The 167,722-nt window shown below is 73.4% G+C and carries 126 protein-coding genes and 6 pseudogenes; 73 read left to right on the top strand and 59 right to left on the bottom strand.

What is annotated here, in order from left to right:
• The first annotated feature begins 270 nt into the window (after positions 1 to 270).
• Positions 271 to 1,158, top strand: coding sequence for a BTAD domain-containing putative transcriptional regulator (locus ACFYR0_RS25895; RefSeq protein ID WP_389332620.1), 888 nt, complete (start codon positions 271 to 273; stop codon positions 1,156 to 1,158).
• 78 nt (positions 1,159 to 1,236) lie between these two features.
• On the opposite strand, the gene ACFYR0_RS25890 is transcribed toward ACFYR0_RS25895, so the two are convergent.
• The 9 genes from ACFYR0_RS25890 to ACFYR0_RS25850 all read right to left on the bottom strand — a co-directional run bounded on the left by ACFYR0_RS25890 (position 1,237) and on the right by ACFYR0_RS25850 (position 25,681).
• Complete coding sequence (locus tag ACFYR0_RS25890; protein ID WP_389332617.1) at positions 1,237 to 2,526, bottom strand: NAD(P)/FAD-dependent oxidoreductase; 1,290 nt, start codon at positions 2,524 to 2,526, stop codon at positions 1,237 to 1,239.
• Positions 2,527 to 2,579: 53 nt separating this feature from the next.
• Positions 2,580 to 4,355: an acyl-CoA dehydrogenase family protein gene (locus ACFYR0_RS25885; protein WP_389332614.1), complete on the bottom strand. Its 1,776-nt coding sequence runs from the start codon at positions 4,353 to 4,355 to the stop codon at positions 2,580 to 2,582.
• Between the two features lie 182 nt (positions 4,356 to 4,537).
• A complete protein-coding gene (locus ACFYR0_RS25880; protein WP_389332611.1) occupies positions 4,538 to 6,226 on the bottom strand; it encodes an acyl-CoA dehydrogenase family protein in 1,689 nt (562 codons plus the stop codon).
• The gene (locus tag ACFYR0_RS25875) at positions 6,223 to 7,848 is read right to left on the bottom strand and encodes a PfaD family polyunsaturated fatty acid/polyketide biosynthesis protein (protein WP_389332608.1); all 1,626 of its coding nucleotides are present in this window, start codon (positions 7,846 to 7,848) and stop codon (positions 6,223 to 6,225) included. The genes ACFYR0_RS25880 and ACFYR0_RS25875 overlap by 4 nt, the downstream gene beginning before the upstream one ends.
• 58 nt (positions 7,849 to 7,906) lie before the next feature.
• On the bottom strand, positions 7,907 to 15,472 hold the full coding sequence (locus ACFYR0_RS25870; RefSeq protein ID WP_389332605.1) for a beta-ketoacyl synthase N-terminal-like domain-containing protein: 7,566 nt from the start codon (positions 15,470 to 15,472) through the stop codon (positions 7,907 to 7,909).
• 97 nt (positions 15,473 to 15,569) lie between these two features.
• A complete protein-coding gene (locus ACFYR0_RS25865) occupies positions 15,570 to 22,433 on the bottom strand; it encodes an SDR family NAD(P)-dependent oxidoreductase (RefSeq protein WP_389332602.1) in 6,864 nt (2,287 codons plus the stop codon).
• Between the two features lie 353 nt (positions 22,434 to 22,786).
• Positions 22,787 to 23,053 carry an acyl carrier protein gene (locus tag ACFYR0_RS25860; protein ID WP_386382340.1) on the bottom strand — a complete coding sequence of 89 codons (267 nt, stop codon included), beginning with the start codon at positions 23,051 to 23,053 and terminating at the stop codon, positions 22,787 to 22,789.
• Positions 23,054 to 23,571: 518 nt separating this feature from the next.
• Positions 23,572 to 24,897 (bottom strand): BTAD domain-containing putative transcriptional regulator, encoded by a 1,326-nt coding sequence (locus ACFYR0_RS25855; protein ID WP_389332598.1) that lies wholly within the window; start codon positions 24,895 to 24,897, stop codon positions 23,572 to 23,574.
• Positions 24,898 to 25,066: 169 nt separating this feature from the next.
• The gene (locus ACFYR0_RS25850) at positions 25,067 to 25,681 is read right to left on the bottom strand and encodes a TetR/AcrR family transcriptional regulator (protein WP_389332595.1); all 615 of its coding nucleotides are present in this window, start codon (positions 25,679 to 25,681) and stop codon (positions 25,067 to 25,069) included.
• Between the two features lie 319 nt (positions 25,682 to 26,000).
• Between ACFYR0_RS25850 and ACFYR0_RS25845 the strand changes: the two genes are divergently transcribed.
• The 4 genes from ACFYR0_RS25845 (at position 26,001) to ACFYR0_RS25830 (ending at position 35,172) form a co-directional block, all read left to right on the top strand.
• The gene (locus ACFYR0_RS25845) at positions 26,001 to 28,124 is read left to right on the top strand and encodes an MMPL family transporter (protein ID WP_389332592.1); all 2,124 of its coding nucleotides are present in this window, start codon (positions 26,001 to 26,003) and stop codon (positions 28,122 to 28,124) included.
• 191 nt (positions 28,125 to 28,315) lie between these two features.
• Complete coding sequence (locus ACFYR0_RS25840; RefSeq protein ID WP_389332589.1) at positions 28,316 to 30,109, top strand: ABC transporter ATP-binding protein; 1,794 nt, start codon at positions 28,316 to 28,318, stop codon at positions 30,107 to 30,109.
• Positions 30,109 to 31,845: an ABC transporter ATP-binding protein gene (locus ACFYR0_RS25835; RefSeq protein WP_389332586.1), complete on the top strand. Its 1,737-nt coding sequence runs from the start codon at positions 30,109 to 30,111 to the stop codon at positions 31,843 to 31,845. The genes ACFYR0_RS25840 and ACFYR0_RS25835 overlap by 1 nt, the downstream gene beginning before the upstream one ends.
• Positions 31,846 to 32,241: 396 nt before the next feature.
• Complete coding sequence (locus ACFYR0_RS25830) at positions 32,242 to 35,172, top strand: LuxR C-terminal-related transcriptional regulator (RefSeq protein WP_389332583.1); 2,931 nt, start codon at positions 32,242 to 32,244, stop codon at positions 35,170 to 35,172.
• Positions 35,173 to 35,243: 71 nt separating this feature from the next.
• On the opposite strand, the gene ACFYR0_RS25825 is transcribed toward ACFYR0_RS25830, so the two are convergent.
• From ACFYR0_RS25825 to ACFYR0_RS25810, 4 genes are all read right to left on the bottom strand, one after another.
• On the bottom strand, positions 35,244 to 36,428 hold the full coding sequence (locus tag ACFYR0_RS25825; protein WP_389332580.1) for a thioester reductase domain-containing protein: 1,185 nt from the start codon (positions 36,426 to 36,428) through the stop codon (positions 35,244 to 35,246).
• 235 nt (positions 36,429 to 36,663) lie between these two features.
• Positions 36,664 to 37,905, bottom strand: coding sequence for an aspartate aminotransferase family protein (locus ACFYR0_RS25820; protein ID WP_389332578.1), 1,242 nt, complete (start codon positions 37,903 to 37,905; stop codon positions 36,664 to 36,666).
• Positions 37,906 to 37,910: 5 nt separating this feature from the next.
• Positions 37,911 to 38,336, bottom strand: a complete 426-nt coding sequence (locus ACFYR0_RS25815; RefSeq protein WP_386382313.1) for a type II toxin-antitoxin system RatA family toxin — start codon at positions 38,334 to 38,336, stop codon at positions 37,911 to 37,913.
• Between the two features lie 83 nt (positions 38,337 to 38,419).
• Positions 38,420 to 39,376: a BTAD domain-containing putative transcriptional regulator gene (locus ACFYR0_RS25810; protein WP_389332575.1), complete on the bottom strand. Its 957-nt coding sequence runs from the start codon at positions 39,374 to 39,376 to the stop codon at positions 38,420 to 38,422.
• Positions 39,377 to 39,622: 246 nt separating this feature from the next.
• Here ACFYR0_RS25810 and ACFYR0_RS25805 point away from each other — a divergent pair, with 246 nt between their 5' ends.
• The gene (locus ACFYR0_RS25805) at positions 39,623 to 40,765 is read left to right on the top strand and encodes an FAD-dependent oxidoreductase (RefSeq protein WP_389332572.1); all 1,143 of its coding nucleotides are present in this window, start codon (positions 39,623 to 39,625) and stop codon (positions 40,763 to 40,765) included.
• A 37-nt stretch (positions 40,766 to 40,802) separates the two neighbouring features.
• On the opposite strand, the gene ACFYR0_RS25800 is transcribed toward ACFYR0_RS25805, so the two are convergent.
• Positions 40,803 to 41,639: an SDR family NAD(P)-dependent oxidoreductase gene (locus ACFYR0_RS25800; RefSeq protein ID WP_389332569.1), complete on the bottom strand. Its 837-nt coding sequence runs from the start codon at positions 41,637 to 41,639 to the stop codon at positions 40,803 to 40,805.
• 354 nt (positions 41,640 to 41,993) lie between these two features.
• Here ACFYR0_RS25800 and ACFYR0_RS25795 point away from each other — a divergent pair, with 354 nt between their 5' ends.
• The 4 genes from ACFYR0_RS25795 (at position 41,994) to ACFYR0_RS25780 (ending at position 47,070) form a co-directional block, all read left to right on the top strand.
• Positions 41,994 to 42,671: an ArsR/SmtB family transcription factor gene (locus tag ACFYR0_RS25795; protein WP_389332566.1), complete on the top strand. Its 678-nt coding sequence runs from the start codon at positions 41,994 to 41,996 to the stop codon at positions 42,669 to 42,671.
• Between the two features lie 160 nt (positions 42,672 to 42,831).
• On the top strand, positions 42,832 to 44,112 hold the full coding sequence (locus ACFYR0_RS25790) for an MFS transporter (RefSeq protein WP_389332563.1): 1,281 nt from the start codon (positions 42,832 to 42,834) through the stop codon (positions 44,110 to 44,112).
• Between the two features lie 253 nt (positions 44,113 to 44,365).
• A complete protein-coding gene (locus ACFYR0_RS25785) occupies positions 44,366 to 45,541 on the top strand; it encodes an FAD-dependent monooxygenase (RefSeq protein ID WP_389332560.1) in 1,176 nt (391 codons plus the stop codon).
• Complete coding sequence (locus ACFYR0_RS25780) at positions 45,541 to 47,070, top strand: hypothetical protein (RefSeq protein WP_389332557.1); 1,530 nt, start codon at positions 45,541 to 45,543, stop codon at positions 47,068 to 47,070. The genes ACFYR0_RS25785 and ACFYR0_RS25780 overlap by 1 nt, the downstream gene beginning before the upstream one ends.
• A 54-nt stretch (positions 47,071 to 47,124) precedes the next feature.
• Here ACFYR0_RS25780 and ACFYR0_RS25775 read toward each other — a convergent pair whose 3' ends face one another.
• Both ACFYR0_RS25775 and ACFYR0_RS25770 read right to left on the bottom strand, forming a co-directional pair.
• A complete protein-coding gene (locus tag ACFYR0_RS25775; RefSeq protein WP_389332637.1) occupies positions 47,125 to 50,124 on the bottom strand; it encodes a carbohydrate binding domain-containing protein in 3,000 nt (999 codons plus the stop codon).
• A 398-nt stretch (positions 50,125 to 50,522) separates the two neighbouring features.
• Positions 50,523 to 50,810: pseudogene (locus tag ACFYR0_RS25770) on the bottom strand (pyridoxal phosphate-dependent aminotransferase); the annotation flags it as partial.
• A 77-nt stretch (positions 50,811 to 50,887) separates the two neighbouring features.
• On the opposite strand from ACFYR0_RS25770, the gene ACFYR0_RS25765 reads away from it, so the two are divergent.
• The 4 genes from ACFYR0_RS25765 to ACFYR0_RS25750 all read left to right on the top strand — a co-directional run bounded on the left by ACFYR0_RS25765 (position 50,888) and on the right by ACFYR0_RS25750 (position 55,505).
• Positions 50,888 to 52,003, top strand: coding sequence for a hypothetical protein (locus ACFYR0_RS25765; protein WP_389332554.1), 1,116 nt, complete (start codon positions 50,888 to 50,890; stop codon positions 52,001 to 52,003).
• 207 nt (positions 52,004 to 52,210) lie between these two features.
• On the top strand, positions 52,211 to 53,749 hold the full coding sequence (locus tag ACFYR0_RS25760) for a polysaccharide lyase family 1 protein (protein WP_389332552.1): 1,539 nt from the start codon (positions 52,211 to 52,213) through the stop codon (positions 53,747 to 53,749).
• 425 nt (positions 53,750 to 54,174) lie between these two features.
• Complete coding sequence (locus ACFYR0_RS25755) at positions 54,175 to 55,029, top strand: helix-turn-helix domain-containing protein (protein ID WP_389332549.1); 855 nt, start codon at positions 54,175 to 54,177, stop codon at positions 55,027 to 55,029.
• 107 nt (positions 55,030 to 55,136) lie between these two features.
• Positions 55,137 to 55,505 carry a hypothetical protein gene (locus tag ACFYR0_RS25750; RefSeq protein ID WP_389332546.1) on the top strand — a complete coding sequence of 123 codons (369 nt, stop codon included), beginning with the start codon at positions 55,137 to 55,139 and terminating at the stop codon, positions 55,503 to 55,505.
• 67 nt (positions 55,506 to 55,572) lie between these two features.
• Here ACFYR0_RS25750 and ACFYR0_RS25745 read toward each other — a convergent pair whose 3' ends face one another.
• Positions 55,573 to 56,088, bottom strand: a complete 516-nt coding sequence (locus ACFYR0_RS25745) for a GNAT family N-acetyltransferase (RefSeq protein WP_389332543.1) — start codon at positions 56,086 to 56,088, stop codon at positions 55,573 to 55,575.
• On the opposite strand from ACFYR0_RS25745, the gene ACFYR0_RS25740 reads away from it, so the two are divergent.
• The 8 genes from ACFYR0_RS25740 (at position 56,087) to ACFYR0_RS25705 (ending at position 64,896) form a co-directional block, all read left to right on the top strand.
• On the top strand, positions 56,087 to 56,677 hold the full coding sequence (locus ACFYR0_RS25740) for a helix-turn-helix domain-containing protein (protein WP_389332540.1): 591 nt from the start codon (positions 56,087 to 56,089) through the stop codon (positions 56,675 to 56,677). The two genes, ACFYR0_RS25745 and ACFYR0_RS25740, sit on opposite strands and share 2 nt — an antisense overlap.
• Complete coding sequence (locus ACFYR0_RS25735; protein WP_389332537.1) at positions 56,674 to 57,903, top strand: MFS transporter; 1,230 nt, start codon at positions 56,674 to 56,676, stop codon at positions 57,901 to 57,903. Before ACFYR0_RS25740 ends, ACFYR0_RS25735 begins: the two co-directional genes overlap by 4 nt.
• Positions 57,900 to 58,109: a hypothetical protein gene (locus ACFYR0_RS25730; RefSeq protein ID WP_389332534.1), complete on the top strand. Its 210-nt coding sequence runs from the start codon at positions 57,900 to 57,902 to the stop codon at positions 58,107 to 58,109. The genes ACFYR0_RS25735 and ACFYR0_RS25730 overlap by 4 nt, the downstream gene beginning before the upstream one ends.
• Positions 58,106 to 58,906 carry a VOC family protein gene (locus tag ACFYR0_RS25725; RefSeq protein WP_389332531.1) on the top strand — a complete coding sequence of 267 codons (801 nt, stop codon included), beginning with the start codon at positions 58,106 to 58,108 and terminating at the stop codon, positions 58,904 to 58,906. Before ACFYR0_RS25730 ends, ACFYR0_RS25725 begins: the two co-directional genes overlap by 4 nt.
• Before the next feature lie 198 nt (positions 58,907 to 59,104).
• A complete protein-coding gene (gene rox / locus ACFYR0_RS25720; protein WP_389332528.1) occupies positions 59,105 to 60,535 on the top strand; it encodes a rifampin monooxygenase in 1,431 nt (476 codons plus the stop codon).
• 532 nt (positions 60,536 to 61,067) lie between these two features.
• A complete protein-coding gene (locus ACFYR0_RS25715) occupies positions 61,068 to 61,688 on the top strand; it encodes a hypothetical protein (RefSeq protein WP_389332525.1) in 621 nt (206 codons plus the stop codon).
• A 37-nt stretch (positions 61,689 to 61,725) separates the two neighbouring features.
• Positions 61,726 to 62,754 carry a hypothetical protein gene (locus tag ACFYR0_RS25710; protein WP_389332522.1) on the top strand — a complete coding sequence of 343 codons (1,029 nt, stop codon included), beginning with the start codon at positions 61,726 to 61,728 and terminating at the stop codon, positions 62,752 to 62,754.
• Between the two features lie 453 nt (positions 62,755 to 63,207).
• Positions 63,208 to 64,896, top strand: coding sequence for a phosphodiester glycosidase family protein (locus ACFYR0_RS25705; protein ID WP_389332519.1), 1,689 nt, complete (start codon positions 63,208 to 63,210; stop codon positions 64,894 to 64,896).
• Positions 64,897 to 64,912: 16 nt separating this feature from the next.
• Here the strand turns inward: ACFYR0_RS25705 and ACFYR0_RS25700 are convergent, their stop codons facing one another.
• Positions 64,913 to 65,416, bottom strand: a complete 504-nt coding sequence (locus ACFYR0_RS25700) for a hypothetical protein (protein WP_389332516.1) — start codon at positions 65,414 to 65,416, stop codon at positions 64,913 to 64,915.
• Between the two features lie 155 nt (positions 65,417 to 65,571).
• Between ACFYR0_RS25700 and ACFYR0_RS25695 the strand changes: the two genes are divergently transcribed.
• From ACFYR0_RS25695 to ACFYR0_RS25680, 4 genes are all read left to right on the top strand, one after another.
• Entirely contained in the window at positions 65,572 to 65,739 is a 168-nt protein-coding gene (locus ACFYR0_RS25695; RefSeq protein WP_389332513.1) for a hypothetical protein, read from the top strand.
• A gap of 169 nt (positions 65,740 to 65,908) precedes the next feature.
• Positions 65,909 to 66,379, top strand: a complete 471-nt coding sequence (locus tag ACFYR0_RS25690) for a cation:proton antiporter regulatory subunit (protein ID WP_389332510.1) — start codon at positions 65,909 to 65,911, stop codon at positions 66,377 to 66,379.
• A gap of 4 nt (positions 66,380 to 66,383) precedes the next feature.
• Positions 66,384 to 67,619 carry a cation:proton antiporter gene (locus ACFYR0_RS25685; RefSeq protein WP_386383727.1) on the top strand — a complete coding sequence of 412 codons (1,236 nt, stop codon included), beginning with the start codon at positions 66,384 to 66,386 and terminating at the stop codon, positions 67,617 to 67,619.
• Positions 67,620 to 67,903: 284 nt separating this feature from the next.
• Complete coding sequence (locus tag ACFYR0_RS25680) at positions 67,904 to 68,713, top strand: alpha/beta fold hydrolase (protein ID WP_389332507.1); 810 nt, start codon at positions 67,904 to 67,906, stop codon at positions 68,711 to 68,713.
• A 408-nt stretch (positions 68,714 to 69,121) separates the two neighbouring features.
• Here the strand turns inward: ACFYR0_RS25680 and ACFYR0_RS25675 are convergent.
• Both ACFYR0_RS25675 and ACFYR0_RS25670 read right to left on the bottom strand, forming a co-directional pair.
• A pseudogene (locus ACFYR0_RS25675) lies at positions 69,122 to 69,286 on the bottom strand (carboxymuconolactone decarboxylase family protein); the annotation flags it as partial.
• Positions 69,287 to 69,373: 87 nt separating this feature from the next.
• Positions 69,374 to 71,800, bottom strand: coding sequence for an FdhF/YdeP family oxidoreductase (locus ACFYR0_RS25670; RefSeq protein WP_389332504.1), 2,427 nt, complete (start codon positions 71,798 to 71,800; stop codon positions 69,374 to 69,376).
• A 178-nt stretch (positions 71,801 to 71,978) separates the two neighbouring features.
• Between ACFYR0_RS25670 and ACFYR0_RS25665 the strand changes: the two are divergent.
• A pseudogene (locus ACFYR0_RS25665) lies at positions 71,979 to 72,686 on the top strand (AAA family ATPase); the annotation flags it as partial.
• Positions 72,686 to 72,853, top strand: a complete 168-nt coding sequence (locus tag ACFYR0_RS25660) for a hypothetical protein (RefSeq protein WP_389332501.1) — start codon at positions 72,686 to 72,688, stop codon at positions 72,851 to 72,853. The pseudogene ACFYR0_RS25665 and the gene ACFYR0_RS25660, both read left to right, overlap by 1 nt.
• A 138-nt stretch (positions 72,854 to 72,991) precedes the next feature.
• Here the strand turns inward: ACFYR0_RS25660 and ACFYR0_RS25655 are convergent, their stop codons facing one another.
• Positions 72,992 to 74,260 carry a YhgE/Pip domain-containing protein gene (locus tag ACFYR0_RS25655; RefSeq protein ID WP_389332498.1) on the bottom strand — a complete coding sequence of 423 codons (1,269 nt, stop codon included), beginning with the start codon at positions 74,258 to 74,260 and terminating at the stop codon, positions 72,992 to 72,994.
• A gap of 111 nt (positions 74,261 to 74,371) precedes the next feature.
• Between ACFYR0_RS25655 and ACFYR0_RS25650 the strand changes: the two genes are divergently transcribed.
• From ACFYR0_RS25650 to ACFYR0_RS25630, 5 genes are all read left to right on the top strand, one after another.
• Entirely contained in the window at positions 74,372 to 74,926 is a 555-nt protein-coding gene (locus ACFYR0_RS25650; RefSeq protein ID WP_389332495.1) for a YciI family protein, read from the top strand.
• 384 nt (positions 74,927 to 75,310) lie between these two features.
• Positions 75,311 to 76,975, top strand: coding sequence for a sigma-70 family RNA polymerase sigma factor (locus tag ACFYR0_RS25645; RefSeq protein WP_389332492.1), 1,665 nt, complete (start codon positions 75,311 to 75,313; stop codon positions 76,973 to 76,975).
• Between the two features lie 99 nt (positions 76,976 to 77,074).
• Positions 77,075 to 78,337, top strand: a complete 1,263-nt coding sequence (locus tag ACFYR0_RS25640; protein WP_389332489.1) for a glycosyltransferase family 4 protein — start codon at positions 77,075 to 77,077, stop codon at positions 78,335 to 78,337.
• Positions 78,338 to 78,428: 91 nt separating this feature from the next.
• A complete protein-coding gene (locus ACFYR0_RS25635) occupies positions 78,429 to 79,100 on the top strand; it encodes an RNA polymerase sigma factor (protein WP_389332486.1) in 672 nt (223 codons plus the stop codon).
• Positions 79,097 to 80,170, top strand: a complete 1,074-nt coding sequence (locus ACFYR0_RS25630; protein WP_389332483.1) for a CU044_5270 family protein — start codon at positions 79,097 to 79,099, stop codon at positions 80,168 to 80,170. Before ACFYR0_RS25635 ends, ACFYR0_RS25630 begins: the two co-directional genes overlap by 4 nt.
• A 167-nt stretch (positions 80,171 to 80,337) precedes the next feature.
• Here the strand turns inward: ACFYR0_RS25630 and ACFYR0_RS25625 are convergent, their stop codons facing one another.
• The 5 genes from ACFYR0_RS25625 to ACFYR0_RS25605 all read right to left on the bottom strand — a co-directional run bounded on the left by ACFYR0_RS25625 (position 80,338) and on the right by ACFYR0_RS25605 (position 86,932).
• Positions 80,338 to 81,177: a carbohydrate ABC transporter permease gene (locus ACFYR0_RS25625; protein WP_389332480.1), complete on the bottom strand. Its 840-nt coding sequence runs from the start codon at positions 81,175 to 81,177 to the stop codon at positions 80,338 to 80,340.
• Complete coding sequence (locus tag ACFYR0_RS25620) at positions 81,174 to 82,523, bottom strand: ABC transporter permease subunit (protein ID WP_389332477.1); 1,350 nt, start codon at positions 82,521 to 82,523, stop codon at positions 81,174 to 81,176. Before ACFYR0_RS25620 ends, ACFYR0_RS25625 begins: the two co-directional genes overlap by 4 nt.
• A gap of 6 nt (positions 82,524 to 82,529) precedes the next feature.
• The gene (locus tag ACFYR0_RS25615) at positions 82,530 to 83,855 is read right to left on the bottom strand and encodes an ABC transporter substrate-binding protein (protein WP_389332474.1); all 1,326 of its coding nucleotides are present in this window, start codon (positions 83,853 to 83,855) and stop codon (positions 82,530 to 82,532) included.
• A gap of 47 nt (positions 83,856 to 83,902) precedes the next feature.
• A complete protein-coding gene (locus tag ACFYR0_RS25610; RefSeq protein ID WP_389332471.1) occupies positions 83,903 to 85,525 on the bottom strand; it encodes a glycoside hydrolase family 13 protein in 1,623 nt (540 codons plus the stop codon).
• 138 nt (positions 85,526 to 85,663) lie between these two features.
• A complete protein-coding gene (locus ACFYR0_RS25605; protein ID WP_389332468.1) occupies positions 85,664 to 86,932 on the bottom strand; it encodes an ABC transporter substrate-binding protein in 1,269 nt (422 codons plus the stop codon).
• A gap of 121 nt (positions 86,933 to 87,053) precedes the next feature.
• Here ACFYR0_RS25605 and ACFYR0_RS25600 point away from each other — a divergent pair, with 121 nt between their 5' ends.
• The 4 genes from ACFYR0_RS25600 (at position 87,054) to ACFYR0_RS25585 (ending at position 91,245) form a co-directional block, all read left to right on the top strand.
• The gene (locus tag ACFYR0_RS25600; protein WP_389332465.1) at positions 87,054 to 87,569 is read left to right on the top strand and encodes a PadR family transcriptional regulator; all 516 of its coding nucleotides are present in this window, start codon (positions 87,054 to 87,056) and stop codon (positions 87,567 to 87,569) included.
• Positions 87,566 to 88,324: an ABC transporter ATP-binding protein gene (locus ACFYR0_RS25595; protein ID WP_389332462.1), complete on the top strand. Its 759-nt coding sequence runs from the start codon at positions 87,566 to 87,568 to the stop codon at positions 88,322 to 88,324. Before ACFYR0_RS25600 ends, ACFYR0_RS25595 begins: the two co-directional genes overlap by 4 nt.
• A 1-nt stretch (position 88,325) precedes the next feature.
• Complete coding sequence (locus tag ACFYR0_RS25590; RefSeq protein ID WP_389332459.1) at positions 88,326 to 90,737, top strand: FtsX-like permease family protein; 2,412 nt, start codon at positions 88,326 to 88,328, stop codon at positions 90,735 to 90,737.
• Between the two features lie 175 nt (positions 90,738 to 90,912).
• On the top strand, positions 90,913 to 91,245 hold the full coding sequence (locus ACFYR0_RS25585; RefSeq protein ID WP_389332456.1) for an antibiotic biosynthesis monooxygenase family protein: 333 nt from the start codon (positions 90,913 to 90,915) through the stop codon (positions 91,243 to 91,245).
• 183 nt (positions 91,246 to 91,428) lie between these two features.
• Here ACFYR0_RS25585 and ACFYR0_RS25580 read toward each other — a convergent pair whose 3' ends face one another.
• The gene (locus tag ACFYR0_RS25580) at positions 91,429 to 92,397 is read right to left on the bottom strand and encodes an esterase/lipase family protein (protein ID WP_389332453.1); all 969 of its coding nucleotides are present in this window, start codon (positions 92,395 to 92,397) and stop codon (positions 91,429 to 91,431) included.
• Positions 92,398 to 92,885: 488 nt separating this feature from the next.
• Between ACFYR0_RS25580 and ACFYR0_RS25575 the strand changes: the two genes are divergently transcribed.
• The 3 genes and pseudogenes from ACFYR0_RS25575 to ACFYR0_RS25565 all read left to right on the top strand — a co-directional run bounded on the left by ACFYR0_RS25575 (position 92,886) and on the right by ACFYR0_RS25565 (position 95,652).
• A complete protein-coding gene (locus tag ACFYR0_RS25575) occupies positions 92,886 to 94,376 on the top strand; it encodes a helix-turn-helix domain-containing protein (protein ID WP_389332450.1) in 1,491 nt (496 codons plus the stop codon).
• A 56-nt stretch (positions 94,377 to 94,432) separates the two neighbouring features.
• A pseudogene (locus tag ACFYR0_RS25570) lies at positions 94,433 to 94,753 on the top strand (amidohydrolase family protein); the annotation flags it as partial.
• A 104-nt stretch (positions 94,754 to 94,857) separates the two neighbouring features.
• Positions 94,858 to 95,652 carry a class I SAM-dependent methyltransferase gene (locus ACFYR0_RS25565; protein ID WP_389332447.1) on the top strand — a complete coding sequence of 265 codons (795 nt, stop codon included), beginning with the start codon at positions 94,858 to 94,860 and terminating at the stop codon, positions 95,650 to 95,652.
• A 449-nt stretch (positions 95,653 to 96,101) separates the two neighbouring features.
• Here ACFYR0_RS25565 and ACFYR0_RS25560 read toward each other — a convergent pair whose 3' ends face one another.
• Entirely contained in the window at positions 96,102 to 96,758 is a 657-nt protein-coding gene (locus tag ACFYR0_RS25560; RefSeq protein WP_389332443.1) for a M15 family metallopeptidase, read from the bottom strand.
• Positions 96,759 to 96,857: 99 nt separating this feature from the next.
• On the opposite strand from ACFYR0_RS25560, the gene ACFYR0_RS25555 reads away from it, so the two are divergent.
• The gene (locus ACFYR0_RS25555) at positions 96,858 to 97,586 is read left to right on the top strand and encodes a hypothetical protein (protein WP_389332440.1); all 729 of its coding nucleotides are present in this window, start codon (positions 96,858 to 96,860) and stop codon (positions 97,584 to 97,586) included.
• Between the two features lie 36 nt (positions 97,587 to 97,622).
• Here ACFYR0_RS25555 and ACFYR0_RS25550 read toward each other — a convergent pair whose 3' ends face one another.
• A complete protein-coding gene (locus ACFYR0_RS25550; protein ID WP_389332437.1) occupies positions 97,623 to 99,983 on the bottom strand; it encodes a collagenase in 2,361 nt (786 codons plus the stop codon).
• Positions 99,984 to 100,180: 197 nt separating this feature from the next.
• Here ACFYR0_RS25550 and ACFYR0_RS25545 point away from each other — a divergent pair, with 197 nt between their 5' ends.
• The 8 genes from ACFYR0_RS25545 to ACFYR0_RS25510 all read left to right on the top strand — a co-directional run bounded on the left by ACFYR0_RS25545 (position 100,181) and on the right by ACFYR0_RS25510 (position 108,757).
• Positions 100,181 to 101,554, top strand: a complete 1,374-nt coding sequence (locus ACFYR0_RS25545) for an aminopeptidase P family protein (protein ID WP_389332434.1) — start codon at positions 100,181 to 100,183, stop codon at positions 101,552 to 101,554.
• Between the two features lie 95 nt (positions 101,555 to 101,649).
• Entirely contained in the window at positions 101,650 to 102,852 is a 1,203-nt protein-coding gene (locus ACFYR0_RS25540; RefSeq protein ID WP_389332431.1) for an NAD(P)/FAD-dependent oxidoreductase, read from the top strand.
• Positions 102,842 to 103,159, top strand: a complete 318-nt coding sequence (locus ACFYR0_RS25535; protein WP_389332428.1) for a (2Fe-2S)-binding protein — start codon at positions 102,842 to 102,844, stop codon at positions 103,157 to 103,159. Before ACFYR0_RS25540 ends, ACFYR0_RS25535 begins: the two co-directional genes overlap by 11 nt.
• Positions 103,140 to 104,690, top strand: a complete 1,551-nt coding sequence (locus ACFYR0_RS25530; RefSeq protein ID WP_389332425.1) for an NAD(P)/FAD-dependent oxidoreductase — start codon at positions 103,140 to 103,142, stop codon at positions 104,688 to 104,690. The genes ACFYR0_RS25535 and ACFYR0_RS25530 overlap by 20 nt, the downstream gene beginning before the upstream one ends.
• Positions 104,687 to 105,598 carry a dihydrodipicolinate synthase family protein gene (locus ACFYR0_RS25525; RefSeq protein WP_389332422.1) on the top strand — a complete coding sequence of 304 codons (912 nt, stop codon included), beginning with the start codon at positions 104,687 to 104,689 and terminating at the stop codon, positions 105,596 to 105,598. Before ACFYR0_RS25530 ends, ACFYR0_RS25525 begins: the two co-directional genes overlap by 4 nt.
• 39 nt (positions 105,599 to 105,637) lie before the next feature.
• Positions 105,638 to 106,642 (top strand): proline racemase family protein, encoded by a 1,005-nt coding sequence (locus tag ACFYR0_RS25520; protein WP_389332419.1) that lies wholly within the window; start codon positions 105,638 to 105,640, stop codon positions 106,640 to 106,642.
• A 108-nt stretch (positions 106,643 to 106,750) separates the two neighbouring features.
• On the top strand, positions 106,751 to 107,494 hold the full coding sequence (locus tag ACFYR0_RS25515) for a GntR family transcriptional regulator (protein WP_389332634.1): 744 nt from the start codon (positions 106,751 to 106,753) through the stop codon (positions 107,492 to 107,494).
• Between the two features lie 366 nt (positions 107,495 to 107,860).
• Positions 107,861 to 108,757: a S1 family serine peptidase gene (locus ACFYR0_RS25510; protein ID WP_389332416.1), complete on the top strand. Its 897-nt coding sequence runs from the start codon at positions 107,861 to 107,863 to the stop codon at positions 108,755 to 108,757.
• Positions 108,758 to 108,819: 62 nt separating this feature from the next.
• Here the strand turns inward: ACFYR0_RS25510 and ACFYR0_RS25505 are convergent, their stop codons facing one another.
• The 3 genes from ACFYR0_RS25505 to ACFYR0_RS25495 form a co-directional block, all read right to left on the bottom strand.
• Complete coding sequence (locus ACFYR0_RS25505) at positions 108,820 to 109,329, bottom strand: GNAT family N-acetyltransferase (RefSeq protein WP_389332413.1); 510 nt, start codon at positions 109,327 to 109,329, stop codon at positions 108,820 to 108,822.
• 138 nt (positions 109,330 to 109,467) lie between these two features.
• Complete coding sequence (locus tag ACFYR0_RS25500) at positions 109,468 to 109,803, bottom strand: GNAT family N-acetyltransferase (RefSeq protein ID WP_389332410.1); 336 nt, start codon at positions 109,801 to 109,803, stop codon at positions 109,468 to 109,470.
• Positions 109,804 to 109,856: 53 nt separating this feature from the next.
• A complete protein-coding gene (locus ACFYR0_RS25495; RefSeq protein ID WP_389332407.1) occupies positions 109,857 to 110,843 on the bottom strand; it encodes a pirin family protein in 987 nt (328 codons plus the stop codon).
• Positions 110,844 to 110,945: 102 nt separating this feature from the next.
• On the opposite strand from ACFYR0_RS25495, the gene ACFYR0_RS25490 reads away from it, so the two are divergent.
• Entirely contained in the window at positions 110,946 to 111,425 is a 480-nt protein-coding gene (locus ACFYR0_RS25490) for a carboxymuconolactone decarboxylase family protein (protein ID WP_389332404.1), read from the top strand.
• 7 nt (positions 111,426 to 111,432) lie between these two features.
• Here ACFYR0_RS25490 and ACFYR0_RS25485 read toward each other — a convergent pair whose 3' ends face one another.
• Positions 111,433 to 112,068, bottom strand: coding sequence for a chloramphenicol phosphotransferase CPT family protein (locus ACFYR0_RS25485; RefSeq protein ID WP_389332401.1), 636 nt, complete (start codon positions 112,066 to 112,068; stop codon positions 111,433 to 111,435).
• A gap of 418 nt (positions 112,069 to 112,486) precedes the next feature.
• Between ACFYR0_RS25485 and ACFYR0_RS25480 the strand changes: the two genes are divergently transcribed.
• A complete protein-coding gene (locus tag ACFYR0_RS25480) occupies positions 112,487 to 112,924 on the top strand; it encodes a Fur family transcriptional regulator (protein ID WP_389332398.1) in 438 nt (145 codons plus the stop codon).
• A 32-nt stretch (positions 112,925 to 112,956) separates the two neighbouring features.
• Positions 112,957 to 115,170 (top strand): catalase/peroxidase HPI, encoded by a 2,214-nt coding sequence (gene katG, locus ACFYR0_RS25475; RefSeq protein WP_389332395.1) that lies wholly within the window; start codon positions 112,957 to 112,959, stop codon positions 115,168 to 115,170.
• A 552-nt stretch (positions 115,171 to 115,722) separates the two neighbouring features.
• Here katG and ACFYR0_RS25470 read toward each other — a convergent pair.
• The 3 genes from ACFYR0_RS25470 to rpmG all read right to left on the bottom strand — a co-directional run bounded on the left by ACFYR0_RS25470 (position 115,723) and on the right by rpmG (position 118,553).
• A complete protein-coding gene (locus ACFYR0_RS25470) occupies positions 115,723 to 117,375 on the bottom strand; it encodes a lysyl oxidase family protein (protein WP_389332392.1) in 1,653 nt (550 codons plus the stop codon).
• A 634-nt stretch (positions 117,376 to 118,009) separates the two neighbouring features.
• Positions 118,010 to 118,270, bottom strand: a complete 261-nt coding sequence (locus ACFYR0_RS25465; RefSeq protein WP_389332389.1) for a type B 50S ribosomal protein L31 — start codon at positions 118,268 to 118,270, stop codon at positions 118,010 to 118,012.
• A gap of 118 nt (positions 118,271 to 118,388) precedes the next feature.
• Positions 118,389 to 118,553, bottom strand: a complete 165-nt coding sequence (gene rpmG, locus ACFYR0_RS25460; protein WP_386387648.1) for a 50S ribosomal protein L33 — start codon at positions 118,551 to 118,553, stop codon at positions 118,389 to 118,391.
• 249 nt (positions 118,554 to 118,802) lie between these two features.
• On the opposite strand from rpmG, the gene mgrA reads away from it, so the two are divergent.
• Together mgrA and ACFYR0_RS25450 are read left to right on the top strand one after the other, a co-directional pair.
• Positions 118,803 to 119,846, top strand: a complete 1,044-nt coding sequence (mgrA, locus tag ACFYR0_RS25455) for an L-glyceraldehyde 3-phosphate reductase (RefSeq protein WP_389332386.1) — start codon at positions 118,803 to 118,805, stop codon at positions 119,844 to 119,846.
• Between the two features lie 355 nt (positions 119,847 to 120,201).
• Positions 120,202 to 120,561: a MerR family transcriptional regulator gene (locus ACFYR0_RS25450; protein ID WP_389332631.1), complete on the top strand. Its 360-nt coding sequence runs from the start codon at positions 120,202 to 120,204 to the stop codon at positions 120,559 to 120,561.
• 68 nt (positions 120,562 to 120,629) lie between these two features.
• On the opposite strand, the gene ACFYR0_RS25445 is transcribed toward ACFYR0_RS25450, so the two are convergent.
• The 5 genes and pseudogenes from ACFYR0_RS25445 to ACFYR0_RS25425 form a co-directional block, all read right to left on the bottom strand.
• On the bottom strand, positions 120,630 to 123,413 hold the full coding sequence (locus ACFYR0_RS25445; protein ID WP_389332383.1) for a hypothetical protein: 2,784 nt from the start codon (positions 123,411 to 123,413) through the stop codon (positions 120,630 to 120,632).
• Positions 123,410 to 124,522 carry an AAA family ATPase gene (locus ACFYR0_RS25440; RefSeq protein WP_386385889.1) on the bottom strand — a complete coding sequence of 371 codons (1,113 nt, stop codon included), beginning with the start codon at positions 124,520 to 124,522 and terminating at the stop codon, positions 123,410 to 123,412. Before ACFYR0_RS25440 ends, ACFYR0_RS25445 begins: the two co-directional genes overlap by 4 nt.
• A gap of 61 nt (positions 124,523 to 124,583) precedes the next feature.
• On the bottom strand, positions 124,584 to 126,101 hold the full coding sequence (locus ACFYR0_RS25435) for a VWA domain-containing protein (protein ID WP_389332379.1): 1,518 nt from the start codon (positions 126,099 to 126,101) through the stop codon (positions 124,584 to 124,586).
• The gene (locus tag ACFYR0_RS25430) at positions 126,098 to 127,474 is read right to left on the bottom strand and encodes a hypothetical protein (RefSeq protein ID WP_389332628.1); all 1,377 of its coding nucleotides are present in this window, start codon (positions 127,472 to 127,474) and stop codon (positions 126,098 to 126,100) included. The genes ACFYR0_RS25435 and ACFYR0_RS25430 overlap by 4 nt, the downstream gene beginning before the upstream one ends.
• Before the next feature lie 30 nt (positions 127,475 to 127,504).
• Positions 127,505 to 128,032, bottom strand: a pseudogene (locus tag ACFYR0_RS25425) (hypothetical protein); the annotation flags it as partial.
• 248 nt (positions 128,033 to 128,280) lie between these two features.
• On the opposite strand from ACFYR0_RS25425, the gene ACFYR0_RS25420 reads away from it, so the two are divergent.
• From ACFYR0_RS25420 to ACFYR0_RS25410, 3 genes are all read left to right on the top strand, one after another.
• Entirely contained in the window at positions 128,281 to 128,844 is a 564-nt protein-coding gene (locus ACFYR0_RS25420; protein WP_389332376.1) for a TetR/AcrR family transcriptional regulator, read from the top strand.
• A 110-nt stretch (positions 128,845 to 128,954) separates the two neighbouring features.
• On the top strand, positions 128,955 to 129,998 hold the full coding sequence (locus tag ACFYR0_RS25415; RefSeq protein ID WP_389332373.1) for a medium chain dehydrogenase/reductase family protein: 1,044 nt from the start codon (positions 128,955 to 128,957) through the stop codon (positions 129,996 to 129,998).
• Positions 129,999 to 130,170: 172 nt separating this feature from the next.
• Positions 130,171 to 130,905: a carbonic anhydrase gene (locus ACFYR0_RS25410; RefSeq protein ID WP_389332370.1), complete on the top strand. Its 735-nt coding sequence runs from the start codon at positions 130,171 to 130,173 to the stop codon at positions 130,903 to 130,905.
• A 22-nt stretch (positions 130,906 to 130,927) separates the two neighbouring features.
• On the opposite strand, the gene ACFYR0_RS25405 is transcribed toward ACFYR0_RS25410, so the two are convergent.
• The 9 genes from ACFYR0_RS25405 to ACFYR0_RS25365 all read right to left on the bottom strand — a co-directional run bounded on the left by ACFYR0_RS25405 (position 130,928) and on the right by ACFYR0_RS25365 (position 139,009).
• Positions 130,928 to 131,389: an SRPBCC domain-containing protein gene (locus ACFYR0_RS25405; RefSeq protein ID WP_389332367.1), complete on the bottom strand. Its 462-nt coding sequence runs from the start codon at positions 131,387 to 131,389 to the stop codon at positions 130,928 to 130,930.
• A 121-nt stretch (positions 131,390 to 131,510) separates the two neighbouring features.
• Complete coding sequence (locus ACFYR0_RS25400) at positions 131,511 to 131,963, bottom strand: flavodoxin family protein (protein ID WP_389332364.1); 453 nt, start codon at positions 131,961 to 131,963, stop codon at positions 131,511 to 131,513.
• 82 nt (positions 131,964 to 132,045) lie between these two features.
• Positions 132,046 to 132,825: an SGNH/GDSL hydrolase family protein gene (locus tag ACFYR0_RS25395; protein WP_389332361.1), complete on the bottom strand. Its 780-nt coding sequence runs from the start codon at positions 132,823 to 132,825 to the stop codon at positions 132,046 to 132,048.
• A 115-nt stretch (positions 132,826 to 132,940) separates the two neighbouring features.
• The gene (locus ACFYR0_RS25390) at positions 132,941 to 133,789 is read right to left on the bottom strand and encodes an STM4011 family radical SAM protein (RefSeq protein ID WP_389332358.1); all 849 of its coding nucleotides are present in this window, start codon (positions 133,787 to 133,789) and stop codon (positions 132,941 to 132,943) included.
• 5 nt (positions 133,790 to 133,794) lie between these two features.
• Entirely contained in the window at positions 133,795 to 135,126 is a 1,332-nt protein-coding gene (locus ACFYR0_RS25385; RefSeq protein WP_389332355.1) for an STM4012 family radical SAM protein, read from the bottom strand.
• Positions 135,123 to 135,935 (bottom strand): STM4013/SEN3800 family hydrolase, encoded by an 813-nt coding sequence (locus ACFYR0_RS25380; RefSeq protein WP_389332352.1) that lies wholly within the window; start codon positions 135,933 to 135,935, stop codon positions 135,123 to 135,125. Before ACFYR0_RS25380 ends, ACFYR0_RS25385 begins: the two co-directional genes overlap by 4 nt.
• Positions 135,936 to 135,960: 25 nt before the next feature.
• Positions 135,961 to 137,082 (bottom strand): STM4014 family protein, encoded by a 1,122-nt coding sequence (locus ACFYR0_RS25375; RefSeq protein ID WP_389332349.1) that lies wholly within the window; start codon positions 137,080 to 137,082, stop codon positions 135,961 to 135,963.
• A gap of 10 nt (positions 137,083 to 137,092) precedes the next feature.
• A complete protein-coding gene (locus ACFYR0_RS25370; RefSeq protein WP_389332346.1) occupies positions 137,093 to 138,046 on the bottom strand; it encodes an STM4015 family protein in 954 nt (317 codons plus the stop codon).
• A gap of 6 nt (positions 138,047 to 138,052) precedes the next feature.
• Positions 138,053 to 139,009 carry an STM4015 family protein gene (locus ACFYR0_RS25365; RefSeq protein WP_389332343.1) on the bottom strand — a complete coding sequence of 319 codons (957 nt, stop codon included), beginning with the start codon at positions 139,007 to 139,009 and terminating at the stop codon, positions 138,053 to 138,055.
• A 173-nt stretch (positions 139,010 to 139,182) separates the two neighbouring features.
• On the opposite strand from ACFYR0_RS25365, the gene ACFYR0_RS25360 reads away from it, so the two are divergent.
• Together ACFYR0_RS25360 and ACFYR0_RS25355 are read left to right on the top strand one after the other, a co-directional pair.
• Positions 139,183 to 139,509: a hypothetical protein gene (locus tag ACFYR0_RS25360; protein ID WP_389332625.1), complete on the top strand. Its 327-nt coding sequence runs from the start codon at positions 139,183 to 139,185 to the stop codon at positions 139,507 to 139,509.
• Positions 139,510 to 139,583: 74 nt separating this feature from the next.
• The gene (locus ACFYR0_RS25355) at positions 139,584 to 140,651 is read left to right on the top strand and encodes a DUF6745 domain-containing protein (RefSeq protein WP_389332340.1); all 1,068 of its coding nucleotides are present in this window, start codon (positions 139,584 to 139,586) and stop codon (positions 140,649 to 140,651) included.
• Between the two features lie 51 nt (positions 140,652 to 140,702).
• Here the strand turns inward: ACFYR0_RS25355 and ACFYR0_RS25350 are convergent, their stop codons facing one another.
• Together ACFYR0_RS25350 and ACFYR0_RS25345 are read right to left on the bottom strand one after the other, a co-directional pair.
• Entirely contained in the window at positions 140,703 to 141,992 is a 1,290-nt protein-coding gene (locus ACFYR0_RS25350) for a phytase (RefSeq protein WP_389332337.1), read from the bottom strand.
• Positions 141,993 to 142,345: 353 nt separating this feature from the next.
• The gene (locus tag ACFYR0_RS25345; protein ID WP_389332334.1) at positions 142,346 to 142,912 is read right to left on the bottom strand and encodes a hypothetical protein; all 567 of its coding nucleotides are present in this window, start codon (positions 142,910 to 142,912) and stop codon (positions 142,346 to 142,348) included.
• A 293-nt stretch (positions 142,913 to 143,205) separates the two neighbouring features.
• Between ACFYR0_RS25345 and ACFYR0_RS25340 the strand changes: the two genes are divergently transcribed.
• The 4 genes from ACFYR0_RS25340 (at position 143,206) to ACFYR0_RS25325 (ending at position 151,521) form a co-directional block, all read left to right on the top strand.
• Positions 143,206 to 144,168 (top strand): fructosamine kinase family protein, encoded by a 963-nt coding sequence (locus ACFYR0_RS25340; RefSeq protein WP_389332331.1) that lies wholly within the window; start codon positions 143,206 to 143,208, stop codon positions 144,166 to 144,168.
• Positions 144,169 to 144,357: 189 nt separating this feature from the next.
• The gene (locus ACFYR0_RS25335) at positions 144,358 to 147,021 is read left to right on the top strand and encodes a SpoIIE family protein phosphatase (protein WP_389332327.1); all 2,664 of its coding nucleotides are present in this window, start codon (positions 144,358 to 144,360) and stop codon (positions 147,019 to 147,021) included.
• 171 nt (positions 147,022 to 147,192) lie between these two features.
• Complete coding sequence (locus ACFYR0_RS25330) at positions 147,193 to 149,982, top strand: SpoIIE family protein phosphatase (protein WP_389332324.1); 2,790 nt, start codon at positions 147,193 to 147,195, stop codon at positions 149,980 to 149,982.
• 312 nt (positions 149,983 to 150,294) lie between these two features.
• Positions 150,295 to 151,521 carry a cytochrome P450 gene (locus tag ACFYR0_RS25325; RefSeq protein ID WP_389332321.1) on the top strand — a complete coding sequence of 409 codons (1,227 nt, stop codon included), beginning with the start codon at positions 150,295 to 150,297 and terminating at the stop codon, positions 151,519 to 151,521.
• 310 nt (positions 151,522 to 151,831) lie between these two features.
• Here ACFYR0_RS25325 and ACFYR0_RS25320 read toward each other — a convergent pair whose 3' ends face one another.
• On the bottom strand, positions 151,832 to 153,304 hold the full coding sequence (locus tag ACFYR0_RS25320) for a helix-turn-helix domain-containing protein (protein WP_389332318.1): 1,473 nt from the start codon (positions 153,302 to 153,304) through the stop codon (positions 151,832 to 151,834).
• 129 nt (positions 153,305 to 153,433) lie between these two features.
• On the opposite strand from ACFYR0_RS25320, the gene ACFYR0_RS25315 reads away from it, so the two are divergent.
• The 3 genes from ACFYR0_RS25315 (at position 153,434) to ACFYR0_RS25305 (ending at position 155,935) form a co-directional block, all read left to right on the top strand.
• Positions 153,434 to 154,054 (top strand): L-threonylcarbamoyladenylate synthase, encoded by a 621-nt coding sequence (locus ACFYR0_RS25315; RefSeq protein ID WP_389332315.1) that lies wholly within the window; start codon positions 153,434 to 153,436, stop codon positions 154,052 to 154,054.
• A gap of 53 nt (positions 154,055 to 154,107) precedes the next feature.
• Positions 154,108 to 154,872 carry a dienelactone hydrolase family protein gene (locus tag ACFYR0_RS25310; protein ID WP_389332312.1) on the top strand — a complete coding sequence of 255 codons (765 nt, stop codon included), beginning with the start codon at positions 154,108 to 154,110 and terminating at the stop codon, positions 154,870 to 154,872.
• 169 nt (positions 154,873 to 155,041) lie between these two features.
• Positions 155,042 to 155,935 (top strand): MHYT domain-containing protein, encoded by an 894-nt coding sequence (locus ACFYR0_RS25305; protein WP_389332309.1) that lies wholly within the window; start codon positions 155,042 to 155,044, stop codon positions 155,933 to 155,935.
• A 21-nt stretch (positions 155,936 to 155,956) separates the two neighbouring features.
• Here ACFYR0_RS25305 and ACFYR0_RS25300 read toward each other — a convergent pair whose 3' ends face one another.
• Positions 155,957 to 156,907 carry a TauD/TfdA dioxygenase family protein gene (locus tag ACFYR0_RS25300; protein WP_389332306.1) on the bottom strand — a complete coding sequence of 317 codons (951 nt, stop codon included), beginning with the start codon at positions 156,905 to 156,907 and terminating at the stop codon, positions 155,957 to 155,959.
• Between the two features lie 227 nt (positions 156,908 to 157,134).
• The gene (locus ACFYR0_RS25295) at positions 157,135 to 157,602 is read right to left on the bottom strand and encodes a peroxiredoxin (protein ID WP_389332303.1); all 468 of its coding nucleotides are present in this window, start codon (positions 157,600 to 157,602) and stop codon (positions 157,135 to 157,137) included.
• 297 nt (positions 157,603 to 157,899) lie between these two features.
• Here ACFYR0_RS25295 and ACFYR0_RS25290 point away from each other — a divergent pair.
• The 3 genes and pseudogenes from ACFYR0_RS25290 to hemC all read left to right on the top strand — a co-directional run bounded on the left by ACFYR0_RS25290 (position 157,900) and on the right by hemC (position 160,531).
• Positions 157,900 to 158,366: pseudogene (locus tag ACFYR0_RS25290) on the top strand (hypothetical protein).
• Positions 158,367 to 158,464: 98 nt separating this feature from the next.
• Complete coding sequence (locus ACFYR0_RS25285; protein WP_389332300.1) at positions 158,465 to 159,238, top strand: NPP1 family protein; 774 nt, start codon at positions 158,465 to 158,467, stop codon at positions 159,236 to 159,238.
• A gap of 357 nt (positions 159,239 to 159,595) precedes the next feature.
• Positions 159,596 to 160,531 (top strand): hydroxymethylbilane synthase, encoded by a 936-nt coding sequence (gene hemC / locus ACFYR0_RS25280; RefSeq protein WP_389332297.1) that lies wholly within the window; start codon positions 159,596 to 159,598, stop codon positions 160,529 to 160,531.
• Positions 160,532 to 160,616: 85 nt separating this feature from the next.
• Here hemC and ACFYR0_RS25275 read toward each other — a convergent pair whose 3' ends face one another.
• Positions 160,617 to 161,135 carry a hypothetical protein gene (locus tag ACFYR0_RS25275; protein WP_389332622.1) on the bottom strand — a complete coding sequence of 173 codons (519 nt, stop codon included), beginning with the start codon at positions 161,133 to 161,135 and terminating at the stop codon, positions 160,617 to 160,619.
• A gap of 453 nt (positions 161,136 to 161,588) precedes the next feature.
• On the opposite strand from ACFYR0_RS25275, the gene ACFYR0_RS25270 reads away from it, so the two are divergent.
• Positions 161,589 to 162,380, top strand: coding sequence for an RNA polymerase sigma factor SigF (locus tag ACFYR0_RS25270; RefSeq protein WP_389332294.1), 792 nt, complete (start codon positions 161,589 to 161,591; stop codon positions 162,378 to 162,380).
• Positions 162,381 to 162,423: 43 nt separating this feature from the next.
• Here ACFYR0_RS25270 and ACFYR0_RS25265 read toward each other — a convergent pair whose 3' ends face one another.
• On the bottom strand, positions 162,424 to 162,756 hold the full coding sequence (locus ACFYR0_RS25265) for an ANTAR domain-containing protein (protein ID WP_389332291.1): 333 nt from the start codon (positions 162,754 to 162,756) through the stop codon (positions 162,424 to 162,426).
• Positions 162,757 to 162,881: 125 nt separating this feature from the next.
• Here ACFYR0_RS25265 and ACFYR0_RS25260 point away from each other — a divergent pair, with 125 nt between their 5' ends.
• The gene (locus ACFYR0_RS25260) at positions 162,882 to 163,679 is read left to right on the top strand and encodes a VOC family protein (RefSeq protein WP_389332288.1); all 798 of its coding nucleotides are present in this window, start codon (positions 162,882 to 162,884) and stop codon (positions 163,677 to 163,679) included.
• A gap of 77 nt (positions 163,680 to 163,756) precedes the next feature.
• On the opposite strand, the gene glgX is transcribed toward ACFYR0_RS25260, so the two are convergent.
• A complete protein-coding gene (gene glgX, locus ACFYR0_RS25255; RefSeq protein ID WP_389332285.1) occupies positions 163,757 to 165,904 on the bottom strand; it encodes a glycogen debranching protein GlgX in 2,148 nt (715 codons plus the stop codon).
• Positions 165,901 to 166,413, bottom strand: coding sequence for a pep a2 (locus ACFYR0_RS25250; protein ID WP_389332282.1), 513 nt, complete (start codon positions 166,411 to 166,413; stop codon positions 165,901 to 165,903). The genes glgX and ACFYR0_RS25250 overlap by 4 nt, the downstream gene beginning before the upstream one ends.
• 263 nt (positions 166,414 to 166,676) lie before the next feature.
• On the opposite strand from ACFYR0_RS25250, the gene ACFYR0_RS25245 reads away from it, so the two are divergent.
• Together ACFYR0_RS25245 and ACFYR0_RS25240 are read left to right on the top strand one after the other, a co-directional pair.
• The gene (locus tag ACFYR0_RS25245; protein WP_389332279.1) at positions 166,677 to 166,976 is read left to right on the top strand and encodes a DUF5133 domain-containing protein; all 300 of its coding nucleotides are present in this window, start codon (positions 166,677 to 166,679) and stop codon (positions 166,974 to 166,976) included.
• Positions 166,977 to 167,108: 132 nt separating this feature from the next.
• A partial coding sequence (locus ACFYR0_RS25240; protein WP_389332276.1) for a maltotransferase domain-containing protein occupies positions 167,109 to 167,722 on the top strand: 614 nt, incomplete at its 3' end.

Raw genomic sequence — 167,722 nt, 5'->3', positions numbered from 1 at the left:
CAAGCACCGGGCCAAACGTCACGACGTCGGTAAAACCGTCAAACGCGCCGAGTCGATCAAGGAACACCAAGCCCGCCGAGGATAAACGCCAAGCTGAGTGAGAGGTACTCAACCAGCCTCTCGAACAAGGCCGTTCAGGAAATTCCGGCACCCGGAACGCGGCACGGGATTAAGTAATCGCACTCATGCGGCACCGGCCCCCCGCATGGTCTTCTCGAGACGAAATGGCCGGCGCGATGCGCCAACGCCCCCTCGTTCACCGGGAAGGCAATGACGATGCAGTTCCGGATTCTGGGCCCGCCCGAGCTGTACGACGGTATCCGTCGGCTCCGCACCCCGCTGAGCGCCCCCAAACAGCGACGGCTTCTCGGCGCCCTGCTCACCCGGCCGGGCGAGCCGATACCGAGACATGAACTCGTCCGTGAACTCTGGGGGGCCAGATCCCCCGTCAAGACGGCGAACTCGCTGAACGCCCACGCCTCCCTGCTGCGCCGGGCACTGGGCGCGGCGGAGCCGGACCGCGCCGGCACACCGCGGCTGGTCGCGCGGGACTCCGGCTATCTGCTCCATGCCCGGTCCGACGAAACCGACTTCGGACTCTTCCGCAGCGCTCTCGAGCACGCCCGCGGCACCGCCGTGCGGGACCCCGAGGCGGCCTGCGGGCCGCTGCGGGACGCCCTCGGGCTGTGGCGCGGCGCGGCGCTGGAAGGGGCCGTGCACGGCCCGCTGGCGGCGCGGCTCGCGGCCCGCCTGGAGGAGGAGCGGGAGGAGGCCCTGGAACTGCTCTTCGACTGCGCCCTGCGAGCCGGCCGGCATCGCGAGATCGTGACCGAACTGGAGGAGGTCAGCGCGGCGCACCCGCTGCACGAGCCGTTCCACGACCAGCTGATGCTCGCCCTGTGCCGCTGCGGGCGGGAGGCCGAGGCCATCGCCGTCTACCGGCGGGCCCGCCGTCATCTGCCCGGCGGCGCGGACCGTACGCCGCTGCTCACCGCCCGGCTGGAGCAGATCGGCGCCCGCTCCGCCGTCCTGGCCGCCCCGGCCCGGGACGGCGGGGCGCACGCGCGCGCGGCCGAACCCGTGGAGCTGCCACCCGTGCTGTCGGTGGCCGGCTATCTCCAGGAACTGTTCAACGGAAAGGCACTCACCGCTTTGTGAGGCGAGCCGCCAGGTTTCCCGAAACGCGCGTCGCGCCCCCGCCGGAGCGGGGGCGCGACGCTTTTGCCGGGGAAATGCTCAGAGTTCCGAGACGAGGCGCTGGGCGACGTCCATTCCGGAGGAGTAACCGGCTTCGTGGGAACCGATCTGGTCGACTCCGTGGCGCTTCGCGTGGAAGTACGCGCCGGCCAGCTTGACCCGGGTCCCGTTGTTCACGTCGTAGATGTCCTTCTGCATCTCGCGCACCGGGTTGTCGATGATCGGGTGGGTGTAGGGGAATTCGGCGATGACGGTGTCCGCGGCCACCTCGAGCGGGTAGTCGAGGGTGACGAAGTAGTCCTTCTCCGCGGTGAATCCGTGGAGCTTGTTCATGTAGTAGGCGACGTAGGTACGGTCCTGGCCGTCGACGGCGACCTTGCCGTAGTTCCACGCCTCCCAGCGCTCGCGGTTGCCCGGCATCACCGAGGGGTCGGTGTGCAGGACGACCCGCGAGCCGTTGTAGCGGACCTTGGAGAGCACCTCGCGCTGCCGCTCGGTGGGGTTCTCCAGCATGGCGAGGGCCTCGTCCGCGTGGGCGCCGATGACGACGTAGTCGAACTGCTCGCTGCCGCGGGCGGTGGTGACCGTCACCGAGTCGTCGCCCTGGTGGATGCGGGTGACGGGCTCGCCGGTGCGGATCTCGGGACCGATGGCGGCCAGCGCCTTGCGGACGTAGTTGACCGAACCGCCGCCGACGGTACGCCAGTCGACGTGCTGTCCGCCGAGGCCGCCCTCGTCGTGGCCCATGAAGAACGCGATGGCGGTGCTGGCGGGCATCTGCCAGATCAGCTCGGCCGGGATCGACCAGACCGCGGAGCACAGCAGGATGACGTAGGACGTGCGGAACGCCTGGCTGTAGCCGTTCTTGTCGAGGTACTCGCCCAGCGGGATGTCCGCCTTCTTGCGCACGAAGTCGCGGCGACCCTCGGTGTGGAAGCGGCGGGCCTCGCGCCAGATGGTCTGGAACTCCTCCGGGTAGCGGGCCACCACCTCCTCCTCGGACAGGCCCAGCTCGCCGGTGCCGTACTCCATGCCGGAGTCCAGGTCGAAGAAATTGAACGCGCCCTTGTGCTCGACCTGCTCGACGCCGAGCTCGTCGAAGAACTCGCACAGGTTGGTGTAGGCGGGCCGGTTGAACACGACGAACGCGGTGTCGATGCCGAGGATCCGGCCGTTCTCCTCGACCTCGACGGTGTTGGCGTGGCCGCCGATGCGGTCCTCACGGTCGAACAGCGTGATCGACGCGTGGTCACGCAGGTGGTAGGCCGCGGAGACGCCCGAGACACCGGCACCGACGACGGCGATACGAGGGGTGGTGGGAGGGGTCATGATCTGGTCCTTCACGGGTCGGTGTCGAACAGGGGTGATCGGTGGGGCGCCGGTCAGAACGCGCGCTCGCCGAGCGGGAACTGCCAGTGCGAGAACATGCGGTTCTCGCGGTAGAGGTGCCGCAGTACGCGCATGACCTCGTCGATGTCGTCCTGGTCGGTGACCAGTTCGGCGGGCCACAGCTGCCGGCGCAGCCGCTCCAGCTGGAGCAGCAGGACCGCGCCGCTGGGCAGCGGGTCCTCCAGTACGTCGTGCGAGTGGACGTAGGTGTGCACACAGGCGGCCGCGGCGTGGACCAGGCAGTACTCCTTGGCCAGCGCGAACAGTTCGGGCGACTGGGAGTAGCCGCGGCCGAGGTCGGCCTTGAGCCGGGTGGCGCGCTCGGCGAGCGGGGCGATCCGCTCCAGGAGCACCTCGGCCACGGCGGCGGCCCGGCGCAGCCGGTCGCGCTCGGCGTCGTCCTTGGCGTCCTCGGCGAGGGAGCGCAGCCTCTCCAGGCCGTCGGGGGCGGCGAGCACCGCGTCGTCGAGGCCCCGGCTGAACAGCTCCTGCTTCCAGGGCTGGTAGACCGGGAGTTCGGCGTCCATGCCGAACAGCACGGCGACGCGTTCGGCGGCGGCGCCGCGCAGCCCGGCGTCGGCGGTGGCCGCCTTGGTGAGCAGGCCGTCGAGCTGCTGGCCGAGGTTGCGCAGGTTCACCACGGTGTTGCCGTCGGCGAAGTTGGTGACCAGCAGGTCGCGCAGCATCTTCTGGTGCATGGAGTAGTGGCCCTGGCCGCGCAGGAACATCCGTGCGCCGAGCACGGTGTTCAGCTCGGACATGGACTTCTCCAGCATCGTCGGCAGCAGGTACTTGGCCACCGACGACACGACGCTGACCTGCTCCGGGGCGGCCTGGAGGCCGCGGGAGGCGCCGAGGCTGACGGCGTCGGCGACCATCAGGTCGGCGAACGCCTCGGTCAGCTGGCGGCGGGTGTAGGGCACGTCGCTGACCGGGTCGCCGAACAGGACGCGGTTCTCGGTGAAGTCGAGGTTGACCCGCAGGGTGGTGTCGACGGCGCCGAGGGCGAGGCTGGAGATGACCGCGCGCATGGCCTGGCTGGACTTCAGGGCGATCTCCAGCCCCTCGCCCTCGCGGCCGATCCGCCACTCGTCGGGCACGAAGGCGCCCTTGAGGCGGATGCCGCTGAGGTCGAGGGCGCGCAGGCCGTGCAGGGTCTCGACCGGGAGTTCCTCGAGCGTCTCCGGGGCGGCGGTGTGCTTGTCCAGGATGAAGATCGAGTAGGCGGCGGGTCCCGGCCGCTTGCCGGTGCGGGCGAAGACGGCCATCTTCCCGGCCACGGTGGCGTTGCCGATGAGCCACTTCTCGCCGGTGAGCAGATAGCCGCCGTCGACCTTCTCGGCGGTCGTCTCGTTGGCGAGCAGGTCGCTGCCGTGGTCGCGCTCGGACAGGCCCCAGGACAGTCCGCCACCGTGCTTGAAGTCCTCGATGAGCAGCCGCTTCTGCTCGTCGGTGCCGGCGGTCCACACGGGCATGAAGCTGAGGTTGGTGATGACCATGGCGGTGGCGGTCGTGGGGTCGCGGCGGGCCACCATCCGCATCAGGTTGAACCCGGTCTCCACGTTGCCCGCCTTGCCGCCCTGCTCGGCGGGCAGCGAGTACACGTGGACGCCGAAGCGGCGCAGCTGGTTGACGAAGGAGTGGGGGTACTCCTCGCGCTCGTCGCTCTCCAGGACTCGGGCGAACGACATCCTGGTGCCCGCCTCGTAGGGGTCGCCGAGGTACCGCTCCAGGTCGGCGACCAGGGCGACCAGATCGGCCTTGGACATGAGTGCTCCTGTTCGGGTGAGGGGGCTTCTGATGTATCTCCGTGGAAGAAGGAGCGGCGTCCGGTGCGTGCTGTCGGCGTGCCGGCCGGAAGCCCTCGTACTGGGCGTACCTGGGCTTTCGGCCGGTGCGGCGAGAGTGCGTGCCGGGCGTCGCGACGCCGCGGGGATTCGTCAGAAGCCCCCTAGCGGGTGGAGGCGGCCAGGCGTACGGGCGCCGCGGTGAACATGCGGTCGACCTCCCGCAGCGCGAGGACCGCGTCGAGGGCGGGGGCCAGCCGGGCGCCGTGGCGGCGCGGGTCGGTGCCGTCGGCGCGGGCGAGGAGGTAGCCGAGGACGGCGCCCAGCCAGCCGGTGGAGCCGGGCTCTGTGCCGTAGAGGGAACTGTCGCGGTTGGCGTGCCACAGGTGGACACAGGCCGCGGCCGCGTGCAGCCAGGCGTACCGCTCGGCGGCGTCGACGAGCGCGTTGGGGTCCGCGCCGCGCCGCTGGGCGTCGCGCACCAGGTCGCCGAGGCCGGTGACGGCCTCGGTCAGCGCGGCCGCCAGGTCGGCGATCTCGCTCCCGGCCAGCTCCGCCGCGGCCTTGGGCAGTCCGGCCAGGAGCGGGTCGAAGCCCCGGGCGAACATGTCGAGCCGGGCCGGCTCGTACGGCGGCAGCGGCGCGTCCAGCCGGAACACGGTGTCCAGCACCGCCGGGTCGGGCTCGCCGCCGTCGCCGCCGGTCAGGGTCGGCAGCTGACCCGCGTACGACCGCAGGTTGGACAGCGTGCTGGCGTCGATGACGCGGACGACGGCCGAGTCGCGCTGGAGCTTCTGGAACAGCCCTGCCCCGCGCTCGCCCTCGCGCAGCACCGACCGGGTGGCGAGGACGGTGCCGCAGTGCCGGATCAGCTCGTCGCATGCCTCGGCGACCACGTGCTTGGCGGCCAGCGCCCACACGCTGAACGACTCGGGCACCACGTGCACCCCGCGCGCGGCGCCGAGCGCCACCGCGTCGGCCGCCAGCAGCGCCGCCGACGCGACCGCCAGCTCCCGCCGGGGGTAGGGCGACTCGGCGAGCACGGTCCGGCCGACGGTGCGCCCGACGGCGAAGCCGAGACTCAGCCGTACGGCGGTGTCGGCGATGCCGAGGCTGCCGGCCATGCTCATCAGGCGGACCGCCTGCTGGGCCTTGACGGCCGCCTCCAGGCCCTCGCCCTGCCTGCCGACCAGCGCGCTCGCGGGAACGGGCGTGTCGTGGAAGCGGAGGGTGGCCAGGTCGATGCCGCGCATACCGCCGGTCAGGGGCGCGGGCGTCCGCTCCAGCGTGCCCTCGGGCACGTCCGCGGCCTCCAGCAGCACCGCGGAGAACGCGGCGGGGCCGCGCTCGCCGGTACGGGCCACGACGTAGACCGCCTGTGCGCGCAGCCCGAGGCCGACCATCCACTTCTCGCCGGACAGCCGGCCCTCGGGGCTGAGGCGGACCTCGTTGGTGAGCAGGTCGCTGCCGTGCGCGGCCTCGGTGAGCGCGAAGGCGACGGCGCCGCCGCCGCGCAGGATCGCGGCGGCCCGGTGCTGCTGCGCCGGGCTGCCGTGCAGCTGGAGGCAGGTCGCGGCGATGATGCTGAACATCGTGCCGGGCATGATGTTGACGTCCCGGCGGGCGGCCGCGCGCACCAGGGTGAGGCTGCGGTCGAAGGACTCGAAGGTGCCGCCCCAGGCCGCGGGCAGGTAGTTGAGGTGGAACCCGCAGGCCACCAGTTCCGCGCAGAGCTCCTCGGGGAAGGCGTCCCGCTCGTCGCGGGCGACGGCGGCGGCGAAGCCGTGCGGGTTGGCGTCGTCGGCCGGGTCGCCGAGCCGCTCCTCGAGCTCCTCGGGGGTCAGGGCGCTCACCGCAGCCCCACCGAGGATCCGTGCGCCGGGCTCTCCAGCGGGACAGGGCGGTAGTCGGCGGCGGAGGCGGGGATGTGCACGCCCGCGGTGCGCAGCTGGGCGAGGCGGGTGTGGAAGGCCGCGCCGCGCATCAGGTGGTGGGCGACCTCGGCGACCCGGCGGTTGCCGGGGGTCTTCAGATAGCTGCCGGTCACCCAGTCGTTGAAGCTGCCCATGGCCGGGCCGCACCAGACCTGGAAGTCCATGATCCGGCTCTCGTCACCGGTCACGGCCCAGCGCGAGGACATGCCGAGGTACCAGCGGAACACCAGCGCCATCCGCCGCTTGGGGCTGCCCGCGGCGCGCTGGAGCTGCTCGGGGTCGCGGCGGGTGAAGTAGGTGACGCACTCCTGCCAGACGTCCTCCAGCGAGCGCCGGAAGATCTGCTGCTCCAGCTTGGCGCGGTCGGCCTCGGGGATGGCCTCCAGGCCGTCGTACGTCTGGTAGAGCTCGTACAGGCGCTTGGCGCGCATCGCGAACAGCGTGCCCTTCTTGAGCACCTGGAGTTCCACGCCCATCTCGAACATGTCCGCGGCGGGTGCCATCTCGCAGTCGGCGATGCCGGCGACGGCCAGCATCTCCTTGGACCTGGCGGACGCCCCGGACTCGATGCAGGACTGGTTGACCGAGCCGGTGACCACGTACGCGGCGCCCATGGAGAACGCGGCGGCGACGGCGACCGGGGTGCCGAGGCCCCCGCCCGCGCCGACCCGGACGGGGACGGCGTAGCGGAACTCGCGCTGCACGGTGTCGCGCAGCCGCAGGATGGTGGGCAGCAGGGCGGGCAGCGGCCGGCGGTCGGTGTGGCCGCCGGAGTCGGCCTCCACGGTGATGTCGTCGGCGAGCGGCACGTGGTGGGCGAGCGCGGCCTGCTCGGCGGTGATCAGTCCCTGCTCCAGCAGGGCGCCGACCACGGCGGCCGGGGCGGGGCGCATGAAGCGCTCGGCGACCTCGGAGCGGGAGACCTTGGCGATGATCCGGTTCTCGGCGACGGGGCGGCCGTCGGGGCCGGGGCGCAGCCCGGCGACCCGGTAGCGCACCACGTGCGGGGTGAGGTCCATGAAGGCGGAGGCCTCCACGCAGCGCACCCCGTGCCGCAGGAACAGCTCGACGGCCTCGCGCTCGAGGCGGTCCTCGCTGGGCGAGTGGATCAGGTTGACCGCGTACGGCAGTCCGGGGATCTCGGCGGCGAAGCGGGCGATGGCGCGCTCGATGTGCTCGGGCAGCAGGCCGGCCGCGCCGAAGGAGGCGAGGAAGCCCTCCCGGGCGAGGGCGATCACCATGTCGGCGGAGGCGATGCCGCCGGCCATGGCGCCCGCCATGTAGGCCTGTTCGACGCCGTGGGCGGCGCGGAAGGCGGCGGAGCCGAGGCGGTGCGCGGGCAGCGGCTCGGCGGCGGCCAGCAGCGGCAGGCCGTCGCCCTCGGCCGCGGCGAAGCCGCCGGAGACGGCGCCGATGCCGCCGGGCGTGACGGTGACGAAGCACGGCTCGTCGAGGTCGGCCAGGGCGTGGTAGATCCCGGCCGGGTCCGTGCTCGGGTACCGCTCTCCGTACCAGCGGAGAGGGGTGTCGCGAATATCCATGGGAAAACGAAGCTCCTTGGCTGAGCGGCGGGGCGGGTGGGCCGTCAGGCGTCAGGCATCACGCGGTACGGACCTCGATGGCCAGGTCGGTGAGTTCGTAGATGCGCAGGCCCGGCTTCCAGAGGTCGGCGTCGGCGACGAGCACCAGGCGGCCGTCCTCCTTGCGGATGTCCTTGACGTGCACGTCGAAGAACAGCTCCTTGTCGTGGCGCAGGATCTGGCCGCGGTACTTCCAGGAGGTCTCCACGTCGGTCGCCATGGCGAAGCGCGGGTTCTCGATGCCCTCGGCGAGGTTCTGCTCCAGCACGAACAGGCGCATCGCCTGGAGGACCGCCTCGACGCCGAGGGAGCCGGGCATCACCGGGTCGCGGTGGAAGTGGCAGTCGAAGTACCACTCGTCGGGGCGGACCGCGCGGTAGCCGTGGACGTAGCCGCGGCCGTGCTTTCCGCCGTCGGTGATCAGGTCGACGTGGTCGACGAGGGCGAACTTCTCGCCGGGCAGGTGCAGCGAGCCGCCTGTGGGGTCGGTGAACGCCGGGGCGCCCTCCGGCAGTTCGATGCGCCGCACCCGGTCGGCGGCCGGCTTCTCCGTCTCCATCCAGGGGGCGACGTACTTGCCGTTGTCGAGGCCGACCTGGTTGACGAGGGCCGCGTCGCTGAAGTAGCCGAAGAGGGACTCGCCGGTGTAGAACACCTCGCCGTCGGCGGAGAGTTCGTAGGAGAAGTTCTGCAGGACGGCGCCGTGGACGGCGCTGGTCATCAGGAGCTTCGAGGTGTGCCGGATGGTCTTGCCGCGCAGGTCGATGTCCTTGACCAGGGTGGCGCGGCCGTCGAGGTTGCGGATGCGGTACTGCTCGTCGGTGTTCTTCAGGGTGGCGCCGAGGTAGTAGCCGAGGAAGATCGCGGCCTGGAGCGAGGACTCCATGTACACGCAGTTCGGCATGTGCGGGAAGGAGTTCTGCTCGTAGTACCAGGCGTCGGCCGGCGAGTCGTACTCGGTCACCATCACCGATCCGGGCGACAGGTCGCCGCGGGTGCCTTCCAGGGACATCACGCGGTCGACGAACTGGAAGTCGCCGTTGGGGATGTAGGGGGCCCTGGACGTGCGGTAGACCTCGAACTCGGGGCCCATCGCGATGTCGAGCAGGCCCTTCGCGGCGTGCGCGAGGTGCATCTCGTTGATCATCGCGGCCTCGCCGTCGCGGTTGCGGCGGCCGAGGAACCGCGGGACGCCGCCGGTCTCCGGGCGGTACGGCGTGCCCTCCTTCTCCCGGACCTGGAGACCGAGGTTCTTCATGCGCACGACCGGCTTGTCGTCCAGGTAGATCAGGACGTCGGCGATGACCGTGGCGCGCGGCAGGAGCGTCAGCTCCATGACCTCGACCTCGTAGCGGATCTTCGCGTCCTTCTGCGTGATCTGGCCGCGGACCTGGACCTCGATCGGGGTATCGGTGACGCAGGTGAAGCGGGCGTCGGGGAGCGTGAGGTGCATGCCCTGGTGCATCAGGTAGATCTGGAGCAGCTGCACCGCGCCCTCGGCGACCAGGGAGCCCGCGAGGACGTGGTCGTCGGGGAAGTGGCAGAGGAAGTACCAGCCGTCGGGCTGGAGGTTCTTCGTCGCGGTGATCTTGCCGAGGCCGCGCAGGCCGCCCTTGCGGTCGATGTCGACCTCGTCGATCATGCGCATCTTGGCGTCGGGCAGCCTGAGGGCCGGGTTGATCCCGGGGTCCTGGGCGTGGTCCGGGCCGAACACGTCACCGGGGCGGCCCTGGGCGAGCAGCTCCAGGTCCTCTGCGTCGAGGTGGTTCTTGTCCGTGTAGGCGAGGGGCTTGAAGTAGCCCTTGGGCAGGGCCGCGCGGGCCTTCTTCTCCTTCTCGGTCATCACCACGCCGAGCGGGGTGTCGAGTTCGGCCTGGGTGAAGAACCCGGCGCAGGCGTCGCGCAGTTCGAGGATCAGCTCGCCGTCGGCGTAGCACTGGTAGCTGAAGAAGAAGATCGTCGTCTCGCCCTGGTGGACGAAGCGGTCGATGGAGATCTCGTAGCGCAGGGTCTGGCCGACGCGGGGCAGGAAGCCGCGGAAGACCAGGGTGCTGTCGAGCAGGCGGTAGACCCGCTCGCCCTTGTTGCGGAAGTCGATGCCGAGGTAGCTGACGAGCAGCAGGTCGCACTGGCCGGCCTCGACGGTGACGGCCGGGGGCACATAGCCGTCGACGGCGTACCAGGCGTCCTCGGGCACGTCGTACTCGGTGACGATCTTGGCAGGCTTGAACTCGCCCGTGGTGCCCTCGATGTCGGTGACCCGGGTGACGAAGTGGTAGGGCGGCGCGGGCAGTCGTACGCGCTTGCCGTAGCCGTCGATCACGCCGAACTCGGGGCCGAACACCTTGGCGACGGAGCCGACGGCGAACTCCAGCAGGTCCGCCTCGTCCCAGATGACGCCCTCCTTGACCTCACGGTCGGCGGCGGGGGCGGGCTCCGGGGGCACGGGGGCGGCGGGGGCGGACGCGGCCGGGGCGGCGGGGATCGCCGGGGCGGGCGCCACGGGGGCCGGGGGCGCGGCCGGGAGGGCGGGGCGCTCGACGGCCGGGGCGGGGGCCAGTGCGGCGGGCTCGGCGGGAGCCGGGAGCGCGCGCGGCATCGGCGAGGCGGGGGTGGTGCCGTCGAGCAGGGACTCGACCCGGCCGAGGGTGGCGGACTGGAGGATGTGCTGGGTCTCCATCACCACCGAGTGGGTGTCCAGCATCTGACGGCGGATCTCGCGCACCAGGTCGGCGGCGGGCGTCTCGGACGCCGCGCCGGACTGCTGGGCGGCCGGGCCCGCGGGCGCGGGGGCGGCCGGCTCCGGGCCGGCCGGCGCGGCGGCGGCGCGGGGGGCCTCGGAGACACCCCGGCGCGGCGGCTGCGACCAGGGCACGGTCGAGACGGGTGTGCCGTCGAAGGCGATGACCTCGGCGTCGGCGAGGGTCGGGTCGGCGTGCATGAGTGCGGAGTCCTCCGGCGGTGCGGACGGGGCGGGGGCGGTCGGGGCCGCGTGCGCGGCGGCGTGGTGTCTGCGGGGCGCCTGCGGCGAGCCGGCCCGGCCCCCTTCACCGGAGCCGGCCAGGGCCGGGCCCGAGGGGACGGCCGTACGGCCGGGAACGTGACCGGGGACCGGTGAGCTGACGGTTGGCGAGGCGCCGACGGCATCCGGCGCGGGGCTGGTCGAGGCCGACGTCGACGCGCCGGAGCCCGCTGTCTGTCCGGCCGGCGGGCCGCTCACCGGGGCGTCGGAGCCCGCTGCCGTCGGCACCGGCACCGGACCGGCGGCCGGCGCCTCCCCCGTCGCCGTGGCGTCCGCGGTCCGCGCGCCGCGCGCCAGTTCCCGCGCGATCCGGGCCGGGGCCGGGTCGGCGCCGCCCACCCGGAAGCGGGTCGGCCGGGCCGGGGCGTCGGCGGCGGTCGCGGCGAGCAGCGCGTCCCAGTCCAGGTCCAGGCCGTGTGCGGTGAGCCGGGCCGCGAGCTGGGCGATCGAGCGGGTGGCGGGCACCCCGCGGCGGTCCAGGGGCGCGGCCATGTGCGGGGCGTCGCCGAGGGTCTCGCGGACCCAGCGGGCGCAGGTCGCGCTGGGTCCGGCCTCCAGGAAGTAGCGGAAGCCCCGGTCGTAGGCGGTGCGCACCAGACGCGGGAAGTCGATCGGCGCGCACAGGGTCGTCGCGATCCGGCGGGCGGTCTCCGCGCGGTCCACGGCGGGCAGCGGCGCGTAGTCGTACGCGCTGAACAGCTCCAGGTCGCCGAACGAGCCGGTCGGGTAGCTGTTCAGCCCGGCGAGGGCGTCGAAGTCGGCGTTCACGACGGAGCAGTGCATGACCGCGCCGACGGGCGAGCGCGCGGCCGGGCAGCCGAGTTCCTCGATCAGCGCGCGGCACTGGGCCGGGTCGCCGGCGACGACCAGTTCCTTCGGCGTGTTGATGTGGGTGAGGAAGACCCGGTCGTAGCCCTTGAGGGCGGTGCGGACCGTCTCCGCGTCGGTGAGCAGGACGTGGCTGGACCACACCCGCTCGTCGGGGACGTCGGCGCCGATGCCCCAGGCCTCGCGCACGGTGTCCTTGGCGCCGACCAGGCGGTGCTTGAACACGGGCGTGCCGCTGATCAGGGCGTCGTCGCGGCTCTCGGGGAGCCAGCCCCTCGTGGCGAAGAGCATGCTGGACTCGCCGAGGCTGTAGCCGAAGCCGCCGTGCGCCCTGACGCCGAGGACCTCGCGGACGAGGTCGGTGTAGAGGATGGAGAAGCTGGTGCCGGTGGCGAGCATGAAGGGGATGTCGTCGCCGAGCGAGCCCTCGAGGGCCATCAGTTCGCGCCGTCCGAGGGCGGCCTGCGAGCGGGGGTAGAGCGCCGCGGCGCGCAGGTGCAGTTCGGGCTCGTCGGCCATGTCCTCGAACGTGTCGAGGAGGCCGGGGAAGGCGCGGAACAGCTCCTGGCCGAGGCCGGGGTAGGAGTTGAAGGCGCCCGGGTAGACCAGGGCGACCTTGCCCTCGGCGCCGATCGGGTCCGCGGTGAAGCAGCTTCCGGCGGGGGTGGCCCATTCGCCGCCCTCGGCGTGCGCGGCGGGCAGTCCGCGGGCGGCCAGGTCCAGCTGGGCGGCCAGTTCGTCGCGGTCGCGGCCGACCAGGACGGCGCGCAGGGTACGGCCGGGCAGCTGCCGGGCGGCGTCGCGGGCCAGGGCGTAGGGGTCGGCGCCGTCGTCGAGCAGGGCGCGGTGCCGGGCGACCGTGGCGAGCAGTCCGTCGAAGGAGTCGGCGGACAGCGGCAGCACGACGGGGCCGCCGGCCCGCCGCCAGTCGCGCGGGACGAGGGCGCCGCGTGAGGTCCGGGCGGAGAGCACCAGGTGGCCGTGGGCGCCCGCGGCGCCGATGAAGCCGACGGCCGCGTACCGGCGTGAGTCGCGCCGCGCGCGCAGCCAGGGGCGGGAGGCGTCCGGCACGTACAGGCCCGACGCCTCGAAGCCGGCGGTGAGTCCGGCGGTCGGGCGGGTCCAGCCGCGGGTGCCGGGGACGTAGCCGTGGTGCAGCCCGAGGACGGTACGGATCAGTCCGGCCATGCCGGCCGCGCAGCCGGCGTCGCCGATCTGGGCCTTGGCGCTGCCCAGGGCGACCTGGTGGCCGCCCGCCGGGTGCACCTGGGCGAGGCCTTCGATCTCGGCGCGGTCCTGGGCGTCGGTGCCGCCCGCGTGCGCCTCGACGTAGCCGACGTCGGAGGCGGTGATCCCGGCGGCGGTGTAGGCCTCGCTCGCGGCGGCCGCGTAGGTGGCGGCGTCGGCCTCGGGGACCGCGCCGTCGACCGGGTCGGCGTGCCGGATCGCCAGGGACTCCAGGCGGGCGTAGACGGGCCGGTCGCCGCTGTCGGGGCGGGTGACGACGACCGCGCCGGCGCCCTCGCCGATCCGGCGGCCCTCGGCGCCCTCCTGGAAGGTGAGCCCGGCCTCGGCGACCACGTCGGGCCGCAGCAGCAGGTTCTCGGCGGAGCCCGCGAGGTCGACGGCGCCGACCAGTACGGCCTCGATGCCGGGGTCGAGCAGCAGCAGTCGGGCGACCTGGAGGGCCTCCGCGGTGCCGGAGCCGTCGGAGGAGACGGTGAAGGACGGGCCGGTGAGGTTCCACAGCGAGGAGATGCGGCTGGCCATCACGTTGCCGATGTAGCTGAGCACCTCGTTGGCGACGATCGGGTCGACCACCGCGTCACGGCCTACGGCGGTCAGCCGGGCCAGCTCCGCCTCGTCGACCTCGATGCCCGCGCGCGCGAACTCCTGGCGGATGAACGTGCCCAGGCCGTAGCGGGTGATGCGCAGGTGGGTGAAGGGCTCGGTCTCCATGGCGACGACGACCGCGATCCGTCGCGGGTCGGGCGCGCTCTGCCCCTTGGGGACGGCGCGGCTGTATCCGGCGTCCTTCAGGGCCTCGTCGGCGACCTTGATGGCGAGGGCGTGCTGGAGGTTGTAGGTGCGCAGGTCGGCCGGGGGGATCTTGAGGTCCATCGGGTCGATGCCCAGGCCGTCGACGAACGCGCCCTGCGGCAGGGCCTCGGGCGAGACTCCGGCGCCGTGGTCGAGGGAGCCGCCGCGGGTCTGGTCCAGGCCGCGCCAGCGTCGCTCGGGCAGCGGACCCACCGTGTCGGCACCGGCGTGCACGGCCCGCTCGTAGGCGTCGAGGGAGTCGAAGGAGCCGAAGTGGGCGCCGAGTCCGACGATGTCGAGCGCGGGCACGGGGGTCCGCGGCTCGGCGACGGGGGCGGTGCCGTCGGGCTGGGAGAGCACCACGTGGGCGTTGGTGCCGCCGAAGCCGAACGCGGAGACGCCCGCGCGACGCGGGCCGGCCGTCTCGGGCCAGTCGCGGCCCTCGCGCACCAGGGCGTCGGGGCCGACACGGCCGTCCTTGGAGCTGATGGGCTGTCCGACGCCGATGGTGGGCGGGATGTGTCCCTGGCCCATGGCGAGGACGACCTTCAGCATGCTGCTCAGTCCGGCGACGGTGAGCAGGTGGCCGATGTTGCCCTTGACGGAGCCCAGCAGCGGGACGCGGCCGGCCTCGCCGAAGAAGTCGGCGACGGACTGCGCCTCGGTGGCGTCGCCGATCGGGGTGCCGGTGGCGTGGCACTCCAGGTAGTCGACGGCCGCGGGGTCGACCCCGGCGTCGGCGTAGGCGAGTTCGTAGGACTGGAGCTGTCCGTGGCCCTGCGGGACCAGCAGATGGCGGCCGCTGCCGTCGTTGGACAGGCCGATGCCGTCGACGACGGCGTGCACGCGGTCGCCGTCGCGTACGGCGTCCTCCAGCCGCTTCACGGCGAACATGCCGGCGCCCTGCCCGGTGAGGATGCCGCCGGAGCGGCCGTCGAAGGGCTGGCTGAAGCCGTCGCGCGGGTAGGCCTGGAGGTCACCGAAGGACAGGTGGATCAGCGTGGGGTCGGGCGCGCAGACACCGCCGGCCAGGACCAGGTCGGCCTGTCCGGCGGCGAGGTGGTCGCAGGCCAGTTTGAGCGCGTACAGGGCGGAGGAGCAGGCGGCGTCGAGGCTGTAGCGCGGGCCGCCGAGTCCGAGGGCGGTCGCGGCGAGGGTGGCGGGGGCGCCGCTGACCATCAGGTCCTCGGTGTTGAGCCGCTCCCGGTCGATACGGTCCCGCGCGTGCGCCAGAGCGCCGAGCGGGGGGTGGCCCGCCCGGCGCAGGCCCTCCAGCACCGCCTCCTGTACGAGGGGGACGCTGACCTGGGCCGAAGTCGGTGTGGGGAAGGAGTAGTTGCCGAGAACGAGGCCGGTGCGGGCGAGGACGTCCCGCCGGTCGCCGTGGCCGCTGTCGCGCAGTGCCTCGCGGGCCACGTGCAGCGTCCAGTGGAAGATGCGGTCGAGCCCGGCGAGGCGGTCGGCGTCGAGGCGGTAGCCGGTGGGGTCGAAGGCGAAGTCGGTGACGAATCCGCCCCGCGTGCAGTAGATCTCGTGCTGGGGATCGATGTCCCGGGCCTCGGGGCCGGGGCCGAAGACCTCCGTCCCGCCCTCCTTGCGGCTGTCCTCACCGGAGCGGAGGTTGCGCCAGAACTCGGCGGGCGACTCCGCTCCGGGGAACAGGCAGGCGAGGCCAACGATGGCGTACTTGCTCATGAGAGCTCTCGGGTCCCTTCTGGGGGTGGCCGGGCCCGGACGGCCTGGGGGTGCCGTCCGGGCCCGGCCCGACGCGTGCGTCGGATACGAGGCGGGGTCAGCCGTTGAGGAACTTGTCCGCGAGCTGCGGGGCGGAGACGACCTTGACGCCGTCGAAGCGGGTCAGCACCGTCCCGTCGGGGGCGCACGCCGTGACGTTCAGGGCGGCGGTGCTGGAGCTGCCGCCCTCGGCCGGCTCGACGACGAGCAGGAACGGGGCGCCGTCGGGCAGCGGCCGGTGCAGTGCGACGCGGGCGACGGACAGGGGCAGTCCGGCGGTGCCGCGGAACAGCCGCACCCACACCAGGCCGGCCTGGAGCAGCAGGTCGGCGGTGCCGGGCGCGAACCGGGTGCCGCCGAACGCGCCTCCCTCGGGCCGCAGTTCGGTCAGCTCGCACTCCAGGACCAGCCGGGACTCGTCCTCGGCCAGCACCCGGCGCACTCCGCGCAGCGCGGGACCGTGGAAGAGGGTGCCGTCCGTGTAGAGGCTCGCGCCGTCGCGGCCGGAGCCGAGAGCGGGCAGACCCGCGACGGTGGCCGGGGCGGGCGTGGTGCCCGGGGTGACGACGGCCGCGTAGTGCGGTCGTACGGCGCCCTTGGCGTCTGCGGCCTGGACGGCGACCTCGACGCTGTCACCGGCGGGCGTCATCGCCAGCTCCGGCCGCTCGGGCAGGGTGTCGTCGAACAGGATGCCCTTGCGGACCGAGAAGTCCCGGACCTCGCGGACCTCGGTGCCGGTGGAGCGCTCGACGGCGCCGATCGCCCAGCCGAGGGCGACCACGGCGGGCAGCACCGGGGTGCCGCCGATGACGTGGTCGGCGACGATCGGGTCGTCCACCAGCCCGGCGATGGAGCGCCGGACGGTGACCGTGCCGTGCTGCGCGGGCCGCTCGGGCTCGGACAGCGGGGTCGTCGGGCCGAGGACCGTGACCACGTCGGCGGCGCGCCCCGCGTCGAACTGCTCGGTGAACAGCTTCGCTCCGGTGTCGACCGGGATCAGCGTGATGCCGCGCTCCTTGAAGACGGCCTTGATCTGCGGCGAGACCATGCCGCTGTCCCAGGCGCCCCAGTTGAGGGAGGTGACGCGGGCACCGGGGTGACGCTGCTTGAAGGAGGAGGCCCAGGCGTTCAGGGTCTCGTTGGCCATCGCGTAGTCGGACTGGCCCCGGTTGCCGAAGAAGCCGGCCACCGAGGAGAACAGCACGACGTGCCGCAGGATGTCGGTGTCCAGGGCGGCGGCCACCGAGCGCAGTCCGGCCAGCTTCGGCGCGAAGACCCGCTCGATCTCGGAGGCCTTCTTGTTGGCGATCAGCTGGTCGGCGAGGACGCCGGCGCCGTGCACCAGACCGGTGACACGCTCCTTGTACGGGGCGAGCGCGGCGGCCGTGGCGGCCGGGTCGGTGATGTCGACGGCCAGGTACTCGACGGTGCTGCCGGCGGCCTGGATGTCGGCCAGCGTGCGGCGGATCTCCCTGGCCCCGACGACGGCGCCGTAGAGCTGCTCGACGCGCTTGGGGGTGGGCTTCTCGCCCGTCGCCTTCAGCTGCGCGGCGGCTGCGGCCTTGAGCCCGCCGTCCTCGACGCCCTGCGCCCAGGCGGGTTCGTCGGCCAGCGGGGTGCGGCCGATCAGGAGCAGTCCGGGCTGGTGGCGGCGGGCCAGTTCGACGGTGCAGGCGGCGGTGATGCCGCGGCCGCCGCCGGTCACCACGACCAGGTCGTCGGAGCCGAGCGCCGGGACGTCGTCCGCGCCCCGGTGGAGGCTCTCCTCGGCGAGGCCGAGGCCGACGCGGTGGGTGCCGTCGTGGCCGACCTGGGTCAGGTCGGCGACCACGTCGTGGAGTTCGTCGGCGAGGAGGGCGGCACCGGCCTCGGGGCTGAGGCCGGCGGACAGGTCGACGGAGCGGCAGAACAGCCGGGGCGCCTCGACCGCGAGGGTCTTGACCAGACCGGTCACGCCCGCGGCGACGGCGAGTTCCTCGGCGACGCCGGTGAGACCGAAGGAGCCGTCGAGGCGGGTGACGGTGACGAACGCGGCGCGGCCCGACTCGGCGGCGGCGGTCAGCGGCTGGACCGCGTGCTTGGCGACGAGCAGGGTGTGCGCGAGGCGCCGGGTGGCCTCGGACCAGTCGCCGAGGTGCGCGGCGGACAGGTCGACGACCAGGGTGACACGGTCGGCGAGGACCGCCTCCATGCGCTCGGCCAGCTCGGTGACGCCCCAGCCGGTGAGCGCGTGGTCCTTGACGCCCTCGACGCGCTGGGCGACTCCGGGCAGGCGCAGGACGTGCACCGGGCGTCCGCTCTCGACGAGGCGGGCGGCGAACGCGGGCGCCAGGTCCGAGCCGTCGTCCACGATCAGCGCGGCGGAACCCGGCGCGTAGGCGTCGGTCAGCAGGTCGGGGGTGGGCAGGCCGACCAGCGCGGCCTGGGCCCGGCCGATGCCGCCCGCGGGCTTGGCGGCGGCGGGCTCGGCGGCGGGGGCGGCGCTCGGGGCGGCCGGGGCCGTGGTGTCCGCGTCGCCGGCCATGAAGTCGACGATCTGGCGCAGGGTGCGCAGCTCGGCGAGCTGCTCGGGACCGGCGGCGACGCCGGCGCCGAAGCGCTCCTGCATCACACCCATGATCTCGACCCGCTTGATCGAGTCGATCCCCAGATCCGCCTCGACATCCATGTCGAGATCCAGCATCTCGGCCGGGTAACCGGTCTTCTCACCCACGACGTCCAGCAGCGCGGACGAGACGGCGCCGGAGTCGGGGCCGGAGGCCGGAGCAGGGGCGGAGGCCGCCTCGGCGGGGGCGCCGTCGGCCATGAAGTCCACGATCTGACGCAGCGTCCGCAGCTCGGCCAACGCCTCCGGACCGGCGGCGACACCCGCGCCGAAGCGCTCCTGCATCACACCCATGATCTCGACCCGCTTGATCGAGTCGATCCCCAAGTCCGCCTCGACATCCATGTCCAGGTCGAGCATGTCCGTCGGGTAACCGGTCTTCTCACCCACGACGTCCAGCAGCGCGGCGGACACCGCACCCGAGTCCGGGCCCGCAGGGGCGGCGGGAGCGGCGGGCTGGGCGGCCGGCTCGGCGTCGGCCATGAAGTCCACGATCTGACGCAGCGTCCGCAGCTCGGCCAACGCCTCCGGACCGGCGGCGACACCCGCGCCGAAGCGCTCCTGCATCACACCCATGATCTCGACCCGCTTGATCGAGTCGATCCCCAGATCCGCCTCGACATCCATGTCCAGGTCGAGCATGTCCGTCGGGTAACCGGTCTTCTCACCCACGACGTCCAGCAGCGCGGCGGACACCGCACCCGAGTCGGGACCGGCGGAGGCGGCAGCGGCCGGGGCGGTGGGCGGTGCGACCGGCTCGGCGACACGGGCCGCGGGTGCCGAGGCGGCCGGAGCGGCAACGGGCGCCGGAGTCACGGCCGGGGCCGGAGCGACCGGGGCGGGGGCCAGGGCGGCCGGGGCGGGCGCCACCGGGGCGGCGAGCGCGGGCTGCTGCGGGGCGCGCGGGGCCTCGGGACGCGCGGGGGCGGCCGGGGCGGAGCCGGCCGTACGCATCTCCAGGGCGGCCAGGTCGCGCAGGATCTCGTTGGCGCGCAGGTGGCTGCGGCCGATGTCGAGGCCGTGCTCCTTGACGGCGTTCACACCGGGCAGCACCTCGCCGAGCTGCCCCTGTTCGGCGGCCCGCTCCAGTACGCCGGTGAGGCGCTCGGCGCTCTCCAGCTGGCTGTTGAGGTAGTCGTCGTGCAGGGCGAGGTGGTCGGCCACGAGCCCTGCGAGGCGGTCGCTGTCCACGTGGGGTGTCTCCAAGGCGGTCGGAGCGGGAGCGGGGGTCGGTACGGGCCGGGCGGGCGCGACCGCGGTGGCGAGGGAGCCGGGGGCGGTGTGCGCGGCGGCGGCCGGGGCGGCCGAGGTCACCGGTCGGGCGGCGGTGACCGGCTGGGCCTGCTGGGCGACGGCCGGGAGCGGCGCGCTCGGGGCCGGGGCCGGTCGTGCGGGAGCCGTGGTCTGCGGCGCGGGGGCCGGGGTCCGCGGCGCCGGGGTGACGGCGGTGCCGTTGTTCGCGCCCGGCAGCGTCGGGACGGTGACGCGGTAGCCGTTGTCGATGGCGTCGCGGTAGGCGGCGCGGCGCTCGGGCGAGACGTAGTTGATGCCGTTGAGCAGGATCTGCATGCCCTTGGTCGGCGCCTCGACGGCCGGGGCCGCCACATAGCGGTCGGCGGTGGCGAGCGGCAGGCCGAGCACGGCGAGCTGGGCGACGCCCTGCTTGAGCGCGGTGTCGGCGTCGCGGCCGGGGCCCGCGTCCAGGGCGACGGCGGTGTGCTCGCGCTCGCCGAGGATGCGGCGGACGAGCTGTGTCAGCACGGACTTGGGGCCGAACTCGACGAACACCCGGTGCCCGGCGGCGTACATCTCCTCCACACGGGCGGCGAAGTCGACCGGGTTGATGAGCTGCTCGGTGAGCACCTTGCGGTTGGCGGCCACGTCGTCGCCGTAGGAGGCGTCCCGGGTGTTGGCGTACACCGGGGCGTTCGGGCGGGTGACCTCGACGCGGTCCACGTCGGCGCGGAAGGCCTCGACGGCGTGTCCGACGAACGGCGTGTGGAAGGCGGCGGACACCGGCAGCCGGCTCGCGCGCAGTCCTGCCGCGGTGGCCTCGGCGACGACCTTCTCGACCTCGTCGGTGGGCCCGCCCACGACGATCTGGTCGGCGGCGTTGCGGTTGCAGACCACCACGTCACGGCGGGCGGCGACGAGTTCGGCGACCCTCTCCTCGGGCGCGGAGACCGCGGCCATCGCGCCGGCGTCGAAGCCGGCCCGCTCCGGCGGGGCCATGGCGTTGCCGCGGGCGCGGGCGAGGGCGAAGTAGGCCTCGTCCGCGAGGGCGCCGGCCGCCCACAGGGCGGTCAGTTCGCCGAAGCTGTGGCCGAGGAAACCCTCGGCGGCGAAGCCGAGTTCGGTGAGGTAGCGGAACTGGCCCGCGGACAGCGCGCCGATGGCGGGCTGGGCGTAGGCGGTGGCGCGCAGCGCGGTCTCCTGCTCGCCCCGGCCGGCGTCGTCGAACGCGGGCGGCGGGAAGGCGATACGGGACAGCGCCACCGAGCCCTCGAAGTGCCGGTTGGCGGCGTCGAACGCGGCGCGCAGCGGCGGCAGCGCCATGACGGCGCTCCTGCCGAGGTCGACGTACTGGCTGCCCTGTCCGGCGAACAGCGCGGCGACCTTGCCCACCTGGGCGGCACCGCTGCGGTAGTACACGCCCTTGGGGTGCTGCCAGGCGTCGGCGTCCGGGCGGGCGCGCAGCTCGCTGACGGCGAGGTCGCGCAGCGCGGTGAACTCCTGCTCGGTGCGGGCGACGAAGGCGACTCGGGCGCTGCCCTCGGGGGCGGGGCCGCCGTTCGCGGGCGCACCGGAGGCGAGGAGTGCGGCGAGGGCGGCGGTGTCGGGGGCGTGCCACAGGTGCACGGCGGACACGGGGAAGGCGACGCGCAGGTCGTCGCCGTCGCCGTGCTCCTCCAGCACCATGTGGAAGTTGGTGCCGCCGAAGCCGAACGAGGAGATCGCGGCCCGGCGCTTGGGGCGCTCGGGGGTGCGGATCCAGGGGCGGGCCTCGGAGTTGACGTAGAACGGGCCGGTGGCGAAGTCGATCGCCGGGTTGGGCTCGTCGACGTTGATGGTGGGCGGCAGCACCTTGTGGTGCAGGGCGAGGGCCAGCTTGATCATGCCGGCGGCGCCCGCGGCGGCCTTGGTGTGCCCGATCTGGGACTTGACGCTGCCGACGGCGGCGTAGCGGATGTCCTCGGTGCTCTCGGAGACGACCGCGGACAGGGCGCTCAGCTCGGTGGCGTCGCCGACGGCGGTACCGGTGCCGTGCGCCTCGAACAGCTCGATGCTCTCGGGCGAGCAGTCGGCGTCCTCGTACGCGCGGCGCAGGGCGACCATCTGGCCCTCCTTGCGCGGGGCGTAGATGGACTTGAAGCGGCCGTCGCTGGAGGTGCCGATGCCGCGCAGGACGGCGTAGACCTTGTTGCCGTCGCGCTCGGCGTCGGCGAGGCGGCGCAGGGCGAGCATGCCGATGCCCTCGCCGATCAGGGTGCCGTCGGCGTCCTTGTCGAACGGGCGGATGCGCCCGGACTTGGAGAGCGCGGGCGTCTTGCTGAAGCACAGGTACATGAAGATCGTGTTCTCGGCGTCGCAGCCGCCCACCAGCATGGTGTCGGCGCGGCGTTCGAGGAGCTCGCTGGCGGCGCTGCGGACCGCGCCGAGCGAGCTGGCGCAGGCGGCGTCGATCGTCATGTTGATGCCGCCGAGGTCGAACCGGTTGGCGATCCGGCCGGCGACCACGTTGCCGAGCATGCCGGGGAAGGAGTTCTCCTCCCAGGGGGCGTACGCCAGGCGGAACTTGGCGACGATCTCCTCGGCGTCGCGCTCGGTCAGGCCGCAGCTGCGGACGACCTCCTTGAGCACGCCGCTCTGGAGCCGCGCGGTGAGCGGCTGGGTGAGCTGGTTGGCGCCGGTGATGCCGAGGACGACCCCGGTGCGTGACTTGTCGTACCACTGCTGGTCGGCGCCCGCGTCCTTCAGCAGCTCGCGCGTGACGACGAGGCTGAGGAGCTGGAGGACGTCGGTGACCTCCAGGGTGTTCGGCGGCAGGCCGAACTCCAGCGGGTTGAACGGCACGTCGGGGATGAAGCCGCCGCGCCGGGAGTACGTCTTGTCGGGGACCGTGGGGTCGGGGTCGAAGTGCTCGTCGACGTCCCAGTGTCCGGCCGGCACGTCGTCGATGCAGTCGGCGGCCGAGACGACGTTCGCCCAGAACTCCCGCAGGTTGCTGGACTTCGGGTAGAGCGCGGAGAGGCCGACGATGGCGATGGGGTCCCGGGCTAGCCGACGGTCGAGGTCGGATTCCTGCGATGAGTTCACGGCGAGTCTCTCTGGTTCCGGGCGAACGGTGATGGGTTCGGTGCGGTGGCGGTGCACGGCCGTCCCGGTCCGGGGCTTCGGGGCCGGGTGGCGGACGGCCGCGGGGCCGGCCCGCGCGGGGCCGTGCGGCCGTCGGGGGCGCCCGCCCGGCGGTGGGGGCGGCACGGGCGGGCGTCCTCGGGCGGTGTGCCGGGCGGGGGCCGCCCGGGGTCTCGCGTGCGCGGGACCGGGGTGCGCTCCCTCTGCCCCGGTGGCCGGAGCTTGGTGCACCGCCCTGGGCGGTTCTCACCCGGCGGGGGGATGAACTCCGGGTGCCACGCGCCCAGGGCGGTGGTCGTCGGCCGGGGAGCCGGTCAGACCGCGGCCGCGCGCGCCTGCGACTCCTCGGCGATGTGGGCGGACAGCGCCTCGATGGTGGGGTGGTACCACAGCGCGGTGGTGCCGAGCTCGAAGCCGAGCCACTTCTCCATCTCGCCTGCGATGATCAGCGCGGCGGTGCTGTCGAGGTCGAGCTCGTCGAAGTACTGGTCCGGCGGGACCTCGGACGGGTCCACGCCCAGGCGCTGCGCGATCTCCTCGATCAGCCACTTCTGCGCTTCGGCGGCCGTAACCTTAACCATTTCCGATCCTCTCCGAACGGTGTGTCGCGCGCCTGCGGAGTCGACCGGGAGAACGCCCGCGGGTGCACCGCGCGGGGCGTGCGGGGGATTTCACGGGCGGGGCCCGCGGCACGCCTTCGAAACAGGTCGTGCAGGCGGCTGCGAACATAGGGCCGCAGAACCGTTCGGGCAACCGAACTCACGGTCGGCAAAACGGACTCGAGCTTCGCCGGAGAATGACTCCGATGCGACTCGCGCCGACTGTCGCGCGCCGACCTGCGGTCTTATCGCGTGTGGGCCCGATGCGTGGAGCCCGTGTCAGCCTGGCGCAATCATGTCAGCGGCCGTGTCAGCCACCTCTGCCAAGGAATGGGAAATGCGAAGGAAACAAATGCGGAGACGGTTACCCGGGAAATGCGGATTACGGCAGTGGGGAATAGCGAACTCCGGATGAATGACGCTGTTCCGGAGACCGTTCCGGGGACTGGGGCGGGGCGAGCGGGGGTGCGCCCCGACCAGGGGTGGGGACCGGAAACCGGTCAGCGATCGCCGTGCGGGCCGCAGGAGGGATCGGCGTCCGTGGCGCGAACGGCACGGTCCCGCTCGGCGTCGTTCCCCGCGCCCTGGGCCGGAACGGCGTCGAGCTGCGCGGCGCCGGGTCCGCGCACCGCGGCGGAGCCGGGCAGCGCCCTGCCGGTCGAGACCGTGTCGACGCCGGCGTCACGGGCCCCGGGGGGGCCGGGGGCCGGGGCGTCGGCGTCGGCCTCCCGGGCCGTCACCGGAAGCGGGGCCGTGATGCGGAACGGCGGGGCGCAGGCGGCGGGGTCGCCGTGACAGCACGGGACGCTGTCGCGGCGGAGCGGCGAGGAGTCCTCCGCGCGTCTGTCCGGCGGCTGCTCGCTCTCGGCCGATCTCTGCCCGGCCAGGACCGTCTCGCGGGCGTGGGCGAGCTCCTCCCCCGGTTCGACGCCGAGTTCGGCGCGCAGGCGCACGCGGAGGTCCTCGTAGAGCCGCAGGGCGGCGGCGCGGCGGCCGGAGCCGGCCAGGCCGAGCATGACGCGGGCCTGGAGCGCCTCGTGCAGCGGGTCGGCGTGCGAGGCGATGGTGAGCGGTTCGATGACCCGGGCGGGCTGTCCGAGGCTGAGCGCCAGGTCGGCGAAGTCGATGGCCACGTCGATGTGGCGCAGGGCGACGCGGACGACGGCGGGGTGCTGCCAGAGGGCGGGGAGGTCCTCCAGGAGTCGTCCCTGCCAGCGCCGTAAAGCCCGCCCGTAGGCGTCCAGGGCGCCCGCCGGGTCGGCCGCGGCCATGCTGCCGGCCCGGGCGGAGTCGTCCTCGAACCGGCGCAGGTCCAGCGGCATCGCGCGGCTGCTGAGGACGTATCCCCCGCGCACGGTGGAGATCCAGTGGCCGTCGCCGGGGGTGACGATCCGCCGCAGCCGGGCGACGTAGGTGTACACGAGGTGCTGGTAGCCCCGGGGCGCGTCGCCGCTCCACAGGGCGTCGGCTATCTCGTCGTGGCTGACGATCCGGTCGGGCTGGACCGCCAGCAGGCCGAGCAGCACGCGCTGTTTGAGCGGCATGGCCACCGTCACCCCGGCCCGCAGCACGGCGAGCGGGCCCAGCAGGCGGATCTCGTACGGCAGCCGGGACGCCGAGGGGTCGCTGCCGGCGACCGCGGCGGGGTCGTAGCCCAGGACCCGGCACAGCCGGGTGAGGGTGTCCTTGCGGGGTTCGACATGGCCGCGCTCGATATGGCGCACGGTCCTGACGCTCACCCCGGCCCGGTGCGCCACCTCGTCCTGGGTCAGCCCCGCGCGGACGCGCGCCTCGCGCAGCGCGTCCCCCCACCGTCCATCAACCATCTAGTCCGCCTTTCGGGCGCCTGCGTCCGGCCACGGGCTCCGTCGAACGCATCGAACAGGCCACTTCGAAGCGGAGAGTAGCCTCAGGCGGCGCACGGCATGCCCGGATCGCGTGATCGCGCGGCAGACAATGGGATTTCGGCCTGTAACCGGTGGTAGTTCCGTGGAATCAGACGACCGCCGCGGGCACCCGCCAGCCCTCGACCACCGCGCGCAGTGTGCGTTCGTATCCGGCCTCGGCGGTCAGTCCGGGCGCCTCCTGGCCGGCGAGTTCGAGCGAGACCAGCCCGTGCGCGGTGCCCCAGCAGAACAGCGCGACCGCCTCGGCGGCCGCGCGCCCGGTGAAGCGGCCGTCCTGCTGACCGCGCCGCACGGCGTCCACGAGCGGCTGGTACGTCTCCACGGCGTCCCCGCTGCTGTCCTCGCGCGAGGCGGCGCCGAACCGCGTCGCGGGGTCGGAGAAGAGGATCGCGTACAGATGCGGGTTCGCGAGTGCGTACTCGCGGTAGGCGAGTCCGAGGCGCACGACGTCGTCGGCGGGGTCGGCGGTCGGCTGGACCGCGCCGAGGTGCGCGACGAACAGCCGGGTGGCCTCCTGGAAGAGGCTGTCGAGCAGCCCCGCCTTGTTGCCGAACAGCGAGTAGACCGCCGTCGTCGACGTCTTCACGTCGGCCGCCAGCTGCCGCAGGCTCAGGGCCGCCACGCCGCGGTCGAAGACCGTGGCGGCCGCTCGGTGGATCAGCCGCTGGCGCAGCGCTTCGTCATGTGTCTTCGGCCTGACCATTCCCCAACAGTACCGCAACGCCGTTATGAATCACGGCCCCTGACACGTCAGCAGGTATCAGTGACCCCCTCCGGTAGGTCTCGAGTGGGTCAAGGGGAAATTTGAAGCGGCATCGCCGCAGGTCAGAGGGCAGCACCTGGAGCGAATCGCGTTAGACAGTGTGCAAGAGCCCTGGAGGAGGCGATAAAAACGGTGTTACGGTCGCCACGCGGCGGCCGGACACATCCGGCCAGTGACGCGCTCGCCGGACGAACTAGGGAGACCCATGTTTGAGGGGCTGGGGCGTTTCATCCACCGGAGGCGAGGGCCTCTACTCGTATTGACGCTGCTCTTCGCGGTCGTCTCGGGCGCCTACGGAGTGGGCGTCTTCGGCGACATGAAGCCAGGCGGTTTCGAGGACCCTGGATCGGACAGCCGTCGCGCGGCCCAACTGGCGGAGAAGGCCTTCCCCCAGCGTGCGCCGGACGCGGTCGTCGTCTACCGCGACAAGGACCGCACGGTCGACGACCCGGGCTTCCGGGACGCGGTCGTGGGCCAGTTGGAGAAGCTGCCGAAGTCCGAGGTCACGGGCGTCGCGCACTTCTGGATGACCAAGATGCCCTCGATGGTCAGCCGGGACCGGCACTCGACCTATGTGGCGCTCAACCTCGCCGGCGACAACGACAACGCCAAGGAGGAGTCCTACAAGGCGGTCATCGACAAGCTCGCCGCGCCCGGCGTGGAGAGCCTGCGCGGCGGTCCGGTCCCGACCGGCCACCAGGCCGGCGAGGAGATCGGCAAGGACCTCGGCGCGGCCGAGGGCCTGTCCTTCCCCGTGCTGTTCATCCTGCTGGTGATCGTCTTCGGCGGTCTGGCCGCGGCCTCCCTGCCGCTGGTCGTCGGCGGTCTGTCGATCCTCGGCTCGATGGCCGTCCTGCGGATCTTCGCCCAGCTCACCGACGTCTCGGTGTTCGCGATGAGCCTGGTCACGGTCCTCGGTCTCGCGGTCGCCATCGACTACGGACTGCTGATCGTGAGCCGCTACCGCGAGGAGCTGGCGCGCGGCCACAGCGGCGAGGAGGCCATCGCCCGGACCGTCGCCACGGCCGGCCGCACAGTGGTCGTCTCGGGCATCACCGTGGCGGTGGCCCTGGCCGGCATGACCTTCTTCCCCTTCGGGTTCCTGAAGTCGATGGCCTACGGCGGTGTCGCCTCGGTCGTGCTGTCGGTGTTCTTCTCCCTGATCGCGCTGCCCGCGGCACTCGCGGTGCTGGGCCCGAAGGTCAACGCCCTGTCGCTGCGCCGCCGTTCGAAGGGCACGCCGGCCAGGTCCACCGAGGAGGGCGGCTGGTACCGCCTCGCCCACGGTCTGATGCGCCGCCCGGCGATCGTGGCGGTCGGCACGCTGGCCGTGCTGCTGGCCCTGGCCGTGCCGTTCCTGCGGATCGAGTTCGGCGCCAACGACGCGCGGCAGCTGCCGAACAGCGCCGAGGGCCGCCAGGTCCACAACATGCTGGAGCGCGACTTCGACGACAACGGCGTCAAGTCGATCGACTCCGTGCTCGTACTGAAGAGCCCCGCCGGCTCCCAGGAGCAGGGCGCGGCCCTCCAGGCGTACGCCGACCGCCTCGGCCAGGTGGAGGGCGCCAAGGGCGCGCAGATCAGCGGCGCCGAGGGCACCACCGCCCGGGTCTCGGTGAGCTTCGACGGAACGGCCGTCTCCCCCGAGGCCCGCGAGCTGGTGAACCGCCTCAAGGACGTGGCCCCGCCGCCCGGCGCCAAGGCCTACTTCGGCGGTGAGACGGCGGTGTTCGACGACACGCTGGACGCTCTCGGCGAGACCCTGCCGCTGATGCTGCTCTACGTGGCCGTGGCCACCTATCTGCTGCTCTTCCTCGCCTTCGGCTCGGTGCTGCTGCCGCTGAAGGCGATCCTGATGAACCTGCTGGCGCTGTCGGCCACCTTCGGTGTGCTGGTCTGGATCTTCCAGGACGGCCATCTGCAGGACGTGATCCGCTTCGACCCGACCGGCAACATCGAGCCGAACATGCCGATCATGCTGTTCGCGCTGATCTTCGGACTGTCCATGGACTACGAGGTGTTCCTGGTCTCCCGGATCCGCGAGCAGTACGACCTGCTGGACGACCCGACGGCCGCCGTCGCCACCGGCCTCCAGGGCATCGGCCGTCTGATCGTGAGCGCCGCGCTGCTGATGTGCGTGCCGCTCGCGGCGATGGCGACCAGCGGTGTGCTCACCATGAAGCTGTTCGGTGTCGGCATGGTCTTCGCGATCCTGCTGGACGTGGCCGTGGTCCGCATCCTGCTGGTGCCCGCCGTGATGAAGCTGCTCGGCCGGGCAGGCTGGTGGGCCCCGGGCCCGCTGGCCCGGTTCTACAGCCGCTACGGCATCAAGGAGACGGACGCCGCGCCCGAGGCCCCGAGGCCCGCGCCGGTCTCCGTCTGACCCCCGTGCCGGGGCCGGAGTGCCGACATCCCCCGCGGTACTCCGGCCCCCTTCCGAGGCCGGCGCCGAGCGCGCAGGCCCCACCGAAACCCGCTCCGTACTGCGGCGCTTGACGCGCTGTCACTGTCGGACGGTACAGTCGCACAGACGGTTAGACACCGTCTAACACCTCGCACCTCCTGGAGGACCGGATGGCCGCGGAAAAGGCCGCACTCGGCGCGATTCTCCGCCCGATCAGGGGCAGGCTGCGGTGGGCGGTCGCGGCACAGACCGTCTCGGCGATCGCCGCGGTCGTGCCGTTCATCGCCATCGCCGAACTCGGCCGGATCCTGCTCGACGACGGACCCGTCAACACCGGCGACGCCTGGACCGTCACCTGGATCGGGGCAGCCGCCCTGCTGGTCCGGCTGGCCTTCCTGCTGGCCTCGGGCGCCGTCTCCCACTACGCCGACGACAAGCTCCAGGCGCACCTGCGGAGGTCGCTCGTCGACCGCCTCGGCCGCGTTCCGCTGGGCTGGTTCTCCGCGCGTAACTCCGGTCAGGTGAAGAAGGCCGTGCAGGACGACGTGGAGGCGATGCACCACCTGGTCGCCCACTCGGTCCTCGACATCACCGCGGCCGTCGTCATCCCGACGACCTCCCTGGTCTACCTGTTCGCGGTGGACTGGCGGATGACCCTGGTGACGCTCGCCCCGCTGCTCGTCGGACTCACCCTGTACAGCGCGACCATGGCCGGCATGGCCAAGCACCTGCCGGAGTACGACCGGGCGATGGGCCGTATCAACGGCAGCGCGGTCGAGTTCGTGCAGGGCATCTCGGTCGTCAAGACCTTCGGCCAGACCCGGCGCGCCCACGGCGAGTTCGCGAGGGCCGCCGACGACTTCTCCGCCTTCTTCCTCGACTGGGTGCGCTCCACGCACGGCTCCAAGGCCGCGGCCGAGATCGTGCTCTCCCCCGTCGCCGGGCTCGCCACCACCCTGGTCGGCGGCGCGGTGTTCGTCACCCAGGGCTGGATCGGCGGTGTCGACCTGCTGCCGTTCGTCCTGCTGGGAATCGGCCTGACGGCCCCGATCCTGTCGTTGTTCTACGCGAGTTACGAACTGCGCTTCGCCAAGGGCGCCGCCGAGCGGGTCGCCTCGATCCTGGACACCGAGGAGCTGCCCGTCCCGGCCGCCCCCACGGCCCCCGAGGGGAACCACGTCAGCTATCGGCGCGTCAGCTACTCCTACGACGGCACACGCGACGCCGTCGCCGGGATCGACCTGGACCTCGCCCCGGGCACGGTCACCGCGCTGGTCGGCCCGTCCGGGTCAGGCAAGAGCACCCTGGCGACCCTGCTCCCCCGGTTCGCGGACGTGACCGAGGGCTCCATCACCGTCGGCGGCGTCGACATCCGGCGCATGGCGCTGGAGGACCTCTACAGCCGGATCGCCTTCGTCTTCCAGGACGTACGGCTGACCCGGGACACCGTCACCGCCAACATCCGCATGGGCCGCCCCGGGGCGAGCCCGGAGGAGGTCCGCGAGGCGGCCCGCGCGGTCGGCGTCGACCATGTCCTTCAGGCCCTGCCGCGCGGCTACGACTCGGTCATCGGCGAGGACGCCCAGCTCTCCGGCGGCGAGGCGCAGCGGGTGTCCATCGCCCGGGCCCTGCTCGCCGACACCCCGATCATCGTCCTGGACGAGGCCGCGGCCCACGCCGACCCGCACTCGGAGGCCGAGGTGCAGGACGCGCTGTCCGTACTGACCCGAGGGAAGATCGTGCTGATGATCGCCCACCGGCTGCCCAGCGTCGTCGACGCGGACCGGATCGCCGTCCTGGACGACGGCCGCATCGTCGAGTCCGGCCGGCACGAGCAACTGCTCGCCGCCGACGGGCTGTACGCCCGCATGTGGCGGGCCCAGCAGCGCACCGCCGGCTGGCGGCCGCACGGCTCCGCGGCGACCGAGCCCGCGGGCGTCACCCTGGCGGGAGGCAACAGCTGATGATCCGTCGACTCATCGACGTGGTGGGCCCCGAGCACGCCCGCCCGCTGCGCCGCATGGTCACCGGACTGGTGGCCGGCGCGGTGCTCCAGGGCATCGCCTTCGCCCTGCTCGTGCCGCTGCTCGAGGCACTCCTCGGCCCGGACCCCGACGAGGTGTGGCCGTGGATGTGGGCGCTGCTCGGCGTGGCCGCGCTGTACGGCCTGGCCTACTTCGACAGCATGCGCACCGGTTTCGCGGCGGGCGCCTCGCTCTCGCGGAGCCTGCACCACCGCATCGGCGACCGGGTGGCGGAGCTGCCGCTCGGCTGGTTCGCGCCGGAGCAGGTGGGCCGGCTCGGGCAGCTGGCCACGAAGAACGTCATGGACATCATGGGCGTGCCCGCGCATCTGCTGCGCCCGCTGGTGACCAGCTATGTGACCCCGCTGACGGTGGTCGCCGCGATGTACCTGTTCGACTGGCGGCTGGCGCTGGCGGCGACGCTGACCGTGCCGGTCATCGTGCTGGTCTACCGGTGGAGCACCCGGCTGACGGGCACCGCCGACGAGATCCGGCACGCGGCGCAGGCCGAGACCGGCGGCCGGGTGGTGGAGTACGCCCAGCTCCAGCCCGTGCTGCGGGTGTTCGGCCGCGGCGGGGCTCCGGAGTCGGGGCGGCTGGGCGACGCGCTGCGCACCCAGGCGGAGGCCTCACGGCGTTCGCTGGTCACCGGTGTGCCCGGTCTGGTCGGCTTCGCCCTGGTGATCCAGGCGGCGTTCACCGTGGTCCTGGTCACCGGCACCTATCTGGCGCTGGACGGCGACCTGGACGCGGCCCGGCTGCTGGCGGTCCTGGTGCTCGCCGTCCGGTTCACCGAACCGCTGGCGGAGACCGCGGTGCTCGGCTCGGCCCTGCGCTCGGCGCGCCACGCGCTGGAGCAGGTCGCCGAGCTGCTCGCCGAGCCCACCCTGCCGCGGCCCGAGCGGCCGAGGGTGCCGGCCGACAACACGGTCTCCTTCGACGACGTCCGCTTCGGCTACGGCGACCGTCCCGTGCTGAAGGGTGTGAACATGACCCTGCCGGAGGGGACGATGACCGCGCTGGTCGGCCCTTCCGGGTCCGGCAAGACCACCGTCGGCAAGCTGATCCCCCGGTTCTGGGACGTCGACTCCGGCACCGTGCGGATCGGCGGTGTGGACGTGCGCGAGATCGAGCCGGAGGAGCTGATGTCCCGGATCTCCGTGGTCTTCCAGGACGTGTACCTCTTCCAGGGCACGATCCTGGAGAACATCCGCCTCGGGCGGCCCGGGGCGAGTGACGCCGAGGTCCGCGCGGCGGCCCGGCTGGCCCGGGTGGACGAGATCGTGCACCGGCTCCCCGAGGGCTGGGAGGCGACCGTCGGCGAGGGCGGCGCGCTGCTGTCCGGCGGCGAGCGCCAGCGCGTGTCCATCGCGCGCGCCATCCTCAAGGACGCCCCGATCGTGCTGCTGGACGAGGCGACCTCCGCGCTCGACCCGGAGAACGAACTGGCCGTCCAGGAGGCCCTGACCGCGCTGACCGCGGGGCGGACCCTGCTGGTGATCGCGCACCGGCTGCGCACGGTCGCCGCGGCCGACCAGATCCTGTTCCTCGACGAGGGCCGGATCACCGAGAGCGGCTCGCACGACGCACTGCTCGAACGGGACGGCCGGTACGCCTCGTTCTGGGCCGGGCGCAGCCGGGCCGGCGACTGGCGGCTCGCCCGTGAGAGGGCCTGAGGGGGAACCGTGAATGAACTGACCGAAACACATCGGAGCAACTGACCGAAACTCACCGGCGGATGTCGACACGAGTCCGCCGGTGGACCGGAACCACCCGCACATCACCACCGGGTTGTCACCCGGCGGACACGGGATTGCCGGTTCGAGTTGCCGCTCGGCTTCCGGTATTCGTCGGCCGCCCCGCCCTTCATCAGGCGCATCTACGGTTCCAGCGGTCGTCGAAAGGAATCAAGATTGGCTTTTCCCGAGGCGCATAGGCTGTTCGAGCAAGAATGCAGCAAGGCTTGAAAAGTTCATCCCTTAACAAAAAGGGGTCCAGTCGTCGCCTCAACCGCCGGGTAGCTTCCAAGAATTCACCGCACAGTACTGTTTCGAGCGGGGGCTTGAAATCAGATGTCAACGGATGATGCCAATCACTGGCGAATAGCGGCTAGAGAAAAGGAGCTCGACTCGATCCACCAGGCCCTGGTACGCGGCGGCGGAGCACTGCTCGTCGGCCCGGCCGGGGTCGGCAAGAGCAGCCTGCTGGCCAACGCGCTGCGCAGGGCCGCCGACGAGGGGCGGACCGTCCTCTCGGTCGGCGGGGCCAGCTGGAACAGCGGCACCAGGGCTCGCGGGTTCGGCTCCCTCGCCGAATGCCTCGAGTTCATGGAACCGACCACCCGGGGCACCGCGCACTCCGACCATCCCATCGTGGGCATCGACGACGCCCACCTGGCCGACCCGGCCTCCAGCGACCGGCTGCACCGGCTGGTGGCGGCCGGCCGGCTGGGAGTGCTGGCCACGGCCCGGCACGACGCCCCGGCCCCGGCCGGCCTCGACCGGCTGTGGGTCGAGCGGCTCGTCGACCGCATCGAGGTGGCGCCGTTCGACTCCACCGCCCTGGACTCCGTGCTGCACGCCCGGCTCGGCGGCCATGTCGACACCTTCACCCTGGAACGGCTGTGGAGCACCACCCACGGCAACGCCCTGATGCTCCGTGAACTCGTCGAGCACGCACTGGAGGACGGCTCACTGCGCTGCGTCGACGGCACCTGGAGCTGGCTGGGCCTGACCGGCGCGCCGGGCCGGCGTCTCGCGGACGTCGTCCGGGTGGGGCTGCGCGGCCTCGACGCCGAGGAGAACGAACTGGTCCACATGCTCGCCCTGGCCGAGCCGCTGGAGGCGGAGATCGTCACCTCCTTCGGACTGGCCAAGGCCGCCGAGTCGCTCGACCTGCGCGGCATCGTGCGCGTCGAGCGCAGCCGGGCCCGGGTGAGCCTGCGCCTCGCGGTGCCGCTCAGCCGCGCGGTGGTGGCCTCCGGGATGTCGGACCTGACCGCGCAGCGGCTGCGCCGCGAGCTCGCCGACGCGCTCGAACGCACCGGAACCCGCCGTGAGGAGGACGTGCTGCGCATCATCTCGCTGCGCCTGGAGTCCGGTCTGGTCCCCCCGCACGAGCAGCTGCTCGCCGCGGCCCGCACCGCGATCCGCCGCCGGGACTTCCCCCTGGCCGAGCGACTGTGCCTGGTCGGCCTCCAGGACTCCCCCTCGGACGCCGACTCCTCCTTCCACGCCCCGCTCCCCGACTCCGCGGGACACGCCGCCCTCGTACGCCGTCTCGTGACACGAGCGAGCGCGCTGGGCCCGGCAGGGGCGAGGGACCGTATCCGCGCCGCCCTGCTGCTGGGCCAGGTGCTGGTCGGCAAGGGGGCGTTCGAGGACGCCGACCAGGTGCTGGCGGCGGGCATGGGGACCGACGTGCCCCTGCCGCTCGACGAGTACGTCAGCGCCGTGCACACCCGGGTCATCAACATGGCCTGGTCCCTGCGCCGCATCGCCGACGCCGAGGCGGTCCTCACCCACGCCGTCGCCGCCGTGGGTCCGGGCAACGCCGGTGTCCTGGACGCCAGCCGGGCGGTCATCGCCGTACTCTCCGACCGGCTCCAGGAGGCCGTCGCCATCGGGGAGGAGGTGCTCGGGGCACCGGATCCCGCCGATGTCGCCGTGGCTCCCGTGCTGCTGCCCACCGTGGCGTTCGCCCGTGCCGAGGTGGGCGACCCGGCGGGCGCGCTGGCGCTCGTGCGGCGCTACCAGGAGGTCTCGGCGGACTGGGACGTCGACGCCCGGCTCATCACCGGCGCGGTCTCCGCGCGTTGCTCCTACCTGCTCGGCCATCTGCGCGGCGCCGCCGACGCGCTCGACACCATGCACCGCGACCTGTTCGACAGCCGGCCCATGATGATGCAGAGCGTGCTCGACCACGCCCGGGTGCTGCGGCTGCTCGGCCGGCCCGAGCAGGCGGTCACGCTGCTGCGGCAGACCATCGCCGCGGAGGCGCCGCTGGAGTACCCCACCGCGCAGGCCTGGCCGCTGGCCCAGCTCGCGGGCGCGCTCGCCGAGTCGGGCCGCTGCGCGGAGGCGCTGCGCACCCTGGTGGAGATCCGTGCGGCCCGCGGCGGCGCGGTGCCCTCCCCCGTCGCCGAGGACGAGATCGCCTACGAGCACGCCCTGGTCCGCGCCCACTCCGGCGACCGGACCGGCGCCGTGGCCCAGGCGCTGGCGGTGGCCGAGCGGGCCAGGGAGGCCGGCCGTGTCGTGCGGGCCGTGTTCGCCCTGCACCTCGCGGCCCGCGTCACCGAGGGCGCCGCCGTACGCCGTCCCGACCTCGGTCTGCTGGAGGTGGCCCGGCGCGCGGGCGGGATCGTGGAGGTGATCGGCGACCACATCCGGGCGCTCGCGGAGTCGGACGGGGCGGCCCTGCACCGGGTCTCCGAGCGGCTGCGCGACATGGGCGCGCTGCCGCTGGCCGCGGAGGCCGCGGCACAGGCCGCCCGGGCCTTCAAGACCGCGGGCCAGCGGCGCAAGGGCCGCGAGGCCACGGCCGCCTGCACGGAGCTGCTGCGCGCGCCGAGCGCGGTACTGCCTCCGTGGCTGACCCCGGAGAGCCCCCGCCAGCAGGATCTCGCCCCGCTCACCCCACGGGAGCGGGAGGTCGCCGCGCTGGCCGCCACGGGGCTGTCCAACCGGGACATCGCCGGGCGTCTGGTGGTCTCCGTGCGCACGGTGGAGAACCATCTGCACCGCATCTACCACAAGCTCGGCATCACCGCCCGCAGTCATCTGCTGCGGGGACTCCAGGGCGCGTCGCTGCTGTCGGAGGGCGCTCCGGCCCTGCCCCGGCAGCGTTCCTGGCAGTCCGGCGGCGATGCGGCACCGCCGCGCCGGCACACCACCGAGGCGGCCATGCTGCTGGGCGGGCCGCTGTCGCTGCTGTCCCGTCCGGAGGGGGCCCGTGCCTACGCCCCCTCGCCCCGTCAGGCCGGGCCGGGCCGTACGACCTGACCCGCGCCGCCGCAGCGGAGCCGCCGGCTGACCCCCTGTCAGCCGGCGGCTCCGGTCGCTCGTCGGGCGGGTCAGCGGCCCGTCGGGGCGGGCAGCATCCCGTTGCGCACGAAGTAGCCGACGTAGGCGGCGAACACCCGGTCGTCGATGTCCGGGCAGGTCACGTCCGTGCCCTTGAGCCGCTCACGGGTGAGCTCGTCGGCGAACTCGGCGAGTTCGGTCTTCTCGGTGTCCACCAGGACCCGCATCAGCGGCAGCATGGAGTTGTTCACGTCCGCGGCGACGGCCTTCATCCAGCGCAGTGTGCTGGTCTCCTTGAGGTCGTACCCCGCGCGGCGCAGCAGGCCGAGCAGTTCGTCGGCGTCCAGGGAGCGGGGGCTGACCTGGTGGTAGACACCGCCGAGTGCCTCGGGGTCGCGGGACAGGGCGACGATGGCGGCGCTGACGTAGTCGATCGGCACCATGTTCATGCGCAGCCGGAACCGGCGCGGGTACACACCGGTCTGGATGGCGCCCTTCATGAACCGCCAGACGAAGTCGTTGGGCTGGCACGCGCCGCTGCGCGAGTCGCCCCAGACCTGGCCGGGCCGGTGGATGGTGACGGGCACGCCGCGGCGCCGGGCCTGGAGCACCAGTTGCTCGGAGACCCACTTGCTCTTGGTGTAGCCGAGGGCGAGGTCCTCCGGCGGGCCGGTGCGGCCGAGTTCGCCGCGCGGGGTGCCGTCCTCGGCGGGCAGGAACACACCCGTGGTGGAGACGTGGTGCAGGGTGGCGCGGGCGGCCTGCGAGAACCGCAGGACCTCGTGGGTGGCGTCCACGGTGGCCTTGCGCAGCCACTTGTAGACGGTGAGGAAGTTGACCTTGGCGGCGGCGTGGTAGACGGCGTCGACCCGGGCGGCGAGGGCGGCGTGGGCCTCGTCGGTCATGCCCAGACGCGGCTGGGCCACGTCCCCGGTGTGCACCCGGACACGGTCCAGGCCGGGGCGCAGGCCCTCCAGGAGGTCGTAGCGCTCCAGGTTGGCGGTGAGCCGGGTGCGGGCGGTCTCCGCGTCCTTGCCCCGGACGAGGCAGTGCACGACGAGGCCGCGCTCCAGCAGGTCGCGCAGCAGGAACGCGCCGAGGAAGCCGGTCGCGCCGGTGAGCAGGACCTCGGACACGTCCTGCGGCGCGGGCGCGTCGTAGCCGGTGATGTCGTCGGCCAGCACGGTGTCGGCGTCGAACTCCTCGGCGACGCCTTTGAGTGTCGTCGAAGTCATGGTGTGTTTCCGTTCCTTCCGGATGGCGTTCCGGCTCCCGGCCGGGTCGCCGGGAGCGGCGTGCGCGTCCGGTGCCGGGCGCGCAGGGCTCCGCCCGTCGCGGCCGGGGGCGGGCGACGGGCGGAGTGCGGGGCGCTGGACCTGTCCGCCGGGCGGGCAGGCATGTGTCGGGTGTTCGCCGGGCCCGTCCGGGCCGCGTGCCGCGGGCGGCCGGTGGCGGGACGGGTCCGGGGCGTCAGATCGCGGCTGCGCGGGCGACCGCCTCACCGAGCAGCGACAGCGCCTCCTTGATCTCCTGGTCGCCGGCGACGATCGGCGGCAGCAGCCGGATGGTGGTGGGCCGGCTGATGCACGGCGACACCACGAGACCGAGCTGCGCGAGCCCGGTCAGCACCTCGCCGGCCATCTCCGGGGAGCGGAAGTCCATGCCCCACAGCAGACCGCGCCCGCGCACCTCGACCAGCGCGTCGGGGTACTGCTCGCGCAGCGCCTCGAGGCCCTCGCGCAGCGCCGACTCGACGCGTTCGCCGTTGCCCGCCTGCCGCTCGATGGCCTCCAGCGCCACCGGGATCACCGCGGTGCCCAGCGGGTGACCGCTGAAGGTGGCGGTGTGCAGCAGCGGGTCGGACAGCAGGGGCGCGTACAGCTTGTCGTTGCACACGGCGGCCGAGACCGGCACGACTCCGCCGCCGAGCGGCTTGCCGAGCAGGACGGCGTCCACCGGCAGCCCGGCGTCCAGCGCGACCGAGCGCGGGCCGCAGCGGCGCAGGCCGACCTGGATCTCGTCCGCGATGACCAGCGCGCCGGCCGCGTGCGCGTCCTCGCACCAGCGGGCGAGGACGGCCTCGTCGAGCAGGCGTACGCCGTTCTCGGCCTGCACCGGCTCGAAGATCACCGCGGCGACGTCGTGCTCGCGCACGGCGTTCGCCACGGCCTCCGGGTCGTCCGGCGAGACGTGGACGACACCCTGGAGAAGGGGCTCGATGCCCTTCTTGAAGCGGGGGTTGTCGGTCAGCGCGAGCGCGCCGAGGGTCTTGCCGTGGAACGCCCCCTGCACCGCGACCACGGTCATCCGGCCGGTGGCCATGCGGGCGAGCTTGACGGACACCTCGACGGCGTCGGCACCGCCGCAGCCGAAGAACACGCGGTCCAGGCCGCCGCCGAGGTACTCGGTCAGCGTCTGCGCGGCCAGCGGCGGCACCGGGCTCTGCACGGTCCGGGTGGAGGTGGTCATCACGTCGAGCCGGTCGCGCACGGCCGCCACGACGTCCGGGTGGCGGTGGCCGAGCAGGGCGACCGCGTAGCTGCCGAAGTCCAGCACCGAGCGCCCGTCGGACAGGACGACACGGCAGTGCTCGGCGAAGGCCTCGACCGCGCCCTGGCCGGTGAACTTCCCGGCGACGGCGAGGGCGGGCGAGAAGTGGCGCTTGACGCGACGGAAGGTCTCCTTGGCGTCGGCCGCAGGCAAAGCGCTCATGTCCGTCAGGCCTCCCGGCTCCGGTCGACGATGCCCTGCTGGTAGCTCTCCAGTGCCCTGGCCACGGCGGGGTGGATCATCTCCTCCACCATCGGCAGACCGACGTCGAACTCCACGTTGAGCTCCAGCGCGGTGCCCTCGGCGTCCTCGTGGACCTGCCAGTAGCCCTCGTAGTGGGCGAGGTCGCCGTCGGTCTGCCGGAACGCGAAGCGGCGGGCGGCGGGGTCCAGGACGTCCTCCTGGTCCCACTCCATCTCGGAGCCCTTGAGCTCCACGATCCAGCTGCTGGTGCGCTTGTCGCCGTCCTCCCCGGTGACGGTCACCTCGTTGACGCCGTCCATGAACTCCGGGTACGTCGCGATCTCCCGGAGCACGGACCACACCTGATCCGGTGTGCCACCGCCTCGCAGGGTGGTGTGCAGTACGGCCATGAAGTCTTCCCTTTCTGACTGTGCGAGGTGCCCCGGGCGGCGGGCCCGCGGCCGGGTCGTGTTCCGGCGCGGGGCCGGACGGGTCAGGCGGAGTCCCGGTCGCGTGCGCCGGTGCGGGCCTCCAGGAGCGTCAGCAGGCGGTCCATCTCCGAGCGCAGCATCCGCTGCTGGGAGGTCAGTTCCTCCACCCGCATCCGCAGCCGCAGCAGTTCGTGGCCCGGCTCCTCCGGTGCCGCGGACGCCTCGGGGGCCGCCGGGTGCGCGAGGGGGGCGGCGGTGGACCGGCCGGCGGCCGCCTGGCTGAGCAGGCGCACATTGCCGGGCAGGACCGCGCGGGAGCCGAGGCCCGCGTGCTCGGCGCCCCGGTACGGGGAGTCCTGGACCGCGCGTGCCTCGGTGGGGCGGCCGCAGCGCTGGAGGGCGAGGGCGAGCTGCTCACGGAGGCGGCGGCGCAGCGGGTGGGCGGCCACCAGTTCCTCGAGGCGGGCCACGACCCGCTGGTGCTCGCCCATGCGCAGCGAGGCGTCGCACAGGTCCTCCAGCGCCAGCATCCGCTCCTCCTCGAGGCGGGCGGCGGCGGGCGCGCACAGCGGCCCGTGCGGACCCCCGTCGAGCGCGGGGCCGCGCCACAGCGACAGGGCCCGGCGCAGCAGTACGGACGCGCCGCCCGGGTCGTTCTCCAGCTGGCGGCGGGCGCGGGTGACCTGGAGCCGGAACCGGACGCTGTCCAGTTCGTCGGGGCGCGCCTGGAGCACATAGCCGGCTCCCCGGGCCACCAGGCGGGGCGAGTTGGCCCGCGCCGGTTCGGCCTCGACGAGGTGCTGGCGCAGCCGTGACACGTGCGCCTGAAGGGCGTTGCCGGCCTTCTCGGGCGCGTCCTCGCCCCACAGCTCGCGGATCAGCTCGTCGGTCGGCACCGGCGTTCCCGTGCGCACCAGCAACGCGCCCAGCAGGACGCGCTGTTTGGGACTCGTCAGCCGTACGCCGCACCGCCTGGTGTCGTCGTAGATCCCAGGGGTCCCCAGTACCCGGAACTGCATCCAAACCTCCACCGGTGTCACGGGTCGCACCGAGCGACACCTTGAGGTCATCACGCGGGAGGGGGTGGGTGCATGAGTGCTCAGGTACTCCAAAGCCGTACGGCCGCGGGGCCGGTGCGGGCCTGTGTGCGGGCGCCCCCGCCCGTGGTGGGCGGCCATGTGTGAGTGGTGCGCACTCACGCCCGGTCCGGGCCGCTCATGGTCCGCTGATGCGGAACTCACCCCGCTATGAAGGGAGTTGGTGGCATGCCTCGATGGGATGCCGAAGCCGCGGTCGTGGGGCTCGGCGCGTGGGGCGCGGCGGCGCTGTGGCGGCTGGCGGTGCGGGGGGTGGACGTCCTCGGATTCGAGCGCCGCACGCCCGGTCACGCGCTCGGCTCGTCGCACGGCGGCCCGCACATGTTCCGGCTTGCCTGCGCGGAGCACCCCGGCCTCGTCCCGCTGGCCGTGCGCTCGCGCGAGCTGTGGACGGAGCTGGACGGGGCGCGCGGGGACCGGGTGTTCCAGCCGTGCGGTGGTCTGTCGATCGGCCCGGAGGCCGGGCCTGTCGCCGGCGGCGCGCTGCGGGCGGCCCACGCGCACGGCCTGAAGGTGCGCACGTTCACCGCGAACGCGCTGCGCATGCAGTACCCGAGGCACACCGGTGTGCCCGGTCATCACACGGGCGTGTGGGATCCGGGTGCGGGTCTGGTGCACGCGGAGCGGGCCGTGCGGTCCATGGTGGCGCAGGCACGCGACGCGGGCGCCCGGCTGTATCCGGACACCCGGGTGCTCCAGGCGGAGGTGGTGACCGGGGGCGTTCATCTGCGGACTCCTCAGCGGCTGGTGAAGGTGCGCCACCTGGTGGTGGCGGCCGGCTCGTGGCTGCCGGCGGCGCTGTCCGGGCTGCCCCTCGCGACCGTGCGGGCGCCGTTCACCCGGTTCCGGCCGATCGAGCCGGACGGCAGCTTCGACCTGGAGGTGTTCCCGGCGTTCCGGCGCGAGCTGGACGACGCCCGGGTGCTGTGGGGCAGCGGCGAGGAGGGCGGGTACGGTGTCCGGCTCGGTCTGGAGGATCTGCGGCTGACGCCGAAGCCGCTGGACCCGGAGGACACCGACCGTTCGGTGACGCCGGACGACTGGCAGGACGTGGCCAGGCTGCTGCCCGCGAAGGTGCCGGGGCTGCAGAGCCCGCCGTCGCGGATCACGGTGAGCACCCGGACGCGTACCCCGGACGGGCTGCCGCTGCTCGGGGCCGTCGGCGACGACACGCGCATCCTGCTGGCAACCGGCGCCGGGTCCCACGGTCCGGCCCACGCACCGGGCGCCGGTGAGGCGGTGGCGGACCTGGTGCGGGGCGAACGCCCGGGTACGGCGGTGGAGTTCCTGTCGCCGGGACGTTTCGGCTGAGCGGCGCACGGCATCGGCCTGGTCGGCGGGCAGCCGTTCAGGCCGTGGCGCCGTCGCGCACCGCGGCGGGCCGGTCCCGCTCGGGCTCCAGCGCCTTGCGGCAGATGCGCTCCCCCACCCAGGCGACCAGGTTGCGCGGGCGGCGCGGGTTGAAGTGGGCCATGAACGCGTTGCCCGCCCCCGGAGTGACGTAGGCCCGGTTGCGTTCCAGCGCCCGCAGCCCGGCCCGCACCACGGGCTCCGGGGTGGTGAACCGGCCCACGACGGCGGCGTTGCGGGTGCCGATCACCTCGAAGAACCGGGTCTCCACCGGCCCCGGGCACAGGGCGGTGACATGGACGCCGCGCCCGCGGAGCTCCTGGCGCAGCGCGAGCGAGAAGTTGAGCACGAAGGTCTTGCCGGCGCTGTACACCGCGAGGTACGGGCTCGGCTGGTACCCGGCGGTGGAGCCGACGTTGAGTACCCTGCCGCCGCCCCGCGCGAGCATGCCGGGCAGGACGGCGTGGGTGAGGTCGACGAGCGCGACCACGTTCACCATCAGCTGGTCGTGGTCGCGGTCCGGGTCGATCTCCTCGAAGCGGCCGGTGGTGCCGAACCCGGCGTTGTTGATGAGGACGTCCACCCGGAGTCCGCGCTCGGCGAGTTCCTCGGCGACCCGCCGGCCCGCGTCGGCCCGGGACAGGTCCGCCACGAGCACGTGCGCCTTGACGCCGTGCACGGCGCCGATCCGCTCGGCGAGCGACTCCAGCCGGTCACGGGAGCGGGCGAGCAGGATCACGTCGTGGCCCCGGGCGGCGAGCTGGACCGCGAACTCGCTGCCGAGTCCGGAGGAGGCTCCGGTGACGAGGGCGGTCGGACCGGCCGTGCTGTCCATGTCTGGGTCCCCATTCGGCTCTGCGGCGGCGGGCGGGCGACACGCTAGTAAGCGGTCCGCGGGGCACGCCCGCGCGCTGACAGAGGCTGACGCCGCCCGGGGGACGGGGATCCGCCCGACATGCCCTGCGCGCGCCCGTCCTCCTCGTCGAGTGCAAGCTGCAGAGCGAGAAGGTGCCCTCGGAGCCGCGCAGGCCGTCCGGGGAGGCGGCGGGGTCGTACGCGGCACATGTCCCCACGACGATCCGGTGCGCGTGTCGGGCGGGCCGGCAGGGAGGGGCCGGAGAGGTGAGCCACCAGCCCGCCTCGTCACGCCGTCTCATCTACACTATTCCATGGATTTATGGAGGATGGCATGGTGAAGGACACCCCGACCGACTCGAAGGCACGGCTCTATGACGCGTTCGCGGCCAGCGGCAAGGCCCTGGCCAGCGGAAAGCGCCTGGAACTGCTCGATCTGCTGGCCCAGGGCGAGCGCACGGTCGACGCCCTGGCCAAGGCGGCGGGGCTGAACCTGACCACCGCCTCCGCGCATCTCCAGACCCTCAAGCAGGCCGGCTTCGTCGCCACCCGCCGCGAGGGCGTACGCATCCACTACCGGCTCGCCGGTGAGGACGTGGCCCAGCTGTTCGCGCTGCTGCGCAAGGTCGCCGAGGCCCACCAGTCCGCCGTGCCCGCGGCCCGGGACGCCTACCTCGGCGAGGACGAGGCGCCGGAGGTCGGCCGCGAGGAGCTGCGCGCCCGGGTGGCGGCGGGGGACGTGGTGCTGCTGGACGTACGGCCGGCCGAGGAGTACCGGGCCGGGCACATCCCCGGCGCCCGCTCCATCCCGGTCGGGGAACTGGCCGACCGGATCGGCGAGTTGCCCGAGGAGACGGAGATCGTCGTCTACTGCCGCGGCGAGTACTGCGTACTGGCCCATGAAGCGGTACGCCTGCTGACCGGCCACGGCCGCCGCGCGATCCGTCTGAACGACGGGATGCTGGAGTGGCGCCTGGCCGAACTGCCCGTAGACGAAGGGGACTCGGCGTGAGCCCAGCGCCCCGGAGGCCCTCCCGCTTCCCGCGGGACCGCGCGCACCGTCCCGGGAGGCCGTCCCGCTGCCCGCGGGAGCACGCGCACCGTCCCGCCAGCACCGTACCGGCGCCACCCGCACCCGTCGGGCCCGCGCACCCAGCCACCCGGAAGGGCGCATGACCAGACCCGTACCGGCCGCCGGCACCCGAGGCGGCCTCATATCCGACGTCCCCGACGCCGACCGGGCGCAGCGCCGCATCCTGCGGGTGCTCGTCGCCTCCCAGGTCCTCAGCGGTGCCGGTCTCGCGGCCGGTGTCACCGTGGGGGCCCTGCTGGCCCAGGACATGCTCGGCACCACGAGCCTGGCGGGACTGCCCAGCGCCCTGTTCACCGCCGGCTCCGCGCTGACCGCCGTCACGATCGGCCGGGTCTCCCAGTCACACGGCCGCCGCCCCGGCCTCGCCGCCGGGTATCTCGCCGGGGCCGTCGGCAGCGGGCTGGTGATCGCGGCCGCCGTGCTGGACAGCCCGGTGCTCCTGTTCGTCGCCCTGTTCGTGTACGGCGCCGGCACCGCCACCAACCTCCAGGCCCGGTACGCCGGGGCCGACCTCGCCCGCCCCGACCATCGCGCCCGTGCCCTGTCCCGCGTCCTGGTCGCCACCACCCTCGGCGGTGTCGCGGGCCCCAACCTGGCAGCCCCCATGGGCGACTTCGCCGAACCCCTGGGCATCCCCCGGCTGGCCGGGCCCTTCCTGCTGTCCGGCGCCGCCTACGCCCTGGCCGCGCTGGTGCTGGCGGTCTGGCTGCGGCCGGACCCGCTGCTGACGGCCCGCGCCGTGGCCGCCGCCGAACCCGCCGGCGGCGCGGGGGGCACCGCGAAGGCCTCCACCGTGTCGGAGCCCGACGGCCGGGGCGGTGTGGCGCTCGGCGGGCTCGTCATGGTGCTGACCCAGCTGGTGATGGTCGCGATCATGACGATGACGCCGATCCACATGGCCGAGCACGGCCACGGCACGGCCGCCTCCGGCCTGGTGATCGCGATCCACATCGGCGCCATGTACCTGCCCTCGCCGCTCACCGGCTGGCTCGTCGACCGGTACGGCCGGCTGCGGATCGCCGCCGCGTCCGGCCTCACCCTGCTGGCCGCCGGTGTCCTCGCCGCCATGGCACCGGCCGACTCGCTGGCGCTGCTCACCCTGGCCCTGGCCCTGCTCGGACTCGGCTGGAACCTGGGGCTGGTGTCCGGCACCGCGATCATCACCGACGCGGTGCCGCTGGCCAACCGCGCCCGGACGCAGGGCGTGGTCGACGTGTCCATCGCCGTCGCCGGGGCCACCGGCGGCATGGCCTCCGGTTTCCTGGTCGCCGTCGGCAGCTACCCCGTCCTCGCCCTCACCGGCGGCGTGCTCGCCCTCGCCCTGCTGCCGGCCGTCGCGGCGACGGCGTACCGGCGCTGACGCGTGGCACGGCATGCCCCGTACCACGAGAACCCCACCGGACCACGAGAACGGCACCGGACCACGGGAACTCCACCGGCCCGCTCACCGGACCGGTCGTCGGCGCGCGGCACCCCTCACCGCGCTTTGACATGCGTGTTTCAGCGTGTTGCCATGGGACGCCGCTCGACCGGACGCGCGCGTGAGCGCACTCCGGGCGGGCGGCTCACCGACCGACATCCGGGCCGGGGGCCCCGAAGCAGAGCGAGGAACCATGCCGCAGCGCGCCGCGACCGTCGTCGGCGGCGGGATCGGCGGCCTCGCCGCGGCCGTCGCCCTGCACCGAAGGGGCTGGCGCGTCGAAGTCCTCGAACGCGCGCCGGAGTTCACCGAGATCGGTGCGGGCATCTCCCTGTGGCCGAACGCCTTCCGCGCGCTGGGCGCGCTCGGGCTGGCCGAACGGGTCCGGGCCCTGGGCGCGGTGGAGACCGGGGGCGGCGTACGCGACCGGCGGGGCCGCTGGCTGTCCCGTACGGACAACACCGAGCTGGAACGGCGCTTCGGCCACCCCCTGGCCGTCCTGCACCGCGCGGACCTGCTCCGCGCGCTCGCCGAGGCGCTGCCCGCCGAGTGCCTGCGGCCGGGCAGCGAGGTGTCGGCCGTCCACGAGGACGGGCCCCAGGTCGTCGTCGAGCACCGGGGCGGCACGTCCCGCTCCGGCCTGGTCGTGGGAGCCGACGGGCTGCGCAGCGCGGTCCGCCGCGCCCTCCTGCCGGACGCGCCCGGCCCGCGGTACGCCGGTTACACCGCCTGGCGCATGGTCACCGAACCCCTCCCCGGACCGCCCGTCGAGGGTGCCGCCACCTGGGGCCGCGGCGAACGCTTCGGCTACACGGCGCTGCCGGGCGGGCGCATGTACTGCTTCGGCACCGCGACCCTTCCGGAGGGCACACCCACCGGTTCCTCCGAGTACGCCGAGGTGCTGCGCCGGTTCGGGGCCTGGCCGGACCCCGTCCCCGCGCTGCTCGCCGCCGTCCCCGCGGACGTGGTACTCCGTCACGATCTGTACGAACTGCCGCCGCTGGACACCTTCGTGGGCGGCCGCATCGCGCTGCTGGGCGACGCGGCCCACGCGATGACGCCCAACCTGGGCCAGGGCGCGTGCCAGGCGCTGGAGGACGCGGTCACCCTCGCCCACTGCCTGGACACGCACCCGGACACCACCGCCGCGCTGCGCGCCTACGACCTGGTACGCCGCCCGCGGGCGCAGGCCGTGGCACGGCGCTCGGCCCGGCTGGGCACGGTCGGCCAGTTGGCGTGGCCGCCCGCGGCGCTGCTGCGCGACACGGCCGCCCGGCTCACCCCGGTGCGGGCGACGCTGCGCTCCATGACCCCGGTGCTGGGCTGGCAGGCGCCCGGCGGACCGGTGACCGAGAACGAGAGACACTGATGCCGGACTGGACGTATCACCCCCTGCGCGGCGCGGCCGCCGCCCTGCTCGGCGAGCGGCGTTCGCAGCGCACGGCCCTGCGGCTGCTCGCCTCGATCGGCTCCCGCCCGGGCGGCGCGCGGCTGATCGCGCGGGGGTTCGGCCACCGCCATCCGCCCCGGCGGCTCGCCGGTGAGGTCGCGGGTGTGCCCGTGGCGGTCCGGCTCGGTGTCAGCGTGCCGCCCGCGCTCGCCCACGAGACCGTCCGTGCGATGGCGCCGCTCGGGGCCGGTGTCGTGGAGGTCGGGCCGGTCACGGCGGCCGACGCCGGGACCGTACGGCGGGCCGCGGCAGGCCGGGCGATACCGCTGGTCGTCCGCACGGCGGACCCGCGGGCCCGGGCCGCGCTCGCACCGCACGTCGACGGCTTCACCGGCGACGACGACCCGCGTCTGCTCCGGGTGTCCGACCCGTCGGTGAGCTCCGCGGCCGCCGCGCTCGACGACCCGGAGGCGGTCGTGCTCGCACGGCCCTCGGTCCTGGTCTCGGCCGGGCCCGGCTGGTTCGCCCGGGTCACCGAGGCGGCCACGCCCACCGGGCCCGCGCCTGGCCTCAAGGACGCCGGGCCCGACCCCCGCCGCTGGCCCGCCTGGATCTGGGGCCTGCTGGTCGGACTGGGCATGACGGTCGCCGGACTGGGCGCCGCGGCGATCACCCTGGGCCCCGTACTGCTCTGGTACGACCGCGACTACCTCGGTATGAGCGTGCACGACCTGCACGCCGCCAACCACCATCTGGTGCACTTCATCCAGCACGACCGGATCACCATGGCCGGCACGATGGTGTCGATCGGCGCCCTCTACACCGGCCTCGCGGTGGGCGGCGTCCGGCAGGGCTGGTCCTGGGCCCGGGAGGCGTATCTGGTGTCGGGGGCGATCGGCTTCCCGACCCTGTTCTACTTCCTGGCCACCGGGTTCGTGGAGCCGCTGCACACGGCGACGGCCCTGGTGCTGTTCCCGATGTTCGTGGCCGGGGTCCGCCGCGCCCCGCACACCCCTCGCTGGCGTGCCGTGCCCGAGGGGCCGGAGCGGGAGCGGCGGCGGGCGCTGGTCGGGCAGCTGCTGCTGATCGTCACCGGCTCGGGGCTGTTCGTCGGCGGGACGGTGATCTCGGTCGTCGGTCTGACCGGGGTGTTCGTGCCGACCGACCTGACCTTCCTGGGCACCAGCGGGCAGGCGCTGGAGGCCGTCAACGACCGCCTGGTGCCGTTCGTCGCCCATGACCGGGCGGGCTTCGGGGGCGCCCTGATGTCCGCCGCGGTGGCGATCACGCTGGTGTCCCTGTGGGGCTGGCGGCGGGGCGAGGCCTGGGTGTTCTGGAGCCTGGCCGTGGCCGCGGCCGCGGGTTTCCTGCCCGCCGTGGTGGTGCACGGGGCGATCAGCTACACCGACTTCGTCCATCTCGCGCCGGTCTACCTCGGCATCGTGCTGACGGCCACGGGGCTGCTGCTCGCGCGGCCGTACCTGTGCGCGCGGCCGTCGGACGGCTGACGTGCGGAACCGGGCGGCAGAGCGCATCACGCCCTGCCGCCCGGCCGCCGGACACTACTTCAGGTACGGCCCGTCCGTGCCGATCTTGCCGGGCGCCGCGTTGGCGCCGCCGAGGTCGAGCACGTAGACACGCAGGTTGCCCTTGCCGGAGGCGGGGGCGCTCAGGGTGCCGTTGGTGACGGTGACGGTCTGGCCGGTCACGGCCTCCTTGTAGGTGCCGTTGAGGACACCGGAGAAGGTGGCGCCGTTGCCGACGGAGACCAGGGCGTAGCTGTCGACACCGTTCGCGGTGTACCGGCGCTTGAAGGCCATGTCACCGCTCACGCCCTCGGTGGAGTACTGGCCCATCTGCAGTGCGGGAATCGCGCGGCGGATCTGGTTGAGCCGCTGCACGTGCCTGACCAGGGGCTGCTGGAGCGTGGTGGCCACGGCTCCACCGGCGCTGGTGACCTTGGAGAAGTCGCTCGCGGTGACCTCGCCGGCGATCTTGTCGCCGTAGTAGGCCCGGCCCGTGCCCGCCAGCGGGCAGCTGGGGCCGCAGTCGATCTGCTTGCCGGCCTGGAACTCGGTCTCCGAGCCGTAGTACAGGGTGGGGATGCCGCGGAAGGTCCACATCAGGGACATGTTCTCGGCCCAGGCGTCGGTGCCGCCGCTGTAGCGCGTGTTCGACTTGTTGGGGCCGTAGTCGTGGCTGTCGACGTAGACGACGTTGTAGGTGGCGTCGTTGGTGGCGTCGTCGGAGTCCCTGCCGTTGTTAAAGGCGTTGGACGCGTAGCCGAAGTTGTTGTGCATCCGCATGTCGATGATGTTCATGCCGCTGAACCGGCTGTGGTCCGGGGTGTGGTAGCTGTTGCCGTTCAGGAAGGCGTTGGACGACGTGGGCTGCCCGGCCGGGCCGAGGTTCTGCTCGTGGTTGTACTGGTCGAGCGCCGCCTGTACGTCGTCGGAGGTGTACTCCCGGCTCTCCTTCCAGGTGAAGAACTGCGCGGAGTGGTTCACCGAGCCGTGGTTCCACTTGTCGTTGACGAAGGCCGCGACCTCGCCGAAGACGAAGAAGTCCTTCGCCTTGTCGGCGCCGTGGGAGCGGGTCACCCGGTCGAAGATCGCGGGCAGGAAGCGGCGGTTCCAGGTGACGCGGGGCACGTGTACGGCGGTGTCGACGCGGAAGCCGTCCACGCCCATGTCGATGTACTTGTCGTAGGCGCCGATCAGGTAGTTCTGCACCTCGGCGTTCTCGGTGTTGAAGTCGGCCAGGTCCTCGTGCAGCCAGCAGGAACGGGAGTCCTCGCCCTCCCAGTTGCCGAGCCAGCACTGGTGGTAGTACTTCGACGGGAACATCCTGGAGGTGGGGCTCGGCCACTGGCAGTTGTAGAGGGTGTAGCCCTCGGCACTCCTGCCGCCGGTCGGCTTGCCCCAGTTGAGGCAGGTGTTGCCGCTGGGCTCGGCCGTGGACCACAGATCGCCGTTGTAGTACGACTTGCCCGAGACGGGGTCGACGGTCAGGCCGTCGTACTCGAAGCCGGAGTTGGGCGCGTCGTAGTACCAGCTCCACTGGGAGTCGCGCACCCCGTAGACGGTGGGTGTGAACAGGCCCTTGGCGCCCCAGCGGGAGGAGTGGTTGTAGACCACGTCCTGGTAGATCTTCATGCCCTTGGCGTGGGCCGCGTCGATCAGGTCCTGGTAGGAGGCGCCGGCGGACTCCAGACGCGGGTCGACCTTGTAGAAGTCGTAGCCGTGGTAGCCGTGGTAGTCGTAGTCGGAGCGGTTGAGCACGACCGGGGTGATCCAGATCGCGGAGAAGCCGAGGCCCTTGATGTAGTCGAGCTTCTGGACCAGGCCCTTGAAGTCGCCCCGGAACATGGGGTCGTTGCCCGCGGCGTTGCCGGACTTGGTGTGCTGGCTGCCGCCGCGGTTGTTGGAGCTGTCACCGTCGTTGAAGCGGGCCGTCATCACGAAGTAGATGGGGTCCTTGCGGGGGTCGCCGCCGAGCGGGCTGCCGGAGGGGGCGGGCGGCGGGGTGTCGCCGGTGGTGGCGCACCGGGAGTCGCTCGGGCCGGACAGGTTGCCGGCCGCGTCGCGGGCCTTCACGGTCCAGCAGTACCGGGTGTTGGCCTCCAGGCCGCTCTGCGACTCGACGGTGGAGCTCGTGTCGGTCACCGAGGTGCCGCGGGTGCCTCCGGTGCGGGTGACCTGGTAGCCGGTGACGCCGATGTCGTCGCCGGCGGCGTTCCAGGTGACCACGGCGGAGGTGCCGGTGACGCTCGCGCCCACGCCCGTGGGCGCCGTCGGCGCGGTGGTGTCGGGATCCGTGGTGACACAGGGGTCGGTCGTGCTCGCGGTGATCACACGGTCCTTGACTCGTGTATTGCCCTGTGCGAGCCGGTAGTTGACGCCGTTGTTGTTGTCCCAGACGCCGTTGCCGTTGTTGAAGGTCGCCTGCCAGGTGGTGGCGGTGCCCAGGTCCACGGTCTTCTTCACCCAGCCGGTGCAGGCGGCTTCCATGCCGGCCCCGGGGACGGTGGTCCAACTGCCGCCGGTGGGCGCCCAGTGCAGGTTGACGGTGGGCCAGGCGACGTTCGTGGTCGAGTACCAGACGGTCGCCGCGTTGCCCTGCGGGGGCTCGGTCGAGCCGCACGGGTCGCTGTGGGCGACGACGCCGTCCTTCACGGTCACCGTGCCGGTACCGAGGCGGTAGTTGGCGCCGTTGTTGTTGTCCCAGGTGCCCGACCCGTTGTTGAAGGTCGCCTGCCAGGTGGTGGCCGTGCCGAGGTCGACGGTCAGCGAGACCCAGTCGGTGCAGGCGGCGGTCATCCGGGTGCCGGGGACGGTCGTCCAGCTGCCGCCGTCCGGGGCCCAGTGCAGGTTGTACGCCGGCCAGTTCCGGGTCGGCGTGTAGTAGTACACGGTCGCGGTGTCGGCCGCGGTCGTGGCGGCGGCCGCCGGGGCGGCGGGCAGTGCGGGGAGCAGGGCGGCGAACAGTCCCAGTAGCGCGGCGACCAGGGCAGCGGGCAGGAGTGAGCGCTTTCTTCGGGGCGGGAGCGGGGGGCGGTGGATGGACACGGCGGCTCCTGAAGGCAGGCAGGGGAAACTCCGGCGTCCGCCCGGGGACGCCGTGAGCTGAAAAGGCTTGCTGAATCTTGCCGAAAAGTAGTGCAAGAAATTGAGCCGGTAAAGGGTTGTCGCAGAATCAACGACGCTGGGGCGCCGCGTCGCGGGAGCGGGGACGCGCTCGGCCAACCCTGTTGGTGAGAACGGGTGTTGAGGGCGCGCGAAAGCGCTCCGGCGCGACTCGGAGTGCGACGCGGGGGCAGGTCCGCGCCCCCACGAGGGCGACTGAAACGCGATCAGCGCGCCGGCCCCGGGGGCGGGTGAGGTGCGTAAGGAGGCGATCCGCCGGGCCTCGGCCGGGGCACATGCGAACGGAGACGAGCCGCCCGGACACAGCCGGGGGGACGAAACACGGCGAGCCCGTCCCACTCCCACCGCTTCCTGGCGAACTCCCCCAGCGCCGCCGCGTACTCCGCGCCGCCGACCGGATATCCGGTGTCCCCCAGCGCGACCGCTTCGGTGGTCGCCCGCGCGACGGGCTCGGCGAGCGGCACGTCCGTCTCCGCGCCCCACAGCGGGAGTACGTCGTCCGGGTAGGTCCGCCATTTCACGCTCGTACGGCGTCGCAACCGGTCCAGGGGCAGCACACGCAGCGGGTTCACGGAGGCCGGGGCGTCCCGAGGAGTGTCCATGGAACTCAACCTAAGCGAACGCCAGTTCACCGCACTCCTGTCCAACCGCCCCGCCGAGGCCGATACGCTGCCCCTCCGTGAGTGGAATCGATCTTGTCAACGGCACCGTCGGCGCGCTGCTGGGCATCCTGTGCACGACGCTGCTCCAACAGCCCCTCCAGGACGCCTGGTCCAGGTTCAGACGACGGTCCGCGACCCGGGTGCGCAGCCTGACGTACCGGCAGGGCGACTCGGGGGCGGCCTCCTGGTCGACCTTCGCGATCGGGCCGTTGCAGACGCCCGCTTTGGTGGTCGAGGGCGACGGGGTGCACGGCATCGCGCCGGAGACCGTCCGGGTGCAGGTGCTGGAAGGCGAGGTCGCCCTCCCGGAGGACATGGTGCCGTGGCGGGCGGAGATCGAGGCCGAGGAGTGCGCGGCGCACTCGGCCGGAACCCGGGTGCGCGCCTGGAACGGCCCGCGCTACGCCGTGGAGGGTCTGGAGATCTCGCGGACGGCACTGGAGGAGGACGCGGACGTCACGCTGCGGCTGCGCCCCACCGACTACTTCACCTTTCTCGCGGCCCAGCAGCTCGACCGTCGGCTTCCGGACGGGACCACCCCGCGCGAGCGCTACCTCGACCCCGACCGGCCGCTGGAGGCTCCCGCCTTCCTCCAGTGCAGCTTCGGTGTGAACGTGGCCGTGGTGACAGCCGACCATCTGCTCGTCGTGAGCCGCCGGTCGGACAGCGTGCGCTCCGGCCCCGGCCTGTGGGGGTCCTCCGTGAACGAGGGCCTGTCCCGGCACATCGACTCGGCCGGGCGGGGCGCACCCGATCTGCACGAGGTGGCCCGGCGCGGTATGCGCGAGGAACTCTCCCTGGAACCGCACGAGTACGGTCTCACCCTGCTGGCCTTCGTCCTGGACGTGGGCCGCCGCCAGTGGAGCGCCCACTTCGCCGCGCACCTGAGGGAACTCACCGGCGACGCCCTGCGCTCCCGCGTCTCGCACGGCGTGGCCGACCGCTGGGAGCACCAGGGCATGGAGTACGTCCCCTTCCGCCCGGCGGACGTGGTCGACCTCCTGCTCCGCCCGGACCGACTGCACCGCTGGGCCCCGGTCACCCCCGCCCTGTTCCATCTGGCCCTGGTCCACACCCACGGACGGGGCGCGGTGGAACGCGCGGAGGCCAGGGCCGTACGCCGGACGCGCTGACACCAGGTCCCCGCCGACTCACCGACACGGGGCTCAGGTTCGGGCGAGGCAGCGTGACGTCCGAGCGAGCTCTTCGAGTTCATGTCGATGAACAGAAATCAAGTACACGTCTATTGACGTGTCCGAAACAAAGCCCCTACCTTCCGGAGCAAGCGCTTTCTATCCACGTGGACTTCCCCCTGCATGACGACGAATGGGCAGGCGAGAATGAGACGACCAGTCGCAGTGCGACTCCATGCGGCGCTGGCCACACTGGCCCTGGCCGCCGCGACCGGCGCGGTCCTGACGACGCACGAGGCGTCGGCGGCCACCGCCGGTGCCACCGGCTACGCGACCCAGAACGGCGGTACCACCGGCGGCGCGGGCGGCCAGACGGTCCGGGCCACCACCGGAACGGCGATCCACGCGGCCCTGTGCGGCCGCGCCAGCAGCAGCACCCCGATCGTCATCCAGGTCGAGGGAACCATCAACCACGCCAACACCAGCAAGGTCTCCGGCTCCAGCTGCAACACCGCCGACGGCGTGATCGAGCTCAAGCAGATCAGCAATGTCACGATCGTCGGGGTCGGCTCCGGTGCGGTCTTCGACCAACTGGGCATCCACATACGTGAGTCCCGCAACATCGTCATCCAGAACGTGACCGTGCGGAACGTCAAGAAGTCCGGCTCCCCCACGTCCAACGGCGGCGACGCCATCGGTATGGAGAGCGGCGTCCGCAACGTCTGGGTCGACCACACCACCCTGGAGGCCTCGGGCGGTGAATCGGAGGGCTACGACGGCCTGTTCGACATGAAGGACAACACCCAGTACGTGACCCTGTCCTACAGCGTCCTGCGCAACTCCGGGCGCGGCGGCCTCGTCGGGTCCAGCGAGAGCGACCTGGGCAACGGGTTCATCACGTACCACCACAACCTGTACCAGAACATCGACTCCCGCACGCCCCTGCTGCGCGGCGGCGTCTCCCACATCTACAACAACCACTACGTGAGCCTGAACGAGTCCGGCATCAACTCCCGTGCCGGCGCCCGCGCCAGGGTGGACAACAACTACTTCGAGGACTCCAAGGACGTCCTGGGCACGTTCTACACGGACGCGCTCGGCTACTGGCAGGTCGGCGGCAACGTCTACGACAACGTGACCTGGTCGAGGCCCGGCTCCGACAACCATCCGGCGGGCCCCTCCCCGCAGTCCAACACCACGGTCTCCGTCCCGTACGCGTACAGCCTGGACGCCGCCGACTGCGTCCCGTCCGTCGTGAGCAGGACGGCGGGGGCCGGAAAGGGACTGCTGGTCTCCGACGGCTCCTGCACGCCCCAGTCCCCCACACCGACGCCCACGCCCACCGGCCCCACGCCGACGCCGACCCCGACCCGGCCGTCGGGGACCAACCTCAGCATCGGCGCGGGCTCGGACGGCTCCAGCAAGGCCGACGGGACGAGCTACGGCAACGTCCGTGACGGCAGCCTCGCCACGTACTGGTCACCGGCCGGCACCACCGGCGCCGTCTCGATCAAGTGGGGCTCGCCCACCACGGTCTCCCGGATCGACATCCGCGAGGCGTCCGGTGCCACGGGTCGCATCGGCTCATGGAAGGTCGTCAACGCCGACACCGGCGCCGTGCTGAAGACCGGATCGGGCGCGGGCGTCATCAGCGTCCCGACCACCACTCTCAGCAAGATCACCTTCGAGATCACCGGCGCCTCCGGCACCCCGCGGGTCGCCGAGTACGAGACATACGCCGGGTAGCACCAGGGACGACCGGGCGGCCGCCGACCCCACGCCGCGCACGGCCGCCCGGTCAGGGGCATCGCCCGCACCGATCCGTACGTCCCGGCCGGCGCCGTCACCCGCACCAGGCCGTACGTCCCGGCCGGCGCCGTCACCCGCACCGGACCACGCCATGTTCCTCCCTCCGTACCCACGACACGGCACCGCTCCGGGGGCGCGGGGAACTGCGCAATCAGCCGACACCGACCCGCACTCGCGGAACTCGATCAGGCCCGTCCCCACCAGGGAACGGCGTCCGCGCGGCCTGCGGCGCCACCCGCCCCGGACCGTCCGCCCAGGCACGCTCCGGCTTGCTGTCTTCACGACGGCGAGCCGGGGCTAAGCTGTTTTAGTCCGTTTGTCCTGTGAGAGTGCCACCTCGTTTCTCCTGTGAGCGTGCCGCCATGACTCCCAGCACCGCACCGCCCACCCCGCTCGGCGACTTCCTCAAGGCCCACCGGGCCGCACTCACCCCCGCCGCCGTCGGACTGCCGGACACCGACGGCAGCCGGCCGGCCGACGGGCTCAGGCGCGAGGAGGTGGCGCAGCTGGCGTCGATCAGCCCCGAGTACTACACCCGCATCGAGCAGGGGCGCCGGCACGCGTCCGCCCCCGTACTGGACGTTCTCGCCGCCGCCCTGCGGCTCACCGACGCGGAACGCTCCCGCCTCCACGAGCTGGCCGGCCAGGAAGCGCCCCCCGGGGGCGGCCGGGCGTCGCAGACCGCGCAGCCCCAGTTGCGGCGGATCCTCGACGGGCTGACGACCCTCCCGGCGCTGGTGATGGGCCGGCGCATGGACATCCTGGCCTGGAACCCGCTCGGCGCCGCGCTGCTCGCCGACTTCTCCCTGCTCCCCGCGGAGCGGCGGAACTACGCGTGGCTGATGTTCCGCGACCCGGCCATGCGCGCCCTGCACCAGGACTTCGAGAACATCGGCGCCGTGTGCGTGGCCGTACTGCGCAGGGAGGCGGGACGCCGTCCCGAGGACCAGCGGCTGGCGGATCTGGTCGCCGAGCTCCGCGGGACGGACGAGGACTTCGACCGCTGGTGGGGCGAGCACAAGGTGGCCTCCGACAACGGGGGCTCCAAGCGGCTCAGGCACGCCGTCGTCGGCGACCTCACCCTCGACTGGGACGCTCTCACCTGCGCCCACGACCCGACGCAGCGGCTGGTCGTGTGGACCGCGGAGCCCGGCACCCAGTCCCACGACCGGCTGGCCACCCTGGCCGCGCTGACCGCGGACGCGCTCACCGACTGACCGCGGACCCGCGCACGGGCTGAAAACCGGTCCGCACCGACCGCTTCACGTCTCGCGCACCTGCGACTGCTCCCCCGCCCGACGGCCCGTCCGTAGACTCCTCAGGTATGTCGCGTCCTGTCGCCGCACCGACCGTCGTCCTGCTGCTCCTCGCCGCGCTGTCCGGCTGCGCCGGTGACCCGCCGGACGCCGCCCCGGCCTCCGGGAAGGAGGTCGAGGTGAACGGGTACGGCACCGAACTCCGCGAGGGAGAGCTGGTGTTCGCGGCCGAGTACACGATCCGCAACCCAGGCCCGGCCCCGGTCGAGTACCGGATCAGGTTCACCTTCGACGGCCCCGACTTCTCCGACTCGAAGTGGGTCACGCGTACGGTCCGGGCGGGCGGGTCCGCCGTCGGGGACGTGGCGACGCCGTGGCCGAAGCACCACGCGTCGCGCGAGGTGACGGTGGCGCAGGTGCTGGAGAACCCGCTCTGACCCGCCCGGGCAAGTCCCGCCCCGGGCGACGGGGGGGCATGTCCCCTTCCGCGGACCGGGGTTCAGGTCACAGCGGCAGTCGCATCAGCGTCAGGTCGAGCCAGCGGCCGAACTTGGTGCCGACCTCCGGGACGGTGCCGACGTGCCGGAAGCCGAAGCGCTCGTGGAGGCGGATCGAGGCGGTGTTCTCGGCCTCGATCCCGGCGATCACCACATGGTGGCCGGCCGCGCGCGCCGAGTCGACGAGAGCGGCCAGCAGCGCCGAGCCGACGCCGAGGCCGTGCCGGCCCTCACGGACGTAGACCGAGTCCTCGACGGTGTGCCGGTATCCGTCCAGCGCACGCCACGGGCCGTACACCGCGAAGCCGACCACCTCGCCCTCCGACTCCGCGACGAGCGCCGAGCCGCGCTCCAGGTGCGCCTTCAGCCAGACCTCCGCCTCGGCCGGTGACTGCGGGGTCCGCGTCCACAGCGCCGTGGAGTGCTCGACCGCGTGGTTGCGGATCGCGCGGATGGCCTCCCCGTCACCGGGGTGCGCCGGACGTACCTCCACCGCACACCTTCTCTCGTATATTGGAATCATGTCCAACATAGTAGATCCCCTGGTGGGGCAGATCGCCGCCCGCATCCGTGCCGAGCGGGAGCGCCGCGGCTGGACGCTGGCCCGGCTCGCCGACGCCTCGGGGGTCTCCCAGGCCATGATCAGCAGGATCGAGCGCGGCGAGAGCAGCCCCACGGCGGTCGTCCTGGGCAAACTGTCGGCCGCCTTCCAGCTCAGCGTGGCCTCGCTGCTGGCCCTGGCCGAGGGGCGTCCGCAGGAGGTGGCGGACCCGGTGGGCGTGCGGCGCCTGGGCGACGCTGCCGAGTGGCGCGACCCCGGCACCGGCTATCTGCGCCGCCAGATCAGCGGCCCCCGCTTCCCCGCGGAGATCGCCGAGATCCGGCTCCCGGCCGGCGCCGCCGTGCCGTACCCGGCCGCGGCCTTCGCCTTCGTACGGCAGGTGGTGTGGGTGCTCGACGGCCGGCTGACCTTCCACGACGGCGACACCATGCACGAACTCGACGCGGGCGACACCATCGAGCTCGGCGAGCCCGCGCCGCGCGTCTTCGCGAACACCTCCGACGCCGAGTGCCGTTACGTCGTCGTCCTCGCCCGGGGCGAGCGGCCGTGACGCGTCCCCTGACCGGTGGCGGCACCCTCCTGCTGGCGTTCGTCGCCGCCACGGCGATAGCGAACAACTACGCCCTCCAGCCCGCGCTCACCACCGTCGCCGCGGACCTCGGCGTCCCGCTCGCGGTGATCGGCCTGGTCCCCACCGCCGCGCTGGCGGGCTGCATGACCGGCTTCGCGCTGCTGCTCCCCCTCGCCGACCATGTGGCCCCGCGTCGTCTGGTCGCCGCCCAGCTCGTCGCCCTGGCCTCGGCCCTGGGACTCGCCTCGGCGGCCTCCGGACCGGCCGTGCTGCTGGCCGCCTATCTGCTGATCGGCGCGGCCGCCAGTGTCGCCGCCCAGGCCGGCAGCATCGCGGGCCGCCACGCGCCGGCCGGACGCCGGGGCCGGGGCGTCGCCGTGGTCGCCGCGGGGCTGTCCGCCGGGATCCTGCTCAGCCGCCTGGTCGGCGGGACGCTCGCCGACCTCCTCGGCTGGCGGCCGATGCTGCGGGTGTCCGCCGCCCTCGCGCTGGCCTGCGCGCTCGCGGCGGCCCTGCTCCTGCCCCGGGAACGCCCCGGCTCACGCACCGGCTACGGCGCCACCCTCGCCGCACTCCCGCCGCTGCTGCGCCGCCATCGCGAACTGCGGCGCGCGGTGGCCGCGGGCGGCCTCTGGTACGTCGCGTTCAACCTGGTCTGGGTCGCCCTCGCGCTCGCCCTCGCGCAGCCGCCGCACTCCCTCGGCCCCACGTCCATCGGCCTCTACAGCCTCGCCGGGCTCCTCGGCTTCGCCGCGCTGCCGCTCACCGGACGCCTCACCGACCGCCACGGCCCGGGCACGGTGATCACCGGGTCCCTGCTCGCGGCGGCCGCCGGCACGGCCGTCCTGGCCACCGGCCCGGACAGGCCCCTGGTCACCGCCGCCGGGCTCGCCCTGTTCGACGCGGGCTGCTTCGCCGCCCAGGCCGCCAACCAGAGCCGGGTCATCGCCCTCGACCCGGCGCGCTCCGGCAGCCTCAGCAGCGTCTACCTCGTCCTCTACTTCACGATCGGCGCACTCGGCACCGCCCTCGCGGCGCCCCTGCTGAACCTGCTCGGCTGGCACGGCACCGCCCTCGTCGCCCTCGCCGCGCTCCTGACGGCCACGGCGGTGGCCGGAACCCGCGCACCCCACCCGCCCGCCGACGGCCAACGCCCCGAAATTCGACGGCCCTTCGCGCACCGGCCGGACAACACGGGTTCGTGAACGACCTCCTGGAGGGCCTCGCCGCCAACCCGTCCCCGCCCACGCAACTCGTCGCCCGCCTGATCGCTCCCGCCGACGACGACGTCGACGACACCCTCGCAGGCCGACCGGACCTCGGCCGCGCCTTCCGGTCCATCGTGCCGTGCGGGCGCCTCGGCCCGGTGTCAGGCTGTGGTGGCAAGGACCTGCGAAGGGAATCGCCATGATCACGACCGACTACGTCCCCGGCTCGCCCTGCTTCCTCGACCTCGGCACCCCCGATGTGCCGGCCACGGCGGCCTTCTACTCCGCGGTGCTCGGCTGGGAGTACGAGCCCATGGAGGGCGGGGGCGAGGACATGGAAGGCGGGATGTTCCGCAAGGACGGCAAGATCGTCGCCGGGCTCGGCAAACTCACCGAGGAGGGGGCGCGCTCGGCCTGGATGATCTACTACAGCGTCGCCGACGCGGACGCCACGACGGAAGCCGTCACCAAGGCGGGCGGCACGGTGCGGGTGCCACCGATGGACCTGGAGGAGTGGGGCCGGATGGCGCAGTACAGCGACCCGCTCGGCGGCCAGTTCGCCGTCTGGCAGCCCGGTACCAGCAAGGGCGTGGAACTGGTCGACGCCCCGGGCTCGCTGTCCTGGACGGAGCTGTACACCACGGACGCGGAGGGCGCGAAGAAGTTCTACGGCGACGTCCTCGGCTGGTGGTACAGCGACATGGAACTGCCGGGCGGCGCGGGCGCGTACTCCATGATCACCCCGGCCGGGCAGCCGGAGGAGCGGATGCACGGCGGGGTGATGGGCATGACCGCGGAGGATCTGGCCCTCAACGGCGGCAAGCCCTACTGGCACCCGGTGTTCAACGTCGACGACTGCGACGCGGCGGTCGCCAGGGTCGTCGCGGGCGGCGGCAGTACGCAGATGGGTCCGGCGGACTTCGAGGGCGTCGGACGGCTCGCCGTCTGCCTCGACCCGTCGAACGCGGACTTCGTGCTGCTGAAGCCGACCGCCGGCTGAGTGGTACTCGGGCGATTCGAGCCGGGGCCTCGCGCACACCGGGCCCGTCGGGCGCGCAGGGCCCGGAAATGACGAAGGCAAGAAGCGCACACGCTCCTTGCCACTCTCAAGTTATAGCGCGTGGGGGGCCTTGCGGCAAGGCCCCGCTCATGCCGCAGAATCTCCGGGCCGAAGCCCGGACCTGCGGAAACGAGTGGTGTGATAAAGACCGATGTGATCGTGGTCGGCGCCGGCCCGACGGGCCTGATGCTGGCGAGCGAGCTGCGGCTGCACGGTGCGCGCGTGCTCCTGCTGGAGAAGGACACCGAACCCGCCCCCTACGTCCGCGCGCTGGGGCTGCACGTCCGCAGCATCGAGGTGCTGGCCCAGCGCGGTCTGCTGGAGCGGTTCCTCGCGCTCGGCCGGAAGTACGAGGTCGGCGGCTTCTTCGCCGGGATCACCACGGCGTGGCCGGAGCGGCTCGACACCGCGCACGGATACGTCCTCGGCATCCCGCAGACCGACACCGACCGGCTGCTGGCCGAGCGCGCGGTCGAACTCGGCGCCGAGATCCGGCGGGGCCGCGAGGTGACCGGGCTGAGCCAGGACGAGGAGGGCGTGACCGTCGCCCTGGCCGACGGCACGAGCCTGCGCTCGCGCTGGGTCGTCGGCTGCGACGGCGGCCGCAGCACGGTGCGCAAGCTGCTGGGCGTCGCCTTCCCCGGGGAGCCCTCCCGGGTCGAGACCCTGCTGGGCGAGATGAAGGTGACCGCCTCGCAGGAGGAGTTGACGGCCGTCATGGCCGAAGTCCGCCGGACCCAGGGGCGGTTCGGTGCGATGCCTCTTGGGGACGGGGTGTACCGGATCGTCGTGCCCGCCGAGGGGGTGGCCGAGGACCGTTCGGCCGCGCCGACGCTGGAGGAGTTCGCGGAGCGGTTGCGCGCCACCGCCGGGACCGACTTCGGTGTGCACGCCCCGCGCTGGCTGTCCCGCTTCGGCGACGCCACGCGGCTGGCCGAGCGCTACCGCGTGGGCCGGGTGCTGCTGGCGGGCGACGCGGCGCACATCCATCCGCCGACCGGCGGGCAGGGCCTCAACCTCGGTATCCAGGACGCGTTCAACCTCGGCTGGAAGCTGGCCGCCGAGGTCGACGGCTGGGCGCCGGACGGGCTGCTGGACACCTATCAGACCGAGCGGCACCCGGTGGCGGCCGCCGTGCTCGACAACACGCGCGCCCAGATGCAGTTGCTGTCCACCGAACCGGGCGCGCAGGCGGTACGGCGACTGCTGGCCGAGCTGATGGACTTCGAGGAGGTGAACCGGTACCTGATCGAGAAGATCACCGCGATCTCGGTGCGCTACGACTTCGGCGAGGGTCACCCCTTGCTCGGCCGCCGGCTGAAGGACCTGCCGCTGAAACAGGGCAGTCTCTACGACCGGCTGCACACCGGCCGCGGACTGCTGCTCGACCGGACGGGCGGGTTCTCCGTGGCGGGCTGGGCGGACCGGGTCGACCATGTCGTCGACGTCAGCGAGGAACTGGACGTGTCCGCCGTGCTGTTGAGGCCGGACGGGCATGTGGCATGGGCCGGTGGCGACCCGCGCGAGCTGCCGGCGGCGCTGTCGAGGTGGTTCGGCGCGGCGAGCTGAACGCGCGCCGCGGGTCGGGGACCGGGTGGCGTACGGCAGGACCGGGTGGCGACGGAGTGCGTTCCGCGTAGGTGAACTGCGCCTGGAACAGGTGTATTTGACGATCCGACGGCTGACGCTACCCGTTTCGGGCGGTCGAGCGGACTGAATCCAGATGAATGCCGCGATGAACGGGCATGCCGCGTTTGACCCTTGTGGCCCGGGAGCATCATCCAGACCCGTCACACCGATTCCGGCCGAGCCGGCATCGTACCCCGGGCCCTGGGGCCCGGACCGGAGGGTCAGACCCATGTCCACGCTGCCCGGCACTCCACCCGAACCGACGTCAGGCCCCGGCGGAGCGCCGTCCGCGAGCGGGACCCCGGGAACGACCGGCACCCCGGACACGCCCGGTGCGGACCCCACTCCCGCACCGGGCGGCAGCCCCCAGGGCCCGAGATCCGGGGCCGACGGCCGCTCGACCGCTCGGCCCGGGCCGGACGGCACTCCCCCGGACACCGATCTGAGCAGACCGGTCCGATCGTTCGCCCTGGTGGGCGGGCTCGGTGGCGCGGCGGCACTCCTGACGGCCGTCGCCCTGCTGAACGGGGGCAGCCCCGCGGACTGGTTCCGCGACAACACCTCCCCGGACCAGAGCGTTTCACCGTCCCCGGACCGGACCACCCCCGGCCCGAGCCCCACCCCCGGCTCCGCATCCCCCGCCGCGCCCGTCTCCTCGGTGACGATCGAGCAGCCCACCACACGCGAGGGCGTACAGGTCGAGGTGGAGCAGTGCCAGGAGTTCCGGGGCACGGCCCGGCTGGCGCCCGGCTACACGCTGTGGCTCGCGGGGCACACGGACACGGACAGCCGCTACGGACTGTACGCCGAGGCCAGTGTCTCGCCCGCCACCGGGCAGTGGCGGGCCACGGCCCAGCTGGGCGGAGCCACCGAGGGCGGCCAGACCTTCGAGGTCGTCGCCGTACCCGTGCCCGCCGACGTGGCCGAGTACCTCAGAGGCATCACCGACAGCCAGAACCGGCCGCTGCTCCAGAAGCGGGACGGAACCGGTTCGGCCGCGGGTCTGTTCAACACCTCGCTCCCCCCGGGCTCCGACGAGCGGCACATGGACGGCGTCACCGTCCGGCGCTCCCAGGGCGACCCCAACTGCTGAACGCCCACCACCGGTCACCTTCGGCACAGGAGGCACTATGTCCGGCCCCACCCGGCATGACGCCCGAGGTACGGCGGGCTCCCCCGCCCCCAGCCAGGACCCGCTGTCCGCACCGGCACGGTCGTCGGAGATCGAACTGCCCACGGTGGTCCTCACCGCGCCGCCCGGCGACCGCGGTTCCGGCCGGGCGAGGACCGCAGGCCGAGCCCGGCGCCGGTACGCCCTGCTCGCCTGCCTCCTGCTGGTGGCCGTGGCGTCCCTGACCGGTCTGCTGCTCGCCCCCGGCCCCGACGACGACCTCTCGGCGCTGCCGCGGCCCGACCAGCGGACGGGCGACGCGGCCCCCGGCCCGGCCAGCCGGGCACCCGCGAGCGCGTCGGCGGCGGAGACCGACGCCGGTGGTACGCCCGGCACGGCGTCCCCGGGTCCCACCGCGTCGGCCACCGGCCAGGCCGCCTCGCCCGGCCCGAGCGGCGACCACGGCGACGGGCAGGGACAAGGGCAGCGGCAGGGCGGCTCCGGCGGCACACACGCGGGCTCCGGCGGCGCCTCGGGCGGCGGCGCGACCGTGCCCGGCGTCCCGCCCGCCCCGGACGGCACCGGCGGCAGGGCCGCCGACGACGCCGCCGTGGTCTTCACCGATCCGGCGCCCCAGGGCGACACCTACGTGAAGGTGGCGCACTGCGCCCGTCTCACGGGAACCGCCCGGGTGCCCGAGGGCAAGCGCCTGTGGTTCGCCGTCCGCTACACCGATGACCCGAGGTACAGCCTCATGGGCCCGGCCGACGGTGACGTCCTCCCGTCGGACCGGCGGACACCGTGGTCGAAGGTCATCCGGCTCGGCAACGCCGACCAGTACCTCAAGGGCCGCGTGATCGCGCTGTTCCTGCCCAGGAACTGGGCCGACTACCTGCTCTCCGCGAACGGTTACGAGGGTGGCCCGGCCCTGATCGACTCCGGGGACGGTCGTCCCCACGGCATCGCCTCGCCCGCACTGCCGCCCGACTCCGTGCAGGTCGCCGCGCTGAAGGTGCAGCGCGACCGGAACTCCCGCGCCTGCGCCTGACGAAGGCGCCACGCGGCGGGCCGTGAGCAGGGCCGGCCGGCGGCCGGGCCGATGTCCGGGTGCCAGGACGCCCGTTCACGCGCCTGAACGGGCGGCGCGCGCCGGGGCCACCCCCCTCCGCGACGGCCACCGGCCCTCCGCGGCCGGGACCGGCCGTCCCGCGCTCCCCGCCGGACGCGGTCGCGGCCGCCGCCCCTGACGCGGTCGCGGTCACCCGGTCCCGCCCACGCCCCGCCCCCACCGCTGTCCCTCCTGCAACCGCTCCTTTCGCGTGCCCTCCCGGGCCTCGGCGAGCCACGGCGGTCCTCAGCCGTGCCCGCGCCGAACCGCCAGGTCGGCGCGGCATCCGTACCGCCACTCCGCCGTAACCGCACCGCGGGTGGACGGCCGACTCCGCGACACACGCGCCGGGCACGGTCGCAGCAACCTCCCTTGAGCGAAAGGGCATGTCGCATGAGCAACCGAATGGCACGCCGTGGACTGATCGGTGGGGCGATCACCGTCGCCCTGGTCGCCGGCACGATGGCCACCTCGGTGGCCACGCAGTCCGAGAAGGAGCGCCCGTCCGGGTCCGCCGGACAGCCGGCCCGTCCCGCCGCGCGGCCCGTCGCGGCGGCGGCCGCCGCCGCGAGGCTGCCGCTGGGACCGGCCTCGCTGCCGGAGACCCGGACCACCCGTCAGATCGCCCCGGGCCTCACCCACGTGGCGATCGAGCGCGGCGAGGTGTCGGCGGACGACTTCTGGACCGTCACGGCCGGCTTCGGCCGGACCGAGGCGCAGCTGGCGGAGGTGGAGGCCGGGGTCCGCGCCGCCGGGTACACGCCGCGCCGCGACCGCACCGCCGGGCCCGACCCACGGGGCCCGCTCGACAAGCCGCTCGGCTGGTCGGTCCGGGTGGGCCGGTACGCCACCCAGGACGCCGCGAACCAGACCAAGCGCGACATGACGGCCAGGGGACTGACGGCGTCCGTGCAGCACACCAGCGAGGACGGCCACACCACCACGGGGCCCTGGTCGCTGGACGTGCTGATCGTCGACCCCACACGGTTCCGCGGCCGGCTGCGCTCCGAGGTGGCCAACGGGATCGTGCCGGGCCGGGAGACCACCAGCTCGATGGCGAAGCGCACCGGCGCCCTCGCCGCGGTCAACGGCGGCTTCTTCGTCATCGGCAGCGGAAAGACGACCCCCGGCAACTGGCTGGCCGGCACCGACGGCGACCTCGGCGGTATCGCGGTGAGCGACGGCGACCTGGTCTCGGAGGCCGTGAACGACCGGCCCGCGCTGATCGTGCCGACCGCCTCCGGCAAGGGCACCTCGGTACGCAGGCTCAGGACCAAGGTCACGGTCCGCTCGGCGGACGGCGCGACGCGGCTGGTGACGGGCCTGAACCGGCAGTCGGGGCTGATCGTCAACTGCGGCGGCGTCGGGACCGCGACCCCCTTCTCGCACCCCGCCCAGGACTACACCTGCGGCAACAGGAACGAACTCGTCGCCGTCACACCGAAGTTCGGCAAGGTCGCGCCGGAGGGCAGCGGCTACCAGGTCACCCTGGACGCCGCGGGCGAGGTGACCGCGGTCCGGGCGAGCCGGGGCGGTGCCGTGCCCGCACGGGGCACCCTGCTCCAGGGCACGGGCTCCGCGGTCGAGTGGCTGCGAGCCCACGCCCGCGTCGGAACCAGGCTGACGCTCAACCGCGCGGTGACCGACGCCACGACGGGCGCGCGCGTGCCGCTCACCTCGCAGACCTCCGTCGTCAACGGCGCTCCGCTGCTGCTGCGCGACAACCGGACGGCCCTCGACCCGGTGCGGGACGGCTGGAGCCCCGAGGCCATCCAGGGCGCCGAGCGCGCGAGCCTGTACAACGCCTGGTATCTGCGCCGCAATCCGCGCACCGCGGCCGGCACCACCGTGGACGGACGGATCGTCCTGCTCACGGCCGACGGACGCAGGCCCGGCCACAGCGCCGGGCTGACGGTCCCCGAGACCGCGGCGGTCATGCGGGCCCTCGGCGCGGTGAACGCCGTGAACCTCGACGGCGGCGGCTCGACGGCCATGATCGTCGGGAACAGGCTCCAGGGCCGCCCCAGCGACGCGACGGGCGAGCGCCCCGACGGTGACGCGCTCGTACTCCTGCCGCGCTGACCGCCGAGGAGAAGTCCTAGTCCGTCTCGGTGGGCTCCCCCCGGCCGACCGTCGCGGCCCAGACGACCGTGGAGGGAGCGCGCACGGAGACGGTGCCGGGCCGGTGCGCGCCCGCCACGGCGAACTCGTTCCGGACGACGGCCGGTTCCCCCGGGGTGCAGATGTGGTCGAACCACGCCCGCATCTCGGGGAGGGCCACGGTGATCTCGCCCTCGCCCCGGCAGCTCACGACCACGACGAGCGCCTTGCCACGCGGGCCGGCACCGTATGCGAAGACGGCGTTGCCGCGCGTGGGCCGTTGCTGCCCGGCCAGTTCCCCGCCCGCGTCGAGGGCGGGGGGTTCGACCTCGACGGGCTTGCGGGCGGGCGCCGTCGTGGTCGGGGCGCCGGAGCGTACGTCGGCGGTGGGCCGGGGTGCCGGCGGCGCCGACGCCGACGGCGCCGGCGACGTACAGGCCGCTGCGGCGAGTGCCGGCAGCAGCCAGACAGTTGCACGCCTGCCGCGGTTCACGATGCCCACAGTCACCTCCACAGTGATCGACAAGGGCCACGCTAGGCGGTCGGCGTGTCCGGGGCGGACGGTTGCGGGAGGATCTGAGCCAAATCTGAGCCCCGCCCGAACGCCCTTGACCTCAAGCGCGGTTGAGTTCGTGGCGTCCCCGGTGACGCGGCCGGGTGGGAGCGGTCGAGGAGGCCGTGGCGGCCTCGGGGGTGGGGTGGACGCGCCTGGAGCCCCAGCGGACGACGCCCTCGGCGCGGATCACCGGCCGGTCCGCGCGCACGTTCACCGAAGGGGTGACCGAACACGCGGACCGCTTCCGTGCGGCGGAGGCCAACGGCTGAGCTCGCCGAAGACGGGCGGGTTACGGAGGGGCGACTTCCGATTCAGTGCGTGAGCAGACCCGTTGCGCCGGGGCCGGTCGGACCATCCGGTTAAAGTGTCACTGATCGCTTCACCAAGAATCGGTCAAACGCCCAGCCAGACGGGAGGAAAGCCGTGGGTGCTCCCCGCATGAGCAGTACGCCGCTGCCCGGCATAGGGGTCCGCTACGACCTGACCACCAAGGAGCAGCGCCGGGTGTCCGTCGTGGCTCACCGGGACGGGACCCGCACGCTCAGCGCGTACCGCGACGACGACCCGGACGCCTGTGCCCTGTCCGTGCGGCTGTCCTCCGGTGAGGCGGAGACGCTGATCGACGCGCTGATGCCGACACATCACAGCCCGAACCTGCTCTCGACGACCGAACTGGGCCTGGTGGCCGAGCGGGTCGAACTGCCGGCGGTCTCGCACTGGAACGGCCGGCTGCTCGGGGAGACCCGGATGCGCACGGAGACCGGGGTGTCGATCGTCGCCGTGCTGCGGCTGGCCGAGGCGGTTCCGTCACCGGGGCCGGACTTCCGGCTGGCGGGCGGGGACACGCTGATCGTGATCGGCACCCGTGAGGGCGTGGACGCGGCCGCGGCGATCCTCGGGCGGGAGTGACCGGATGCATTCCTCCGCTGTCTTCCTGATCGAGTTCGGCGCGATCATCCTCGGCCTCGGTCTGCTGGGGCGGTTCGCCGCGCGCTTCCGGTTCTCCCCGATCCCCCTCTATCTGCTGGCCGGGCTCGCGTTCGGTGAGGGCGGGCTGCTGCCGCTGGGCTCCAGCGAGGAGTTCGTGGCCATCGGCGCCGAGATCGGCGTGATCCTGCTCCTGCTGATGCTGGGTCTGGAGTACACGGCGAGCGATCTGGTCTCCAACCTCAGGACCCAGTACCGTGCCGGACTCGTCGACGGCGCCCTGAACGCGTTGCCGGGGGCCGCGATGGCCCTGCTCCTCGGCTGGGGTCCGGTGGCCGCGGTGGTGCTCGCCGGGGTGACGTGGGTCTCCTCGTCCGGGGTGATCGCCAAGGTGCTCGGCGACCTGGGCCGGCTGGGCAACCGGGAGACCCCGGTGATCCTCAGCATCCTGGTGCTGGAGGACCTCTCCATGGCGGTCTATCTGCCCATCCTCACCGCGCTGCTGGCCGGTGCGGGGCTGGCGGCGGGCAGTGTCACGCTGGCCGTGGCGCTCGGCGCGGCCGCGCTGGTGCTGGTGCTCGCGGTGCGCTACGGGCGTCACATCTCCCGCTTCGTCTCCAGCGACGACCCGGAGAAGCTGCTGCTGGTCGTGCTCGGGCTGACGCTGCTGGTGGCGGGTATCGCGCAGCAGTTGCAGGTCTCCGCCGCCGTCGGGGCGTTCCTGGTCGGCATCGCGCTGTCCGGCGAGGTCGCCGAGGGCGCGCACAACCTGCTGGCCCCGCTGCGCGACCTGTTCGCCGCCGTGTTCTTCGTGTTCTTCGGCCTGCACACGGACCCGTCGACCATTCCGCCGGTGCTGCTGCCCGCCCTCGCCCTCGCCGTGGTCACCGCGGGGACGAAGATCGCCACGGGGTACTGGGCCGCGCGCCGCGCCGGGATCTCCCCCAAGGGGCGCTGGCGCGCGGGCGGCACCCTGGTCGCGCGCGGCGAGTTCTCCATCGTCATCGCGGGGCTCGCGGTGACGGCCGGGATCGAGCCGTCCCTCGGCCCGCTGGCCACGGCGTATGTACTGATCCTGGTGATCGTCGGACCGCTGACCGCCCGCTACACCGAGCCGTTCGTCACCTGGCTGGCCAACCGCCGCGCGGCCGCACAGCCGAAGCCGGCCGTCCCGGAGAGCCTGCCCGAGGCGGAACTCGCCGAGTCGGACCGGCACCGCTGAGCCGCTGGCCGCGCCGGGGCCCGGGTGCCCGGACCGCCGGCGCCCCGGCCCCGCGCACGGGCCTGGGCCCTTCTGACGGATCTCCGGTGGATTTCCGGCAGGCGTCTTCGTAAATGTCGTGAAGTCCCTTCGGCGTCCGGCCCGCACCGAAAGCCGGCCGGGCTCGTCACGGGTACGGCGCGGCCCGCCGTGGCGGACCTGACACACCGACGGGTGCCGTCCATGCGGGATTTCGGGTCGCGTGAGACGATCCCGGCCGGTGTGCCGTGAGGAGGGGGCGAACGGTGGCGTGGGACGAGCGCGTGGTCGTGCGGGACGGTGTGCGGCTGGTCTGCCGGGACTGGGGCGGGGACGGGCCCGCCGTTCTGCTGCTGCACGGGCTCGCCGGTCAGGCGGGTGAGTGGGACGCGACGGCCGCGCTGCTGAGCCCCCGGTACCGGGTCGTCGCGCTCGACCAGCGCGGACACGGCGCCTCCGGGCAGCGGCCCGAGGACGTGTCCCGCGCCGCGTACGTCGCCGACGTCGTGGCCGTGGCGGACGAGTTGGGCCTGGGCGCACCGGTGGTGGTCGGTCAGTCGCTGGGCGGGCACACCGCGTTCCTCACCGCGGCCGCGCATCCGGAGGCCGTGCGGGGTGTGGTGCTGGTCGAGGCCGGGGCGGGCGAGCCCGACCCCTCGGTGCCGGTCCAGCTCGGCGCGTGGCTGCGCTCCTGGCCTGTGCCGTTCCGGTCGCGGGAGGTGGCCGTGCAGTACTTCGGCGGCGGACTCCTGGGCGAGGGCTGGGCGGGCGGCCTTCAGGAGCGGGACGGCGGCTGGTGGCCGCGCTTCGACCCGGAGGTTCTGGTCCGTTCGCTGGCCGAACTCGGCCGGCGGTCGTTCGTCGCCGAGTGGGAACGGGTCGGCTGTCCCGCCCTGCTGGTGCTGGCCCGGTCGAGCTTCATCCCCGCCCAGGAGTACGACACGATGCTCCGGCTGCGGCCGTCGACGGTTTCCGTCTGTGTGCCGGACACGGGGCACGACCTCCATCTGCAACGCCCGGAGACCGTCGCCGCGCTCGTCGCGGACTTCGTCGACGGGCTGCCGGACAGCCCCTGACCCAGCGCCCTTCTGACGGGGGCCGATGGCCGGCCGAGGCGGCCGGCCAGGAGATCCTCGTCACCCCCGCGCCTCACGGCCCGGTCGGCGCCCCTCCCGCCCAGGGTCCTGGTCTGCCTTGCTGACCGGGGTGTCCTGGCGGGGACATCGGGGGTATGACCCGGGCCAACTCACGCATCAGCCGGTCGGCTTCACCGCTCACCTGGGCGGGGACGTCGCCTCGCTCGGCAACGAGGCGGCTGTAGATGGGGGTTTCCAGGAACACGGTGAATTCGGCCTGCCTCTCGGATCATCGGAACAGCGAAGTCGTAACCGCGCTGTGCGGGACAGCCTACGGTCCGCCACCGACATCACCGGCTCCCTGTCCACAGATAGTGCCAGGAAGCCGGACAGACCCCGCCGCCGGGGTCACCCCCACCGACCCGGCCGGTGGTCACCCGCCGGCTGCTGGACGATCACGTTCATCCGGTCGCAGGTGTTGATCGGGGCGATCAGCGACACCGGCGCGGCGAGCTGGTCCTCGTCGTAGTGCTCGGCCGCCCCGGCCCACCCCTCGCCGCCGACCCCGCCGTGAACAGGAACATCGCGGCGTTCGCGGGCGGTTCGGCGACAGGTCGCGCGATGGCCACGGGCACTGCAGGAGGCGACGGCGGGGGCGGCTCAGGAGGCGGGGACGACCCTCACCTTCACGTGTTTCATGATCGGCTGGTCGCTCTGGGTGCTGTGGTCGTCGAGCGCGCACAGCACGTTCATCTCGGGCATGTAGCCGGCCGCGCAGCCGCGCGGGATGTCGTACGGCACGGCCAGACAGCCCCGCAGCTCACGGTGGCTGCCGTCCCTGGCTGTACTGGTGATGTCGACCGGGTCGAACTTGGCGATGCCGCGCTCGCGCATGTCGTCGCGGTTCATGAAGACGAGCGTGCGCAGGTTCCTGATGCCGCGGTAGCGGTCGTCGTCGGAGTAGATGGTGGTGTTCCACTGGTCGTGCGACCGCATGGTGCCCAGGGCCAGCGTGCCCGGCTCCGGCACCACGTCGGGCAGCGGCGCGCTGGAGAACTCGGCGCGTCCGGACGGGGTGAGGAAGACCAGTTCGCGCGCGGGCTGTCTGATGCGGAAGCCGAGCGGCAGCCGCACCCGGCGGTTGAAGTCCTCGAAGCCGTCCAGGACCCGGGCCATGGTGTCGCGGATGCGGTCGTAGTCCTCGATGTACCACTCCCAGGGCGTCTCGCTGTCCGGGAGGGCGGCACGGGCCATGCCCGCGATGACGGCCGGTTCGGAGAGCAGATGCGGTGAGGCGGGCTTCTTCATGCCCACCGAGAGGTGCACCATGCTCATCGAGTCCTCGACCGAGGTGCTCTGCACGCCCGCCCGCTGGTGGTCCTTCTCGGTGCGCCCGAGGCAGGGCAGGATCAACGCCCGCCTGCCGTGCACCAGATGACTGCGGTTGAGCTTGGTGCTGACCTGGACGGTGAGCTCGCACTTGCGCAGCGCCTCGCAGGTGTACGCGGTGTCGGGCGCGGCGAGGGCGAAGTTGCCGCCCATGCCGATGAACACCGTCACCTCGCCCGTGTGCATGGCCTTGATGGTGCCGACGGTGTCCAGACCGTGCTCGCGGGGTGGATCGATCGCGCAGATCTCGGCGAGACGGTCGAGGAACGCGGGCTCGGGGCGGTGGTCGATGCCGCAGGTGCGGTTGCCCTGGACGTTGCTGTGCCCGCGCACCGGCGACGGACCGGCGCCCTCGCGGCCCAGGTTCCCGCGCAGCAGCAGGAGGTTGACGATCTCGCGGACGGTGTCGACGCCGTGCTCGTGCTGGGTCACGCCGAGGCACCAGCTGAAGATGGAGCGGTCGGCGTCGCGGTAGACGCGGGCGGCCTCGAGGATGCCGGCGCGGCCGACCCCGGACTGACGCTCGATCACCGCCCAGGGCGTGCTCTCGCACACCCGGCGGTAGTCCTCGAACCCCGTGGTGTGGCGGTCGACGAACTCCCGGTCCAGCGCCTTGGGATCGTGGGCGGACTGCTCCAGGATCGCCTTCGCCATGCCGCGCAGCAGCGCCATGTCCCCGCCGATGCGCGGCTGGAGGTTGAGGCTGCTGGTGCGGGTGGCGTGGAAGGTGGCCATGTCCTTGAAGTCGTGCGGGATGATGGCCCGCCGGGCGGCGGCCTCCACCAGCGGGTTGATGTGCACGATGGCCGCGCCGCGCCGGTGGGCCTCGGTCAGGGCGGTCAGCATCCGGGGTGCGTTGGAGGCGGCGTTGACCCCGAGGATGAACAGCGCGTCGGTGGTCTCCCAGTCCTTGAGGTCGACCGTGCCCTTGCCGGTGCCGAGGGCGGCGTACAGGGCCCGGCCGCTCGCCTCGTGGCACATGTTGGAGCAGTCGGGCAGGTTGTTGGTGCCCAGTTCGCGGGCCATCAGCTGGTAGAGGAACGTGGCCTCGTTGCCGAGCCGCCCCGAGGTGTAGTACGCCGCCCGGTGCGGGGAGTCCAGTCCCCGCAGGGTGGAGCCGACGAGTTCGAAGGCGTCCTTCCAGGTGACGGGGACGTAGTGGTCGGTGTCGGGGTCGTACACCATGGGCTCGGTCAGCCGGCCCTGGTTCTCCAGGTCGTAGTCGCTCCAGTCGCCCAGCTCCGTCACCGAGTGCGCGGCGAAGAAGCCGCGGCCGACGCGCTTGCTGGTCATCTCCCAGGTGACGTGCTTGATGCCGTTCTCGCAGATGTCGAGGTGCAGGCCCTTGGTGTCGTCGGGCCAGGCGCAGCCGGGGCAGTCGAAGCCGCCGTCCTCGTGGTTCATCTTCAGGATCGCGCGCGGGCCGTCCAGCGGGAGGGCGCCCTCGCGGGCCATGAAGCGGGTCACGCTCTTCGCCGCGCCCCAGCCCGCCGCGGGGTGGTGGTAGGGGTGGTACTCGGGCTCGCCGTCGGGGCTGGGGCCGACGGCGGCCCGCGTCGGCTCCGCCGCCGCGCCGGCGACGGCCTCGGAGGTTCCGGAGGAACCGGCGGAGCTCGAGGGCCGGGAGGATCCGGAGGCCCCGGACGAGCCGGAGGAACCGGAAGATCCGGAGGGCCGGGGAGCCCGGGAAGCACTCACGTCACTCACCCCTACGCCGCGCACAGCGGTCCGGTAGACGCCTTTCGGCCAGGCTAGGACCGTCGATCAGGCGTCGCCATCGCAGCCGGGGGGCGTTTCCGCCCCGGTTGCGGGCGGTGGAACGCGGGGTTTGAGTGAGTTCGTTCCCTAGTCCGGCAGGAGCAGCGATGTCGATGGCGAGTTCCAGGAGAAGCACACCGTGGCCCGGCTGGTCGGGGCGCCGCCCGGACACGTCGGCTACGAGGAGGCCGGGCAGCTCGCCGAGAAGGTGCGGCGCCGGCCGTACAGCGTGGTGCTGTTGGACGAGGTGGAGAAGGCGCACCCGGACGCCTTCGACACCTTGTTGCAGATCCTGGACGACGGGCGGCTGACCGACGGGCAGGGGCGTACGGTCGACTTCCGGCACCGTGTCGTCATCATGACGTCGAACATCGGCGCGCACCGCGTCCTCGCCCACCGGGGCGACGCGGCGGAGCTGAAGGACGAGCTGCGGCAGCGGTTCCTGCCGGAGTTCCTCAACGGCGTCGACGACATCATCGTCTTCCACCGCCTCACCGAGCAGGACCTGTCGGAGATCGTCGGTCATCTGCTGGACCGCAGCAAGCACCGGGTGCGCGCCCGGGGCATGGGGCTGGAGGTCACCGAGGCGGCCAGGAAGCTCCTGGTCGCGCACGGCTAACAGCCGGAGTTCGGGGCCCGGCCGCTGCGCCGCACGATCCAGACCGAGCCGGACAACCGGGTCGCCGAGCCGCTCCTCGTCGGTGAGGCCGGGCCCGGAGACACGATCGTCGCCGATGTCACGGACGACTCCCTGCACTGCACGATCCGCAAGGGCGAGGGGGACGCCGCCGGCCGGCAGGCGTCCGGAACCGAAGGAGGACAGTGATGAGCAGGCACCACCACAAGTCGAACGAGCAGGTCGAGGGCGATCCGGACACCGGCCACGGCCGCGGCATGCCCCGCCGCCCGGACGAGGAGCAGCTGGAGGACCGCGTCGAGGAGGACCGCGAGGACGTGGGCCTGCCGCCGGACGCGGAGCGGCAGGCGGACTAGGGCCCGGCCGAAAACCTTGCACGACGCCCGGGCCCGGCGGCCCGCCGCCGGGGCCGGGTCGACCGCGCGCGCCCGGGACGCACCCACGCGCCCGGGTCCCTCACGCGCGCCCGGGACGCTCGAGCGGGTCCGGGGCGCTCAGGCGCGCTCCGGCTCCGGCTGCGGGGTGAGCCGGGCCAGGCCCTTGCGGTCGTAGTAGCGGGTCATCGCGAACCCGAAGACCAGCGCGCCGACGAAGCCGATCGCGACCATCGCCCAGGCCCGGCCCAGCCCGGCGTCGGTGCGGGCGTCGAAGTACAGGATGGCCCGCACACCGTCCGTGAGCTGCCGCATCGGCTCGAAGGCGCCGAGGAAGCGGTAGAAGCCGGGGGTCGCCTCCAGCGGGACCGTGGCCCCGGACGACGGCAGGGCCAGCGCGATGAAGACGAACATGGACACCAGCTGGCCGATCCCGCCGAACGCCGCGTTGATGGCCTGCACGCCCAGGCCCACGGCGACGGTCGCGCAGTAGGAGAAGATCCACAGCAGCGGCTCGTGGGCGGAGTCCATGCCGAGGATCGCGATGGTGGCGACCATCAGCAGGCTCGTGGTCAGCAGGGAGATGCCGGCGGTCATGACCATCTTCAGCACCAGCGTCTGGGTGCGGGTGATCGGCACGGTGGGGCGGCGGGTGTGCCAGGGCCCGATCTCGCTGTCCGCGTAGCCGAGGGCGGTGTCCACCCCGGTGTTGACGAGGTTGGCGCCGATGAACCCGGACAGGACCAGCAGCAGGGTGTAGTAGAAGGCGCTGAGACCGAGCCCGCTGTGGCGGCCGATCGGATGGCCGGGCCGGGTCGTCACGGTCACCGGGTCGGCCAGGAGCGCGCGGGTCGTGGCGTCGGCGCGGGAGGCCGCGGTGAGCTGCTCGCCGATCTTCTGGGAGGCGCCGCGGGCCGCGGTCTGGTTGATCTGCGCGGCCAGTGAGGAGCCGAGGCTGCCCATGCCGGGGTTGGTGAGCACGGTGAGGGTGGGGCGGGCGGTCGCGCCCGGGGTGGTCAGGGCGCTGACGGACGCGGTGAAGTCGCGTGGCACGACCAGCGCGCCGAACACCTTGCCGGAGGCGAGTTCGTCCTCGGCCTCCGCGCGGGTCAGCACCTTCCAGCGGACGCCCTCGGTGGCCTCGGAGCCGGTGACGGCGGCCGTGATCTGCGCCCCCAGGTTCTCCTCCTGTCCGGGCGGCGGCCGACCCTGGTCCTCGTTCACCACGGCGACGGGCAGCCGGTCGAGGTTGCCGTTCGGATCGAGGATGCCGCCCATGTAGAGCAGGGACAGCACCAGTGCCACCAGCCCGCTCAGTACGGTCGGCACGAGCCATAGCCGGGCGTGCCGGAGCAGGGCGCCGGCGCGCTGGGGGGTCGCGGAGGTCATGCCGTCATCGTCGGTGCGCGAAGGCCGCGAACCGGACATTGACGGCGCCCGCGTCCCGGCCGCGCGGAATTTCCGTTGAGGGAGCCGGGCCGGTCGGACAGGGTCGGGGGCATGGAGTTCTTCTGCTTTCACCGCGACCGGCCCGGCTCCCTCCCGCTGCGGGAGGCCATGATCGAGGAGCACTGGTCGTACATGGACCGTTTCGAGAAGGAGCTGATCGCGCGCGGTCCGGTCTTCGACGGGGACGGGGACGACGCCGCGCTGGTGGGGAGCGTGCACATCGTCGGCCTGCCGGACCCGGCCGCCGCCCGCGCGTTCGCCTTCGACGAGCCCACCTACCAGGCCGGGGTGTACCGGGACGTGCTGCTGCGGCGGTGGCGGAACCTGCTGGGGCGCACGATGTGGGAGTTCCCCGGCGGCCGCTCCGGCGGCAACCGTTACCTTGTGCTCGGGCTCGGGCGCGGCGAGGCCGTCGATCTGGCCGTGCCGCCGGGCGAGGACGACCTGATCGCGTACGGTCCGCTGCTGTCGGACGACGGCACGGCCTGGCTGGGCACGGCCGCGCTGGTCCGGGCACCCGACGCCGACCGGGCCCGGTCGGTGCTCACCGCCGACGCGTACGCCGGGACCGAGGTGTACTCGTGGGAGTTCGGCGGCAGGAGGTAGGGGCAGCGGCCCGCCGCGCCGGACATCCCACTCCCCGTCTGGTCCTACGCGCCGGACATCTCACCCCTCGCCCGGGTCCTACCGGTTCCTCCGTCCGGTTCATGTCGACTCCTTCGCCCGGTTCATGGCGACTTCTCCACGATTCCCTCACGATCCGGCTGATCAGAGCCGTCCTCGGGCCCGTATCTCCAGACGGGACCGCCCCCGCTTTCCGTGACGTCCGAGGGGGGCGGCCGTGCCGGGAGCGGACGGGCGGGAGAAGATTCACTCTCCGCCTCGAAAGATTGTGTTATTCGGCGTCCCGTCGCAGGGTCTCCCCTGTGACGGACCGCGTGCGGTGTACGCCGGCACGCGGGCAGGAGCGAGGAAGAGAGTGGTCCCAGGGTGAGCAGCCAAGGCGAAGTGGCGCTGGTGAAGGCGGCACAGCAGGGCGACGGGCGGGCCCAGCAGGAACTCGTCGCGACCTATCTGCCGCTGGTCTACAACATCGTCGGCCGGGCCCTGGACGGGCACGCCGACGTCGACGACGTGGTTCAGGAGACGATGATCCGCGCACTGAACGGGCTCGGCTCGCTGCGTGACCCCGCGGGCTTCCGCTCCTGGCTGGTCGCCATCGCGATGAACCGGGTCCGCAGCCTGCGCCAGGACCGTCACGCACCGGCCGAGCACGGCCTGCACGAGGCGTACGACGTGCCGGACCCGGGCGCCGACTTCGAGGGGCTCGCGATCCTGCGGCTCGGGCTGTCCGGACAGCGCCGCGAGGTCGCCGAGGCCGCGCGGTGGATGGACGCGGAGGACCGGGACCTGCTGTCGCTGTGGTGGCTGGAGGCCACCGGGCGGCTCACCCGCGCCGAGGTCGCGGCCGCGATGGAGCTGTCCCCGCAGCACACGGCGGTGCGGGTGCAGCGGATGAAGGAGCGGCTGGAGACGGCCCGGGTCGTGGTGCGGGCCCTGGCGGCGGTGCCGCGCTGTGTGCTGCTCGACGATCTGGTGGCGACCTGGGACGGGGCGCCGTCGGCGCTGTGGCGCAAGCGGATCGCCCGGCACACCCGCGACTGCACGGTGTGCGGCGGCTTCGGCGCGGGTCTGGCCCCGGCCGAGGGACTGCTCGTCGGTCTGGCCCTGGTCCCGGTGGGCGGGGCCCTGGCCGCGCTGTCGCCGCGGGAGTACGTGGCGCTCGCGGCGGACGCGCGGGCGGCGGGCATGTACGGCGACCCCCTGACCGGCGGGCAGGAGCCGCTGGTCCACGACCGCGCGGACCGCACGGACCTGGCCGACGGCGCCCCCGGCGGCCGTCTCCGGCAGCGGCACAGTCTGCGCCGCCGGCGTCGGCGCCGGGTGGCGGTGGCCGCGGTGGCCGCGCTGGTGGCGGGCGGCGGCAGCGCGGCGCTGCTGATACCCGGCGACGCCGACGACACCCGCCGGCCCGTGACCGCGCAGGACGCGCCCGCCGACACCGCGCTGTCGGCCCCGGCCCCCTCGCCGTCACCCTCGAAGGCCGGCCCGTCGGCGTCGCCCTCCGAGGCCAGCCCCTCGGCCTCGCCCAGCAGGAAGCCCCCCACGAGGAAGCCCAGGCCGAAGCCCACCCCCACCCCCACCCCGACCCGCAGCACACCGCCCCCGGCGCCCGACCCGGTCACGCCCGAGGCCGCCCCGGCGCCCCCGAGCTCCGTCGCCGGCCAGGTGCTCGCGCTGGTCAACGCCGAGCGGGCGAAGGCGGGTTGCTCACCCGTCACCCAGAACTCCACGCTGGACACGGCCGCGCAGCGGCACTCCGACGACATGGCCGCCCGTGGCTTCTTCGACCACACCAACCCCGACGGCGAGGACCCGGGCGACCGCATCACGGCGGCCGGCTACACCTGGAGCACCTACGCCGAGAACATAGCCCGCGGCCAGCAGACGGCCGCCGACGTGATGCGGTCGTGGATGGACAGCCCGGGGCACCGCGCGAACATCCTCAACTGCTCGGTGAAGGAGACGGGTCTCGGAGTCCACCAGGGCTCGGGCGGACCGTGGTGGACACAGGTCTTCGGCACCAAGATGTGACGCCGGCCCGCCGTTCGGCCCAACGACACGCCACCCGGCCGGTGTTCGTCGTGGCGGCGGCGGGGAACCGGACAGGTGATACGGGCACTCTCAACCGGCATGAAGATCTCGTTCCTGCTGCACAACGCGTACGGCATCGGCGGCACGATCAGCACCACGTTCAACCTCGCCGGGGCGCTGGCGGACCGCCACGACGTGGAGATCGTGTCCGTGATGCGCCATCGGGAGAGACCCGAGATCGCGCTGGACCCACGGGTGGCGCTGCGGCCGCTCGTGGATCTGCGCGAGGAGCGGGACCACCCGCTGCACCGCAGACCGGCGGCGGTCTTCCCGGCCGCCGAGTACCGGTACCGGCAGTACAGCGAACTGACCGACGGGCGGATCGCCGAGTGCCTCGCGGCCAGCGACGCCGATGTGCTGGTGGGCACCCGGCCCGGCCTCAATGTGCATCTCGCGCTCCAGGGGCCCGAGCACAGTGTGCGGGTGGGGCAGGAGCACCTCACCCTGGACAACCATCCGCCCCGGCTGCGCACCGCGCTGCGCCGCGCCTACCGGCGCCTGGACGTGCTCACCACGGTCACGGAGGCGGACGCGGCCGCCTACCGGCGCAAGATGCTGCTGCCCGGGGTGCGGCTGGCGGCCCTGCCCAACAGCGTGCCCGACCCCGTGCTGCCGGTGGCCGACGGCAGCGCGAAGGTCGTCGTCGCGGCCGGCCGGCTCGTCCCGGTCAAGCGCTACGACCTGCTGATCGAGGCGTTCGCCCGGGTGGCGGCCGAGCACCCCGACTGGCAGCTGCGCATCTACGGCAAGGGCCAGGAACTGCCCCGGCTGCGGCGGCTGGTCGAGGACCTGGGCCTCACCGGGAACGTCCGGCTCATGGGCGTGGCGTCCCCGATGGAGGCCGAGTGGGTCAAGGGCTCGATCGGCGCCGGCGCCTCCGACTTCGAGCCGTTCGGCATGACCCTGGTGGAGGCCATGCGCTGCGGCCTGCCCTTCGTGAGCACCGACTGCCCCTACGGGCCGGGCGAGATCATCCGGGACGGGGTTGACGGCCGGCTCGTCCCGGTCGGGGACCGCGACGCGCTCGCCGCCGCCCTGCTGGAACTCGTCGGCGACGACGAGCGGCGCCGCCGTATGGGCCGTACGGCGGCGGAGAACGCGCGCCGGTTCGCGCCCGGTCCCGTGGTGGCCCACGCGGAGCAGCTCTTCGAGGAGGCTCTGGCGGCGCGGCGCGGCGACGGCCACCGTGCGACGGGCGGCGGCCTGGGCCGGGTGCTCGTCAGCCAGGGCTTCGCCGCCCGCGATGTCGCCTACGGTGCCGCGGGCCGGGCCCGCCGGATACTGCGCAGGGCACGGGGATGAACCGCGTGCCGGGAGACCCCGCCGGGCGTGTGACGCAGGTCACGGGAAGTCGGACCGGGGTGCCGGACAGCTGACGGATGTGAGCACTCAAATGCGTACCCGGGTACGGGACGGGGATCCGAGCGCCTTCGCGGAGCTTTTCGACAGCTACGCCCGCGCGGTGTACAACCACGCCTACCGGCTGACGGCGGACTGGTCGACGGCCGAGGACGTCATGGCGGCCACCTTCATGGAGGCCTGGCGGCTGCGTGACCGGGTGGACGCCGAGGGCGGCTCGCTGCGCCCGTGGCTGCTGGGCATCGCGACGAACACCGCGCGCAACCAGTACCGCAGCAACCGCCGTTACCGGGCGGCGGCCGGTGCCGCCGCCGCGGCTCAGATGTCGGTGCCCGACCATGCCGACGAGGTGGCCGAGCGGGTCGACGACCGGCGCCGCCTCGCGAAGGCCCTGACCGCGCTGGCCACGCTGCGCCGGACCGAGCGCGAGGTGGTGGCCCTGTGCCTGGGCGAGGGCCTGGAGTACGAGGCCGCCGCGGAGGCCCTCGGCGTTCCCGTCGGCACGGTCGCCTCCCGGCTGTCCCGGGCCCGGAAGAAACTGCGCCGTCTCGCCGAGGACGAACCACCGGGCGCGCCCCCGGCGCGGGCCTCCGGAGCGGGGGCCGCGAAAGAATTTCCGGGAAACCGGGAATTCGGCCGCCCCGCTCGACAGACAAATGGCGATCACACTCACGTGGTCCGGCCCGCGCAGGGAGGAAACCGATGAACGCGCACACGCCCCGGCAGAGTCCGGCCGAGCACGAGGACGCCACCGAGCTGTTCTCGCGGACGGCGCGTGATCTGCCGGCGGGCCGTCACCAGTTCCACAAGGAGCGTCTGATGGCCCAGATCCAGCAGGAACAGCACGTCCCGACCACCGCCGCCGCCCAACCCCGCCGCAAGTGGCTGATGCGCCCGGCGATCGCCCTGCCGGTGATCGCCACCGCCGTCGCGGGGGCGTTCTTCGCCCTGTCGCTGACGCAGGGCCAGGAGGCGCCGGGCGGCGGCCTCGGCACCGGTCCCGCCCTGACCACTCCGGTCGGCGCCGTGTCCACCAAGGGCCTTCCGCAGCTGGTCGACCAGATCGCCGTGGCGGCGGGCGAGGAGAGCCACCCGAAGGTCGGTCCCGGCCAGTACATCTACATCGAGAGCCGGGGCACGGGCACCTTCGTCAAGGTCGACCACGGCAAGTCCAGCCTCGTCAGCCACGACCTGAGCACGCGCCAGGTCTGGGAGTCCGCCGACGGCACCAGGGGCTGGCTCATCGACCCGCGCGTCAACGAGGGCCCCGAGGGCGAGACGCTCTCCCTCCCCGACGAGCAGGGCAATACGCCCGAGGCCACCCTGAACGCCCCGTCCTACGACTACCTGGCCGCGCTGACGACCGACCCGGACGAACTCCTCGCCAAGATCTACAAGGAGACCGAGGGGATGGGCAACTCCCCCGACCAGCAGGCGTTCACCACGATCGGCGACCTGCTCGGCGAGAGCTACCCGCCGGCGAAGCTGTACCCGGCGCTGTTCAAGGCCGCCGCGAAGATCCCCGGGGTCGTCGTGGTGAACGACGCGGTGGACGCGGCGGGCCGGCACGGCGTGGCGGTGGCCCGGGAGGACCACGGTGTGCGCGAGGAGTGGATCTTCGACAAGAAGACCCATGTCTATCTGGGCCAGCGGTCCGTGCAGGTGAGCGGGACCAGCGGCGAGGACGGCCTGATCAAGCCCGGCACGGTCATCTCCACCAGCGCCGTGATGAAGCGGGCCGTCGTGGACGAGATGAAGGAGGTGCCCAGGGGCTGACACACCGGCCCTCGGTGAGGCGGGGGCCGGTGAGGCACCGGCCCTCGGTGAGGCACCGGCGGCCGGCCCCGCCCCCGCGGCGGCCGGCCGCCCGGCTCCCTGCTCGCACCCAGGTGCCGTACCGGCTCGTCGGCACCGGCCGGCCCCCGGGTGCGCCCCTCGGCTCCCTACTTGACGGAGCCCGCCATCACCCCCTGCACGAAGTGCCGCTGGAAGGCGAAGAACACGGCCACCGGGACGATCAGCGACAGGAACGCGCCCGGTGCCAGCACATCGATGTTGCTGCCGAACTGCCGGATCTGCGACTGGAGTTCCACGGTCAGCGGCTGTGCGGAGCTGTCCGCGAACAGCAGCGCGACCAGCATGTCGTTCCACACCCACAGGAACTGGAAGATGGCGAGGCTCGCGATGGCCGGCCGGCCGACCGGAAGCACCAGCCGGGTGAAGATGCGCCACTCCGTGCCCCCGTCCATCCGGGCCGCCTCCAGCATCTCCTTCGGGATCTCCGCGAAGTAGTTGCGCAGCAGGAACACCGCGAACGGCAGTCCGTAGGCCACGTGGAAGAGCACCACGCCGGGGATCGTCCCGAACAGGCCGAGCTGGCCGAAGAGTTTGGCGACGGGCAGCAGTCCGATCTGCACCGGCACCACCAACAGGGCGACCACCAGCAGGAAGACGGCGTCCCGGCCGGGGAAGTCGAGCCAGGCGAAGGCGTATCCGGCGAGCGCGGCGAGGACGACCACCAGTAGGGTGGCGGGCACCGATATCAGCACGGTGTTCCAGAACGCCCGGGTCATGCCCGCGTTCTCCAGCAGGGCCGAGTAGTTGTCGAAGGACAGTTGTCCCGGGCTGGTGAACACCGTCCACCAGCCGCCCTTCGCGGTGTCCTCCGCGGAGCGCATCGAGGACACGAGCAGTCCGGCCAGCGGGGTCATCCAGAGCAGTCCGACGATCACCAGGAACGCCTGGACGACCCCGTTGCCCAGATAGCGGCGGGCGGTGTTCATCGCTGGCTCCTTCGGAAACGGCGGACGTTGAAGACCATCGCGGGGACCACGAGCAGCAGGAGCAGTACACCCAGCGCGCTGCCGAGGCCCTGGTCGTTGCCGCCGCCGAACGACACCAGCCACATCTGCGTCGCGAGCACGGTCGCGTCCTGCTGCACGGGGCCGGGCGCGATGATGTAGACGAGGTCGAAGACCTTCATCACGTTGATCACCAGGGTGATGAACACGACGGTCAGCACGGGCGCGAGCAGCGGGACCGTGATGCGCCGGAAGATCTGCCACTCGCTGGCGCCGTCGATGCGCGCGGCCTCCAGCGCGTCCCTGGGCAGGGTGGAGAGTCCGGCGCCGATGAGGACCATGGCGAAGCCGGTCCAGATCCACAGATAGGCGCCGATGATGGCCGGGGTGACGAGTGTGGGTCCGAGCCAGGAGACACCGTCGTAGGGTGCGGCGAAGTTCGAGGCGGGCAGGTGCACCGTGTACCGGCCGTCGTCGAGTCCCTCGAAGCGGAAGGTGCCGTCGAAGGCGGTGGTGGCGGAGGCGACCGTGTCACCGTCGCGCACGGCCTCGACCCGCACCTCGGGCAGTCCGCTCTCCTCCGGGTCCACGGCGCCCTGTTCCCCGCCCCCGCCGGGGGTGAAGTCCAGGTAGACAACACCGCGCAGTTCGCCGGGCGCGGCCGCGGCGGTCCGGGCGGCGGCCGCGTCCGCGGGCAGGTCCTTGGGCTGTACGCCGACCAGGCCGAGGGTGAGCGAGTCGCCCGGTGACACGGTCGTGGTGGTCCGGTAGCCGCCGTCGGCGGTCCTGGTGAGCCCCTGTCCGTCGCGGGCGCGGGCGCTCGGGTAGGCCGGGGTGCCGGCGAAGGCGTCGTGCACGGAGACCGCGGCCGCGTTCAGCACGCCCTTGTCGGGGTCCTCGTCGTAGGCGAGGCGGAAGATGATGCCGGCGGCGAGGAAGGACACGGCCATCGGCATGAACAGCAGCAGCTTGAAGGCGGTGGCCCAGCGGATCTTCTCCACCAGCACGGCCAGGATCAGGCCCAGGCCGGTCAGCAGGGTGGGGGCGACCACGACCCAGATCGCCGTGTTGCGCACGGCTCTCATGGTGGCCGGGTCGCTGAACATCTCGGTGTAGTTGTCGCCGCCGACGAACCGTGTTCCGGAGGCGTCGAAGAAGCTGCGGCCGACCGAGAACAGGACCGGGTAGACGACCAGCGCGCCGAGCAGCAGCAGCGCCGGGAGGACGAAGAGCAGGGCGACGGCCCGGCCCCGCCGCCGCAGGCGCCGGGCGTGTCCGGCGCCCGCGGCGGGCGGAGGGCTCGTCTCTTTCACGAGCGTGGCGGTCATGACCGGTCAGCCCTTGTAGGCCTTGGCCGCGGCGGACTCCAGCTGGGCGGCGGTCTTCGCCGGGTCCGACGGGTCGCGCAGGAAGTCCTGGAGGATCTTCCACTCACCGGCGCCCTTGGTGCCGCCGAAGGCGGCCGGGGCCTGGTCGGACATGTCGAAGCGGACCGAGTCCCCCGCCGCTACCAGGGACTCGGCGGTGGCGCGGGTGGTGTCGTCGCCGTAGGCGGCGGGGTCGAGCTTCTTGTTCGGGGAGAGGAAGCCGCCCGCCTCGGCCCACACGGCCGCGGCCTCCGGGGTGGCGAGGTACTCCAGGAAGGCCATGGCGGCGTCGGCGTTCCTGCCGTCCTTGAGGACCACGGCCGCGTCGCCGCCGCTGACCACGGGCGCGGTGCCGGAGCCGACCGGCGGGAACGGGAAGAAGTCGGCGTCCTCGCCGATCGTCCTGCCGAACTGGTCCTTGGCCACACCGGCGACGAAGTCGCCCTCGTAGACCATGCCGGCCTCGGGCTCGGGGCCGAACACCTTCTCCACCGAGCCGGGGAAGTCGGTGTTCAGGGCGCCCTTCTGGCCGCCCGCGATCAGCTGCTTGTCCTTGAACAGCTCGCCGAGCGTGGTGAGCGCCTCGACCACGGAGGCGTCGGTCCACTTCAGCTCGTGGGCGGCGAGGGCGTCGTACTTCTCGGGTCCGGCCTGGGAGAGGTAGATGTTCTCGAACCAGTCCGTGAGGGTCCAGCCGTCCTGTCCGGCGACGGAGAAGGCGGCGAGTCCGGAGTCGGAGACGGTCCGGCCGGCCTCGAGCATCTCGTCGTACGTCTTCGGGGCCTTGACGCCCGCCTGGGCGAGGGCGTCGGGGCTGTACCAGACGGTCGACTTGTGGGCGGCCTTGAAGTAGAGGCCGTAGAGGGCGCCGTCGACGCTGCCGTAGTTCTTCCACACGGGCGCGAAGTTGGCCTCGACGGACTTCTCGGCGGCGGCGGACAGCGGCTTGAGCCAGCCGCTGGCGGCGAACTGCTGGAGCACGCCGACCTGCGGGACCATCACCACGTCGGGGGCGTTACCGCCCTCGATCTTGCTGCCGACGACGGTGGAGACGTTGTCGCCGGTGGAGACGAACTGCGGCTTGGCGCCGGTCTTCTCCGCGAAGGCGTCGAGCACCTTCTGGAAGTTCTTCTGCTCGCTGCCGGTCCATACACCGGCCACGGTGAGCGTCTTGCCGTTCAGCGCCTTGTCGCCGCCGCCGGCCGAGACGTCGTCACCGCCTCCGCAGGCGGTGGCGCCGAGCGCGAGAACCAGGGCGGTGCAGCCGCTGAGCAGGGTGGTACGTCGCATCATCGTCGATGTCCCTTCGCGGGGTGAGGAGTCGAGTGGGAGGTCGTGGGTCAGGGGGTGGGTGAGTCGTCCGTCCACCAGGCCGCCGTCGAGCCGGGGAGCACCCCGGCCGGACAGGGGCCGCTGGACAGCAGGGGGGTGCCAGAGACCGGCGCGGGCACGGGGGTGGTCCCGAAGTTGACGGCGCAGACGAGGTCGTCGCCGCGCACGAAGGCGAGCACGCCGGGCGGGGTGTCCAGCCAGCGAAGGGTCCCCTCGCCCAGCTGGGGCAGCGCGGAGCGCAGTTGCAGTCCGTCGCGGTACAGGTGCCAGAAGGAGCGGGTGTCGACGAGCGCGCGGTCGAAGGCGTACTCGGCGAAGTACTCCGGCTGCGGCAGCCAGGGCTTGGCGCTCTCGGCGCCGGAGGTGAAGCCGAACGGGGAGGCCTGTCCCGACCAGGGCAGCGGCACCCGGCAGCCGTCGCGGATGCGGGCGCGGTCGCCGGTGCGCCGGAAGATCGGGTCGGTGAGCACGTCGTCGGGCAGGTCGACGACCTCGGGCAGGCCCAGTTCCTCGCCCTGGTAGATGTACGCGGCGCCGGGCAGGGCCAGCATCAGCAGCGCGGCGGCGCGGGCGCGGGCGGCGCCGAGTCCGCTGCCGCCGGGGGCGGGTTCGCCGTAGCGGGTGACGGTGCGGACCTGGTCGTGGTTGTTGAGGACCCAGGTGACCGTGGAGCCGGTGCCGGCGATGTCCTGCATGGCCTCGGAGACGACCTTGCGGAAGGCGTCGGCGTCCCAGGCGGCGCCGAGCAGGTCGAAGAAGAACGCCTGGTGCAGCTCGTCCGGGCGGACGTACTGGGCGTGCTCACGGGCGGTGGGCACCGACACCTCGCCGACCAGCAGGCGTTCACGGCCGTCGCGGGCGGTGTACTCCTCGCAGACCGAGCGCCAGTGCCGCCAGACCTCGTGCACCTCGGGCTGGTTCCAGGCGAGCGGGTTGACCGAGTCGCGGGTGCGGGCGTCGGCCCCGGGGTCGTCGGAGTCGGGCAGCTCGGGGTGCTTGAAGAGACCGGCCGCCACGTCGATGCGGAAGCCGTCGACGCCCCGGTCGAGCCAGAAGCGCAGGATCCGGTCGAACTCGGCGGGGATCTCGCTGTTGCGCCAGTTCCAGTCGGGCTGCTCGGGCGTGAACATGTGCAGGTACCACTGGCCGTCGGCGACCCGGGTCCAGGCCGGTCCACCGAACATGGCGTGCCAGTTGTTGGGCGGCTCGGCGCCGTCCGGGCCGCGGCCGTCGGCGAAGTGGAAGCGGGCGCGGGCCGGGCTGCCGGGCTCGGCGTCCAGCGCCTCGCGGAACCACGGGTGCTCGCTGGAGCAGTGGTTGGGGACGACGTCCAGCAGGACCTTGATCCCGAGCCGGCGCGCGGCCCGCACCAGCAGGTCGAACTCGGCGAGGTCGCCGAAGACCGGGTCGACCTCGCAGTAGTCGGCCACGTCGTAGCCGTGGTCGTGCTGCGGCGACGGGTAGAAGGGGCTCAGCCAGACCCCGTCGACGCCCAGCTTCTTCAGGTACGGCAGCCCCGCCCGGACCCCGGCGAGATCGCCGACGCCGTCGCCCGTGCTGTCCAGGAAGCTGCGGACGTAGACCTGGTAGATCACCGCGTCACGCCACCAGCGGTCGTACTTACTCAACATGTATTCATGTTAGGTAACTGTTTCCAGGGGGTGTCAATGAACTGGACAGAAGCTACTGATGAGTTGACCGCGAAAATGCGGATAAATCAGGGCAGGAAGAGACAGGATGAGACCCTGGCGTTACTTAACGGGTAACTATCAGCGGGCGATGGCGTCGAGCTCGCGCGCCAGCCGGCGCACGGCGGCCTCGGGCGTCTGGTGCCCGGTCATCGCGTCGTGCACGACCGCCTGCACCGCCAGGCTGACCTGGTCGTAGCGCGGGCTCCTGGGGCGCGGCGCGGCCGCCAGCACGCTCTCGCGGAGCGTCGGCAGATAGGGGAACTCCCTGATCAGATCAGGGTTCTCGTACAGGTCGGCGCGCACCGGGGGCAGCGCGCCCCGGGTCAGGACCTGACGCTGGACGGGCTCGCTGGTGAGGTAGGCGATCAGCCGCGCGGCGGTGTCCGGATGCCGCGCGTGCGTGCTGACGGCGAGGTTGGAGCCGCCGAGGACACTGGTGCCCGGCCCCTCGGGGCCCGGCAGGGGGACGGCGCCGATCCGCCCGGCGACCCGTGAGCCCTCGGCGGAGGCGCCGACATAGGCGTAGGGCCAGTTCCGCAGGAACAGCAGCCGGCCGTCCTGGAAGGCCTGTTTGGACTCCTCCTCCTTGTACGTCAGCGCCTCGCGCGGGATCCAGCCCTCGCGGACGCCGCGCACCAGGAAGCCGATGCCCTCGCGGGCCGCGGCGGAGTCGACGGTGACGCGCGAGCCCTCGTCGCCGAGGATCGTGCCGCCCGCCGAGTAGACGGCCTCGGCCGCGTTGACCGTCAGGCCCTCGTAGGGCAGGAACTGTCCGGCGTAGCCGCCCAGACCGTGCCGCGGGGCGACGGTCTCGGCGTAGCGCTCCAGCTCGGTCCAGGTGCGGGGCGGCGGCAGGCCCTCCTCCTCTAGGACGTCCTTGCGGTACAGCAGCAGCCCCGCGTTGGTGACGTACGGGACGGCGTACAGACGGCCGTCGTAGGTCGCGGTGTCGACGACCGGCGGCAGGAAGGTGCCGAGCGGGAAGCGGTCGGCGTCCAGCGGGCGTATCCAGCCCGCGGCGGCGAACTCCGAGGTCCAGTTGACGTCGATGTTGAGGACGTCGAACCGGCTGCGCTCGCCCCCGCGCAGGTCGGTGACCATCTGCGCGTGCGTCTCGTCGGCGGAGTCGGGCAGTTCGACGAGGGTGACCCCCTCGCCGGGGTGGGTGGTGTTCCAGCCCTCCAGCAGCGGGCCTAGATAGCCCGTGAGGTCCCCGGCCGTGGCCAGGGTGAGCGGTCCGCGCCCGTCACCGGGGCCCTCCTGGGCACGGGTTCCGAAGGCGACATAGCCGGTCAGGACGACGAGGAGAACGAGGAGGCCCCTACCCGCGGCACGCGTCCACCGCATAGGTTCCTCCCTGTACCCCGGCGCCGGGCACCTTCGCACGGCGTCAAAGGCCATGTATACCTGTTAGGCATGGGCGATACTAGGGCCTGGCACACATCACCAGGACAGGAGGACAGCACGCGTGCGCCTGCCCCTCCTGGCACTCCTCGCCCGCGGTCCGGCCCACGGCTACGAGCTGAAGCAGGACCTTGAGCAACTGCTGGGCTCCGCGTACCCTCAGCCGAACGTCGGCCAGATCTACGTCACCCTCGGCCGCCTGGAGAAACAGGGTCTGATCGAGGGCGAGGACGTCGAGCAGTCCAGCCGGCCCAACAAGAAGGTCTACCACCTCACCGACACCGGGCGCGAGGCGCTGCGCACCTGGTTCGCGGAGCCCGAGGACGAGCCACGGGTCCGGGACGAGTTCTTCATGAAGCTGGCCCTGGCCCCGCGCACCGGCCTCGCCGACCAGATCGCCCTGATCAACGGACAGCGGCGCCAGTACCTGAACACCATGCGGCAGCTGTCCAAGCTGGCCGCCGCCGAAGACCGCGACAACCGCATCTCGCATCTGCTGATAGAGGGCGCGATGCTGCACCTGCAGGCCGATCTCGACTGGCTGGAGCGGTGCCAGGAAGAGCTGGAGGAGCTGGAGTGACCGAGGGCACCGCTCCCGTGACACCGGCACTGCGCGCCGAGGGACTGACCAAGACCCACCACGGCGAGGGAGCGCCCGCGCACGCCGTGCGCGGTGTGGATCTCTCGGTTCGGCCGGGCGAGTTCGTGGCGATCACCGGGCCGTCCGGCGCCGGCAAGTCCACGCTGCTGCATCTCCTGGGCGGGCTCCAGCGGCCGGACGCGGGCAGTGTGTGGCTGGACGGCGTACGCGCGGACGACTGGAGCGAGTCCCGCTGGGCGGTGGAACGGCGCCGGCGGATCGGGATCGTCTTCCAGTTCTTCAACCTGGTGTCGAACCTGTCCGTCGCCGACAACGTGGAGCTGCCCGCGCTGCTCGCCGGGGTGCCGCCGAAGCGGGCCCGCGCCGAGCGGGAGGAACTGCTGGCCGAACTGGGCCTCGCGGGCAAGGAGCGCCGGATGCCGGGCGAGCTGTCCGGTGGCGAGCAGCAGCGCGTCGCGCTCGCCCGAGCCCTGGTCAACCAGCCGCCGCTGCTCCTCGCCGACGAACCCGCCGGCAGCCTCGACAGCAAGGGCACCCGCGAGGTGATGCGGCTGCTGTCCCGTTTCCACCAGCGCGGCCAGACGATCCTCCTGGTCACCCATGACGCCCGCCTCGCGAGTGCCGCGGACCGGGTGATCAGCTTCTTCGACGGGCGCATAGCCGACGACGCGGAACTCGACGCGGCTCCCCCGCGCCGGACCGGGACCTCCGGGGTGCTGGAGCTCAGGGACTGACATGCGGGCCACTCTGCGCTGGGCGCACTCCGACCTGCGGACGCATCGCGGCGAGGCGCTGTTCCTCGTCCTCGCGACCGCGGGCATCGTCGTGTCGCTGCTGCTCGCGGCCGCCCTGTTCGGGTACGCCACCAACCCCTGGCAGCGGGTGTTCACGCAGGCCAACGGGGCGCACGTATGGCTGCACACCGATTCCTCCGCGGACGCCGGGAAGCTGTCCGCGCTCGACGGCGTCGACTCCGTGGCCGGGCCCTACCCGGCGGCCTCCGTCACGGTGGCCACCCGCGGGGCGCGCGCCTCGGTGGAACTGCGCGGTACCGCTGCCCTGCCACGGATCGGCCGTCCCCTGCTGACCTCGGGAAGCTGGCTGGACCCGGCGACACCCGACGGTGTCGTGCTGGAGACCCGGCTCGCCCGCGCGCTGCTGGCCGAGCCGGGCGACACGCTCGGCCTGCCGGATGAGTCGCGGCGTCTCACGGTGGTCGGAATCGCCGACAGCGCCGAGCCGCGCTACCGGACGGGCGAGCGGCGCGGCCTGGTCTGGGCGCTGCCCTCCGCGCTGCCCGCCCCCGACGGGCAGGTGATCGGCCTGCGGCTGAAGGACCCCTCCGACACGGGATACGCGGTGCAGCGGGCCGTGACCGTGCTGGGCGCCGGGGCCATCGGAGAGGTCGCCACCTGGCAGCAGGCGCGGGCCGAGGCCCAGAACGACAACCGGCTGCTCGGCCAGGTGCTCGGCCTGTTCGGGCTCGGTGCCCTGCTGGCCGCCGGGTTCGCCGTGCACGGCGCCATCGGCACCCGGATCAGAGGGCATCTGCGGGACATCTCCGTCCTGAAGGCGATCGGCTTCACGCCCGCCCAGGTCGTGCGCCTCTTTCTGCTCCAGCACCTCGCCTACGCCCTGCTCGGTGCCGTGGCCGCCGCCGCGCTCACCGAGGTACTCGGCAGTCTGGTCCCGGGCCGTCTCGGCGACGCGGTCGGGGTCTGGCAGGGGCTGCCGGGGCAGACCGTGACGCTGTTCGCGGTGCCGGTGGCGGCGGTGCTGTTCATCGGCGCGACGACGGGGCTGGCCGCGTGGCGGGCGGGCCGGGTGCCGCCGGTGCCGGTGCCCCGGCCCGCGGCGCCCCGGGGCGGCCGGCTGTCGGGCGCGGCCCGCTGGGCCCTCGGTGCCGGGGGCGGCCGGAACGCGCCCGCCGGGACCGGCGCGTCCGGTCCGGCGGGGGCCGGTGTGCCCGGACCGGCAGGAGCCGGGGCCGCCGCGGACTGGCTGCGCGCCGCCCGCTCCCCGCTGACCCGGCTGCGCGTCTCCCCCGCCCTGGTCCTCGGCTGCCACCGGGCCTTCGCCCGTCACCCCCGCTCCCTCGCCGCGATCGGCCGGCTGGCACTGCCGCTGCTGCTGATCGTCGTGGCGATGAGCGCCTGGACCACGATGGACCGCTTCCACAGCAGGCCGGAGCAGATCGGCCTGCCCGCGGCGCTCACCGTCCACCCCGACGCGTACCTCGGCGCCGGGCGCACCCAGGCGCTGCTCGACCGGGACCCCCAGGTCTTTGCCGCCTACCCGGGCGTCGAGGTGGCCGCGCTGGTCCCCGGGCAGACCGAGACCATCTCCCTGCGCGGCCTCGGCACCCACCAGGCCCCCTACCCGTACGCCCTGGCCGAGGGCCGCCCGGCGCACGGGCCCGACGAGGCCGTGGCCGGTCAGGGGCTGCTGGACCTGCTCGACGTACGGGTCGGCGACTGGGTGCGGATGACGGTCGGCGACCAGCCGCAGATCCTGCACATCGTCGGCCGCTCCATCGAGCCGGACAACGCCGGCCGGGTCATCTCGACCACGCTGGACACCCTGCGCGAGAACGATCCCGGTCTGAGTCCGGCCCTCTACCAGGTCCGCCTCGCCCCGGGCGCCGACCCGCACACGGTGGCCGGCCGGCTGGCGGGAGCGGGGGCCGGTCATCTGGACGTGCACGCGGTGGTGAACCCGGCGGACGGGCTCTCCCCGTTGCGCGGGGTCGTCCTCGGGCTGATCGCCGTCCTCGCCCTGATCGGCCTGGTGGAGCTGCTGACCGCGATCGGCGGCACGGTGCGCGAGTCCGAGCGCGATCTGCTCGCGCTGAAGGCCATCGGGCTGTCGCCCCGGCAGATCACCGCGATCACGGTCACCGCGACCGGCGGTACGGCCCTGGCGGCCGTGCTCCTCGCCACGGCCCTCGGCCTGCCGCTGGCCCACTGGCTGATCGACGCCCAGGGCCGGTCCAGCGGCATCGGCGCCGGTATCGCCCAGGGGCCCTCCCCCGCGCTGTTGCTGCTCCTGTGCGCGAGCGCGGTGCTGGGCGCGACCGCCCTCGCGGCCCTCCCCGCCTCCCGGTCGGCCCGCCGCCGCCTCGCGGACACGCTGAGCGCGGTGGCCTGACCGGGGCGGCTCCGGCCGCAACCGGATCGACCGGCTCCTCGAACTGGTCCGCTCGGAGATCCAGGCCGAGAGCCCGGGAGTCCTGGGCCAGGACCCCGTGCCCGGGTCCGGGTGACCCGCGTGCGCCGAGCGGGGCGCCGGGCCGGGGCGGGCGGGGGTGCGGCAGGATGAGGGCATGAGCGTAGTCAAGATCAACGTACTGACCGTGCCGGCCGAGCAGCGCGAGGTGCTGGAGAAGCGCTTCGCGTCCCGAGCCCACGCGGTGGAGAACTCCGACGGTTTCGAGTGGTTCGAGCTGCTGCGGCCCGTGGAGGGCACCGACAGCTACCTCGTCTACACGCGCTGGCGCGACGAGGAGTCCTTCCAGGCGTGGATGGAGGGCCCGATGAAGGCGGCCCACCAGGGCGGCGGCGGCCCGGAGGGCGGGGAGCGGCCGAAGCCCGCGGCCTCCGGGTCCACCCTGTGGTCGTTCGAGGTGGTGCAGCAGGCGGCGCCTAAGGGCGAATAGGGAACCAGGACCTCCGCCGTTCTTGGTGATCGTTCGGTGTGGCCGTGGTGTCCGGGCACAACCGGTCGGCGTACGTTCGCGCACTGCGACGGACGCCGAACCAGGGGGGCGCGGTCTGAGGTCCGTCGTACGCGGCACGGGTGGGGTGCGTGGGTGCGCACCCCACCCGCCTTGCGTCGCGGGTCAGTTCACGGGGAGGACCGGGCCGGTCAGCGGCAGCACCACCTGGCAGGGCACGGTGCGCCGGTGCTGCGGGTCCAGGGCGTTGAGGACGTGGGTGAGGACGACCGGGTCGTAGGGCGCCTGGAGGTGGTCGGTGGCGTCGAGCCAGCAGGTCTGCTGGACATGGATGTTGTCGACGGTCGCGCCCGGGCCCGCGGTGAGGTAGCCGTTGGTGTAGGGGCTGACGATCTCGTCGTACTGCGTGACGACGACGGTGTAGTCGACGCCCGGGACGGTGTCGCCGCCGGCGTCCAGGGCGCGGTTGAAGTCGGAGCCGATCTGCTGCTCCACCAGCGCCGGATAGTCCTTCCGCAGCATCCCGTTGACGGGTTCGAGGAGGTGCAGGGTGCGGCCGAGTTCGGTGATCCCGCTCAGGGTGGTGCCGTGGTTGGAGGGCGTGATGCCGACGAGCTGGTCGACCTTGGCCGCGGCGCCGGGGAAGTGCTTCAGGTAGTAGCGCGGCACGGGTCCGCCGCCCTGGGAGTGGCCGACGAGGTCGACCTCGGCGGCTCCGGTCGCGGTGCGCACACGGTCGACGAAGGCGGCGAGCACGGCCGCGCCGTCCACCATCGAACCGACGCCCTGGAGGGGCGCGTCGGCGTCGGCGCCGCCGTAGCTGAAGGCGAAGACGCAGTAGCCCTCGTTCGCCAGCAGCGGGGCCGCGCCGCGCCAGATGGCGTTCATGTTCTCCATCGTGCCGTGCACGAGGACCACCGGCTCGGGGTGCGCCGCGGTGGGGCGGCAGTCCCAGTCGTTGGCTCCGGGAGGTGCCTCGGCGGGGTGGAAGACGCCCTTCGCGAACCCGGCGGCGAAGCTGTATTCGACGTCCAGACGGTCGTCCGCTCCATAGCCGGTGCCGCCGCTCAGGGCGAGCAGCGCGGTCGTGGCGGCTCCGGCGAGCAGTGCGCGGGTGAAGTTTCTACGGCTCATATCCAGTTCCGTCCCTTGTCCTGGAATAGAGGTGGGGTGGGGCAGCGAAAGTAGGAAGGAACCGGAACACTGGGCAATGGACCGAACACGCTCCGGTGGTCGCCGCTCAGCCAGGTGTCAGCTCCGCCGGAGGCCGGATCGTAAAACGCTCACCCAAGTGCGTGCTTTTGCGTCCGCCGCGGTCTCACGGTCCGGCAAAACACGAGGAGAGGTTGATTAGCAGTGGTAGTTGACCTCTGCCAGATCCCTTGACCGGCCGGTAACTTGTACTCATACTCCGCAGGGTGACGACCACGAAGTCGGCGCCGGGCGGAGCGAGCCGCGGCCCGGGAAGGGAGCCCCGCGGTGGTCCGTGGACTGCCCTTCCACGCCGCCTCGGGGCCGAACTCCAGAAAGAGAACCGTACGGTCGCGGCGGAAATCATCCACGAGATCAGATCCCAGATCCCGGAATTCTCCCGACCGCTTTCGGGGCAATTCGGAGCCTCGATGCAGCAGGGTGTGGAAACGGCGCTGCTCGAATTCGCCGAGCGCGTCACCTCCGCGGGCGGACCGCTGGAGGCCGCCCGGGTTCCGGTCTACCGCGCGCTCGGGCGCGGCGAACTGGTCGAGGGCCGCAGCCTCGACGCGCTCCAGGCCGCGTACCGTCTCGGCGCCCGGATCGCCTGGCGGCGCTACGCCCGGGTCGCCCGCCGGCTGGCGCTCGGCACGGAGGCGGTGGCGCTGCTCGCCGAGGCCGTGTTCACGCACATCGACGAGATCGCCGCGGTGTCCGTCCAGGCCTACGCGGAGGCCCAGGCCGACGAGGCGGGTGCCGTGGGGCGCCGGCGGCACCGGCTGCTGCTGCTCCTCACGTCCGGCAGCCCCGACGCCGAGGCCCTGAGGCAGGCGGCGGCCGACGCGGAGTGGCCGCTGCCGGACACGGTGGCGGCGGTGGCGCTGGGGCGCCGGGCGGACCAGGGGCCCTCGCGGGTGATGGACGGGCGCGCCGGGCCGACGCCCTCGCCCGCGGTCGCGGCGGGGAACCCGGGCACCGCCCCCTTCGCCGGGCCCGACGCGTCGGCGAGCCGCGACGGGGAGGCGGGCCATGAGCGGGCGGTGGGCCGGGAGCCGGCAGCGGGCCGTGAGCACGCGGCCGGTCTTGAGCGGGCCGCACGGGCCACCGTGGCCGCCAGGGCCGCCACGGCCGCACGCTCCGCCGCGCCGGAGGACCACGGCGCCGCGCGTGCCGTCCCGTCCGCCGCGGCGGACGCAACCACCGAGTTCAACTGGTCAGGCGTCTCGATGGGTTCCGTCGAACCGGCCGAGACGGCGGCGGCCGCCGCCTCGGTCCTGTCGGCCGTGTTCCCCGGCGAGGGCCCGTTCCCCGGGGAGTCCGGAGCCGCCGGGCAGACGTCCGCGACCAGAGCCGCCCACGCCGGGGCCGCGCTCTCCGCCCTGCGCCGCCACCGGCTGCCGGGCTCCGTGCTGGCCGACCTGGAGAGCCCCCAGCCCTGCCTCGTCGTCCCGACCCCGCATCTGCTGCTCGCCGACCCACGGCTGCTGCAACTGCTGCGCGAGACCGGCGCGGTGGTGGGACCGGCCGTACCGCCCGCGCAGACCGCCGACTCGCTGCGCTGGGCCCGGAGTCTGCGAAACGCGGGGGTCGCCGCCGCTCCGGACGCCCCGGCGGTGACCGATCCGTCCCTCGCCCGGCTGCTGCTGCTCGCGGACCCGGCGCTCGTACGGCTGATGGCCCACCGGCATCTGGCGCCCCTGGCGGCCCTCACCCCCAAGCAGCGCGACCGTCTCGCCAGCACCCTGCTGGCCTGCCTCCAGACACCTCACAGCACGGCGCCGGAGATCGCGGCCCGCCTCGGCATCCACCCCCAGACGGCACGGCAGCGCCTGCACCAGGTGCATGCGCTGTTCCGGGACGCCCTCGCCGACCCCGACGCCCGCTTCGAGATCGAGGCGGCACTGCGGGCGACCCTGACCTGAGCGGGCGGCCGGAGGTCGCGCCGGCACGTCACCGCCCCGGTGCTGAGCGCCGCCGCCAGCTCGACGCGATCGTGCCGGACCGGCCGGTCTTCCTGCCCGACCGCGACCACCACGGCGCCTGGGTCAACAGCCGGGCACCGGAACTGGCCGGCCCCGGCGCGCGGACCCCCGACCCGGCGGACGGCCCGATCGAGCGGGACGCCGGGGGCCGCCCCACCGGGATGCTCCAGGAGGGCGCGGTCGACCTGGTCGGCCGGCTGGTGCCGGACCCGGTGCCCGAGGAGCCGCTCGCCGGACCGCCACGCGCCCGGGCCGTGCTGCACTCGTACGGCGTGACCGCCTGGCAGGACGCGATCGTGGGCGCGTACGCCGGCGTGAGGGGCGGAGGGTGTACGCGGCGCACGACGCCTGAGCCCGGGCGTTCCCCGGCCGTTCGGTCGAACGGGGGGCGGCTGCGGTCCGCCGGGTGCACGATGGTGGGGTGGCCGACTACCTGCTGTCCCTCAGTGAACCGGAGATCGCCCGCTACCGGTTGATGGCCGAGGCCGCCGAGCGGCGCGAGCGCGAGCTGTGGAGCGCCGCCGGGGCGGTGCCCGGGGCGCGGATCGCCGACGTGGGATGCGGTCCCGGTGCGGTCTCCGTCCGGCTTGCGGCCCTGGCGGGTCCCGAGGGCGGCGTCTGGGCGGTCGACCGGGACGGTGACGCGCTCGCGACGGCCGACGCGCTCGCGCGGCGGGCGGGGGTGACGGTGCACACCGCCGCCGGGGCCGCGGACGCGACGGGGCTGCCCGCGGGGACGTTCGACCTGGTGATGCTCCGGCACGTGCTCGCGCACAACGGCGGCCGGGAGCAGGCCATCGTGGACCATCTGGCCTCGCTCGCCCGGCCGGGCGGGGGCGCGGTGTACCTGGTCGACATCGACGTGCGCAACTTCCGGCTGCGCGGGGCGCCCGAGGTCCTGCTCGAACTGGAGGACCGCTATCGCGAGCTGCATCTGCGGCGGGGCAACGATCTCGCCGTCGGGGCGCGTCTCGACGAGCTGCTCGTCGCGGCGGGGCTGGAGGTGGCGGCGTTCGAGGGCCACATCGAGGTCGTCGCTCCTCCGCCCGGTATGCGCGGGCCGGCCTGGGCGGCGCGGGACGCGCTGGTTCTGGAGGGTCTGGCCGGGCCGGACGATCTCGCCCGCTGGGACGAGGCGTTCCACGGCCTCGAGCGCGATGCGGCCGACCTGCGGTTCTTCGCGTGTCACTTCGTGGCGTACGGCCGTCGCGGCTAGGCGCTGCGCTGGGCTGTGCGGGTGGGGTGCGCTGTCGCCGTATCGGCCGGTGGATGCCTTCGCGCAGTTCCCCGCGCCCCTCATCCCTCGCGACCGTCCCCGGCTGACCGCCCGTACCGGCCGCTCGCGCAGTTCCCCGCGCCCCTTTAGAGCGTTGCCCTCCGCCGGGTCAGAACTGCCCCCTTCCCGACCGGCCGCAGCCCCAACTACCCAAGGGGCGCGGGGAACTGCGCAAACACACCACCGGCCAGCCAGCCATGAACACTCGGGGGCGCGGGGAACTGCGCAAAAGCACCCACCAGCCGGTCGGCCGAGAACGCACCGAACCCACCACGCGAGCTCAGGGCCGCGGGGAACAGCGCGAAAACACCCACCGGCCTGGCAGCCAATCCACTGCGCGGACTCAGGGGCGCGGGGAACTGCGCGAAAGCACCCACCGGCCCGGGGCGTCAGGGGCGGAGTTCGGTGGGGGCGTAGCGGGCGGTTCGTTCGCCCGTGGTCAGCGCCCAGTAGCGGTCGCCGTAGGACCAGTGCCACCACTCGGTGGGGTAGTTGACCAGACCGGCCGAGGTCAGCGCGTCGGTGAGGACACGGCGGTTGGCCCGCGCCACGGGGCTGATATGGGGATGGTGGGTGTAGCAAGCACCGCCGCTCTCCTCCGGGTTCGCGTTCATCGCCGTCCCCAGATCGAGTTCACGCCCGGACGCGTCGACGAGGGTGAGGTCGACGGCGGCACCGGCGCTGTGCGGGGCGATCTCCGGCGGGGACACGTACCGGCTCGCGGCGCGGCGGACCCGGTCCGGCGGCCAGCCCGGGTGGGCGGCGCGCAACCCGGCGGCGTACTCCTCGAAGTACCGCCGTTGCAGCGAGGGCGGCCGGTACCCCTCGACGAAGAGCAGGCGCAGTCCGTCGGGGAGCTGCGCCTGCGCCTTGACCAGCCGGGCCAGGACGCCCTCCCGCAGGTGGGCGAAGGCCCCCGGGCCGTCCTCCTGGCGGGCGTCCACGACGAGTGAGCCGTCGAGCCGTACGTCGACGAGCGGCTCACCGCAGTCGGCGACGGGAATGGCGGCGATCTCCGGGTCTGACATGAGCACGATCTCATCCATGCACGGATCCTCGCCGATCCCCCGCCCCCGCGACCGCCCCGCGCCCGGGGTCGGAACAAAGTCCGATCAACGGAGCGTGCGGCCGGGCAGACTGTACGGATGAACGACTACCCCCCGGTGCACCGAGAGCCCACGCCCGAACGGTACGGACGGCTGCTGGTGTGCGTCGACGACCTGGGTCCCGCCGAGTGGATCGGCAAGGGCCCCTCGGAGCACTGGAGTCTGGGGAAGGTGGCGGGTGTCGCGGCGCCCGGGTTCGACGCCTGCGCCCGTGTGCTGCATCCGGCGTCCCTCGGCGAACGCCCGGTGCGCTGGGACACGGTGGCCGCCGCCTACGGGCGTGAGCTGGGTCCGCTCACCGACTGGTACGAGGTCATCGGGGCCGGCCGGGACTACCAACAGGCCGCGGAGTACGGCCTGCCGGGGGTGTGGGACGAGCACCCGGCGGAGGGCCCGACGCCGCCCGAGGTCGCCGACGCGCTGATCCCCGTGCTCGCCCGGCACACCGGCACGGCGGAGCGGTGCTGGTTCGGCCTCTGGCACGGCTACGGCCGCTGGGACTTCGACGGCGTTCCCACGTTCGTCACGCCGGGCCGCGACGAGGTGCTGCTCCGCGGACCGCTGGCCGACGCCGTGTCGCCGGTGTCGGCCGACGAGTTCGCCGAGCTGCCCGACCTGTGGTGGCCGCAGGACCGGGCCTGGTGCGTGGGCGGTGACGTCGACCTGGTCAGCACGTATGTGTGCGGCTCGGCCGCGCTGGTCGCCGATGTGCTGGCCACGCCCGGTCTGGAGGCGTACCCGGTCGGGCCGGGCGACCGGGTCGGCTGACACGCCGTACCCGGCCGCCGCGGCCCGTGCGGGCGGTCAGGGGCGCAGCGGCCCCTCGCAGCGGAAGTCCGCCGTTCCCGCGAGGCGGTCGGACCAGATGGTGACCTCGCCGAAGGAGCAGTTCATGTCGGCGAGGTTGTTCACTCCCGTGAGGGCGCGGTCGAGGATGAAGTAGTCGGCCGTCTCTCCCATCTCCCTGAAGACCTCGCCCGCGTCCCCGGCGTCCGACAGGTTCGCGGTGATCATGCCGGTGCAGACGAAGCGCGGCCGGTCAGGGCTGCCGCCGGAGGCGCACTCGGGCGTCATATAGGTGGCGCCGGCGAAGGACGACCGCACCTGTGCCGGTGTCGTGGCGCCGAGTTCACCGACGGGGGTGAACCGGGTGTCGGGCACGAACAGGTCGTCGACGTGTGCGATCCGCTCGTCGAGGAACGCGTCGTAGGCCCGCTGGAGCGCGGAGTCCCGGCCGAGGCGGTCGCGCCAGGCGTCGTGGGCCGCGGGGTCGTCGGCGCGCAGGTTCCGGTACATCTCCCGCAACAGGTCGGGGTGTTCGAGCCAGAGGAAGCCGAAGAAAGTGCCGGCGTAGGAGTAGAAGCGGAAGCCGTCGCCGTCGTAGGTGGCGTGCAGCAACTGGTCGACGCTCATGCGCGGGCCGCCGTTCGCGGTGTCCCGGATGATGCTCCTCACCAGGGACCTGCGCACCTCGACGCCGCCGTCGCGGGTCGCTCCGGCGAAGAACTCGGCCGTGCCCTCGTCCATCGCGGTGGTGCGGTCGCCCTGGTACCAGGGGCCCTCGCCGAACAGACCCGGCACCGCCCAGCGTCCGTTGAGGTAGTGGGTGTACTCGTGCCGGAACAGCTCCTCCAGGGTGAGTGAGGAGTCCTGCGGGACGCGGCGCTGGTACGTGTAGAAGGTCGCGCCGCGTTCGATGTAGATGCCGCCGTTGTCCGTGCCCATGCCGGTGAGCAGGGGGTGGAAGTTCTCGTAGTCGGCGCGTGAGGCGTACAGCACGGTGTTCAGCGTGGAGTTGGTGTCGCCGCGCAGCGGCTGCCCGGTGCCAAGGACCCGGTGGAACTGGGCCTTGACCTGCTTGCTCGCGTAGTAGAGCTGGTCGACGGTCGCCCGGTCCAGTCCGGTGCGCACCTTGATCGTGTCGCCGCGGGCGTCGGTGTCGTAGGCGAACAGGGAGGGGAAGAGGCGGCGTTCGATGTCGGCGCGGCAGACCTGGTGGGGCGCGCAGGCGTCGAACTCGATGAGCCAGCTCGCGGCCTTGGCCCAGGGCGCGCTGCGGTCGCCGAAGGTGCGGGCGGTGGTGTCGAGCAGGGTGCCGAGGCCGGTGACCGTCTCGGCGCGCAGCCGGTCGATCTGCCCGAAGCGGCCGTACTCGCCGACCGCGTCCCGTACGACCCAGGCGTTGGGGCCGTCTTTGAGGTGGGCGTGGCCGCCGAAGGCGCGGAAGGCGGCGCGGTAGGCGCTGTCGGCGGCGACGGCGTCGTGGAAGGCCGTGTCCCGGTTGCCGGGGTAGACGCCCAGGTAGTTCAGGGACAGGGCGGCGAGGGCGGCGCCGGCCCACGCGGTGTCGCGGGCGGTGTCGCGGTCGGGGCCCATGGTGGCCAGGACCCTTTGGACGAGCGGGAGTTGGTGCTGCCGAAGACCGGGGGCACTGGCCGCGTAGAGGGCTTCGCGCAGGGTCTCGGCGTTGGTGCGGGTCGGGTCGAAGCTGCGGGCGGCGGCGCCGAAGGCGGCCACGGCCTCGCGCATCGCGGAGACGGTCGGGGCGTCGGTGACGTCGATCTCGGTGCGCGAGAAGTCGTGGTAGGCGACCGCGTGGAGATAGGTGAACAGCTCCAGGAGGTTGCCGCCGTCGGTGCCGTCGTGGGCGGGGGCGAGCGCGGCGGCACGCCGGGACACCGCCTGGACGTGGGCGTCCGACATCACGGGGGCGAGCCGGGCGTCCCAGGTCCAGATCAGGGTGCGCAGACAGCCGTCGGCGGTGACGGCGGGATCGGTGAGGAAGTCCGCGAACCGCTCGGGGGACAGCTCTGTGACGCCGTCGAGCGTGCAGGACGCGGCCTGTTGGTGCCGGCCGGCCGTGCGCACGGCGGTCGTACGGGGGCGAGTCGCGGGGCCGGGGACCCGGCCGTCGGCGCGGTGCGTGCCCGGGGCGGGGAGCGCGAGCGCGGCGGGCCGGGGTGCCGCGGCCAGGCGCTCGACGTGGTCGCCGGGCGCCTCGTACGCCCGGGCGGGGGCCGCGGCCGGCCCGGGGACCGGGATCGCCGCGTGCCCGTTCGGCACGCCGGTGAGGCCGACGGCCAGCGTCGCGGTGACGGCGAGCAGGGATGTGCGCCGCCGTGCGGTGCGGGCGCGGGAGTGGTGCGGGGTTCTCGTGGGGAACACCGGTGACTCCTGTGGGGAGTGGGTGGGTGAGATGGGTGATCCGACGCCGCCTCGGGGGAGATCGCCGCGCTGAACCGGGCTGCGCCATGTGATGCGTAACGTAGTAATGTGAAATTGCACTGACAACCCCCGTGCACCGAAAGGCTGTTGAGCGGACGTCACCGGCGCCTCTCGACGGACCGCCCGAGGAGGACCGCGTGAACGATCCCGTAGCAGCCGCCGCACCGCGCACGGTCAGCCATGACCTGGCCGTCTCGGAGGAGCTGGAGCGGTTCATGGCGAGCGGCTGGGCCGCGAGCCCGCTGCCCGGTGACCTGCGGCTGTCCGCCGCCGATGTCACCCCGGCGCGCCGGGCCCGGCTGTCCGCGCGCTTCCCCGGCGAGCGGCTCGTCGTCCCGGCCGGCGAGCTGAAGGTCCGCACCAACGACTGCGACCACCGCTTCCGCCCGCGCAGCGCCTACGCCTGGCTGACCGGTCTGACCGGCGAGGACCAGGCCGGGCATGTACTGGTACTGGAGCCGGACGGCCCCCACGGACACGAGGCGGTGCTGTATCTGCGGCCCCGCTCGCCGCGCACCGACCAGGGCTTCTACCGGGACCGCCGGTACGGGGAGTTCTGGGTCGGCCGCCGCCCCGACCTCGCCGAGACCGAACGCATGACCGGCCTGCGCTGCGCCCTGCTCGACGGCCTGGACCAGCTCCCGCCGGGCCGCGACGCGGCCTCGGACACCGAACTGGCCGCCGCGCTGTCCGAGTTGCGGCTGGCGAAGGACGCCTGGGAGGTCGCCCAGCTGCAACAGGCCGTCGACCACACCACCGCCGGTTTCGAGGACGTCGTCCGCGCCCTGCCGCGGGCGCTCGCCCATCCTCGCGGGGAACGCTGGATCGAGGGCGTGTTCGGGCTGCGCGCCCGCGCCGAGGGCAACGGCACCGGGTACGAGACGATCGCCGCCTCCGGCGCGCACGCCTGCGTGTTGCACTGGATCCGCAACGACGGGCCGCTGGACGCGCGGGAGTTGCTACTGCTCGACGCGGGCGTGGAGACCGACACGCTCTACACCGCGGACATCACCCGGACCATGCCGCTGTCCGGCCGCTTCTCCCCCGTGCAGCGCCAGGTGTACGAACTGGTGCTCGCGGCGCAGGAGGCGGGCATCGCCGCGCTGCGGCCGGGCGCGCGCTTCCGCGACTTCCACCGCGCGGCGATGACGGTGATCGCCGGGGGCCTCGCCGAATGGGGCGTCTTGAAGACCCCCGACGGCGACCTCCACCGGCGCTACACCCTGTGCAGCAGCGGGCACATGCTCGGTCTCGATGTGCACGACTGCGCCCAGGCGAGGGCGGAGGCGTATCTGGACGGCGTGCTGGAGGAGGGCCAGGTGCTGACCGTCGAGCCGGGCCTCTATCTCCAGCCCGACGACGAGACCCTGCCGCCCGAGCTGCGCGGCATCGGCGTGCGCATCGAGGACGACCTCGTCGTCACGGCCGGGGGCGCGCGGCTGATGTCGGGGGCGCTGCCGCGTACTCCGGACGGGATCGAGGACTGGATGGGCGCGCTCATGGAGGGCTGACGGCGGTCAACAGGACTGCCGGGCACGGGGGCAGGCGTCCCGACGCGGGTGTGAGATCCCTTGGCAACCTCAGTGCAATGTGAAATATTACTGACGTGCCCACGAGACATTCCCCGGATCTCATCGTGGTCGGGGCGGGCGTGGTCGGCGCGGCCTGCGCCTACTACGCCGCCCGCGCCGGCCTGACCGTCACCGTGATCGACCGTGGCCCCGTCGCGGGCGGCACCACCGGGGCGGGTGAGGGCAACCTCCTCGTCTCCGACAAGGCGCCCGGCCCCGAGCTCGAACTCGCCCTGCTGTCGGCCGGGTTGTGGCGCGAACTCGCCGCTGAACTGCCGTCGGCGGTGGAGTTCGAGCCCAAGGGCGGCCTGGTCGTGGCCGACGGCGACAAGGAGCTCACCGCGCTGCGGGGGTTCGCGGCACGCCAACGCGCCTCGGGCGTCAAGGCGTCGGAGGTCCCCCCGGACCGGCTCGGCGAACTGGAACCGCATCTGGCCCCCGGCCTCGCGGGAGGGGTCCACTACCCCCAGGACGCCCAGGTGCAGCCCGCGCTGGCGGCGGCCCATCTGCTGCGTGCGGCCGGGGAGCGGGTACGGCTGCGGCCAGGCGAGCGGGTCACCGGCGTCCTGACCGGCCCCGGCGGCCGGGTACGGGGTGTCCGCACGGCCGACGGCGAGATCCACGCACCCCACGTGGTGAACGCGGCGGGCACCTGGGGCGGGGAGGTGGCCGCGCTGGCGGGCGTGGAGCTGCCGGTCAGACCCCGGCGCGGCTTCGTCCTGGTGACCGAGCCGCTGCCGCGCGTGGTGCGGCACAAGGTGTACGCCGCCGACTACGTGGCCGACGTCGCCAGCGACTCGGCGGCGCTGCAGACCTCGGCCGTGGTGGAGGGCACCCCCGCCGGCCCGGTCCTGATCGGCGCCAGCCGGGAGCGGGTCGGCTTCGACCGCACCCTCTCCGTGCCCGCGGTGACCCGGCTGGCCGCCCAGGCGGTACGGCTCTTCCCGGTACTCGGATCGGTACGCGCCCTGCGCACCTACGCCGGGTTCCGCCCCTACCTCCCCGACCATCTGCCCGCCATCGGCCCCGATCCACGCCGGCCCGGGCTGCTGCACGCCTGCGGCCACGAGGGCGCGGGCATCGGCCTGGCCCCTGCCACCGGGCGGGTGATCGCCGCGATCGCCTCCGGCGGTGAACCGCCCCTGGACATCGGGCCCTTCAGGCCGGAGCGGTTCGAGGACCGGCCGGGAGGAACCGAGAGCACAAGCCGGCCGAAGGGAACCGCACATGAAGCGTGACCGCAGCCCCGCCGAGCTCGTCGGCGCCGCACCCGACACCTTCGAGATCACCTTCGACGGACGGACGCTGGCCGCGCTGCCCGGCCAGTCCGTGGCCGCCGTGCTGTGGGCGGCCGGGGTGCTCGCCTGGCGCACCACCCGGACCGGGGGCCGCCCGCGCGGGGCGTTCTGCGGCATCGGGCACTGCTTCGACTGCCTGGTGACGGTCGACGGCCGCCCCAACCTGCGGGCCTGTCTGGTCCCGGCCCGCCCCGGCGACACGGTCACCACCCAGGAGGGACACGGGCATGCCGACCTCACCGTCTGACCCGCGGGTGTACGGCCTGGCGGTGATCGGGGCCGGCCCTGCGGGCCTCGCCGCCGCGGTGACCGCCGCCGAACTCGGCGTCTCCGTCGCCCTGCTGGACGCGGGCGAGCAGACGGGCGGGCAGTACTACCGCCACCCCTCCCCCGGCCTCGGCGCCACCCGCCCCGAGGCGCTGCACCACGGCTGGGGGACCTACACCGCCCTGCGCGACCGGCTCGGGGACAGCGGAGCGACCCGCCTTCCCGGACACCACGTCTGGACACTGACGCGGCAACCGGAGGACCAGCGAGCCCCGTTCACCGTGCACGCGGTCCTCGGCGAGGACGGCCGGCACCCCGTCGCCGTGCGCGCCAGGACCGTAGTGCTCGCCACCGGGGCGTACGAGCGCCAGCTCCCCTTTCCCGGCTGGACCCTGCCCGGTGTCGTGACGGCCGGAGGGGCCCAGGCCATGCTCAAGTCGGGCCTGGTGCTGCCGGGCCGGCGGATCGTCGTCGCGGGCAGCGGACCGCTGCTGCTCGCGGTCGCCGCCTCGCTCGCCTCGGCCGGGGCCCGGGTCCCGGCCCTGGTGGAGGCGGCCGGCTATCCGGCCTACGCCCGCCGCCCGGACGTCCTCGCGGCGGTCCCGGGCAAGGCCGCCGAGGCCATGGCGTTCGGTGCGGCGCTGCTCCGCCACCGGGTTCCGGTGCGGACCCGCAGCGCCGTCACCCGGGTGCACGGGACGGACCGGGTGGAGGCCGTCACCGTGGCCCGGCTGGACGGCGACTGGCGTCCCGTACCGGGCTCGGGGCGGCGGATCGACTGCGACGCGCTCGCGGTCGGCCACGGGCTGGTCCCGCACATCGACCTGGCGACCGCGCTGGGCTGCGCGACCCGGCGCACCCCGGACGGCACCACCGCGCTGGACCTCGACGACGAGCAGCGCACCTCGGTGCCGGGCCTGTGGGCCGCGGGCGAGACCGGCGGTGTCGGCGGGGTGCGACTCGCCCTGCTGGAGGGCGAGATCGCCGCTGCCGCGGTGGCCGCCCGGGTGAGCGGGCGCACCCTGGCCGGGGCGCGGCTGCGGCGGCTGCGGCGCGGGCGGGCCCGGCTGCGGGCCTTCGCCGGGCTCATGGCCCGTGTCCACGCGCCCCGCCCGGGCTGGACCGGCTGGCTCGACGACGGAACGGACGTCTGCCGCTGCGAGGAGGTCACCGCGGGCCGGGTCCGCGAGGCCGTCGCCGGGCAGGGCGCCGGTGACGCCCGCACGGTCAAGCTGCTCACCCGCGCGGGCATGGGCTGGTGCCAGGGCCGGATGTGCGGCACGGCGGTGGCCTGCCTCGCCGCGGAGTCACGGCCGGGGCTGTCACCGGAGGACCCGGCACGGCCCGCCGTACCGCGAGAAGCTCACCCGCCGGAGCCCGCGCCACCGGCCCGCCCGCTGCCGCCCTCTCCCGAGCGCCGCCCCCTGGCGACCCCCGTCACCCTCACCGCGCTGGCCGAAGCGGCCGGCCCGGACGACCACTCCGCCTCCACAGAAGGGTTCCCCCGATGAGCACCACCGGTTCCTGGAGCACCGAACGCCCGTGGCGCGGCATCATGGTCGCCACCGCGCTCCCCCTGCGCGAGGACCTGTCCGTCGACTACGACGCCTACGCCGCCCAAGTGCGCCGCCTCATCGCGAGCGGCTGCGACGGCGTCGTGCCCAACGGCTCGCTCGGCGAGTACCAGACCCTCACCGACGCGGAACGGGCCCTCGTGGTCCGTACGGCCGTCGAGGCGGCGGGCGACGGCGCGCGGGTGATGCCCGGGGTCTCCGCGTACGGCGGCGCCGAGGCACGGCGCTGGGCCGACCAGGCCGCCGAGGCGGGCTGCGGCAGTGTGCTGCTGCTGCCGCCGAACGCGTACCGGGCCGACGAGCGGGCGGTGCTCGCGCACTACGCCGGGGTCGCGCGGGCCGGGCTGCCCGTCGTGGCGTACAACAACCCCGTCGACACCAAGGTCGACCTCGTCCCGGAGCTGCTGGCGCGGCTGCACGCCGAGACGGGGATCGTGGCCGTGAAGGAGTTCTCCGGCGATGTCCGCAGGGCCTACCGGATCGCCGAACTCGCCCCCGAACTCGACCTGCTGATCGGCGCGGACGACGTACTGCTGGAACTGGCGGTGGCGGGCGCGGTCGGCTGGGTCGCCGGGTACCCGAACGCCTTCCCGGAGGCGTGCGCCCAGCTCTACGACGCCGCGACCGCCCAGGACCTCTCCACCGCGCTGCCGTTGTACCGGTCGCTGCACCCGCTGCTGCGCTGGGACTCGCGGACCGAGTTCGTGCAGGCGATCAAGCTGTCCATGGACGTCGTCGGCGTGCCCGGCGGACCCACCCGGCCGCCCCGTATGCCGCTGACCGACGCCCAGGAGGCCGAGATCCGCGCGGCCACCGAGAAGGCCGTCGCCGACGGCCACCGCTGACAACGGCACCCGACCGGAACCGGATCGAAAGGGACGTTCGTGCGCACTCGTCATGTGTTCCACGCGGTCGACTCGCACACCGAGGGCATGCCCACCCGGGTCGTCACCGGCGGCCTCGGGGTGGTGCCCGGCGCCACCATGGCCGAGCGCCGCCGCCACTTCGCCGAGCGTCTGGACCACGTCCGCACGCTGCTGATGTACGAGCCGCGCGGCCACGCGGCGATGAGCGGGGCGATCCTCCAGCCGCCCACCCGGCCCGACGCCGACTACGGGGTGCTGTTCGTGGAGGTCTCCGGGCTGCTCCCGATGTGCGGGCACGGCACCATCGGTGTCGCGACCGTGCTCGTGGAGACCGGCATGGTGGCGGTGACCGAGCCCGTCACCACCGTCCGCCTCGACACCCCGGCGGGGCTGGTCTCCGTCGACGTGCAAGTGGAGGACGGGGCGGCGAGATCGGTCACGCTCACCAATGTGCCGTCCTTCTGCGTGGGCCTGGACCGCAAGGTGGAGGTGCCGGGGTACGGCTCGGTGACGTACGACCTCGCGTACGGCGGGAACTTCTACGCCTTCGTCGAACTGGAGGCGCTGGGGCTGCCGTTCGACCGCGCCCGCAAGGACGATCTGCTGACGGCGGGACTCGCGGTCATGGACGCGGTGAACGCCTCGGCGGGCCGGCCGGTGCATCCCGAGCAGCCGGAGATCGCCGGGCTCAAGCACGTGTATCTCGCCGCACCCGGGTCCGACGCTCGGCGTTCGCGGCACGCCATGGCCATCCACCCGGGCTGGTTCGACCGTTCGCCGTGCGGCACCGGGACCTCCGCGCGCATGGCTCAGCTGCACGCGCGCGGAGAGCTGCCGCTGCACCGGGACTTCGTCAACGAGTCCTTCATCGGTACGGAGTTCACCGGCCGGCTCGTCGAGGAGACGGAGGTCGGCGGGACGCCCGCGGTCGTGCCCCGGATCACCGGGCGGGCCTGGATCACGGGCACGGCCCAGTACTTCCTCGACCCGGACGACCCGTTCCCCGCGGGGTTCCTGCTGTGAGCGGGTTCCTGCTGCGGGTTCCGCGGTGAGCGGCAACTGCCGTACGGCCGGGGCGGAAACAACGTGACATTGTACTCTGGTGCCCTGCAGCGGCACGAAGGGAACACCATGGGCCACCTCAAGCAGCGCACCCTCGTCACCGCCCGTGAGCGGCTGCGCGACCAGGTCGCCCACGCGCTGCGGGCCGCGCTGATCTCCGGCGAACTCCAGCCTGGCGAGGTCTACTCGGCGCCCGGTCTCGCGGAGGACTTCGGCGTCTCCGCGACGCCCGTGCGCGAGGCCATGCTCGACCTGGCCCGTGAGGGGCTCGTGGAGCCGGTCCGCAACAAGGGGTTCCGGGTCACCGAGGTCGACGAGCGCGACCTCGACCAGTACAGCGAGATCCGGATGCTCATCGAGGTCCCGACGATCGGGCGGATCACACGCGACGCCTCCCGCGCGGACCTGGAGGCACTGCGCCCGGTGGCCGAGCGGATCGTGGCCGCGGCGCGGGAGCACGACCTCATCGGATATCTGGAGGCCGACCGGCAGTTCCATCTCTCGCTGCTCGCCCTCGGCGGCAACGACCGGCTCGTCGAGACGGTCGGCGACCTGCGCAAGCGGTCCCGGCTGTACGGGCTGACCGCACTCGACGAGAGCGACCGTCTCATCCCGTCGGCCGAGGAGCACCTCGAACTGCTCGACCTGATGATCGCCGGGGACGCGGAGGGCGCGCAGGAGTGCATCGCCCGCCATCTCGGCCATGTGCGTTCCCTGTGGGCGCAGGGGTCGCCGAAGGACGGCAGCGGGGACGAGGACGGCACCGGCGGGCGTCGGCGCGTGCTCGGCGGGAAGCTGGGCGCGGTCTCCTGAGGCACGGGAGCGCGGTGCCCGGGGCGGGAGGGGGTCGCGCGAGGCCCGGCGCGGGATCCTCCCTCCTACCCGGCGGCCGGCCGGGCGGAACTGCGCCTGCCCCGGGGCGTCCCCGCCACGGGGCCGCCGCGCGCCCAGGAGCTGCTGGAGGAGTCCGCGACCCGGTCCCGTACGGCGGAGGAACGGGCGGCGCCGGCACCCCGGTCGGCTTGTCCCGATCATGAGTGAACCTCCGTCACGTGGTTCCCGTCTGGCTGTACGACATGCCACCGAGCCGGGCGGTCTGCCCCGGCTCCGCGCCCGTTGGAGGTGCCGGGCCGGGCGTCCGGCGGTGGCCGGGAACACGGAGAACGGAGAAGACACTTCATGCGTCTGTCCACCCCCCACAGAGCGACCGGACGGCGGATCGCCGCCGCCACGGCCGTGTGCGGTGCCGCGCTCGCGCTGACCGCCACGTCCGTCGGGTCCGCCCAGGCGGCCGGTGACGCCGCGGACCGCGGGCGTCCGGTCGCGAACATCATCGGCGGTGTGCAGCAGCCCGACGGCAGGTACCCGTTCATGGCGGCGCTGCTGTCCAAGGGCCCGGGCAAGCCGGTCGACCGGCAGTTCTGCGGTGGCAGCCTGCTCTCGCGGGACCTGGTCATGACCGCCGCGCACTGCGTGCTGGGCACGAACCCCAAGGAGATCGAGACCACCGTCGGCCGTACGGCGCTCTCCAGGAAGAACCAGGGCCAGCTGCGCAACGTGACCGACATCGTGGTCCACCCGCGCTACGCCCGGGGCCAGGAGGCGTACGACATCGCCTTCCTGTACCTCGACAAGCCGGTCACCGGCATCGCGCCGGTCCTGCTGCCCACGGTCGGCACGGACGCCCTGATCCGTCCGGGCGCCCAGGCGACCGTCGCCGGCTGGGGCAACGTCAACACCGAGGTGCCGGCCTACCCGGACCGGCTGCGCGCGGTGAACGTGCCGATCGTGTCGCACATCGAGTGCAAGGCCTCGTACGCCGAGTACGACAAGAAGGTCAACGTCTGCGCGGGTGTCGAGGGCAGGGACTCCTGCCAGGGTGACAGCGGCGGCCCGATGTTCCGCAAGCTCAAGGGCCGTCAGGGCGTCTACCAGATAGGCGTCGTGTCGTACGGCGACGGCTGCGCCGAGCAGGGCGCCCCCGGCGTCTACGCGTACACCGGGTCGGCCGAGCTGTGGAAGACGCTGGGCGAGTCGGCCAAGGGCAAGAAGGTGAAGCGGCTGCTCGGCCGCTGACCCGTCGGCCGGTGACAGCGGGCCGGGCGGGGGCCACCTCGGCCCCGCCCGGCTCCGCCGACTCAGATGCCGAAGGGCCCGGCGTACCGCACGACGCCGCCCGGCAGCGCGTGCCCGGGATCGAGAGCGAGCGCCATCAGGGCCTCGTCGGGGACGTCGAAGGTCACCGAGATGCCGTGGGCGGAAGCACGGCCGAAGCCGAACTTCGGGTAGTACGACGGGTGTCCGAGCACCACGACGAACCGCTCGCCGAGTTCCGCGGCCGCCCGCAGCGCCGCGCGCACGGCCGCCCCGCCCGCCCCGGTGCGCTGGTGCTCCGGCAGCACCGCCACCGGCGCGAGGCACAGGGCCGGCACCTCGCCGATGTGACAGCGGGTCAGCAGCGCGTGCCCGACGGGGACGCCGTCGGGACCGGCCGCCACGACCGACAGCCCCTCGATCCATGCCTCGTCCGCCCGCAGGGCGTCCACGAGGTCGGCCTCCAGCGGGGTGTCGAAGGCCGCGAGAACGATTCTGCGGACGACGGGGACGTCGGCGGCGGTCTCGGGGCGCGTGATCCAGTCGTCGTTCATACGGGATCCGTTCCAGGGGGTCGTACCAGGACGTTGCCCGGCCGACCCTACCCTCGGCGAGACTCCGGGGGGGGCGGCCCGGCCGTCCGAGGTGACGGCGGATCACCTCCACGGCCCCGCCGGGGCGGGCGGGTCGTGTCAGGCGAGCCGCGCCTCCAGCCAGGCGAGAACGTCGGGCGTCACCGGGTCGGTGATGTCGTCGAACTCATGGTGCTTCTTCAGGAACTTGGCGACGTACGGGCACACCGGCACGATGCGCATCCCGCGCGACCGCACGTCCGTGAGCGCCTCCTCGACCAGCCTGCCCGCGAGTCCCTGTCCGGCGAAGGCGTCGTCGACCTCGGTGTGGAAGAAGACGCGCCGCCCGTCGCGGTCGCGGTAGGCGGTCAGGCCCGCGCGGACACCGTCGACGTGGATCTCGTAGCGGTGGCGGGCGTCGACGGGCTGGACGGTGACGGTGGGGGTGTCGCTCATGGGGCGGTTCCTCTCGGGTCGGTTCGGGTGGCCGGGCGGACAGGTGCGCGGTGTCAGGCGCGCGGCGGGTTGCGGCGCGGGGTGATGGTCGCGTGCGGCAGGGCGGGGGCCGGCAGGCGGTCGCCCGGGTAGTCGGCGACCGCGCCGAAGCGGTCGGAGTGGTTCTCCCAGTCCTCGCGGGCCCGGGCGATGTCGTCGTGGCCGCGCCCGATGAAGTTCCACCACATCACGATCTCCTCCTCGAAGGGCGTGCCGCCGAGCAGGACGATCCGGGCCGGGGCGGCGGACTCGTTGTGGAGGGTGAGGGCCGTGGGGCCGGGGTGGACGTAGCCCAGTTCGGCCCGCGCGAGGACGGTTCCGGCGACGCGGACGGTGCCCCGGTCGACCAGAACGCCGTGTTCGAAGCCGGGGTCCACGGCGAGGGTGAGGGCGGCGTGCGGGGCGAGGACGATCTCGGCGCCGAGCAGCGGGCTGAAGGTGGCCACCGGAGAGTCCGATCCGGCGAGGGAACCGAGGAAGACCCGGATCTCGGCGCCCTCGGCGCGCACGGGTTCGGGGGCGTAGTGCTGGAAGTCCCGCTCGGTGTCGCGGTGTTCGTGCGGCAGGGCGACCCAGAGCTGTACGCCGTGCAGGACGGAGGTGCGGTCGGTGGAGACCTCGGAGTGGGCGATGCCGTGGCCGCCGGTCATCAGGTTCAGCTCGCCGGGGCGGACGTAGGCGTGGCTGCCCAGGCTGTCGCGGTGCTCGATCTCCCCGGTGAACAGCCAGCTGACGGTCTGGAGTCCGGTGTGCGGATGGGGCGGGACGACCATGCCGCCGGTGGCGGCGACGTCGTCCGGGCCGTAGTGGTCGGCGAAGCACCAGGCGCCGATCAGGGTGCGCGCCCGTTGCGGCAGGGTGCGGCGTACGGTCATCGCGCGCGGGCCGCCGAGGGGCACATCGCGAGGGGTGAGGACGTCGACGCGCGGTTCCGCCACCGGGGCTTCGGCCGTGTCGGTTCCGCAGCGCATCTCGACCGGCCCTGTTTCGATGTTGCTCATCGGAACACCTCCACGCATGTTAGTTTACTTTTAAACAATACCCGCCCGCGCAGCTTAACGCAGCTCAGCGGCAGCGGCCGCGGCACCCGAAGGAGCACCGGCTTGAACACCAGCCCCGAACCCGAGGCCGAGCGGATCTACGTCGACAAGCGGACCCCGAAGGCCTACCACGCGCTGTCGCAGACGGCGGAGGCCGTACGGGCGGCCGCGGCCGGGGCCGGGCTCGACCGCAGGCTCGTGGAACTGCTCAACCTCCGCGTGTCGCAGATCAACGGGTGCGCCTACTGCCTGCATGTGCACACCCGTGCGGCCCTGCGCGCCGGCGAGACGAACCAGCGGCTGGGCGTGCTCGCGGCCTGGCGCGAGACCGAGGTCTACACCCCCGAGGAGCGCGCCGCGCTGGACCTCGCGGAGGCGACGACCGCGGCCTCCGGCACCGCGGCGCAGGACACCGCCTACGCCGCCGCGCGCGAGGTGCTCACCGAGGACCAGATCTCCGCGGTGATCTGGGTGGCGATCACCATCAACGCCTTCAACCGGGTGTCGATCATGAGCGGGCATCCCGTGCGGGCCACACACTGATCCGCGCTCAACGGCCGTACGCGCGGCGCAGCGCCTCGAACGCCGTCGGACGCCGACGGTCGGCCAGGAAGTCGCGGACACGCCGGGCGCACTCGGCGGGGCTCTCCCTGCCGGTGTCCACGTCGAGGTCGTGCGGGCCGTGGGAGTGGACGTGCGGGTACTGGAGGGCGGCGAGGCCCCGCTGCCGGTCGCCGCGTTCCGCCTCGCGGCGCTCCAGCTCGGACAGCGGGCAACGGACCGCGACCAGCACGGTGTTCCCGGGGTCGAGCACGTCGAGCAGGTCCAGCAGCCGCCAGCGGCGGCTCAGCGGGTGGTCGACGACGAGGTTGTTGCCGCCCGCCGCCATCCCGGCGACCGCGCGGTGGAAGCCCTTGCAGGTCCGGTCGATCTCCGCCTGGAGGCCGCCCTCGGGGACGACGCCGCCGCGCAGGGCGTGGAAGGCGTCCACCGGCAGATGGAACCAGGTGCCGTCCAGCACGGTGAGCAGTTCCCGGGCGATGCTCGACTTCCCCGAGCTGGACGCGCCGTTGAGCAGGATCACCGTGCCGCCGGCGGGGGTGCCGGGGACCCTGGCGTTCTCGGGGTCGTCCGGGTCCGGCGCGCCCTGGGGTCCGTAGGGATCACGGACGGGCTGCGCGGTCATAGGTCGTCCTCTCGCCGGAGCCGCGAACGGGGCCGGACCCGGGCGGGACCGCCGGAGCGGGGCGCCCGGAGCAGGACGTCCGGGGTGGGGCCGGAGCGTTCCGCCGGGCCGTGATGATCATCGTATCCACGCCCCGCCCGCGGCTCGGGACACGGTGACCAAGCCACCGCACCACGTCCGCGCGGGGCGCCGGAGGGGAGCGGGGACCGTCCGCACGCGGCGCCGGAGGGGAGCGGGGACCGTTCGGTGCGTCATCCGGCCGGGCCTCGGCACTCGCACTCACAGTCCGGGCGGAATACCATATTCCGGGCAGCTGGTCAAGGAATGCGCGTGCAAACATCAGCCGACCTCGACACGACCAGACTTGTCTCGCTCGTTTCCTTGAATCATTCGTGTTTATGAGGGTAGGTTCGACCTCATGACCGCATCGGGGACACCGACCACCGCCGAGGAGCTGCGCGGAGCCGGCCTGCGCGTGACAGCCGCACGCGTGGCGCTGCTGGAGACCGTGCGCAGCGGTGATCACCTGGGCGTCGACGCGATCGCGACGGGAGTCCGCGACCGGGTCGGCCACATATCCCTCCAAGCCGTCTACGAAGCCCTGCACGCCCTCACCTCGGCGGGCCTCGTCCGCCGGATCGAACCGGCCGGCAGCCCGGCCCGCTTCGAGGGACGCGTCGGGGACAATCACCACCACGTCGTGTGCCGATCGTGCGGCGCCGTCGGCGACGTCGACTGCGCGGTCGCCGAGACACCCTGCCTGACCGCCTCCGAGGACCACGGTTTCCTCATCGACGAGGCCGAGGTCATCTACTGGGGCCTGTGCCCCGGCTGTGCCTCCACCCCCAGTTCCTGAGCACGTGATCCGCCCAGAACAGAAGGATTGCCATGTCTGAGAACCACGAAGCAATCGTCACAGACGCGAAGACGGAGGCCGGGGGCGGCTGCCCGGTCGCGCACGGGCGCGCGGCGCACCCGACGCAGGGCGGCGGAAACCGCCAGTGGTGGCCGGACAAACTCAACCTCAAGATCCTTGCCACGAACCCCGCGGTCGCGAACCCGCTGGGCGAGGAGTTCGACTACGCCGAGGCGTTCCGGAACCTCGACCTCGCGGCCGTGAAGCGGGACATCGCCGAGGTGCTCACCACCTCGCAGGACTGGTGGCCCGCCGACTTCGGCAACTACGGCCCGCTGATGATCCGTATGGCCTGGCACAGCGCGGGCACCTACCGCATCAGCGACGGCCGCGGCGGCGCCGGCGCCGGCCAGCAGCGCTTCGCCCCGCTCAACAGCTGGCCCGACAACGGCAACCTCGACAAGGCCCGCCGTCTGCTGTGGCCGGTGAAGAAGAAGTACGGCCAGTCGATCTCCTGGGCCGACCTCATGGTCCTCACCGGCAATGTCGCGCTGGAGACCATGGGCTTCGAGACCTTCGGCTTCGGCGGCGGCCGCGCGGACGTCTGGGAGGCCGAGGAGGACGTCTACTGGGGTCCCGAGACCACCTGGCTCGACGACCAGCGCTACACCGGTGACCGCGAGCTGGAGAATCCGCTCGGCGCGGTCCAGATGGGTCTGATCTACGTCAACCCGGAGGGCCCCAACGGCAACCCGGACCCGATCGCCGCGGCCCGCGACATCCGTGAGACGTTCCGCCGCATGGCGATGAACGACGAGGAGACCGTCGCCCTGATCGCCGGCGGCCACACCTTCGGCAAGACCCACGGCGCGGGCCCCGCGGACAGCGTCGGCCCGGACCCCGAGGCCTCCCCGATGGAGCAGCAGGGCCTCGGCTGGAGGAACAGCTACGGCACGGGCGTGGGCAAGGACGCCATCACGTCCGGCCTGGAGGTCACCTGGACCACCACCCCGACCCAGTGGAGCAACGGGTTCTTCAAGAACCTCTTCGAGTACGACTACGAGCTCAGCCAGAGCCCGGCCGGCGCCCACCAGTGGGTCGCGAAGGACGCCGAGGCGATCGTCCCGGACGCCTTCGACCCGGCGAAGAAGCACCTGCCGACGATGCTCACCACGGACCTGTCCCTGAAGCTCGACCCGATCTACGAGCCGATCTCCCGCCGGTTCTACGAGAACCCGGCGGAGTTCGCGGACGCGTTCGCGCGCGCCTGGTACAAGCTGACCCACCGCGACATGGGCCCGAAGTCCCTCTACCTCGGTCCCGAGGTCCCGGAGGAGACGCTGCTGTGGCAGGACCCGCTGCCGCAGGCCGAGGGCCCGGCCCTCGACGCCGCGGACGTCGCGGCGCTCAAGGCCAGGCTCCTCGACTCGGGCCTGACGGTCTCGCAGCTGGTCTCCACCGCGTGGGCGTCGGCCTCGACGTTCCGCGGCAGCGACAAGCGCGGCGGTGCCAACGGCGCCCGCATCCGGCTGGAGCCGCAGCGCGGCTGGGAGGCCAACGACCCCGACCAGCTCGCCCAGGTGCTGCGCGTCCTCGAGGGCGTCCAGCAGGAGTTCAACTCCGGCGCCAAGAAGGTCTCGCTGGCCGACCTGATCGTCCTCGGCGGTACGGCCGCGGTGGAGAAGGCCGCCAAGGACGGCGGCGTCGACGTCGAGGTGCCCTTCACCCCGGGCCGGGTCGACGCGGGCGAGGAGCACACGGACGCCGAGTCCTTCGCGGCCCTGGAGCCGACCGCGGACGGCTTCCGCAACTACCACGGCAAGGGCAACCGCCTGCCGGCCGAGTACCTGCTGCTGGACCGCGCCAACCTGCTGACCCTCAGCGCCCCCGAGACGACCGTCCTGGTCGGCGGTCTGCGGGTGCTGGGCGCCAACAGCCAGGGCACCTCGCTGGGCGTCCTCACCGACACCCCCGGCGTGCTGACCAACGACTTCTTCGTCAACCTGCTCGACCTGGGCATCACGTGGAAGTCGACCTCCGAGGACCAGAGCGTGTTCGAGGGCCGTGACGCGACGGGTGCCGTGAAGTGGACGGGCTCCCGCGCCGACCTCGTCTTCGGCTCGAACTCGGAGCTGCGCGCCCTCGCCGAGGTCTACGCGAGCGACGACGCGAAGAAGAAGTTCGTGACCGACTTCGTCGCCGCCTGGGTCAAGGTCATGGACCTCGACCGCTTCGACCTCGTCTGATCCTTCCGGCCCGACGAGCTCCCCGTCCGGTCCGGCCCTCGTGGGCCGGCCCGGACGTTCTCGTGTCCACGCGTGCACGAGGTCCGCAGACGACTCGGACGGCAACGGCCGTACCCGTTGCCGCGGCTGACGCCGGGTCGGGCCGCCGTGCCGGTGGCCGGCTGCCGTCTCACGCTCCGACGCGGAGATACGCCGCCCAACGGGTCGGTGAGGCGAGGCCGCCGCCGCGCAGGATGCTCCGGGAGCCGTCGTTGTCGCCGTGCCGGGCGAAGTGGACCGAAGCGTGCTCCCTCAGGGCGGCCTCGACCGCGGCCGGCCCGGACGCCTCGTCGTGCGGCGTCTCACCGGGGAGGTGCCCCGTGCGGGCCGTCGCGTGTGTGGCGGGCCGGTCCGGCGGTGCCCCACGCGCGTGGGGAGGTTCCGTCGTTCGTCTCGGTCGGGTCGCTCATGACGTCGTGCCCCACGCGCGCGTGGAGGTTCCGTCGAAGAAGGGAAGCGGCCCCGGGGACGGCCGCTGGCGCGCGGCGTCCCCGGGGCCTGTGACGCCGTGGGTCAGTTGGCGTCGATCAGCTGGTGCGGCGGGACCTGCACGGTGCGGGCGCCCGGCACACCGCCGAGGACCACCTTGCGCAGGGCGGTGTTGTTGTTGAGGTTGGCCTCCTTCAGGCGCTTGGCCGGGTTGGCGATCACCTGGATGTAGTAGGTGCCGTTCGGCAGGTCGGTGATGTCGAAGGACTGGCCGGGGCGGTACTGGGTGTAGGTGTCGCCGGAGCCGACGTCCAGGACCTCGCGCACGGACAGGGAGTTCTGCTGGCCGCAGGCGGTCGACAGATCGGTGTTGTACGGGTGCCAGTTGGCGTTCTTCACCGTGTAGTCGACGGCGTCGGTGTTGGCCAGGCAGAAGGCCTCCTTGCCGCTGCGCACCTCCTCGGTGCGGTCCGCGCTGAGCAGGCGGTAGCTGGCGAAGTCGGTGAAGTGCCAGTGCTCGTGCCCGACGCGCGCGTCCCACTCCATGGTGCCGGTGGGCGTGTAGCCGATCTGCTTGCCGCGGGCGTCGTAGAAGTACTGGTAGGCGTCCATCAGGTCCGCGCCGGGCTTGCGGAAGCCGTCCACGACGAGCGGGGCCGGGCCCGCGTTCCAGACGTTGGCGCTGAAGGCGAGGTAGTCCTTGCCGGCTACGTCGCCGTCCTCGCCGTCGGTGATGGCGATGCCCCAGGCGGGCAGCGAACGCAGGTCGGGCTTGGGCGCGTTCGCCGGAACGGCCGCGCGGCCGGTGGGCCGCTTGCTGTTCGGCTTCAGGGCGGGAGCGATGCGCGAGCCGTCGGTGTGGCCGGGACCGTCGCCCAGGTGGTGGGCGAGGCCGCGCTCCTCCATGGCGTGCGACAGGGCGGGCCGGGTCGGCTCGTCGGCGCCGCGCGGGCCGTAGTGGTGGCCGCCGTGCCCGGCGCCGTGGTGGGCACCGGACCGCTGGGCGCCGAGGCCCTGGCCGCCGCCTTCGTTGCTCGCGGCGCGTACCGTCACCTTGACGGTGGGACGGTCGTCGGGGATGCCGAACATGTCCCGGTACTTCTTCGCCACACGCACACTGGCCGTGTACTCGCCCGCCGGGAGGTCGAGCGGCTTGTCGTAGTCGAAGGTGCTGGAGTTGGACGCCCAGCCCTTCTCCACACCCCACACGGAGCCGAGGGTGAACGGGTTGGTGGGGCAGCTCTCCGGGTAGTGCGAGTTGGCCGGGGCGTCCGGGCGGATACGGCCGGAGGCGTTGTTCGGGCAGTAGGTGCCCTTCGTGGTGGCCGCGACCTCACCGGCCGCGTTCTTGATGGTGACCTCCAGGAAGCCGGGCAGACCCGAGAAGTCCTTCACGGTGCCCGCGGGCAGCGTCTTCACGCGCGTGCTCGAGCCGTCGCGGAAGACCTGCTGGGCGACGACGGGGTCCTTGTAGGACTTCCGCGTCACCTTGAACTCCAGCGGAGCCTTGTCGACGGTGATGTACGTACCGAGGTCGAGGTAGACCCCGGGTTCCCCCTCCCACCGGTCGATCGTGACGGACTTCGACGCGGCCACCAGCTTGAGCTTCGGCTGGCCGGCCGGGCTCGCCGGTCCGGCACCCGGTGCGGCGCCGGCCCCCACGACGACGACGGTGAGCGCGGCGGCCGCGGCGAGCGACGCGCGCTGGACACGCTTACGGTGTTGCTGACTGGTCATCGGTTCCTCGTCTGCGAGTGCCATGGTCAGTGGCATCGGACTCGACAGCTCACGGGCCGGCCGGTGTATGCCGGGCGCACCCCACGCGCCCCCGCCCGGCCTGCGAACAACCTGTGAGAGCGGAAATGTGTTGCCCGGGTTGCCTGTTGGCGCGGAATTCGGCGCATCGGGTGAGCGCGGGCGCGGGCGTGCGGGAACCGAGTCGCCCCGGGCCGCCGCTCGAGCGGTCAGGTGGCCCGGACCCGGCGTGCGTGGGGCGGTCGATTCCGGTTGATGCCGGTGCGGAGCGACGAGATGAGCGTGACCCGATGGCGGAAGGCGATCCGCTTGATGCCGGCGCGGGACCGGGTGGGGAGTGAGGCGCGAGACGCGGCCGCGGACAGTCGGCCGGGAGGTGCGGCTGCTCGGGCACGAGGCGGACCGTCCGGAGCGCGCGGTGCCGGGCCGTCTTCCGTGCGGAGGCGGCGCTGGTGCGCACCCTCCTCGGCGATCCGACAGCCTGGGCACCGGCCGACGACGAGGACAGGGCCTTGCTGGAGGAGCTCGTGGGCGGTGCCCCGGCGGGGCGGGGCTGAGCGGGCGTACATGTCGGCCCGGCCACGCCGGGTGGGCGCGGCCGGGCCGTGGAACCGGGTCAGCGGCGCGCGGCCCCCGCGCGTCCGTACCGGCGCTCGAACCTCTCCACGCGGCCGGCGCTGTCCATGATCCGCCGGGTGCCGGTGTAGAACGGGTGGCTGGCCGACGACGTCTCCACGTCGATCACCGGGTAGGTGGTGCCGTCCTCCCATTCGACCGTGTTCGCGGACGTCGCGGTCGAGCGGGTCAGGAACGCGACGCCCGCCACACGGTCCCGGAAGACGACCGGGCGGGTCTCGGGGTGGATTCCGTGCTTCACGGGATGTGCCTCCTCAAGGCTGCTCAAGGGTTCTCATGGCTGCCCATCGCGGGGCATGCCTGTTCACGGCCTGGTCGGGCCTCACGGCCCGGTCGGGCCGTCGGTGACCACCGGGGGGTCAGCGCACCTCGCGGAACGCGACGTGCCGGCCCGCCACGGGGTCGTACTTGCGCAGGGTCAGCCGGTCGGGGTCGTTGAGACGGTTCTTGCGCGTCACATAGGTGACGCCGGTCCCGGCCGTCGACCGCAGGGTCACGACGGGACGCGTGGTGGCGCGTGCCATGAGGTCCTCCTTCCGCCCACACCGCAAGTGCTTGGCTTGCGCATGTCAGCTACGTGGGGTCCAACACCACCTCCCGCCGAAGCATTCCCGCCACGCCCGCGACCCCGGTCGAACAGCTGAACCATTGAGAAGCGGCACAGCTGAATGGCATGAGCCCCATCGGTTGGACTTCACGATCACGCGGGGGCAGGGTGGGGCACGTCCCCGAACTCGACGGGACCCCTCATCGCACCACCCGGAGAGCACCCGATGACCCACATCGCGGACCCCGAACGCTACAACGGCACCATGCGCTACCGCCGCACCGGACGCTCAGGGCTCGACCTCCCCCTGCTGTCGCTCGGCTACTGGCACAACTTCGGCGACGACATGCCCTTCGCGACCCAGCGCGAGATCGCGCTGCGCGCCTTCGACCTCGGCATCACGCACCACGACCTGGCGAACAACTACGGTCCGCCCTACGGCGCCGCCGAGATCAACTTCGGGCGTCTGATGCGGGAGGACCTCAAGCCGTACCGGGACGAGCTGGTGATCTCCACCAAGGCCGGCTGGGACATGTGGCCGGGCCCGTACGGACAGGGCGGCGGCTCCCGGAAGTACCTGCTGGCCTCGCTCGACCAGTCGCTCGCCCGGATGGGCCTGGACTACGTCGACATCTTCTACTCGCACCGGCTGGACCCCGGCACGCCCCTCGAGGAGACGATGGGCGCGCTCGACACCGCGGTCCGCCAGGGCAAGGCCCTGTACGTGGGCATCTCCTCCTACGACGCCGAGCGCACCCGGGAGGCGGCGCGCATCCTGCGCGAGCTGGGCACCCCGATGCTCATCCACCAGCCGTCGTACAGCATGCTCAACCGCTGGATCGAGACGGACGGGCTGCTCGACGCCGCACAGGAGGACGGCTTCGGCGTCATCGGCTTCACGGCGCTGGCCCAGGGCATGCTGACCGGCCGCTACCTCGACGGCGTGCCCGAGGACTCGCGGGCCGCGCAGGGCAAGTCCTTCGACTCCGGCTGGCTCACCGACGACATGGTCCGGCGGCTGCGCGCGCTCAACGACATCGCGGCCCGGCGCGGCCAGACCCTCGCCCAGATGGCGCTCGCCTGGGCGCTGCGCGACGAGCGGGTCACCTCCCTCGTGGTCGGCGCCTCGCGCGTGGCGCAGCTCGAGCAGAACGTGGCCGCGCTGGAGAACCTCGACTTCAGCGCCGAGGAGCTCGCCGAGATCGACAAGTACGCCACCGACGGCGGCGTCGACCTGTGGCAGGACGCCCGCCTGGGCAACCTCGGCTGACACCCCGCACGCCCGCCTGGGCGACCTGGGCAGACGCTCCGCCCGCCCGCCTGGGCTGACACCCAGCACGCTCTCCCCCACCGCCGGACGGCCCGCCCCACGCCGTCCGGCGGTGCGCTGCCCCCGCCCGGCCGCCGGGGCGCCGGGGCGCCGGGGCGCCGGCCGCACGCCACCCCGGACCGTGCCGGACCCCGCGGTGACGACAGGGCCGTACCCGGCGCTGATACGAACGAGACGCACCTGTCCCGACCGGGCCGGGATCGTGGTGTGACTCAGGAGGTGCCGGGCACGACGCACCTCGCGCCCAGCGCCGGAGCACGGTCCGAGATCAAGTCCACATTGGGGTGAATTGAGCGTGCGCATCGGTGAGTTGGCCGAACGAACCGGCCTGAGCAAGGACGCCATCCGGTACTACGAGCGGCTCGGTCTGGTGACCGGGGAGCGACTGCGCAACGGCTACCGGGACTTCCCGGAGGAGGCGGTCACCTGGCTGTACTACGTCCGCACGGCCCAGATGCTGGGATTCTCCCTGGCCGAGATCGGCCGGCACGGCGAGGAACTGCGCGAAGCACCCGACACCGCCGGGGCGCTGTCCGCCCTGTTCGAGGACAAGATACGTGTCATCGACAGCAGGATGGCCGAACTGGCGGCGTTACGGGCCGACTTGAGCGAGAGAGTCGGCACCGGCTCCCCTCTGCGGGTGGGGGCGCTCTGACGCCATCCGGCCCGGCCGCCCTGATCGGCGGCCGGGCCGGATCGCGACCCTCACGGCAGGGAGCCGCCTCAGGACGCGGTGAGCAGGGCCTCGAGCGCGTTCGCCGTCCCGGGGTGACGGGCGAGGAGCGCCGCGCCCGTGGCCGCGCCCGACTCGTCCCAGGCCCCCTCGCAGCCCAGGAGGGCCGCGAGCGCGTCGCAGGCCGCCGGGTGCGCGGTGAGCAGGGGCAGCGCGGCCGGGCCCGGCGGGCGGCCGGACCCGGGGGCGGCGGCCGGGGCGGGCCGGGCGCGCCACGGCGGTACCCAGCTGTCCAGGTCGTCCAGCCGTCCGGGGTAGATCCGGCCGGCCTCCCGTATCAGCAGCGGGGCCAGCTCGGAACCGCTGGAGCGCAGGCCGGTGATCAGGCTCGGCAGCCAGGGCAGCAGGACCGGGTCGGGGAGCTCGGCGAAGGCGTTGGAGACGGCCTCGACGACGAAGTCGGTCAGCTGCGGCACGGGCTCCAGCGCGTGCAGGAACCCGCTGAGGTAGCGCGGGTAGGCGGGCACGACCAGGGGGTTGCCCAGCAGGGCGGCACAGCGGGCACGCAGTTCCTCGCGGGAGAGCCGGCCCAGGTGGGTCTGGGCCGCCCAGAGCAGGGCCGTCCTGTCCGGCTCCTGCGGATGGGACTGGGCGACGGCCAGTTCGAGCTGGGTACGGTCGCAGCCGAGCGACAGGGCCAGGCTCTCCATGCTGAACAGGAAGCCGAACATGGCCGCGACCTGGCGGACGGTGGCGTCCTCGTCGGTGAACGCGGTCGGCAGCAGCGTGCAGTAGTGCGCGTAGCCGGTCTTGACGAAGGACTCGATCCAGCCGGGGAGCACGGGCTCGCTGGTGCGGTAGTAGGCGAGCAGCCGGCGGACCCGGCGCAGCACCTCCGGTGCCCCGTCCACGCTGCGCTCCTGGGCGAGCACCTCGAGGGCGCGGGTGCCGAGTTCGTCGGCGAGACGGCGGCTGCGCAGATGGAGGATCGCGTCCTCGACGGCCCGGAGCACGGTCGCGGCCGTGGCCTTCGGGTCGTACGCGGTGCGCCGCAGCCGCTGTTCCAGGACCTGTTCGATGCTGACGCCCTCGTAGCCCAGCTCGATGAGGGCGCGTTGGTGGGTGCCCAGGGCGAGGTCCCAGGACTCCTGGATGGGCTTCTCGCCCAGCCGCCGGTCGCCCATGATCGGGCGGGCGGCGCCGTGCGGCATCAGGTACTTCAGGATCCACAGCACGTCGGAGCACTTCGCCAGCCCGGGCTGTGAGGCGATGTCGAGCAGGGCGCGCTGGACGCCGCGCTGCTGGAGCTTGAGGTTGAGCGGGGCGAGACGGTCGTGGACGTCGCGGGCGAGCGGCGGCAGCGCGTCGTAGCCGACCTGGCCGACGCGGTCGCCGCCCATCATGATCTCGACGAGCCTGCGGACGTCGCGCCGGCCGGGCACGCTGTCCTTCTCGATGCAGGTGACGGCCGCGTCCTGGAAGTCGTACGGCGTCGGTCGGGCCCGGTCGCGCATCCCGGCCAGCAGGATGGACGTCTCGAAGACGGCGATGGCGTCGGCCGTCGAGGCGAGGTAGCCGTTGCGGCGGGCGGCGCGCACGATCTCCACCGACCAGCCGAGCAGTTCGGCCTCGTCGAGCGGGTCGAGGACCGGCGGGCGATGCAGGAAGCCGGTCAGCCGGTCGGCGGCCGGGGTGTCCGCCATCGGTGCCGGGGGCGCCGCCGCCCTGGCCGGCTTCTTGGTACCCGCCTGCCCGGCGAGCCGGTACGGCTTGACGCGGGTGCGCTTGAGGTTCTTCGCCCATTCCGTCGCCGCGATCGACACCGAGCCCGCGGCGAGGCCGAACTGCGCCTCGATCGCCGTGTGGCTGGACGGGATCAGTCCGTACTGCCACCTGGTGGCGGTGCGCGGCGAGATCTCGAAGCCGTCGCTGCCGCCGACGCCGAACTCCGCCACACGGCTGGCCGCGTGGAAGGCGCCGCAGACGTACAGGCAGTCGGCGGGGTCGGTGCCGGAGGCGGCGAGGTGCTCGCGCATCCGGGTCCACATGTAGCGCTCGCGGTCCTCGTCGACGCGGACCCGGCGGGAGTCGCCGGGGGCGAGGCGGCGGAACAGGCTGCCGATGAGGAACATCACCTGCCGGTAGGTGTCGTGGTCGCTGTCGCCGAGCGGCAGCTCCACGTACTGGTGCCACCACTCCGACCAGTGCCGCACCTTGCCGTGCCGCAGCAGGTGATCCTCCAGTTCGGCGAACCTGGGGCGCAGGTCGCCGATCTCGACGCCGACGGCGTCGCCGTGGAGCGCGGTCTCCTCCTCGGCCGCCGGCGCGTCCGCGTCGGCGCCGGCCGGGGTGTCCTCCTCGGGCTCCTGCCACTGGAAGACGTGGTCGCTGGAACGGTCGACGAGGACGAGTTCGACGCCGGGCGTGTCCAGGGCGTACGCGACGGCCTGGTACTCGGCGGAGGCCTCGGTGACCGGCGCGACGACCGACAGCGGGGCCCAGTCGGCGGGGAAGCCGTCGAGCTCGGTGGCGAAGGCCTGCACCGCCACCGGCAGGCGGCAGTTGCGCAGTTCGGTGAGCAGCGGGGCCATGTCCTCGCACAGCTCCAGGTACACCACCTTGGGCTGCTTCTCGCGCAGCCGGCGGGCCATGGCGAGGGCGGAGGCGGGTGAGTGATGGCAGACCGGGAAGATCTCCAGGGGTTCGCGGACGGCCCGGTCGACGTCGTCGACCATGCCGAGGAGGATGCCCTCCAGGGCGCGGGGCCCGTCGGCGAACGTCGTGGCGGCCTGCTCCAGCTGGGCGCGCAGCGCCGTGAAGGTGGCCTCGCTCATGACAGGGTCGCGATCGCGTCGCGGCCGCCCTCCAGGAACTCCGGCCAGGATCCGCCCTCTTCCTTGCTGCGCGGCTCGACCACGCCGTGCAGGTACTTGTTGAGGATGGCCAGGTCCTCCGGTTCCCGCCGGGCGAGCGATCCGACGAGGGAGGAGGCGAGGGTGTGCGCGGTCAGGGTGCGCTCGCCGAAGAAGTTGCTGTGCAGGATGGCGTCCTCCAGGACGCCGATCTGCTCGGCGGTGGACAGGGCGGACTCCAGCTTCTCGTCGTCGCCCGCGGCCGCGGCGGAGGAGGCCCGCAGGTCGGCGAAGCTCTGGAGCAGGACGTCCAGCAGGGTGGGCGGCACGTCCAGCTCGATCCGGTGGCGGCGCAGCAGTTCCTCGGTGCGGAAGCGGACGATCTCCGCCTCGGCCTTCTTGTTGCTGACCACGGGGATGCGGACGAAGTTGAAGCGGCGCTTGAGGGCGCTCGACAGGTCGTTGACGCCCCGGTCGCGGCTGTTGGCGGTGGCGATGACCGAGAAGCCCGGCTTGGCGAAAACGATGTTGTCGCTGTCGAGTTCGGGCACGGAGATGTACTTCTCCGACAGGATCGAGATCAGTGCGTCCTGCACGTCGCTGGTGGAGCGGGTGAGCTCCTCGAAGCGGCCGATCGCGCCGCCCTCCATGGCGGTCATGATCGGCGAGGGGATCATCGACTCGCGGGACTGGCCCTTGGCGATCACCATCGAGACGTTCCACGAGTACTTGATGTGGTCCTCGGTGGTGCCCGCGGTGCCCTGCACGACCAGGGTGGAGTTCCGGCTGATCGCCGCGGCCAGCAGCTCGGCCAGCCAGCTCTTGCCGGTGCCGGGGTCCCCGATGAGCAGCAGTCCGCGGTCGGAGGCGAGGGTGACGATGGAACGCTCGACGAAGCTGCGGTCGCCGAACCACTTCTGCGAGATCTCGCGGTCCAGGCCGTCGGCACGCTCGGAGCCGAGGATGAACAGACGGACCATCTTGGGCGACAGGCGCCAGGAGAACGGCTTGGGGCCGTCGTCGACCGACTCCAGCCAGTCCAGCTCCTCGGCGTACTTGAGCTCGGCGGGGGCGCGCAACAGGTCGGACATGGGGTGGCCTTTCGTCACAGGGGCGGTGCGTGGTGAGGGGTGTGCCGGTGCCGCGGCGGCACTAGGCGAGGAACGTCTTGAGTTCCTGGACGAGCTTGCGGATGTGCCCGGATATCACCGGGGTGCCCTGGTCCTTGAACCGCTCGCGGAACCAGGGGTTGACGCTGCCGCGCCCGGAGCTGGTCACCGAGCCGACGGGGATGAACTTCACGCCGGAGCGGTGCAGGCCGGCCATCGACTCGAAGAGCTGCTCACCGCGCCACTCGTAGAAGTCGGAGATCCACACCACGACGGTGTTGCGCGGTTCGGCGACCTTCGGCTGGGCGAGGGCCATGGCGACGGTGCCGTCGGTGCCGCCGCCGAGGTTGGTGCGCAGCAGCGTCTCGAACGGGTCGTGCACCCACGGGGTGAGGTCGAGCGCCTGTGTGTCGTACGCGATGAGGTGGACGTCCACCTTCGGCAGCCCGGCGAAGATGGACGCCAGGATGGTGCAGTTGACCATGGAGTCGACCATCGAGCCCGACTGGTCGACGACCACGACCAGCCGCTGGGGCGTGGTCTTGCGGGCGGTGTGCCGGTAGTAGAGGCGGTCGACGTAGAGCCGCTCCTCCTCCGGGCTCCAGTTGGTGAGGTTCTTCCAGATCGTGCGGTCGAGGTCGAGGTTGCGGAACACCCGTTTGGGCGGCACCGAGCGGTCCAGCGGGCCCACGGTGCTCTTCTCGACCTGGGTGCGCAGCACTTGGGCGACGTCGTCGACGAAGCGCCGGATCAGCGCCTTGGCGTTGGCGAGGGCGACGCCGGAGAGGTTGTTCTTGTCGCGCAGCAGTTGCTCGATCAGCGACATGCTCGGGGTGAGCTTCGCGGCGAGCTGCGGGTCGGCGAGGACCTCGCGCAGGTGCATGCGCTTGACGAGGTCGGCCTCGATGGCGCCGAGTTCGGGCCCGATCTCCGGGATCAGCTGGCTCAGGTCGGGGGTGTGGCCGCCGCCGCCCGTGCCGGTGGGGCCGGCGCCCGCGCCGGAGGCGCCCAGTGCGCCGGGGCGGCGTCCCGCGCTCCGGCCGCCGCGCAGTTCGCCCGGCTTGCAGCCGAGGGCCCGCTCCAGCCAGTCGGCGTCGGCCTGCCAGCGGGCGAGCTGTCCCGCGGTGACCGTGCCGGAGCCGCTGTCGAACACGTTCAGCAGCACCTTCGACACCAGTGCCGCGCGGCGTACCTCGGCGGCGCGGTCGCGGTCGCCGTCCTCCTGCTCCGGGATCATCAGGCCGTCGAACTCCCCGGCCAGGTCCGGGTGTCGCTGTACGAGGGAGTCGACGGAGGTCTGCGGGTCGAGCAGCGCGGCCGGCAGGCCGATGTCCTCGACGACGGCGAGGCTCGCCGACTCCAGGGTCTGCTGCTCCTCGCGGTCGAACAGCCGGGCCAGCAGGCGCCAGTAGAGCACCTGGCGGCGGTTGTCGTGGGCGTCGGGGGCGGCGGGGGCGGCGGGGGCGGCGTCCGCGGGCTGCCCGGCGGTGGTCGCGGCCGGGGCGTGTTCCGCGCCGGGCCCGGTCCCGGTCGTCTCCTGGGCGGTCGTGGGCTCGGTCATTTCCGCAGCAGCCTTCCGGCGCGCTCGCGCAGCACCTTCACGGCGTCGGTGGCCGCCTTCTCGGCCCTGACCCCGTTCTTGTCGGTGGTGCCGCCGGCCCAGGCACCCGCGTGCAGGACGACGGTCTTCTTCCGTACGGTCGTCTCCACGGCGAGCGGCTGGACGGTGAAGGTGCCGTCGTCCCAGCGCAGCAGGCCGATGCAGGCGGTGGAGGCGGCGACGGCCTCGGGGGTGAGCGGTCCGGCGGTGGGGATGCGGTCGGTGTCCACGGTGAGCGGGCCCGAGGGCAGGTCGAACACCGTGGTCCCGCCGTCGGTCCGGGGCGCGTAGCCCTCCAGGAAGACGGGGACGGCGAGCCGGGCCGGGTGGCGGTCCAGCGGCGCGGTGGCCGCGACGGCGGCGGTGGGCAGGGCGACCCGGGCGGTGGCGAAGGCGTCGGCGGCCTCGCCCGGGCGGGCGTGCTCCTCGCTCCAGATCAGGTCGCCCTCCGCGGTGACCGGCATGGAGTCGAGGTCCATCGCGCGGCCCTCGCCCAGGGCGGCCAGCAGGGACATGTGGGGCCGCAGCAGCTGCCAGACGCCGGCCTCGACGACCGTGTCGGGCTTGGGCACGGAGACGGCCGCGCGCAGCAGCCGGGGCGCGGTGCCGTCCGCGGGTTCGAGGACCGCGTGGACCTGGGCCTGGACCGCGGTGGCGTGTTCGTGCAGGTCCACGCCGAGCGGCAGCAGTCGCCCGGTGGCCGTGGCGGGAGCGGGAGCGTCGGTGGCGCCGGGCAGGGCGAGCAGCAGGGCCCGTGCCCACAGGTCGCCCCAGCGGCGGGCCGGGACCCGCTCCAGCGAGGCACCCGGGCAGGAGGCGGCGAGTTCGGCGGCGAAGCCGTCGAGGAGGGTGGCGAGGCGGCGCAGCGAGGTGTCCGGGAGCATCGCGGAGACGATCGGGGCCGCGCCCGAGACCAGGTCGTGGTCGATGCCCCGCCAGCCCGCGCGGGCCAGGTCGGACAGCCAGGAGCGGGCCGCGGCCAGGAGGTTGGGCGTCTGGTCCGCACCCGGCGCGGCGGGGCCGGCGGGGTCGTGAGGGGTGCGTCGGGTCAGCTCCTCGGCGTGTGCGGCGAGGGCGTCGTGGGCGGCGCCGAGCAGCGCGGAACGGGCGGCGGCCAGGGCGACGAAGTGGTCCTCGCCCGCGCTGCCGGCCGCCGCCTTCCCGGCCGCCTCGGCGACCCGCGCGGCCAGTGGGCTGCCCGCGACGGCGTCGGCGAGTCCGGTCAGCCCGGCCGTCCGGTCGGCGCGGGGCCGCAGCAGTCCCGCGGTGAGCATGCCGTCGAAGGCGTCGACCGCGGCGAGCGCCTCGTCGAGGCCGTCGACCGGCGCGGCCATCGGACCGGCGGCCTCGATGCCGCTCCCGGGCGCCTGTCCGCGGGTGGGCGGGAACCAGTGCATCTCCGGCAACGGCCCGGTGCCCGGCCCCAGTTCCAGGTAGGCCAGATGGCGCAGGAAGCGGCTGAAGACGGGGGCCGCCGCGGCCTTGCCGTCGGCCGCCGCGGGCCGCGTGGCGGTCATCGCCTGGGCGAGGGAGGCCGCGGTCGGCTCGTCGTCGCCGAGGTCGACGCGCAGATAGCGGGCGACGCGCTCGGGGCCGTACTGGAGCGCCGCCTCGGTGATCAGCGCCCGGATGTGGTTGCAGAACGAGCTGCGGGCGCCGCCGCAGGGGCGGTTGTTGTTGGTGCTGCACGCGAACGCGTACGTCGCGGCCGCCACCGAGGACACGTAGACCCGTTCGATGTCCGAGCCGCTGGACACCACGCCTTGCAGTCGTCCGTCGGCCAGTTCGACGAACGGCACCTTGGCGAGCTTGCGCGGCCGGGCGGGACGCACCACCCGGGCCGTGCTCGACTTCTCCCAGTCGGACAACCCATCATCTCCTTCGCAGCGCATGCCACTTGAGCACGCGAAATCTCACGTGCCGACACCTTCCGGCGGGAACACGACCGAACATAGCGGCGCCCACTGACAAAGCGATCTCCCGGCGGCCCGTCCCCGTGCCCGCTCCACCGCGAGGCGCCGCGATCTCCCGGCCGCCCGCCCTCGTGCCCGCGGCAAGGCGACGTGCCACGACTCCCGACGGCCCGGCTCTCCATGAAGAGTGGTTGACGAGTTACAGGTGTGAGTGATTGAGTAGTCACATGAAGACGGAAGCACGGAGACTGTCCACCGCCGAGGAGCGCCGGGAGACGGTGCTGCGCACCGCGATCGGGGCGTTCGCCGCCCGGGGCTACTTCGGGACCACCACCGGCGAGGTGGCGAAGGCGGCCGGCATCTCGCAGGCGTACGTCTACCGCCTCTTCCCGAACAAGGAGGCACTGTTCACCGCGGTCGTCGAGCACTGCTTCGTGCGGGTGCGGGCGGCCCTGGAGCGCGGCGCCGCCGAGGCCCGTGGCAGCAGCCCGGAGGCCGTGCTGGACTCGATGGGCGATGCCTACGCCCGCCTGATCAGCGACAACGACCTCATGCTCGTGCAACTGCACGCCCAGGCGGCAGCGGTCTCCGAGCCGGCCGTCCGCGAGGCGGTGCGCACCGGGTACGCCCGCACCGTGGAGTACGTCCGCGGCGCCTCGGGCGGCGGCGAGGAGCAGATCCAGCAGTTCTTCGCCGTGGGGATGCTGTGCCACCTGCTCGTCTCGATCGACGCCGAGGCCGTCGACGCCCCCTGGACACGCACCCTCACGGCGGGCATCACGCACTACTGACGGCAGGGCGACCCCCGGTCCCTCACGGCACCGAAGGTCGCCCTCTCTCGGCACACGAGAGTGAGTGGTCAACCACACAATACCGTCACCACACGACACAAGGAGTTGTCATGCGAGCGACCGAGATCGTCCTCCCCGCCGTCGGCGAGCCCGAGACCCTTCAGGTGCGGGTGCGCGAGCTGCCCCGGCCCGGCCTCGGGCAGGCCCTGGTCCGGGTCGAGGCCAGCGGAGTCACCTTCGCCGAGCAGCAGATGCGGCGCGGCAAGTACTACGACATGCCCGCCTTCCCCTTCGTCCCCGGCTACGACCTCGTCGGCGTGATCGAGGAACTGGGCCCGCAGGCGCCGGGCGCGATCCCCCTGGCCGCCGGGCAGCGCGTGGCCGCGCTGACGAAGACCGGCGGCTGGGCCGACCGCGTCCTGCTGGAGGCCGCCGACCTGGTTCCGGTGCCCGACGGGGTGCCGGCCGCCGAGGCGGAGACGCTGGTCACCAACGGCGCGACCGCCTGGCGGATGCTCCACCGCACGGCCCGGGTCCGGGCCGGTGACACGGTCGTGGTGCACGGCGCCAACGGCGGTGTCGGCAGCGTCCTGGTCCAGCTGGCCCGCGCCGCCGGGGTCACCGTCATCGGCACCGCCTCCGCCCGCAACCAGGAGGCGGTCGCGGCACTCGGCGCCGTACCGGTCGACTACCGCGGCGACCTCCTCGCCCGCGTCCGCGAACTGGCTCCCGACGGGGTGGCCGCCGTGTTCGACCACGTCGGCGGCAAGGGCGTCAAGGACTCCTGGCGGATGCTCGCCCCCGGCGGCACCCTCGTCTCCTACGGCAGTGCCTCCACCCGCGACCGGGCGGGCAGCGGCATGGTCACCGTGCTCGGGCTCCTCGCCCGCCTCACACTCTGGAACGTCCTGCCCAACGGCCGCGGCGCCCACTTCTTCAACCTCTGGGCGGGCAAGGCCCGCAGGGCCGACAGGTTCCGGACCGAACTGCGCGAGGACCTCACCGGGATCTTCACCCTCCTCGGCAGCGGAACGGTCCGGGCGACGATCGACCGCGTCTACCCCCTCCACGAGGCGGCCGCCGCGCTGCGGCACGCCGAGTCGGGCACGGCCGTCGGCAAGGTCGTGATCGTCCCGGACGCGCCGGTCGCCTGATGTGACGTCAACTACCGCTCATCACAAGTGAGATGAGGATGGGAGCCGGGTATGGGCGCGGAAACGATCCGCCCAAGGGCGGTTCAACACCCGATCACGGTTCGCCCACGCCACGTCATCGTTCGGCAAGGGAAGCCGGAGAGCCGACGACGCGGCCGTACGTTCGAACGCCGTGACCTACGACGCCACCTCCCCCACCCCGCCCGCCTCCCCCGCCTCTCCGGCCCGGCGCGCGCTGCTGTGGGCCGGGCTGACGGGGGCCGCCGCGCTCACCGTCACCGCGCCCGCCCAGGCGGCCGGGCGGACACCCGCCGGGCCGCGTCCGGAGACCCCCGCGCAGGCGCTGCGCGCCCTGGCCGCGGGGAACCTGCGCTGGCGCACCTACCGGGAACGGCACCCCGACGAGACCCCGGCGGTACGCCACGCGCTGACGAAGGGGCAGCATCCGTTCGCCGTGATACTCGGCTGCGTGGACTCGAGGGTGCCGCCGGAACTGGTGTTCGACCAGGGCCTCGGGGACCTGCTGACCGTGCGGGCGGCCGGGGAGGTGCTGGACGAGGCCGTGCTCGGGAGCATCGCGTACGGGGTGCTGGAGCTCGGCATACCGCTGGTGACGGTGCTCGGGCACCAGTCGTGCGGCGCGGTGCGGGCGGCCGTGGAGGCCGAGCGGACCGGGGAACCGCTGCCGGACCACATCCAGTACCTGGCCGACCAGATCCGCCCCGCCATCGACCACACCACGGAGGGCGACGCCCGGGTCGACGCGACGATCGACGCCCAGGTGCGGCTGGTCCGCTCGCGCCTGGCCGCGGTGCCCGATCTCGCCGCGAGGGTCGCGCAGGGGCGGCTCGCGGTGGTGGGCGCGCGGTACGAGCTGACCAGCCAGCTGGTCCACCGGGTGGACTGACCGGCGGCGGGAGCGCCTCGGCTCAGGACGTCTCGACGAGCGCGGCGAGGTTGGCCAGGGCCATGCGTGCGCCGGTCTCGTTGTCGGCCGGCGGCACCACGTCGGGGACACCCTCGTGCACCATGACGACCTCGGTGCCGCCGCCCTCGCACGCGGTGAGCGTGGTCGTCATGGTCATCGTGCCGCGCAGCGCCGGGTCGTCGGTCTCGAACTCGAGTTCCTCCACCACCAGACGGTCCTGCTCCAGCCGTACGAACCGGCCGTGGTAGGTGTCGGTGCGGGCACCCGACTTGCCGGTGGCGCCGGGGAGTCGGTAGGTGAGCGACACCCGGAAGCGGCCGCCCTCCCTGGCGTCGAACTCGTGGACCCGGCCGCTCATCCCGTCCGGCACCCGCCAGCGTCCGACCGCGTCCGCGTCGAGCAGCGCGCGGTAGACGGCGGCGGGCGGGGCGTTCACATGCCGGGACGTGCGGGTCACGTACATGGGATCAGCCTAGGGTCCTTCTGATGAACCTCCGCGGCGTCGTGGAGATCCGTCAGAAGGGCCCTGGGGTGTCACGAGCGTCTCGCCCGCCCCGTGGCGTCCGGACGCACGGAGGGACGCGTCACTCCATGAGCCCCGCGGCGAGCACGGCCCCCAGTTCCCAGCAGGCCTGGAGGTCGTCCTTGGACGGTTCGCCGGTCACGGTCACGGCATCAGCGGCGCGGCGCCAGCCCAGGCCGGTGGTGATCGCCTCGACGGCCCGTACGGCCCCGGTCACGTCGTTCCCGCCGTGCACGTAGTACCCGAACGGCCGGCCGCGCGTCTCGTCCAGGCAGGGGTAGTAGACCTGGTCGAGGAAATGCTTGAGGGCGCCGGAGATGTAGCCCAGGTTCGCGGGCGTGCCCAGCAGATACGCGTCCGCCTCGAGCACGTCCGACGCGGTCGCGGACAGCGCAGACCGCCGTACGACCCGTACGTCCTCGATCCCCGGGGCCGTCGCGCCCGAGACGACGGCCTCGAACATCGCCTGGCAGTTCGGGGAGGGCGTGTGATGAACGATCAGCAAGGTGGCCACGCCCCGAACCCTGCCCCGCCCCGGCCCCCGCGCGCAACCACCGCCGGACACGGTGCCCCGGTGCTGCCCCGCTCCCGGCCGGTCAGCCCGCCGCGACCGGCGCCAGCTCCGGCCGCTTCGCGCTGCGCCCGTCCCCCGAGGAGCGTCCCCGCAGGCGGCGGCCCAGCCAGGGGCCGAGGAAGGAGGCCGCCCAGCGGACCTCGGCGGCGACGGCGTGCCGGCCGGCCGGTGCCGGCGGGCCGACGGGCAGCGCCTCGGTCCACGCGGTGTCGCTGCCGGGCACGTCCAGGGCGTGGGCCATGGCCGCGGCGATACGGTCGTGGCCCAGCGGGCTGGCGTGCAGGCGGTCCTGGCTCCAGAGCCGGGGGTCGGCGGCGACCGGCACGACGGCGGTGTCGGCCACGATGACGTCGTGGCGGCGGGCGGCCTCGCGGATGCCGGCGTTCAGGGCGGTCACCCGAGGGGCCAGGCCCCGGGCCAGGGGGCTGATGCGGGAGGGATCCGGGAAGGTCAGGGTGGCCACCTGCGCGCCCTGTGCCGTGAGCGCGGCGAACATCGCCTCCAGATGACCCACCACCTCGTCCGGGTCGAAGCGCGGGCGCAGCAGGTCGTTCACCCCGGCGAGGACCGTGGCCAGGTCCGGGCGCAGGGCGAGGGCGGGGGCGAGCTGCCCGGCGCGGACCTGTCCCGCGAGGCGGCCCCGGACGGCGAGGTTGGCGTAGTGCAGGCCGGGGTTGTGGCGGGCGAGCCGCTCGGCGAGGCGGTCGGCCCAGCCGCGCAGCCCGGTGAGGTCGTCGCCGTCCCCGACGCCCTCGGTCTGGCTGTCCCCCAGGGCGACGTAGCGGGTGTACGGGGCGGTCATGAGGTGTCGCCTTCCTTGCCGTGCGCGGCGCTCCCGGCGGGCCGCCGTCACGTCTGCCGGACCTCCGGAGACGCCTCATGATACTCATCTAGTTGAATAGCTCCAGAGAAGATTATTAGATTCCGCTCGCCGGTATCCGCTCCAGCACTCCGCCCGCGAAGACGTCGTACAGCGGGAGCGTCTCCAGGTGGATGTAGCCGATGTGGCAGTCGCACACGGCCAGCGGGCAGGCGCGGGGCCGCAGAGCCTCGCGGTAGGAGCCGTCGTAGAGGTTGCCGAGCTCGGCGGGCACGAAGTGGCAGCGGCGGACCGTGCCGTCGCCGTCCACGGAGATCACCGACTCGCCGGTGCGGCAGGGCAGCCCCGCACTGGCGTGCGGACGGCGGCTGTACGGGAAGAGCGGGTCCAGGTCGGTCCAGAGGCGGGCCGCGGCGTCGTCGTAGAGGTGGCCCTCGGCGGCGTTGACCCAGAGGTACACGTGCTCGGGCAGGTCGGCGCGCAGCCGTCGGGCGTGCTCCAGATGCTCGGGCAGCCCGACGATCCCGACGCTGAACCGGACGCCGGCCCCGGCCAGTTCACGGCACTTGGCCAGGAAACGGTCGTACGGCGTCTGGCCCGGGTGGTACGTGCACCACAGGGCGAGGGTGCCGAGGTCGGCCTCGGCGAGCCAGTCGGTGCGGCAGCTCAGGTTGGTCTGGATGGCGACCCGGCGCACATGGGGAAGGCGGGACAGCCCGGTGAGGGCGCGCCGGTACCAGGAGCGGACCAGGCCCTCGCCCCAGGGTGTGAACAGGACCGACAGCCGGTCACCGGTCTGTCCCTCGGCCCATCCGGCGAAGCGCTCCAGACAGGCCCGGTCCGTGCGCAGCCGCTCCGGAGAGTCGCGCCGCTTGGCGAACGGGCAGTACGGGCAGTCGTAGTCGCAGGACGCCAGCGGCCCGCGGTAGAGCAGGGTCAGGTCCATCGCCGTTACTTCCGCTCGTAGGCGGCCATCGCCGCGCTCACGGCCGGGGAGAACAGCTCGGGACCGATCGCGTCGGAGTGCGCGAGGCCCTCCGGGGTGAGGCGCAGTACGGGCCCGTCCGGGTCCGTCAGCCAGCCGCGGGCGGCGAACCGCTCCAGCTCGGCGCCGAAGCCGTCCCACGGCAGCTGTCCGAAGCGGTTCCGGAAGTCGGCGGTGTCGAGGCCCTCGGCCTGGAGCAGCGACTGGAGCAGATGTCTGCGCCGGGCCTCGTCCGGGTCCATCCGCCGGCCGTACTCGGCGTGCGCGAAGTCCGCGGCCGGGCGGGCCACGTAGTCGTCGATGATGCCGCGTATCTCGTGCATGCCGACGGCGTAGTCGAAGGAGTAGTGCAGACCGGCCGTGTAGGAGCGGGCGCCGCAGCCGAGGCCGATCATGCCGTCGGTCTGGCAGGCGTAGTCGTCGGCGCCCTGGGGCGGGGCGTCCGCGCGGCGGAACATCCGCATGGACTGCTGGGTGTAGCCGTGGGCGAGGAGGTGGTCCCGGCCGAGGCGGTACAGACGCAGCCGCTGGGCGTCCCAGGCCGGGTCGTGGTCGCCGGCGCGACGGCCGAGTCCGGTCAGGGGGCGGATGTAGAGCGGGTAGAGGTAGAGCTCCTCGGGCCGCCAGGCGAGCGCCGCGTCCAGGGACCTCAGCCAGCTGTCCCCGGTCTGGCCGTCGATGCCGTAGATCAGGTCGATGTTGAGGACTGGCAGGCCCGCGTCCCGGACACGGCCGAGCGCGGCCTCGACGTCGGCGCGGCGCTGCGGTCTCACCGCGGACCGGGCCTCGGTGTCGTCGAAGCTCTGTACGCCGAGGCTGAGCCGGGTGGCGCCGCGTTCGGCGAGGACGGCGAGCCTGTCGGCGGTGGCGGTGGCGGGCGAGGCCTCCACCGACAGGGGGACGGCCCCGAGGCCGGCGCCCATGCGGTGCTCGGCGATGTCGCACAGCCGCTCCAGCTCGGCGGCGGTGAGGAAGGTGGGCGTGCCGCCACCGAAGGCCGCGGTGGCGAACCGGACCGGCTCCCGCTCGCCCAGCGCCTCCCGTACGGTCGTCGCCTGCCTCTCCAGGGCGTCGAGGTAGGCGCCGGTGAGGCCGTCCGGGGCGCCGATGCGGGTGAACAGGTTGCAGAAGCCGCAGCGGACCTCGCAGAACGGGATGTGCAGATAGAGGGAGAGCGCGTCCTTGGGCTCCGCGTCCCACAGGTCGCGCAGCAGGGGGCGGTCGGGCAGCTTCCGGTAGGCGGTCTTGTGCGGGTAGGCGTAGACGTAGCTCTGGTACGGGCGGACGGGCTCGGTCATCCGGCGGCCCCCGCCTCGAGGAAGAAGTGGGCGTACGGCACGGTCCACACGGACTCGTGGCCGATGCGGTGGCCGGTGTAGCCGTCGTCGCCGTAGGCGGTGCCGTGGTCGGAGCAGACGATGGCGAAGGCGGGACGTCTGCTGCTCACGGCGGCGAAGAGACGGCCGATGTGCCGGTCGACGTACTCCAGGGCGGCCGCGTGCGTCTCGCGGGAGTCGCCCGCCTCTTCGGTGGCGCCGGGCAGATGGAACCAGTTGGGCTGGTGCAGGGCGGCCACGTTGACGAACAGGAACAGCTTCTGTTCCTCGGGCAGTCCGCGTACGACCTCCTCGGCTCGGGTGACCTGGGCCTCGAAGGAGGTGGGCGAGGTGACGCCGAACTCCGGCTCCCAGTGGGACTCCTGGAACAGGCCGGGGAGCACGGAGCCGAGCGGGCCCTGCTGGTTGAAGAAGCCGACACCGCCGAGGCAGACCGTGCGGTAGCCGTCCGCGGCCAGCGCGGAGACCAGGTCGGGGGTGTCGTAGGTGTACGTCCGCTCGGCCGTGGTCTCGCTGCCCGCGAAGCTCGCCGCGAACAGCCGCGGGTGCCGGCCGGGGGCGGCCGGGGTGGGCAGGAACCCGGCGAAGATCGCCTGGTGGGAGGCGTAGGTGAAGCTGCCGGGCGCGTGCCGCCGCTCCCAGCGGCCGCCGGGCAGACAGCGGGCGAGGTTGGGGATGCGCCCGGCCTCGGCGAGCTCGGCGGCCACGTCGTGGCGGAGGGTGTCGAGGGTGACCAGGAGCAGGTCGTGGCTGCCGACGATCTCGTTCATGTCGAGGGGTGTGTCGGCCCGGGGTTCAGGCGCCGGCATGGGCGGGTTCCGTTCTGTGCGGGTGGTGCGGTGCGCGGCGCCGTACGAGGGCGGCGAGCTGCGCGGCGTACGTGTCGAGGCCCTCGGCGCCGCTGCCGGGCAGGCCGGTCAGCCGGGGCAGCAGATCGCCGAAGGCGTTGACCTCGGCGACGGCGGCGCGGCGCCAGCCGGTGGCGGGCAGCAGGTCGACGCCGACGCACAGGGTGCGCGGGAAGCAGGCGGCGGCTCGCTCGCACACCTCCAGCACGTCGGCCCAGCGGGCGCCGGCCTCCTCGAAGGACCGCCGGGCCAGGGCGAGATCGCCCCGGCTGCCGCCGAGGTGGAGGTTGGTCATGGGCGAGGAGCTGGTGCGCACGACCGCGTGGGTGGCACGGCCGTCCACCACGAGGACCCGCAGGTCGGCGGCCCGGCCGCCCTGGGAGGCCTTGGGCAGCCAGCGCTCCAGGTGCAGTCCGTCCGGGGCGAGAGCGTCGACGACGGCCGCGATGTCCCGCTCCCGGTCGTAGCGGCGCACCTTGAGGGAGTTGAACAGGGCGCCCCCGTCGGTCAGCTCGACCGAGGTGGTGGCCCTGATCCGGCCGCTCGCCGCCGACTCGACGGCCAGCACCCCGGACCCCGAGGAGCCGTGCGCGAGTTTCACGAACAGCCGTGGCATGCGGTGCTCGCGCATCAGCGCGCGGACGTCGTCCCAGCCGCGCACGGGCGCGCCCGACGGGCCGGAGGTGGGCGAGTACGGCACGGGGACGCCCGCGGCGCTCAGGACCCCGTGGCAGAGCCGTTTGTCGAACAGCACCGCGAGTTCGTCGGGGTCGTCGAGGCGGATGCCGCCGCGCAGCGAGCGCACGGCCCCCAGGAAGGCGGTGTGCCAGCGCGCCGAGCCCTCGACCCGGGTGGGGTCCTCGGCGCCGCGCAGCAGCCGGTCGACGTCCGCGTTCTCCCCGGGCGAGTCGAGCCGTACGGTCTCCTCGGGCGCGAAGTCGGCGCCGCCCTCGCTCAGCACGCGTGCCCACGGCACGACACGGGGCGCGGGCAGACCGGCCGCCAGCATCGCGTCGGCGAACAGTGTCACCCGCCGGTTCCCGGGGTTGCCGACGACGGCGACGCGCACCTGGCCGCCGTCATTCGCCGACGGCGACAAAGCGGGCCTCCGGGTCGTGGGTCGACCGCCGGGACGGTGTCAGGGAGAGCCGTACCCCGTGGGGTTCCAGACTCCGGCGCAGGCGGTCGGTGAGCTCTTCGGAGATGAAGTGGTGGTCGAGGTTCAGCGACCGCAGGTGGGTGAGCGGCTGCCCGGCGAGCAGCGCGGCGGCGCCCTCGTCGCCGAGGGTGCCCATGCTCAGGTCGAGGTGCTCCAGTCCGGCGACGACGGGCGCCGCGGCCAGGGCCGCGGCGATGTCGTCCTGGATGTCGCTGTTCCGCAGGCCGAGACGGCGCAGCCGGGGGCAGCGGGCGAGTCCGGTCAGCAGCGGGGCGACGTCCTCGGCCGTGCACTCGCCGCCGTACCAGGTCGTGCCGAGCCACAGTTCGAGGCGCTCCAGGGCGGGGAACTCGCAGGCGCCCAGGGCCCGTACGGGCTCGGCCGGCAGTCCGCCGGACTCGATCCGCAGGTCGCGCAGCCCTTCGTGCCGCAGCGGTTCGACCGTGAGGTCCTCACCGCCGCGCACACCGAGCTCACGCAGACCGGGCCAGGCCCGCAGCACCCGGGTGACCTCGCCCTGCGGGATCCAGGAGATCTCCATCTCCTCGGACACCAGGTCGCCCAGGAACACGCCCCGCAGACGGGGCAGGCGCCCGGCGTCGGCGGTGATCAGCTCGAGCACCTGGTCGATGCCGCTCGGGTCGTAGTCCTCCCACCAGGGCCCGAGGACCAGGGCGGTGACGTCCTCGCCGGACACCTGGTCCAGGAAGCGCCGCCAGATCGGTTCGAAGGGGAGGTCGCCCTCGGTGGTGATCCGCCAGGCCACCGAGGCGGCACCGGGCAGCGGGCGGTCGCCGGGCACCTCCTCGGGCGGGAAGGTGTGGACGGGCAGGCCGTGGAAGTCCCGGAGAGGGGACGGGTAGTAACGCGGCACGGCGTGTCACTCCCCCACGGCCACGTAGCGCCAGACGGTGCCGTCGTCGTCCTCGTCGGCGTCGGCGTCGTCCTCGTCGAGGTCGAGCTCGACACCGGCCGGTTCCAGGGTCTCGCGCAGGCGGTCCTTCAGGGGGCCGCTGATGTAGTTGTGGTGCAGGTCGAGCTGCTTGAGGTGGGTGAGCGGCTGGCCTCCGAGGAGGGCCGCGGCGCCCTCGTCGGTCAGGACGCCCATCGACAGGTCGAGCACCTCCAGACGGGCCACCACCGGGGCGGAGGCGGCGGCCGCGGCGATCCCGTCCTGGATCTCGCTGTTGCGCAGGGCCAGATGACGCAGGCTCGGAAGGCGGCCGCCGGACAGCAGGGGTTCCAGGTCGGACACCTCGGTGTCGGCGCCGTACTCGGAGGTGCCGAGCCACAGGTCGAGGTGGACCAGCGCGGGCAGGTCGCTCGCGCCGACCGCGCGCACGAAGGCGGCCGGCATGCCGCCCGTCTCGGCTGTGAGCTTCCTCAGCCGCTCGTGGCGCAGGCCGCTCAGGCCGAGGCCGCTGCCGCCGCGCACCCCGAACTCCTCCAGCTCCGGGAAGCCGGTCAGCAGTGCGGTGACATCGGTCTGGTTGATCCAGGAGATCTCGCACTCCTCGAAGACCATGTCGCCGAGGAACAGCGCCCGCAGCGCGGGCAGCCGGTCACGGGCGGCCAGCAGCGCGGCCACGACGGCCGAGGGGTCGGTGTCGTACGCCTCCCGCCAGGCGCCGACGATCAGCGCGCGGACCCCGGTGGTGTCGACCTGGGCGCAGAAGCGCTCGAAGGCCGCCTCCCACTCCTCGTCGGCGTCGTACACGTCGCTGGTGACCCTCCAGGCCACGGCGTCGGCCGCGGGCAGCTTCGCCTCCTCGTCCGGCCCGGGGAAGGTGAACGCGGGCAGGCCGTACAGCTCCCGCAAGTGCTCGCCGATGGTCATGCGCGCTGCTCCTGACGTGATGGACGGGATCCGTGGTGCGCCAGCAGTTGTATCAACCGGCACCGACAGCGCGGGCCGCGGGCCCGGGGCCGGGGCCGGGGCCGTTGTCAGTGGTGGCTCGTACTGTCGCAGTCATGGCCGGTGCGCCGTGCGCCGGGCCGGAGGGGAGAGCCGTGTACCGGCAGGGAGATGTGCTGATCGTGCCCGTCGCCGAGGACGTGGTGCCCTCGCGGGCGGCGCGGGCGCCGAGGGAGCCGCGCGACGGCCGGGGCCGGCTGGTGCTGGCCCTGGGGGAGGTGACCGGGCATGCCCACGCCGTCGTGGGGCCGGGCGAACTGGTGCGGGAGGCGGGCCCGTTCGGGCCGATGCTGCTGCATCTGCCGGAGGGCGGCCGGGTGGTGCACGAGGAGCACGCGGCGATCGCGCTGCCGAAGGGCTGGTTCCGGGTGATCCGGCAGCGCGAGTACGTGCCGGGGTCCGTGCGGATCGTGGCCGACTGAGCCGACGGGAGCGGGTGCCGGAGGCCGGGGAGATGACGGGGAAGGGCGCGACGGGTGCGACGGAGGTGCGGGGCATGACGGGTTCCGGGACGGTGGACGAGGTCGTGGATCGGGTGGGTACGACGGGGGCGTCCGCACCGGACGCGGTGGCGCTGTGGCGGGAGTGCGCCGCCGCGGCCGTGCCCGCCGACCGGGCCGAGGCCGAGGCGGGCGTCCGGCTGGCGTACCGGCGGGCGGGGCTCGCGGAGCCGGAGCGGGTGGTGTGGGCCGGGTCGCCGCGCGAGGGCGTGGAACTGGTGCGCTCGCTCCAGGACGCGGGGGCGAGCGTGCGCGAGGCCGTGCGCACGGCCCCGTGGGCGGAGGAACGCGCCCGGATGCTGGCCGAGCTGGGCGCGACGGGATGGTCGAGGCACTGGTCCGCGACCGGGGAGCGGCTGTGGGCGACCACGCAGACGCTGGTCGACCGCGTCCGCCGGGGTGTGCTGGAGGAACTGGCCGGTACGGACCGGGCGCTGGAGACCCAGGTCCGGCTGATCCTGCTGGACGCCGTGCTGGGGCAGCACGACGCGCCCTGGCTCGCCGCGTTCCCCACCGGCCGGGCCCCGCTCGACGGACTGGCCGGGGTGAGCCGGAGCGCGGGCTGGTGGTGGCCCCTCGAGAAGGCGGCGGTCGTCTGCGAACGGCCCGTCGCCCTGCACCGCGACGAGGCGGGCCGCCTCGACCGCGGGGACGGCCCGGCGCTCGCCTTCCCCGACGGGTTCGAGCTGTACGCCTGGCGCGGGATGCCCGTCCCCGCGGAGTTCCTGCGCGAGCTGGGCGGCCTGACACCGGAGCGCATCCGCGGCGAGGAGAACGCCGAGCTGCGCCGGGTGATGCTGGAGCACTACGGCTACGACCGCTACCTCGACGACTCCGGCGCCCGTCCCGTCCACCGCGACGAGACGGGCACCCTGTGGCGGATCCACCTGGACGGCGACGAGCCCGTGGTCATGGTCGAGGTCCTCAACTCGACGCCGGAGCCGGACGGCACGACCCGCACCTACTGGCTGCGGGTGCCGCCGGGCACCATGACGGCCAGAGAGGGGGTCGCCTGGACCTTCGGGCTGAGCGCCGAGGTGTACACACCGCTGCGCGAGACATGAGGTCCCCGGTCCCGCCCCCGGCCGCGCGCCCCGGCCCCGGCTCGGGCCGCGTCAGTCGTCGATGACGTCCAGGACGTCGCCGAGGTCGACGAACTTGAAGCCGGTGCTCTCGCGGTCGCCGTCGGCCGGGGTCTCCTGGCCGTCCTGGACGACGAGGAGACCGTTCGGGTAGCGGGAGCCCAGCGGGGCGCTGAGCACGGCGGCGCCGTCGCAGGCCTCCGAGCCGTCGAGGGTCTCCGAGACGCCGGTGACGCGGAAGCCGGCCTCGTACTCGTTGTCCTCGGCGGGCTCGCGGTCGTAGGCGGCGAAGGTGTCGTCGCCCTGGCTGGAGGCGAGCAGATAGCCGTCGCCGTCGCGTTCGGCGAGGATCGTCAGGCCCTCGACGTCGGCCGACAGGTGCTCGCCGCCGTAGCCGGGGTCGGCGCCGGGCGCGCACTCCTCCGTCTCCTCGTCGTAGGTGCCGGGGACGCCGTACCCGCGGACCTTGTCCATGAGCCGGGGCCTGCCGGTCAGGTCGGCGCGCAGCCGCCAGATGCCGACGTCCTCCTGTCCGGCGTACAGGGTGCCGTCGGCGGGGTCGACGACCATGCCCTCGACCTGGGGGCGCTCGTCGGGCTCGCCGCAGGGGGACCAGGAGGTGCCGTCCGGGAGCCGGAAGGAGGAGGGCAGGTCCAGGGTGCGCACGGTGCGGTAGCCGACGGTGCCGCGCGGGCCGGCGGTGAGTTCCAGGAGCGCGAGCCGCGTCTCGTTGCGGCGGCTGACGAGCGCGTAGGCCTTGCCGGTCGCCCGGTCGGTCCAGGTGGCCAGGCCGTAGACGGTGCGCTGGTCGTTGATCTCGGCCTGGTCGGCGGAGAAGACCGGGCGGGCGGCCGGGTCGGTGACATCGGTCAGCGGGCCGCCGGGGCGGTCGCGGTCGATGCGGTAGATCCGCAGCCGGTCGCTGCCGCGGTCGCTGACCACGGCCAGGTCGGCGCGGCCGCCGGACAGCCGCATGCCCTGCACCAGGTCGACGTTGTTGAAGCGGCCGGGGGCGTCGTCCGCGCCCGGGGCGGCCGGGGCCGGTATCGACTGGACCTCGCGCGCGTCGAGGTCGTAGACGCGCAGACCGCCCTCCTTGGCGGTGGCGACGACCAGGCTGCGGTCCGGCGAGGCGGCGTTGCGCCAGATGGCCGGGTCGTCCGCGTTGGCGTTGCCGCCCGCCTCGTCGTCGTACAGGGCGGCGGTCTCGGCGCGCGGGTGCACCTGCGGCAGCGAGGCCGCCTCCGCCGGAACGGTGGCCGCGGCGGCCATCACCAGACCCAGCACACAGGTCGCCGCCCGAAGCGACTGACGCGTCGTCACATTCTGTCCTCTCCATGGGGGTTGCCGGACGGCCTCGACCCTGTCCCCGGGTGACTGACGGGCGAGGACCGTTCGCCCAAGGACTGGTGAACGGCAGGGCAACGCTGCGGGGTGTTCGGCGGGCCGGACACCCCTGCCGGCCGGCCCGCGTCTTCGCCCAGGGCCTTCTGACGGATCTCCGTGGGAGAAGGAGCGGCGTCCGGTGCGTGCGATCGGCGTGCGACGTGGAGGGTCATGTGGCGGAGCCACCTGCCCCTCCACGCCCTGCGGCTGGGGGCACCTCCCACGCCCTTGAGGCGGTGGGGAAGGGCGTGGCGGGCGTCGCGACGCCGCGGAGATCCATCAGGAGGGCCCTACCGCGTCGGGTCGGGGTCCGGGGAGCCGGTGAGGGCGTGGGCGAAGGCCCTCAGCGTGCCGAAGTCCGGGGGGCGCAGGCCGCGGCGGGCGTCTATGCGGTGCAGCAGGGCGCTGGCGGGGTGGTGGGCCGCCACGTAGACGCGGTCGGCGTCGCGGAGTTCGTCGTCGACCCAGGCGAACGGGCGCCCCGCGGCGTGCGTGAGGACATGGCGGGTCTTCCAGAACGTGCCCTCGGGGCCCTCCTCGAACATACCCGGCCAGTCGACGAACGGCAGTTCGGGCAGGCCGAGGACGGGCGCGATCAGGGCGTTGGCGTCGCCGCACCAGGTCGTGGCCCACACCAGGTCGTACAGCTCGCTCAGTTCCCGCAGCCGTAAGCCGTGCTCGGGGTTGAGCCAGACGCGCAGGGGCCGCACCAGATGCCGTTCCCGGACCGGGTGCCGGGCGAGCCAGCCCTCGGGAGCCATGCGATGGGTCGTGTAGCCCTCGGGGCGGCGTTCCGGCTTGGCGGCGTACGGGTTCAGCGGCCCGTCCACGTCGAGATAGAGCAGCGGGCGTCGCACGGAGCGAGCTCCTCTCCCGGGCGGATCACGGTGGATCGGGGGTGGTTCGGACAGGGGGTGGTACGGGTGCGGCGGACCGTGCGGCGCAGCGGTGTCGCGCTGACTGACATCCTGCCAAAGGACGTCCCTCGCGGGGGCGTTCACCCGTGACGACCCTCGCCCGGCACACCCGGATCGCCGACCGCCACCCCCTCGCCCCGGGCCCTCCCCCTCTCAGCTCGCCCCCAGGCCCTCCCCCTCACCTCGCTCCTCACCCCAGGCCCTCGCCCCAGCGGCCCCGTACCCTGGTCGGCATGAGCCGCCGCCCCGACGCGCGCAGTGACCTCGAGGCGCCCGCGGCAGTCGTCGCGCGGCTGACCGGGCGGGGGGCGACCGGGACACGGAGGGTGTCCGGCGGGCCGGCCGAGGTCGTGCTCGCCGACGGTACGGCGGTGATGGTCAAGCGGGGCGACGGTCCGAACGCGGCGCGGGCGGAGGCGGCCGGACTGCGCTGGCTGGCCGGGGCGGGAACCGTGCGCGTCCCGGCGGTGCTCGGCGCCGACGACACCTGGCTGGTCACCGAACGGGTGCGGACCGGCCCGCCCACCCGGGAGGCGGCCGCGCGCCTCGGCCGGGATCTGGCCGCGCTGCACGCCTCGGGCGCCCCGGCGTTCGGCGCGCCCCCTCCCGGAGGCCCCGCGGACGCCTGCATCGGCACGGCCCCGATGCGGAACAGCCCCGCGGGCGACTGGCCCCGCTGGTACGCCGAGCAGCGCGTGCTGCCCTATCTGCGCCGGGCTGTCGACGACGGCACAATCCGCGCGGCCGAGGCGGTCACGATCGAGACGGTGTGCGAGCGCCTGCCCGCCCTCGCGGGACCGCCCGAGCCGCCCGCCCGGCTGCACGGCGACCTCTGGAACGGCAACGTGCTGTGGGCCGCGAACACGGCACGCCCAGCGCACACGGCGCACACGGCACCGGACGACACCGAGGCCTGGCTCATCGACCCGGCCGCCCACGGCGGTCACCGCGAGACGGACCTGGCGATGCTGCGGCTGTTCGGCTGCCCGTACCTGGACGACGTACTGGAGGCCTACGACCGGGCCGCGCCGCTCGCCCCGGGCTGGGCGGACCGCGTCGGGCTGCACCAGCTGTTCCCGCTGCTGGTGCACACCATGCTGTTCGGCCGGGGCTACGCCGAGCAGGCCCTCGCCGTGGCCCGGTCGGCGCTGGACCGCGAGTCGTCGACGGGGCGGACCCGGACGCGGGACCCGTAGGCACCGGGAGCGGCCGCCGGGGGCGCCGGACCCGTAGACACCGGGCGCGGCACCCGGGCGCGGTCCCCGCGGACCGGACCGGACAGCCGGTCGCGGAACTCCCCGGCTCCCGCCCAGGTGCCCCCCACGCCGTACCGGGGCATTCTGGCTGTGTCCCTGCGCGGCGGGACATCGATGAGGTAAGGGCCGATGACTGGGAGCGCCGAGAGCGGGATGCCGGGTCGGCGGGACGCGCTGCTGGCCGAGGTCGCGACCGAGGCGATCAGCGCGGTCCGCGGAACCGTCGCGGCCGTGTATCTGCCCTCCGAGGCGCCGGGGGTGCTGCGGCTCGCCGTGCTGGCGGGGCTGCCGGGCCCGCTGTTCCGGCCGTGGTGGCGGGTGCATGTGGACCGGCGGTTCCCCGTCTCGGAGGCGTTCCGTTCCGGCGTCCAGGTGCTGCTGCCGAACGCGACGGAAACCATGCGGCGCTTCCCCCAGTTCGCCGCCGCGCTGCCCATTCCGCTCGGTTCGATCACCCTGCCCGTCACGGCGGGCGCGGAGCCCCTCGGCGCGCTGACGGTGCTGCGGCCACCCGTCGCCGACGTGACCGAACTGCTGGCCGAGCGCGACCGGCTGTCCGGGCTGGCGGACGGCCTCGGCCGGCAGCTGGACGCGCTGTCCCGGTCCGGCGCCGCGAACGCCTGGGAGGACGACCCGCTCTGTCTGCGGCCCCCGCCCGCCGCGCTGGGCTCCGCCCGGGTGGGCCGCTTCACCTGGGACCCGGCCGCCGACCTGCTCACCGCCGACGACGGCGCGCGCACCCTGCTGGAGCTGGACCCGCGAGAACTTCCCGGACCGGCCGAGGCGCTGGCGCGGGCCGTGGACCGCGGGGACGCGCTGCGGCTGCTGGCCCTGCTGCGGGAGACGGCCCGCGGCCTCACGCCCGCCCGTCCGCTGCCGGTGCGGATCACGCACGGCGCGCTGCGCATGGTCGATCTGCGCCCCGCCTCCGGTGCGCGGCTGGTGGCCGGTGTGGTGCTGGAGGCGGACCCGGTGGCCGACACCGCGGCCGAGCTCCTGCCCCAGGGCGTGTTCTGCCTGGACCGCCTCGGACTGGTCGTCTACGCCAACCCGCGCGCCGCTCACCTGCTGGGCCAGGCCCGCGAGCGGCTCGTGGGGCGGGCGCTGTGGGCGGCCGTGCCGTGGCTGCAGCAGCCGGTGTGCGAGGACCATCTGCGGGCGGCGCTGCTCGCCCTGGAGGCGGTCCACTTCCATGTGCGGCGGCCGCCCGAGCCCGGTCGGCAGTCGTACGAGGGCGACTGGCTGGCCTTCTCGGTACGGCCCGGCCCGGACGTCCTGACCTGCACGGTCGTACCGGCGAACCGGCTGCTGGACTCCCCCGTCCCGTTGGCGGAGCCGCCCGCGCCGACGCACGCCCCCGGTCCCCCGCCCCCGCCGACACCGGCCTCGGGGCCGCCCGTGAACCCGTCCGCGGCACCGACCCACGCTCCCGGGCCGACGCCGCACGAGCCGGCCACCTCGACCGCGCTGCCGGCGAACGCCGCGCTGCCGCCGCTGCCCACCCGCAGGCGGGCGGCGGACGCTCCGCCGCCCGCCGCGGAGCCCGCCGCCTCGGCCGCCCCGCACTACCGCCCCATCACGCTCGCCATCGCCCTGACCGAGGCGGTCACCGCGCGCCAGGTCTCGGCCGTCGTGATGCAGGAGCTGCTGCCCGCCTTCGGCGGCCGGCGGCTCGCCATCTACCTGGTCCAGGACCGGCATCTGTACCTGGCCTGGGAGACCGGTTTCCCGGAGGGCTTCCTGTCCCCCTACGACGGGGTGAGCCTGGACACCAGGCTGCCCGGCGTGGAGACGCTGACCACGGGCCAGCCGTTGTTCTTCGACTCGATGGAGCAGCTCTCCGCCGCCTATCCGGGGATAGCGCTGGACGCCTCGGAGGGCGCCCGCGCGTTTCTGCCGCTGATCGCCTCGGGCCGCCCGGTGGGCTCCTGCATCCTCGGCTTCGACCGGCCCCGCAGCTTCGCCCCGGAGGAGCGCACGGTGCTCACCGCGCTCGCCGGGCTGATCGCGCACGCCATGGAGAAGGCCCAGCGCTACGACAGCGAGGCGGCGCTGGCCCGAGGTCTCCAGCGCGCCCTGCTGCCCCGGCGGCTCTCGGTGCACCCCCGGCTGGAGACGGCGGGGCGCTATCTGCCGGGCACCGAGGGGATGGACGTGGGCGGGGACTGGTACGACGTCGTCGAGGCGGGCGACGGGATGGCGCTGGTCATCGGCGACGTGCAGGGCCACGGTGTGCAGGCCGCGGCCACCATGGGCCAGCTGCGCAGCGCGGTCCGGGCGTTCGCGCTGGACGACCGGCCGCCGGAGCAGGTGCTCAGCGGCACCAACCGGCTGCTCATCGAGCTGGACCCCGGCCAGTTCGCGAGCTGCTGCTACGTATGGCTCGACCCGGCGACCGGCCTCGCCCGGATCGCCCGGGCCGGGCACCCGCCGCCGCTGCTGCGCCACCCGGACGGCCGTACGCAGATCCTCGACACACCGGTCGGCGTGGTGCTGGGCGTCGTCGCGCACGCCACGTACCCGGTGACGGAGGTGAAGCTGGATCCCCACGCGATCCTCGCGCTCTACACCGACGGTCTGGTCGAGCGGCCCGGCCATGACATCGACGACGGCATCGGTGCCCTGCGGGTCGCCCTGGCCCGGGTGGGCGCGCCCGCCGCACGGCCCGACGGGCGGTCCCTGATGTCGGTCGCCGACCGGCTCACCGCCACCATGCGGCACGCCGCCGACCGCCCCGACGACATCGCCCTGCTGCTCGCCGCGCGCCGGGGCGGGGACGGCGGACCGGCGTGAGCGCCCGGCGGCGGACCCGGACCGCGCGCGCCAGGGCCCTTGTGACGGATCTCCGCGGCGTCGCGGAGATCCGTCACAAGGGCCCTGGGCGGCAGGCGCGGACACCGCCGGGCGCCACCGTCCCCGGTGCCGCCCCTCGCCTCACGGGCCGCGGGAGAGTAGACAGGGCTCATGGTCCGGCTTGTGGGGCGGTCCGGGACACGGCCGGCCCGCCGTCTCGGGGGCGGGCGCCCGCCCGCCCCGGCCCGTCCGATGCGTGAGCGGGGCGCCCGGCACGCGGCGGGACGCCCGCCGCCGCGCCGGACCGGAGCCGGGCTCCCCCGTCCGGGGCGCCTCGCGCGGCTGCGCGCCGCGCTCGGCGTGCGCAGCCTGGCCGGACAGGTGTTCGTCCTCCAGTTCGTCATCGTGCTGCTGCTGGTGGTGGCCGCGGTGTCGGCCCTGGTGCTCCAGAGCCGGGTGGACACCACGACGGAGGCCCGCAAACGCTCCGTCGCCGTGGCCCAGACGTTCGCCAACGCGCCGGGCACCGCGGCTGCGCTGGCCACCCGGGATCCCACCGCCCTGCTCCAGCCGCGCGCAGAGACCGCGCGCGAGCTCTCGGGAGTGGACTTCATCGTCGTCACGGACACCGAGGGCATCCGCTACACCCATCCCAATCCGGACCGGATCGGCAAGCAGTTCGTCGGGAACATCGAACCCGCGCTGGCCGGCGAGGTCGTGGTCGAGGAGATCGACGGCACGATCGGCCGGCTGGTGCAGGCCGTCGTCCCGGTCAAGGCACTCGACGGCACGGTGGTGGGCCTGGTGTCCGCGGGCATCACCACCGAGCGCGTGGGCGGCACAGCCGACGAGCAGCTGCCCCTGCTGCTGGGCGCCGCGGCGGCCGCGCTGGCGCTGGCGCTGGCGGGCACCGCCCTGGTGAGCCGGCGGCTGATGCGCCAGACGCACGGGCTCGGCCCGGACGAGATGACCCGGATGTACGAGCACCACGACGCGGTCCTGCACTCGGTGCGCGAGGGCGTGATCATCGTCGGCGCCGACGGCGGACTGCTGCTCGCCAACGACGAGGCGCACCGGCTGCTCGACCTGCCCGCCGACGCCGAGGGACGCCAGGTGCGCGACCTCGGCCTCGACCCGGACACCGCCGACCTGCTGGCCTCGGGCCGGATGGCCACGGACGAGGTGCACCTGGTCGGCGACCGGCTGCTGGCGGTGAACCAGCGGCCCACCGACCTCGCGGGCGGCCCGGCGGGCAGCGTGGCCACCCTGCGCGACTCCACCGAGCTGCGGGCCCTGTCCGGGCGGGCCGAACTGGCGCGGGAGCGGCTGGACCTGCTGTACGACGCGGGGGTGCGCATCGGCGGCAGCCTGGACGTGACGCGCACGGCGGAGGAGCTGGCCGAGCTGACCGTGCCGCGGCTGGCCGACTTCGTCACGGTGGACCTGTTCGGCGCGGTGCTCGACGGTGAGCCGCCGGAGGCGGGTACGGAGCTGTGCCGCACGGCCTCCAGCGGCATCCGCCCGGACGCGCCGCTGTACCCGGTCGGCGAGCGCATCCGGTTCGTGCCGACCTCGCCGCAGGCCCGCGCGCTGGACTCGGGCGAGTCCGTCCTGGAACGGGATCTGAGCGCGGCGCACGGCTGGCACGCGCAGGACCTGGAGCGGGCCGGGCAGGTGGTGGAGTACGGCATCCACTCGCTGATCACGGTGCCGCTGCGGGCGGGCGCGCTGGTCCTCGGCCTGGTCACGCTGTGGCGTTCCCGGCAGCCCGAGCCGTTCGACGACGAGGACCAGGCGCTGGCGGAGGAGCTGGTGACGCGGGCGGCGGTGTCCATCGACAACGCGCGCCGGTTCACCCGCGAGCACACGATGGCGGTGACGCTCCAGCGCAGTCTGCTGCCGCGTACCCTGCCGGAGCAGTCCGCGCTGGAGATCGCCTACCGGTATCTGCCCGCGCAGGCGGGCGTCGGCGGCGACTGGTTCGACGTGCTGCCGCTGTCCGGGGCAAGGGTGGCGCTGGTGGTGGGCGACGTGGTGGGTCACGGGCTGCACGCGGCGGCGACGATGGGCCGGCTGCGCACCGCGGTGCACAACTTCTCGGCCCTGGATCTGGCGCCGGACGAGCTGCTCGGGCTGCTGGACGAGCTGGTGGCCCGGCTCCAGGACGAGGCGGCGGAGGACGGCGGCGCCCTGGTGACGGGCGCGACCTGTCTGTACGCGATCTACGACCCGGTGAGCCGGCGGTGCGCGATAGCGCGCGCGGGCCATCCGCCGCCCGCGGTGGTCAGGCCGGACGGCGGGGTCGAGTTCCTGGACGTGGCGGTCGGCCCTCCGCTGGGGCTGGGCGGGCTGCCGTTCGAGACGTCGGAGGTGGAGCTCGCCGAGGGCAGCCGGCTGGTGCTCTACACGGACGGGCTGGTCGAGGACCGGGGCCGGGACATCGACGTCGGCCTGGAGCTGCTGCGCGAGGCGCTGGAACGGGCGGGTCCGTCGCCGGAGGAGACCTGCCGGGCGGTGCTGGACGCCCGGCTGCCGGCCCGGCGGGGCGACGACATCGCGCTGATCGTGGCGCGGACGCGGGCGCTGCCGTCGGACCGGATCGCCGAGTGGGACGTCCCCGCCGAACCGGCGGCGGTCGCCCGGGTGCGGGCGGCGGTCACCCGGCGGCTGGCCGAGTGGGGCCTCGAGGAAATGACATTCGGCACGGAACTGATCCTCAGCGAACTGGTGACCAACGCGATCCGCTACGGCGCCGCGCCGCTGCGGGTGCGCATGCTGTACGACCGCACGCTGGTCTGCGAGGTGTTCGACAGCAGCAACACCGCCCCGCATCTGCGGTACGCGGCGATGACCGACGAGGGCGGGCGCGGGCTGTTCCTGGTCGCGCAGCTCGCCGAGCGCTGGGGCACCCGCTATGTCGCCGACGGCAAGGTCATCTGGGCGGAACAGCCGCTGCCGTAGGCCGGGGGGCGGGACGGCTGGGGGCGGCACCCGGGTTCGTCCCGGGACGCCGGGACGCGTGGGCGACACCCGGGTTCGTCCCGGGTCGCGCCGGAACGGCCGGTTGTTCTCTCTTTCGGGGGGTCGGCCGGATCACCCTGACCTTGCCCGTCCGTACCCGAGTTCGGCCGGTTCGCCGGCTCCGGCGCGGCCGGACACCGGGTTTTGCGACAACTCCCCTGCGGCGATGGCCTGTTATGCGTACTGGTCAGTAGCCGGGGGCTGTGGCTACCGTGGCGTGGGCCTTCTGCCGCCCTCACGTCTGGAGACCGCGTGACCGTGTCCGACCGCATCCAGCTCGACCCGCTGGGCGCCGACATCCCCGGCGAGAGTGCCCGGTTGCGCGCCCTCGGCCCGATCGTGCCCGTCGAACTGCCGGGCGGCATCCCGGCGTGGGCGCCCACCCGCCATGCCACCCTGCGGCAGCTGATCCTCGATCCGCGGGTCAGCAAGGACGCCCGCAGGCACTGGAGGCTGTTCCCCGAGGCGGCCCGGCGCCCCTCCTGGGGCTGGGTGCTGAGCTGGGTGGGCGTGGTCAACATGCTCTCCACCTACGGCACCGACCACGCGCGGCTGCGCCGGCTCGTCGCGCCGAGTTTCACCCACCGGCGCACCGAGGCCCTGCGGCCACGGGTCACGGCGGTCACCGCGGAGCTGCTCGACGACCTGGCCAAGGCCGGGGCCGGCGGCGCGGTGGTGGATGTGAAGGCGGGGCTCGCGCACGCGCTGCCCATGCGCATCATCTGCGAACTGGTCGGCGTCCCGGAGGGGTTGAGGGAGGGCGCGGGCCGGCTGATCGCCGCCATCATGGACACCTCCGACCAGAGCCCGGAGCAGGCCGCGCGTGTGCAGGAGCAGATCGGCACGGTGCTGGGCGCGCTGATCGCCCACCGCCGTGAGCACCCGGGCGACGACATCACCACCGAGCTGATCCGGGTCCGCGACGAGGACGGCGACCGGCTGAGCGACGAGGAGCTGCTGCACACGCTGCTGCTCGTCATCGGCGCGGGCTTCGAGACGACGGTCAACCTGATCGGCAACGCGGTGGTGGCCCTGCTGCGCCACCCCGAGCAGCTCGCGGCCGTGCGCTCGGGCGAGATCGGCTGGGAGGCGGTCGTCGAGGAGACCCTGCGCGTGCACCCGTCGATCGCCTCGCTGCCGCTGCGGTTCGCCGTCGAGGACGTCACCGTCGACGGGGTAACCGTCCCGGCCGGGGACGCGATCATCACGACGTACGCCGCCGCGGGACACGACCCGGAGCACTACGGTCCCGACGCCGGGGAGTTCGACGCCCGACGCGCCGTGGACGAACATCTGGCCTTCGGGATCGGGGTCCACCGCTGCGTGGGCGCGCCGCTGGCCCGGCTGGAGGCGCTCGCCGCGCTGCCCGCGCTGTTCGACCGCTTCCCGGCACTGCGGCCGGCCGACGGAGAACTCCGTCAGGTGCCGTCCTTCATCGCGTACGGCTGGCAGGAGGTGCTGGTACGGCTGGACGGCTGAGACGGCGGTCCGGCGCCGGGCGGGTCCGCCCGGCGCCGGTCACGTGGGTTGCCGCGAGGGGCCGACCGGTCCCCCGTGCCGGTCGCGCCCCTGCGGCTCTGTGAACCTACGTGGACGACCGCCCGGTTGTGAACCGTGCCGGTGCCCGATCGGACGGCGGAAGGACTCACCTGTGCACAGGTGAGTCCGAATGGCCCCGGTTCGCGGCGGATGCGTCCCCGCGGATCACACCCGGGACGCCGGGCCGTGCGTCCTGCCGGGGCCCGGGTCGACGGGCCGGGCGTTCTCCACGGGGCCCGGGCCGGGCGTCCTACGCGGCCGGCAGCGCGGGCGGCGCGAGGTCACCGACCGCGAGATGCGCGAGGACGACCTCGTACAGGTCGCCGCCCGCGGCGAGCAGCTGCCGTTCCATCACGGGTTCGGCGGCGCGCACGTGGTCACGGACCGTCTGCGCGTGCACTCCGAGGTGCTGTGCGGCCCGTTCGGCGTTACCGCCCGCGGCGAGCCAGGCACGGACCGTGCGCCGCAGGTCACGGCCGTCGCCCTCCAGCCGCCCGAGCAGCTCCTGCGCCCAGGCGCGCAGCGCGGGCCCGGCCAGCAGCCCGGCGAAGGGGTCGGGGAGCGCGGCGGCGTCCGCGCGCGGCTCCTCGGCCAGCCCGGCCTGGACGGTGAGCCCCAGGTGGACCGCGGCGCGTACGGCGAGGTCGGAGAAGTCGGTGCCCAGCAGGCCCTCGACGCGTTCCATCCGGGCGCGCACGGTGTTGCGGCTCACGCCGAGCAGTTTCGCCGTGCTGACCGCGGTGAACTCCAGGCCCAGGCGGGTGGTGGCGAGCAGGTCGGCGCGGGTGTGGTGGGCGAGGCCGTCGAGCGGGCTGAGCAGCCGGGTGGTCCAGGTGTGCAGCGCGCCGGGGTCCATGAGCCGCTCGGGGCGGGTGCGTTCGGCGTACACCGCGGCCCGGCCGGGGCGGAAGCGGGCGACCGCGAGCGCGCTGACGGCCTGCCCGTAGGCGAGGGCGGTCCGGGCGAGGCCGTGCCGGGCGCTGCCGCCGAGGAAGGTGTCGCGGCGGCGGCCCGCCAGGTCGCGCAGCCGGGCCTCGTCCGCCTCGCCGGGCACGACGACGATCACATGGGAGTCGACGGCCGGGCAGCGTACGACCAGCGCCCGCTCACCGGTGACGTCCAGGCAGTCCCCGACCAGCCGGTCGCGGTCCCCGGGCGTGGTCTCGGCGACGTAGACACAGGCCGTGTCGGTGTCCAGCAGGCCCGGCCACAGGCCCGCGGCGACCCGGCGGGCGGCGACGATGTCCTCGACCATGAGCAACTGGAGGATGGCGAGCCGGAGATCGGCGGCGGCCCGGTCGAACCGCCGGGCCGCCTGGAGTCTCTCGCCCGCGCCCAGCAGCAGCTCGACGACCGAGGCGGTGTGGGTGACGACGTCGGCGGCCCGGCGGTCGAAGGGCGCGGTGCGGGCCACGGCCAGGACGGCGTCGGGCTCGGGCCCGGTGCGGACCACCCGGACCAGTCGCTGGTGGCGCCCGCCCTCCTCCAGCGCGGCGGAGGCGATGCGCCCCGCGGCGACCTCGGCGGTCAGGGTCTCGTCCACGGGGACCGGCCGCCCGGCGAGCAGCGTGCCGTCCTGTCCGCGCAGGCAGACGGTGCCGTCCACCGTCCTCGCCAGCCAGTCGACGACACGGCCCAGATCGCGGCCCGTCGGCCGCAGATGCTCCAGCAGTTCGTCCGCCCAGACGGAATACCCGTCGTCCCGCCCCTCGAGGCCGGCCATGCCGCCTCCTTCTCGTCCGTCGTACGGCCCCCGTCAGCTGGGACGTTACCTCAGGGACCCGCGGCCACGCGCCGGCCGGACCCGGCGGGGCTGCGCGGACGGCCCCGGCGCGAGGCATAAGCTCGCCCAATGGCGAAGTACTACGACGTGCACCCCGACAACCCCCAGCCGCGGACCATCGCCCAGGTCGCCGACAGTGTCCGTGCGGGCGCGCTGATCGCGTACCCGACGGACTCCTGCTACGCGCTGGGCTGCCGCATCGGCAGCCGTGACGGCATCGACCGGATCCGGTCCATCCGCAAGCTGGACGACCGGCACCACTTCACCCTCGTGTGCCAGGACTTCGCCCAGCTCGGCCAGTTCGTGCGGGTGGACAACGACGTCTTCCGGGCGGTCAAGGCCTCGACGCCGGGCAGTTACACCTTCATCCTCCCGGCGACGAGGGAGGTGCCGCGGATGCTCCAGCACCCGAAGAAGAAGACCGTCGGCGTGCGCATCCCCGACCATGTCGTCACCCAGGCGCTGCTCGCCGAGCTGGGCGGACCGCTGCTGTCGAGCACGCTGCTGCTGCCCGACGAGGACGAACCCCTCACCCAGGGCTGGGAGATCAAGGACCGGCTCGATCACGTGGTGGACGGCGTGGTCGACTCCGGCGAATGCGGCACCGAGCCGACCACCGTGATCGACTTCTCCGGCGGAGAGGCCGAGATCGTACGGTACGGAGCGGGCGACACGACCCGGTTCGAGTAGGCCCGGGGACTTCCGGTAGACACACCGCCGACCGCCGGAGAGGCAGATCCGTCATGACCGCCGTAGTGGGGCAGGCCGTGGACGTCCCCACCGGGGACGGCGTCGCCGACGCCTATCTGGTCCGTCCGGCCGAGGGTGGGCCGTACCCCGGGGTGCTGATGTACATGGACGCGTTCGGGCCGCGGCCGTCGCTGCGGGCGATGGCGGACCGGCTGGCGTCGGCCGGGTACACCGTGCTGCTGCCGAACGTCTTCCACCGGCACGGCCGCGCCCCGGTGGTGCCGCTGCCGGAGTTCATCGACCACGCGGCCCGGCGCGCGCTGTTCGAGCGCCTCGGGCCGATCCTGCGGAGCCTGACGCCCGATCTGTCCATGCCGGACGCGGCGGCGTATCTGCGCGCGCTCGCCGAGTGCCCCGAGGCGGCGGACGGACCCGTGGGGGTGACGGGCTACTGCATGGGCGCCCGGCTCGCCCTGCTCACGGCGGGTCACCACCCGGACCGGGTGGCCGCGGCGGCCGGGTTCCACGGCGGGCGGCTGGCGACCGACGCGCCGGACAGCCCGCACCTCGTCGCGGACCGGGTCACCGCCGAGCTGTACTTCGGACACGCCGACGCCGACCCCTCGCTGCCGCCCGGGCAGATCGAGCGGCTGGAGCGGGCGCTGACCGATGCGGGCGTACGCCATCGCTGCGAGGTGTACGCGGGCGCCCCGCACGGCTTCACCCAGGCGGACCTCGCGGCGTACGACCCGGACGCCGACGCACGGCACCGGGCGGCGCTGCTCGACCTGCTGGACCGCACCCTCGAATCCCCCTGACGACACGTCCATCGCTGGTCAGCGCCGTCCAAGTGCCCTGCCTACAGCGGGCGTTAACCCGGCGTGGTCAAGTGTTCACCCGGAGCTGCCCGGAAGCGCTTGTCGCGGGGGCCCGTTCGGCCGTAGACCTACGTCCGGAACGCGGGCACGACTCCGGGGGAGCCGGCATATGCAAGGCACAGTGGACGGATTCGGCTACGGCGCGGTGACTCCCGTGACGGCCTTTCTGACGGCCTGTCTGGGCGGCTCCCTGGGGCTGCGCTGCACGGCACGGTCACTGCTCGACAAGCGCTCCTGGCGGGGCGGCTGGCTCGCCCTGGGCGCCGCCTCCGCCGGCAGCGGCGTCTGGGCGGCGCACATCGTCGTCATGCTGGGCTTCCGCGTGACGGAGACCCGCGTCCGCTACGACGTCCCGCTGCTGCTGACGACCCTCGGCGTGTCGGTCGCGGTCGCGGGCATCGGGGTGTTCCTCGTGGGCTATCTGGGCGCGAACACCGTCACGCTGCCGCTCGCGGGGATCGCCCTCGGGCTCGGCGTCGTCGCCACCCACTACCTGGTCCTGGCCGCGCTGCGCCTGGACGGCGACGTCCACCGCGCCCCGGCCGGGTTCGCGCTGTCCGTCGCCCTCGCCGTCGTCGCCTCGACCGCCGCGCTGTGGGTCGCGGTCACCGTCCGCGGCTTCCGGGCGGCCCTCGGGGCGAGCCTGGTGATGGGCGTGGCCATCACGGGGTCGTACTACGCGGCGATGGCCTCCGTCACCGTCGAGGTGCACGGCGTCCCGGGCGGCACCTGGGAGGGCGACTCGGCCGCCGCCCAGCTGTTCCCCACCCTGCTGTGGCCCGCCGTGTTCCTGGCTCTGGCCAGCGTCATCGTGCTGCTCGACCCGCTGCTGGTCCTCGGCGACGGCGAGTGGAGCCGGACCGTCGCCCGGCACACCCCGCAGCCCGGCCGCCAGAAGCCGGGCTCCCGGTTCGAGCAGCCCGGCCGTCAGGACCCGGGCTCCCTGTTCGAGCCGCCCGCCCGGTCCGGGGACGGCGGCCCGGCACGCCACCGCGCGCTCTGAGGGCCACCGCGAACGGGCCGTTCACCAGCGGCCCGCCTCGGTCCCGATGACCGGCTCCGACGGCTTGCCGTTCACCCCGACCGGCACCTCGCCGGCGAGCATCACCCGGTGCATGGTGCGCGGGAAGCCGAGGTGGGCGTTGTCGCCGGGCGCGAGATGGATGGTGGCGCGGTTGTCCCAGAAGGCCACGCTGCCCGGCTCCCAGCGGAAGCGGACCGTGTACTCGGGCCGGACCGCCTGCTCCAGCAGCATCTCCAGGACCGCGGCGCTCTCCGCGCGGGAGAGACCCTCGATCTGCTCGACGTAGTAGCCGTTGACGAACAGCACCCGCTCGCCGCTGACGGGGTGCACCCGGACCAGCGGGTGCACGGTGGCGACCTGGTGGTCCAGGAGGTGCCGGACGTAGGCGTCGTCGCCGGGCCGCGGCCGGTAGCCGACGCCGAGCCGGTGCTCGGCCCGCAGCCCGTCGACGAACTCCCGTACGGGCGCGGACAGTCCGGCGTACGCGGCCGCGAGATTGGCCCAGGTGGTGTCACCGCCGTACGGCGGCACGGTCTCGGCCCGCAGGATCGTCGCGGCGGGCGGGTCGACCCTGGCCCCGTGATCGCAGTGCCAGCCGCGCAGCAGGGTGTGCCTGCGCCGCGCCAGCCACTCCTCGTGCTCCATCCCGAAGCGTCCGCCCAGCTCCAGCCGGTCCGCGGTCGTCTCGATCTCGGGCACCCCGGCCGGCGACGCGCCGCCGCGCCGGGGCAGCACGACGGGCTCGCCGAACCGGCGCGCGAACGCCACATGCCCGGCGTGGTCCAGGCGCTGCCCCCGGAAGAACACCACCTTCCAGCGCAGCACGGCCGCCCGGATCACCCCGACGGTCTCCTCGCCCAGCTCCTCCGTGAGGTCCACACCGCTGATCTCGGCCCCGATGTGCCCCGCCACCGGGCGCACCTCGACCCCGCTCGCCGTCTCCCGCTCCACCGTCCGCCCTCCGCCGGTCGCCGCCACCGATCACGCCCGATGGTGTCAGTGATCACTCCGACGGGCCACAGGGCCTTGCGGTCGGCCGTTCCGGCGGAGGCGGGGAGGAGAGGGCGGCGAGGCGGCCCCTCCGGCCGGGCGGGGCGGGAGGGCGACGGGTCGGCCGTTCTGCCCGCGCAGGCCCGCGAGGGCGGCAGGCCGGCAGCCCTGGCCGCGAGGGCGACGGGTCAGCCGTTCTGCCCGCGCAGGGCCGCGAGGGCGCGGTCGGCGTGGGTGTTCATGCGCAGTTCGCTGCGCACGACCTCCAGCACCGTCCGGTTGCGCCCGATGACGAAGGTGACCCGCTTGGTGGGGGCGAGGCTGAACCCGCGCTTCACGCCGAACCGCTCACGGATCGACCCGTCGGTGTCGGACAGCAGCGGTATGCCCAGGGTGTGGCGCCCGGCGAACTCGGCCTGCTTGTCCACACTGTCCCCGCTGATCCCGACGGGCCGTGCGCCGACCGCCGCGAACTCCGCCGCCAGGTCCCTGAAGTGGCACGCCTCGGCGGTGCAGCCGGGGGTCATGGCCGCGGGGTAGAAGAACAGCACCACGGGCCCCTCGGCCAGCAGCTCCGACAGCTTGCGCGTGGCGCCTGTCTCGTCCGGCAGTGCGAAGTCCTCGACGACATCGCCGACTTGGGGATGCCCAGCCATGCTTCCTCCTCCGGGTGGTCTGCCGCGCGATCGTACTGGACGGTAGGGGCGGGTGGAGGGACACCCCCACGCATCGAGCCAGTCGTACGGCCGGGACCGGAGCACGCCCTGCTCACGAGCTCACCGCGGGCTCGGCTCGCCCCGGAATCAGCCCGGAACCAGCCGCCCCCGACCAGCCCGGCAACCGCCGTACCCGACCGGCCAGGGGCCCCTCGGAGACCCCCACCAGGACGCCGTTCAGGCGAACCCGCCGCCGCGCCCGCATGCCGGGCCCCGGCCCCGTCGACACCATGAGCCGTGACCCTGCCGCTGATCGCCCCCCTGCTCGCCACCCCCGGCCCCCTGCCGCCCGCCGCGCAGGACACGCGCCGGGCCTACGAGACCAGGCAGGACGGACAGCACGCGGTGGTCCACCTGCCCGGCGACGGCACGGTGACACCGCGCGCCCGGTCCGGCGAGGGGATCACCGCCGCCTACCCCGAGCTGCGCGGGCCCGGCGCCGAGCGCGCCGGACTGGCCGCGCTGCTGCGGACGGACGCCACGGACGTCTGCCCCTTCGACCCCGTGCCGCGGGTCCGGGGTGCCCACTGGGTGCGGCCCCGTCCGGTCGGCGAGGTCCGCTACAGCACACGGACCCGCTCCGGCCTGCTGCGCCAGCCGTCCCGGCTCAGGCTCCGGCCGGCCTCACCCCCGATGAGTCCTCGGCCGACCTGCCCGACGACGCCGTACGACACGCCTTGTTGATCTGTCCTTCACCACTGTGACTCCCGCGGCCTCTTGGCGCCGGAGGGAATCGACGGCAAGCTGAACTGCCTTTCCCCCCACAGCCGTTCGGCTGCGCCCGCATCAGAAGGAGGACGCAGTGTCACAGAAGTCCACGCGCATCCGCAGGAGATGGCTCACCGGCCTGGCCGGAGCCGCCGCTCTCGTGATCGCCTTCCCCGGCACCGCCCTGGCCGCACCCCCGCAGGCGCTGCCCGCCGACGCGGACGGCCTGGAGCAGACGTTCCAGCCCGCCTACGACTACGACACGGACGGCTGTTACTCCACGCCGGCCATCGGTCCCGACGGCACGGTCAACGGCGGGCTGAACCCGACCGGCGCCCTCAACGGCCAGTGCCGCGACTCCTGGGACCTGGACAACACCAACGGCTACTCGCGCTACAAGTGCAACAACGGCTGGTGCGCGATCCTCTACGGCCTGTACTTCGAGAAGGACCAGGCGCTGTCCGGCAGCAGCATCGGCGGCCACCGGCACGACTGGGAGCATGTCGCGGTCTGGGTCCAGGACAACCAGGTCAAGTACGTCTCGACGTCCAACCACGGCTCGTTCACGGTGCACAACGCCTCGGGCATCCGCTTCGACGGCACGCACCCGAAGATCGTGTACCACAAGGACGGCATCAGCACCCACTGCTTCCGCGCGGCCAACTCCAACGACGAGCCGCCGGAGAACCACGAGCGCACCTGGCAGTACCCACCGCTGGTCGGCTGGAACGGCTACCCCGCGGGCATCCGCGAGAAGCTGGTCTCGTACAACTTCGGCAGCGCCAACTTCGGCCTGAAGGACGCCAGTTTCGCCTCGCACCTGGCGAAGGCCAAGCCGTCCGGCATCCCCTTCGACCCGTACGCCTGACCGATCCCGCGGCTAAGTCCTGCGACCCGTCCGGCAGTTCCCGGCCCTCCCACGCACACGGCCCGCGCGGGAGGGCGTCGGACGGGTCCCAGGACCCGGGCCCCGTCCGGTGTCGGCCGACGGTCCGATCCGCCGTGCGGGCGGGCGGGCTTTCCGAGATCAGCGGCATGAACGCCCACGACACGAGGGGCCCTGCGCCCGGTCGGACCGAGTGTGCCGCTGGTCCGACCCGGACGCCCAGGCACCCGCGCGGCCGGCGGCACGGGACGGAGCCATTGTGGTGGACGGTCCCGCACGACGGCCGCCGAACGGGGGGATACGTCGGACGGTCCCCTCCGGGGGCACTATCGTGTCCGCATGTCCGTTCCCGAACTGATCCGGATCGTCTCCCGTGACTCGCCCATGGCGCTGGCGCAGGTGGAACGCGTACGCGCCGAACTCACGGCCCTGCACCCCGGTGTGCGCACCGAGGTGGTGCCGGTGAAGACGACCGGCGACAAGTGGCTCGGCGACCTCTCGCAGGTCGAGGGCAAGGGCGCCTTCACCAAGGAGGTCGACGCCGCGCTGCTGGCCGGCGAGGCCGATCTCGCGGTGCACTGCGTCAAGGACGTGCCCGCCGACCGGCCGCTGCCCGCGGGGACCGTGTTCGCCGCGTTCCTCAGGCGTGACGACATCCGCGACGCGCTCGTCCACCCGGGCGGGCTCACCCTGGACGAGCTGCCGGACGGCACCCGCGTCGGCACCTCCTCGGTCCGCCGTATCGCCCAACTGGCGGCGACGCACCCGCAGTTGCAGTGCGTGCCGTTCCGCGGCAACGCGAACCGGCGGCTGGAGAAGCTCGCCGCGGGCGAGGCCGACGCGCTGCTGCTCGCGGTGTCGGGGCTGGAGCGCATCGGCCGCCAGGACGTGATCAGCGAGGTGCTCTCGCCGGAGGCGATGATGCCCCCGATCGGCGCGGGCATCCTCGCGCTGCAGTGCCGGGAGGGCGACGCGGAGCTGATCGACGCGGTGAGCGCCCTCGGCGATCCGGCCACCCACCGGGAGGCCACCGCCGAACGGATGTTCCTGCACGTCCTCCAGGGACACTGCAACAGCCCGATCGCCGGCTACGCCCAGGTCGACCGCCGGGGTGAACTCTCCCTGCGCGCCTGTGTCTTCACCCCGGACGGCAAGACCCGGCTGAACGCCCACGAATGGGCGGGCCCGCTCGACCCGGCCACGCTCGGCACCTCGGTCGCCGTGGCGCTGCTGCGGCAGGGCGCCCGCGAGATCATCGACGGCATCCCGCACTGACGGAACACCGGGACCGGCAGACGGCGTCTCGGCGCCCACGGGACACGTGGAGCCGGGACCCGCCGGGCAGCCTCTGGGGCCCGCCTCAGGCGGTGCCCTCCTCCGCCTGGTCGCGCAGGAAGTTGCTCACCTGGTGGGCGACACCGCAGCCCTGGCCGGAATGGGCGCCGAGGACGTCCTCGTGGAGGCCGAGACCGCCCACCCACATGCGGCGGTCGGCCCACTCCTCGTCCACGCGCAGCTGGATCTGGACGTCCACGTGCTCGAGCGAGGCCTCGGGGCCGGCGGCGAACAGCACGGCGGTGGCGCGGCGCAGCGGATAGACGTCGTAGCCCTCGATGAACTGGGTGTTGCGCCAGTCGATGAAGGCGCTCTCGCCGTCGGCGCCGATGCGCACGTCGATCTGACCGTCCTCCAGATGGATGCCGAACTGCTCCGTGCCACGGTTCTCGACGGTGACGCGGAGGCTGAAGTAGGTCAGCCCTTCGGCCGCGTCGTCACGTCCGCGCGGCGGTTCGCCCCGCTCCAGACGGTGGACGCGGACGCGCAGACCGGCATGCTCGTCGTACTCCTGCCAGTCCCCGACGACGTTCGGCTCGCACACATTGCACCTCTCGACTTCCAAGGGTGCTTCCTATCCGTGCGCCGATCGCACTGTCAAATGAGCGAAATGCGCGGTGGCCAGGGATTTCCGGTCCTTGATCGGCGATCAAGCGCTGCGCAGGAAGAACTCGCCGGACGGGCCCGCCACACCTCGCGGCCGCGTGCCGCACATCACGTTCCGCCCGATCGTCCCGCGCCCGCCCCGCCGCCCCGCCGCACGGCGCCGGACACCCCGTGCGCGGTACCGCTGCGCGGTCACCCGATCGCCCGAAGTGCAACTTTTCATGAAATAGGTTTCATTCTTTCGCAGCACGGGCATCCGCCCTATGTGCTTCGGACCGGAGGCACGACCGTGGGACATCACGTGTCGGACTCCGGCGTCTCAGCGAGCCCACGCCCGCACCTCCCGCGGTGGCCCCCATACGGCACCACCCGATCGGGGAGGTGCGCATCCGTGCGTGTCACCGGCAGAACGAAGCAGCACCCTCATGACGACGCCCCCGACACCGCCGAGGCCTTCGGCCTGCTGAGGCGGCTGCCCGAGGGGACGGAGCGCGAGGAGCTCCGCAACGAGCTGGTCAGGGCCTGGCTGCCCATGGCCGAGCGCATCGCCGTCCGCTTCCGCGGCCGTGGCGAGAACCTGGAGGACCTCTACCAGGTGGCCGCCCTCGGGCTCGTCAAGGCCGTCGACCACTACGACCCCGAGCTCGGCCACGCCTTCGAGGCGTACGCCGTCCCGACCGTGACCGGCGAACTCAAGCGGCACTTCCGCGACCATCTGTGGACCCTCCATGTGCCGCGCCGCGTCCAGGAACTGCGCAACCGGGTCCGCCGGGCCCTGAAGGAGCTGTCCCAGACCACGCCGGGCCGGGCGCCGACCGTCGCCGAGATAGCCCTGCACACCGACCTCAGCGAGGGCGAGGTGCGCTCCGGGCTGGAGGCCCTGGACTGCTTCTCGGCGCTGTCCCTGGACGCCGAGCTGCCCGGCACCGACGGCTACGCCCTCGGCGACGCCCTCGGCGAGCCGGACCCGGGCTTCGACCGGGTGGTGGACCGGGTCGCCGTACGGCCCTGTCTCCAGGCGCTGCCGGAGCGGGAGCGCACCATCCTCTATCTGCGGTTCTTCCGCGGGATGACGCAGAGCTCCATCGCCGAGCAGCTCGGTATCTCGCAGATGCATGTGTCCCGGCTGCTCAGCGGCTGTTTCGCACATCTGCGCGAGGAGCTGCTCGCCGAGGCCGGCTGAGGTGGCCGGCGGAGAACGCCGTTCCACAACCGGACGCCGTTCTTCACCCGGACGGGCTACCGGGGATCTGGGTCGGGCCGTGGCGGTCGAGCGCCGCCTCGAACTCGGCCCTGATCTCGCCGGGGATCTCCCCCGTGCGCCCCCACAGCAGGATCAGCTCGGCGACCATGCGGAGCTTGATGTTGGTGTGCTGCGAGACCTCCCGCAGAACCGTCCAGCCCTGCTCGGGATCGACCCGCCCCATGGCGACCATCATCCCGATCGCCTGGTCCACCACGGCGTGCGACGTGACGGCCTCCTTGAGCTGCTGGACCTCCTCCTGCAGCTCAACGATCCGGTCCGTCTCGCCAGCGGGTCCGCCCGTTCCGTTCACCACGTGTACATCCTCCGCCCGGACAGCACCCCGTGCCAACGGTTCCTCGGCAGGCGCCCTGCGCGGATCCGGTTGGACACTGGGAGGAGACCGCGGGCCACCGGCCCACGACACCCAGGACGAGTGCCATGAACCACCACCCGACCCCCTCCGCCCCGGAGGTCGTCACCACGCAGAACGTGTTCGGCGCACCCTGTTGGGTGAGTCTGACCAGCCGCGATCTGCCTGCCACCGAGGCCTTCTACACGGCCGTGCTGGGCTGGCGGTGGCGGTCGGCCAAGCTGGGCGACAAGTTCCGGATCGCCCTGGTGGGCGACGCGCCCGTCGCGGGCATCGCGGCCGTCGCCGCGATGTGGCAGATGGCGGTGGCCTGGACGCCGTACTTCGCGGTCGCGAGCGCCAACGAGGCCGCCGCCCGCGCCCAGGAACGCGGCGGCACCGCGGCCGTCGGCCCGATCTCCTTCCCGCCCGGCCGGGCGGCGCTGCTCGCCGACCGCGACGGCGCCACCTTCGGCATCTGGGAGGGCGAGCTGTTCACCGACTGGGAGACCTGGCGCCGCGCGGCCCCCGCCTTCATCCGGCTGCACACCCGTGACGCCTTCGACGCGGCGATCTTCTACGGCGAGGTCCTGGAGTGGGCCGCTTCCCGGCCCGGCGGCTGCGAGGTGCACTACGAGGGCGACGAGGTGGTGCTGCGCAGCCGGGGCGACGTGGTGGCCCGGATCGAGTCGGGCGCGCTGGAGGCCGCCCCGGACCCCACGATCCGGCCGCACTGGCAGGTCCACTTCGCCGTCGACGACGTCGAGGCCTGCGCCCGCGCCGCCGAGCTGAACGGCGGCAGCGTCCTCGGCAGGAACACGGAGAACGCCGTGCTCCGCGACCCGGACGGCGCCCAGTTCACGGTGACCTCCCGCCTGCCGCGCTGACGGACCCCGGCACGACGGAGGCGGGGCGCTCCACGCGCCCCGCCTCCGTCACGCCGTACCCCGGCGGCCGGTACGGCTCACCCGCCCCCGTGCGACGGCCTCGACAGCAGCACCAGGCTGCGCGCGCCGACGGTCAGCACGGTGGCCGCCTTGTGCTCGGTCTCGTCCGGTACGCCCTGGGGGTCGGCGGTGTCGATCAGCGCCGACCAGCGCTCGCCGTAGGCGGCACCGGGCAGCGCGAAGTCGACCGGTTCCCAGTAGCTGTTGAGCAGCAGCAGGAACGAGTCGTCGCGCACGGGCCGGCCCTGGGCGTCGGGCTCCGCGATGGCGTCGCCGTTGAGGAAGACGGCCACGGAGTGGGCGTCGGAGCGGCGCCAGTCGCGTTCGGTCATCTCACGGCCGTCCGGCGCCAGCCACACCAGGTCGGGCAGCGGCTGCCCCGCGTGCGTGAGGGTCTCGCCGCGGAAGAACCTGCGGCGCCGCAGCACGGGGTGGGCGGAGCGCAGGGCGATCACCCGCCGGGTGTAGTCGAGCAGTTCGCGCTGCTCGCCGGTCAGCCGCCAGTCGACCCAGGACAGTTCCCCGTCCTGGCAGTAGGCGTTGTTGTTGCCCCGCTGGGTGCGGCCGAGCTCGTCGCCGTGCAGCAGCATCGGGATGCCCTGGGAGAGGAGCAGCGTGGCGAGGAAGTTGCGCTGCATCCGCCCGCGCAGTTCCAGCACGGACGGGTCCGTGCTCTCGCCCTCGGCCCCGCAGTTCCAGGACCGGTTGACGCTCTCACCGTCCCGGTTGCCCTCGCCGTTGGCCTCGTTGTGCTTGTCGTTGTACGACACCAGGTCGCGCAGCGTGAAACCGTCGTGCGCGGTCACGAAGTTGACGCTGGCGCGCGGCTTGCGCCTGCTGTGCTGGTAGAGGTCGGAGGAGCCGGTCAGCCGGGAGGCGAACTCGCCGAGGGTGTTCTGCCCGGCCCGCCAGAAGTCCCGCACGGTGTCGCGGTACCTGCCGTTCCACTCCGACCACAGGGGCGGGAAGTTGCCCACCTGGTAGCCGCCCTCGCCGACGTCCCACGGCTCGGCGATCAGCTTGACCCTGCTGATGACCGGGTCCTGCTGGATCAGGTCGAAGAACGCCGAGAGCCGGTCCACCTCGTGGAACTGCCGGGCGAGGGTGGCCGCGAGGTCGAAGCGGAAGCCGTCGACATGCATCTCGGTGACCCAGTAGCGCAGCGAGTCCATGATCAGCTGGAGGACGTACGGGTGGCGCATCAGCAGGCTGTTGCCGGTGCCGGTGGTGTCGTAGTAGTGGCCCCAGTCGCCGTCCACCAGGCGGTAGTAGGACGCGTTGTCGATGCCGCGGAAGGAGAGGGTGGGGCCCCTCTCGTTGCCCTCGGCGGTGTGGTTGTAGACGACGTCGAGGATCACCTCGAGGCCGGCCGCGTGCAGCGCCTTGACCATCGTCTTGAACTCGGCGACCTGCTCGCCGCGGGTGCCGCGGGCGGCGTAGGCGTTGTGCGGGGCGAAGTAGCCGATCGTGTTGTAGCCCCAGTAGTTGGCGAGGCCCCGGTCGCGCAGCACGCCGTCCTGCACGAACTGGTGGACCGGCATCAGCTCCACGGCCGTCACCCCGAGCCGGACGAGGTGCTCGACGACCGCCGGGTGGGCGAGCCCGGCGTAGGTGCCGCGCAGCTCGGGCGGGACCTCGGGGTGGGTGCGGGTGAGGCCCCTGACGTGCGCCTCGTAGATCACCGAGTCGGCGTAGGGCCGCCGGGGCGGGTGGTCCTCGCCCCAGTCGAAGCGGGGGTCGGTGACCACGCCGAGCATGGTGTGCCCGGCGCTGTCCGCCGGGTCGGGCCCGGACGGGTCGCGCTCGTAGAGCGAGGGGTGGTTGTCGATCTGCCCGTCCACGGCCGTGGCGTAGGGGTCGAGCAGCAGCTTCGCCGGGTTGCAGCGCTGGCCCGCGCCCGGGTGCCAGGGGCCGTGCACCCGGTAGCCGTAGCGGCGGCCCGGTCCGACGCCCGGCAGATAGCCGTGCCAGACGAAGCCGTCGGTCTCGGTCAGCGGTACCGCGCTGTGGCCCCCGGCCTCGTCGACCAGGACCAGTTCGACCTTCTCGGCGACCTCGCTGAAGAGGGCGAAGTTGGTGCCCTCGCCGTCGTGGGTGGCGCCCAACGGGTAGGGGTGCCCGCTCCACACGGGCACCCCGGACTTCCGGTTCCGCTGCGAGGTCACCGGGCGTCCTCCAGCACGCCGACGGCACGGGTCCGGCCGGCCAGGACCGCGGCCGGCATCAGCTCGCGGGGCACCTGGAGCACCTCGCGCAGGCTCGGCGCGGGGGCCGTGGGCACCAGCGGGACGCGCTCACCGGCACGGGCCCGCTGCGAGAACCAGATGACCTTGGAGCCGGTGTCGGTGGCGCAGCAGCCCCAGCCGTCGCTGTGCGCGGCGAGGTGCTCCAGGCAGTCGCGCAGGTCCTGGTCGGGGCGCAGGTCGCAGTCGTTCTCCCCGATGGCGGTGATCAGGTGCTGGCCGTTCCACCACATCTCGACGGAGGTGTGCTTGTCGGTCGCGTGCTCGTCGATCGCGGTCAGCAGCAGCTCGGCGGTGCCACGGACCGGTTCCACGATCGTCTCCAGGTCCCAGTAACGGAGATGGGCTGCCAGGATGCGTCCGACCTGTCCGACGCGTTCCGGGCTGACTTCCACGTCGAGGTGGTAGTAGCAGGGCACTGCGGTCTTCATCGTCGTTTGCTCCTCACCGGCCAGACTCCCGCTCGTCCGGCTCCCACGAGCCGGTCCCGAGTACGATGCGTGAGCACCGATCACTTCTGAGTAACCACTACGGTGACGGTGCTAGCCCATTCGTGCAACACGAGCGCACCCGGGATCGTTGAAGATCCAACAAGACGCTGGGTCGCCGTCCGTGCACCATGAGTGAAGGTCCGGGGTTTCCCCGGCCGTCGGGACGGCGCCGTTCGCGGCCCCTCGGAAAGGTGAACCCCGCCATGCTGCTACCCGCGGAAGCCGAAGTCGCCCGGCATCTGCGGCGGTACCGGGCCTGGGAGCGCATGATGCTCGCCGCCCCGACCGACCGCACGGTGCGCGCCTCCTTCGAGGACTCGGGATACACGCTGTGCGTGCTGATGGGGAAGCGCTGTGCGCGGGAGGCCGCGGACGCCGCGGACCGCTATCTGCGGCACGGGCCCGCCGAGTTCCTGAGCGAGCAGAGCGGGCGCCCGTATCCGGTGCGGCGCGTACGGCGGACACCGGTCACGACCGCGCGGCCCACCACCGCGGGGCGGTAACACCGGCCCGCACCCGTGCGTCGGAGGGCGAGGGCGCCCTCCGGCGCTTCATCGCGGGGAGGCAGTGTCCTTCCCGCGCGGTACCCAGCTCCGGCCAGTCGGGCCGGCGTCGAGCACGGCGGAGGAGAGACCATGAGCGCGCCCATCGGCCGCATCCCGGTACGCCAGGTCCACCCTGCGGTGGAGGGCGGCCGGCGCCCCGCGAAGGCCGTGGCGGGCGAGACGTTCGAGGTCTCCGCCACGGTGTTCCGCGAGGGGCACGACGCCGTCTCGGCGAACGCCGTGCTCACCGATCCGCAGGGCCGGCCCGGTCCGTTCACGCCGATGCGCGAACTGTCGCCCGGCTCCGACCGCTGGGGCGCCGAGGTCACCCCGCACACGCCCGGCCGCTGGACCTACCACGTGGAGGCCTGGAGCGACCCGGTCGCCACCTGGCGGCACCACGCGCGGATCAAGATCCCGGCGGGCATCGACACCGGCCTCGTCCTGGAGGAGGGCGGCGATCTGCACGAACGCGCCGCCGCGGGCGCGCCGAAGGGCCCCTCGCGCACGGCACTCCTCGGGGCGGCGCGGCGGCTGCGCGACGACTCGCTGCCCGTCCGGACCAGGCTGGAGGCCGCGTTCACCGCCGAGGTGGACGCGGCGCTGTCCGCGCATCCGCTGCGGGAGCTGGTGACGGCGTCGGAGGCGATGCCGCTGCTGGTGGAGCGGGAGCGGGCGCTGTACGGCTCCTGGTACGAGTTCTT

The organism is Streptomyces sp. NPDC005017, assembly GCF_042873115.1.
Taxonomy (GTDB): Bacteria; Actinomycetota; Actinomycetes; order Streptomycetales; family Streptomycetaceae; genus Streptomyces.
This window is presented reverse-complemented; position numbering and strand designations above follow the sequence as displayed.

Bases quoted from the DNA above. Each gene is read 5' to 3' on its own strand.
- ACFYR0_RS25840 (WP_389332589.1), top strand. From the start codon at position 28,316: ATGGCCGCGGAAAAGGCCGCACTCGGCGCGATTCTCCGCCCGATCAGG.
- ACFYR0_RS25860 (WP_386382340.1), bottom strand. From the start codon at position 23,053: ATGGTTAAGGTTACGGCCGCCGAAGCGCAGAAGTGGCTGATCGAGGAG.
- ACFYR0_RS25590 (WP_389332459.1), top strand. From the start codon at position 88,326: ATGCGGGCCACTCTGCGCTGGGCGCACTCCGACCTGCGGACGCATCGC.
- ACFYR0_RS25315 (WP_389332315.1), top strand. From the start codon at position 153,434: ATGGCGAAGTACTACGACGTGCACCCCGACAACCCCCAGCCGCGGACC.
- ACFYR0_RS25260 (WP_389332288.1), top strand. From the start codon at position 162,882: ATGAACCACCACCCGACCCCCTCCGCCCCGGAGGTCGTCACCACGCAG.
- ACFYR0_RS25405 (WP_389332367.1), bottom strand. From the start codon at position 131,389: ATGTACGTGACCCGCACGTCCCGGCATGTGAACGCCCCGCCCGCCGCC.
- ACFYR0_RS25620 (WP_389332477.1), bottom strand. From the start codon at position 82,523: ATGACCGCCACGCTCGTGAAAGAGACGAGCCCTCCGCCCGCCGCGGGC.
- ACFYR0_RS25330 (WP_389332324.1), top strand. From the start codon at position 147,193: ATGGTCCGGCTTGTGGGGCGGTCCGGGACACGGCCGGCCCGCCGTCTC.
- ACFYR0_RS25660 (WP_389332501.1), top strand. From the start codon at position 72,686: ATGAGCAGGCACCACCACAAGTCGAACGAGCAGGTCGAGGGCGATCCG.
- ACFYR0_RS25850 (WP_389332595.1), bottom strand. From the start codon at position 25,681: ATGGTCAGGCCGAAGACACATGACGAAGCGCTGCGCCAGCGGCTGATC.
- ACFYR0_RS25820 (WP_389332578.1), bottom strand. From the start codon at position 37,905: ATGAGCGCTTTGCCTGCGGCCGACGCCAAGGAGACCTTCCGTCGCGTC.
- ACFYR0_RS25885 (WP_389332614.1), bottom strand. From the start codon at position 4,355: ATGTCCAAGGCCGATCTGGTCGCCCTGGTCGCCGACCTGGAGCGGTAC.
- hemC (WP_389332297.1), top strand. From the start codon at position 159,596: ATGTCCGTTCCCGAACTGATCCGGATCGTCTCCCGTGACTCGCCCATG.
- ACFYR0_RS25340 (WP_389332331.1), top strand. From the start codon at position 143,206: ATGAGCCGCCGCCCCGACGCGCGCAGTGACCTCGAGGCGCCCGCGGCA.
- ACFYR0_RS25415 (WP_389332373.1), top strand. From the start codon at position 128,955: ATGCGAGCGACCGAGATCGTCCTCCCCGCCGTCGGCGAGCCCGAGACC.
- ACFYR0_RS25505 (WP_389332413.1), bottom strand. From the start codon at position 109,329: ATGAACGACGACTGGATCACGCGCCCCGAGACCGCCGCCGACGTCCCC.
- ACFYR0_RS25740 (WP_389332540.1), top strand. From the start codon at position 56,087: ATGTCCAACATAGTAGATCCCCTGGTGGGGCAGATCGCCGCCCGCATC.
- ACFYR0_RS25560 (WP_389332443.1), bottom strand. From the start codon at position 96,758: ATGGATGAGATCGTGCTCATGTCAGACCCGGAGATCGCCGCCATTCCC.
- ACFYR0_RS25555 (WP_389332440.1), top strand. From the start codon at position 96,858: ATGAACGACTACCCCCCGGTGCACCGAGAGCCCACGCCCGAACGGTAC.
- ACFYR0_RS25580 (WP_389332453.1), bottom strand. From the start codon at position 92,397: ATGAGCCGTAGAAACTTCACCCGCGCACTGCTCGCCGGAGCCGCCACG.
- ACFYR0_RS25745 (WP_389332543.1), bottom strand. From the start codon at position 56,088: ATGATTCCAATATACGAGAGAAGGTGTGCGGTGGAGGTACGTCCGGCG.
- ACFYR0_RS25355 (WP_389332340.1), top strand. From the start codon at position 139,584: ATGACGGGTTCCGGGACGGTGGACGAGGTCGTGGATCGGGTGGGTACG.
- ACFYR0_RS25785 (WP_389332560.1), top strand. From the start codon at position 44,366: ATGCCGCAGCGCGCCGCGACCGTCGTCGGCGGCGGGATCGGCGGCCTC.
- ACFYR0_RS25510 (WP_389332416.1), top strand. From the start codon at position 107,861: ATGCGTCTGTCCACCCCCCACAGAGCGACCGGACGGCGGATCGCCGCC.
- ACFYR0_RS25805 (WP_389332572.1), top strand. From the start codon at position 39,623: ATGCCTCGATGGGATGCCGAAGCCGCGGTCGTGGGGCTCGGCGCGTGG.
- ACFYR0_RS25310 (WP_389332312.1), top strand. From the start codon at position 154,108: ATGACCGCCGTAGTGGGGCAGGCCGTGGACGTCCCCACCGGGGACGGC.
- ACFYR0_RS25790 (WP_389332563.1), top strand. From the start codon at position 42,832: ATGACCAGACCCGTACCGGCCGCCGGCACCCGAGGCGGCCTCATATCC.
- ACFYR0_RS25525 (WP_389332422.1), top strand. From the start codon at position 104,687: ATGAGCACCACCGGTTCCTGGAGCACCGAACGCCCGTGGCGCGGCATC.
- ACFYR0_RS25855 (WP_389332598.1), bottom strand. From the start codon at position 24,897: ATGGTTGATGGACGGTGGGGGGACGCGCTGCGCGAGGCGCGCGTCCGC.
- ACFYR0_RS25690 (WP_389332510.1), top strand. From the start codon at position 65,909: ATGAGCAGTACGCCGCTGCCCGGCATAGGGGTCCGCTACGACCTGACC.
- ACFYR0_RS25815 (WP_386382313.1), bottom strand. From the start codon at position 38,336: ATGGCCGTACTGCACACCACCCTGCGAGGCGGTGGCACACCGGATCAG.
- mgrA (WP_389332386.1), top strand. From the start codon at position 118,803: ATGACCCACATCGCGGACCCCGAACGCTACAACGGCACCATGCGCTAC.
- ACFYR0_RS25725 (WP_389332531.1), top strand. From the start codon at position 58,106: ATGATCACGACCGACTACGTCCCCGGCTCGCCCTGCTTCCTCGACCTC.
- ACFYR0_RS25760 (WP_389332552.1), top strand. From the start codon at position 52,211: ATGAGACGACCAGTCGCAGTGCGACTCCATGCGGCGCTGGCCACACTG.
- ACFYR0_RS25780 (WP_389332557.1), top strand. From the start codon at position 45,541: ATGCCGGACTGGACGTATCACCCCCTGCGCGGCGCGGCCGCCGCCCTG.
- ACFYR0_RS25430 (WP_389332628.1), bottom strand. From the start codon at position 127,474: ATGGCCGCGCCGGTCGACGGCCTCGACGAGGCGCTCGCCGCGGTCGAC.
- ACFYR0_RS25390 (WP_389332358.1), bottom strand. From the start codon at position 133,789: ATGGACCTGACCCTGCTCTACCGCGGGCCGCTGGCGTCCTGCGACTAC.
- ACFYR0_RS25810 (WP_389332575.1), bottom strand. From the start codon at position 39,376: ATGCAGTTCCGGGTACTGGGGACCCCTGGGATCTACGACGACACCAGG.
- ACFYR0_RS25895 (WP_389332620.1), top strand. From the start codon at position 271: ATGACGATGCAGTTCCGGATTCTGGGCCCGCCCGAGCTGTACGACGGT.
- ACFYR0_RS25445 (WP_389332383.1), bottom strand. From the start codon at position 123,413: ATGAGCGAGGCCACCTTCACGGCGCTGCGCGCCCAGCTGGAGCAGGCC.
- ACFYR0_RS25535 (WP_389332428.1), top strand. From the start codon at position 102,842: ATGAAGCGTGACCGCAGCCCCGCCGAGCTCGTCGGCGCCGCACCCGAC.
- ACFYR0_RS25640 (WP_389332489.1), top strand. From the start codon at position 77,075: ATGAAGATCTCGTTCCTGCTGCACAACGCGTACGGCATCGGCGGCACG.
- ACFYR0_RS25335 (WP_389332327.1), top strand. From the start codon at position 144,358: ATGACTGGGAGCGCCGAGAGCGGGATGCCGGGTCGGCGGGACGCGCTG.
- katG (WP_389332395.1), top strand. From the start codon at position 112,957: ATGTCTGAGAACCACGAAGCAATCGTCACAGACGCGAAGACGGAGGCC.
- ACFYR0_RS25830 (WP_389332583.1), top strand. From the start codon at position 32,242: ATGTCAACGGATGATGCCAATCACTGGCGAATAGCGGCTAGAGAAAAG.
- ACFYR0_RS25800 (WP_389332569.1), bottom strand. From the start codon at position 41,639: ATGGACAGCACGGCCGGTCCGACCGCCCTCGTCACCGGAGCCTCCTCC.
- ACFYR0_RS25480 (WP_389332398.1), top strand. From the start codon at position 112,487: ATGACCGCATCGGGGACACCGACCACCGCCGAGGAGCTGCGCGGAGCC.
- ACFYR0_RS25395 (WP_389332361.1), bottom strand. From the start codon at position 132,825: ATGACCGCCCCGTACACCCGCTACGTCGCCCTGGGGGACAGCCAGACC.
- ACFYR0_RS25500 (WP_389332410.1), bottom strand. From the start codon at position 109,803: ATGAGCGACACCCCCACCGTCACCGTCCAGCCCGTCGACGCCCGCCAC.
- ACFYR0_RS25515 (WP_389332634.1), top strand. From the start codon at position 106,751: ATGGGCCACCTCAAGCAGCGCACCCTCGTCACCGCCCGTGAGCGGCTG.
- ACFYR0_RS25710 (WP_389332522.1), top strand. From the start codon at position 61,726: ATGTCCGGCCCCACCCGGCATGACGCCCGAGGTACGGCGGGCTCCCCC.
- ACFYR0_RS25245 (WP_389332279.1), top strand. From the start codon at position 166,677: ATGCTGCTACCCGCGGAAGCCGAAGTCGCCCGGCATCTGCGGCGGTAC.
- ACFYR0_RS25295 (WP_389332303.1), bottom strand. From the start codon at position 157,602: ATGGCTGGGCATCCCCAAGTCGGCGATGTCGTCGAGGACTTCGCACTG.
- ACFYR0_RS25685 (WP_386383727.1), top strand. From the start codon at position 66,384: ATGCATTCCTCCGCTGTCTTCCTGATCGAGTTCGGCGCGATCATCCTC.
- ACFYR0_RS25825 (WP_389332580.1), bottom strand. From the start codon at position 36,428: ATGACTTCGACGACACTCAAAGGCGTCGCCGAGGAGTTCGACGCCGAC.
- ACFYR0_RS25250 (WP_389332282.1), bottom strand. From the start codon at position 166,413: ATGAAGACCGCAGTGCCCTGCTACTACCACCTCGACGTGGAAGTCAGC.
- ACFYR0_RS25705 (WP_389332519.1), top strand. From the start codon at position 63,208: ATGAGCAACCGAATGGCACGCCGTGGACTGATCGGTGGGGCGATCACC.
- ACFYR0_RS25575 (WP_389332450.1), top strand. From the start codon at position 92,886: ATGCAGCAGGGTGTGGAAACGGCGCTGCTCGAATTCGCCGAGCGCGTC.
- ACFYR0_RS25385 (WP_389332355.1), bottom strand. From the start codon at position 135,126: ATGACCGAGCCCGTCCGCCCGTACCAGAGCTACGTCTACGCCTACCCG.
- ACFYR0_RS25795 (WP_389332566.1), top strand. From the start codon at position 41,994: ATGGTGAAGGACACCCCGACCGACTCGAAGGCACGGCTCTATGACGCG.
- ACFYR0_RS25585 (WP_389332456.1), top strand. From the start codon at position 90,913: ATGAGCGTAGTCAAGATCAACGTACTGACCGTGCCGGCCGAGCAGCGC.
- ACFYR0_RS25650 (WP_389332495.1), top strand. From the start codon at position 74,372: ATGGAGTTCTTCTGCTTTCACCGCGACCGGCCCGGCTCCCTCCCGCTG.
- ACFYR0_RS25610 (WP_389332471.1), bottom strand. From the start codon at position 85,525: ATGTTGAGTAAGTACGACCGCTGGTGGCGTGACGCGGTGATCTACCAG.
- ACFYR0_RS25365 (WP_389332343.1), bottom strand. From the start codon at position 139,009: ATGACCATCGGCGAGCACTTGCGGGAGCTGTACGGCCTGCCCGCGTTC.
- ACFYR0_RS25750 (WP_389332546.1), top strand. From the start codon at position 55,137: ATGTCGCGTCCTGTCGCCGCACCGACCGTCGTCCTGCTGCTCCTCGCC.
- ACFYR0_RS25440 (WP_386385889.1), bottom strand. From the start codon at position 124,522: ATGTCCGACCTGTTGCGCGCCCCCGCCGAGCTCAAGTACGCCGAGGAG.
- ACFYR0_RS25835 (WP_389332586.1), top strand. From the start codon at position 30,109: ATGATCCGTCGACTCATCGACGTGGTGGGCCCCGAGCACGCCCGCCCG.
- ACFYR0_RS25470 (WP_389332392.1), bottom strand. From the start codon at position 117,375: ATGACCAGTCAGCAACACCGTAAGCGTGTCCAGCGCGCGTCGCTCGCC.
- ACFYR0_RS25420 (WP_389332376.1), top strand. From the start codon at position 128,281: ATGAAGACGGAAGCACGGAGACTGTCCACCGCCGAGGAGCGCCGGGAG.
- ACFYR0_RS25305 (WP_389332309.1), top strand. From the start codon at position 155,042: ATGCAAGGCACAGTGGACGGATTCGGCTACGGCGCGGTGACTCCCGTG.
- ACFYR0_RS25435 (WP_389332379.1), bottom strand. From the start codon at position 126,101: ATGACCGAGCCCACGACCGCCCAGGAGACGACCGGGACCGGGCCCGGC.
- ACFYR0_RS25630 (WP_389332483.1), top strand. From the start codon at position 79,097: ATGAACGCGCACACGCCCCGGCAGAGTCCGGCCGAGCACGAGGACGCC.
- ACFYR0_RS25485 (WP_389332401.1), bottom strand. From the start codon at position 112,068: ATGACCGCGCAGCCCGTCCGTGATCCCTACGGACCCCAGGGCGCGCCG.
- ACFYR0_RS25625 (WP_389332480.1), bottom strand. From the start codon at position 81,177: ATGAACACCGCCCGCCGCTATCTGGGCAACGGGGTCGTCCAGGCGTTC.
- ACFYR0_RS25530 (WP_389332425.1), top strand. From the start codon at position 103,140: ATGCCGACCTCACCGTCTGACCCGCGGGTGTACGGCCTGGCGGTGATC.
- ACFYR0_RS25875 (WP_389332608.1), bottom strand. From the start codon at position 7,848: ATGGATATTCGCGACACCCCTCTCCGCTGGTACGGAGAGCGGTACCCG.
- ACFYR0_RS25655 (WP_389332498.1), bottom strand. From the start codon at position 74,260: ATGACCTCCGCGACCCCCCAGCGCGCCGGCGCCCTGCTCCGGCACGCC.
- ACFYR0_RS25380 (WP_389332352.1), bottom strand. From the start codon at position 135,935: ATGAACGAGATCGTCGGCAGCCACGACCTGCTCCTGGTCACCCTCGAC.
- ACFYR0_RS25605 (WP_389332468.1), bottom strand. From the start codon at position 86,932: ATGCGGTGGACGCGTGCCGCGGGTAGGGGCCTCCTCGTTCTCCTCGTC.
- ACFYR0_RS25890 (WP_389332617.1), bottom strand. From the start codon at position 2,526: ATGACCCCTCCCACCACCCCTCGTATCGCCGTCGTCGGTGCCGGTGTC.
- rpmG (WP_386387648.1), bottom strand. From the start codon at position 118,553: ATGGCACGCGCCACCACGCGTCCCGTCGTGACCCTGCGGTCGACGGCC.
- ACFYR0_RS25495 (WP_389332407.1), bottom strand. From the start codon at position 110,843: ATGAGCAACATCGAAACAGGGCCGGTCGAGATGCGCTGCGGAACCGAC.
- ACFYR0_RS25635 (WP_389332486.1), top strand. From the start codon at position 78,429: ATGCGTACCCGGGTACGGGACGGGGATCCGAGCGCCTTCGCGGAGCTT.
- ACFYR0_RS25755 (WP_389332549.1), top strand. From the start codon at position 54,175: ATGACTCCCAGCACCGCACCGCCCACCCCGCTCGGCGACTTCCTCAAG.
- ACFYR0_RS25615 (WP_389332474.1), bottom strand. From the start codon at position 83,855: ATGATGCGACGTACCACCCTGCTCAGCGGCTGCACCGCCCTGGTTCTC.
- ACFYR0_RS25870 (WP_389332605.1), bottom strand. From the start codon at position 15,472: ATGAGCAAGTACGCCATCGTTGGCCTCGCCTGCCTGTTCCCCGGAGCG.
- ACFYR0_RS25320 (WP_389332318.1), bottom strand. From the start codon at position 153,304: ATGGCCGGCCTCGAGGGGCGGGACGACGGGTATTCCGTCTGGGCGGAC.